Source organism: Winogradskyella marincola (genome assembly GCF_029624125.1).
Lineage (GTDB): Bacteria > Bacteroidota > Bacteroidia > Flavobacteriales > Flavobacteriaceae > Winogradskyella > Winogradskyella marincola.
This window is the reverse complement of the sequence record NZ_JARSBN010000004.1, coordinates 173015-403700: the sequence shown is the minus strand read 5'-3', so window position 1 is coordinate 403700 and position 230686 is coordinate 173015. Positions and strand designations below refer to the sequence as shown.

Annotated in this window: 210 protein-coding genes and 3 tRNA genes (2 of these 213 cut by a window edge); 115 read left to right on the top strand and 98 right to left on the bottom strand. The window is 33.9% G+C overall.

From position 1 onward, the window contains the following. From P7122_RS09665 to rplU, 3 genes are all read right to left on the bottom strand, one after another. Positions 1-283: the start of a tetratricopeptide repeat protein gene (locus tag P7122_RS09665; protein WP_278005584.1), read on the bottom strand. 1283 nt of this gene lie to the left of the window's left edge; the window shows 283 of its 1566 coding nt (coding positions 1-283); it begins with the start codon at positions 281-283; its stop codon lies beyond the left edge, outside the window. A gap of 146 nt (positions 284-429) precedes the next feature. Continuing rightward, positions 430-690 carry a 50S ribosomal protein L27 gene (rpmA, locus tag P7122_RS09660; RefSeq protein ID WP_278005583.1) on the bottom strand — a complete coding sequence of 87 codons (261 nt, stop codon included), beginning with the start codon at positions 688-690 and terminating at the stop codon, positions 430-432. 42 nt (positions 691-732) lie between these two features. Then, positions 733-1368: a 50S ribosomal protein L21 gene (gene rplU, locus P7122_RS09655; protein WP_278005582.1), complete on the bottom strand. Its 636-nt coding sequence runs from the start codon at positions 1366-1368 to the stop codon at positions 733-735. A gap of 291 nt (positions 1369-1659) precedes the next feature. Between rplU and P7122_RS09650 the strand changes: the two genes are divergently transcribed. Together P7122_RS09650 and P7122_RS09645 are read left to right on the top strand one after the other, a co-directional pair. Continuing rightward, positions 1660-2979, top strand: coding sequence for a M16 family metallopeptidase (locus tag P7122_RS09650; protein ID WP_278005581.1), 1320 nt, complete (start codon positions 1660-1662; stop codon positions 2977-2979). Positions 2980-2998: 19 nt separating this feature from the next. Then, complete coding sequence (locus P7122_RS09645; protein ID WP_278005580.1) at positions 2999-5080, top strand: M16 family metallopeptidase; 2082 nt, start codon at positions 2999-3001, stop codon at positions 5078-5080. Between the two features lie 65 nt (positions 5081-5145). Here the strand turns inward: P7122_RS09645 and P7122_RS09640 are convergent, their stop codons facing one another. Next, positions 5146-6021, bottom strand: a complete 876-nt coding sequence (locus tag P7122_RS09640) for a DMT family transporter (RefSeq protein WP_278005579.1) — start codon at positions 6019-6021, stop codon at positions 5146-5148. A 96-nt stretch (positions 6022-6117) separates the two neighbouring features. Between P7122_RS09640 and P7122_RS09635 the strand changes: the two genes are divergently transcribed. Continuing rightward, the gene (locus tag P7122_RS09635) at positions 6118-6528 is read left to right on the top strand and encodes a cation transporter (protein ID WP_278005578.1); all 411 of its coding nucleotides are present in this window, start codon (positions 6118-6120) and stop codon (positions 6526-6528) included. Between the two features lie 57 nt (positions 6529-6585). Here P7122_RS09635 and P7122_RS09630 read toward each other — a convergent pair whose 3' ends face one another. The 3 genes from P7122_RS09630 to P7122_RS09620 form a co-directional block, all read right to left on the bottom strand. Beyond that, the gene (locus P7122_RS09630; protein WP_278005577.1) at positions 6586-6951 is read right to left on the bottom strand and encodes a hypothetical protein; all 366 of its coding nucleotides are present in this window, start codon (positions 6949-6951) and stop codon (positions 6586-6588) included. Between the two features lie 67 nt (positions 6952-7018). Next, a complete protein-coding gene (locus tag P7122_RS09625) occupies positions 7019-8422 on the bottom strand; it encodes a DUF5689 domain-containing protein (RefSeq protein ID WP_278005576.1) in 1404 nt (467 codons plus the stop codon). Between the two features lie 28 nt (positions 8423-8450). After that, positions 8451-11171, bottom strand: a complete 2721-nt coding sequence (locus P7122_RS09620) for a carboxypeptidase regulatory-like domain-containing protein (protein WP_437130088.1) — start codon at positions 11169-11171, stop codon at positions 8451-8453. Positions 11172-11378: 207 nt separating this feature from the next. Here P7122_RS09620 and P7122_RS09615 point away from each other — a divergent pair, with 207 nt between their 5' ends. Continuing rightward, entirely contained in the window at positions 11379-12461 is a 1083-nt protein-coding gene (locus P7122_RS09615) for an endonuclease/exonuclease/phosphatase family protein (RefSeq protein WP_278005574.1), read from the top strand. A 57-nt stretch (positions 12462-12518) separates the two neighbouring features. On the opposite strand, the gene P7122_RS09610 is transcribed toward P7122_RS09615, so the two are convergent. The 6 genes from P7122_RS09610 to P7122_RS09585 form a co-directional block, all read right to left on the bottom strand. After that, positions 12519-12944 carry a hypothetical protein gene (locus P7122_RS09610; protein ID WP_278005573.1) on the bottom strand — a complete coding sequence of 142 codons (426 nt, stop codon included), beginning with the start codon at positions 12942-12944 and terminating at the stop codon, positions 12519-12521. A 51-nt stretch (positions 12945-12995) separates the two neighbouring features. Further along, a complete protein-coding gene (pbpC, locus tag P7122_RS09605; RefSeq protein ID WP_278005572.1) occupies positions 12996-15344 on the bottom strand; it encodes a penicillin-binding protein 1C in 2349 nt (782 codons plus the stop codon). 90 nt (positions 15345-15434) lie between these two features. Then, positions 15435-15770, bottom strand: coding sequence for an antibiotic biosynthesis monooxygenase family protein (locus P7122_RS09600; protein ID WP_278005571.1), 336 nt, complete (start codon positions 15768-15770; stop codon positions 15435-15437). A gap of 91 nt (positions 15771-15861) precedes the next feature. Continuing rightward, positions 15862-16713 carry an SH3 domain-containing protein gene (locus tag P7122_RS09595; protein ID WP_278005570.1) on the bottom strand — a complete coding sequence of 284 codons (852 nt, stop codon included), beginning with the start codon at positions 16711-16713 and terminating at the stop codon, positions 15862-15864. Between the two features lie 207 nt (positions 16714-16920). Continuing rightward, on the bottom strand, positions 16921-22509 hold the full coding sequence (locus P7122_RS09590; RefSeq protein WP_278005569.1) for an alpha-2-macroglobulin family protein: 5589 nt from the start codon (positions 22507-22509) through the stop codon (positions 16921-16923). Between the two features lie 261 nt (positions 22510-22770). Continuing rightward, on the bottom strand, positions 22771-23871 hold the full coding sequence (locus tag P7122_RS09585) for an isoaspartyl peptidase/L-asparaginase family protein (RefSeq protein ID WP_278005568.1): 1101 nt from the start codon (positions 23869-23871) through the stop codon (positions 22771-22773). Positions 23872-23993: 122 nt separating this feature from the next. Here P7122_RS09585 and amaB point away from each other — a divergent pair, with 122 nt between their 5' ends. Further along, positions 23994-25547 carry an L-piperidine-6-carboxylate dehydrogenase gene (gene amaB / locus P7122_RS09580; RefSeq protein WP_278005567.1) on the top strand — a complete coding sequence of 518 codons (1554 nt, stop codon included), beginning with the start codon at positions 23994-23996 and terminating at the stop codon, positions 25545-25547. 276 nt (positions 25548-25823) lie between these two features. Here amaB and P7122_RS09575 read toward each other — a convergent pair whose 3' ends face one another. From P7122_RS09575 to P7122_RS09560, 4 genes are all read right to left on the bottom strand, one after another. Further along, entirely contained in the window at positions 25824-26957 is a 1134-nt protein-coding gene (locus P7122_RS09575) for an ATP-binding protein (RefSeq protein WP_278005566.1), read from the bottom strand. Positions 26958-26969: 12 nt separating this feature from the next. After that, positions 26970-27590, bottom strand: coding sequence for an HD domain-containing protein (locus P7122_RS09570; RefSeq protein WP_278005565.1), 621 nt, complete (start codon positions 27588-27590; stop codon positions 26970-26972). Beyond that, a complete protein-coding gene (locus P7122_RS09565) occupies positions 27590-28375 on the bottom strand; it encodes an SDR family NAD(P)-dependent oxidoreductase (RefSeq protein ID WP_278005564.1) in 786 nt (261 codons plus the stop codon). The genes P7122_RS09570 and P7122_RS09565 overlap by 1 nt, the downstream gene beginning before the upstream one ends. A gap of 117 nt (positions 28376-28492) precedes the next feature. Continuing rightward, complete coding sequence (locus tag P7122_RS09560) at positions 28493-29356, bottom strand: aldo/keto reductase (protein ID WP_278005563.1); 864 nt, start codon at positions 29354-29356, stop codon at positions 28493-28495. A gap of 105 nt (positions 29357-29461) precedes the next feature. Here P7122_RS09560 and P7122_RS09555 point away from each other — a divergent pair, with 105 nt between their 5' ends. From P7122_RS09555 to P7122_RS09490, 14 genes are all read left to right on the top strand, one after another. Beyond that, positions 29462-30019 (top strand): DUF4382 domain-containing protein, encoded by a 558-nt coding sequence (locus P7122_RS09555; RefSeq protein WP_278005562.1) that lies wholly within the window; start codon positions 29462-29464, stop codon positions 30017-30019. Between the two features lie 111 nt (positions 30020-30130). Then, positions 30131-30946: a DUF4382 domain-containing protein gene (locus P7122_RS09550; RefSeq protein WP_278005561.1), complete on the top strand. Its 816-nt coding sequence runs from the start codon at positions 30131-30133 to the stop codon at positions 30944-30946. Between the two features lie 149 nt (positions 30947-31095). Then, positions 31096-32097, top strand: a complete 1002-nt coding sequence (locus tag P7122_RS09545; RefSeq protein ID WP_278005560.1) for an AAA family ATPase — start codon at positions 31096-31098, stop codon at positions 32095-32097. A 131-nt stretch (positions 32098-32228) separates the two neighbouring features. Next, the gene (locus P7122_RS09540) at positions 32229-33089 is read left to right on the top strand and encodes a hypothetical protein (protein WP_278005559.1); all 861 of its coding nucleotides are present in this window, start codon (positions 32229-32231) and stop codon (positions 33087-33089) included. Between the two features lie 6 nt (positions 33090-33095). Further along, positions 33096-33962 carry a DUF58 domain-containing protein gene (locus P7122_RS09535; RefSeq protein ID WP_278005558.1) on the top strand — a complete coding sequence of 289 codons (867 nt, stop codon included), beginning with the start codon at positions 33096-33098 and terminating at the stop codon, positions 33960-33962. Positions 33963-34042: 80 nt separating this feature from the next. After that, positions 34043-35731, top strand: a complete 1689-nt coding sequence (locus P7122_RS09530) for a cytochrome c-type biogenesis protein (RefSeq protein WP_278005557.1) — start codon at positions 34043-34045, stop codon at positions 35729-35731. Further along, positions 35731-36735 (top strand): vWA domain-containing protein, encoded by a 1005-nt coding sequence (locus P7122_RS09525; RefSeq protein WP_278005556.1) that lies wholly within the window; start codon positions 35731-35733, stop codon positions 36733-36735. Before P7122_RS09530 ends, P7122_RS09525 begins: the two co-directional genes overlap by 1 nt. Then, a complete protein-coding gene (locus P7122_RS09520; protein WP_278005555.1) occupies positions 36728-37765 on the top strand; it encodes a vWA domain-containing protein in 1038 nt (345 codons plus the stop codon). Before P7122_RS09525 ends, P7122_RS09520 begins: the two co-directional genes overlap by 8 nt. 58 nt (positions 37766-37823) lie before the next feature. Further along, entirely contained in the window at positions 37824-38657 is an 834-nt protein-coding gene (locus P7122_RS09515; RefSeq protein ID WP_278005554.1) for a tetratricopeptide repeat protein, read from the top strand. A gap of 36 nt (positions 38658-38693) precedes the next feature. Next, on the top strand, positions 38694-40469 hold the full coding sequence (locus tag P7122_RS09510) for a BatD family protein (protein WP_278005553.1): 1776 nt from the start codon (positions 38694-38696) through the stop codon (positions 40467-40469). Next, a complete protein-coding gene (locus P7122_RS09505) occupies positions 40470-41231 on the top strand; it encodes a tetratricopeptide repeat protein (RefSeq protein ID WP_278005552.1) in 762 nt (253 codons plus the stop codon). It begins immediately after the preceding gene. 55 nt (positions 41232-41286) lie between these two features. Next, positions 41287-41580: a hypothetical protein gene (locus tag P7122_RS09500; RefSeq protein ID WP_278005551.1), complete on the top strand. Its 294-nt coding sequence runs from the start codon at positions 41287-41289 to the stop codon at positions 41578-41580. Positions 41581-41672: 92 nt separating this feature from the next. Further along, a complete protein-coding gene (locus P7122_RS09495) occupies positions 41673-43259 on the top strand; it encodes a SulP family inorganic anion transporter (protein ID WP_278005550.1) in 1587 nt (528 codons plus the stop codon). Positions 43260-43321: 62 nt separating this feature from the next. Continuing rightward, positions 43322-43951, top strand: coding sequence for a carbonic anhydrase family protein (locus tag P7122_RS09490; RefSeq protein WP_278005549.1), 630 nt, complete (start codon positions 43322-43324; stop codon positions 43949-43951). A gap of 48 nt (positions 43952-43999) precedes the next feature. Here P7122_RS09490 and P7122_RS09485 read toward each other — a convergent pair whose 3' ends face one another. Continuing rightward, on the bottom strand, positions 44000-44524 hold the full coding sequence (locus tag P7122_RS09485) for a CvpA family protein (protein ID WP_278005548.1): 525 nt from the start codon (positions 44522-44524) through the stop codon (positions 44000-44002). A gap of 70 nt (positions 44525-44594) precedes the next feature. Between P7122_RS09485 and P7122_RS09480 the strand changes: the two genes are divergently transcribed. The 10 genes from P7122_RS09480 (at position 44595) to P7122_RS09435 (ending at position 53976) form a co-directional block, all read left to right on the top strand. Further along, complete coding sequence (locus P7122_RS09480) at positions 44595-44951, top strand: hypothetical protein (protein ID WP_278005547.1); 357 nt, start codon at positions 44595-44597, stop codon at positions 44949-44951. A gap of 55 nt (positions 44952-45006) precedes the next feature. Next, positions 45007-46026, top strand: a complete 1020-nt coding sequence (pheS, locus tag P7122_RS09475; protein WP_278005546.1) for a phenylalanine--tRNA ligase subunit alpha — start codon at positions 45007-45009, stop codon at positions 46024-46026. 127 nt (positions 46027-46153) lie between these two features. Then, positions 46154-46657 carry a GbsR/MarR family transcriptional regulator gene (locus P7122_RS09470; protein ID WP_278005545.1) on the top strand — a complete coding sequence of 168 codons (504 nt, stop codon included), beginning with the start codon at positions 46154-46156 and terminating at the stop codon, positions 46655-46657. 9 nt (positions 46658-46666) lie between these two features. After that, the gene (locus tag P7122_RS09465) at positions 46667-47788 is read left to right on the top strand and encodes an efflux RND transporter periplasmic adaptor subunit (RefSeq protein WP_278005544.1); all 1122 of its coding nucleotides are present in this window, start codon (positions 46667-46669) and stop codon (positions 47786-47788) included. Positions 47789-47808: 20 nt separating this feature from the next. Continuing rightward, the gene (locus P7122_RS09460) at positions 47809-50940 is read left to right on the top strand and encodes an efflux RND transporter permease subunit (RefSeq protein WP_278005543.1); all 3132 of its coding nucleotides are present in this window, start codon (positions 47809-47811) and stop codon (positions 50938-50940) included. Positions 50941-50943: 3 nt separating this feature from the next. Next, entirely contained in the window at positions 50944-52353 is a 1410-nt protein-coding gene (locus tag P7122_RS09455) for a TolC family protein (RefSeq protein ID WP_278005542.1), read from the top strand. Positions 52354-52366: 13 nt separating this feature from the next. Then, complete coding sequence (locus P7122_RS09450) at positions 52367-52657, top strand: DUF3861 domain-containing protein (protein ID WP_278005541.1); 291 nt, start codon at positions 52367-52369, stop codon at positions 52655-52657. Between the two features lie 14 nt (positions 52658-52671). After that, a complete protein-coding gene (locus P7122_RS09445; protein WP_278005540.1) occupies positions 52672-53265 on the top strand; it encodes a TetR/AcrR family transcriptional regulator in 594 nt (197 codons plus the stop codon). A gap of 17 nt (positions 53266-53282) precedes the next feature. Beyond that, on the top strand, positions 53283-53678 hold the full coding sequence (locus tag P7122_RS09440; RefSeq protein ID WP_278005539.1) for a hypothetical protein: 396 nt from the start codon (positions 53283-53285) through the stop codon (positions 53676-53678). Between the two features lie 7 nt (positions 53679-53685). Further along, positions 53686-53976: a hypothetical protein gene (locus tag P7122_RS09435; RefSeq protein WP_278005538.1), complete on the top strand. Its 291-nt coding sequence runs from the start codon at positions 53686-53688 to the stop codon at positions 53974-53976. A gap of 3 nt (positions 53977-53979) precedes the next feature. Here the strand turns inward: P7122_RS09435 and P7122_RS09430 are convergent, their stop codons facing one another. Next, complete coding sequence (locus tag P7122_RS09430) at positions 53980-54981, bottom strand: NAD(P)H-dependent glycerol-3-phosphate dehydrogenase (protein ID WP_278005537.1); 1002 nt, start codon at positions 54979-54981, stop codon at positions 53980-53982. A 133-nt stretch (positions 54982-55114) separates the two neighbouring features. Here P7122_RS09430 and P7122_RS09425 point away from each other — a divergent pair, with 133 nt between their 5' ends. Next, positions 55115-56059: a nicotinic acid mononucleotide adenyltransferase gene (locus tag P7122_RS09425; RefSeq protein ID WP_278005536.1), complete on the top strand. Its 945-nt coding sequence runs from the start codon at positions 55115-55117 to the stop codon at positions 56057-56059. Positions 56060-56107: 48 nt separating this feature from the next. Here P7122_RS09425 and P7122_RS09420 read toward each other — a convergent pair whose 3' ends face one another. Genes P7122_RS09420 through mfd form a run of 3 tightly spaced genes read right to left on the bottom strand, consistent with a single transcriptional unit; the run spans position 56108 to position 61395 of the window. Beyond that, the gene (locus P7122_RS09420) at positions 56108-56701 is read right to left on the bottom strand and encodes a hypothetical protein (protein ID WP_278005535.1); all 594 of its coding nucleotides are present in this window, start codon (positions 56699-56701) and stop codon (positions 56108-56110) included. Next, on the bottom strand, positions 56701-58002 hold the full coding sequence (locus P7122_RS09415) for a TlpA family protein disulfide reductase (RefSeq protein WP_278005534.1): 1302 nt from the start codon (positions 58000-58002) through the stop codon (positions 56701-56703). Before P7122_RS09415 ends, P7122_RS09420 begins: the two co-directional genes overlap by 1 nt. Positions 58003-58044: 42 nt before the next feature. Next, on the bottom strand, positions 58045-61395 hold the full coding sequence (gene mfd / locus P7122_RS09410; RefSeq protein WP_278005533.1) for a transcription-repair coupling factor: 3351 nt from the start codon (positions 61393-61395) through the stop codon (positions 58045-58047). Positions 61396-61796: 401 nt separating this feature from the next. Here mfd and P7122_RS09405 point away from each other — a divergent pair, with 401 nt between their 5' ends. Next, positions 61797-62228: a tellurite resistance TerB family protein gene (locus P7122_RS09405; protein ID WP_278005532.1), complete on the top strand. Its 432-nt coding sequence runs from the start codon at positions 61797-61799 to the stop codon at positions 62226-62228. 60 nt (positions 62229-62288) lie between these two features. On the opposite strand, the gene fbp is transcribed toward P7122_RS09405, so the two are convergent. Beyond that, positions 62289-63296 carry a class 1 fructose-bisphosphatase gene (gene fbp, locus P7122_RS09400; protein ID WP_278005531.1) on the bottom strand — a complete coding sequence of 336 codons (1008 nt, stop codon included), beginning with the start codon at positions 63294-63296 and terminating at the stop codon, positions 62289-62291. 166 nt (positions 63297-63462) lie between these two features. On the opposite strand from fbp, the gene P7122_RS09395 reads away from it, so the two are divergent. From P7122_RS09395 to P7122_RS09380, 4 genes are read left to right on the top strand one after another with little or no spacing between them, the layout of a single operon-like run. Further along, complete coding sequence (locus P7122_RS09395; protein ID WP_278005530.1) at positions 63463-63951, top strand: GNAT family N-acetyltransferase; 489 nt, start codon at positions 63463-63465, stop codon at positions 63949-63951. Further along, complete coding sequence (locus P7122_RS09390) at positions 63938-65188, top strand: aspartate kinase (protein ID WP_278005529.1); 1251 nt, start codon at positions 63938-63940, stop codon at positions 65186-65188. The genes P7122_RS09395 and P7122_RS09390 overlap by 14 nt, the downstream gene beginning before the upstream one ends. A 19-nt stretch (positions 65189-65207) precedes the next feature. Next, positions 65208-67037 carry a GNAT family N-acyltransferase gene (locus tag P7122_RS09385; RefSeq protein WP_278005528.1) on the top strand — a complete coding sequence of 610 codons (1830 nt, stop codon included), beginning with the start codon at positions 65208-65210 and terminating at the stop codon, positions 67035-67037. Then, positions 67027-68052 carry a carboxypeptidase-like regulatory domain-containing protein gene (locus P7122_RS09380; RefSeq protein WP_278005527.1) on the top strand — a complete coding sequence of 342 codons (1026 nt, stop codon included), beginning with the start codon at positions 67027-67029 and terminating at the stop codon, positions 68050-68052. Before P7122_RS09385 ends, P7122_RS09380 begins: the two co-directional genes overlap by 11 nt. A 34-nt stretch (positions 68053-68086) precedes the next feature. Here P7122_RS09380 and P7122_RS09375 read toward each other — a convergent pair whose 3' ends face one another. The 16 genes from P7122_RS09375 to P7122_RS09300 form a co-directional block, all read right to left on the bottom strand. Beyond that, positions 68087-68608 (bottom strand): YtxH domain-containing protein, encoded by a 522-nt coding sequence (locus P7122_RS09375; protein ID WP_278005526.1) that lies wholly within the window; start codon positions 68606-68608, stop codon positions 68087-68089. Between the two features lie 57 nt (positions 68609-68665). Then, complete coding sequence (locus P7122_RS09370; RefSeq protein WP_278005525.1) at positions 68666-69052, bottom strand: VOC family protein; 387 nt, start codon at positions 69050-69052, stop codon at positions 68666-68668. A 42-nt stretch (positions 69053-69094) separates the two neighbouring features. Next, entirely contained in the window at positions 69095-69553 is a 459-nt protein-coding gene (locus tag P7122_RS09365; protein WP_278005524.1) for a DUF1801 domain-containing protein, read from the bottom strand. Positions 69554-69574: 21 nt separating this feature from the next. Further along, positions 69575-70081 (bottom strand): DUF4199 domain-containing protein, encoded by a 507-nt coding sequence (locus P7122_RS09360; protein WP_278005523.1) that lies wholly within the window; start codon positions 70079-70081, stop codon positions 69575-69577. Positions 70082-70183: 102 nt separating this feature from the next. Beyond that, positions 70184-70594, bottom strand: coding sequence for a response regulator transcription factor (locus P7122_RS09355; protein WP_278005522.1), 411 nt, complete (start codon positions 70592-70594; stop codon positions 70184-70186). 9 nt (positions 70595-70603) lie between these two features. Beyond that, positions 70604-71542, bottom strand: coding sequence for a 2-hydroxyacid dehydrogenase (locus tag P7122_RS09350; protein WP_278005521.1), 939 nt, complete (start codon positions 71540-71542; stop codon positions 70604-70606). Between the two features lie 3 nt (positions 71543-71545). Further along, positions 71546-72895, bottom strand: a complete 1350-nt coding sequence (gene mgtE / locus P7122_RS09345) for a magnesium transporter (protein WP_278005630.1) — start codon at positions 72893-72895, stop codon at positions 71546-71548. A gap of 119 nt (positions 72896-73014) precedes the next feature. Further along, positions 73015-73803, bottom strand: a complete 789-nt coding sequence (gene rsmA / locus P7122_RS09340) for a 16S rRNA (adenine(1518)-N(6)/adenine(1519)-N(6))-dimethyltransferase RsmA (protein ID WP_278005520.1) — start codon at positions 73801-73803, stop codon at positions 73015-73017. Between the two features lie 212 nt (positions 73804-74015). Further along, the gene (locus tag P7122_RS09335) at positions 74016-74339 is read right to left on the bottom strand and encodes a DUF4286 family protein (protein ID WP_278005519.1); all 324 of its coding nucleotides are present in this window, start codon (positions 74337-74339) and stop codon (positions 74016-74018) included. Positions 74340-74413: 74 nt separating this feature from the next. Further along, a complete protein-coding gene (locus P7122_RS09330; protein ID WP_278005518.1) occupies positions 74414-76201 on the bottom strand; it encodes a tetratricopeptide repeat protein in 1788 nt (595 codons plus the stop codon). A gap of 377 nt (positions 76202-76578) precedes the next feature. Then, complete coding sequence (serS, locus tag P7122_RS09325; protein ID WP_278005517.1) at positions 76579-77850, bottom strand: serine--tRNA ligase; 1272 nt, start codon at positions 77848-77850, stop codon at positions 76579-76581. A gap of 77 nt (positions 77851-77927) precedes the next feature. After that, positions 77928-79256, bottom strand: a complete 1329-nt coding sequence (locus tag P7122_RS09320; RefSeq protein ID WP_278005516.1) for an HTTM domain-containing protein — start codon at positions 79254-79256, stop codon at positions 77928-77930. Continuing rightward, positions 79249-80151: a bifunctional riboflavin kinase/FAD synthetase gene (locus P7122_RS09315; protein WP_347402814.1), complete on the bottom strand. Its 903-nt coding sequence runs from the start codon at positions 80149-80151 to the stop codon at positions 79249-79251. Before P7122_RS09315 ends, P7122_RS09320 begins: the two co-directional genes overlap by 8 nt. A 61-nt stretch (positions 80152-80212) precedes the next feature. Beyond that, complete coding sequence (gene pth, locus P7122_RS09310; RefSeq protein WP_278005515.1) at positions 80213-80845, bottom strand: aminoacyl-tRNA hydrolase; 633 nt, start codon at positions 80843-80845, stop codon at positions 80213-80215. An 81-nt stretch (positions 80846-80926) separates the two neighbouring features. After that, positions 80927-81532 carry a 50S ribosomal protein L25/general stress protein Ctc gene (locus tag P7122_RS09305; RefSeq protein WP_278005514.1) on the bottom strand — a complete coding sequence of 202 codons (606 nt, stop codon included), beginning with the start codon at positions 81530-81532 and terminating at the stop codon, positions 80927-80929. Positions 81533-81697: 165 nt separating this feature from the next. Next, positions 81698-82639: a ribose-phosphate pyrophosphokinase gene (locus tag P7122_RS09300; RefSeq protein WP_278005513.1), complete on the bottom strand. Its 942-nt coding sequence runs from the start codon at positions 82637-82639 to the stop codon at positions 81698-81700. A 143-nt stretch (positions 82640-82782) separates the two neighbouring features. Here P7122_RS09300 and P7122_RS09295 point away from each other — a divergent pair. The 5 genes from P7122_RS09295 to P7122_RS09275 all read left to right on the top strand — a co-directional run bounded on the left by P7122_RS09295 (position 82783) and on the right by P7122_RS09275 (position 87222). Beyond that, positions 82783-82864: transfer RNA gene (locus P7122_RS09295), tRNA-Leu, on the top strand. A 114-nt stretch (positions 82865-82978) separates the two neighbouring features. Beyond that, a complete protein-coding gene (locus tag P7122_RS09290) occupies positions 82979-84373 on the top strand; it encodes a tetratricopeptide repeat protein (protein WP_278005512.1) in 1395 nt (464 codons plus the stop codon). 107 nt (positions 84374-84480) lie between these two features. Continuing rightward, positions 84481-85071: a HupE/UreJ family protein gene (locus tag P7122_RS09285; protein WP_278005511.1), complete on the top strand. Its 591-nt coding sequence runs from the start codon at positions 84481-84483 to the stop codon at positions 85069-85071. A 91-nt stretch (positions 85072-85162) separates the two neighbouring features. Beyond that, complete coding sequence (locus tag P7122_RS09280; protein ID WP_278005510.1) at positions 85163-85591, top strand: deoxycytidylate deaminase; 429 nt, start codon at positions 85163-85165, stop codon at positions 85589-85591. A gap of 23 nt (positions 85592-85614) precedes the next feature. Beyond that, complete coding sequence (locus P7122_RS09275; protein WP_278005509.1) at positions 85615-87222, top strand: S41 family peptidase; 1608 nt, start codon at positions 85615-85617, stop codon at positions 87220-87222. Here the strand turns inward: P7122_RS09275 and P7122_RS09270 are convergent. From P7122_RS09270 to P7122_RS09260, 3 genes are read right to left on the bottom strand one after another with little or no spacing between them, the layout of a single operon-like run. After that, positions 87212-87823, bottom strand: a complete 612-nt coding sequence (locus tag P7122_RS09270; protein WP_278005508.1) for an FAD-dependent oxidoreductase — start codon at positions 87821-87823, stop codon at positions 87212-87214. The two genes, P7122_RS09275 and P7122_RS09270, sit on opposite strands and share 11 nt — an antisense overlap. Further along, positions 87820-88023: a hypothetical protein gene (locus P7122_RS09265; protein ID WP_278005507.1), complete on the bottom strand. Its 204-nt coding sequence runs from the start codon at positions 88021-88023 to the stop codon at positions 87820-87822. Before P7122_RS09265 ends, P7122_RS09270 begins: the two co-directional genes overlap by 4 nt. Positions 88024-88035: 12 nt before the next feature. Next, a complete protein-coding gene (locus P7122_RS09260; RefSeq protein ID WP_278005506.1) occupies positions 88036-88617 on the bottom strand; it encodes a MarC family protein in 582 nt (193 codons plus the stop codon). A 90-nt stretch (positions 88618-88707) separates the two neighbouring features. Here P7122_RS09260 and P7122_RS09255 point away from each other — a divergent pair, with 90 nt between their 5' ends. The 3 genes from P7122_RS09255 to P7122_RS09245 all read left to right on the top strand — a co-directional run bounded on the left by P7122_RS09255 (position 88708) and on the right by P7122_RS09245 (position 90693). After that, on the top strand, positions 88708-89277 hold the full coding sequence (locus tag P7122_RS09255) for a DUF3109 family protein (RefSeq protein WP_278005505.1): 570 nt from the start codon (positions 88708-88710) through the stop codon (positions 89275-89277). Between the two features lie 145 nt (positions 89278-89422). Further along, complete coding sequence (locus P7122_RS09250; protein WP_278005504.1) at positions 89423-89926, top strand: hypothetical protein; 504 nt, start codon at positions 89423-89425, stop codon at positions 89924-89926. Between the two features lie 17 nt (positions 89927-89943). After that, entirely contained in the window at positions 89944-90693 is a 750-nt protein-coding gene (locus P7122_RS09245; protein WP_278005503.1) for a CPBP family intramembrane glutamic endopeptidase, read from the top strand. A gap of 96 nt (positions 90694-90789) precedes the next feature. Here P7122_RS09245 and P7122_RS09240 read toward each other — a convergent pair whose 3' ends face one another. Both P7122_RS09240 and P7122_RS09235 read right to left on the bottom strand, forming a co-directional pair. After that, complete coding sequence (locus P7122_RS09240; protein ID WP_278005502.1) at positions 90790-91641, bottom strand: OmpA/MotB family protein; 852 nt, start codon at positions 91639-91641, stop codon at positions 90790-90792. A gap of 144 nt (positions 91642-91785) precedes the next feature. Next, on the bottom strand, positions 91786-94083 hold the full coding sequence (locus tag P7122_RS09235; RefSeq protein WP_278005501.1) for an inorganic phosphate transporter: 2298 nt from the start codon (positions 94081-94083) through the stop codon (positions 91786-91788). Positions 94084-94369: 286 nt separating this feature from the next. On the opposite strand from P7122_RS09235, the gene P7122_RS09230 reads away from it, so the two are divergent. Then, positions 94370-94726 carry a toxin-antitoxin system YwqK family antitoxin gene (locus P7122_RS09230; RefSeq protein WP_278005500.1) on the top strand — a complete coding sequence of 119 codons (357 nt, stop codon included), beginning with the start codon at positions 94370-94372 and terminating at the stop codon, positions 94724-94726. 77 nt (positions 94727-94803) lie between these two features. Here P7122_RS09230 and P7122_RS09225 read toward each other — a convergent pair whose 3' ends face one another. Together P7122_RS09225 and P7122_RS09220 are read right to left on the bottom strand one after the other, a co-directional pair. Then, a complete protein-coding gene (locus tag P7122_RS09225) occupies positions 94804-97638 on the bottom strand; it encodes a TonB-dependent receptor (RefSeq protein ID WP_278005499.1) in 2835 nt (944 codons plus the stop codon). 74 nt (positions 97639-97712) lie between these two features. After that, positions 97713-98984, bottom strand: a complete 1272-nt coding sequence (locus P7122_RS09220; RefSeq protein WP_278005498.1) for a beta-helix domain-containing protein — start codon at positions 98982-98984, stop codon at positions 97713-97715. A gap of 331 nt (positions 98985-99315) precedes the next feature. On the opposite strand from P7122_RS09220, the gene P7122_RS09215 reads away from it, so the two are divergent. Beyond that, positions 99316-100656 (top strand): deoxyguanosinetriphosphate triphosphohydrolase, encoded by a 1341-nt coding sequence (locus P7122_RS09215; protein WP_278005497.1) that lies wholly within the window; start codon positions 99316-99318, stop codon positions 100654-100656. An 84-nt stretch (positions 100657-100740) separates the two neighbouring features. After that, positions 100741-100911, top strand: a complete 171-nt coding sequence (locus P7122_RS09210) for a hypothetical protein (protein ID WP_278005496.1) — start codon at positions 100741-100743, stop codon at positions 100909-100911. Here P7122_RS09210 and P7122_RS09205 read toward each other — a convergent pair. Together P7122_RS09205 and P7122_RS09200 are read right to left on the bottom strand one after the other, a co-directional pair. Then, a complete protein-coding gene (locus P7122_RS09205; RefSeq protein WP_278005495.1) occupies positions 100885-102657 on the bottom strand; it encodes a 1-deoxy-D-xylulose-5-phosphate synthase in 1773 nt (590 codons plus the stop codon). The genes P7122_RS09210 and P7122_RS09205 overlap by 27 nt on opposite strands. Before the next feature lie 20 nt (positions 102658-102677). Continuing rightward, on the bottom strand, positions 102678-103685 hold the full coding sequence (locus P7122_RS09200) for an energy transducer TonB (protein WP_278005494.1): 1008 nt from the start codon (positions 103683-103685) through the stop codon (positions 102678-102680). A 171-nt stretch (positions 103686-103856) separates the two neighbouring features. Here P7122_RS09200 and P7122_RS09195 point away from each other — a divergent pair, with 171 nt between their 5' ends. The 3 genes from P7122_RS09195 (at position 103857) to P7122_RS09185 (ending at position 105438) form a co-directional block, all read left to right on the top strand. Beyond that, entirely contained in the window at positions 103857-104306 is a 450-nt protein-coding gene (locus P7122_RS09195) for a nucleoside deaminase (protein WP_278005493.1), read from the top strand. Next, positions 104303-104977, top strand: coding sequence for a hypothetical protein (locus P7122_RS09190; protein ID WP_278005492.1), 675 nt, complete (start codon positions 104303-104305; stop codon positions 104975-104977). The genes P7122_RS09195 and P7122_RS09190 overlap by 4 nt, the downstream gene beginning before the upstream one ends. An 80-nt stretch (positions 104978-105057) precedes the next feature. Next, positions 105058-105438 carry a protease complex subunit PrcB family protein gene (locus P7122_RS09185; RefSeq protein ID WP_278005491.1) on the top strand — a complete coding sequence of 127 codons (381 nt, stop codon included), beginning with the start codon at positions 105058-105060 and terminating at the stop codon, positions 105436-105438. Between the two features lie 51 nt (positions 105439-105489). On the opposite strand, the gene P7122_RS09180 is transcribed toward P7122_RS09185, so the two are convergent. The 8 genes from P7122_RS09180 to P7122_RS09145 form a co-directional block, all read right to left on the bottom strand. Beyond that, complete coding sequence (locus tag P7122_RS09180) at positions 105490-105681, bottom strand: cold-shock protein (RefSeq protein ID WP_275949857.1); 192 nt, start codon at positions 105679-105681, stop codon at positions 105490-105492. A gap of 99 nt (positions 105682-105780) precedes the next feature. Then, complete coding sequence (locus P7122_RS09175; RefSeq protein WP_347402813.1) at positions 105781-106029, bottom strand: hypothetical protein; 249 nt, start codon at positions 106027-106029, stop codon at positions 105781-105783. 10 nt (positions 106030-106039) lie between these two features. Beyond that, on the bottom strand, positions 106040-107821 hold the full coding sequence (locus P7122_RS09170; protein WP_278005490.1) for a chloride channel protein: 1782 nt from the start codon (positions 107819-107821) through the stop codon (positions 106040-106042). Positions 107822-107866: 45 nt separating this feature from the next. Continuing rightward, positions 107867-109621: an aspartate--tRNA ligase gene (gene aspS, locus P7122_RS09165; protein ID WP_278005489.1), complete on the bottom strand. Its 1755-nt coding sequence runs from the start codon at positions 109619-109621 to the stop codon at positions 107867-107869. A gap of 175 nt (positions 109622-109796) precedes the next feature. After that, positions 109797-113333, bottom strand: coding sequence for an efflux RND transporter permease subunit (locus P7122_RS09160; RefSeq protein WP_278005488.1), 3537 nt, complete (start codon positions 113331-113333; stop codon positions 109797-109799). Next, positions 113323-114513 carry an efflux RND transporter periplasmic adaptor subunit gene (locus P7122_RS09155; protein ID WP_278005487.1) on the bottom strand — a complete coding sequence of 397 codons (1191 nt, stop codon included), beginning with the start codon at positions 114511-114513 and terminating at the stop codon, positions 113323-113325. The genes P7122_RS09160 and P7122_RS09155 overlap by 11 nt, the downstream gene beginning before the upstream one ends. Positions 114514-114537: 24 nt before the next feature. Beyond that, on the bottom strand, positions 114538-115884 hold the full coding sequence (locus P7122_RS09150) for a TolC family protein (RefSeq protein WP_278005486.1): 1347 nt from the start codon (positions 115882-115884) through the stop codon (positions 114538-114540). 3 nt (positions 115885-115887) lie between these two features. After that, positions 115888-116499 (bottom strand): TetR/AcrR family transcriptional regulator, encoded by a 612-nt coding sequence (locus P7122_RS09145; protein WP_278005485.1) that lies wholly within the window; start codon positions 116497-116499, stop codon positions 115888-115890. Positions 116500-116620: 121 nt separating this feature from the next. Here P7122_RS09145 and P7122_RS09140 point away from each other — a divergent pair, with 121 nt between their 5' ends. Both P7122_RS09140 and P7122_RS09135 read left to right on the top strand, forming a co-directional pair. Next, complete coding sequence (locus P7122_RS09140) at positions 116621-117595, top strand: polyprenyl synthetase family protein (RefSeq protein ID WP_278005484.1); 975 nt, start codon at positions 116621-116623, stop codon at positions 117593-117595. Next, the gene (locus P7122_RS09135) at positions 117595-117942 is read left to right on the top strand and encodes a hypothetical protein (protein WP_278005483.1); all 348 of its coding nucleotides are present in this window, start codon (positions 117595-117597) and stop codon (positions 117940-117942) included. Before P7122_RS09140 ends, P7122_RS09135 begins: the two co-directional genes overlap by 1 nt. A gap of 29 nt (positions 117943-117971) precedes the next feature. On the opposite strand, the gene P7122_RS09130 is transcribed toward P7122_RS09135, so the two are convergent. Further along, on the bottom strand, positions 117972-118514 hold the full coding sequence (locus P7122_RS09130) for an alpha-ketoglutarate decarboxylase (protein WP_278005482.1): 543 nt from the start codon (positions 118512-118514) through the stop codon (positions 117972-117974). A 114-nt stretch (positions 118515-118628) separates the two neighbouring features. On the opposite strand from P7122_RS09130, the gene P7122_RS09125 reads away from it, so the two are divergent. Beyond that, positions 118629-121397 (top strand): 2-oxoglutarate dehydrogenase E1 component, encoded by a 2769-nt coding sequence (locus P7122_RS09125; RefSeq protein ID WP_278005481.1) that lies wholly within the window; start codon positions 118629-118631, stop codon positions 121395-121397. Between the two features lie 32 nt (positions 121398-121429). After that, positions 121430-122650, top strand: coding sequence for a 2-oxoglutarate dehydrogenase complex dihydrolipoyllysine-residue succinyltransferase (gene odhB, locus P7122_RS09120; RefSeq protein WP_278005480.1), 1221 nt, complete (start codon positions 121430-121432; stop codon positions 122648-122650). Between the two features lie 501 nt (positions 122651-123151). Here odhB and P7122_RS09115 read toward each other — a convergent pair. Beyond that, the gene (locus P7122_RS09115; RefSeq protein WP_278005479.1) at positions 123152-123778 is read right to left on the bottom strand and encodes a response regulator transcription factor; all 627 of its coding nucleotides are present in this window, start codon (positions 123776-123778) and stop codon (positions 123152-123154) included. A gap of 43 nt (positions 123779-123821) precedes the next feature. Further along, positions 123822-124274 carry a retropepsin-like aspartic protease family protein gene (locus P7122_RS09110; protein WP_278005478.1) on the bottom strand — a complete coding sequence of 151 codons (453 nt, stop codon included), beginning with the start codon at positions 124272-124274 and terminating at the stop codon, positions 123822-123824. 48 nt (positions 124275-124322) lie between these two features. On the opposite strand from P7122_RS09110, the gene P7122_RS09105 reads away from it, so the two are divergent. The 8 genes from P7122_RS09105 to P7122_RS09070 all read left to right on the top strand — a co-directional run bounded on the left by P7122_RS09105 (position 124323) and on the right by P7122_RS09070 (position 129497). Then, positions 124323-125090, top strand: a complete 768-nt coding sequence (locus P7122_RS09105) for a TatD family hydrolase (RefSeq protein ID WP_278005477.1) — start codon at positions 124323-124325, stop codon at positions 125088-125090. Positions 125091-125093: 3 nt separating this feature from the next. Then, positions 125094-126119, top strand: a complete 1026-nt coding sequence (locus P7122_RS09100; RefSeq protein WP_278005476.1) for an asparaginase — start codon at positions 125094-125096, stop codon at positions 126117-126119. Positions 126120-126193: 74 nt separating this feature from the next. Continuing rightward, positions 126194-126281 (top strand) — tRNA-Ser (locus P7122_RS09095). Between the two features lie 75 nt (positions 126282-126356). Next, entirely contained in the window at positions 126357-127127 is a 771-nt protein-coding gene (locus P7122_RS09090; RefSeq protein ID WP_278005475.1) for a MotA/TolQ/ExbB proton channel family protein, read from the top strand. Positions 127128-127146: 19 nt separating this feature from the next. Then, positions 127147-127587: a hypothetical protein gene (locus tag P7122_RS09085; protein WP_278005474.1), complete on the top strand. Its 441-nt coding sequence runs from the start codon at positions 127147-127149 to the stop codon at positions 127585-127587. A gap of 6 nt (positions 127588-127593) precedes the next feature. Beyond that, positions 127594-128235, top strand: a complete 642-nt coding sequence (locus P7122_RS09080; protein WP_278005473.1) for an ExbD/TolR family protein — start codon at positions 127594-127596, stop codon at positions 128233-128235. 12 nt (positions 128236-128247) lie between these two features. Next, entirely contained in the window at positions 128248-128709 is a 462-nt protein-coding gene (locus tag P7122_RS09075) for an ExbD/TolR family protein (protein ID WP_278005472.1), read from the top strand. An 89-nt stretch (positions 128710-128798) separates the two neighbouring features. Beyond that, positions 128799-129497, top strand: coding sequence for a porin family protein (locus P7122_RS09070; RefSeq protein ID WP_278005471.1), 699 nt, complete (start codon positions 128799-128801; stop codon positions 129495-129497). Here P7122_RS09070 and P7122_RS09065 read toward each other — a convergent pair. The 8 genes from P7122_RS09065 to P7122_RS09030 form a co-directional block, all read right to left on the bottom strand. Continuing rightward, positions 129492-130100: a hypothetical protein gene (locus tag P7122_RS09065; protein WP_278005470.1), complete on the bottom strand. Its 609-nt coding sequence runs from the start codon at positions 130098-130100 to the stop codon at positions 129492-129494. The two genes, P7122_RS09070 and P7122_RS09065, sit on opposite strands and share 6 nt — an antisense overlap. 7 nt (positions 130101-130107) lie before the next feature. Next, positions 130108-131571, bottom strand: a complete 1464-nt coding sequence (rpoN, locus tag P7122_RS09060; RefSeq protein WP_278005469.1) for an RNA polymerase factor sigma-54 — start codon at positions 131569-131571, stop codon at positions 130108-130110. A gap of 75 nt (positions 131572-131646) precedes the next feature. Next, complete coding sequence (asnS, locus tag P7122_RS09055; RefSeq protein ID WP_278005468.1) at positions 131647-133080, bottom strand: asparagine--tRNA ligase; 1434 nt, start codon at positions 133078-133080, stop codon at positions 131647-131649. 31 nt (positions 133081-133111) lie between these two features. Next, on the bottom strand, positions 133112-135523 hold the full coding sequence (locus P7122_RS09050) for an efflux RND transporter permease subunit (protein ID WP_278005467.1): 2412 nt from the start codon (positions 135521-135523) through the stop codon (positions 133112-133114). Positions 135524-135662: 139 nt separating this feature from the next. Next, positions 135663-136193: a hypothetical protein gene (locus tag P7122_RS09045; RefSeq protein ID WP_278005466.1), complete on the bottom strand. Its 531-nt coding sequence runs from the start codon at positions 136191-136193 to the stop codon at positions 135663-135665. 9 nt (positions 136194-136202) lie between these two features. Next, on the bottom strand, positions 136203-137240 hold the full coding sequence (locus P7122_RS09040) for an aldo/keto reductase (protein ID WP_278005465.1): 1038 nt from the start codon (positions 137238-137240) through the stop codon (positions 136203-136205). 166 nt (positions 137241-137406) lie between these two features. Continuing rightward, on the bottom strand, positions 137407-138366 hold the full coding sequence (locus P7122_RS09035; protein ID WP_278005464.1) for an OmpA family protein: 960 nt from the start codon (positions 138364-138366) through the stop codon (positions 137407-137409). 27 nt (positions 138367-138393) lie between these two features. Beyond that, the gene (locus P7122_RS09030; RefSeq protein ID WP_278005463.1) at positions 138394-139155 is read right to left on the bottom strand and encodes an exodeoxyribonuclease III; all 762 of its coding nucleotides are present in this window, start codon (positions 139153-139155) and stop codon (positions 138394-138396) included. Between the two features lie 134 nt (positions 139156-139289). Here P7122_RS09030 and P7122_RS09025 point away from each other — a divergent pair, with 134 nt between their 5' ends. Continuing rightward, complete coding sequence (locus tag P7122_RS09025) at positions 139290-142718, top strand: DUF8818 domain-containing protein (protein WP_278005462.1); 3429 nt, start codon at positions 139290-139292, stop codon at positions 142716-142718. Positions 142719-142778: 60 nt separating this feature from the next. Continuing rightward, positions 142779-143813 carry a flavin-containing monooxygenase gene (locus tag P7122_RS09020; RefSeq protein WP_278005461.1) on the top strand — a complete coding sequence of 345 codons (1035 nt, stop codon included), beginning with the start codon at positions 142779-142781 and terminating at the stop codon, positions 143811-143813. A 58-nt stretch (positions 143814-143871) separates the two neighbouring features. Here the strand turns inward: P7122_RS09020 and P7122_RS09015 are convergent, their stop codons facing one another. Both P7122_RS09015 and P7122_RS09010 read right to left on the bottom strand, forming a co-directional pair. Further along, entirely contained in the window at positions 143872-145416 is a 1545-nt protein-coding gene (locus P7122_RS09015; protein ID WP_278005460.1) for a glycine--tRNA ligase, read from the bottom strand. A gap of 62 nt (positions 145417-145478) precedes the next feature. Then, positions 145479-146366, bottom strand: a complete 888-nt coding sequence (locus P7122_RS09010; protein ID WP_278005459.1) for a DUF8428 domain-containing protein — start codon at positions 146364-146366, stop codon at positions 145479-145481. Between the two features lie 77 nt (positions 146367-146443). Between P7122_RS09010 and P7122_RS09005 the strand changes: the two genes are divergently transcribed. Both P7122_RS09005 and P7122_RS09000 read left to right on the top strand, forming a co-directional pair. Continuing rightward, positions 146444-147109 (top strand): ComF family protein, encoded by a 666-nt coding sequence (locus tag P7122_RS09005; RefSeq protein WP_347402812.1) that lies wholly within the window; start codon positions 146444-146446, stop codon positions 147107-147109. 56 nt (positions 147110-147165) lie between these two features. Then, the gene (locus P7122_RS09000; protein ID WP_278005458.1) at positions 147166-148782 is read left to right on the top strand and encodes an Ig-like domain-containing domain; all 1617 of its coding nucleotides are present in this window, start codon (positions 147166-147168) and stop codon (positions 148780-148782) included. Here P7122_RS09000 and P7122_RS08995 read toward each other — a convergent pair. From P7122_RS08995 to P7122_RS08985, 3 genes are read right to left on the bottom strand one after another with little or no spacing between them, the layout of a single operon-like run. Continuing rightward, positions 148766-149545 carry an amidohydrolase gene (locus tag P7122_RS08995; protein WP_278005457.1) on the bottom strand — a complete coding sequence of 260 codons (780 nt, stop codon included), beginning with the start codon at positions 149543-149545 and terminating at the stop codon, positions 148766-148768. The genes P7122_RS09000 and P7122_RS08995 overlap by 17 nt on opposite strands. Continuing rightward, positions 149546-150034 (bottom strand): hypothetical protein, encoded by a 489-nt coding sequence (locus tag P7122_RS08990; RefSeq protein ID WP_278005456.1) that lies wholly within the window; start codon positions 150032-150034, stop codon positions 149546-149548. A gap of 52 nt (positions 150035-150086) precedes the next feature. Next, entirely contained in the window at positions 150087-151229 is a 1143-nt protein-coding gene (locus P7122_RS08985) for a methionine aminotransferase (protein ID WP_278005626.1), read from the bottom strand. 82 nt (positions 151230-151311) lie between these two features. Between P7122_RS08985 and P7122_RS08980 the strand changes: the two genes are divergently transcribed. Both P7122_RS08980 and P7122_RS08975 read left to right on the top strand, forming a co-directional pair. Next, positions 151312-153441 (top strand): S46 family peptidase, encoded by a 2130-nt coding sequence (locus P7122_RS08980; protein ID WP_278005455.1) that lies wholly within the window; start codon positions 151312-151314, stop codon positions 153439-153441. A 221-nt stretch (positions 153442-153662) separates the two neighbouring features. Then, a complete protein-coding gene (locus P7122_RS08975) occupies positions 153663-154433 on the top strand; it encodes a hypothetical protein (protein ID WP_278005454.1) in 771 nt (256 codons plus the stop codon). A gap of 122 nt (positions 154434-154555) precedes the next feature. Here P7122_RS08975 and ahcY read toward each other — a convergent pair whose 3' ends face one another. After that, positions 154556-155872 carry an adenosylhomocysteinase gene (gene ahcY, locus P7122_RS08970; RefSeq protein ID WP_278005453.1) on the bottom strand — a complete coding sequence of 439 codons (1317 nt, stop codon included), beginning with the start codon at positions 155870-155872 and terminating at the stop codon, positions 154556-154558. Between the two features lie 133 nt (positions 155873-156005). Between ahcY and P7122_RS08965 the strand changes: the two genes are divergently transcribed. The 8 genes from P7122_RS08965 to P7122_RS08930 all read left to right on the top strand — a co-directional run bounded on the left by P7122_RS08965 (position 156006) and on the right by P7122_RS08930 (position 163649). After that, positions 156006-156632 (top strand): 4'-phosphopantetheinyl transferase family protein, encoded by a 627-nt coding sequence (locus tag P7122_RS08965; RefSeq protein WP_278005452.1) that lies wholly within the window; start codon positions 156006-156008, stop codon positions 156630-156632. Positions 156633-156635: 3 nt separating this feature from the next. Next, on the top strand, positions 156636-157358 hold the full coding sequence (locus P7122_RS08960) for a phosphoglycerol geranylgeranyltransferase (RefSeq protein ID WP_278005451.1): 723 nt from the start codon (positions 156636-156638) through the stop codon (positions 157356-157358). 2 nt (positions 157359-157360) lie between these two features. Continuing rightward, positions 157361-157621 (top strand): hypothetical protein, encoded by a 261-nt coding sequence (locus tag P7122_RS08955; protein ID WP_278005450.1) that lies wholly within the window; start codon positions 157361-157363, stop codon positions 157619-157621. Positions 157622-157633: 12 nt separating this feature from the next. Continuing rightward, complete coding sequence (gene pnuC / locus P7122_RS08950; protein ID WP_278005449.1) at positions 157634-158266, top strand: nicotinamide riboside transporter PnuC; 633 nt, start codon at positions 157634-157636, stop codon at positions 158264-158266. Then, positions 158227-158796 (top strand): AAA family ATPase, encoded by a 570-nt coding sequence (locus tag P7122_RS08945; RefSeq protein WP_278005448.1) that lies wholly within the window; start codon positions 158227-158229, stop codon positions 158794-158796. Before pnuC ends, P7122_RS08945 begins: the two co-directional genes overlap by 40 nt. After that, positions 158793-160349 (top strand): DUF4301 family protein, encoded by a 1557-nt coding sequence (locus tag P7122_RS08940; protein ID WP_278005447.1) that lies wholly within the window; start codon positions 158793-158795, stop codon positions 160347-160349. Before P7122_RS08945 ends, P7122_RS08940 begins: the two co-directional genes overlap by 4 nt. Positions 160350-160351: 2 nt before the next feature. Further along, positions 160352-160756: an alternative ribosome rescue aminoacyl-tRNA hydrolase ArfB gene (gene arfB, locus P7122_RS08935; protein ID WP_278005446.1), complete on the top strand. Its 405-nt coding sequence runs from the start codon at positions 160352-160354 to the stop codon at positions 160754-160756. Between the two features lie 448 nt (positions 160757-161204). Beyond that, a complete protein-coding gene (locus P7122_RS08930; RefSeq protein ID WP_278005445.1) occupies positions 161205-163649 on the top strand; it encodes a TonB-dependent receptor in 2445 nt (814 codons plus the stop codon). A gap of 71 nt (positions 163650-163720) precedes the next feature. Here the strand turns inward: P7122_RS08930 and P7122_RS08925 are convergent, their stop codons facing one another. Then, the gene (locus tag P7122_RS08925; protein WP_278005444.1) at positions 163721-164155 is read right to left on the bottom strand and encodes a hypothetical protein; all 435 of its coding nucleotides are present in this window, start codon (positions 164153-164155) and stop codon (positions 163721-163723) included. 188 nt (positions 164156-164343) lie between these two features. Between P7122_RS08925 and greA the strand changes: the two genes are divergently transcribed. Both greA and P7122_RS08915 read left to right on the top strand, forming a co-directional pair. Further along, positions 164344-164817 (top strand): transcription elongation factor GreA, encoded by a 474-nt coding sequence (greA, locus tag P7122_RS08920; protein ID WP_278005443.1) that lies wholly within the window; start codon positions 164344-164346, stop codon positions 164815-164817. Between the two features lie 104 nt (positions 164818-164921). Beyond that, positions 164922-165314 carry an HIT family protein gene (locus P7122_RS08915; protein WP_278005442.1) on the top strand — a complete coding sequence of 131 codons (393 nt, stop codon included), beginning with the start codon at positions 164922-164924 and terminating at the stop codon, positions 165312-165314. 41 nt (positions 165315-165355) lie between these two features. Here P7122_RS08915 and P7122_RS08910 read toward each other — a convergent pair whose 3' ends face one another. Continuing rightward, complete coding sequence (locus P7122_RS08910) at positions 165356-165712, bottom strand: hypothetical protein (protein ID WP_278005441.1); 357 nt, start codon at positions 165710-165712, stop codon at positions 165356-165358. 126 nt (positions 165713-165838) lie between these two features. Further along, complete coding sequence (locus tag P7122_RS08905; RefSeq protein WP_278005440.1) at positions 165839-166999, bottom strand: sensor histidine kinase; 1161 nt, start codon at positions 166997-166999, stop codon at positions 165839-165841. A gap of 124 nt (positions 167000-167123) precedes the next feature. Here P7122_RS08905 and P7122_RS08900 point away from each other — a divergent pair, with 124 nt between their 5' ends. From P7122_RS08900 to aat, 3 genes are all read left to right on the top strand, one after another. Further along, positions 167124-167993, top strand: coding sequence for a flavin reductase family protein (locus P7122_RS08900; RefSeq protein ID WP_278005439.1), 870 nt, complete (start codon positions 167124-167126; stop codon positions 167991-167993). A 132-nt stretch (positions 167994-168125) separates the two neighbouring features. Continuing rightward, positions 168126-168503, top strand: coding sequence for a DUF3127 domain-containing protein (locus P7122_RS08895; protein WP_278005438.1), 378 nt, complete (start codon positions 168126-168128; stop codon positions 168501-168503). A 311-nt stretch (positions 168504-168814) separates the two neighbouring features. Next, positions 168815-169438 carry a leucyl/phenylalanyl-tRNA--protein transferase gene (aat, locus tag P7122_RS08890; protein WP_278005437.1) on the top strand — a complete coding sequence of 208 codons (624 nt, stop codon included), beginning with the start codon at positions 168815-168817 and terminating at the stop codon, positions 169436-169438. Here aat and P7122_RS08885 read toward each other — a convergent pair. The 3 genes from P7122_RS08885 to P7122_RS08875 are packed head-to-tail and all read right to left on the bottom strand — an operon-like array spanning position 169435 to position 171254. Further along, positions 169435-170118, bottom strand: a complete 684-nt coding sequence (locus P7122_RS08885; protein WP_278005436.1) for a DUF2490 domain-containing protein — start codon at positions 170116-170118, stop codon at positions 169435-169437. The two genes, aat and P7122_RS08885, sit on opposite strands and share 4 nt — an antisense overlap. Continuing rightward, entirely contained in the window at positions 170105-170683 is a 579-nt protein-coding gene (locus P7122_RS08880; protein ID WP_278005435.1) for a hypothetical protein, read from the bottom strand. The genes P7122_RS08885 and P7122_RS08880 overlap by 14 nt, the downstream gene beginning before the upstream one ends. Before the next feature lie 7 nt (positions 170684-170690). Beyond that, on the bottom strand, positions 170691-171254 hold the full coding sequence (locus P7122_RS08875; protein WP_278005434.1) for a DNA-3-methyladenine glycosylase I: 564 nt from the start codon (positions 171252-171254) through the stop codon (positions 170691-170693). A 108-nt stretch (positions 171255-171362) separates the two neighbouring features. Between P7122_RS08875 and P7122_RS08870 the strand changes: the two genes are divergently transcribed. After that, a complete protein-coding gene (locus tag P7122_RS08870; RefSeq protein ID WP_278005433.1) occupies positions 171363-171980 on the top strand; it encodes a thioredoxin family protein in 618 nt (205 codons plus the stop codon). Between the two features lie 49 nt (positions 171981-172029). On the opposite strand, the gene P7122_RS08865 is transcribed toward P7122_RS08870, so the two are convergent. The 4 genes from P7122_RS08865 to P7122_RS08850 form a co-directional block, all read right to left on the bottom strand. Beyond that, complete coding sequence (locus P7122_RS08865; protein WP_278005432.1) at positions 172030-172764, bottom strand: hypothetical protein; 735 nt, start codon at positions 172762-172764, stop codon at positions 172030-172032. Positions 172765-172846: 82 nt separating this feature from the next. Continuing rightward, a complete protein-coding gene (gene truB / locus P7122_RS08860) occupies positions 172847-173557 on the bottom strand; it encodes a tRNA pseudouridine(55) synthase TruB (RefSeq protein WP_278005431.1) in 711 nt (236 codons plus the stop codon). Further along, a complete protein-coding gene (locus P7122_RS08855; protein WP_278005430.1) occupies positions 173554-174348 on the bottom strand; it encodes an undecaprenyl-diphosphate phosphatase in 795 nt (264 codons plus the stop codon). Before P7122_RS08855 ends, truB begins: the two co-directional genes overlap by 4 nt. A 47-nt stretch (positions 174349-174395) precedes the next feature. Beyond that, the gene (locus P7122_RS08850; RefSeq protein WP_278005429.1) at positions 174396-175421 is read right to left on the bottom strand and encodes a LacI family DNA-binding transcriptional regulator; all 1026 of its coding nucleotides are present in this window, start codon (positions 175419-175421) and stop codon (positions 174396-174398) included. Between the two features lie 120 nt (positions 175422-175541). Here P7122_RS08850 and P7122_RS08845 point away from each other — a divergent pair, with 120 nt between their 5' ends. The 4 genes from P7122_RS08845 to P7122_RS08830 all read left to right on the top strand — a co-directional run bounded on the left by P7122_RS08845 (position 175542) and on the right by P7122_RS08830 (position 182448). Further along, entirely contained in the window at positions 175542-178208 is a 2667-nt protein-coding gene (locus P7122_RS08845) for a TonB-dependent receptor (protein ID WP_278005428.1), read from the top strand. Between the two features lie 83 nt (positions 178209-178291). Beyond that, a complete protein-coding gene (locus tag P7122_RS08840; protein WP_278005427.1) occupies positions 178292-179602 on the top strand; it encodes an MGH1-like glycoside hydrolase domain-containing protein in 1311 nt (436 codons plus the stop codon). A gap of 11 nt (positions 179603-179613) precedes the next feature. Continuing rightward, complete coding sequence (locus tag P7122_RS08835; RefSeq protein ID WP_278005426.1) at positions 179614-181320, top strand: sodium:solute symporter family transporter; 1707 nt, start codon at positions 179614-179616, stop codon at positions 181318-181320. 3 nt (positions 181321-181323) lie between these two features. Then, positions 181324-182448 carry a glycerate kinase gene (locus P7122_RS08830; RefSeq protein WP_278005425.1) on the top strand — a complete coding sequence of 375 codons (1125 nt, stop codon included), beginning with the start codon at positions 181324-181326 and terminating at the stop codon, positions 182446-182448. Between the two features lies 1 nt (position 182449). On the opposite strand, the gene P7122_RS08825 is transcribed toward P7122_RS08830, so the two are convergent. Together P7122_RS08825 and P7122_RS08820 are read right to left on the bottom strand one after the other, a co-directional pair. Beyond that, positions 182450-182707, bottom strand: a complete 258-nt coding sequence (locus P7122_RS08825; RefSeq protein ID WP_278005424.1) for a DUF3098 domain-containing protein — start codon at positions 182705-182707, stop codon at positions 182450-182452. A 66-nt stretch (positions 182708-182773) separates the two neighbouring features. Beyond that, on the bottom strand, positions 182774-183652 hold the full coding sequence (locus P7122_RS08820) for a cell division protein FtsX (protein ID WP_278005423.1): 879 nt from the start codon (positions 183650-183652) through the stop codon (positions 182774-182776). A 195-nt stretch (positions 183653-183847) separates the two neighbouring features. Between P7122_RS08820 and P7122_RS08815 the strand changes: the two genes are divergently transcribed. The 5 genes from P7122_RS08815 to P7122_RS08795 all read left to right on the top strand — a co-directional run bounded on the left by P7122_RS08815 (position 183848) and on the right by P7122_RS08795 (position 190434). Continuing rightward, a complete protein-coding gene (locus P7122_RS08815) occupies positions 183848-186955 on the top strand; it encodes a leucine--tRNA ligase (protein WP_278005422.1) in 3108 nt (1035 codons plus the stop codon). A gap of 120 nt (positions 186956-187075) precedes the next feature. Then, positions 187076-187435, top strand: coding sequence for a hypothetical protein (locus tag P7122_RS08810; protein ID WP_278005421.1), 360 nt, complete (start codon positions 187076-187078; stop codon positions 187433-187435). 277 nt (positions 187436-187712) lie between these two features. Further along, a complete protein-coding gene (gene ald / locus P7122_RS08805; RefSeq protein WP_278005420.1) occupies positions 187713-188813 on the top strand; it encodes an alanine dehydrogenase in 1101 nt (366 codons plus the stop codon). A 99-nt stretch (positions 188814-188912) separates the two neighbouring features. Next, entirely contained in the window at positions 188913-189608 is a 696-nt protein-coding gene (locus P7122_RS08800; protein ID WP_278005419.1) for a zinc metallopeptidase, read from the top strand. Between the two features lie 109 nt (positions 189609-189717). Then, positions 189718-190434, top strand: coding sequence for a Bax inhibitor-1/YccA family protein (locus P7122_RS08795; RefSeq protein ID WP_278005418.1), 717 nt, complete (start codon positions 189718-189720; stop codon positions 190432-190434). Positions 190435-190484: 50 nt separating this feature from the next. On the opposite strand, the gene P7122_RS08790 is transcribed toward P7122_RS08795, so the two are convergent. Beyond that, entirely contained in the window at positions 190485-190955 is a 471-nt protein-coding gene (locus P7122_RS08790; protein ID WP_278005417.1) for an Lrp/AsnC ligand binding domain-containing protein, read from the bottom strand. A 50-nt stretch (positions 190956-191005) separates the two neighbouring features. After that, positions 191006-192370, bottom strand: a complete 1365-nt coding sequence (locus P7122_RS08785; protein ID WP_278005416.1) for a saccharopine dehydrogenase family protein — start codon at positions 192368-192370, stop codon at positions 191006-191008. An 81-nt stretch (positions 192371-192451) separates the two neighbouring features. Here P7122_RS08785 and P7122_RS08780 point away from each other — a divergent pair, with 81 nt between their 5' ends. Both P7122_RS08780 and pckA read left to right on the top strand, forming a co-directional pair. Then, entirely contained in the window at positions 192452-192841 is a 390-nt protein-coding gene (locus P7122_RS08780; protein ID WP_278005415.1) for a DUF423 domain-containing protein, read from the top strand. A 64-nt stretch (positions 192842-192905) separates the two neighbouring features. Further along, positions 192906-194522, top strand: a complete 1617-nt coding sequence (gene pckA, locus P7122_RS08775) for a phosphoenolpyruvate carboxykinase (ATP) (RefSeq protein ID WP_278005414.1) — start codon at positions 192906-192908, stop codon at positions 194520-194522. 74 nt (positions 194523-194596) lie between these two features. On the opposite strand, the gene P7122_RS08770 is transcribed toward pckA, so the two are convergent. Both P7122_RS08770 and P7122_RS08765 read right to left on the bottom strand, forming a co-directional pair. Then, positions 194597-195346 carry a uroporphyrinogen-III synthase gene (locus P7122_RS08770; protein WP_278005413.1) on the bottom strand — a complete coding sequence of 250 codons (750 nt, stop codon included), beginning with the start codon at positions 195344-195346 and terminating at the stop codon, positions 194597-194599. A gap of 15 nt (positions 195347-195361) precedes the next feature. Further along, positions 195362-196012: a DUF4271 domain-containing protein gene (locus P7122_RS08765; protein ID WP_278005412.1), complete on the bottom strand. Its 651-nt coding sequence runs from the start codon at positions 196010-196012 to the stop codon at positions 195362-195364. A gap of 138 nt (positions 196013-196150) precedes the next feature. Here P7122_RS08765 and P7122_RS08760 point away from each other — a divergent pair, with 138 nt between their 5' ends. Genes P7122_RS08760 through P7122_RS08750 form a run of 3 tightly spaced genes read left to right on the top strand, consistent with a single transcriptional unit; the run spans position 196151 to position 198671 of the window. After that, complete coding sequence (locus P7122_RS08760) at positions 196151-196876, top strand: polyprenol monophosphomannose synthase (RefSeq protein WP_278005411.1); 726 nt, start codon at positions 196151-196153, stop codon at positions 196874-196876. Between the two features lie 5 nt (positions 196877-196881). Then, positions 196882-198225 carry a dihydroorotase gene (locus P7122_RS08755; RefSeq protein ID WP_278005410.1) on the top strand — a complete coding sequence of 448 codons (1344 nt, stop codon included), beginning with the start codon at positions 196882-196884 and terminating at the stop codon, positions 198223-198225. Then, positions 198222-198671 (top strand): DUF4296 domain-containing protein, encoded by a 450-nt coding sequence (locus P7122_RS08750; RefSeq protein WP_278005409.1) that lies wholly within the window; start codon positions 198222-198224, stop codon positions 198669-198671. The genes P7122_RS08755 and P7122_RS08750 overlap by 4 nt, the downstream gene beginning before the upstream one ends. A 1-nt stretch (position 198672) precedes the next feature. Here the strand turns inward: P7122_RS08750 and P7122_RS08745 are convergent, their stop codons facing one another. Further along, entirely contained in the window at positions 198673-199695 is a 1023-nt protein-coding gene (locus P7122_RS08745; protein WP_278005408.1) for an NAD-dependent epimerase/dehydratase family protein, read from the bottom strand. A 79-nt stretch (positions 199696-199774) separates the two neighbouring features. Between P7122_RS08745 and tyrS the strand changes: the two genes are divergently transcribed. Next, entirely contained in the window at positions 199775-201070 is a 1296-nt protein-coding gene (tyrS, locus tag P7122_RS08740) for a tyrosine--tRNA ligase (protein WP_278005625.1), read from the top strand. A 106-nt stretch (positions 201071-201176) separates the two neighbouring features. Here the strand turns inward: tyrS and P7122_RS08735 are convergent, their stop codons facing one another. Together P7122_RS08735 and P7122_RS08730 are read right to left on the bottom strand one after the other, a co-directional pair. Then, the gene (locus P7122_RS08735; RefSeq protein ID WP_278005407.1) at positions 201177-202157 is read right to left on the bottom strand and encodes a LuxE/PaaK family acyltransferase; all 981 of its coding nucleotides are present in this window, start codon (positions 202155-202157) and stop codon (positions 201177-201179) included. Between the two features lie 72 nt (positions 202158-202229). Continuing rightward, positions 202230-203879, bottom strand: coding sequence for a T9SS type A sorting domain-containing protein (locus P7122_RS08730; RefSeq protein ID WP_278005406.1), 1650 nt, complete (start codon positions 203877-203879; stop codon positions 202230-202232). Between the two features lie 231 nt (positions 203880-204110). Here P7122_RS08730 and P7122_RS08725 point away from each other — a divergent pair, with 231 nt between their 5' ends. Beyond that, positions 204111-204794, top strand: coding sequence for a response regulator transcription factor (locus P7122_RS08725; protein WP_278005624.1), 684 nt, complete (start codon positions 204111-204113; stop codon positions 204792-204794). Continuing rightward, positions 204794-205837: a sensor histidine kinase gene (locus P7122_RS08720; RefSeq protein ID WP_278005405.1), complete on the top strand. Its 1044-nt coding sequence runs from the start codon at positions 204794-204796 to the stop codon at positions 205835-205837. The genes P7122_RS08725 and P7122_RS08720 overlap by 1 nt, the downstream gene beginning before the upstream one ends. Here P7122_RS08720 and P7122_RS08715 read toward each other — a convergent pair. Then, entirely contained in the window at positions 205820-206863 is a 1044-nt protein-coding gene (locus P7122_RS08715; protein ID WP_278005404.1) for a glycosyltransferase, read from the bottom strand. The two genes, P7122_RS08720 and P7122_RS08715, sit on opposite strands and share 18 nt — an antisense overlap. Before the next feature lie 65 nt (positions 206864-206928). Here P7122_RS08715 and trmB point away from each other — a divergent pair, with 65 nt between their 5' ends. The 8 genes from trmB (at position 206929) to P7122_RS08675 (ending at position 212602) form a co-directional block, all read left to right on the top strand. Continuing rightward, positions 206929-207603 (top strand): tRNA (guanosine(46)-N7)-methyltransferase TrmB, encoded by a 675-nt coding sequence (gene trmB / locus P7122_RS08710; protein WP_278005403.1) that lies wholly within the window; start codon positions 206929-206931, stop codon positions 207601-207603. Positions 207604-207606: 3 nt separating this feature from the next. Beyond that, entirely contained in the window at positions 207607-208239 is a 633-nt protein-coding gene (locus P7122_RS08705) for a LysE family transporter (protein WP_278005402.1), read from the top strand. Continuing rightward, positions 208239-208568 carry an MGMT family protein gene (locus P7122_RS08700; protein ID WP_278005401.1) on the top strand — a complete coding sequence of 110 codons (330 nt, stop codon included), beginning with the start codon at positions 208239-208241 and terminating at the stop codon, positions 208566-208568. The genes P7122_RS08705 and P7122_RS08700 overlap by 1 nt, the downstream gene beginning before the upstream one ends. A gap of 26 nt (positions 208569-208594) precedes the next feature. Then, positions 208595-209473, top strand: a complete 879-nt coding sequence (locus P7122_RS08695) for a hypothetical protein (protein ID WP_278005400.1) — start codon at positions 208595-208597, stop codon at positions 209471-209473. 232 nt (positions 209474-209705) lie between these two features. After that, positions 209706-210842 carry an Mrp/NBP35 family ATP-binding protein gene (locus tag P7122_RS08690; RefSeq protein ID WP_278005399.1) on the top strand — a complete coding sequence of 379 codons (1137 nt, stop codon included), beginning with the start codon at positions 209706-209708 and terminating at the stop codon, positions 210840-210842. A 3-nt stretch (positions 210843-210845) separates the two neighbouring features. Beyond that, on the top strand, positions 210846-211085 hold the full coding sequence (locus tag P7122_RS08685) for a NifU family protein (protein WP_278005398.1): 240 nt from the start codon (positions 210846-210848) through the stop codon (positions 211083-211085). Positions 211086-211154: 69 nt separating this feature from the next. Then, positions 211155-212216, top strand: a complete 1062-nt coding sequence (locus tag P7122_RS08680) for an NAD(P)/FAD-dependent oxidoreductase (RefSeq protein ID WP_278005397.1) — start codon at positions 211155-211157, stop codon at positions 212214-212216. Positions 212217-212266: 50 nt separating this feature from the next. Next, the gene (locus P7122_RS08675; RefSeq protein WP_278005396.1) at positions 212267-212602 is read left to right on the top strand and encodes a 2Fe-2S iron-sulfur cluster-binding family protein; all 336 of its coding nucleotides are present in this window, start codon (positions 212267-212269) and stop codon (positions 212600-212602) included. A 136-nt stretch (positions 212603-212738) separates the two neighbouring features. Here the strand turns inward: P7122_RS08675 and P7122_RS08670 are convergent, their stop codons facing one another. The 5 genes from P7122_RS08670 to P7122_RS08650 all read right to left on the bottom strand — a co-directional run bounded on the left by P7122_RS08670 (position 212739) and on the right by P7122_RS08650 (position 216996). Next, complete coding sequence (locus tag P7122_RS08670) at positions 212739-213635, bottom strand: metallophosphoesterase family protein (protein WP_278005395.1); 897 nt, start codon at positions 213633-213635, stop codon at positions 212739-212741. A gap of 116 nt (positions 213636-213751) precedes the next feature. Beyond that, complete coding sequence (locus tag P7122_RS08665) at positions 213752-214930, bottom strand: acyl-CoA dehydrogenase family protein (protein WP_278005394.1); 1179 nt, start codon at positions 214928-214930, stop codon at positions 213752-213754. Positions 214931-215041: 111 nt separating this feature from the next. Then, positions 215042-215755 carry a tRNA1(Val) (adenine(37)-N6)-methyltransferase gene (locus P7122_RS08660; RefSeq protein WP_278005393.1) on the bottom strand — a complete coding sequence of 238 codons (714 nt, stop codon included), beginning with the start codon at positions 215753-215755 and terminating at the stop codon, positions 215042-215044. A gap of 82 nt (positions 215756-215837) precedes the next feature. Beyond that, on the bottom strand, positions 215838-216368 hold the full coding sequence (rimM, locus tag P7122_RS08655) for a ribosome maturation factor RimM (protein WP_278005392.1): 531 nt from the start codon (positions 216366-216368) through the stop codon (positions 215838-215840). Between the two features lie 127 nt (positions 216369-216495). Then, the gene (locus tag P7122_RS08650) at positions 216496-216996 is read right to left on the bottom strand and encodes a 30S ribosomal protein S16 (protein ID WP_278005391.1); all 501 of its coding nucleotides are present in this window, start codon (positions 216994-216996) and stop codon (positions 216496-216498) included. Between the two features lie 216 nt (positions 216997-217212). On the opposite strand from P7122_RS08650, the gene P7122_RS08645 reads away from it, so the two are divergent. From P7122_RS08645 to P7122_RS08605, 9 genes are all read left to right on the top strand, one after another. Then, a complete protein-coding gene (locus tag P7122_RS08645) occupies positions 217213-218469 on the top strand; it encodes a DUF6252 domain-containing protein (RefSeq protein ID WP_278005390.1) in 1257 nt (418 codons plus the stop codon). Positions 218470-218664: 195 nt separating this feature from the next. Next, complete coding sequence (locus P7122_RS08640; protein WP_278005389.1) at positions 218665-219114, top strand: ferritin-like domain-containing protein; 450 nt, start codon at positions 218665-218667, stop codon at positions 219112-219114. 165 nt (positions 219115-219279) lie between these two features. Further along, positions 219280-223665 carry a DNA polymerase III subunit alpha gene (gene dnaE, locus P7122_RS08635; protein WP_278005388.1) on the top strand — a complete coding sequence of 1462 codons (4386 nt, stop codon included), beginning with the start codon at positions 219280-219282 and terminating at the stop codon, positions 223663-223665. 114 nt (positions 223666-223779) lie between these two features. Continuing rightward, on the top strand, positions 223780-224097 hold the full coding sequence (trxA, locus tag P7122_RS08630) for a thioredoxin (RefSeq protein ID WP_185787894.1): 318 nt from the start codon (positions 223780-223782) through the stop codon (positions 224095-224097). 253 nt (positions 224098-224350) lie between these two features. Then, the gene (locus P7122_RS08625; RefSeq protein ID WP_278005387.1) at positions 224351-225280 is read left to right on the top strand and encodes a DUF58 domain-containing protein; all 930 of its coding nucleotides are present in this window, start codon (positions 224351-224353) and stop codon (positions 225278-225280) included. A 76-nt stretch (positions 225281-225356) separates the two neighbouring features. After that, positions 225357-225430 (top strand) — tRNA-Asp (locus P7122_RS08620). Between the two features lie 328 nt (positions 225431-225758). Beyond that, complete coding sequence (locus P7122_RS08615; RefSeq protein WP_278005386.1) at positions 225759-229409, top strand: sigma 54-interacting transcriptional regulator; 3651 nt, start codon at positions 225759-225761, stop codon at positions 229407-229409. Positions 229410-229595: 186 nt separating this feature from the next. Next, positions 229596-230018 (top strand): DUF7793 family protein, encoded by a 423-nt coding sequence (locus tag P7122_RS08610; protein WP_278005385.1) that lies wholly within the window; start codon positions 229596-229598, stop codon positions 230016-230018. Further along, positions 230002-230686 carry the beginning of a PAS domain-containing sensor histidine kinase gene (locus P7122_RS08605; RefSeq protein WP_278005384.1) on the top strand. Its footprint extends 1142 nt past the window's final position, so 685 of the gene's 1827 nt are visible here — the first part of the coding sequence; its start codon is at positions 230002-230004; the stop codon falls past the right edge of the window. Before P7122_RS08610 ends, P7122_RS08605 begins: the two co-directional genes overlap by 17 nt.

The following is a 230686-nucleotide window of genomic DNA, read 5'->3' as shown; positions in this document are numbered from 1 at the left end:
GGTTTTGAACTTTAATAAAACTAGAATCCTTAGGAAGATGTAATTCTAAGTAGTTTTGGTAATAGGTAGTGGCTTCTTTATAAAGTGAAATACGATAAAAAAAGTCTGCAAGTTTAATGTTTGTTATACCAATGGAGGTGCGGTTATCTTCTTTAATTGCATTTTCTAATTCAGCTTTTAAAGAAAAGAGTTCTGTTTCTTTTGTTGCGATTGTTTCTTGGGCATTAATTGAGAATGCAACAACAAGAAGAAAAAGGGTTTTAAAGTAGCTATTGGTAAACAATGTGAAACTATGATTTAAACTTGTAAAGTAATGCAGTGCATGTTATTTAAATCTATAGTTTGTATGATGAAAATGTTATGAATAAAAAAGCGACTAGATAATTCTAGTCGCTTTTTTAAAAGTCTCTTTATTAAGAAAATAGTTTCTTAAGCTTCAAATGGTGCTATAGAAACGTAAGACTTGTTGTCTTTTTTCTTAGTAAATGTTACGATACCATCAACTTTAGCGTGTAAAGTGTGGTCTTTTCCTTGGTATACATTTTCACCTGGATGGTGTGTATTACCTCTTTGTCTTACGATTATGTTCCCAGCGATAGCAGCTTGACCACCAAAAATCTTAACACCTAATCGTTTCGATTCTGATTCTCTACCGTTTTTAGAACTACCAACTCCTTTTTTATGAGCCATTGTCTTAAGGTTTTATATTGTTAAACTTAAGTGGTTTTGCAATTAAGCTTTACCACCATCTAATTCGTCTTGCCATTTTTTAAGCTCGTCCCACTTACCTTCAGCAGCTAATTTAGCTTGTGCAGGCCAAGTGTCAGTAACGTGGTTACCACGAACATCAGCAATGATTTCAGAAATTGCTTCAGGTGTAGACTTAGCTAAATCAGCATAAGTAGCAAGACCAGCTTCAGCTAAAGTAGAAGCGATTTTTGGTCCAATACCTTCAATTTTCTTTAAATCATCAGCTTTACCTGTAGTTGCTTTTTTAGCAGCAGCTTTTGGTTCAGCTTTTTTAGTTTCTTTCTTAGGAGCAGCTTTCTTAGCTCCAGAAGCAGTAATGCTTTCGATTACGATTTCAGTTAAGGCTTGTCTATGACCATTTTTTACACGGTAACCTTTACGTCTTTTCTTTTTGAAAACTATTACTTTATCACCTTTAAGGTGCTTTAAGACTTTTGCACTTACTTGTGCTCCGTCTATAGCTGGGGCGCCTAAAGTAACATTGTTACCATCACCTATAAGAAGTACGTTGTCAAAATCAACGTTTTTACCTTCTTCAGTAGATAAACGGTTAACAAAAACTTTTTGGTCTTTTTCAACTTTAAATTGATGCCCTGCTATCTCTACAATTGCGTACATAGCGTAACGTTTTTATTAATTTGTTTATTAAATAAAATATGCTTTTCTCAGAAAGCGGATGCAAATATACTCCTAAATTCCTAATCTACAAACGTTTTAAGGCATTTAGCGCACTTTTCAATTTAAAAGTATATCTGATTTTAAATCAGGATGCTACGATGAGTGTAGTTTTCACATTTAATTATGTTAATAAAGCATAATGATTCCTTATTTTTGTGTGCCTTTGTGTAACAATGCACATCATGTTAAGACAAACACTTAAACAATTTAAAATTTAAACACTTATTAATAATGAGAAAAAGCTTATTTACTCTAGCACTCTTGTTGTTTGTTGGTTCTCTTGCCAATGCGCAACAAGTGGAATTTGAGGAGTACGATTTAGACAATGGAATGCACGTTATATTGCATCAAGATAATTCTGCTCCAGTAGTCACTGTATCTGTAATGTACCATGTAGGTGCAAAAGATGAAAACCCAGAACGTACTGGTTTTGCTCACTTTTTTGAGCATTTATTGTTTGAAGGTACCGAGAATATTCCGCGTGGAGAGTGGTTTAATATTGTAACATCAAATGGTGGAAGCAATAATGCAAATACTACAGACGACAGAACATATTACTACGAAGTATTTCCTTCTAATAGTGTAGAGTTAGGTCTTTGGATGGAGTCTGAAAGATTATTACACCCAGTTATCAATCAGGTAGGTGTTGATACACAAAATGAAGTTGTAAAAGAAGAAAAGAGACTTCGTGTAGATAACCAACCTTATGGTAATTTATTAGCTGAAGTTAAAAAACGTATGTTTAAAGTACATCCTTACAGATGGGCAACTATTGGATCTATGGATCATTTAGATGCAGCAACGTTAGAAGAGTTTCAGGCTTTTAATAAAAAATTCTACGTGCCAAACAATGCTGTACTGGTAGTAGCAGGAGATATAGATAAGCCTCAGCTTAAGAAAATGATTCAAGATTATTTTGGGCCAATTCCTAGAGGAGAAGAGGTTGTTAGAGACCTTCCAAAAGAAGCTCCGATACAAGAAGCTATAAGAGACAAAACTTACGATCCTAATATTCAGATACCTGCTGTAATTGCTGCATACAGAACACCTTCTTTTAAAGATAAAGATGCTTATGTTTTAGACATGATTTCTAGCTATTTAAGTGGAGGTAAAAGCTCTGTGTTATACAAGAAAATGGTAGATGAGCAAAAGCAAGCTTTAGCAGTACAAGCTGTTAATATTAGTCAAGAAGATTATGGTATTTATGCCTTGTTTGGATTGCCTTTAGGTGATGTATCGCTAGATACTTTAATTACAGAAATGGATGAAGAAATTGCTAAAATTCAAACAGAATTAATCTCTGAGCGCGATTACCAAAAACTTCAAAACCAATTTGAGAATCAATTTGTAAACTCTAATTCTAGTATAGAGGGTATTGCAAACTCTTTAGCAAGATACTACATGCTATACGACAATGTTAACTTAATTAATAACGAGATAGAGATCTATCGCTCTATTACAAGAGAAGAAATAAGAGATGTTGCCAAGAAGTATTTAAACCCTAATCAACGTCTAATATTAGAGTATTTACCTAAAAAAGATGATCAATAAAATAAAAATGAATAGTAATATGAAAACTAAAATATCAGCATTTATTGTATTGTTTTTAATGGCAGTAGGCACAATAAATGCACAAATAGATAGATCTAAGCAACCAAAACCAGGACCTGCACCAAAAATTACTTTAGAGAAACCAGGTGAATTTAAGTTAAAGAATGGTATCGAAGTTTTAGTTGTAGAGAACCATAAATTACCAAGAGTTTCTATCACATTAAGAATCGATAATAAGCCAATTGCAGAAGGTAAAAAAGCAGGTGTTTCTAGCATTTTAGGAGCTATGCTTGGTAACGGAACTGTTAACATTCCTAAGGACGAATTTAATGACGAGATTGACTTTTTAGGCGCTAATTTAGGATTCGGATCTCAAAGTGCTTTTGCAAGTTCGCTTTCAAAATACTCTGATAGAATAATTGAATTAATGGCTGATGCAGCAATAAATCCACTATTAACTAAGGAAGAATTTGAAAAAGAAAAAGAAAAGCTTATTGAGAGTCTTAAATCAGACAAAAAGAGTGTAGATGCAGTTGCTCGTAGAGTTGGTTCTGCATTATCTTATGGTGTTAAACACCCTTATGGAGAGTTTGTTACTGAAGAAACTGTAAACAACATTGAGTTTGGAGACGTTTTAGCATTTTATGAAAAATATTTTAATCCTAACAACGCATACCTTGTAATTGTTGGAGATGTAGAAATGGGTGATGTTAAGCGCAAAATAAAAGAGCATTTTGGTAAATGGGAAAAGTCTGCTGGTGTAGATACTACTTTACCAAAGCCAATGGCAAATGCACAGTACACTCAAGTTAACTTTGTAGACATGCCAAACGCAGTGCAGTCTAATATCTCATTGACCAACAATGTAGATTTTAAAATGAATGATGAAGATTATCACGCAGTATTAATTGCAAACAAAATTTTAGGTGGTGGTTTTGGTAGTTATTTAAATATGAACCTTCGTGAAGAGCATGGTTATACTTATGGCGCACGTACTAGTATTAGCCCAAGCAGATATGGAGCATCTCGTTTTACAGCTGGTGCAGCAGTAAGAAATATGGTGACGGATAGTGCTGTTGTTGAGACTTTAAAAGAGATCAACAGAATTAAAACAGAGCCAGTTGATTCTAAAGATTTAGAAAATGCTAAAGCAAAATACGTAGGTGATTTTATTTTAGATCTAGAAAGCCCAAGAACCATTGCTAACTATGCATTAAGCATTAAGTTAAATAATTTACCAGAGGATTTTTATTCTACATACTTAGCTAAGATCAATGCAGTAACTAAAGAAGATGTTATGCGAGTAGCAAACAAACACTTTAGACCAGAAAATGCACGTATAGTTGTTGTTGGTAAAGGAAGCGAAGTTTTAGAAAATTTAGAAAAAACAGGAATTCCTGTAAAGTATTTTGATGCATACGCTAACCCAACAGAGAAGCCTGTTTTCTCTAAGCCATTACCAGAAGGATTAACTGCAGAAAAAGTAATCAAAAATTACGTAGCAGCTATAGGTGGTGAGGCAGCTTTAAGAGATGTAAATACTACATTAGAGGTGGCAGAAATGACCATTGTTGGAGCACCGTTTAAGCCAATAGCTACTACTAAGCAAATGGCACCAAACAAATACAAAATGGAAGTAGTTGCTGAAGGTATGGGAACATTAATGAAGCAAAACTTCGATGGATCTAATGGATATATGGAGCAACAAGGAAGAAAAATTCCTATGGAAGAAAAAGAGTTGTCTTCTAGAAAATCTAGTAAAGGTATTTTTGAAGAATTATATATGGAGTCTTCAGATATTGAATTAGAAACATTAACAACTATTGAAGGTAAAGATGCTTATAAAATAAAAGTAACTAAAGATGCTGAAACGTCATACAGATACTATGATGCTGAAACAGGTTACTTATTAAGAACAGAGGAAACAACAGAAGCTCAGGGACAATCTATAACAACAACTGTAGATTACTCTAACTATAAAGAAGTAGGTGGCATAAAAATGCCTTACACAATGAAAGTTACTGCTGGTCCTCAGTCATTCACTTTTGATACTAAAGAAGTAAAAATAAACGAAGGTGTAACTGCCGAAGACTTTAACTAAAAAGTAATAATACTTTTAATAAGTTATAAAAACCGAAGTGAAAGCTTCGGTTTTTTTTATGCAATTTACTTACGTCTGTTGGCCAAATACACACCAAACAGAATTAGTACGGCAGCCAAAGCTTGTATTACGCTAAAAGATTCACCATCTAAAACGCCCCAAATTAATGCTGTTATAGGAATAACATAGGTTACCGAAGAGGCAAAAACAGGAGTAGATATTTGTACTAATTTATTAAAAAGCACTTTAGCCATTGCAGTGCCAAATATTGATAGGATAGTTACAAAGATTAAAGCTTTGGGTAATTTTTCATTATTTAGAGTCTCAGAAGAGAAAAAATTGGTAAATAAAAGTACAATAACAGCAGGTATAATTATAAATGCGTAATTACCAGCAGCTATAGCTAAAGGTTTAACATCTTGTAAATGCCGTTTTATAATGTTGACGTTTACGGCATACATTAAAGTAGATATGATAACAAAGATGGCAAAAAAGTAATTTTGATTAGGGTTGAGTTCAGAGCCTTTGTAAATAAGAATAGAAGTGCCTATAAAACCAATAATAACACCTATAATTTGACGTCTTGTAGAGATTATTTTAAATACGGTAAACCCTAATATTATTGTGTTTAATGGCACCAGAGAATTTAATATTGAAACTACAGCACTATCAATTTCTGTTTCTGCAATGGCAAAAAGAAATCCAGGAAAAAATGAGCCTAAAAATCCGGATAAGGCAATCCATTTTAATTTAGTTTTTTCAATAGATTTTAATTTTTTAAAACCTACGCTTAGTAATATCAAGCCAGTGATAATTGTTCTTAAAGCTCCTAATTGGTAAGGAGTAAGACCTAAAAGGGATTTTTTTATTAATATAAAAGAACTTCCCCATATCACAGATAGTATAACAAGGTAGATCCATTTTAAATTAAGATTTTTCATACAAAAACAACGCAAATGAATCACAAAAATCGTTAATTATTTCGCAGAAAACACTAATATTTATTAGATTTATCCAAAATTTTAGAGCTAATACAAATGAAAAAAATTAAGAATATAATAGTTGCTTCTGCTTTACTTTTAGCTTTTACATCTTGTAAACAACAAGCAGAGCCAGAAGTAAAAACTGTTGATGTGGAGGTGAGTAGCAAGGATGTTGCAAAAACTTTAGATCCTAACGCTACTTATGCTAAAGTAGAGTTTGGTATAGAAGGTATGACATGCGCAATGGGCTGTGCCAAGACTATTGAGAAAAAAATGGCAAAGATGGAAGGTGTTAAGTCTGCAAAAGTAGATTTTGATAAGCGTATGGCAATGGTAGAGTATGATGAAGCAAAAGTATCTCCTGAAGCTTTAGAAGAGACAGTAACTAAGGTAGGCGAGGTATATAAAGTAAAGGATATGAAAGTTGTTGATGACTTTACTAAAGAAACTCAAAAAGAAAAATAATAGATCTTATAGGCCTGAAAAATAAAACGCCATCCTAATCGGATGGCGTTTTTTATTTTAGGTTAACACTTGCAGAAATACAATAGAAAGTATAATGCCACCAAGCGGCAACAACCATAGTAAAATTACTGAGGGAGTTTTGGTTCTTGATTTTGCCTTAAGTACATTTCTTTTTTTTCCATTATATCGCATCCAGTTTTTAAACACAATAAACAAAGCGACCACAACAAACAATATCCAAAATTTAGTTAGTGACATGGTGGTTATATTCATTTGTTTAGCAAAAGCCAAAAAGAAAATGCCTATAGCTAAAAATATAGACAGTTCTAAAAGGTTAATGTAAAGCAAGGCTATGCCAAGACTGCGTTTGCCTAAACGCTTCTTGTAATGGTTTAAAATGGTTATGTAATAGTTGTCTAACATAATATAGAAAAAAACAAAACCTGCTTAACAGCAGGTTTTGTAAATATAAGGATTGTTGTAATATGTATTATAAACCTAATACAGTAACATTATCTAATTCAAAAGTAGCAGCAGCAGATGATGTAGAAGTGTACTTAAATGCTATGTATAACATTTGTCCATCAGCACTAGAAACATCAATACTTCCAGAGTTTGTCCAAGTGTTCCAGCTATTAGCGTTAGGATCCATAGTAGCATCTAATAAAGTCCAAGTACCATTAGAGTTAGGATCTCCACCAGAATAATCTGTAGACATATATACTTCTAGGTCGTTACCGTCGTAACGCTTATCTGTTTCAAAAAAGAAGAAAGTATTTGTAACATCAGATAAATCGATAGCTTCAGAAATTAACCAATCTTCGTTTTCTTGAGCACCACCAGAATAACCATTCATATAAGCACTAGGTGCTGGGTTACCAAAATTAGCAGTTCCCCAAACTTGAGCACCAGTAACGTTAAAAGTAGACCATTGGTTTAATCCACCATCAAAACCATCTTCAAAAACAACTGTAAAGTCATTAATATCTAAAGGCATACAACGAGCGTTGTCAAATTCTACATCGTTAAGATCGTTAAGTAATAATACTAAATCATCTCCACCAAAAGATTTTAAAACAACAGCAGAAATTGTACCTCCTTGAGTTGGTAATGGTGTGTTGTAGAAGTTAGCAAAAGAACTAGTTTCTACTAAGAAGTTAGAGTATCCAAATCCTTCACAAGCTTGAAGCGTTCTTCTTGTATCAAAATCTTCAGTTGGATCACCATAAGTACTACCTGCTAAGTTTTCTGGGAATTGAACATCTGTAGCAGTTACAAAAAATCCAACATGGCTTTCGTTTATTTCAGATAAACTAACTTGTAATGGTACTATAGTTTCTGTTACTGCAGATCTAAAAATCTTAGTTGGAATTTGATTTGCTGTAAATTGACCTACTTCATCTTCGTCTGGTTTACCACCTACAGAGATAATTTCGTTAGCATTGTAACCAACATACATGTCTTTTAGTTTAATGTAAACCTCACGACCAAGGTTAAACTGGTTGTAAGAGTCAACTTGATTTAAAAGAACACCTAAAGCAGCTGTTGGGTTTTCAGGTGCGTCTTGCATGTAAAATTCTTTGTAAAAGTTACCAGTAGCATCAGAAGAAGTTACATAACCTTTAACAACTAAGTTGTCTGGAATTTGAATAAAGTGATCGTAATCAAAACCGCTTTGACCATCTTCGTATGCTTGGTAAAGTGCTTTTAGATCTGCAATTGATATTTCAGTTAAATCACCAGAGTTAATATCTGCTAAGATTTGCTCTAAACCTGCGTTTTCTTCACTTCCTAAGCTGTTAGGAACGCTGTAATCGTCATCTTCAACACAAGATGTAATTGCAATACTTGCAAAAAGAGCAAGTAAAAGTGTTAATAATTTTGTTGTTTTCATAGTTTGAAATTTATTTTTCATAGTTTTTTTAGAATCTAAAATATACATTTAAAAAGTAATTTGCGCCACGACCATACCAGTACTTAGGTCCAAAACGACGCTTAGGATTAGAATTGTCTTCTAGTAACTCTCTGTAGTTAGCGTTACGACCTTGCTCAAATCCACCAGTTCTATATTGCTTGTCTAGTACGTTTCCTACACTTGCAAAGAAACCTACAAAATAATCATTTATTTTCCATGACTTACCACCTATAAGGTTAACGACCATATAACTGCCAAACTCTTCTTGTTTTAAAAGATCTCTTGCAATCTCTGGGTTGTAATCGTTCATTGGTAATCCGTCTGTTGGCTCTGTGTAGAAACTAGAAGTTCTTAAAAGAGGGCTTACATCTACATAAGTTTCATCAAAGAAGTTTGCAGTTGCACCAAACCACCAGTAGTCCGGATCTCTATATTCAAAACCTACAGAGTAAGCTTTCTGTGGACCACCAGCTACTTTGTAATCTTTTAGGTTAGACTCACCATAAAATGCTGCCTGATCGTTTGCAGAGATGTATAAGTTAGGATTGTTGTCGTAGGTGTATTGGCCATAAGAAGCAGCACCTTTTAATTTTATTGTTGGTGTTACTTGTGCTTCAATACCAAACTCTGCGCCTAGGTGTCTTTTGTCTACACCTTGTAATACTTCTGAAACTAAATTGTTTGTTTGTACATTACCTTGATCGTCAAAGAAACCTCCAATACCATCTGCGTAGTAGAAAGAAATTTCGTTAGCATCTTCTGTCTTAGTGTAGAAACCTGTTAAACGAGCATTAACAATTGGTGATCTAAAGATGTAACTAGCATCAAAAGATGTTATTTTTTCTTCTGTAATCTCTTGTCCTGTTACGTTTACTCCATTAACAACACCAACAACATCATGATTTACTCTAGCGTTAGAGTAGGTGTTTCTTAAAGATGGTGCTCTTGTTATATAGCCTCCATTAACGTCAATTAAGTGTTTACCAGATATTTTATAAGTAAAACCAGCTTTAGCACCAAATCCTGTAAAGTCTACTTCGCCACCTTTACCGTAAGAATTGTTAGCGTTTGCTTCGTTTCTGTATAGACCGTCTCTGTAGTAATCTGTTTTTGTAATGCTACCAGCTAAGTAGAAATCTACTTTATTGTACTTAAATACACCTTGTGCATAACCAGAAATAACATCTGCATATAGGTTGTAGTTGTATCTGTACTTATCTCCTTCAAAAGCAACTTGATCAGGATTGTTAAGATCAAACTGGAAACCATCAAATGAGTCTACATTAAGAACACCTGTATTGCTTCCTAATAAATCTATAACTTCAGCAAAGTTTTCAGATTTTAAAGTCTTATAGTTTACAGAAGCGTTTAAAATGATGTTTTCACTTAGTTCAGTATTTAAGATAGTATTTACTGTTACTTGTGAGTCATCAGAACGATCTTCGTATAATGCATACGCTGCATAATTACCTCCTATGTTGTTGGTAAGGTTAGCGTCAATGATTCTATTCCAGTCTATTTGACCGTTGTTTATAAATTCTTGCTCAGCGATGTATGCGTTTTCGTAATCTGGACCATCATCATCAGCTAAGAAATAACTCGGTAATTTTTGATAGTAAGCAGGACTTGGGTTTGCACCTCCTGGAAAGTCTAAACGACTGTTGCCAAGTTTTCCCCATTGATAGGCCACGTTTGTATTAAGAGATGTTTTGCTGTTAATATCCCAATAATGATTAAGCATTAATATTGGCTCTTCAGTTTCCTTAATACGAGAGTTTTTCTTTTCACCATCTAAGTAGCCCCAATATTCGTTATACTTAATGCCTTTTAAGTCATATACTTCTTGAGTGTTAGGAGAAGATTTACCTCTTCTGTTAGGAGCATATATACTTGTAAAGTTAAGGCTGTGCTTATCATTAATTTTTTTCTCTACTGTAGCAAAGAAAGAGTTTGCATCATATAAAGTAGCGTCTTGGTAACCTTCATTTCCCCATCTTCTACTTGCCATAAAAGCGTAAGACCAACCACCGTCTAATAGTCCAGATGCGTAACTTGCCATTACTCTATTGGTGTAACTTCTGTTAGACGAAGAATATGTTACTCTACCACCTTTTCTGTAGCTAGAAGCTCTAGCGATAATGTTTGTTGTTCCTAAAATACCACCAAAATTATATTCAGATGGTGTTAAACCAGCAGTTAAAACCTGATTTCTTACAACGTCATTTAAACCTCCCCAGTTACTCCATTGAGGTCTACCGTTGTATACTTTATTCATTTCAATTCCGTTGATTAAAACAGAACCATTGTCAGAGTCTAAACCTCTCATTCTAAAGAAAGAAGAGCTAAATTCAAAAGCTGCAGTTCTTTGAAAAACATCCATAGAAGAAGATAGTAATCCAGAGATGTTATCTGCACCACTTGTGTCGTCATTTAATTCATCATCAGATAAAGTAATGGTAAATAAGTCGTTACCACTTGCTAATTCTGCTTCTAAAGTCATGTCTGTAATGTTAACTGTTTGCCCTTCGTTTACTATAATAGGGTAACGTTTTGTAACATATCCAGGTTTAGATATTTGTAATACTTGTTCGCCTAATGGAACATTGCTAGAAAAAGCAAATTCACCCAAACCATTTGTCATTGTAGACTGCTGGGTTTCTTCAATTGTTATTGTTACATCTGGAATTGGTTCTAAAGAAGTTGCATCTTTTACACTACCTTTAATCATTGTGCTTTGTGCCACCAATGCAAAAGAAGAAAACAATCCAAACAATAAAATAATTAGACTTTTTTTCATAATTGATTTTAGAGTTAATAATATTTCTTACATTAAATAAAAGTTATTTAAGGCGTGCAAATGTACATCTTTTATAATAAATATATACTTTTGGCCCAAGAATTGCAAAGTAATTAATGATAACATAACATACATTAAATGAAAACATTAAAACTCAGTATTTTATTTTTATTAACAATAGTGTTTGCCAATGTAAATGCACAAGAAAAGAAGAAATATAAGATTCATACAGTGGCATTTTACAACCTCGAAAACTTATTCGATACTATTAATGATCCTCTTAAATATGATGAGGCTAGTCCTATCATGGAAATGCATGAAGCTAACAGAGCCGAAGTTTACGTAGAGAAGGTGAAAAATATGGCAAGAGTAGTTGCTGATATAGGTAAAGAGGACACAAACAATACACCAGCGATTATTGGTGTTTCAGAAATTGAAAACAGGCAAGTCCTTGTAGATTTGGTAAATGATCCTCAATTATTAGATAAGGATTACGGAATTGTACATTACGATTCGCCTGATGCCAGAGGAATTGATGTTGCGCTTTTGTACCAAAAATCACTTTTTAAGCCAATTGATACAAGTAGCTTTGAATTGAAGATTTATGATGACGATACAAGAAAACGTGTTTACACAAGAGATCAACTGTTAGTGAGCGGAAAATTAGATGGAGAACTTATTCATATCATCGTTAATCACTGGCCGTCAAGAAGAGGTGGCGAAGCTAGAAGTAGACCAAAGCGTGTTGCTGCAGCAAAATTAAACAAACGTATTATAGATTCACTTCAATCTATAGATCCTTATGCAAAAATCATTACTATGGGAGATTTAAATGATAACCCAAACAATGCAAGTTTAAAAGAAGGATTAAAAGCTGAAGCAAAAAAGAAGAAGGTAGGTTTAAAAGGGATTTATAACCCTTTTGAAAATCAATTTAAAAAGCAAGGCCTAGGAACAACAGGATACAGAGATGCTTGGAGTTTGTTCGATCAAATATTATTGACTCAACCTTTCCTTGAGCAAGATTACGATTCGTTTAGGTTGTATAAAGCAGGTATTTTTAACAAGAACTATTTAACTAATAAACGCGGAAGGTATAAAGGCTATCCATTTAGAAGTTTCTCTGATGGTAGTTTTACAGACGGTTTTAGTGATCACTTTCCAGTGTACGTCTACTTGGTTAAAGAAGTAAAAGACGAAGATGAAAAATCGGAAGATTAATTCTGAAACTTATATATATAGAAAAGGCGCAAATTTTAATTTGCGCCTTTTTATTTTTTAGAACCACTGATTCCAAGGAATCATATATAAAACTAAAGCTAATGCTATTGTATAGAAAATAGCAAGCACTTTAAATTTAGGCTTAGAAACCAATTTCTTTTTATGTTTAGAATAACCAATCGTAACTAAAGCAACAGCAATTAGCATAGTTGCAGGATGCTCAACAGCTAACTTTCTTACGGCATCATTTTTCATTACTTCTCCAACAGACATTTCATCAAAATATCCTTTTGTAAACCACAAAATAATTCCAAATAACAATTGAATGTGCATAGTAATTAGAGTAAATAGTGAAATTCTAAAATCTTTAGCATCAAATTCTTTATTGCCAAAAAACTTAATTAAAGCATTAAATGTTGCAATGACTAAGACTATCAAAACAATGTATGCCCAACCAGAATGTATAAATTGAATAGTTTCCATCTCAAAAAATTTAGGATACAAAAATACATATTTGCCAATTAAGAATACATCTTAATTAGCTACAGTTATTTTATGCTTTATTTCGTTGCCAAGTTCATCAACTACAGTGATGGTATATTCACCTTGCTGAGGTAAAACAGCCATATCGTGTATGTCTTTGGTTTGGCCAATAAAAGCATCGTCTATGTACCAATATAGCGTTAACTCTGGTTTAGAATGAGCTACTTTCAAGATTAAATCGTTGGTATTACCATCAAAATCTTTGGGTAAGAAAATAGTGTTTTGCTGATTAGGATAAATAAATTCCATATGAATTGCTGAAGTTTTTACACAATCATTTCTAAAAGGCGGTAAGGGTTTGTAAAACGGATTTTTAGTTTTGAAATAATATTCCTGAAGAGGTGGCAAAACAAACCAAGACGTTGTTTTTAAGTTTGAAACATCCTCACAAGAAGAATTCACTTGAAACTGCTCAGAAGCATCCAAATGTACCAATTTATGAAATGGACAAGGTGCTGTTTTTTGTCCAGAATTTTGAATAAATCTAGGCTCAATATCATCACAAGCTGTTGAAGCTCTGTAACCACTTTTCTTGCAAATACTCACTTCGATCATTTCGTCATAAGGCTTTGCAAACCAATCGCTTTTTGGCAGAATATCAAAGACATCAAACAAAATTGGTGCAGCCGTTTGTACACCAACCAAACCAGGTCGTCCTTCGCCATCAGCATTACCAACCCAAACACCAACCACATAATCTTTGGTGGTGCCAATGGCCCAAGCATCTCTAAATCCAAAACTAGTACCAGTTTTCCAGGCAATGTCTTGAGACGAATCGTAAAATTCCCAACTTTCATCGCTTTCAGGTCTGTTCACTTGTTTCATACTTTCAAACGTGAGATAGATAGAGGCAGCATCAAAAACAGACTTTTCAGAAACCAGTTTTCCGAAGTCGACTTTAGATTCAAAATTATAAACAGGTTCAATAAATTCGTTGGTAAAATATGCGCTGGAATGGTCATTAAAATGATTTAAGGTCGAAGCCATTGCAGCATAGCTTTTACATAAATCCCAAAGGTTACTTTCGGCACCACCAAGTGCTAAAGACAAGCCATAATGATTAGCATTGTACCTTAAATCTTTCAACTTTAATTGCTTCAAATAATGATAAAAACGGTCTAACCCAAAATCCTGAAGCATTCGCACAGCAGGTACATTCAATGAGCGCGATAAGGCTTCGTTAGCGTGTACTGCACCATCGTAAGACTTGTCGTAATTTTCGGGTTGGTAACTACCAAATTGTGTTGGTACATCAGCGACCAAAGTATGTGGTAACAAATCGCCAGCATCGAGCATAGCAGCATACAAAAACGGTTTTAAAATACTACCTGTGCTTCTTGGCTTATCAATAATATCCACACTTTTTTGATGTGCATTATCTGTTGGCGAATTGCCAATATAGGTCAAGACTTTTCTGGTTTTTACGTCTAAAACCAATACCGAAATGTTATAAATCTCATTTTGTTTTAAGCTATTGTAATGTTGTTTTACAATATGATTAGTTTGTGTTTGTAAGGTAATATCAACCGTTGTTTTTAGTCGCTTACCTTTATTATGTTTGGCTGTTTTTTGTAATAAATGCGGTGCGATTTGAGGTAAGGGATACGGTTTTTGCGGTAAAGTTTCAGCGACGGAAAGCTCGTAAGTGAGCTCATCTATAGTGCCATTATCTAACAGTTTTTTTAATAGGCGATTGCGTTTATCGAGCAGTCGTTGTTGATTTTTTCCCGGATAAATAAGACTTGGTGCATTGGGCAAAACTGCAAGGGTTGCACTTTCTGCCCAAGATAAATTAGAAGCTTCTCTATTGAAATAGCGCCAAGCTGCAGCATCGATGCCAACGACGTTGCCACCAAATGGTGCGTGACTTGCATATAGTTTTAAAATGTCGTCTTTAGAATGTCTGAATTCTAATCGTGTTGCTAAAATGATTTCTTTCAGCTTTTCGAGATAGGTTCTAGATTGTCCTTTTCGAGATAAGCGAATCACTTGTTGCGTGAGTGTACTTCCACCTCGTTTTACCGAACCAGAACTTATGTTTTCTTTTAACGCTTTAAATATTGAAATAGGATTGAAACCAGGATGTTTATAGAAATATTCATCTTCAAAAAGTAGAAGACAGGTTTTAAATTTTTCAGGGACTCTATCGGTTTCAGGAAATCGCCATTGACCGTCATCTGCAATTTTAGCACCTAACAATTCATTATTATTGCTGGTAATTACAGTAGCTGTTGGATCTTTAAAGAGGTCTTTTGGTAAAGAGAAATAATAAACTACAAGAAGTACAGCTAGGATTGCTGACTTTATTTTGTGGCGTTTTATATAGTTTATTAGTTTCATCTTGTTTTTGTCATTCTGAACTTGATTCAGAATCTAACTGTGAAATTTATAATGGATTCCGTGTCAAGCACGGAATGACAGTATAGACTACTATAGTTTTTGTTTATGAGATTCCTGATTTTTTACGAATTCGTATTCACGCTCAACTTTACAAATTTTTACATTGTACCAATTGTACCACTGCTCGCGACCTTTTTGTTGGGCGAATAAATGTTCAGTGTTGGCTTTCCAGTTTTTTATGGCGTCTAAACTTTCCCAATAACTTACAGTGATACCAATTGTGTTACGAGCACTTTCAATTCTAATAAAACCGTCTTGTTGTCTAGCTAAAGTTTCCATTTTCTCAGCCATTTTAGAGTAGCCTTTAGTGTCATCAGTTTGGGTTGATGTGAATATGACTGCGTAGTAGGGAATTTTGTCCTTCATTAGTATTTAATTTTTTGTCAGGTTGAGCGCAGTCGAAACCTCATATAATTTTAAGATTTTCAGACTGCACTCAAATTGACAAATTTACATTTCAAGAGCCTTTTGGCATCTCAAACTCAATGATTTTTTCTGTTACGTTATCTTCAAAATCCGTTAAAATCATTTTGATAAATACACGATTTGTCGACACACTCACAGGAAAATCCTTGACGTTATCAATGGTTTTTATATAATTCAACCAATCTTCGCCACATTTATCTACCACATCATCTTTTAAATCTTTCGTTGCTGTTTCAATAAATGTAATCCAATCCTTTTCAGTGTATGTCAAAGTCTCATAAGTATTAGAATTCAATTGCTTTAATGGCTTCCATTCGGTGTCAAATTGTGTCCACTCGTTAGTGTTGCATTTTGAATCTGCACTCATAAATGAGAAACTATTTTCATAACGTTGAAACAAGCTTACGTGCTTATAATCGCTATCTACTAATACAATGTTTTTGCCTTCTGGTGTTGCGTCTGTGTCAACATTGATGGTTGCCGTTTCGCTATTATTTAAATCGTGTGAACGCTTGTAGTCACTTGTTGCCAAGTTTTTAATTTCAACGTTTAAATCTTTTAATTTCAAACGAATGGTTTTGGCAATTTTTTCTGATGATAAATACCCATCAAACACATAACCAATATGATTTCTGGTTTCCACCTTAACCCATTCTCCACTTACTTTTTCGCCAGCATCGAGTACAACCAATTGTTTGTTGGTTTTTTCTAACACACCAATGGCTTCGCCATAAGCTAATTTCGTTAGCATTTTGCCGCTAACATCAGGCTGGTCTCTCAATGACAATCCACTTTCTGCCGATACATAAGCGCTTTGTTGCGCTGTTACTACTAGGATGTTGAATACAAATCCAATCGCTAAAATCATTTTTAAATTTTTCATTTTTTCTAAGTTTTAAATTGAACATTTTAGCGGTTTGTTCTCTTTGGATTCTTGTCTTCCGGACGACAAGTAGTTTAGCTTTTTTTATGTCATTCTGAACTTGATTCAGAATCTATTTTTCTATAAGTTCTCGATACAATTCTGACTTTTGGTCAGAATCACTCGAACAGACGTTGCTTTTATGAGATTCCTGCTTTTGCAGGAATTTTACTTCTCAACAGTAACCCATTGCCCTTTGTTACGCACTAAATAATCGTCATTATCGTACATAGCTTCGGCTTGCGCACCTGGTAAATAATAGGTGCCTAAATACGAAGCATTGAGCATTACTGTAAAGGTCTTAGTGCCACGTGTACCGCTTCTGTTCATATCAAAGAAGAAGTTTACACGGTCGTCTCTAATGTCAGTATATCTGGCTTGGCTTACCGTTGTGTCGCCAAAATCTGTAAAGCGTGTGTTGACGATATCCCAACCTGATGGGAAAATCTGAGTAAGCGCCACATCATTTACATAATCACTCGTAAGGTTAGAAATGCTTACCGTTGCAACAAAATCCTGACCTTGCTGTAATTTGGTAACATCAATGCTGTTGCCTTGTAAATCTTTATAGACTGTTGAAATTGAAAAACCACGTTGCACAGGCAGTTCTTCGCCTAATTTCAGTTTACCAGAGTTTAAAATTCTAACATAAACCACATTGTCTCTGTTGTTATTGACTGTTATTTGATTTACGCCATCATTCACAGGAATGTTACGTTGAGCAATGCCATTTTTAGTATCGATAGTTTCCGATTTTCCGTTTATGGAATAGCTTAGTTTTAAATCTTTTCCACCATTTTCAACAATAAGTTTTCCCATTGCCAATAAACTGTAGGCTGTGGTTTGCGTGCTCATCCATCGGTCACTAGACAACGATTTTGCAATGCTTTTAGCCAATTCAACTTTTTTAGAATCGTTGGTAAGCAGCATAGCTTCTAAAGCCATTGCTCTGTTTCGGTGTAACGACCCATAAGTGTAATTATCAGAATTGATAGGTTGAAAATCGATATTTGCAGTTTTTGCTATTGCTTGGCTTGCTTCCTTTTGTCCTGCCAAAGCATAAGCCGCAGCCAATCGCCATTTGGCATCATTCGAAATTTCATCAAACTCACGTAATCGGTTCATACTTGCTAAATCAGGACTTCCTGCCAATGCCAACGTGTACAGTCTGTAGGCTTGTGTTAAGTCACTATGATAATGTCTGTAACTTGGTCGCCAGTTGCGAGCCGCTTGACGTTGATACGCAATCCAGTTGCTCTTAAAGCTCAACGGTAAAACAAACCCTTTCTTTTCAGCTTCAATCATAAAATGTCCTGCGTAACTCGTTCCCCAATCACTTGCTGTGCGCTCGCCTTGCCAATAGCCTAGTCCACCATCAGGATTTTGGAATGTGCCCAAACGACGAATACCATTTTCAATATTTTGCTGCACTTCTTTTTTCTTTTTATCCGTTAAGTCGAAAATATCTGTTAAATACAACTGCGGAAATACACTAGATGCAGTTTGCTCGACACAACCATAAGGATAACGAATGAGATAAGCCATACGCTTAGAGAAATCCATTGGTGGCAAGGTTGAAAATTCTACCGTTGCATAGTTGGTGCCTGGCTCGCCAAAGGTTGAAAATTCTATCGTCTGATTGCCATTGGCAGCCAATTCCTTATCAATAACACGAGAGGTCATTGGGTTAGGATTCTCAACATCAATCTCTACTTTGTAGTTCGATTTTTCGCCATTTCCTGAAGCGATAACTTCAATCGTATTGATGCCTTTTGCTTTAGAAACATCCAATTCAAAATACACCATTTTTTCATCTGGTCTATCAAATTGAAGTGATTGTGTTTGCTGACCTTTTACAGTAATACCTTCACTTAATTTTAAGGATAGGTTGACGTTTTTCACTTTGTTTTCCATCGCAAAAACAGTTACCGGAAGCGTTACTTTTTCGCCAGGACTCAATTTGCGAGGCAAGGTTGCCAAAACCATTAAAGGCTTTTTAACCTGAACTGATTTTTCAGCACTTCCGTAAGCTTCTTTATTATTGTTTCCTGCTACAACCATTGTGCGCACAGCACCAATATAATTTGGCATTTTTAGTTGGTGCGTTTGCGTTTTTCCTGCATCTAAAAGGAAAGGACCTAAATATGTCACTACAGGTTTAAAGCGATTCGCTTTTTTGTTCTTTCCTTTGGCTACAGAACCATCACCACCAATGGCAAAGACTTGGTCTATACTGCCAGAATACGCGCCAATAACATCGTCAAAAACATCCCAAGTTTTTACACCCAATGCTTCACGAGCGTAGAAACTATTCCAAGCATTTGGTGTTTTAAATCGGGTTAAATCGAGTAAACCTTCCTCAACAACAGCAATAGTGTAAGTCATTGGTTTGTTATTCTTTTCAGATACTTTTATCTCGTAAGATTGCTCAGGTCTTATAACATATGGCATCTTAATTTGCGGCTCTAATTTGGTGGCTGGATTTTCTACCATCATAGGAATAACACCATACAAACGAATCGGTAAATCGTTAGATGTTATAGCGTGAGGTTGCAACAACGAAATATTGATAAACACGTTTGGTGCCATTTCTGGCGTTACAGGAATATCTACTGTGGTTTCGCCAGGTTGCGTTTTTACCCATTGGTGTTTTAAAACTTCCGTGCCATTTTCTATGCTGATTAAAGCTCTACCTTCACTATCAGATGGAAAGGTTAATTTTGCCGTTTCGCCAACATTATAGCTGTCCTTGTCGGTTGAAAAGACTAACATTTTAGCAGCATCCTTGTCGCCAGACGGCGAGTTAGACCACCAGTTTTTATAGAAATAGGCAGTACGTCCAGTTGCGTGACCACTTACTGGGTCCACAATTCTGATGAGGTAGCGTCCACGATCTTTTTCAGGAATATTGATTTTGAAGCTCGCTTTACCTGAGGCATCAGTATCAATTTCATATTGTTGCATTGGTCTGTGGTAATTGCTAGACACGTAGCTTGATAGGTTGTCGTAAGAGGAATTCCACCACCAACGCCATTCAATTTTATAGATTTTCACTTCTAATTTTTTGCGCTGAACAGGTTTTCCGTTGGCATCAACTGTAGCAATATCAAAGGTGTGATTTTCGTCTGTAAAGAAAGAACCGTAACGATTGCCTTCAGGCGAACGCAAACCAACAAAACTCTCATAAGGTGCGTACGGAACCGTGAATGCATCGAGTGAAAAATCGCCACCATTTTCAAAAGCACGAACTAGGAATTGTGCGTTTAACATTCCAGGTGCTTTTTTCCCAATGTTTAATGTTGAATTGACTTTTGCATTGCCTTCAGCATCAAGATTGCCTTCAAAAACATTAGTTTCTTCGGTGCTGAAATTACGTGTTGGGTCGTTGAATTCATAATTCTTATAACCATCAAAACTGGTGTATTTTGTTGTGAATTTTGCTTTAATTTCAGCTTTTAAATTCTTTGCTGGTGCACCGTGAAGCCAAGCCACATTCAAATCGCCTTGAAGTGGTTTGTTGTTGGTCAATACCTTGTCTTCAAAATCTATTTTAATTTTTAAACGGTTCGGTTTTACTGTTTCAATCTTCAAGCTTTTGGTAAAATTGGCACCACCAACCGAAACTTTAGCATTGTAATTTCCGGTTTTGTAATCTGCCGAAGTAGGCACTTTAAAATCGTAGAAATTATTGATGTTATCTACCGAAACTTTGCGATATACCAACTTGCCAACTGGGTCTGTGATTTCTAATTTTACAGGATGGCGTTTTGGTAATTTGTTCGCTTTGTCATTAAGCATAAAAGTTAAAAACAGACTGTCGCCAGGTCGCCAAACACCGCGTTCGCCATAAATGTAGCCTTTAAGTCCACGTTGTAGTCTGCTTCCAGATACATCGAATTTACTTAGCGACAGCGAATTACCATCAAACAATTTTACGTAACTCACGTTGTTACCTTTTTCAGCAACGGCAAAGGCTGCACGTTTTTTGGAATCAATTTCTACAATACCATCGTTGCTGGTAGTACCATTGGCAATAGCTTGTTGTTGGTAATTGTATAAGGTGATTTTTGTGCCACGTTCTGGATTGGTGTCCAAAATATTGGTCACTGCAAAAAAGTAATTGTTATCGTTGCCTTGCTTAGCAATAACACCAAGGTTAGAGCCAATTAGATTAGCAGCAATGCCTTTATTGCCATAGTTGAAATACGATTCTGTACACGGATTATTTCTTTCGCGATAGTTATAATTTCTGTTCTTATAGCTATAAGTAAGATTGTCCCAATAACGCTCTTCTCTTAAGTCCTGCTCTTCTTCAGAAATGTCTTCGGAAGCATAAACATCATCCTCATAATAGTCGTCGTAATAATCGTCATAGTAATCGTCTTCATCAACGTCTGAAGTTTCAACATTTGATGAACAATCGTATAAGGAATAGTCTTTTTTGAAGTCGATTTCTACACGATAAATAGCACCAGCATCTGCTTGTAAATATTTAGATAAATCGATGCTGTAGGCTTTCCATTTCCCTGTGTTTTGAGATGGATTTTGAATAAGTGTTATGGTCTCTTTAGCAATACGACGGCCAACATTTCTAATGGCATAACTGTTATCGCTATTGAGGTTATTGTCTTGTAAAAATTGAAGCACATTATCTTCAAAAAGCTTGATGATTCTCACATCCACTTTGCTCAAATTAACCGCTTCAAAATTGAATTTTAAGTCTTTTGAATTCGGAAGAATAGAACCACTGCTTATCAAACGTACCTGAGGTTTTAATTCTTCAAATGTTAAGGTTTGGGTATGTTGATTTTTGAGTTTGAAGCCATCTGTGTTTTTAATTCCTGTGAACACATCAACTCTGATGTTACCAACCAATTTAGTGTCTGGATATACTTTTAGCACATTACCATCGACGATATATTTTGGATTCTTTACATTTTGAAGTGTTACCAAACCAGCAAAATTCTGTTGCTTTTGTAATGGGTCTGAAAAGTTGATGGTAAGATGTTGCTCAGGATTTTGAATTACATTAGTTTCTATAATGGTAAAGTTGTTTTTACCAGGAATGTTGAGGTAGTTTTCCCCTTTGTTATCTGCGTTAATGGCCTTACCATCCCAAGACACAAGGACTTTGCTGTCTTCTATTTCGCGCTTAATGCTATCGATTTTAAATTCGAAATAACGAGACGTATCATTGCTTTCTAACCATACAATATTGAGGTCTTTTTTGTTTTGAGAAGCTTCTATCAATTTTTTAGCATCTTCTAGAGAAATTACATCTGCCGATTGTAACGTTCCTAAAACATATTGCCATTCTTTGCTATACGATTGTAAATTGTTGGTGTTAAGGTTGAAACTTGGTCTTATAGTTTTAAACTGAAAGGTGTAATATTCAAAGTCTTTAGGAATGTTTTTATAGATGTCGGCTAAGTTTACCGTTACCGTATATTCGGTGTCTGGCTCTAGATTTTCGTCTGGTGTAAATAAAAGCGTGTGCTTGTTTAATGCTTTTAAAGAACCTTGAACATAAGGATGTGTTTTTACGATTTTGGCATCAATACTTTGCTCAGCTTCCCAGCCACTAACTTCTTCAGCTAAATTAATTTTTATTGGGTCAGCTATAGATACACGACCAGAAGTAGTGTAGCTGATGTAATCACGAAATTTGAAAATGTTATCGGTTTCAACAGGCTTTTTTTTACAAGAAAGAATAAAAGTTAGCGAGAGTAGGATTAGAAGGTGCTTTTTTAACTGCATAGCTGATGATGGATTTAATAGTAAAACGTTGACTTAAAAAGAAGGGTAGGTGCTTTCTTGTTAAATACTTACGCCAGTTTTTTGTGATTTAGATTTTGGGTATTTGTTAAAATGTTCTTAAAGTTAAGAAACGTTGTTTTGAGTACTTTTAATTTAATGAAAAATTAATGAGAAGTTTTGAGCCCATCCCTTAATCGCTTCGTCGCTGAAGCTATGAAGCGTAAGTGACCCTTCCCGAGAAGGGAAACTTTTACGAAAAGACTATTTTTCATATATCCCAATCGTCAATTCTCCTTTGTCATTCATTGTGGCTCTGTACATACCAGCTGTGTTGAAGTCTGCCACCATATTTCCGTTTTTATCCACAGCTACAATACCACCATCACCACCAAGTGCTTTAACTTTATCGAGAACAATTTTAGCAGCGTCTTTAAGGCTTAAGCCTTTGTATTCCATCAACGCTGAAATATCGTGAGCAACTTGTGCTCTAATAAAATATTCTCCCCAACCAGTGCTCGATACAGCACAGGTTGCGTTATTAGCATAAGTACCCGAACCAATAATTGGTGCATCGCCAATTCTACCATAACGTTTATTGGTCATTCCTCCTGTTGAAGTGCCAGCAGCAAGGTTCCCGTTTTTATCAAGTGCAGCACAGCCTACTGTCCCAAATTTTGAATTTTTAATATCGGCATCGTAAAAATCTAAGTAAGCAGATTCAGAGTTGATTTCACCTGATTTTTCGGCTTCACGTTCCTTAACACGTTTTAGGGATTCTAATCGGTTTTCGGTGTGAAAATAAGATGGATCAACGAGCGTTAGGCCTTGTTCTTTTGCGAAGATTTCTGCACCTTTACCTGAGAGCATTACGTGTTTTGACTTTTCCATTACAGCTCTTGCTAAATTAATTGGATTCCTAACTGTAGTAGTGCCTGCAGATGCACCTGCGTTTAAGGTTTTTCCATCCATTATAGAAGCATCGAGTTCGTTGGTTTCGGCATTGGTAAACACAGCACCTTTTCCTGCATTAAACAATGGTGAATCTTCTAACACGTTAATAGTTTTTTCAACGGCATCAAGACTGCTTCCACCATCTTTTAGAATATTATAACCAACTCTTATGTTATAACCAACTCTTATGGCTTCTTCGAGTTTTGCTTTGTAAGCAGCTTCTTTTTCAGGAGTCATATTCTTTTTAAGAATTGTGCCTGCACCACCATGAATAATAATGGCAAATTCTGCAGTTTCAACTTTTGAAGTGGATGTCGCCGTTTCAGATTCATTTTTAATATCAGAGCTACTCTCGTTTTTACAGGATAAATAAAGTGAAAACACGAGAAGGCAAACGAGAAGTTTTTTCATAATAATAGCTGATTTTGTAAGTGCTTTAAAGTTACGTTTTAAAGTCGCAGACTTCAAGCTAAACTGATAAATTATTAGTAACTTCGTGGCAAATTTTAATAATTCATAAAAAAAAGACGTATATGGAAGCAATTGCTACCGATTTCGGAATAAAAGAAGCTTTAAAACAATTAGGTGTTAAAGATGTTAACGAAGGAACTTCTACAGGCTCAAATAGCTTTGGAAGTGGTGAGTTAATTTCATCTTATTCTCCAACAGATGGACAATTAATTGGTAAAGTTTCTACAACAACCAGAGAAGACTACGATAAAGTTATAAAGACAGCTCAAGACGCCTTTTTACAGTTTAGAGCAATGCCTGCACCGCAAAGAGGCGAAATAGTAAGACAATTTGGTAACCGTTTAAGAGAGCTAAAAGAGCCATTAGGTAAGTTAGTATCTTACGAAATGGGTAAATCTTTACAAGAAGGTTACGGAGAAGTACAAGAAATGATAGATATTTGTGATTTTGCAGTAGGTTTATCTAGACAGTTAAACGGACAAACTATTCCTTCTGAAAGACCAGGACATGTTATGAGAGAGCAATGGCACTCTTTAGGTATTGTTGGGATTATTTCAGCATTTAACTTCCCAGTTGCTGTTTGGTCTTGGAATACTGCTTTAGCATGGGTTTGTGGTGATGTTTGTGTTTGGAAAGCTTCAGAAAAAGCACCACTTTGTGCTGTAGCTTGTCAAAATATTATTGCTGAGGTATTAAAAGAAAATAACTTACCAGAAGGTATTTCTTGTATTATAAACGGCGATTACAAAGTAGGAGAGTTTATGACAACAGATCATAGAATTCCGCTAATTTCTGCAACAGGATCTACACGTATGGGACGCATTGTTGGCTCTACAGTTGCCGAGCGTTTTGGTAAATCTTTATTAGAATTAGGAGGAAACAACGCTATAATTATTACACCAACCGCAGATTTAAAAGTAGTTGTACCAGGCGCAGTATTTGGTGCTGTTGGTACTTGTGGGCAACGTTGTACAAGTACGCGTCGTTTAATTATTCACGAATCTGTTTACGATAAAGTAAGAGACGCTATTGTAGGTGCATACAAGCAATTAACTATTGGTAACCCATTAGACGAGAAAAACCACATTGGACCATTAATTGATAAAGACTCAGTAAACACATACTTGTCTGCAATAGAAAAAGCAAAAGCTGAAGGTGGAAATGTACTTGTTGAAGGTGGTGTTTTAGAAGGTGAAGGTTACGAGTCTGGTTGCTACGTAAAACCAGCAATTATAGAAGCAGAAAATGACTTCGATATTGTACAAACCGAAACTTTTGCACCAATTTTATATTTAATGAAATACTCTGGCGAAGTAGAAAATGCAATAGATATGCAAAATGGAGTTGCGCAAGGATTATCGTCTGCAATCATGACTAACGAAATGAAAGAAGCAGAAAAATTCTTATCCTTTGCAGGAAGTGATTGTGGTATTGCTAACGTCAATATTGGTACTTCTGGCGCTGAAATTGGAGGTGCTTTTGGAGGTGAAAAAGAAACTGGTGGCGGACGCGAGTCTGGATCTGATGCTTGGAAAGTGTACATGCGTAGACAAACCAATACTGTAAACTACTCAGATCAGTTGCCTTTGGCACAAGGTATTAAGTTTGATTTGTAGAGGTTAAATAACTAACAACTAGTAAAGCCATGTCGAGAGATGTGGCTTTTATTTTTTAAACATAAAAAACCTTGCCTTAGATAGACCTTTTTTTGGTCAGTTAAGGCAAGGTTATATAATTGATTAATAGCATATCAAAGATGCAGATTATATCTTTTTGTTTCCTAATTTTTTGATGAATGGTAGAAAAAAATGTATAATCTGCATTTGTTTTGTTTTTGCTATCGATAATGTGTAGGAAAATCAAGTTGAAAGCGCGTAAAAATCCGATAAAAATTAATTGTATTTTACCTTTCTTAAGATTCTAATGGTTTCTTTATAAGACTTATATAGGTCTAAATTGTAATTTTTTATGTAAGGTTTTGCGTATTCTAGTTTGGGTAGTGCATCTTCAAAACCGTTGAGGTAACAAATTAGATAGCTTGCGGCTAAATTGTTTAAATCTGGAATTTGATGGATTGGAATAGTAATTCCTTTTTCAAGCTTTTCGAGCAAAGCATTATTAGTGTTGTATATGTGGTATAATACTTTTTTGTCGAACTGTGGTGGTTCGAAGATTAAATTGGCTTCAATAGAATAATTAGCATTATTATCAAAATGAATAATCTTTTCTTCGAGTTTGTAATATTTATAAGATTTTTGAAGACCTAGCCTTACGTATTCTACAATCTTAAATGAATCTTCGTTATAAAATATAGCAACTTCATCTAATGCCGAATAGAATAAACGCACTTGCTCGTTAATCATTTCTATGTCTACTCTAGAATAAAAAACTTCGTCTTTAACATGCTTTTTTTGCCCAGACCAGCAGAGTACAAAATACTCTTTGAAGACTTTGTATTGAGGATTAAAATCCTGGCGCTTGTTCATAAAATCGAATACACCATTTAATGTCAGCTCAATGTTGTTTTGTGCGTGGTTTTCTATAGCAGCAACAATCTTAGAGTTAACATCTTTAATTTCAATATCAAAGACTTTTGGCATACTCATGCTACCATCTCTAAAGAAAACGGAGCCTCCGTAATACTTCCAGATATTTTTGCGTAGCGAAGTGATTTTGTCAATAGGTCTTATAGTTACCAAGCCAACAACTTTGTCGTCTGGCAAATGCGGAAAGGGAATGTTTTCGTATTGAACAATTGGTGGATTGGTGAGATAGGCGTTGATGAGGTTTTGTATTTTGCTATCATCAAAAAAGTCGGTACCAACAACTTTGTTGTCTTCGTCTTCGACACCAATAACGATGTAAGAGTTGTTTTTAGGATTGCTGTTAGATAGCGCACAAATGTGTTTTAAAAACTTAGCTTTTCCTTCTTTGTGGCTGATGTCAACTTTTCGCTTTTTGTCATAAAAACTGTTCTCATCGTTGTGAGCCAGTAGATTTTTTATGAGGAGGCGTTTATTGATCATAACATGTCTTGTTTACAGCATTTCTAATTCTTTTTCTAGGTTTTGTCTGGCGCGATTTTCATGAGTAATCTGATAAGTTTCTGTAAAATATAACGTTTCTCGTTCTAAAAAATGTCGAAGCACTTTTTTTCGACCAGATCTGTACATAAAATTAGGGTATATTTTATATTCTTTTCTGATTTGATGAGTGTAATTTTTGTAGATCTCCCAATCAGATCCGAGAATAGATAAATCAAAATCTAAAAGGTAGGCATTATCCAGATTGTTGTCTAAAATAGCCGTATGATTTTTTGTTGAGATAATTAGGTTTTGAATTTTCTCTATATCTACGTTGAAGTTTTCTAAGCTAGTCTTGGCGAAGTGTGCGCTTTGTGCTTCGTTATCCTTTTTAGTGGATTTATATATTATGTCATGATACCAAATTGCAAAAAGTAAAGCGTCAAAATCTATAATTTTATTTTCAAAGTTTTTTGCTTGGTGAAGCATATTTTGAATATGTGAAAGCGTGTGATAATATCTATTCTTTTCAGAGTAATGTTTCGAAATCTCTAGCCAAAGAGAATTTATTAAAAAATCATCTTTAGTATATTTAGAAGCTAAACTAAACCATTGAGATTTGATGTCTACTTTCATTAGTCCTTCTTCACAATAGTAGAACTCGCTTGCGCAGTACAAAACATCAAGATGTCTGCTATATTAACATGAGCAGGTCTGGATACAGCAAAGTAGATAACTTCCGCTACATCTTCGGGTTGTAGGGCTTTGTAGCCTTTATAAACATTGTCAGCTTGGCTTCCGCCTTTAAATCGTACTTGTGAAAATTCAGTTTCTACTAAACCGGGATTTACTGCAGAAACTTTTATGCCAAAAGGATTAAGGTCTATACGCATGCCTTCAGTAATAGCTAAAACTGCGTGCTTGCTTCCGCAATACACATTACCTTTTGGGTAAACTTCTTTACCTGCTGATGAGCCAATGTTAATGATGTGCCCAGATTGACGCTCTGTCATTCCGGGAATTATAGCTTTGCTAACATATAGCAAGCCTTTTACGTTAATATCCATCATGGCATCCCAATCGTCAAGATTTCCATCTTGTATTGGATCTAATCCATGCGCATTACCTGCGTTGTTAATTAAGATATCGATATTTTGAAATTTTGCTGGTAATGAAGCAATGGCTTCAAGCGTTTTTTCTTTATCGCGTACATCAAAATTTAAAGTATAAACATCTGTTTGTTTAGATAAGGCTTTTTTAATGCTGTCTAGTCGTTCTTGCCTGCGTCCGCAGAGTACTATGTTGATGCCGTGTTTGGCAAATTCGTGTGCAGTGGCTCTTCCTATGCCACTTGTGGCACCTGTTATTAATGCTGTAGGCCTCTTTTTCTTTCCCTTAAGGGGAAAAACACTGTTGCTCATAATATTCTTTGTTTAAAAATTTCTTAAGGTTTTGACGATTCTACCACTATTAACATATTTACTTCAAGGGGTTTTATTTATAGCCTTTCCATTTGGATGGGTTGGGATGGAGCTTTTTTAAGGAACTTTATGACCTTGACTTGCTACCAATATTAAAAACCAGTCTTCGAGCTCTAATTCAATTTTTGAGGCATCAACAGCTTGTTTTAGTCTGCCTTTATTTGTGGTGCCAACAACTGGGTGAATGCCTGCAGGATGTTTCATAATCCAGGCTAATAATAGTTGATCTTCGGTGGCATTGTATTTGTCTATCAACTCACCAAGTTGCTTGTGTATACGTCTGGTTTGCTCGTTATCTTCTCTAAACACAGAGCCTAATGGAGACCAAGCCATTGGTTTGATTCCGTTTGTTTTGATGTAGTCTAGTGTGCCATCATGCATTGCTGAATGTTGCGTGAGTGAAAACTCAATTTGGTTGACGTCAATATCCATTCGTAAGCCAATCATTTCCATTTGAGAAGGTGTAAAATTAGAAACACCAAAATCTCTAATTTTCCCGTCTTTTTTTAAGATCGTAATCGCCTCTGCTATTTCTTCGGCAACCATTAAAGGGCTTGGTCTATGTAGTAAAAGAAGATCTAGATAATCTGTTTTGAGGTTTTTTAGAGATTCTTCAACAGACCAAATTATGTAATCTTTAGAATAATTGTAGTGTTTTACTTTATTGTTGCGCTTGTCAGCTAAATATTGAATGCCACATTTAGATATTAACTGAATGTCTTTGCGGTTAATACCAGAATCTGTATAGGCTTTTCCAAAATCAGCTTCGGTTGTATAGGCTCCATAAATATCGGCATGGTCAAATGTAGTTATATTGTTAGCAAGGCAATGGTGCATTAGATCAGCCATTTCTTTTTTTGAGAGTTGCTTGCCCCAACTTCCCCAGGTCATTGTACCTGCAATTAATCGAGAATATTTCACTTTTTTTTCAAGTTATGTGGATTTTTTTGCAATTGGTGTATAAAAGTACAGAAAACCTATAGATAAAAGGTACCTTGATGTGTAATTATTCTATTTCTCCAAATCATGAAACAGCTACTTATTTTTAAACCATTATTATACCTTCTAACCTTGGTTGTTTTTGCTAGTTGTACTAAAGAAAACATAGAGGAAGCGATTGCTACATCGCAAATTACAGTAAGTCTTAAGAGTTCTAATCATTCTGATGGTAAGGTGTATGTAGATATTCAGGATGTTCAAATTAGAATCAATGAAAATGCTCATGATTCTGATGCATGGATGAGTCTTAATACAATTAATCAAGGGGCTTTTAATATTTCAGATTTAAACGAAAATACACCTTTGCTTCTGGTAGATAATTTTAATGTTGAAGGGCATTATGTTTATGAAATTAGATTGGTACTTGGTTATAACAATTTTGTGGACATCAATTCTGTGTTGCACAGTTTGGATATAGAAAACACAACACCTTCTAATTTAGTAGAAATGCAACTAAATTCTAAGAGACGATATGACATGGTCATTGATATAGACTTAGAAAAGTCTGTTTCATATAGTGCTGATGAAGATATGATGGTTTTAGCCCCAAAATTATACACAGCAATACGTCAAATAGAATACTAATTGCTCCTGAAAGATTCTGCATTATCTCTTCATTTTTCAAAAAATCCTTTCAGTTTTAACATCCAAATATGTGTTTTGGACGTATATACTTTAGTAACCAAAACATAAATTATGAAATTATTAAAGCAGTTAATTGCTACATTTCTTATTCTATTTGCTTTTTCTTGCAACAACTCAGATGATTCTAACAATAATTCCTCACCTACCCTTTCTGTTAAATTGGTAGATGATCCAGGTGATTATGAACATGTGTATGTTGAGGTGATCGATGTTAAGGTAAAGTACGATAGTGAAGATTTTGATGAAGATGATGATGTAAATGGCTGGCAATCGGTAGGTGTTATTTCACCAGGTGTTTATGATTTGCTTGAGCTTACTGGAGGTGTAAGTTTGCAATTAGTGGATAATGAAGAAATTGAAGAAGGTACAATTAAGCAGGTTCGTTTAATTCTTGGTGATGATAACACAGTGGTTTTAGAAGGTGAAACAGAGGCCAGACCTTTAAATACACCTAGCGCTCAACAATCAGGTCTAAAAATTATGGTAAATCAAGAAATAATTAATGGATTTAATTATGATTTTATTCTAGATTTTGATGTCGATGAATCGATTGTAATGGCTGGAAACTCTGGAAATATTAACTTGAAACCAGTATTAAGAGCAAGCCTAGAGGTAAACTCAGGTAGTTTATTCGGAAGTGTTTCGCCTGATGACGTGCCGGTAGAGGTAGAGGCAACAAATGGTATTATTACGGCTTCAACTTTTACAGATGCATCGGGTAATTTTGAAATTCTTGGTTTACCAAGTGGTATTTATACAGTTACAATTACTCCAGATGATGACGCTATGATTAGCCCAGTTGTTATAGATAATGTTGAAATAATGGTTGGTCAGGCGACTAATTTAGATACGATAGTTTTAGAGTAGATAGCAACTCATTAAAATATAAAAGCGCGATATTGTTACGATATCGCGCTTTTTTTTAACCAATTGTTAACAGCAACTACCGAATAATTTTAACATTTTGCATCACCTAATAAATCACTAGAAAAGAAAAGCTCTTATACTTAACAAATATGGAAGAAACGAGTACAGTTGACATTAAGTCAATTAATGAAAAGATTGAAAAAGAAAGTGCATTTGTAGATTTACTAACCTTAGAAATGAATAAGGTAATAGTGGGTCAAAAACATATGGTAGAACGTTTGCTAATAGGTCTACTTGGTCAAGGACATATTCTCTTAGAAGGTGTGCCAGGTTTAGCAAAAACATTAGCTATTAATACATTGTCTAAAGCCATTGATGCTAGTTTTAGTAGAATTCAGTTTACACCAGATTTATTACCAGCAGATGTTGTAGGTACGTTAATTTACAACATTAAAGAGAATGATTTCTCAATTAAAAAAGGTCCAATATTTGCAAATTTTGTCTTAGCAGATGAGATTAACCGTGCGCCAGCAAAAGTTCAGTCTGCGCTTTTAGAAGCCATGCAAGAGAAGCAAGTGACTATTGGAGACGAAACCTTTATATTAGAAAAGCCATTTTTGGTAATGGCTACACAAAACCCAGTTGAGCAAGAAGGAACATATCCTTTACCAGAAGCTCAGGTAGACCGTTTTATGCTAAAAACGGTTATTGATTACCCAAAGTTAGACGAAGAACAACTTATCGTTAGAGCTAACTTAAGAGGAACATATGATAAGGTAAATCCTGTAGTTTCTATTAGCCAAATTCTAAGTGCGCAAAATGCCGTTAGAGAAGTTTATATGGATGAGAAGATTGAAAAATATATTTTAGATATCATCTTCGCAACACGTTATCCTGAAAAATACAGACTTGAGGATTTAAAACCTTTAATTTCTTTTGGTGCCTCTCCTCGTGGTAGTATCAATTTGGCAACTGCAGCTAAATGTTACGCGTTTATTAAGCGAAGAGGGTACGTGATTCCAGAAGATGTTAGAGCTGTAGTGCACGATGTATTACGTCACAGAATAGGAATTACTTACGAAGCCGAAGCAGAAAATGTAACTTCAGAAGACATCATTAACAAGATTGTTAATGAGATAGAAGTGCCTTAGACGTCTCATTTCTATAAGGACTCTCATCAAAATGCATGAGTCGAGACCAAAAGAACATTAATCTAAATCATTTTTAAATTTTTTGATTAGTAAATCGTATTGATCTACAAATAAAAAGTTAAGAACACACTTTGAATTTAAATCAGAACATAAAAGTAAAAGACGCTTTAAGGCGAGGGCAAAACCGGATTAATTATGTCTGTGTTTCTGTAGCAATTGTGTTTTTAGCAGTTGTGCCTCTTTTTTTGGTTTTTGTTTTTAGAGATGATCAAAACAATATTGCTCTAATCACTGGAGGAATCTCAAGTGTGTTAATAGGGTTTTTTTTTCCTTTTTATTGGTGGCTTAAAGAAACTGTGCGTTACAAGATTTGGGCAGGGAAAAATGTGAAAGATATACACAGGTTTTACGAAGAAGCGCTTTCTAAAAAATACATTACAGAACATAAATTCTTAAAAAAACTTGAAATAATATCAAATGAACAAAAGAGGGAATTAAAAAGATTCTTTAATGACAGGTTAGATAAGAAGAGAGAGATTATAAGAGATGTCAATGCAGATATTGCAAGAGAGACTGTTTTTAAATCAAACAATATGGTATCAATTATTATTTGGATAGTTCTTATGATTGGAGCTGTTTATTTAAAATATACAGAATCAGTAAATGATAGAATGGTATATTTCACAATTGTAGCCGGAGGTGTTCTTATAGCGTATGAGTTATATAAAATGTTTAAGTACAAGTACATTTTAAAAATTAACAAAGAATACATTTCTTATAAAGATAACAAGGAAAAGATATTTTGGAAAGACATACTGTCTTTCAATATTGTAAGAGCAGGACAATATAAGCCAGGAGAACTAAATATTATTACATCTAATGAAAGCTATTCGCTCACGCTAGAAGGCATTGTGAATAATAGACTCAATAAAGTTTTGGACGTGTTAAATGAAAATAAACATCGTTTTGAGATTAATAATTTTGAAGCGTAAGAAAATATGGATACCAAAGAGCTTCTAAAAAAAGTACGAAAAATAGAGATTAAGACACGTCGTTTGTCTGATCATATTTTTGGAGGCGAATATCATTCTACCTTCAAAGGTCGTGGTATGACCTTTTCTGAAGTTCGTCAGTATCAATTTGGTGATGACGTAAGAAACATTGACTGGAATGTTACAGCACGTTACAACGAACCGTATGTAAAGGTTTTTGAAGAAGAACGCGAACTGACTATGATGCTTGTGGCAGACGTATCTGGCAGTAAGTTTTTTGGAACAAAAAATCAATTTAAAGATGAGATTGTTACCGAAATTGCAGCAACATTAGCATTTTCTGCAACACAAAACAATGATAAAATAGGTTTGATTTTATTTTCAGATGAAATCGAACTTTACATTCCGCCAAAAAAAGGACGCTCTCACGTATTAAGAATTATCAGAGAGTTACTAGAATTTCAACCAAAAAGTAAAAAAACAAACGTAGCCGAAGCGTTGAAGTTTTTGTCTAATGTTATGAAGAAAAAAGCCATTGTTTTTGTGCTTTCAGATTTTATAGCAGACGACTATAAGCAAAATCTTAAAATCGCAGCTGGCAGACACGATATTACAGGTATAAGAGTTTATGATAAGCACGAAGAAACGATTCCAAATATTGGAATGGTACAAATGGAAGACGAAGAAACAGGAGAGTTACTTTTGGTAAACACAGCATCTAAAAATGTAAGACTGAATTACGGCAAGTTTTACAAAGAAAAAGTGGATTATTTTAAAGATAGCTTTACCAAATCTGGTGCTGGTAGTATAGATTGTCGTGTAGATGAAAGCTACGTAAAAAAACTATTAGGGTATTTTAAACGAAGAGGATAGAGCGCGATAAGTGCTATGATTATCAATGTAAAGTAAAAGTAAAGGTGATAAAGAATAACATAAATAGATTTAGTTTTGGCATGAAATTATCTGAAAAAGGTACATCGTGCAAAGCGTTTGTAATTCTGATACTTTCTACTTTCTACTTTTTACTTTTTACTAGCAAGTCTTTCAGTCAAGTTACAACAGAGGTTGATACCACAAAAATTAGAATAGGAGAGCAAATCAACTATAAAATAAAAGTTGAAGCAGATTCTACAGCATTAGTTGTTTTCCCTGAAGGACAAACATTTTCACCGCTTGAGGCTGTTGAGGCTTTAGAAATTGATACCACTAAGAAAGATTCAAAATTCAAACTATCAAGAATTTACAAGCTTACACATTTCGATTCTGGATCGTATACCATACCAAGACAAAAAATAATTATTGGCGACAAGCCATTCTACACAGATTCGCTTCGGGTAGATGTTGGTACTGTTGAGGTAGATACAACAAAACAGAAGTTATACGATATTAAGCCTATTATAGAAGTAGAAAAAAGCAGTAGTAATTGGTGGATATGGCTATTAGTCGGTATTGTAGCCTTAGTAGTAATTGGCTTTTTGTTATGGTGGTTTGTTTGGAGAGAAAAACCGCTAACAGAAGAAGAGGAAATTGCCTTGTTACCACCTTATGACAGAGCAAAATTAGCTTTAAAAAAATTAGATAATAGCCAATATTTAATACGCTCAGAAGTCAAAGAATATTATTCTGAACTGACCATGATTATCAGAAAATATTTAGACGAAAAAGTATACGAGCGCTCTTTAGAAAGTACAACAGATGAGCTGATAAATAGGCTTCAGCTTTTAAAAGAAGGTAACCAGTTTTCATTTACAAAAGACACACTTCATAATCTCGAAACCATTTTAAAACGTGCCGATTTAGTAAAGTTTGCGAAGTCAGCTCCAGATACAGCGCTTATCGAAATGGATAGAGCAACTATAGAAAAAGAGATAGAAAGTGTTAAAGCCGTTTTGCCAGAGCCTACGGAAGAAGAGAAGTTGTTAGATGAACAATACAAAGAAGCTCAAGAGCGCAAAAAGAAGCGCACTAAGATAATGATTACAGCTGCAAGTATCGTTTTATTGCTTATTGCTACGTATGTTGGTTTTGGTTTAAAATTTGGTTTTAAATACGTAAACGATACTATTTTGGGTGATGAAAGCAAAGAGCTTTTAGAAGGAGAGTGGGTAAAAAGTGTTTATGGATATCCACCAGTATACATAGAAACACCAGAGGTTTTAAAACGTGTTCAAGATACGCTTTCAGACAAATCAAAAGATAAGATTGTACAACGTGTGTTTGTGTATGATGAGGCAGAGCATCTGGATATTAAAATTATTACAATTGAAACAGAAAACGCTCAGCAAGAGCAAGCAGATGTTGAGAGAAAAGTAAAGCAATCTATAGAGAAAATTATAAAAGATTGGGAGTCTGTAAATGTTCAGAATATAATAACCAAAGACGATCAGTTTATAACTCCAAATAACGCAGAAGGAAGTAAAACATATGGTACAGCAGATTTTCCGCTTCAGGATTCTGAAGAAACTTTTGAAGGTGAATACGCAATATTCAGTTTTGCAACCAAAGAAGGAATGATTGCACATATAACTTTAGTTTGGTCTAAAGAGGATAGTTATGCTGTAGAAATTTCAGAAAGGATTATAAAATCTATAGAGATGAAGTCAGACGAACAAGCTAATGCAGAACAAGAATCACAGAATTAATGTTTGAGAATATAGAGTTTTTAAATAAAGAATTATTTTGGTTTCTATTGCTTCTACCAATAGCAATAGCTTGGTATGTGCTGAAGCATAATAAGCAATCTGCGGAGCTAAAAATATCGAGCTTAGAAGGCTTTAAAACCACATCGTCATTTTGGTCAAAATTCAAGCATGTATTATTTGCATTAAGAATATTAGCGTTAGCGCTGTTAATTACTGCACTAGCAAGACCAAGAACTGTAGACGTATCTACAAAAACCAAAACAACGAAGGGTATAGATATTGTTATGGCCATAGATGTGTCTGCTAGTATGCTGGCAAAAGATTTGCGTCCTAACCGTTTAGAAGCCTTAAAAGAAGTTGCAGCTGATTTTATAGATGGTCGTCCTAACGACAGAATAGGTTTAGTAGAGTATGCTGGTGAGGCTTATACCAAAACACCAATTACCACAGATAAGTCTATTGTACAACGCTCACTGAGAGATATAAAATACAATACCATTATAGAAGGAGGTACGGCTATTGGTATGGGATTAGCAACTTCTGTAAACAGATTAAAAGATAGTAGAGCAAAAAGTAAAGTAATTATTTTACTAACTGATGGTGTTAATAATTCGGGCTTTATAGACCCAAAAATAGCTAGTGAACTGGCTGTAGAATATGGTATTAAAGTATATACCATAGGTCTAGGAACTAATGGTATGGCATTGTCTCCACGTTCTATTAATCCTAACGGAACATTTAGATACAGTCGTCAGCAGGTTGAAATAGACGAAAAACTATTAGAAGAGATTGCAGATGCTACAGGAGGGCAATATTTTAGAGCAACTAATAACCAAAAGCTAGCAGAAATTTATAAAGAAATAAATAAGTTAGAGAAAACCGAAATAGAGGAAAAGAAGTACTATAACTATGACGAAAAGTACAGGCCACTTGTGCTTTTGGCAGGCTTACTTTTGTTGATAGAAATAATTTTAAGAAACACAATATTTAAAAGCTTTGTTTAGACTAGACGAAAAAATATGGTTTTGGACCTTACTGGCTATTCCAGTAATCATTCTGTTATTTGTTTTATTACAGATATGGAGACGTTCTGCTCAAAAGAAGTTTGCAGATAGTCATTTGCTCAATCGCTTAAGTCCTAACCAATCACTTTTTAAGAGAATACTAAAAGTTACAGTATTATGTTTAGCTTTTGCGTGCTTGTCTATAGCATTAGTAAATCCAAAAATAGGAACTAAGTTAGAAACAGTACGTAGCCAAGGAGTAGATGTTGTGTTTGCTGTAGATGTTTCAAAAAGTATGCTAGCCGAAGATATAGCGCCTAATCGACTAGAAAAATCAAAGCAATTGGTTACTCAGATCATCAACAGTTTGGCAAGTGATAGAGTAGGTATTATTGCTTATGCAGGAAAAGCATTTCCGCAGTTGCCGATAACTACAGATTATGCATCAGCAAAAATGTTTTTACAAAACATGAATACAGATATGCTGTCTTCTCAAGGAACAGCAATTCACGAAGCGATTCAACTGGCAAAAACATATTACGATGACGATGAGCAAACCAATCGAGTTTTAATAATTATTTCGGATGGAGAAGATCATGGTAGCGAAGCCATTGATATTGCAGAAGAAGCCAGTGAAGAAGGTATAAGAATTTTAACCGTTGGAGTTGGTGATCCCAAAGGTGGTCCAATACCAATTAAGCGAAATGGAGTTGTACTTAATTATAAAAAGGATAGCAACGGAGAAACGGTTATAACCAAGTTAGACGAAACCACTCTAAAAGAAATTGCAGAAGAAACAAACGGAGTTTACATAAACGGAAGCAACACAACCGAAGTTGTAGATACCATAAAGGATGTTTTGAATAAAATGGATAAAAAAGAATTTGAATCCAAGCAAATAGCAGACTTTAAAGATCAGTTTCAGTGGTTTTTGGGTATAGGTATCTTTTTACTATTTATTGAAATTTTCTTTTTAGAAAGAAAAACAGCCTGGTTAAAAAAATTGAATTTATTCAATGAGAATTTTTAAAATTTCTTTAACGGCATATCATGAGAGGGTTTGTTACTTTTAAAGTAGAATTATGAAGATGAAGAATTACATATTAACAATCTTAGTATTAATGAGTTTTTTTGGGTTTTCTCAAGACCAAAATAAAGACAAGTTAGAAAAAGAAAAGAAAGCTAATAATTTAGTTTATAAAGCTAATGAGTTGGCGCAAGAAGATGATTATATTCAGGCAGAAATGGAATATAGAAGAGCCATTTCTAACGCACCAAGCCAAGCCGTAGGTGCTTATAATCTTGCCACTACATACTACAAAAAAGGAAACTTTAACGAAGCATTATTCAGAACGCAAGAAGCTGCAAAAAAAGCTGAAACAAAAGACGAAAAACATAGAGCATACCATAACATAGGTAACCTCTTAATGAAAGAAGAGAAGTGTAAAGAAGCTATGGAAGCTTTTAAAAATGCTTTAAGAAATAATCCTTCAGATGAAGAAACCAGATATAATTTTGCTTTAGCAAAGGAATGTGCAGAACAGCAAAAAGACGGAGGAGGAGAAGACAACAAAAAGGACGAGAATAAAGAAGAAGAAAAGGATAAAGAAAAAGAAGAAAAGAAGCAAGACGAAAACAAAGACAATAAGGATAAAGAAGACGAAGGAGATAAAAACAAAAAAGACGGAGATAAAGAAGAGGACGATAAAGGAAAACCTCAAGACGATAAAAAAGATGATGGTAAAGGGGATAAAGAAAAAAAAGACCCTAACCAGAAATCAAAGCCAAAACCTGGCCAGATGTCTCCTCTGCAAATGAAGAATATTCTCGAAGCCATGCAAAATCAAGAACAAAAGGTTCAGCAAAAGATGAATGCAGAAAAGCAAAAAGGAGCTAAAGTTAGAACCGAAAAAGATTGGTAGTTTAGCTAATAGTTACTTATTATTGTTGCCCGTAAAATGAAAATCATCAAGAACATATCAATAATTTTATTCCTGCTTGTTGCAAACAATATGTTTGCTCAGGTAAAGTTTGAAGCCAAAGTCAGCAAACAAAAACTAGGTGTAAATGAGCGATTGCGTATTGATTTTGAGATGAATCAAGATGGAGACAATTTTGTACCACCTAATTTTGAGGATTTTACTGTTGTTGGTGGTCCAAATACATCCTTGATGAATTCTTACGCTAATGGTGTAAAGACGTATCAAAAAACCTACAGTTATTTTTTAGCACCTAAAAAGAAAGGTAAGTTTACCATAAAACAAGCCACTATAGAGATAGATGGTGAAGTTTATAAAACCTTTCCTGTAACAATTACAGTAACAGCTGCTGTAGACAAACCTAATGGGCAACCAGATGCTTCAGATATTGCATCAGACAAAATTCATTTAGTTGCAGAGGTATCAAATAGTAGTCCTTATTTAAACGAGCCAACAACTGTAGTTTATAAGCTTTATGTCTCTAGAGATGTTGGTATTAGTAGTAACTGGAGAGAAAAGCAGACACCTAGATATAACGATTTTTGGAGTCAGAATATAGAGATAAAAGGCCTTAATATTCAGAGAGGAGAGTATAAAGGTGAAGATTATCGCTATGTTGTTTTAAGAAAGACTGTTTTATATCCACAAAAAACAGGAAAATTAAAGTTAGAGCCTTTAGTTCTTGATGTTACAGTAGAAGTGCCAACAGGCAGAGCCAATATTTTTGGACAGCCGATAATGACACAAGTACCAAAAACAGTAACGGCAGGTAGTAGAACTATAGATGTAAAACCTTTGCCAGAGCAAGGAAAACCTTCAGACTTTAAAGGTGCTGTAGGAGATTTTAGTTTTAACGTTACAACTTCAAAAAATCAATTAAATGCTACAGAATCATTACAAGCAAAGATTGAAATTTCAGGAAGTGGAAATCTTAAGTTATTTGAGCTTCCTAAGTTAACCACGCCAAGCTCACTAGAAGTATATGAGCCAGAGCATAAAGAAAATGTGCGTACAGGCTTAGGTGGTATGCAAGGAAGCATTTCAGACACCTATACAATTGTACCACAATTTCGTGGCAAATATCCTGTGCCATCAATATCGTTTTCATACTTTGATTTAAAAACAGAGAGTTACAAACGTATAACCTCAGAGGAGATAATAATAGATGTAGTAGAAGGCCCAACGGCTGTTGTTAACAGCTCAGAAAATACTGATGAAAATAACACTAAGCAAACTGTAAAGCCAAGTTCTAACGCGTTTGCATTTATAAAAACGTCATCTAACTGGGAGTCTGTTTCTAGTGAAGGTTTTTTTAAATCAACCAGCTTTTGGTGTTTGTTATTATTACCATTTTTAGCAATTCCGTTAGCAATAGTAATACGAAGAGCAAAAGACAAGCGCGATGCAGATGTTGTAGGATCTCGAATAAGAAAAGCAGATCGTTTAGCTAAAAAATACCTAAGCGAAGCCAAGAAAAACTTAGGACAGAAAGAAGCTTTTTATGAGTCTTTAGAGAGAGCACTTCATAATTATTTAAAAGCGAAATTGAACATAGAAACCAGCGATTTTAACAAGGAAAAGATTGAAACTTTACTCACAAAGAAGCAAGTAGAGAGTACTGTTGTTTCAGATTTCATTTCAATTTTAGAGAGTTGCGAATTGGCAAGGTATACTCCAATAACCAACGTAACTATGCAGAATGATTATGATAAGGCAGCAAAAACAATTTCATTAATAGATAAACAAATTAGATAGATGAGAAAGCTTATCACAATATTACTTTGTTTTTTTAGCGTAATTGTTTCTTCGCAAAACGATAAACTTTTTAACGAAGCCAATGCGCTGTACAATGATGGTAAATATGCAGAAGCTATTGATAAATACGAGGCAATTTTAGATTCTGGTCAGCATTCGGCTGAGCTATATTTTAACTTAGGAAATGCTAACTACAAGCTAAATAATATAGCGCCAAGCGTATATTACTACGAAAAAGCATTATTGCTAAACCCAAACGACAAAGACATTAAAAACAACTTAGTAGGTTATGCTCAGAACATGACAATTGATGCTATAGATACAGTGCCTCAGGTTGGATTTGCTCGAATTATCAATAACATCGTTAATACATTTAGCAAAGATGTTTGGGCTATAATTGCAGTGGTGGGTGTTATTATTTTTGTGGTCTTATTTTTACTATATCATTTCTCTTACACAACCTCAAAGAAGAGAATTGCATTTGTAATAAGCTTAATAAGTCTGTTTTTAACGTGTTTTTCTACAGCTATGGCTTTTAAAAAGGAAAACTTGGATAGAAAGGATAATCCTGCCATAGTGTTTGTTAAAGAGTCTAAAGTAAAGTCAGAGGCAAACAAAACCTCAGAAGAAGTATTTAGGCTTCATGAAGGGACTAAGGTACAGGTTATAGAGACTTATGAAGATTGGAAAAAAATTCAACTTTCAGACAATTCTACAGGTTGGGTGCCTTCAAAAGACATAAAAATCCTTAAGACTTTTTAGAATTTCTTAACAAAATCATATATTGTGGGTGTTATATTTACTTATAGCACAAATTATGATTATAAAAAGAAGCATAGCACTTTGTTTTGTAATGTTGTTCGCATTAATGATATGTGCGCCAACCATTATAATATCCTGTGATGATTCTGCAGACATTTCAGCTTTTTTTGGAATGAATGAAGAAGAAGAGCAAGAGGATATTAAACTTCTTTTTGACCCATCTTATGAAGAATTAGAAAGCCTGTCTGTAGACAGCAATACAAAAGAATACATAGTTTATACAAGTAATGAGTACTACAAACCTCATTTAAATTTAATTTCTCCTCCTCCCGAGCGATGCCTTGCTTAATTGTTATCTAGCAATAGAGTTTTTAGAAAAAGGTTATAAAAATTAAATAAAAAAAGACTTAGACATCCCTCTAAGTATAAATAGTATATAATATGTTTAAATCATTAAAAAGTGACATACCTGCAAGTATTGTCGTTTTCTTCGTAGCACTCCCATTATGTTTAGGAATATCTGTAGCCTCTGGTGCAGAACCAATTACTGGTCTTATAGCTGGTATTGTTGGTGGTATTATTGTAGGTGCTGCATCAGGTTCAAAAATTGGTGTAAGTGGTCCTGCTGCTGGTCTGGCAGTAATAGTCGCAGCAGCAATAGCAAATCTTGGTTACGAAAACTTTTTGGTAGCTGTGGTTTTGGCTGGTGTTTTTCAAATAATTTTAGGTGTTTTTAAAGCCGGAATTATTGGTTATTACTTTCCATCTTCAGTAATAAAAGGAATGCTAACAGGTATAGGTATAGTTATTATTCTCAAAGAGATTCCGTATTTCTTCGGAATTGATAAAAACCCAGAAGGTGATTGGGCTTTTTTGCAAGTTGATGGAGAAAACACATTGTCTGAACTGTTAAAGGTAATCAACGCATTAATCAGTGGTAATTTTGATCATGGTGCAACAATAATTGCTGTTGTTTCTATGGGAATTTTGTTGTTATGGGGAAATGTTTTAAGCAAAAAAGGAAAGTTTTTTAATTTAGTACAAGGTCCTTTGGTAGCTGTATTAATAGGTATTGTGTATTATTTTTTAACAAAGGATACAGGCTTAGAGTTAAGTAAAGATCATCTTGTTTCTGTGCCAGTACCAGATAGTCTTGCAGGATTAAAAGACCTACTAACTTTTCCTAATTTTTCGGCATTAAGTAATCCAAAAATTTATATAACTGCTTTTACCATAGGGTTAGTAGCATCGTTAGAAACTTTATTGTGTGTTGAGGCAACAGATAAATTAGATCCAGAGAAGAATGTAACACCAACTAACAGAGAGCTTTTTGCTCAAGGTTCTGGAAATATTGTATCAGGATTAATTGGTGGATTGCCTGTAACTCAAGTTATCGTTAGAAGTTCTGCAAATATTCAATCTGGCGGTAAGAGTAAAGCGTCTGCGGTAATTCATGGTTTTTTATTGTTAATATCTATCATAACAATTCCAACAGTATTAAACCTTATTCCGTTGTCGGTACTTGCGGCTATTTTATTTATTGTAGGATACAAACTCGCAAAACCATCAACATTTAAGGCAATGTATAATTCTGGATGGATGCAATTTGTACCATTTATAGTTACAGTAATAGGTATAGTATTTATAGATTTGCTTTGGGGAATAGGATTAGGATTAGCAGTTGGTATTTTTGTAGTATTATACAAGAGCTATAAAAACTCTCACTTTCTACATAAGGAAGGAGAAGATGTAGACGATGGTAAAGTAAAAATGACCTTAGCAGAAGAGGTAACGTTCTTTAATAAAGGAGCAATTTTGAAAGAGTTAGATCGTCTTCCAGAAAATTCTACATTAGAATTAGACGTTACCAAAACTAAATTTTTAGATAATGATATTGTTGAAATTTTAGAAGATTTTTCAGTAAAAGCCAAAGAACGAAATATTAATATTAAATTGTTCTCAGAAAGAGGTATAGTTGAAAATCCTGAAAGTTTTATTGCCTTTTTTAAATTAGAAAAAAAGAAGTAAAGTTTTATTACATAAACAATTAAAATAATGCTTCACAATACAGAAGCCATAAAATAGAAAAAATGAAAGCACATACACGAGAAACTCAAGCTACAATGACGCCAGAGAAATCCCTTCAGTACCTTAAAGAAGGTAATGTAAGATTTCAGAAAAATCTCAAAGCTAACAGAAACTTATTAGAACAAGTAAATGATACTGCAGAAGGTCAGTTTCCTTTTGCAACAATTTTGAGTTGTATAGATTCTAGAGTATCTGCAGAATTAGTTTTTGATCAAGGTTTAGGGGATATTTTTAGCATAAGAATTGCTGGTAATTTTGTAAATCAAGACATCTTAGGAAGTATGGAATTTGCTTGTAAGCTGGCAGGTACAAAGCTTATCGTTGTACTAGGGCATACAAGTTGCGGAGCGGTAAAGGGCGCTTGCGATCATGCAAGGATGGGTAACTTAACCTCTCTTATAAATAAAATTGAACCTGCAGTATATGCAGTTGAAGAACCAACCGATAAATCTGAGCGTAACTCTTCTAATCTAGAATTTGTTGATGCCGTTTCTAAAAAGAATGTAGAAATGACCTTAGAGAACATTAGAAGTCAAAGTGTTATTTTAAGCGAAATGGAAAAGAGTGGAGAAATAAAAATTGTTGGTGGTATGTACGATATTAGTACAGGCGGAGTAGAATTTTATTCTTAATTTTCTATAACTAGTTATAAAATAAGAGCCACTTTTTAGTGGCTTTTTTTATACCTCTTCATCAGTTTCAGCAGAAGTTTCTTGTTCTGTTTCACTCTTTATAAGATTAGGAAAAATCATTGGAGCCAGAGATTTTACAGGCTCAAAAAGGGTACTTTCTTCTAAGTCTTCCTTTTCCATAAAAGGTAAAGTATTATTCAATTTGCTAAAAACGATAAGGAGAACACTTAGTATTAATCCTATTTTAAGAGCACCAAAAACACCACCCAAAAGTTTGTTTAAAAGGCCTAAAGCAGCAAAATCAGCAAGTTTTGTTAGTGCTTTTCCTGCCAAGCTAATTGTCAAAACAATAATTACAAAAGTTACAGCAAAGGCAACAATGTTAATGGTTTTTTCATTCCAGTCTACTTTAGATTCTAATATATCTGAAGCAAAATAACTAAAGTGAATAGCGCCATAAATCCCTAAAACAAGGGCGACTAACGAAGCAACTTCAACAAAAATACCTTTAAAAAGACCTCTTACAAATCCAAATAGCAGAAGAGCTGCCAAAACAATATCAATGATACTCATAATACTAGCGGTTTTAGCAAATATAAATTAACTTTGCCAATTCTATAACGCATAACAGGCGAGATAAATTATGGCAAGAGACGAACAGTTAAAAGAGCGTTGGGATTTAGTGGTAGAAAAGCTGTCTAAACAATTTGCAGATGGAGATACACTAGACTTAGATTCTATAATTTACCTTATAGGAGTACAAGAGCTAGGCCAAATACATAGAGATTATAAAAAGGATCATAAGTTAGATTTAATGCATATTGCAATTTGCAAACTTCTAGAGCCTTATGGTTTTTATGAATTTGATTATGTAGATGATGATGGTTGGCCACATTATAAAGTAAAAGAGCAGTTGCCTTTTCTTAAAGCAGGTGAACAAAGTGTATTGATGAAAGAAGCCATTGTCAACTATTTTGTTGAAATGGAGTATATCGATTGATATTTTTTAAATTTGCAGTCCTAAAATTGAATTACTGAGTTAAATTCAGCAAATTATGATAGATAAGTTAAAAGAATTGATAGCAGAAGCTGAGGCGTTTTCTGCACAATCTAAGGATGAAATAGAAGCATTCCGAATTAAATATTTAGGTTCTAAAGGACTGACTAGAAAATATTTTTCTGAAATAAGTAAGATTGCTGCTGAAAACAGAAAAGAATTCGGTCAAATAGTTAATAAACTTAAAGTAACTGCTGAAGACAAAGTCAATTCTTTAAAAGAGGCTATTGAAAGCCAAGAAGAGGATAAAGGAATTTATGGTGATTTGTCGCGTCCAGGAGAGCCTATTGCTTTAGGTGCTCGTCATCCTATTTCTATTGTAAAAAATCAAATCATCGATATATTCTCTCGTATAGGTTTTAATGTTAGTGAAGGTCCAGAGATTGAAGATGATTGGCACAACTTCACAGCATTAAACTTACCAGAATATCATCCAGCACGCGATATGCAGGATACGTTTTTTATTCAAACAGATCCTGATATCTTATTAAGAACACACACCAGTTCTGTGCAAGTGCGTTATATGGAAAATAATAAACCACCTATCAGAACTATTTCGCCAGGTAGAGTTTACCGTAACGAAGCTATTTCTGCACGTTCGCATTGTTTTTTCCACCAAGTAGAAGGTTTGTATATAGATAAAGATGTAAGCTTTGCTGACTTAAAGCAAACACTGCAATACTTCACAACAGAAATGTTCGGGAAATCAAAAATTCGTTTACGTCCATCGTATTTCCCGTTTACAGAGCCAAGTGCTGAGGTCGATGTGTATTGGGGACTTGAGACCGAAACCGATTATAAAATTACAAAAGGAACAGGTTGGTTAGAGATAATGGGTTGTGGTATGGTAGATCCTAATGTCTTAGAAAATTGTGGTATAGATTCTAAGGAATATTCTGGTTTTGCCTTTGGTATGGGAATAGATAGAATAGCAATGCTGCTCAATCAAATTAGTGATATTAGATTGCTAAGTGAAAACGATGTTCGTTTCTTAGAGCAGTTTAAAAGTGTGTTGTAATACTTAAAAACATAATAAACTAAAGCCGACAATTTTGTCGGTTTTTTTTATTTAACAACAGTTTAACTTCTGTTAGTTCGGTTTTTTCCGAACCAATCGTAAATTTGCAAAATAATTTTTTGAATTGATGGAAGATAAATTACAAAGCCAAAAAGGAAGATTGGTAGAAAAACTGGGTGTTCATTTTGAGAATAAAGATGGTTTAGCTCCTGTTGCAGCAAGGATACTGTCTTATGTTATCCTTACCGGAAAAAAAGGAGTGACCTTTGAAGATTTGGTTTTAAACCTATGTGCAAGTAAGAGCACTATTTCAACCCATCTTAATCACTTACAAGATTTAAAGAAGATTCAATACTTCACTAAAACAGGTGATCGAAAAAAATATTTCATAATTAATCATGACACCATGGTGCAAGGTATCAATGAGATGTTAAACGAATGGCAAGAACAAAAAGAACTGCATATAGAAATTAAAGACTACAAAATTAGAGTTAACGAACTATTAGAAGAAGAAGAAAAATTCAATTTAAACTTTCATACCATTTATACCGATTATTTGGATGAAGCCATACAATCCATAACAGTTTTAAGAGACAAAATAGAAGAAACCTACAAAGAAAAACCATTTTAAAAAAGACCAATGAAAATTAAGAATTTATACATAACCGCTTTAAGTTTTATCGTCTTTGCTAGTTGTAAAGATGCAGAACAAACACCACAAAATGCTAATGCTCCGGCACCGAGCTTTCCTGTGGCTCAGTTAGAACAAAAAACAGTTACTGGCTTTACAGAGTATCCTGCAAGTATAGAAGGAATTGTAAATAGTGACGTAAGAGCAAAAACATCTGGCTATATTCAAAGTGTTTTGGTCGATGAAGGCGAAAAAGTACGAAAAGGACAGCCGTTATTTAGACTAGAAACACAATCATTATCTCAAGATGCTAATGCAGCAAAAGCTAGTGTTAATGCAGCACAAGTAGAGGTAGATAAGCTTATTCCTTTAGTTAAAAAAAATATTATAAGCGAAGTACAATTAGAAACTGCTAAAGCTAATTTAGAACAAGCTAAAGCAGCATATAATAGTGTTAATGCCAATATAGGTTACGCTACCGTAAAAAGTCCGGTGGATGGATACGTTGGTGCTATTAACTTAAGAGAGGGTTCGTTAGTTAGTCCTAGTGATACAACACCTTTAACAACAGTTAGCGAAATAAGCAAGGTGTATGCTTTTTTTACACTTAATGAAGCGCAGTACATCAACCACGTTCAAAAATCTGAAGGAAAGACTAAAGAAGAGCGTATTAAGAATTCTCCAGATGTAAGTTTGGTATTGGCCAATGGTGAAGTTTACTCAGAGAAAGGAAGAATACAAACCAGTACAGGACAAATAAATCAAAATACAGGAACCATAAAAATTAGAGCAATGTTCAATAACCCAAATGAACTTCTAACAAATGGTAATAGTGGAAATATTAGAATTCCTAATGTATACGAAAATGCTATAGTAGTACCACAGTCTGCAACTTTTGAACAGCAAAAAGACATTATGATTTACAAACTAGACGAAAATAATAATGCCGTTGCTACTTTAATAAAAGTATCAGATGCATTAGACAATCTATATGTGGTAGAGTCTGGTCTTAAAGTAGGAGATAAAATTATTGTGTCTGGTGTTAGTAAGCTTAGGAACAATACACCAATTACTCCAAATGAGGTTTCGTTCGATAGTATTACGCAACCTATCAAAGCATTATTTAAGTAAAACATCCCAAGCCAAAAAGCATGTTAAAGACATTTATAGAAAGACCTGTTTTATCAACAGTTATTTCAATCATTATAGTAATACTAGGTGCTCTAGGACTTACCTCCTTACCTATAGAACAATATCCAGATATTGCACCTCCAACAATTAATGTAACGGCAAATTACACAGGTGCCAGTGCAGAAACCATTATGGAGAGTGTTATTATTCCTATTGAAGAGCAAATTAACGGAGTAGAAGGAATGACCTACATTACTTCTACAGCGTCAAATAGTGGTACAGCACAAATTACAGTGTATTTTGATCAGGAAACAGACCCAGACATTGCTGCGGTTAACGTTCAAAACCGTGTGGCAAGAGCAAATCCATTATTGCCGCAAGAGGTAACACAATCTGGTGTAATTACGCAAAAGCAGCAAACTTCGGCATTAATGTTTATGTCATTTTATACCGAAAACCCAGAATACGATGCAACGTTTCTTCAGAACTATTTAAAGATTAACGTTATTCCATCCATTCAGCGTGTTAATGGTGTTGGTAACGTTAATGTATTTTCTTCGCAAGATTATGCAATGCGTATTTGGTTAAAGCCAGAAAAATTAGCAGCTTACGGATTAAACCCTACAGATGTTACAGCAGCTTTACAAGAGCAAAGTTTAGAGGCTGCAGCAGGTTCTTTGGGAGAAAATAATGGAGAATCATTTTCTTATACCATAACCTATGGAGGTCGTTTTAAAACAGAACAACAGTATAGTGATGTTATTATTAAAGCGTTAGACAATGGTGAATATTTAAGACTAAAAGATGTTGCAGATATAGAATTAGATGCACAGTCGTATGCTTCTAGCGGAACAACCAATGGATATCCAAGTGTTAATATGGGTATTTTTCAAACTGCAGGTTCTAATGCACAGGAAATTATTGAAACTATTAAGTCTGAATTAAGTAGGCTTGAAAAGGATTTCCCAGAAGGTATTAAAGTTATCATTCCGTTTGATACTAACGAATTCTTAACGGCTTCAATAGATAAGGTAATTCACACGCTTATTGAAGCTTTTATACTAGTATTTATTGTAGTATTTATCTTTTTACAAGATTTTAGGTCTACCTTAATTCCTGCAATTGCGGTTCCAGTAGCCATTATTGGTACATTCTTCTTTTTGAATGTCTTTGGATATTCCATCAACCTCTTAACGCTTTTTGCACTGGTATTGGCCATTGGTATTGTGGTAGATGATGCTATTGTAGTTGTAGAGGCAGTCCATGCCAAAATAGATGAAGGAGAAAAGGATCCTAAAAAGGCAACTTTTGATGCAATGCACGAAATCTCTGGTGCTATTATTTCTATAACACTTGTAATGGCTGCGGTATTTGTTCCTGTAACTTTTGTTCAAGGACCAACAGGTGTATTCTATGAGCAGTTTGGTGTTACACTTATTGTTGCTATATTAATTTCAGCATTAAACGCATTAACCTTGAGTCCTGCATTGTGTGCCTTGTTCTTAAAATCACATGATGATGAACACAAAAACAAGAGTTTTTTACAACGTTTTTACGATGCCTTCAACAGAGGATTTAATGCCACGACAGAGCGCTACGGTAAATCTTTAAAGTTCCTTTATAAAAACAAAGCGATAACATTCATTATTTTGGTTTTATCTGGTGTTGGAATTTGGTGGTCAGCAACTACAACACCTACAGGTTTTGTACCAGATGAAGATAGAGGAGTTTTATTTATAGATGTGCAGTTAGCACCTGGAGCTTCAATGGACAGAACCAAAGAAATTACGGATTATGTTTATAAAAATGCGTCTCAAATACCAGGTATAGAAGGTATAACTGTAGTAAATGGTAGAAGTTTAATTAATGGTTCGGGTAGTAATTATGGTTTTGGATTTATAAAACTAAAAGATTGGAGTGAGCGTACTGCAGACGATCAAAGTTTACAAGCTATTACAGGAAAATTATTTGGTATGGCTGCCGGAATCTCAGATGCAAGAGTACTCTTCTTTGCACCACCAAGTATTCCTGGTTTTGGTTTATCATCAGGATTTGAAGTTAATCTTTTAGATAAATCTGGTGGTGATGCAGAAGAACTTAGTGCAGCAACCAATGAGTTTATAGGTAGCTTAATGCAGCATCCAGAAATTCAATACGGACAAACAGGTTTTAATACCAATTATCCGCAATATGAGTTGGACATCAATGTTGCTGTTGCCAAAAAACTTGGAGTTTCGGTAAGTAGTATTTTCTCAACATTACAAGGCTATATAGGTGGAATATACGCTGCTGACTTTGCCAGATTTGGTAAACAATATCGTGTATATGTACAATCGTTACCAGAAGACAGAACCGATGAAAATTCGTTAAACAGTCTTTATATAAGAACTGGTAGCGGAGAGATGGCACCAATTACAGAGTTTGTGTCGCTAAATCGTGTATATGGTCCACAAACGGTTACAAGATTTAACCTTTATAATTCTGCTAAAATTTCGGGTGCTTCAAATCCAGGATTTAGTTCTGGTGATGCTATTGCTATTGTAAATGCTGAAGCGGCAAAATTACCATCTAAGTATGAAGTGGCTTATTCAGGTTTATCTCGTGAAGAGGTAAATGCAGGTAATCAAACAACAACCATTTTCATTCTTTGTGTGGTGTTTGTATTCTTTCTGTTAGCAGCACAATACGAAAGTTACTTACTGCCCTTGGCTGTATTACTGTCGCTTCCTGTTGGTATTTTTGGAGCCTTTATTTCAACCAAATTAATGGGTCTTCAGAATAATATCTATTTCCAGATTGCATTGGTAATGTTGGTAGGGTTATTAGCTAAAAACGCCATTCTTATTGTAGAATTTGCACTACAAAGAAGACGAAATGGAGAGAATTTAGTTGAAGCTGCCATTCACGGAGCAAAAGCGCGTCTAAGACCTATTTTAATGACATCCTTTGCCTTTATTCTTGGATTAATGCCATTGGTATTAGCAACAGGAGTTGGTTCTGAAGGAAACAGGTCTATTGGTACAGGTGCAGCTGGTGGAATGCTTATAGGTACCATTTTGGGAGTATTCATTATTCCTATTCTTTTCATCTTGTTCCAGTGGTTACAAGAAAAAGTATCAAAAAAACCAATTGTTGAAACTAAAGAAAGTTAACAAATGACATTTATTAAAAATTCATACCTACATAAAAATCTAGTTGTTGTTCTTTTGGCAGTAACTGTACAAAGCTGTTTTGTAGCCAAGGATTATACAAGACCACAGCTAGAGGAAACAGAAAATTTATACAGAACCGATAATCTGCCTACAGACAGTTTATCAATGGCTGAGGTTTCTTGGTCAGAGATGTTCTCAGATACGTATTTGCAACAATACATTAATGAAGGACTTCAAAATAACTTAGATATCAGAACAGCCATTCAGCAGATTGCCATTGCAAATGCTTACCTAAAACAAGGTAAAGCAGGTTATTTGCCTACCTTAAGTGCTACTGCGCAAGTAACACACCAAGAGCTGTCGCAAAACAGTCAGTTTGGATCTTTGTTTTCATCTTTAGACCAATACGAACTTTCAGAAAGTCTTTCTTGGGAAGCCGATATTTGGGGAAAAATTAGAAGCAATAAAAGAGCAGGCGAAGCTACGTATTTACAGAGCGTAGCAGCGCATCAGGCTGTAAAAACCCAATTGGTATCTAGTATTGCTACTACCTATTACCAGTTATTGGCTTTAGACTCACAATTAGAAGTTACTCAAAAAACAGTAGATGCTTGGGAAAGTAGCGTTACTACCATAAAAGCATTAAAAGATGCTGGCCAGGTAACACAAGTGGCTGTTGACCAAAATATAGCTCAGTTTAATAATGCAAAAGCGTTATTAGTAGATATCGAAGTTGCAATTTTTAAAGCAGAAAACACTTTAAATTTTCTATTAGGAAGACCATCCCAAGTAGTTGAGCGTGGTAGTTTAGAAAATCAAGATTTAAATTCTGATATTAAAATTGGTGTACCTGCAACGTTGTTGAGCAACAGACCAGATGTTATAGCTTCAGAATATGGATTAATCAATGCTTTTGAATTAACCAATGTAGCTCGAAGCAATTTCTATCCGTCGTTAACACTTACTGCAAATGGAGGTTTTCAAAGTTTGCAATTAGATGAGTTGTTAAGTAGCAAATCGTTATTTGCAACTTTAGTTGGTGGATTAACACAGCCTATTTTTAACAAAAGACAAATAAAAACACAAAACGAGGTTGCTATAGCACAGCAAGAACAAGCGTTATTAGATTTTAAAAAGACCTTACTCACAGCAGGAAACGAAGTGTCTAACGCATTGTATGATTACAACGCGGTTACTAAAAAGTTTGAATACAGACAAAACGAAGTCGAAGCACTAAGAAATGCCGAAACCAATTCTGACGAGCTTCTAAAAAACGGTTATGCAACATACTTAGACCTTTTAACAGCCAGACAAAGCGCTTTGAGTGCTGAGCTTAATTTAATAGATAATAAACTACAGCAAATGCTAAGTGTTGTTAATCTTTACGAGGCATTAGGAGGTGGTTGGAGATAACTTTTTTTAAATTATGAAAAGAAATAACACCTATAACCTAAAAGTAGAAGAGGTTACACTAAAAGATGAGACCTTAAAACCAAGTAAAAGTCTAGAATTTCAGTTTGAAAATCACGATAATGTATTTGATATTTTAGACGCTATTGAAAACAAAAATTTGTTTAACGATAGCAACCAGGACAAAGAGTTTGCCATTGGTCTTAAGCTTTTTAGTGAGGTGTTAATTAAAAACAGAAAGCACGAAATTTTTAAAGAGTTTTCACCTCATTTTAAAATGTTTATGCAAAAGCTAAAAGCGTATTAACCCTTAATTTTTTTATGACCAATAAATGCGACTTAATAAAATGCTCAATTGCTAACTTTACAAAGTTTGGTAGCAAACGCTATACTTTAGATGAGTTGGCAAATACAATGGGAATTTCTAAAAAAACCATTTATAAGTATTTTAGAAGTAAGGAGCATTTGGTCATAGAAAGCGTGGCTTTTTTAATTGATGAGTTTCGAAAAGACTTAAACAATATCGTTCAGACGCACACCGAAGACCCAATTACGTGTATTATTCTAATCTATAAAAAGGGATTCGAAAACTTAAAACATTTTAAGCCATCTTTTATTTTTGGGTTGAAAAAATACTATCCCAAAGCCAATGAAATCTTTGATGATTTTAGGGACGAAATAGTAAATAAGGTAATTTATGGTCTGCTCGAAGATGGCAAAACCAAAGGCATTGTAAAACCAGAAGTTAATACAGAATTATTTTGTAGCCTTTACTTTAAACGATTTGAAGAAGTAGCCTTTAGAGACAATAACCTTATAGAAAAATTCAACAACCAAGAGTTGCTAAATCATTTTGTGGTGTATAATCTAAAAGGGATTACGGTTAATGATTATACCAATGCTTATTTCGGATAGTTTAGTATTTTTACCGCATGAAAAAAGACATTGAAATTCCAGAGGTAAAAGACGTTTATGTTGCTGTTGTGCAAGAAGAACATTTAGAATACAAAACCCAAGATTGGAATGCCTATATCATCAATAACAGTGATATAGATTTAGATACTGTACTCATCGTTTCTCAAGGTTATAACGATAAAAAAATGACGCCTCCAATGCGTCATACCTTAGCAAAACTACCAGCACGTAGCTATGCAAAGATTGAGTACTTACAAGAAAAAGTTTTAGAGCTCAATAATTCTTTTAAAGTTTCGTATTTTGAGGGCAATCAAATGTTTGATAAAACGTATCTGTTTAGAAAAAATACCATAAACGCAAAGGCATTACAGACAGTACCTTTAATGCAGTTGAAGGGTGTGTTGGTTAAATAAGCCAATTATGGATGATTTAAAAGAGGAAATTAAAGAGTTATCAAAAGACTCAATTCTTTCAAAAGAATATAGAAACAAAAAATTGATTACGTACCTTATCAGGACAATCATTTCTGCTGTAATTATTTATTTTCTTTGGGATTATGATTGGATTAAATGGGTACTCTATATTTACATACCACTCAACCTAATTTCGCTACTCTCAATTTTTGGTTGGAATTTTCTTCTGAACAAACGCTTGGCAAAAACAAATCAAAAACTAGATATGCTAATTGAGTCTGGTGATGAAGAAGAATAAGATTTAATCTAACTTCTCAGTCAATTTCTGAAATACCTTTTTAGGGTTTTTATTCTCATAAAGCACTTCGTAAACAGCATTTATAATAGGTAAACGTGTTTTCTTTTTATTCTTTTTGTTGAGTTCAAAAGCACTTTTAGTAGCATAATAACCTTCAGCAACCATATTCATTTCCATCTGTGCAGATTTTACGGTATAACCTTTGCCAATCATATTACCAAACATTCTGTTTCTTGAGAAAACAGAATAACCAGTTACTAGCAAATCACCCAAATATGCAGAGTTATTAATGTTACGTTTCATCTTATGCATTTTCTTAATAAAACGTTTCATTTCACGTATAGAATTACTCATCAAAACACTTTGGAAGTTATCTCCATAGCCTAGTCCGTGAGCAATGCCAGCAGCAATGGCGTAAATATTTTTCAGCATTACAGCATATTCTACACCAATAATATCGTCGCTGATTTTGGTTTTTATATAATCGCTAGATAGATTTTTGGCAATAGCTTTTGCTTTATCGGCATCAGCACAAGAAATTGTAAGATAAGATAAACGCTCTAGGGCAACTTCTTCAGCGTGGCAAGGACCAGCAATTACAGCAATATTCTCGAAAGGAATATTATAAATATCATGAAAATGCTCACCAACCAACAATCCAGATTCTGGAATAATACCTTTTACAGCAGAGACTATAATTTTATCATTGATATCTGAAGTGAGTTTTTCTAACTCAGAGTGCATAAAAGCTGATGGAATTGCAAAAATGAGCACATCTGCCCATTCAGCAATTTCATTTATATCATTACTTAGTTTTAATTGCTCTGTGTGAAATTCTACAGAACTTAAATAACTAGGATTGTGCTGTTCTTTTAATATGTGTTCTTTGGTGTAAACGCTACGCATGTACCAGCCAACTTCATCTAAGTTTTCGCAAAGCATTTTTACAATGGCTGTTGCCCAACTTCCTGCACCAAATACAGCATATTTTTTAGATTCACTCATAGAATTTATGTCGATTTTGAGTTTCAAAAATACATAAAATATAACTGTTTTAAGACTTCAATCTGAGGTGTCATTTTGAATTTGGCACAGGTTTTGAAATTATAACAACAGTAACCCTAAAAACCGTTGAATTATGAAGACATTAAAATTACTTTTTGGATTTGCACTCAGTGCTACGCTCCTTACATCGTGTTATACGGAAGAGTTACATATTAATGATAACGGACCTGCAATTTCCTTAAATCAATTATTGCAGTCTTATGATTTGTGGTATGTGGATATTAATGCAACTCAAGGCTATGGCGAAACACCTTTTATGCAAATAGCATTTACCTTAACTTTTGATAATGGTCGTTTGTTTGCTAATAACAATTTGGTAGGTCTGGGCAGTCAAGGCAACGGTTTTGGAGTACAAATAGGAAACTATGATGCTTATAGCATGATATTAGATGTTAACCATATTATTGATGGATACGATAGTTTTGATGTGTACCAAATAGACCACAATACTATAGAATTGTATAACCCTTATAATGATACATCTTACTTTTTAGATGGTTATCAGAGATCTACGTTTGATTACGATTTTGTGTTCTACGATAACATTCATTATTTCTTACAAGAGTATGAAGCTTGGGAAAAAGTTTATACTAGTAACTACGGAGCAATAAATGAGTTTGATAATGAAAATTATTTGCAGTTTTTATCTGGTGGAAATGACTCTACATTTAGAAGTTCTCAAGATGTAAATGTCTATAATCCAGATAATATTTACTGGGATTACACAGGTGTGTATGGAGTGGGTAATGTATCAGGAAATATGTACCTAAAAACATTAACATTAGATTATGATTTCTTCGACAATGAATTCTTTGAACTTAGCGTTATTAATGATGGAACGATAGAGCTATATCATCCAAATTCTGGAACGGTATATGAGTTTGAAGGCAGAGGATACATAGCATATTACAGAAGTTCTGATACGCAAGGCAACATTGCAAAGAAAGAAGAAATGCCTAAAAAGCGTAAACAAAAAACACCTAAGGTTAATAACCCTAGAGAAAATTCTCGAAACTAAATTTTGGTTGGTTATTTAGTTTCAAAACGCTCAGATAAAGCGCTAGCTTTACTGAGCGTTTTTGTTTTTTAAATCGATTAGTCGTGTTATTGTTGTGCTATTTGCACCATATCTTCTAAAAGACCCATTGTACCTATCAATAAATTTGTCAAGTATTCTTTTGCTAATTTTATCAATATATAGAAAATTAAAAATGTCTGTTAGAATGTAATAAGGTGTTCTTAAAAAACCACTCCCAGACCACCAACCAGCAAAAAATGTAATTATAATGGCATTTAACTTTTCTTTCTTGCCACAATCCATACAAAGAATAAACTCTTTTCTTTTAATGCTTGCTGCAATTAGAAAAGATTTCACTGTATTGGTTTCAAAACCATAAAGCTTAGTTTCAGAATTACATCTTGGGCAACTTTGACTTTGGATATTCTTTAATAAAGTCTTTCGTTCTAAACCTTCATATGATTTAGCTTCAGTATTAACCCAATTAATTAAGTTAGGATTAAGATTACGTCTTGTAATTTCATCTTTAAGAATATGAAGTACTTCTTTCCTTAACCCTTTAGACTCATTTCTAGCAATATTCTCAATCTTTGAGTCTGAAAAACGTCTATAGTTTTCTTTTATTTCATTGAGACTGTACATTATAAATCTTTCAAAACCACTTCTAAAGCCTCATAATCATAAGGTTTTGCTATAATAGTTTTATCGCTACTTAGTAAAAAATAGGTTGGTGTAGCTGCAACACCATAAGTTTTTACAACAGGATTATCCCATTTGCCCAGGCCTACAGTATGCACAAAATTGGGATATTTTTTTATTTCTTCTGTCCACTTCGATGGCTCTTCTTCAAGACCAAAGGCAACGACCTTTATATTGTTTTTACTAGCTACTAATTCTTTAACCATAGGAAGTTCGTTAAGGCAATGACCACATGTACTACTCCAAAATACAAGTAAGTAGTATGTAGCACCTTTCAAATCATGTAGTCTGGTAGTGTTTTTTGATGAAGCAATTTCAAAATTTGGAGCTTTGGTGCCAATAGATGTGTTTTTATAAGACGTTATAGTCTCTGCCAATACTTTGTTGCCAGATGTGTTGGCTAAGTTTAGTAAGTATTTATCAGTAATGTAGTTGGCCAAATCATTATTTTCTGCGGTAACAAAACGTTGCCAAAGCATTTCTAAAAGATAGGTTTTTATCGCTAAATCCTTATTGTCTATTGCATTGTACACGTCGTCTATTAAGACTTTGTATGTGTTATTGTTAGGCTTTTCAACCAAGTTAAAAACATAAGACACCACACGATCTATTAAAAAAGTAGAACTCTGTAAGATGTAATTGCTAAAATCTATTTGAGAGAAATAGTGCTTTTTTACATTTTTAGAATAAGTATTATAATCTTCGTAGTTTGAAGGAATATATGGCCTATTAGCTGTTATAAATGCAGAAGCTAATCGTCCTGAAGCTAGTGATTCGTATGACGTTTGAGTATCTTTTAAAACTTTAAAAACAGCATTAAAACCTTTTTTATCTTTTCCGTCTTTTTGGTAGTAATTACTTATGGTTTGGTTAACCATATCCATACTTTTTAAGTAAGATGTCCAAAGTTTATTTTCTTCAGATTCGGTAAATTCCACACCATTTTCTTGACTAAACTTAAACACTACGGTTTCTTTTCCGTCATATATAAAATCGAAGTTATTTTCTTCAGGAGGTGTTGCGTATACTATTTTATAAATGCCAGGAGCAGCACTAGAATCTATTTTAATTTCAAATTGCCCTTCGGTATTTAGCTCACCATGGCTAACGTAGTTAGCGCCTTCTGGTGTTGCTTCGTATAAAAAAGCATATGTAAAATCTTCGGCAGGATAAAATGTGCCTTTAACGCTTTGCCCAAAAGCTATAAGCGGAAAAATAAATAGAAACGTAACTAGTTTTTTCATGTTTAAATTTTAAAATTTAATGGCACAAAACAACCTCAATAATTAAGCCATAATAGGTTGCAATGCTCTTAATGCAGAGGATACATTGTTTATCTTATCAAAAGTAATTAATAATCTCAAACCATTTCTGGTTTGCTTTTCTTTCATTTTACATTTTGAAGCATTAACCTGAACAAATTGTAGTACGCGGCTAAAGTCGCTACTTTGATAAAATTTACTTTGTTGATCTTGAATAAAATAACCGATAAGTTTGCCTTTTTTCATTATTACTTTTTCAAGTCCCATTTTAGTAGCAATCCATTTCAGTCGTACACTATCAAACAAATCCTGAACCTGTGTTGGTAATTCACCAAAACGGTCTGTAATTTCAGATTCAAATTTTTGCAATTCTTCTTCTGTTTTTAACTCGTTTAATTTGGTGTATAGATTTAAACGTTCTGATATGTTATTGATATAATCGTCTGGGAAAAGCAATTCAAAATCAGTGTCTATGGTAATATCTTTTACGTATTGTTTTGGTTTGCTATCGTCTTGGTAAAGGTCTGCAAATTCAGACTCTTTAAGTTCTTCTATAGCTTCGTTTAAGATTTTCTGATAAGTGTCAAACCCAATATCGCTTATAAACCCACTTTGCTCACCACCAAGTAAATCTCCAGCACCTCTAATTTCTAAATCCTTCATGGCAATATTAAACCCACTACCAAGTTCTGTAAATTGCTCTAAGGCTTGTATACGCTTGCGAGCATCTGTAGTCATAGACGAGTAATCTGGTGTTATAAAATAACAGAAAGCTTTTTTGTTGCTTCGACCTACACGACCACGCATTTGATGCAAGTCACTTAATCCAAAATTATTAGCGTTATTTATAAAAATAGTATTGGCATTTGGTACATCTAGACCACTTTCTATAATGGTTGTACTTACTAAAACATCATACTCTCCATTCATAAAAGCAAGCATTAATTGCTCTAGTTTTTTGCCATCTAATTGTCCATGACCTATGGCAATCTTAGCATCTGGTACCAAGCGTTGTATCATACCAGCAACTTCTTTGATGTTCTCTATTCTGTTATGAATAAAAAACACTTGTCCACCACGTTGAATCTCGTAACTAACGGCATCTCTTATGGTTTCTTCACTAAAGCGAATAACGTGACTTTCTATAGGATAGCGGTTTGGTGGTGGAGTTGTAATAACCGATAAATCTCTTGCAGCCATTAAACTAAATTGTAATGTACGCGGAATAGGTGTTGCTGTTAGTGTAAGTACATCAACATTTTCTTTAATGGTCTTTAGCTTTTCCTTTACAGCGACACCAAACTTTTGCTCTTCGTCAACGATGAGCAGTCCTAAATCTTTAAATTTTACGGTTTTATTAGCCAATTGGTGTGTGCCTATAATAATATCTACACCACCTTTTTCCAGGCTTTCTAACGTTTCTCGTTTTTCTTTAGCAGTTCTAAAACGGTTAACATAATCTACGGTAACCGGAAAATCCTTTAAACGTTCTTTAAACGTTCGGTAATGCTGATAAGCTAATATTGTTGTTGGTACTAAAACAGCAACTTGTTTACCATTATCTACAGCTTTAAAAGCTGCTCTTATGGCAACTTCTGTTTTACCAAAACCAACATCACCACAAACCAAACGATCCATTGGTCGTTCGCTCTCCATATCGGCTTTTATGTCTGCAGTAGAAGTGATTTGGTCTGGTGTGTCTTCGTATATAAAAGACGCTTCAAGCTCGTGCTGCATGTGGCTGTCTGGAGCATACTGAAACCCTTTCTTTAATTTACGTTTGGCGTAAAGTTTAATAAGATTAAAAGCAATTTCCTTAACACGAGATTTGGTTTTTTGTTTGAGTGTTTTCCAGGCTTTACTTCCTAGTTTGTAAACCTTGGGTGGTTTGCCGTCCTTACCATTAAACTTGGTGATTTTATGCAGAGAATGAATGCTTAAGTATAATACATCGCGCTCGCCATAAACCAGTTTTATAGCTTCTTGTTTTTTACCTTCAACATCTATTTTTTGAAGTCCACCAAATTTACCAATACCATGATCTATGTGCGTTACGTAGTCTCCAACTTCTAAGTTGGTAAGTTCTTTAAGCGTTATGGCTTGCTTTTTGGCATAACCATTTTTTAAATGGAACTTATGATAACGATCAAAAATTTGATGGTCTGTGTAAACCGCAATTTTATTGTCGCTATCTATAAAGCCTTGATATAGTGATAAAACTATGGTCTTGTAATGGATTTCTTCTTGTTCGGCATCATCAAAGATATCATGAAAACGTTTGGCTTGCTGTTCGCTTACACAGGCAATGTAATTGGTAATACCATTAGCATGGTTTTCATTTAAGTCTTCAATTAATATGTTGAATTGTTTGTTAAATGACGGTTGAGGTTTGGTGTTGAAAGCAATAACATTATTACTAAGTAGTGGTGCTGCCCCAAACTCAACTAAATTGTAATCTAAAAATTGTCGTTTGAGTAATTCTGAATTGCAAAATAATTCTTCAGGAGAGGCATGTTTTATCTCTGTAGATAAATTTTTGAAGGCTTCTTCAGCCTTTCCGAAAAACTCATCAATTCTTGAAAATATAAATGAAGGATTTTTTGCAAAAAGTACTGTTTTACTAGAAATATACTTTAGAAAGCTCTCGCGTTGTTCTGCAATTTGCTTGTTAGCCACATTTGGAATGATGCTAACTTTTTTAATTTTTTCTGTAGAAAGCTGCGTTTCTACATCAAAAGTTCTAATACTATCTACTTCGTCGCCAAAAAATTCGATACGATAAGGTTCATCATGAGAAAACGAAAACACATCAATAATACCTCCTCTTACAGAAAACTCACCTGGTTCTGTAACAAAATCTACACGTTTAAATTTGTATTCAAAAAGAACTTCGTTTACAAAATCGATACTCAGTTCGTTGCCTACGGCAATTTTTAAAGTATTTTTTTCTAGTTCTTTTTTGGTAACTACTTTTTCAAAAAGTGCATCAGGATAGGTAACAATAATACACGGCTTTTTGCGAGAATTGATACGGTTAAGCACTTCTGCTCTTAAAAGTACGTTGGCATTATTGGTTTCCTCAATTTGATATGGTCTGCGATAACTACCAGGATAGAACAAAACATCTTTATCATTGATGAGTTGTTCTAAATCGTTGAGGTAATAGGCAGCTTCTTCTTTGTCATCAAAAATGAGTAAAAATGGCTTTTCGGCAGATTTAAAAATTTCAGAAACAACAATAGAAAAGGAAGATCCTACGAGACCTTTTAGATGTGTTTTAGATGTGTTGTTTGCTTCGGTTTGGGCAATAGAATTCTGCAGATTTTGCAGTTGCAAAGTCTGTGAAAAGGTTTGCGAGATTAGAGTTTTGCTCACTGTGTTTTCCCTTTGTTTAGTAAAAAGGCAAATATAAGTATGTTTTAACTATATGTTTTAAAATTGAACATTCTTTAGGTTTTATACAATTCAGGATAATCATCTTTAAAATACCTATAGTCCTTTTGTTGGGTCATAAATTTGTCATTGTCCTTTTATTCTAGCATTACAGAATTATTTGTGTCATCAATATCTAATACATAGTAAACATTGCGCAAAGTTTTTTGTTAAAAGGTATAGCTAGTTAGATGGTATCTAAAACACAGAAAAAAGAATGCAGTTGAATTTTAATATAAACCAGAAGACATTATTCGTTATCTAACAAATGAAAAATCTTTAAATTTTCATTTCAAAACCTTAAGGTTTAGACTATATTTGTGGCCATTAAAAAAACATAAATTATGTCATTTTTAGATTTATTCGATAGTGGTTTTAAAAAGCGTAATGAAGATCATTTTGCAGCCATAGTAAGAGTTGCCATGAGTGATGGTGTAATTAGCGATGCTGAAAAAGCGTTTTTAGACCGATTAGCGACACGACTAGATATTACAGAGATTGAGTATAAAGAAATACTTAAAGATTATAAATCTCATCCAATTAATCCTCCAACATCTTATGATATGCGTTTAGAGCGTTTATTTGATTTGGCTCGTATGGTTTGGGTAGATGATATTGAAGGTCCTAACCAACATTGGTTATTAGAAAAAATATGTGTAGGCTTAGGTTTTCATGCTCAAAACGTAAAGTATATTGCAGATAAGGCTTTGGCTTTAGCATACGATAAAGTAGACTTAGATACATTTATTGATGAAATGAAAAACATGAATAAATAGTAGAAAGAAAAAATATTCAAACAAAAAAAGCGAACAGTGATGTTCGCTTTTTTTGTTTATTTATTCTGCATTTCGCATAAATTCTTCAGCCTTTTCTACCATGTTTTTGCTACCACAAATAAATGGTACACGTTGGTGCAATTCTGTTGGTTGTATGTCCATTATTCTTTCAAAACCATCGCTAGCTTTTCCGTTAGCTTGCTCTGCTAAAAAAGCCATCGGATTACATTCATATAACAAACGAAGTTTACCATTGCTTGCGGTAGAACTTTTAGGATACATGTATATACCACCTTTTATCATATTTCTATGAAAGTCTGAAACCAATGAACCAATATAGCGACTGGTGTATGGTCTGTCTCCTTCTTCCATTTGGCAGTATTTTATGTAATCTTTTATCCCTTTAGGAAAGTGAATGTAATTCCCTTCGTTTACTGAATAAATTCTTCCGTTTTCGGGAAATTGCATATTAGGATGTGATAGATAGAATGTACCAATTGCTGGGTTTAGTGTAAAACCGTTAACACCATCTCCAGTAGTATATACAATCATGGTAGAAGTACCATAAACTACATAACCGGCAGCAACTTGCTGATTTCCTTTTTGTAAAAAATCTTCGATAGTTACAGGAGTACCAACTGGAGTAACACGTCTGTAAATAGAAAAGATTGTACCAACAGATACATTAACATCTATATTACTAGAACCGTCTAAAGGATCTATTAAAACAACATATTTATTTTGATGATTTTCGTCCTGGCTATTAATGGCAATAAAATCATCTTCTTCTTCGCTGGCAATACCACAAACAATGTTTCTTTTGGTCATGGTCTGTATAAACTTTTCATTAGCGTATACGTCCAATTTTTGTTGGTCTTCACCTTGAATATTTGTATCGCCAACAGCACCAAGAATATCAACCAGACCAGCTTTGTTTACTTCATGATTAACCACTTTGGCAGCAAGTCTTATAGAATTAATAAGTCTAGAAAGTTCGCCAGAGGTGTATTTGAAAGAGGCTTGATTTTCAATTATAAATTCACCCAGAGTTTGTTTGCGTTGCGACATGAAGTTTTAGATTGATTAACGGTAACAAATATCGCATTTTTTAATAAACTATAACGTTTTCGTAGATTAAACTCGTTAAGAATTTTATAAAGTATCTGTTTTAAGAAATAAGCATCAAATTAAACAATGAATTTTAAACTATATTTGAGTTCTCTAAAAAAGAAAAATGAATCAACCAAGACTTGCCACAAAAGCCGATATGCCTAGAGTACTAGAACTCATTGAAGAATTGGCTGTTTTTGAGAAAGAGCCAGATGCTGTAGAGGTAACTCAGCAAATGTTAGAATCTGATGGGTTTGGTGCTAACCCAAAGTTTACCTGCTTTGTTATTGAGGTTAATAACAAGGTAGAAGGCATGGCGTTGGTTTATAAAAGATATTCTACCTGGAAAGGTGAAGTCTTACATTTAGAAGACTTAATAGTAAGTCAGGCACAAAGAGGTAAAAATCTTGGAACACAACTCTTAGACAAAGTTGTGGCATACGGAAATTCTCTGGGAGTAAAACGAATTAGTTGGGAAGTGCTAGACTGGAATGAGCCAGCAATAACATTTTACCAAAATAAAGGAGCAAATGTAATGAGAGACTGGGATGTGGTTCATTTAGATGAAAAAGCAATCGAAAACTATTTAAAAAATTGTGATGCGCGTTTATAAATTTGGTGGTGCTTCGGTAAAAGACGCTGAAGGTGTAAAAAATTTAGCTTCAGTTTTAAAAGAAACAGGTTACGAAAACACATTAGTTGTTGTTTCTGCAATGGGAAAAACAACAAATGCAATGGAAGTTGTAATTAAAAACTACTTTGAAAACAAAGGAGAATTACAAAGTTCTATACATGATGTTATAAAATATCATAATGAGATTTTATTAGATTTATTTGATAATGAGCACCATAAAGTTTTCTCTGTGGTAAAGGCGCTTTTTGATGAATTAAATTTGTTTTTTAAAAGCAATAAATCTCCAGATTACAATTATGTATATGACCAAACTATTGGTTTTGGAGAGCTAATATCTACTACAATAATCAGTCATTATCTTAACGAAATAGGCTTAAAAAACAATTGGTTAGACGTAAGAGAATATATAAAAACAGATAATTATTACAGAAGAGCAAATGTAAATTGGGATGAAACACAAGACAACATTTCATCAAAGTTTAATAAGTCGGTTCTAAACATTACTCAAGGGTTTTTAGGTAGTGATTCTAATAATTTTACTACCACACTAGGAAGAGAAGGTAGTGATTATACAGCTGCTATTTTTGCTTACTGTCTTAATGCAAACAGTGTTACTATCTGGAAAGATGTACCAGGTGTATTAAACGCAGATCCACGTCATTTTGAAAATGCACAATTACTGCATCATATTTCTTACAGAGAAGCTATTGAGCTGGCTTTCTATGGAGCATCTGTTATTCATCCAAAAACGTTGCAACCATTACAGCAAAAAGAAATTCCTTTGCACGTAAAATCGTTTATAAACCCAAAAGCAGAAGGCACTTGTGTGAGTAAGGGTAAAACTATAGAGCCCGAAGTGCCATGTTTTATAGTTAAGAAAAATCAGATATTAATTTCGTTATCGTCGTTAGATTTTTCGTATATCGTTGAAGAAAATATTAGTGAAATATTTAGTTTATTGCATCTTTATAAGATGAAAGTAGACGTAATTCAGAATTCAGCGATAAGTTTTTCGGTTTGTATAGATAATATTTACAATAATCGTGATAAATTGTTGCAACATTTAAAGGCTAAATTTAACGTAACCTGCCACGATGATGTTAGTCTTTACACCATTAGGCACTATAATGAAGACGCAATAAAAACGTTAGAAAAAGATAAAAACGTGTTACTTAAACAATTAACACGCGAAACAGTTCAAATTGTAACTAAATAACATTTACTACATTTGTTTTATGAGGAAATCATCTGATATGGGATTAGTAACAGCAAAAGAAGTAGCAAAAGCTATAAACGCAGATAAGTATGGCTTTATGGGAACGTTCTTTGGTTGGGTGCTTATGAAAGTCTTAAAGATTTCTACGATTAACAAAATATACAAACGCAATAAGCATCATTCTGAGCTGGATTTTTTAAATGCTTTGTTAGACGATTTTCAAATAAAGTTTGAAATTCCTGAAGAAGATCTAAAACGTTTACCCAAAGACGGAGCGTACATTACCATCTCTAACCACCCATTAGGAGGCATAGACGGTATTTTGTTACTAAAGTTAATGATAGAGCAACGTAGTGATTTTAAGATTATAGCCAACTTTTTATTACATCGTATAGAGCCATTAAAACCTTATATAATGCCAGTAAACCCTTTTGAAGATCGAAAGGATGCAAAGAGTAGTATATCGGGTTTCAAAAACGCTATTTTACATTTAAAAGAAGGTCATCCATTAGGCGTTTTTCCGGCAGGAGAAGTTTCTACATACAGAGATGGAAAGCTTGTGGTAGACAAACCTTGGGAAGAAGCTGCAATGAAGCTTATTAAGAAAGCAGAAGTGCCAGTTGTGCCAATTTATTTTCATGCTAAAAATAGCAGATTATTTTACAGGTTGTCTAAAATTAGTGACACACTAAGAACAGCTAAACTACCTTCGGAGTTATTAACTCAAAAACGAAGAACCATAAAAGTAAGGATTGGTAGACCAATCTCTGTAAATGATCAAAAGGAGCACGAAACACTAGAAGATTTTACAGATTTCTTAAGAAGAAAAACCTATATGCTTTCTAAAACTTTTGAGGATAAGCCAAAGATTTTAGATAATATTAAGTCTACCGTAAAAGTGCCTAAACCACCAAAGCGTATTGTAACACCAATAGATACAGGGCTTATGGTAGCTGAGGTAGACAATTTAAGAGAAAAAGATTGTAGGCTTTTGGTGAGCAAGAATTATGAAGTGTTTTTAGCTTCTGCAGATGAAATGCCCAATATCTTAAGTGAGCTTGGTAGGTTAAGAGAAATTACCTTTAGAGAAGTTGGTGAAGGAACAAATGAGGCTACAGATTTAGATTCTTTTGATGCCTATTATCATCATATGTTTTTATGGGATAGTGACAAAAATGTTGTTGCAGGTGCCTACAGAATGGGACTAGGTTCCGATATTTTTCAGCGTTATGGTATAGATGGGTTTTATCTTCAAGATTTATTCCGTTTTGAGCCTGAGTTGTACAAAATGATGAGCCAATCTATAGAAATGGGTCGTGCTTTTATCATCAAAGAATACCAACAAAAACCAATGCCATTATTCTTACTTTGGAAAGGAATTGTACATACTACATTACGTTATCCAGAGCATAAGTATTTAATAGGTGGTGTGAGTATAAGTAACCAATTTTCAAACTTCTCTAAGAGTTTAATGATTGAGTTTATGAAATCTCACTATTACGATCCATATGTAGCGCAATATGTACATCCTAAAAAAGAGTTTAAAGTAAAATTAGAAGACGCTGATAAAGAGTTTGTATTTGATGAAGCTGAAGCAGACTTAAACAAACTCGATAAGCTGATAGATGAGGTAGAGCCAGGAGCATTACGTTTGCCTGTATTGCTAAAAAAATACATTAAGCAGAATGCCAAAATTGTAGCATTTAATGTAGATCCATTGTTTAATAATGCAGTAGATGGCTTAATGTACATTAAGATTGCTGATTTACCAGAAAGTACGGTAAGACCTGTTATGGAAGAGTTTCAGGCAGAACTAGAACGTAAATTCATGGATAGTAATGATAAGTAGATTATTATTTTTTCTACTATTTCCAACACTTTGTTTTTCTCAAACATTAACAGGCATTATTTTAGATGCCTCAACCAATAAACCATTAGAAACTGTTGCTGTTTATTTTGATAACACAACTATTGGGTCAACTACAGATGAAGAAGGAAGGTTTTCAATAAGTTATTCTGATGCCATACAATCTCCTTTAGTCATTTCTTATTTAGGTTACGAAAAAGTAATCATCGAAGATTATAGAACCAAGAGCGATATAACAATAAAGCTAAAGCCTACAGATGTAAGTCTGGATGAGGTGCTGATTGATTTTGATGATGGATTAACCAGAAGACAAAAGTTAAAACTATTTAGAAAAGAGTTTTTAGGAAGTTCTAAGTATGGTAAATCTTGTAAAATTTTAAACGAAAAAGATATCTTTTTGCGCTACGATAAAAGAAGAAAAACATTGTTTGCCAGTGCAGATGTACCTATTATTATAAAGAATAAAGCTTTGCAATACGAGGTTTCTTTTGATATGATAGACTTTGAGGCTATATACCGTTATGTAAATTTAAAAGAACTAGATTTTGCTTTAGATAGAGTAGCTTACTCTGGTACATCATATTACAAGAACCTAGATAAATCAGATAAGAGAAAGACCAAACGATCTCGAGAAAAAGTATATAAAGGATCTGTGCAGCATTTTATGAGAGCCTTATTTCATAAAAACCTAAAAGAGGAAGGTTATGAGATTTATCACAAAGGTTTTAAGGTAGATGAGTATAAATACTTTAATATAAAAGAAAAGGATAAAACCGGTCTTAAAGAAGTTTCGTTAAAGGAGAAGGTGTCCATCCTATACGATAAGAAAGATCAAAGTGATATAAATGTATTTGTAGATCGTTTTTTATTAGATGCTTACGGAAATTATTCAGCAATAAGAGGTGTTTATTTTAATGGTGCCATGGGAAGCCAGCGTATGGGAGACACTTTGCCTTTAGACTATGGCCTAAACACAAAAAAAGAAACCCAGAACTAAAATAGATCTGGGTTTGAGTTTTTAATGATTTTACTTATTTCTTTCCGAATAACTTACTAAAAAATCCTTTGGTTTTTTCTTTAGTTTCATTGTAAGTTTCTTTCACATCTTCAGCTAAATCTTCAAGTTTTTCCTCAGCTTCAACAGCAAATTCATTTAATTTTTCGCTTGCTTCATTGGCAAATTCTTTAGCTTTTACTTTGGTTTCTTCGTAGGTTTCTTTAGCATCTTCTGCTAAGTCTTTTGCTTTTTCTTTAGCTGTAACGGCAAACTCACCTAACCGCTCCTCTGCTTCCTCAGTAAATTCAGAAACCTTTTCTTTGGCATTGCTATACATCTCTTTAGCATCTTCGTTTATAAACTCAGTTACCTTTTCTTTAGCCTTACCAAACATTTCTTTAGCATCGTCGGCTATTTCACTAGCTTTAGCTTTTGCAGAATCAAAAGCTTCAGAAGTACTTTCTTTAAAGTCTTTTGCTTTTTCAGATGCAGATTCTTTAGCTTGGCCTTGAGCGTCTTTTGCCTGGTCTTCTAAATTTTTGTTTTCTTCATTCATTTTCAGTGGTTTTAAGTCGTAACTATAAGTATAGAAATGTATTAAATCGTTACATTTTTACTTAAAAGCTTGGTCTACAGGTTCCCAAAGTTCTATTTTGTTACCATCATTGTCTAGTATCCACCCAAACTTTCCGTAGTCATATTCTTCCATGTCTCCTACAATTGTAACACCTTCAGCCTTTAAAGCTTCTAACAATTCCTTTAAGTTTTCAACTCTATAGTTAAACATAAAGTCTTTTTTAGAAGGTTCGTAATATTTAGTGTCTTCAGCAAACGGACTCCATTGTGTAGAGCAGTCGTTACCGTCTTTATCTTTCCACCAAAATGTACAACCATAAGCATCGGTATCAAAACCTAAATGCTTTTTGTACCAGTCTTTTGAAGCCTGCGGGTCTTTGGTTTTAAAAAATAATCCGCCAATTCCTGTTACTCGTTTTTTCATATTCATTTCCTGCGCAGACAGGAATCTTTTTAAGTTATACTTTTATTTTTTCTTTAAAGCAGATTCATATACGTCTATCCATTCTTCACTGCTCATCTTTTTAGTAAGTTCGCCAATGAGCTCAAATGGTATCTCATCCATTTTTTTGAATCTAATGCAACTCTTGCCCATATCTAGTTTGCGTTTACAATGCTTAGGGTACTCACTAACAAACCAGTCTAACAACTCTTTTTTTGCATAAATGCCCATATGGTAAAGGTTTACAGAGTTTTTTTGTGATGCAAAACTCATAAACGGTAGCGGTGTTTTTGGGTCGCAATGGTAACCGTTAGGATAAATTGAGTGTGGTACATAGTAGCCAATCATTTTGTATTGCATACCTTCTTCAAACCCTTTTGGTAAATTATCGTTTATAACCTTTCTAAGTTTTTTGAGTGTCTCTTGTCTTTCGTCTGGTACCTGACTAATGTAGTCTTCTGGAGATGTAGCGTTGTATTGCATTTTGTAGATGTATTGTATTAGTTATTTTTTTTGAAGAATTAATCCTGAAATTAAAGATATAATAAATCCTATAATCAGTACTGTAAAAAACATTAGTGCAGCCATAAAACCAGAGCCACCAAAATCTTTCATTTGTTTAGTTAACTCAGCTTTTTTAGCTGTTAATTCTTCACCAGAATAAAGTGTTTCGTAGCCTTCTAAGGTTTTTGCTAAGTAATCTTCAGCAAAATTTGGGTTAATAACGGTAGTGTATAAATAATCTACGATACCAACTCCAAGTCCTACAAAAGCAGAGATTAAAACACCTATTAATAGTGCTTTGCCAAAAGTTACTTTTCCGTCATTAACTTGGTCTCTAAAATGTTTAATGCCAAAATAAACAAAAGATAATGAGGCTACCATTGAGCCGTAGCCAATAATTTCTTGCGTTGTGTAGCTTAAGCCTCCACCAAAAGTTAAGGCTAATCCAAAAATAACGGCTCCAAGTATTAATCCATAGCCACCAAATTTAAGTACTGTGTTTTTCATGTTTTTTAGTTTTTAGTTAGTGCCAAAAGTAGTTTTTGCACGCAATTATTGGGTCATACTAAAGTACCAAAGCGGTAGTACTAAAGTCTAAAAGTATATATTTTATATGATATTGAGCGATTTTGCTATTTGTACCGCTTGCGTTCTGCGTTTTGCATTGAGCTTTACTAATAAATTTGAAACGTGAGTTTTTATAGTGCTTTCAGATAGAAATAATGTATCACCAATTTCTTTATTAGACAGTCCGGCAGATATGTGTTGAAGCACTTCGTATTCTCTGGCAGTAATTTCGAGTTCTTTTATTTTGTTTTTGTCAATCTCTACTGAATCTGGTGTTTTTTTATGAAGTGATTTTTTATTGATATAAATGCCAATGATGAAAAAGGTTAAAGCAATAACCGAAACCACAATTTCTGTACTAACATCTCCTGTGGTTAATGTGTATTTGCTAAGCTGAAATAGCAAAAGAATAGCCAAAATTAGCAATCCAAAAACAAGAATGGTTTTCTTCATGTTTTAAAATTAGCAAAATTTAGCTTTAATTTTATCTACTATGGTTTGCGAAAGTTTAATGTTGCTCTCTATTGTCCAACCAGCCACATGAGGTGTTAGAAGTACATTTTCTGCATTAATAAGATATTCAAAGGCTATTGGCATTTTGCTAGATGTAAAGAGGTTTTCAAAAGATGATTTTTCGTACTCTAAAACATCGAGTCCAGCTCCTAGGATTTTACCTGTTTTTAGAGCTTGGACTAAATCCTCTGTCACTACACTTTTGCCACGTGCTGTATTGATAAGCCAAAAAGGGTTTTTAAATTTATTGATGAATTCTGAATTTACCATGTTTATCGTTAATTCAGTTTGTGGTGTATGTAGACTTAAGACATCTGCTTTTTCCTGAAGATCGCTAAGCGATATTTGGACAGCATTCTCATCACCAACATTGGCTTTAATATCATAACAAAGCACTTCCACATCAAAACCTCTAAGCTTTTTTGCAAAGGCTTTACCCATGTTACCATAACCTATTAAACCAACGGTTTTACCATCGAGTTCTATGCCTCTATTGGCTTCTCTTAGCCATTTGCCTTGTCTTACTTCTCTGTCTGCTTTATTCAATTTATTAAAAAGAGATAGGAGCATTCCTAAAGCGTGTTCTCCAACAGCATTTCTATTGCCTTCTGGAGCAGAAATTAAATACACACCTTTTTTTTCAGCGTAATCGCAGTCTATATTTTCTAAGCCAGCACCAACACGACCTATAAATTTTAGATTTGTTGCTGCATCTAAAAATTGTTGATCAATGGTAAATCTACTTCTTATAACGATACCATCATAAGTTTCAATTTTTGCTTCGATTTCAGATTTTGAAGACGTATAATCTTCATCATTTGTAAAACCTAGTTTATTTAGCTGATCTATAAGAAGTGAATGATTACTGTCTATATGAAGGATTTTCATAAACTAAAAACCAATAATTAAACCTGAAATAACAAAAAATAAATATATACCCAATATATCATTACTTGTTGTAATAAACGGACCAGTAGCTATAGCAGGATCTATGCCTCTTTTATCTAAAATAATAGGCACAAAAGTTCCTATTAAAGCAGCCACAATAATAACGCTCATCATTGATGTGGCAATAGCAATACTTTCTGTAGTGTTTTGGCTAATTAGAAAACCAAACAACACAACTAAAAGCGCTAAAGCAAAGCCGTTAATTAAAGCTAAACCAACTTCTTTTAGTAATCTGCCTATTAGGCTTCCTCTTACATTATCATTGGCTAAACCTTGTACAATAATTGCGCTAGACTGTACGCCAACATTACCTGCCATTGCAGCAATTAGTGGTGTGTAAAAGAAGAGCGAAGGAACAGTTTCCATAACTTCTTCAAACCCTTTCATAATAAAAACACTACCTAATCCTCCAAAAAGGCCTAATACCAGCCATGGTAATCGTGCTTTTGTGAGTTGCAAAATGCTGTCATCAGCTTCTACCTCTTGAGTAATACCTGCTGCCAGCTGGTAATCTTTGTCTGCTTCTTCTTTTAAGACATCTACAATGTCATCTATGGTAATTCTACCTAGTAATGTTTGGTTGTCATCTACAACTGGGATGGCTTCTAAATCGTATTTTGCCATTACTTTAGCAACATCTTCTACATCATCATTAACATGTACCCAATCTACACTGTCCTTGGCGATATCTGCAATTTTTTGGTCGCTTTTGGCAACAATTAAATCCTTTAAAGATAATCTTCCAATGAGTTGCTCTTGTTTATTAACAACGTAAATAGAATGTACACGTGTTACTTCTTTAGCTTGTCCTCTAATGCGACGCAGACATCCTGCAACGGTCCATGTTTCATAAACTTTTACAAGCTCTTTTGCCATTAAACCACCAGCAGTGTCATCGTCATAGGCCAGTAATTCTTGTATTTCTGCTCTATGCTCTTCATCTACAATTTGAGAAATTACAGCGTCTTGTCTGTCTTCAGGAAGTTCTGCAATAATGTCTGCAGCATCATCTGTGTCTAGTTCTTCAACTTCTTCAGCAATTTCTTTAGCAGAAAGATTTCTTAGAATTTTCTCACGTGTATCCTCGTCGAGTTCCATAAGAACGTCAGAGGTGGTTTCTGAGTCTAAAAGTTTAATGACGTAAAGAGCATCATCAAGATCTAGCTCATCAAGAATTTCTGCAATATCAGCATAGTGAAACTCATTTAAAAGCGATTTTAGTTCCTTGTCGTTCTTTTCTTCGACAAGTACTTCTACTTTTTCAATAAGTTCATCTGTGAGTTGAAATTGTATGTTTTCTTGAGTTTCTTCCACGTGATGTGTATAGGTTTTTTATTAATATAAACTCTTGTAATTGAGGTCTAGAAATACATAGACATTTCTATGGTTCTCAATAAGACATTAAAACTTAATTAATGACTGTCGTTTTCAATTAGCGACGTTAGCTCAATAAATTGCGAAACACTTAATTGTTCTGGTCGCTGCCCAAAGATAGTATTTGCTTTTAAATTATCGGAAAGATTGAATGTTTTTAAACTGTTACGTAATGTTTTTCTTCGTTGTTGAAAACCAGTTTTTACTACTTTAAAGAATAAAGCTTCATCACAGGGCAATGAAAAATTTTCTTTTCGTTTTAGTAATAATACACCCGAATCTACCTTTGGTGGTGGATTAAAAACAGATGGTGGTACTGTAAATAAATATTCTGCATCATAAAATGCTTGTGTTAAAACAGAAAGAATACCATAGATTTTAGAGCCTTCTTTAGAACATATACGCTGTGCAACTTCCTTTTGAAACATCCCAGAAAATTCTGGTATCTGATGACGCATCTCTAAGGTTTTAAAAACTATTTGAGAGGATATGTTGTATGGAAAATTACCAATGATAGCAAAAGGTTGATCTCTAAAAATTTCAGTTAAATCATACTTTAAAAAATCCTTTTCATAGATTCTGTCTGAAAGGTTAAGGTAATTGCTTTTAAGGTACTCAACAGATTCTGTGTCAATCTCTATAACGTGAGTTTTAATATCTTTTTTGAGAAGATATTTAGTCAACACACCCATTCCTGGACCAATTTCTAACACATCTTTATAGCCATGCAATGTTAAGGTATCTGCAATTTTTTTGGCAATATTTTCATCTCTTAGAAAATGTTGTCCTAGATGTTTTTTGGCTCTAACTTGATCTTGATTTGACACTGATTAAGATTGGTTTTTGGGTTCTTTAAGGGAAACAAAAATTATAAAAAAAGCGAATCCTGCGCCACAGATAAAACCACCAATGGTTTCGCAAGGTTCAGAATTATAACAAAAATAAGCAATAATTACACCCAAAATCATCATTAAGATACTTATGATTCTTAAGGTTTTCCTGTGGTTATATATCTTCTGATTGAGCGCCATTTTTTGACTTAATTGAAATTTACAGAGTATTCATCTATAACTTCTAATTCGGTTCTAAAGGCTAGCATTTTGTCTGCAAAGCGTTTTAGTCCATCACCTCTTAGCCGCTCAGCATCTTCAGCATAATACGCATCTAAAGCTTCTCTGGAGTGTGCTTTGTATTGAATGGAGTAGGTTGTGCCACCCATTTCTTCTTCTACCAAAACTTTGGTGAGTTTGGCTTCTACAAATTTGCCTGTAGCCAAAACTTGCGGAATATGTTCTCTCATCCAGGTTAACCATTCATCGTGAACGGAATCGTCTATGTTTACTGTGACGTTGTATATGATCATGATTAGAAAAAATAGGAATTAGTTGGCAAAGTTAGGGATTTGAAACTAATAACCGTAAATGCACAATGAGTTATCTAATTAATACTATCTCCTCTCAGCATTCTAAACTTTTTCCGAGATTCTATAAAATAGATGCTGTCTTCAAAATCGAAAATGATTTTCTCGTAAAGCTGTTTGGCTTCTTCTGGTTTGGCTAAATGTGTGTTGTACAATTCTGCCAAATAGTAGTGTGCATCATCTGCTAAGATATCTTCGCTGTAGTCTGCAATAATTTTTAGATAGTTGGCTTCTGCCTTGTTGTATTGCTTTTTCTTTTCAAACAATTTGGCTTGCTGAAATAAAGCTTGGTCGATGATACTTTCGCCTTTATGTTCTTCTAAAATTTTGTCTAAAAGTGAAATAGCTTCATCTGTTTTGTTCTGAAATGAATACAAATCTGCTTTGGCATAATACTTTAATGCAGTTTGCGTACTGTCTTCCCATTTGTTATCTGAGATCAAGAGTTTTAAATCCAGAGCATCGTTGGCAATCAGTTGTGAGGTTGAAGATTTTAAAATTTTGAGTTGCGATTCTGCCCAATCAAAATCGCCTTTATAGTAGCTGGTTTTTGCGACTTTAAATCGTGCCTCTTGAGAAATCGTACTGTTCTTAAGACTTAACTGAATTTGAGAGTAAAAGATTAAAGCTTCATTAAACCGTTCTTGTAATACCAAAATATCAGCCAATAGTAGTTTTACTTTAGCTTCTTGAAATTCTGAAATATTCAGTTTCATGCTTTTTCGTAAAAAAGAAGTTGCACTTTCAGTATCTTTTTGGTGGAAAGCTAGAAACTCACCATAAGCTAATTGTAGAGGTAAGGTTAGTTCAGACTTTCCGAATTGGTCAAACAATTCATTATAGGCTTTATCGATAACATCCAGTTCTTTTTTTGATGTTGCATTTTGAGTATCAATTTCAAGAATGTATTGATGCGCTGTTAGTGCTGTGGTAGCATCTTGAGTGGTTTCTAAAACGTAAGAGAAGATATCTTTAGAAGTTTCGCTATCATTGTCATTTAGCGCTGTTACAGCGAGTTCAATAATTCGTTCTAAACTCTCAGGATTACGTCTGTATAATGCCTTTTCTTGTATAAAAGATTTGTTGTAGGCTTTCTCTTGTACATATAACCAGCTTAAAAGCTCGTACCAATACGGACTTGGTTCTTGCTGAATTTTTTTCAAAAGCAAACGCCTTAGATAAATGTTGTTTTCGTTGTCTTTGTTTTCGGATATAAAGTCGCTTATGGCACGTTTTATATTGTTGGTATAGTTTGGTCTATAGGCAATATATTCTATGTAGTTTTCAAACATTTTTTCGATATTACCTTGATCTCCATAAATACGAGCCAACTGTATGCTGTAATTTTGATTAGGCAATAATATTTTGCCTTTATCATATACTTTTATCGCTTCTTCTAGTAGAGAATGATCTTCAAACTTTTTGGCAACGCTATACACATAGTTTGGTTTTTCGTCTATGTAGTCAATAGCTTCTTTGTATAGTCTTTTTGCTTGTTCTAAGCTGTCTTTGAGTTGGTAGTTGTAGCCTAACTCAACAATAAGCGTTGGATTTCTGCGTTTTTCCATACGCTGAATTAGGATGTTCTCAGCAGCATCGAATTGCTCTAACTGCTGATGTGTATCAATAAGTTTGAAGAGGTAATTGTAGTTATAAGGTTTCTCTTCGTTGAGATTTTTGTAGATAACAAGAGCTTTTTTGAACTCTCCTTTTTTATAATAACTATCAGCAAGTACTTCGCTATTTTGCGCGCTGGTAAAATAGAAGTTGAAAAGAAGTAATATTATTGGTAGAAAGTTCTTCACAAAAAGTGTTTTTGTAAATATAACAAATGCTGTATCTAGTTATTGTAAATGTTATGATAAAAAAAATGCCTAAACTCAGAGCTTAGGCATTTTGACCAGCAAAATAAATGTGCTATTAACCATTATTCGTATAAATATGATTCAATTACTTTGTCGTGGTATTTTCAATACTTTATAGTTAGAAAAAAACCTTGCTTACCATAACAGCTAGTGCAATGAGTAGTACAATGCGTTTTACATTTTTCATAATTAGGCTAATCCTTGATTTGGAATGCTAACTTCATAAATTTAAATAAAAAAAACGAAGAAATACAGAAAAAATCGATTAAACACGTATTTTTTTAACAAACAAGTCCGAATTTTTCGACAAGAAGAATTTACGAAATTGTGTCAAATCCTGTATAAGGAACTAATACATCAGGGATTTTAATTCCGTCTTCAGTTTGATAGTTTTCTAAAATTCCTGCTAAAACTCTTGGTAATGCTAATGAGCTTCCGTTAAGCGTATGGCATAATTCGTTTCTACCTTCGTTGTTTTTAAAGCGTAATTTTAAACGATTGGCTTGGAAGGTTTCAAAATTTGAAACTGAAGAAATTTCTAACCAACGATCTTGTGCTGTAGAGAATACTTCAAAATCATAAGTAAGAGCAGAAGTAAAGCCCAAATCTCCACCACATAAGCGTAATATTCTGTAAGGTAATTTTAATTCTTTCAAAATACCTTTTACGTGTTCTACCATGCCATCTAAAGCCTCATAAGATTTATCTGGATGCTCCACTCTAAGAATTTCTACTTTATCAAATTGGTGCAAACGATTTAAACCTCTTACATGCGCACCATAACTACCTGCTTCGCGTCTAAAACAAGGTGTGTAGCCAGTGATTGCTTTAGGTAATTCGTCTTCATTTTGAATGGTATCTCTAAAGATATTTGTTGCAGGTACTTCTGCGGTTGGTATTAAGTACAAATTGTCTGCTGTAACATGGTACATCTGGCCTTCTTTGTCTGGTAACTGACCTGTGCCAAAACCAGAAGCCTCATTTACCAAGTGTGGTACTTGTATTTCGGTATATCCTGCTTCAGTATTTTTATCAAGAAAATAGGTGATTAATGCACGTTGTAATTTTGCACCTTTTCCTTTGTATACAGGAAAACCAGCACCAGTGATTTTGTTACCAAGTTCAAAATCTATGATGTCGTACTTTTTTGCAAGCTCCCAGTGTGGTAAAGCACCATCAAACAACGTTGGTATATCTCCTTCGCGATATACTTCTTCGTTGTCTTCGTCTGTGTTTCCGGCAGGAACAATTTCGTTAGGAACGTTAGGAATTTTGTACAACAATTCATTAAGCGCATCTGCTTTTTCATTAAGTTCTTGTTCTAATGTTTTAACAGTGTCTTTTAGCTGTGTTGTCTTTTCTTTGAGAACGTTAGCTTTTTGAACTTCTCCGGATTTAAATAAGTTACCAATCTCTTTTGATAGTGCGTTAGATTCTGCTTTTGTGTTATCTAATTGTGTTTGAAGATTTCTTCGGTCTTCATCTAATGTAATAACATCGTTAATCATCTCGGTAGCATCAATATTTCGTTTTGCTAAACCGTTAATAACAGCGTTTTTATTTTCTCTAATAAAAGCAACTTGTAACATATCTAAAAATTTTGAATTTACGCTTAAAGCGTATAAAATAGGCCAACAAAAGTAATAAGAATTTAAGCAGATAAAAACTATTTTGAAGGTTTATCTACCGAAGTATAAGGCAATATCCAATTGTGGTGTTTAAAATGATACCATTCTTGATTTGCCAAGTCTATTTCAGGGTCTATAAATAACTTTGGTTGTCTGCCATTAATCCTAACGTAAGTCTTAACATACACTTTTACAGATTGCCCTTTTTTTTCAAAATCCTTTTTTAGGTGCTGCGCAAATTGCCAAATAATATCTGGTTTAGTACTTGCACCACGTTGTTGCTTTTTGGTAAGGTAATCATTAAGATTAATGTGCGTTACAGCATTGGTGGCTTTATCTACAACTCTGTAGTTTGCATTGCCACTTTTTGCACGTAGCATCATGCGCCAAGATAGGCGATGGCCTTCTTCTGTCCATAATACATCATCTTTAAAATAATGATGTCTAAGTGGAAGTGCTATGTGTACAAGGAAGTAAGTAATAAAAATTACTATGAAGATATTACTGTGTTTTGGTGTTGTAACTTCGTTTGCGCTATAGAATTCTTTCTTTTTAAGAAAGATGTTTCTAATGCGTTTTGGCTCAAAAAAGAAAAGACTAAATGCTAATGCCAGATAAGGAAAAATGCCTATTTGTAATATGATTGAGTTGAATAAATGAAAGAATATTGAAACAAAAAAAGCAAACTTTCGGGTTGGCTTAAACAGAAGCGCAGGAATAATTAAGCCATCAAATAAAAGACCTCCGTATGCTAAAAAATAATGTAACCATTCTTGTTGCAATAAATCTCCTACAATTGGATAATTTGCTTTTCCTCTCATTAATATTTTAATAAAAGTAGTGTCTAACCAATCTGGATATAGCTTAGCAATGGTTGCATAAGTGTATAGAATAAATAGTTGTATAACAAAAACCCATTTGCACCAAGAAGGCATGGAAAATCGTTTTATTGAAGGTTTTAATTTTGCATCTACAGAAGCGTACATATTTGCAGGCATCAAAACCATTAAAAAACTCAAAATAGAGAGTAAATAGTAATGGTTATTATAAGATGACTTTTGCATTAAGTAGGTGGCTGTCCACATTGTGGCAAACATTAACATGCTAAATCGATATTTGTAACCAACCATAATGAGGAGGCCAAAAATGCCCATTAAGATGTAGTAGGCGTACATCCAGTTGCCAGGTAAGGGTTGTAGCCACTCAAAACCAATAAAAGTGAAAGTAAATTTTGGGTCTATTAAAGTATGTTTTACCCAACCAGTAAATACAGCACCAACAGATTCTAAGAAACAGAGTAAACCAAAGATAATCCTAAAGACAATTAGACCAGAATTATCTATATGTTTAAACAGAAACTTATGCATTTATTGTTTTTATATGTTCTAAGGCATTAGTCATATCGTTACTTAGTTGCTTTTTTAGAGCGTCAAGATTTTCAAATTTTTGTTCACTTCTTAGCCAATGTAGAAATTCGATTTTTAAAACGTTTCCATAAATATCCTTATCAAAATCAAAAAAGTGGACTTCTATAGATCTGGCTTTTCCACTAACTGTTGGATTGGTGCCAATGTTCATCATACCAAAAACTGTTGCGTTATCAATAACTGATTTAACAACGTAAACACCATCTCTTGGAATTAATTTATAAGATTCTTTAATGCGAATGTTTGCAGTAGGATAATCTAAAGTTCGTCCAATACCTTTGCCTTTAACAACTTCTCCCGAAATGAAATAGTTGTAATCTAAGTATGCGTTGGCAACTTCTATATTACCGTTGTCTAGAGCTTTTCTAATTTTTGTAGAACTTACGGTAACATCTTCGATTTCTTGCGCAGAAATTTCTTCAACTTTAAAATTGAATTCTTTTGCAAATATTTTTAGATCATCAATATTGGCACTTCGGTTTTTACCAAAATGATGATCGTAACCTATGACAATTTGTTTGGTGTTGAGTTCTTTTACGAGAATTTGTTCTACATAGTCTTTAGCAGAAAGGTTGGCAAATTCTTTTGTAAACTCTTTTACAATAACACTTTGTATTCCTATATTTTTGAGAAGTTGAATGCGTTCATCAATGGTGTTAAGAAGCTTTATGTTGTCGTCTTTTTGAAGCACCATACGAGGATGAGGAAATAAGGTTAGTACTGTAGGGACAAGACCTTCTTTTTGCGCAAGAGCAACAATATGTTTAAGTATTTTTTGGTGTCCTATGTGGACTCCATCAAATGTACCTATGGTTAATATTTTTTTAGACTTCAAAGCAATTCCTAATGTATTATCAAAGTTAGGTGTTTAATTAGAAAATAAATAATGAGTAAGTCTATTTTCCGTTAAATTGATTCATGGTATTACTTACACCAGCCAAAGCAAAGGATTTAACTAGTTCTGCTGAGGTTTTAAGGCGTTCGTTAAGCTTAGAGTTTTCATCTTCAGTCCATTCGCCAAGAACATAATCTACTTGTCTTCCTTTGCTAAATGCATCACTAATACCAAACCTAAAACGGTTGTATTTTGTAGTCTGTAACTTATCCTGTATGTCTTTGAGACCATTGTGTCCTCCGTCGCTTCCTTTGGTTTTAAGTCTAAGCGTGCCAAAAGGCAAGTTAAGGTCGTCGGTTATAATTAGTAAGTTGTTTAGAGGTACTTTTTCTTTTTCTAACCAGTATTTTACAGCTTTACCACTAAGATTCATATAGGTGCTTGGCTTCAGTAAAATTAAAGTTCTGCCTTTGACTTTTAAGGAGGTTACATCTCCAAGTTTTACGGTTTCGAAAGTGGCATCTTCTTTTTCGGCTAAATAATCTAAAATTTTAAAACCGATATTGTGCCTTGTGTTGTGATATTTTTCTCCAATATTCCCTAATCCAACAATTAAGAATTTTTTCATAGCATCTTCTTCATTTTCTATAACGGTAGAGCTAAAGCCCAACCATTTTTTTATGCGTTTCCACATTTTATTTAATTTGTGTAAAAATAAAAAAGCATTCTGTAAAAGAATGCTTTTTTAATATTTGAAAAAGTTATTAGACTAGTCTTAAGCTTCAGCTCCTTCAGTTTCCTCTTCTTCGTCTTCATCATCAGCGCCAGCAACAGATAATCTACTTCTCTTAACTTGACATACAACAGTGTTGTTTGGGTGTAAGAATTTGTAGTCTTCGTTTTCTAAAGCTGTAATGTATAATTTGTTTCCAATTTTTAATGGAGTAATATCTACTTCTATAAAATCTGGTAATTTAGAAGGGATAGCTTTTACTCTTAATTTACGGTAAGGTCTCTTTAATACACCACCATTAAGTACACCTCTAGAAGTACCAACGATTTGAACAGGAATTTCCATAGTAATTTCTCTGTCTTCAAAGATTTGGTAAAAATCTATGTGAAGTATTTTGTCGGTTACTGGGTGAAATTGAATATCCTGCATAATAGCATTATATTTCTCACCGTTATCTAAGGCAATCACAACTGTATGCGCATTTGGTGTGTATACAAGTTTTGAAAAAGCCAATTCTGGTGCAGAGAAATGTAATGGCTTATCTCCTCCGTATATAACGCAAGGAACCTGACCAGCATTACGTAAGGCTTTTGTTGATGTTTTGCCTACGCTTTCTCTTTGAGATCCATCGATTGTAATTGATTTCATTTTAAAAGTTTAATTATTAATATATAAATTCCTCATTTTGAGGGCTGCAAATTTAAACATATAATAGAGAAATACTAGCCTTTTTGTGCAATTTTTTGATTGGCTAGTAAAATTCTACTGTTATTAGAAAATAGTTTTGTAAAAAAGCAACAGGAATTACGCCTGTTACATTACAAATTTATTGCTAATAGACTTGTTGTGGTGTACATTTTGCATTACTCCTGCAAATAAATCTGCACAACTTAATACTCTAAGTTTTTCGCTTTTTTGTTTTAACGGAATAGAGTTGGTTACAATTAACTCTTCAAGTTTAGAATTTTCTAATTTTTCATAAGCACTACCAGATAAAATAGGATGTGTACAGATAGCTCTTACACTTTTAGCGCCACGTTCCATCATTAAGTCGGCAGCTTTGGTAAGTGTGCCAGCTGTGTCTACCATGTCGTCTACCAAAACTACGTTTTTGCCTGTAACATCACCAATGAGTTCCATGTGAGATATTACATTGGCTTTAGCACGTTGTTTGTAGCAAATTACAACATCGCTTTTTAGAGCTTTAGAATATGCATAAGCTCTTTTAGATCCACCCATGTCAGGAGATGCAATTGTAAGGTTGTCTAAATTAAGACTTCTTAAGTAAGGTAAAAAGATAGTAGATGCAAAAAGGTGATCTACTGGTTTTTCAAAAAATCCTTGTATTTGGTCTGCATGCAGATCCATAGTAATGATACGAGTTGCTCCTGCAGCTTCAAGCATCTTGGCAACTAGCTTTGCAGCAATAGGTACTCTTGGTTTGTCTTTTCTGTCTTGTCTGGCCCAACCAAAATAAGGCATAACAGCAGTAATGTGTCTGGCAGAGGCACGCTTAGCGGCATCTATCATTAATAACATTTCCATCAAGTTTTCTGGTCCAGGATGAGTAGAACCAATAATAAAAATACGAGTACCTCTAATAGATTCTTCGTAAGAAGGTTGAAACTCACCATCGCTATAAGTTGAGGTAATCACGTTACCTAAATCAACTCCATATGCGGCTGCAATTTCTTGAGCTAAATCTTGACTTTGTGAACAGGTAAAAATCTTAGCTTCTGTAATGTTGTTAGGCATCTGAAAGAGTAATTAAAAAGGGTTGTTTGTTGTGTTGTTTTAAGGGTTCAAAGTTAGAAAAATAATTTACTCACAAAAAGCATAAAACCTACTATTTTTAGTTGCTTGCAGAAAAATATTTTATACTTTTGCTGTTCTGTTTAGCTCAAGTGGCGGAATTGGTAGACGCGCTGGATTCAAAATCCAGTTTCTTCGGAAGTGTGGGTTCGATTCCCACCTTGAGTACTAAAGAATTTTAAAAGCAAGCATAATTATTGTGCTTGCTTTTTTATTTTGAATGGATTTGGTACATTTTTTGTGGCTTTTTTGTTGAATAACTAACTATAAACCAACAACATTATGAAGCTAAAATCCATTGTTTTCTCCATGGTTTTGCTGTTGGGTTTTGGTATTACTGCCCAAACCGAATTAGAATGCAAAACAAACCTGTCTAACGCTCATGTAGCTACTCAAGCAAAAAATTATGATGCTGCTTATGAGCCTTGGCTATATTTGAAAAAGAATTGCCCAGATTTAAATCTCGCCATATATGTAGATGGTGAAAAAATCCTTAAACACAAAATCGAAAACTCGAAAGGCGAAGTTCAATTGAGTTTTGTAAATGCACTTTTAGATTTATGGATACAGCGTTATGAACATTTTAAGAACGATACACCAAAAGGTGAATTTGACGCAAAAGCATGTCAATTACAATACGATTACAGAGAAGAATTAAGTAAAACGTCTTTAGAACTATTTGGTTGTTTTGATACAGCTTTTGGCGCAGATAAAGAAACCTTTACACACCCTAAAAGTCTATACACCTACTTTTCTTTGATGGTTGAGTTATTTGATGAAGGTAAGAAATCGCCAACCGAATTATTTGAAACCTACGATGATGTTAGTGAAAAAATAGAAGTTGAAATTCAGAATTATTCAGAAAAGTTAAACGCTTTGGTAGAAAAAGTTGATAGCGGAGGCGCACTTACAGGTAGTGAAGAAAACAAGAAAAGAGCTTATGAGAGTTATCTTAAAAACTATACACTTATTCAGAATAATATGAATGTTATAATAGATAAAAGAGCCACTTGCAAGAATCTGATTCCGTTATATACCAAAGATTTTGAATTGCATCAAAATGATTCTATTTGGCTAAAACGTTCCGTTAGCAGAATGTATCACAAAGATTGTACAGATGACGATCTTTATGAAAAGTTGGTTAAGCAATACGATAAGGTAGCTCCATCTGCAGATACCAAAGTGTATATAGCAACACTCTTGTTTAAAAAAGGAAAAGATAAAGAAGCTCTAGAATACTTAGGAAAAGCAGGTGAGCTAGAGACTAGACCTTATAAAAAAGCCAATATTATGTTTAGAATAGGTACTATTCTAAAAGAAAAGAGACAGTATTCAAAAGCACGAAATTATTTGTCTGAAGCATTGAAGTTAAATCCTTCAAACGGAAAACCACATCTGTTAATAGCGTTAATGTATCATGACAGTGCTAAGGATAAAAACTGTGGTAAGGATAATTTTGAGCAAAGAGCAATTTTTTGGTTAGCTGCCGAAGAAGCTCAAAAAGCATCTAGAGTAGATCCAACCCTAAATGATTTGGTGCAAAAATATGTGGATAGCTATTTAGCAAAAGCTCCTACTAAAGAAGAAATATTTCTTAGTGGTTTAGCTGGTAAAACTTTAAAAATAGGATGCTGGATTAACAGAACAATAAAAGTGCCTGATGTAGACTGGCATTAGAGAAATTTGTATAATTACCTTTCAAAAAAAACCTAAGGATATCTTTAGGTTTTTTTTTCAATATTAATCGTAACTTTGAACTATCCCAAATTAAATAAATTTAAATTATGTTCGAAAATTTTTGGTTCAATGTGCAGTATGGCATTAACCACGTTTTAGATATCAATGGTTACGACCATGTTCTTTTTTTAATGGTACTGGCTGTACCTTACGTTTTTAAGGATTGGAAACGTGTTTTGCTTCTGGTTTCTATGTTTACTTTAGGGCATACCTTGTCACTAGTCTTGGCAGCTTATGGTGTTGTTTCTGTAGATGGAGGACTGGTTGAATTCTTAATACCTATTACCATTTTAATTGCTGCAGTTTACAATGTATTTACTGCAGGTAAAAAAGATCGAGGCAAAAAAATAGGGTTATTGTTCTTTACAACATTGTTTTTTGGTTTAATTCACGGTTTAGGATTTGCCAGAGAGTTTAAGATGTTTGCAGGTCAATCTGAAAACAAAATAGAACTACTTTTAGAGTTTGCATTAGGTATTGAAATTGCACAAATTATTATTGTGTTTGTAGTTTTATTCCTTGGGTTTTTATTTCAGACTCTATTTAGATTTTCGCGTCGCGATTGGGTTATGGTACTTTCTGCAATTGTGATAGGATTGGTTTTTGAAATGCTGATTCGTAATGATTACTTATGGTAGTGCTAAAGTTTTGTAAAACTTTAACGACAGCGTAATTGCTTATACAATTCTATCCTATTATATTCGTTATTTACATTGTATAAAACACTTAATGTCAAACAAAAAACAATTACGATACGATAAAGCCTATTTGCGTATTGCTCAAGAATGGGGAAAACTATCTCACTGTAAGCGTAAACAAGTTGGAGCACTCATTGTAAAAGACCGAATGATTATCTCAGACGGTTACAATGGTACACCAACAGGTTTTGAGAATTATTGTGAAGATGATGAAGGATACACTAAATGGTATGTGCTTCATGCAGAGGCTAATGCTATCTTAAAAGTGGCTTCTTCCACTCAATCTTGCAAAGGAGCAACGTTGTACATTACACTATCGCCTTGTAAGGAGTGTAGTAAGTTAATACATCAGGCAGGTATTGTAAGAGTTGTGTATTCTCAACCTTATAAAGACGATTCTGGTATAGAGTTTTTAAAAAAGGCAGGAATAGATATAGAGTTGATTGAGGAGCTTAATTAAGCCTTAATTATACAACAAACATCATGGCAACAAAAAACAAGTACATACCACTTATTATTGGTGTAGCTATAGCTGCAGGTGTTGTCATTGGTGGAAAACTAAATTTTACAGATACTTCAGATAATCTTTTTACAACAAACAGTAAAAAAGATAAGCTCAATCGGTTAATAGATTATATAGACTACGAATATGTTGATGATGTTAATACAGATAGTATTGTAGATGTTACAGTCAATGGAATTTTAGACAACTTAGATCCTCATTCTACGTATATTCCTAAAGAAGATTTAGAGCGCATTACTGAGAGTATGAAGGGTGATTTTGTGGGTATAGGTATTAATTACTACCCTTATAAAGATACTATTACTGTTATAAAGCCTACAGAAGATGGGCCTAGTGAAGGTGCAGGAATAATGAGTGGTGATCGTATTTTGCTTGCAGATGGAGATACAATTTATGGTAGAGGAGTTACTAATGAGTTTATTTCAAAAAAATTAAAAGGCAAAAAAAATTCTACAGTAAAGCTTACAGTCTATAGAAAAAGCGAAGATGAAATCTTAGAATTTGAAATTAAACGTAAGACCATACCAATAAAAAGTGTAGATGCAGCCTATATGCTAACAGACGATTTAGGATATATAAAAATGAATCGTTTTGCAGAGACTAGTTACAGAGAGTTTAAGGTAGCATTAGAAGATTTGCAAGATCAAGGTGCAACAAAATTGGCGTTAGACTTAAGAGATAATCCTGGAGGTTTTCTGGGTATAGCAGAGCAAATTGCAGATGAATTTTTAGAAGACGATAAACTCATTTTGTTTACAAGAGACAAAAAAGGACGAGAAGAGCGTACGTATGCTACACGGAGAGGTGATTTTGAAGAAGGAGAAATATACATTCTTATTAATGAGAATTCAGCTTCAGCAAGTGAAGTAATTGCCGGAGCATTACAAGACAATGATAAAGGTATTATAGTTGGTAGACGTTCTTATGGTAAGGGTTTAGTGCAACGCGAAATGGCTCTTGGAGATGGTAGTGCTGTGCGCTTAACCGTTTCTAGGTACTACACACCAACAGGTCGTTCTATACAAAGACCTTACACTAATGGCGACAATAGTTCTTATTATAATGATTATTACAAGCGCTTAAGAACCGGTGAGTTAGCAGATGAGGATAATATTGAGGTTGATGATTCACTAAAGTTTACAACACCAAAAGGAAAGGTTGTGTATGGTGGAGGAGGCATTATACCAGATGTTTTTGTGCCTGTAGATAGATCCTTTGATAACGAAACAATAAATTACCTAAGGCGTCGAGGGCATTTTGGTTATTTTGTTTTTGAAGAGTTAGATAAGGATAGAAGCGTTTATCAAGATGTTACAAAGTATGATTTTATAAATAATTTTGAAGTCAGTGACGATATTGTTGTGCGCTTTCAGGATTATGTAAATCAAAAAGAGGGCACAAACATTACGTTTGTTGCTTATAATGATGAAATAAGACGCCTGATAAAAGCAACCTTAGCCAGACAATTGTTTGATGATAATTCCTTTGAAGAAATACTAAATAAGGAAGATATTATGGTACAAGAAGTGATTCTTATTAGTGGCGAGCATCCTAGTTTTAAGCAATAACTTTATCGTGTACTTTGGTTTGTTTACCATCATTCCAAAGCGTAAGAATATCCGTCGCTACATGAGCACCACTTCCAGAGGCAATAGCAAATTGACTTCTCCAACCAGCTAAAGTACCTGCAACGTATAAGTTATCTTCTACTAAATGATCTGTGTTTTTTAGCCAGATTCTATCTTTTTCTACAGCAGCTCTGGGATGAGGTTCTACATAACGTTCTAAGCCTTTGATGGTTAGAAGATTAGTGTAGCCAACAGCAACAACCACAATTTTAGAAAAATACTCACTTTTGTTAGTTGTAATTTTAAACCCTTCAGAATTCTGTTCTATTTGCGTAACTTTTTCTTTGTCTATTTGAGTAACATGAGGGTAAAGCGCTTTGAGCTGTTCTATACCATCGCTTAAAATGTCTTCGCCCAGAGTGCCTGGTTTAAGTCCAAGGACGTTATTAAACAAAGCGGTTTGTAAATGCGAACTTTTTTGATGAGCAATAATGCCTATGTTTTTATTGTTAGCAAAGGGTTTTTCTTTGGCAGAACCTAATACTAAAGCGCAAGACAAACCTGCTGCGCCAGCACCAATAATTAATGCATCAAAACTCATTTTCTTGTTTTGCTTAAGGTTTCAATTTTCTTAGATATTCTAAGGATTTGTAACAGTATAATAGCACAAAGCGCAGCAACTATTGTAATAATTGCCACTTTGCTTTCGCCTGTAAGTAAGGCATCAAAATTCAGTTTAGTTGCATTGTATGCTATAAGACCTATGGCAATAATGGTAAATATCCAGGTAAAAATCTTCATGTTAAAAAATGTTTAGGCTAATAGCATTTTAATATTATGAGCAAATAATTTTACTGCTATTGCTAACAAAATTACACCAAAAACTTTTCTAATTATGTTAATACCATTTTTACCTATAAGTTTTTCGATTTTAGCAGAAGTTTTAAGAACAGCATATATTACTATAACATTGAATATTACAGCAACAATGATGTTTTCTATTTCAAACTCAGCACGTAGGGATAATAAAGTTGTTAAACTACCAGGACCAGCAATAAGAGGAAAAGCTAATGGAAAAACAGAAGCTGTCATAGCACTGCTCTCGTCATCCTTATAAAGGGTTATACCAAGTATCATTTCTAAGGCAATAAAGAAAATAATAAATGCACCAGCAACAGCAAATGAGTTGACGTCAATACCGATGAGGTTTAATAAGCTTTTACCCACAAAAAGGAAAACGATCATAATCACACCAGCAATTAAGGCAGCCTTTTCGCTCTGTATATGACCAACTTTTTTACGTAAATCTATAATAATAGGAATATTGCCAATAATATCAATTACAGCAAACAAAACCATAAAAGCAGTAAATATTTGTTTAAATTCTAACTGCATAACTTTCGTTTTTAAAATTCGGCGCAAAGGTCTTATTTTATTGTGGATTAACAATATTAAATAACGGTAAAGTTTATTTATTTTTGTGGCATGTTTCAGTTAGGAAAAACAATAGTTTCAGAAGATATTATAGAAAAGGATTTTGTGTGTAACCTTTCGGCATGCAAAGGCGAATGTTGTATAGATGGTGATGCAGGCGCTCCTTTGGATGAAGAAGAAATCAAAATCTTAGATGATATCTACCCAAAAGTAAAGCCTTTTTTGCGCAAAGAAGGCATAGAGGTTATAGAAGCTCAAGGTGCTTGGGTAAAAACAACTTATGGCGAATTAGAAACTCCGCTTATTAACGGAGCAGAGTGTGCTTATGTTATTTTTGATGAAAAGAACACAGCTCTTTGTGGTATAGAGGAAGCTTATAATCAAGGTGAAATAAGCTGGAAAAAACCTGTTTCTTGCCATCTTTATCCGATTAGAGTAAAGGACTATTCTGAGTTTTCTGCAGTTAACTACGAAAAATGGGAGATCTGCGATGATGCCTGTTCTCTTGGTAAAGAATTGCAAGTGCCTATTTATAAGTTTGTAAAAGAAGCTTTAATTAGAAAATTTGGTGAAGATTGGTATGCCGAATTAGAAAAAATTGCGGATAAAAACTTTAAATAACTGTTAGATTACTTTTTTTACTTGAATATCTCATTTAAAATGTAATCGATATTTCTCAACCCATAACGAGTATTTTGTTGATACTGATGTAAGTATTTACTTTTTTTCTATATTGGATGCTTCAACCAAAAATCTAACTCCATATATGGAAGAAGTACCTAGCATTAATACTCAAGAAACGTCGTGTACAATTTGTAAAACTTCCATGGATTTAGAGGATATCTATTGCTCTGAATGTGGTTATCCAGAAAAAGGAAATGAACGTGAAATTGCGCTTTTTCATGCCAGGAGAGCTATGCAAAAAAATCAGAATATGGATGCTGGTAAGAAAATTAGATCAGCAAGAAATATACTGTACGTCATGGCTGGTATTGTGCTTGTAATTGGGTTCTTCGATTTTTTTCAAAGTCAAGATGTGGGAGTTTTAATTACTAATGCTATTCTTGGGATTATCTATCTGTTATTAGGTGCTTGGACATCTAAAAAACCATTGGCAGCACTATTACTTGGCTTGTTTCTGTATTTAACAACAATAATTATCTCAGCTATTTTTGACCCTTCAACAATTTTGAGAGGTATTATACTTAAAATAATCATTACCGTGTACCTTGGAGTAGGTGTGTATTCTGCTTCTTCAATAAAAAAGTAAAATAGGATTTAAGAAATATGAATATTATCTGTAGCAATTGTAATGCTGAGTTATATAAAGAGGTAAAGTTTTGTTCTAAGTGTGGAAAACAGCTTCATAAAAATGAAATTGATAAAAGAACATCTTCACTAAACTTAATTATCGTTTTTTACACCACTTTCTTGTTGTTTGCGGTTGTATCTTATTTGTTCTACAACGAATATCCTTACAATCTTTTGGTTGAAATTGTAATAGAAAGTGTATTTGCACTAATGGTAGTTATTTTTTCTTTGTTTGACTATAAAGAGATATTGAAGCTCTATAAAATTCCTAAGTTAAATAAGAAGATTCTGGCTTTTTCTCTGGTGTTTCCATTATTGTCCGCTGTTATAGTCTACTTTTCTATTGCTTTTTTAAATGAATCTTTATTTGGCCTTAACGAAAATTATTACAGCGAATATGTGTACTTAGATTACCCTCTGTTTTGGGCAATTTTGTTTACAGCCATTTTACCTCCAATATTCGAAGAATTAGGGTTTAGAGGTTTCTTGTTTAATAGCTTGCAAAAGGTAGTTAGTGAGCGAATAACCATTATAGCAACAGCTTTTATTTTTGCGCTTATCCATTTTTCGTTTATATCATTTATATGGATCTTTCCTTTTGGTCTAATTTTGGGATATATTAGAAGTAAGTACAATACGCTCTGGTATGGTATAATTATTCACTTTATACACAATTTTGTTGTGTTAATGATAGATTATTACAACTTTAATAATTCGCTTTTTTAGTATCAAAAAAAATCAATGATATAGCATAAAAAAAGCACCCAGATCCTTGTTGAAAGGGTGAGTGCTTTTTTACCTCTATAAAAAATAATGGATTAATTAATTTGCCTCCATCAAAGCAAAAAACTTGTCAATATTAGGCATTAATATAATGCGTGTTCTTCTGTTTTTTGATCTGTTTTCTCTAGTGTCATTGTTTACCAGAGGTTGGTAGCTACTACGACCAGATGCTATTAATTTTGCAGGATCTACTTTGTACTTGTGTTGCAGTTTTCTTACAACAGATGTTGCTCTTAGTACACTTAAGTCCCAGTTGTCTTGTATTTTTTCTGTGTTAATACCTCTAGAGTCTGTATGGCCTTCTACCATAACATCAATGCTTTCTTCAGAGTTAATAACATCTGCTAGCTTTTGTAAAATATTGTCTGCTTTACTGCTTATTCTGTAGCTTCCAGAATTAAACAACATTTTATCAGAGATAGAAATCATTACCACAGTTTCGTTAATATTTACAGCGATATCTTCATCCTCATTTAAGTCAGTACTGTTCATGGTTTTTTCAAGATTGTACTGTATGGCTAAATTCATCGAATCTTTTAAAGTCTTAGCTTCTGCTAACTTAGAAGGATCTACATTTTGTAGCGTAGCTAGCATTTTGCGCTTACTCTCGTTAGACATTACTGTGCCATCTTTGTTAACATCTAGCTTAATGTCATTTTCCATTGTTAAGCCTTCTACATCTTCATTTAGTGAGCTAATTTTTTCGTTATATCTATCAACTCGCTCTTGAATTTTTGCAAACTTAGTTTCTAAATCTTCTTTTTCTACTTGAGTTTTGGTTAGTTGACTTTTAATCTCTCCGTTTTCTTGTTCTAAAGCCATGTATTTCTTTTTTGAAACACATGAGTTTAAAAGAATTGTTGCTACTAAAAGCATTGAAATTTTTTTCATGTTTTTGTTTTAATTAGTTTATCCGGTACAAGTAGATATACGACCAAATACATATTTTGGATGTTTAAGTGTAATAAATTTTAAAAACAGACATAAAAAAAAGCCTTAGAATCTCTAAGGCTTTTGGTGTAATAAAGTTTGAATTTATTCCTCTTGGTCAGAACCTACACTAGAGTTAAGTCTTGCAGGTTTAACAGAGCTATCATGCGATTGGTAGTACTCTTCTAGAAGATTCATCAAGGCTGTTAAAAGGTCTTTAGTTTCGAGTAATAAACTGAAATAAAGTGTCGTGTTTTTTGGGCTCGATTCTTCGCTTCTTGTGCGCTCTACTTGCTTTTGTATTTTGTCTTTTACTAAATCAAACATTTCTGTTTTGCCTTCTAAAATAGCACCAATCTGTTCAAAAGATCTAGATTCAAAAGCGGTTTGCGTGTTAGCAAATAATTTTTCTAGTTTTTTGTCTAAGTCCTTAAGCTCTTTAACCTGACTAAATTTTAGTTTTTTGTGGTTATTGTTAATGTGCTTATGGCTTGCCTTAGAAATGTAGTCTAAAGACTGTGTCATATCTTGTAAATGACCAAGTATGTTAATGTAGAAGTTACTTGCAGCAACACTTGGCTCATCTAGATTTCTAATAAAGTAGAAAATATTATCCTTAAGATCGTCAATTTCTGTAGATAGTTTATCTATTTGTCTTCTGTTCTTTTTTAGAAGTTTTAAATCTTGTACGGCCAAACCGTTTATGGCAGAGGTATAGATTCTATTGCCACGTTTTATAACATTGGCAATGTTAGATGCACTTTCATGAATAACACCTTGTGTAGAGCTGCTTTCTGCTTTTTCTAACTGATCTTCTTCTCGCATTATTTTAGAGCTCTTGCGATGTGCCATGTAGCTTCTTAATAATAGCATAACTGCTAAAACTAATAAACCAGACAGTGCGTAACCTTCGCCATGGTATAAAATAAAAGCCATTATAGCAGCAGCAACAAAAGCACTAAATGCGGTAAAAAACCAACCGCCAATTACGTTAAGCACACCAGCAACTCTATATACAGCACTTTCGCTTCCCCAAGCTCTATCTGCTAGAGAGGTTCCCATGGCTACCATAAAAGTAACATAGGTAGTAGAAAGTGGTAATTTCATAGAGGTAGCAATAGAGATAAGAACAGATGCTACCATTAAATTTACGGCAGCTCTTACCAAATCAAAAGCAGGTCTGTCTTGTTCTTTTACAACAACATTAGGTTTTATAAATTTCTTCTCTGACCAGTTTTTGTATGCAGTAGGAAGAATTCTATTTACACTTTCGTTAAGACCAATTGTAAGTCTTACAATATTTCTAGATAAATAGTTTGGTTCAAAACGTTCTTTCACTTCGTCTTGTCTTGATAGATCTACAGAGGTTTTTACCACAGCTTTAGCCTTACTAGAAAACCATAAAGTAAGTACCATTATAAGACCTGCAATTAGAAGCAGGTAAGAGTTTGTAGGTACTTTTCCTGCAAGTCCATGCATTCTGTATTCTGATGGTAAAACACCAGTAGCCTGAAAGGCTTCATACCATTTTTGAAAAGAATCATAACCAGCAATAGGTACACCTATAAAGTTAACCAAGTCATTTCCAGCAAAAGCCACAGCTAAAGCAAAAGTTCCTACAATAATGATTATAGTATAAATCTTAGCATTAAACAATTGAATTGCCAGCATAGAGAGAATTGTAAACACTAAAAAGCTTATACCTATGAAGGTAAAAGGATTTGTGCCTAAAAACTCTTGAGCAGAAGGTGGTATAAAGGCTGCGTTTTTTAGACCCTTAACGATAATAAAATACATTATTGACGTTACGGCAAATCCACTAAAAACAGCGCTGTACCAATTTGGTTTTTCTTCAAACTTAAATGACAATAGTAGACGCGATACATACTGAATGACAGCACCTATTGTAAAAGCAACAACGACCGAGAGCAGTATGCCAAGTATAATTTCAATAGCTTTCTCATTATTAATATAGTTGCTTAAATCTATTATAGACTTAGAACTATCTGAATAAATCTTGATAAGTGCTACTGCAACCGATGCTCCAAGTAATTCAAATACAATTGAAACCGTAGTAGAAGTCGGTAATCCCATTGTGTTGAAGAAGTCTAGAAGAAGAATGTCTGTTAGCATCACAGCCATAAAAATGACCATGATTTCGTTGAACATAAATTCGCCAGGATTAAATATACCTTTTCTAGCAACCTCCATCATTCCACTAGAGGTCATTGCTCCAACAGCAACACCAATACTGGCAACAATCATTATGGTTTTGAAAGAAACGGCTTTAGAGCCTATGGCAGAATTTAAGAAGTTTACAGCATCATTACTTACACCAACAACTAAGTCTGCAACAGCCAAAAATGCTAATGCAGCTAGCATATAGATATATAGGTTTTCCATTTAAAAGAGTAACTATAATTGTACGCAAATTTCTTCTTTTAATTTCAACGTAATGTTACCTAAATGTTATGATATGCAATGAGATTTAAAAAAATAAAGAATTGTTTTTCTTGTAAACGCAGTAAATTTATTAAAGTAGGCTAATGTTATCAAATTTTAATTTTTCAATGAATTGATATTCAGTCAAATGCATCTTCAATGTTAACTTAATGTTATGTAATAGTTGTTTAAATGTAAATAAAATGTTATGTTTGTAATGTAATTATTAATTAAAGCCCAAATGAATATGAGAAATTTAGTAATTGTTCTTATGATGTTGAGCGTAGCATTCTCTTATGCTCAAAACGATAACGAACCAAAGTTAGAAAAGAAAGGCGACTTAACTTACGCTACATATTATCATGATAATGGTGAAATAAGTCAAACAGGTACATTTAATGCTGATGGTAAAGTTCATGGCGAATGGAAAAGTTACGATGCAGAAGGAAATAAATTAGCATTAGGAAATTATGAAGATGGTAAAAAAGTTGGAAAATGGTTTTTCTGGCAAGATGAATCTTTAAAAGAAGTAGATTTTATTGATTCTAAAATTGTAAGTGTTAACCAATGGGATAGCAAAACAAAGGTTGCTATTAACAACTAGTCTTTATCAATACTTAAAATAAAAAAAGCGCTCTAAATGTTAGAGCGCTTTTTTTATTACAATAAATTTTAATTGTCTTAGAACTTAAAAGTATAACCCAGCGAAAATTCTGTGCCTGGATTTCTTAAAGAGAAAACTTGATTGTCAGTTCCGTAAGATACATAGTCGCTCTGACGCTCATCTCCTAATATGTTGCTAACTTTTACATCTATAGAAGAACGTTTGTTCTCGCCAAAAGATTTATTAAAAGTTAAGTTTAAACTATTAAAAGGTTGTGCATATACATCTGGTACTAGGCCTATACCTACAACGTCTAGTGTTTCTCCTTGTACGTTGTAAAATAAACCTGCCTGTAGACCAATGTCTGAGTTGTTATAATCAAAACCAACATTAACTACGTAAGGCGCTTGCCCTTGCATATCTCTTTCTCTGTCTATAGTTTCGCCATTTCTAGCTGCTAATTGTCTACTGTTATATTCATCTTCACCCATAGTTAATCTAGACTCGGTAACAGTAACATTAGTAACAAGACGTAAGTTGTTAAGGCCTTCAGAAATAAAACCTAAACGTTGTCTAACTTCAAACTCAGCACCAAATACTTGTGCATCACCAAGGTTACCAACAGTAATTTGGCTTGGAGCTTGTTGAAAGAATGCTTGTTCTATAGGATCTTTAAAGTCTTTATAAAAACCACTCACAGCAAACATTTGACCGCTTTCACCAAAAAACTCGTAACGCATATCAAAGTTGTTTACGTAAGTAGGAACTAAGTTAATGTTACCAATAAATAATCGGTTTGTAATAGGATCAAAAATCTGAGCAACAGAAGCTTCTTTAAATGAAGGACGAGCTGTTGTTCTACCATAAGAAGCTCTTAAGTTAGATTTATCGTTTAATGCATAAATTAAGTTAGCAGAAGGGAAAAAATCAACTTCATCTAAAATGCTAGTTCTGTCAAAAGTAGTAGAGTTATCTTGACCTGTGTAGTAAGAATTAAAAGCTTCAGCTCTAACACCTACAACAGATTTTAAACTTTCAGATAAATTAAACTCAGCAGATACATAAGTAGCAGCAATATGTTGCTCACCTTCGTATGCGTCATTAGGGTTAAAAGTATCTATAGAAATTAAATACGTTCCGTTATCTGTATCTGGTGTCCAGATGTTATTTGGGTTTAATAACTGGTTAACATCACCTCCGGCAATAAAAGAATCATCCCCTTGAATGTTAAACGTGTAATCATCTGTACTAAAATCTCTAAACTTGTAAGTGTAAGCACCACCAAATTTAATTTTAGCAGGACGACTAAACATCTCTACCGTTTTATCAAAATCTACTTTACCAGCCCAGTTTTCTTCAATTAAGTTTCTCCATAATTGAATAGGGAATGTAGCAGCAGAAGGACTTACAAAAAATTCTCCGTTGTCAGCTCTCTGTAGAGGTGTAATTCTGTGTGCCTTATCCATAACCTTAGAAAAGGTAGGAGATAACTTCCATTCCATATTAAAAGCATTGTCTTCTGTCATGCTGTTTAATCTGTGCTTACCAGTTAAAAGCAAATTAGTAATAGAACGCTCTGTGTATGTAATAGAACTTTTGGTTAATGGCTCTAAACCACCACCAACACCATCTTGAGATATGGTTTGGTTAAAGAAACCTGCAGCAGATTCACCATTTTGAATATGTAGTAAGTTTGCTTTAATTTTAGATTTGTCAGTCTTATAGGTTAAGCCTAACATTCCGTTAAGGATAACATTGTTAATACCTTCAGAACCTCTAGATGCTAATGTAAAGTTTAAGTCATTATCAGATGGGTCAGAATTGTTCTTAATATAACCACCATCTTGTCTGTCTTCATAAAACGTTGTTTCGTTTTTGTAAGAAAATGAAGCCTGATAACCTAATTTGTCATCACCAACGTTGTACTGATTACCTAGAGTAAATCCTAAGTCATAGTTCATTCCGCTGGTAGTTTGTTGACCTGCAAGTTCGCTTAAGAATCTGCTGGTTAATGTTGTTAACAACAATTTATTGTCAAAAGTACCAGGAATTTGTTGGTATCTGTTTATTGGTAAATTTCTTGTACCATCATCGTAACCAAAGAAATCTGTATCGCTTCCTTCAGACTTAATATATTGATCGTTAAAGTGCATGTCAGGATTGTAGCCACCACCTAATGAGATAGAATATTCTTCTTTACTAGGAAAATCTTTGGTAACAATATCAACTAAACCACCAGTAAAGTCTGCAGGATATTCTGCTGAAGCTGATTTTACAACAATAACATTATCAATGATGTTGGTAGGAAATAAATCCATTTGAATGGTATTACGATCTGGATCTAAACCAGGAATGTCAATACCATTTAATGTGGTTTTTGTATAACGGTCACCTAAACCACGAACAAAAACGTATTTGTCTCCTTGAATAGAAACACCAGGAACACTCTTTACAGCTGCAGCAACATTGCTGGCACCTGTGCTTTTTATAGCTTGAGACGATAAACCGTCTAAAACAACTGCTGATTTCTTTTGCAGGTTTAATACTGCACTTTCAGTATTTCTTTTTGTGGTAGTAGTAATGACAACCGTGTCTAAAGAATTGGTTTCCATTAAAACATCTAAAGCAAACACTTCATTGTTTTTTACAACTACGTCTGAGATTTCTTTAGTAGCATACCCAACAAAAGAAAAGACTAATGTGTAGGTACCTTCTTCTAACTCTAGCTCATATTTTCCATCAAAATCGGTAGTAACACCTTTTGATGTACCTTTTACTAAAATATTAGCAAAGGCCATTGGCTCATTAAATTCACCATCAATTACAGTTCCGCTTACTTTTCCTTGCGAAAAAGCTGCAGTTGTAGCTGAGAAAAATAAAACAAGAGCTAAGACTTTTAAAATATGTTTCATTATATTTTGTTATTAATCCAATGCCTAACTAGTAGGCATTGGATTTATTTTTTATGAATGGAAAAAAGTGTTTATTAGAATCCTAAACCACCAACTACATTAGAGTAGGTCCAGCTTAAGTTAGAGGTATTAGCTCCAACAGTTTGAGATCCTTCTGTTACTGCAGTTGCAGTAGATCCAAATCCAGATACAGTAACTGTTTCTGCATTGTTTACAAAGATATCTGTAACGTTAGTTACTCCTGTAGGTAAAACAATTTCCCAAGGACCAAAAGTTAAGTCACCATTGTTGTAGTTTGTAGCAACACCGTCGTTGTCTAACTCAACATCTTTACCTGCAGGGAAACCATAAGCATAAACATTTTCAGTAAGACCTTGTGCGTTACTTCTGTAATCTGCATACTCACCATTTGAAGTTACATTGTTACCAACGATTGTAACGTTTCTTAAAGTAAATGCACCGTTTGCAGTTCCTTCAGGACCGTCAATTTCAAAAGCATGGTCAGAAATGTCACCTAATACAACAACTGCATTATCAATAGTACCAGCATAAGCTTGGTCAATATCAAGAGCGTCATCACCTTGAGCCCAAACTAATAAGTTAGAAGCGTTACAAGTACCTCCAAAGAATTCTACACCATCATCAACGTTTCCAACAACTTCGATGTTATCAATTACAGTACCACTACCAACACCTCCTAAAGTAAGACCGTTGATTTCGTTACCTTCACCAATTAAAGCACCACCATGACGGATAGAGATGTATCTTAAGCTTCCAGAGCTGTCATCAGCAACTGTACCACCATAAAGACCAAAAGTATCATCTGCAGGAATACCTTCAATTTGAGCTTCAGGAATATCTCCTGAGAAAGAACAAGGTGCATTACCTAATACGATTAAACCTCCCCAAAGACCTCTATCATTTTCGTCTAAGTTAGTACCAGCAGTTTCACCACAAGTAATGTTGTCTGCAGAAGAAGTGAAGATAATTGGTTCGTTTGCAGTACCATTAGCATTAATAGTAGCGCCTCTAGCTATAATTAAAGCAGAAGCTAAAGAACCAGTACCAGAAGAACCTTTGATGATTGTTCCTGGATTAATTGTTAAAGTTGCACCTGCAGGTACAACAACCTTTTGGTTTAATTGGTAAATGTTGTCGTTTGTCCAAACAGTACCATCAGCAATTTCACCAGTTACAGCAATTACAGGACATTCGTCATCTGAACCACCACCTGGGTTTTGAATTATTGTAGTCTCCTCTATTATTATAGGAGTATCATCATCTTTAAAACAGCTAGTAAATACTACTGTTGAAGCTACTAACGCGGTTAAAAGTAATTTTTTCATTGAGTTAAATTTTAATAAACAATTTTGGTTTTTATTGTGATGCAAAGAAAATGGGATAATCTCTCGAAGAGGTTACTCAATGATTAAAGTTTTGTGACCAAAAAGTTAGTTAAAGGTTAGTTTAATATTAAGCGAATTAGTAATAAGGATACAATTTCTTAACATTAAAAAAGATGATAATAGAAAGTCGTTTTCTAAATAATTATATATCAATTTATTTATCTTGCATTTTTTATTAGAATATATGAAATGAGCCATTGCAGTAAAGTTTACACTACAATTCTATAATGGCAAAATTCTACCTTACAGCTTTAACAATAAATATTTACAGATGAACTGGGAGCAACTATTATCCTTAAGACGCTTTGGAGATGAAAATAAAAGATTAAGAAAAGAACAAGACGAAACACGTGTTGGCTTTGAAGTAGATTATGACCGTATTATATTTTCTTCAGAATTTAGAAGTCTGCAAGATAAAACTCAAGTAGTACCTCTTTCTAAAACAGATTTTGTTCATACTAGGTTAACACATAGCTTAGAAGTAAGTGTGGTTGGGCGCTCTTTAGGGAGGCAAGTAGGCAGATTGTTATTAGAAAAACATCCGCATTTAGAAAATGTACATGGTTATAAGATTAACGATTTTGGAGCTATAGTGGCCGCAGCTGCTTTAGCACATGATATAGGTAACCCACCATTTGGTCATTCTGGCGAAAAAGCAATAGGCTCATATTTTAAAAACGGAAATGGTGCAGATTTCAAATCTAATCTAACAGATAAAGAATATCAGGACCTGTGTGATTTTGAGGGTAATGCTAACGGATTCAAAATATTAACAGAAAGTAGAGCTGGAAGAATAGGTGGTCTGCGATTAAGTTATGCTACTCTTGGCGCTTTTATGAAATACCCAAAAGAATCGTTACCTAAAAAACCAACAAGGCATACAGTTGATAAAAAATATGGCTTTTTTCAAAGTGAAAAAGATATGTTTAAAGAGGTTGCCTCAGATCTGGGATTAATATCACGAAGTGAAACAGACCTAAGTTATAACAGGCATCCATTAGCATACTTGGTAGAGGCTGCTGATGATATTTGTTATACTATTATAGATTTTGAGGATGGAATCAATCTAGGATTAATAGAAGAGGATTATGCATTAGAATACTTAATAAAACTTGTAAAAGGCAGAATAATAACCAAAAATTATAATGCATTAAAAACCACAGAAGACAGAGTTAGCTATCTGAGAGCATTGGCAATTAGTACTTTAATTGATGAAGCAGCATCAATTTTTATGAAGCATGAAGCAGATATTTTAGATGGAAAATTTGAAACTGCACTTTTGGATGTGAGTCAATATAAAGCTCAGATAAAAGATATTATAGATTTAAGTATAAAGAAAGTTTACAGATCTAAAGAGGTTTTAAACAAAGAGATTGCTGGTTACGAAATCTTAAATCAGTTATTAAATGCTTACGGAAGCTTAGCGTATAATGTGTATGACGATAGTTTATCTAACTATGATAAATTACTGAAAAACCTTTTGCCAGAAACGGTTTACTTATCTAACGAATCATTGTATAATAATCTACTTTCTGTGTGTTTATTTATTTCAAAATTATCTGATACTAATGCAATGTTATTGCATAAAAAGCTGAAAGGGAATATCTTATAAAGTGCGTTTCATCGAATAATTTTGTTTTTTAACGATATGTTATTTTAATTTATTTCATAATTAGCATCCAAAAAAAACCTACTTATGAGAAATAATATACTCGGAGGCTTAGTCATTTTTGTAGTAGTACTGACTTGCCTATTAATGCTAGACGATATTTCTAATGTTCAACAACAAGAAGTAAAAAAAGATACAGTACAGATTGAACAGATAGAAGGAAAAACAGATTTAGCTGTTGTTGAGGATAGAGAGTAGTTGTTCTATTTTCTTTGTAATTGAAGCAGAATCCAGCTGTTGTAATTGTTGCAATTGTAACACTGAGCCATGCTCAATAAATTTATCTTCAATGCCTAAAACCTCAATATGATGTTTGTAGCTGTGTGTATTTGCAAACGCTAAAATAGCACTTCCAAAACCACCTACAATGGTGCCATCTTCTATGGTAACAATGGTTTTGTGTGTTTTAAAAATTCCGTGCAATAATGTTTCGTCAAGAGGTTTTACAAATTGCATGTCATAATGCGAAATATCTAAATCTACAATAGCATTTTCAACATGTTTTGCCATAGTTCCAATTGATAATATGGCTATTTTTTTACCCTTTTTAAGACATTCTCCTTTACCAATTTCAATGGTTTTGTAAGGTTGTTTCCAATCTAAAAGATGACCTCTGCCACGTGGATATCGTATGGCAATTGGAAAATCAATTCCTAACTGAACAGTATACATAATATTGCGTAATGCTACAGCATCTCTTGGTGCAAAAATTACCAAATTAGGTACACAATTAAGGTAAGCCAAATCAAAAACACCATGGTGTGTTGCTCCATCTTCGCCTACTAAGCCAGCTCTGTCTAAGCAAAATACTACAGGTAAATTTTGCAAAGCTACATCATGTATAATTTGGTCATAAGCACGTTGCAAAAAGGTAGAGTAGATGTTACAAAATGGAATTAACCCTTGTGTTGCCATACCTGCTGCTAGAGTAACGGCATGTTGCTCTGCAATACCTACATCAAAAGCACGATCAGGAAATATTTCCATCATGTATTTTAAAGAGCTTCCAGTTGGCATGGCTGGTGTAATACCAATAATATTTTCGTTCTTTTTGGCCAATTCAACAATGGTTTCGCCAAAAACATCTTGATATTTCGGTGGCTCAAGAGTATTTGATTTTGTAATAAGTTCACCTGTTTTTGCATTAAACTTACCAGGTGCATGGTATTTTACTTGGTCTTCTTCGGCTTGCTTTAAGCCTTTACCTTTTGTGGTAATTACGTGCAAAAACTTTGGTCCTTTTACTGTTTTTAATCGTTCTAGTTCAGAAATTAGCAACGGTAAATCATGACCATCTATTGGACCAGAGTAATTAAAATTTAAGGCTTCAAAAATGTTATCTTGTTTTTGTGTGCCTTTTTTTACATTGGTTAAATATTGTTTTAGCGCACCAACACTTGGGTCTATACCAATAGCATTATCATTAAGAATAACCAATAGGTTAGCATCTGTAACTCCAGCATGGTTAAGACCTTCAAAAGCCATTCCGCTTGCAATAGAAGCATCACCAATAACCGCAATATGATGCTTATTTTCATCTTTAAGTTGTGATGCAATAGCCATACCTAAAGCTGCAGAAATTGAAGTTGAAGAGTGTCCAACGCCAAAGGTGTCATAATCACTTTCACTTCGTTTTGGAAAACCGCTAATACCATTAAGTTGTCTGTTGGTTTCAAAACGATCTTTTCTTCCGGTTAAAATTTTATGACCATAAGCTTGGTGCCCAACATCCCAAATAAGTAAATCTTCAGGTGTGTTAAAGGTGTAATGCAGTGCAATAGTCAATTCTATAACACCTAAACTAGCGCCAAGATGGCCTTCTTTTGTAGCCACAACGTTGATGATAAACTCACGTAATTCTTTAGCCACTTGAGGTAAATCCTCAGCTTTGAGTTGACGTAAGTCTTCGGGCAGGTTTATATGTCTTAAAAGTGAATTTTGCACCAAGCAAAAATACAAGTTTTCTAGTCTTCAATTACAAAAGTTATAGGCAGATTATGGACCATAGAAATTGCCTTACCTCTTTGGTTTCCTGGTTTAAATTTTGGTAATAAATTTATAACGCGTTTTGCTTCTGCTTCAAAAAGAGGATGTGGAGCTCTTACTTTTATGTTTTCTACTTCTCCGGTTTCGTTAATGGTGAACTGAGTGAATATTCTTTGTTTGCCTTTTAAGCCAGTACTGTCTCCAATATTTTGATTGAAGTTTTCCTTTACGATTTCTTGTATGCGATCTGAAAAGTAAGTTTTCTTTTCTTCGGCAGTTAATTGTTTTGGTGTGTCCAAGAATTCTGGTGGTTGCTCAATGATAAATAGTCCAACGATTATATCATTGTCTTTTTTAGAATTATTGCATTGTGTTGAAATTTCACCTTCTAAAGTATTTATCTCATTTGGGTCAATAACTTCTATATCATTTAAGGCAATATCAGTTGTGTCACTTGGTTGTACCACAATATCTCCTAAAGTTTCAGTAATCATCATACCTTCAATTTGAGGAACCTTTATTTCAGTTTTTGAAGATTTATCTTTCTTAATAAGTGAGTCTTGTTGTATCTCTTTTTTCTCATTGTTGTTGAGTAACGTATCAATAACTTTTGTCTTAGTCTCTACAACTTCTATACTTTCAATTTTCTTTTTTTGTCCATTTTCATCTTCACAACTAAACAATGTCATTCCCATAGAAATTAAAAGCGCCAACAGAAACAAACGATGAAAACTCTGATTTTGGTGAATGACAGCTTCAGGAATTCTTAAGTTAATACTATCCAATTGACTTTGTTTTATATGGCCACAAATGCGTTGGTCTTTGTTGTTGTGCAAGTAATCCTGAATAGCATCAGGACTCATTTTTGTAAAATCTACAACGGTTTTAGTGCACGATTTACAAAATCGACCTTTTTCGTTTGGTGTCATTTTAGACCAGTCTTCATGGCATGGTTTTGGGATAGAGATAGAGTAGTGTGACTTCATATATTTAAGTTTTAAGAAAGCTTAGGTTTTATCAATTAATTAAATTATTGGAACAATCACTACATATTAAATGCCCATTATGGGTTATCGTAATTAATAGCATACAATTATTCCATCAAAATTCTTGCCGTAATAGAATTTAATGATTTTTGAAATCGTATTTTTACAATAATGATAAAGCCATTTGACGATACATATTACATGAAAAAAGCGCTTCAGGAGGCTGAGGTTGCTTATGAAAAAGGCGAAATTCCTGTCGGAGCTGTTGTTGTGGTAGAAGATAGAATTATAGCCAGAACGCATAATCTTACAGAGTTGCTAAATGATGTTACAGCACATGCAGAAATGCAGGCGATAACTTCTGCAGCTAACTTTTTAGGTGGAAAATATTTAACCAAATGTACATTGTACGTAACGTTAGAGCCTTGCCAAATGTGTGCTGGTGCATTGTACTGGAGCCAGATTGCAAAAATAGTTTACGGAGCCTCAGACGAACAACGTGGTTTTACAGCTATGGGAACCAAATTGCATCCTAAAACCAAAGTTGTAAGTGGTGTTTTAGCAGAAGAAGCTTCAGAATTGATGAAGCGATTTTTTATTGAAAAACGAAATTTGAATTGAAAAAGCATCTTTACTTATTATTTTTACTAGTTATATTTTTTTGTTGTGAAAAAAAGCAAGTTGATTCTGGATTTATTATAGATGAAAACATAAAAGAAGAGGTTAATTCTAAAATCTCTAAATCCGAGTTAGGAAATCCTTTTGAGTCTCTGTTTTTAGTTTATGATAATTTATTTTTAGCAGATTATTTTGAGAAAGATTCAATAACATTTTCTAGTAGAAGCAAACAAAAACAAATGCTTTTTAGGTCATTCTACTATAAAAAGAATGATACCATTACTATTGATGGAGCATTTGGTTTATTCGGTGGCTTTGGATTTTCATTAAAAGTTTTAGAAGATAAAGTGATTTTATATCATTTACTGGCAGGTGACGATTTTCCAACATATTCTAAAACAAAAGATGGTCAATTAGAGTTTAGAATAGAAGTGCCTTGTACAGAGACAAAAGTTATTTTATCTAAAATCCCAGAAGTTAAAGAAGACGAGGTTATTTATGGTGTGGTAGAATTTAAGAGTGATGTGTATTATAAAGCAAAGTACATTGACAGTGAAGGAGAATCTAATGATAGAGAGGAGAATCAGGTAGCAATGAAAATTTATTTTAAATCAAAATATTTTGATTTTGATAAACCTATAGATTATAAAAATGAAAATATTATAGAAGAATAAGCATTATGTTAAACAAGATTTTTGTCACACTAGTATTACTATTTGTTTTTAACTGCAAATCCACAGAGAATCAAGCGAAAATGGCTAAAGAAGATATAGTTCTTATAGGAAAGGGTAATCTGCATGGCTCAGGATCAGAAGGTATTGAAAAACAAAATTTAGTCATTACCTCTTCAGAAGAATGGCAGGATTTGCTTAATAAAATAAACTCAGTTAATAAGGTTTCCGATAGTTTTTCAGAAACAGATATAGACTTCTCTAAATATACAGTTGTTGCTGTTTTTGATGATATTAGGGAATCTGGAGGCTATAGTCTAAGTCTCGCTTTTCAGGAGACAACAGATAAAGTTTTGGTTGAAGTTTTAAGAAAAACACCAGATGGTATAGCCACTTCGGTTATCACTCAACCATATTATATTGTAAAATTGCCTAAGCGTAATCTGCCAATTATTTTTAAATAAAAAAACGCCCAACCATAGGTTGAGCGTTGAACTAAAAATAAAGTATATCTCTTAAAGAACGCTTACGTTTGCAGCAACCATTCCTTTTCTGCCTTCTTCTTCTGTGTACTCTACATTGTCACCTTCGCGTAATTCTACGCCATTAAGGTTTGATACGTGAACGAAAATGTCTTTTCCCGTTTCGTCGTTGGTAATGAATCCAAATCCTTTTGAATCATTGAAAAATTTAACTGTTCCAGTCATTGTAAATAAATAAAAATTAAAACACAAATGTAATGTATTAACTAACACATAAGGTTAATAAATCGTTTTATTTTAAAATATTGAAAATTAATAAGTTACTTAGTGCTTGTTTTCTCTTTGGTTTTTGCGCATTTTCTCAAGGTTTTCCTTGGTTAGCATGTAGTCTTTGGCGTCTTTTCCTTTCCATCTGTAATAAGAAAATAATGGAAAAACAACCAAAAATAAACCCAATACTCCAAAGCCTATGAGTTTTTCGGTGTAGTCAACCTCTAAAATTAATCCGCAAACAATGCTACCTAAAGAGGCTAAAAAAGCTATAAGTGTGATAATGTGAATAGGTTTCATCATTTTAAAAATTCTATGAGGTAAAATTAATCAATTCGCGACGGTAAGCTGTTAAAAGCTTAGATTTTGAAACAAAACCATAATATTTATGGTCTCTAATTACAGGTAAATTCCAGGCTTTTGAGCGTTGAAATTTCTTCATTACTTTTTCCATGGAATCCTCTTCATAGTAGATGATTTCTGGTGGTTTTTGCATAAAGGTTTCAACTGTAGTTGAGTTATAAAGAGTTTGGTCAAACATTACAGACCTTATATTGTCTAGTAAAATGATGCCTATAAAGTTCTTTTCATCATCAGTAACAGGAAACAAATTTCGGTTAGATTTAGAAACTCCATTTTTCAACATTTCACCCAGTGTCATGTCTGGATGTAATTCAACAAAATTTTGCTCAATAACCGAATCGAGTTTCATTAAGGTAAGAACGCTTTTATCTTTATTCTGAGTAAGAAGCGCACCTTTTTCTAATAATTCTTTAGTGTAAATAGTATGGTCTAAACCATTTTTATTGATGATAAAAGACATAGAAGCTGTTATCATTAAAGGTACAAACAATTGATAACCACCTGTAATTTCTGCAATTAAGAAAATGGCAGTTAACGGAGCATGCAGCACACCTGCAATAAGACCAGCCATACCAATTAATGTAAAATTAGCTTCAGACACATTAAAACCTAAACCACAGTTATTAATAACTTTGGCAACTACATTTCCTAAGGCACTTCCCATCACTAGGGTCGGAATTATAATTCCACCAGTCCCACCAGCTGCAAATGTTGTGGTCATGGCAATGGCTTTAAAAATGGTAATGCCAAATAAAAGTCCGATAACAATCCAGATATTGTCTAAGTGCGAATCAAAAGGTGTATTGCCTAAGGCTTCAATATCGTTACCAATTAAAAGGTTGTTGATGAATCCAAAACCTTCACCATAAAGTGGTGGAATAAAAAAGAGCATAACACCAATTGCTAAACCACCAACAATTAATTTTTGTCTGGCGGATTTAAACCGATTAAATATTGACGTAACTCCGAAGTAAATTTTTGAAAAATAGATAGAAGCAACTCCAGTTCCTATTCCTAAAAGGATGTAAAAAAGTGTATCCTTAATTACAAACTTGTCTGAAACGCTAAACTCAAATAAGACACTATCTCCAAGAAAAAAGTAGGATGTAATTACGGAGGATACTGAAGCCATCAATAAAGGTAGGAGTGAAGCGAACGTTAGGTCTAGACTAAAGACTTCAATAGCAAAAATAATTGCAGCAATTGGCGATTTAAAAATAGAAGCAATTGCACCTGCTGCTGCACAGGCAATTAATAAACTTCTGGTTTTTCTATCGATATGCAATAGTCTGCTAAAGTTAGAACTTAATGCCGAAGCCGAAGCAATAGCTGGTCCTAACAAACCAACCGAACCACCAAAACCTACAGTTAATGGTGCTGTGATTAAAGGGTAGTATATCTTTTTCTTATTTATAATGCCATCTCTTTTAGATAAGGCAAAAAGAATGGAAGGAATGGCATGTTCGCTTGGTTGCTTTGAAATGTATTTTACAAACAAGTAAACCAAAAACAAACCAACAATTGGTAAAATAAAATAGATGCTGTTTTCTGAAAGTATAATACCTTTTTCAAAAATTGCTTCAATAGCAAAGGTGATGTTTTTAATGAAAACTGAAATCAATCCAGCTAATAAACCAATGATAAGACTTAATACAAAAACAAAGTTCTTTTCAGAGACATGTTTGTATCTCCAAATGAGTAATTGCTTTAAAAAGTTGGACTTAGTTGGCATACTTTAAATCTAACAAAAAATCCTGCAAGAAGCAGGATTTAATATTTATGATTTTAAATTCAATTTTAAATTGAGTTCCTGCAATTGTTCATCATCAATTGGTGCAGGTGCATCTATCATTACATCTCTACCAGAATTGTTTTTTGGGAAAGCAATGAAATCTCTAATCGTTTCTTGTCCACCTAAAATAGCAACAAGTCTATCGAGACCAAAAGCAATACCACCATGTGGAGGTGCACCATATTCAAAAGCATCCATTAAGAAACCAAACTGCGCTCTAGCTTCTTCTTCAGAGAATCCTAAGTGTTTTAGCATAATCGCTTGTGTTGCTTTATCGTGAATACGAATAGAACCACCACCAATTTCGTTACCATTTAAAACTAAATCGTAAGCGTTAGCCTTAACCTCGCCTGGTTTAGAATCTAATAATTCTAACTGTCCTGGTTTTGGAGACGTAAATGGATGGTGCATCGCGTGGTAGCGCTCAGTATCTTCATCCCATTCTAAAAGTGGGAAATCCATAACCCAAAGTGGTGCAAATTCATCTGACTTACGTAAGCCAAGACGTTCTGCTAATTCCATACGTAAAGCACTTAATTGCGCTCTCACTTTATTAGTGTTTCCTGAAAGCACACAGATTAAATCACCAGCTTTTGCTCCAGTAACTTCTGCCCATTTTGCTAAATCATCTTGATCATAAAACTTATCTACAGAAGATTTAAAAGTGCCATCTTCATTGCAACGACAATACACCATACCTAAAGCACCAACTTGCGGACGCTTTACCCAATCAATAAGTTTGTCTATCTCTTTTCTGGTATATGAATTTCCGCCAGGTACTGCGATACCAACAACCAATTCTGCTGAATTGAATACATTGAAATCTTTATGTTTTGCAACGTCATTTAACTCGCCAAACTCCATTCCAAATCTAATGTCTGGTTTGTCGTTACCATACAGACGCATTGCGTCATCGTATAGCATTCTTGGGAATTTATCAACGTCAACACCATTAATTTCTTTAAGTAAATGACGTGTTAATCCTTCAAACGTATTTAAAATATCTTCTTGTTCTACAAACGCCATTTCACAGTCTATTTGTGTAAACTCTGGCTGACGGTCTGCACGAAGATCCTCATCTCTAAAACATTTTACAATCTGAAAATATTTGTCCATGCCACCAACCATAAGCAACTGCTTAAAGGTTTGTGGAGATTGTGGTAAAGCGTAAAACTGACCTTCGTTCATACGAGAAGGTACTACAAAATCACGAGCACCTTCTGGTGTAGATTTTATTAAATATGGAGTTTCAACTTCAATAAAGCCATCGTTAGAAAGATAATTTCTAACAGCTTGAGCTACTTTGTGTCTAAAAACTAAACTGTTTTTTACAGGATTACGACGAATATCTAAGTAACGATATTTCATGCGCAAATCATCTCCACCATCAGTTTCATCTTCAATAGTAAATGGTGGCGTTTTTGAACCATTAAGCACATTTAATTCTGAAACTAAAATCTCAACGTCACCTGTAGGAATATTAGGGTTTTTAGAGGTACGCTCTTGTACTTTTCCTTTGACCTGAATTACAAATTCGCGTCCTAATTTTTGAGCCGTTTCCATAAGTGCTTTGGCGCTTTGATCTTCATCAAAGTAAAGCTGTGTTATACCATAACGGTCTCTAAGATCTACATAGATCATAAAACCTTTATCTCTAACTCCTTGTACCCAACCAGCAAGTGTAACTTCTATGTTGCTATGAGTGGCTCTTAATTCTCCACAATTGTGACTTCTATACATATTCAAAAATTAAATGAGATTCATCTTTGCAATTGCTTGCGATGAATGCGGTTGCAAATTTAATCAACTTAAAGGATAAAAAAATAAAAAGCCTCAACAATTGTTGAGGCTTTTCTGCTATTAATCAAACCTTATAATTAATATTTTAAGGTTGTTTTTTTTGAATAGAAAACTTTTAATGTTGAGGCTCTATTCTTTTATCTAAATTGAATGGCTCTTGCAAATCCGTTTCAGTTTCAGTATTGACAACACGGTCTTTGTGCATCCACATTTTTAATCTTACACTTAGGTAAAATAAAATAGGTACTACAATAAGAGTTAAGAATGTTGCAATTAAAAGCCCATAAATTACGGTCCAAGCTAATGGTCCCCAAAATACCACGTTATCACCTCCCATATAAATATTAGCATCAAATTCTGAAGCCAGCGTAAAGAAGTTAATATTTAGTCCTATTGCAAGCGGAATTAAACCTAAAATTGTAGTAATAGCTGTAAGTAATACAGGTCTAAGACGAGCTTTTCCGGCTTTAACGATACTCTCGAACAAGTGTTCTTTAGATAAGTATTGATCTTCATCTAGATCGAGCTCATTTTTCTTTCTATCGATAAGAAGTTGTGCATAATCTAGTAGTACCACACCATTGTTTACTACAATTCCGGCAAGCGAAATAATACCTACCATGGTCATCATAATAACGAAAGCACTTCCGGAAACTACAATACCTCCAAATACACCAATAAAACTCAAGAAAATCGCAAGCATAATAATTGCTGGTTTTGAAATAGAGTTAAACTGGAAAATTAAAATGAAGAATATCAAAGCAAGACCAGTAAAAAATGCACCCATTAAAAATGCCATTTGCTTGTTTTGCTCTTCTATCTGTCCTGTATAATCAATTTTGATACCTTCAGGAAGCCCTTTGTAGCTTTTCATTTCATTTTGAATCTGGTTTACAATAGCACCAGCATCTGTATAACCAGGAGCTAAGGCAGAGTAAACGGTTACCACACGCTTAGTGTCTTTGTGCTTTATGGCACTAAAACCAGAATTGTTTTTCTGTTTTGCAACGGCAGATAATGGTATTTCTTTTATCTTACCAGTATTGTCTCTAAATGTAATATTCTGATTGAAAAGTGCACTAGTGTTATATCTATTGTCTTTGTTGAATCTTACGTAGATGTCAAAATCATCACCATCTTCTTTATAAATACCAGCTTTGGCACCAAAAATAGAGTTACGTAATTGATCTCCAATTTGCTTAGCACTAACACCTAGTTCACCAGCCTTTTCTCTGTCAACTTCAACAATCATTGAAGGCTTGTCTTTGTTAACATCAATTTTAAGCTCATCGATACCAGCAATGTTTTTAGAGTTGATAAACTCTCTCATTTTTTCTGCAGTAACAATAAGTTCATCATAATCATTACCTTCAATTTCAATATTGATAGGAGAACCAGCAGGTGGTCCATTAGCATCTTTTTCAACAGAAATTAAAACACCAGGATAAATACCAACCAGAGCTTCCTGAACTTTTTGGCGTAAGAGCTCACTATCTTCTCCACGACGATATTTGTACTCGCGCATAGAAGCTGTAATTTTAGCTTTGTGCGGCATTTCTGCAGCAGAACCACCATCGGTTTGTGGATTACCTGCTCCTTCACCAACCTGAGATACTGCGCTTTCTACAAGAAAGTTTCTGTCTCCATCCATATATTTACTGTCGTTAATAACAGCATATACACGTTTTTCAATCTGTTTAGTGATTGCATTTGTTTTTTCGATGGCTGTACCTTCAGGATATTCTATGTAGACAATAATTTGATTTGGTTTATTGTCTGGAAAAAATTCTACTTTAGTTCGCTGTGTTCCGAGAGAGATTCCAAAAGCAATAAAAGCTGCAATAAGTAATAAAAATGTACCAATACTTAAAACGTAAGGCTTCTTTTTAGAAAGTGCCCAACGTAATTGACGCTCGTACCAACCTTCTAGTTTTACTAAAGCTTTATTTTGAAAACTATTGGCCCAGTTTCTTATAAATAACCTGTAAGCCCAAAGCATTATTGCTGTAAAAATCATTATTGTACCAAGACCTCTGTAAGCACCACCAATAAGAAGAATAATTAAGCCAATAACAGCTACAATAATGGTGGTTTTAATAATCTGTTTTAGAGGCATGTCTTTATCTTCGGTCGTCATATAGCGCGATACTAATACCGAGTTAAAGAAAATTGCTACGAATAACGAAGATCCTAAAACAATGGATAAGGTTATAGGCAGAATTTTCATGAATTCTCCCATAATTCCTGGCCATAGACCAAGTGGTACAAAGGCAGCAACCGTTGTTAATGTTGAAATTATAATAGGAAAAGCAATCTCGCCAATTCCTTTTTTAGCGGCTTCTATGCGACTCATACCTTCCTCGTCCATAAGTCGGTATACGTTTTCAACAACTACAATTCCGTTATCCACCAGCATACCAAGACCCATAATAAGCCCAAATAGCACCATAGTATTTAAACTATAGCCAATAAGGTTAAGAATCATAAGCGACATAAACATAGACATTGGTATTGCAAAACCAACGAATAGAGCATTCTTAAATCCTAAGAAGAACATTAATACCGTTACAACAAGGATAACACCAAAGATGATGTTGTTTACTAAGTCGTCAACCTGACCAATAGTTACAGAGGATTGGTCGTTGGTAATGGTTACTTCTAAATCTTGAGGAAACTCATTGTCAATAGCATCTTGTACTATTACTTGAATTTGCTCAGCAGCTGCAACCATGTTTTTTCCTGCACGTTTCTTAACATCTAGCATTACTACAGGCTCACCAGACTTACGAGCAAAAGTAGTTTTGTCTTCTTCTTTAAAAGCTACAGTTGCAACATCTTTGAGGTAAATAGCATTACCATTTTCAGATTTAACAACAAAATTTTCAAGCTCTGATGGTTTTTCTATTTCACCAATAACTCTAATAGTTCTACGTTGTCCACTGGCTTTAAGGTTACCAGCAGATTGCGTAAGATTACCATTAGCAATTGCTCCAATAATATCGCTAAAAGTTACTTTAGCAGCCATCATTTTGTAGATATCTACAGCAACTTCAACCTCTTTTTCTTGAGCACCTCTGATGTCTGCTTTTTTGATTTCTTGTATATCTTCAATTTCATCTTGAAGGTATTCTGCAAAATCCTTAAGTTTTTCAATAGGATAATCACCAGAGATATTAATGTTTAGAATAGGCATTTCTTCAGAAAGACTTAATTCAAACACGTCTGGTTCTACTTTAGCTCCATTAAAAGTTGGCCAATCTTCACTGGCTGTTTCTGTGTCTACTTCGTCTTTTACTTTTTGTTTTGCTTGGTCTACAGTAATGCCTTCGTCAAACTCAATCATAAGCATACCATAATCTTCTGTAGCTGTTGAGGTGATTTCTACTTTATTGCTGACAGTATTTAAGCGGTCTTCTAAAGGGTTAAGGATTAGCTTTTCAATATCTTCTGCAGTGTTTCCAGGGAAAACTGTGCTAATGTAGATTTTGGTTTCGTTAACCTCAGGGAAATTTTCTCTTGGCATACTGAAAAATGCAGATATACCTACATAGAAAAACACTAAGATTAGAACATACATCGTGGTTTTATTATTAATAGCCCACGATGATAAGCCAAACTCTTTGTCTGTATTTTTCTTCTTTTTATTTGCCATTACCTTCTTCTTTATAGTTGATTACTTCTACAGATTGTCCGTCTCTAACACTACGTGCACCTTCTTTTATAATCTCTGATCCTGTTTCTAAGCCGCCAACAACTTCTATAACATCTCCTTGGGTTTTGCCAGTTTCTATAATTACACGTTTTGCGCTACCGATACCTTTTCCGTTTTTATCTGTAACCACGTAAACGTATTGCTCGCCTTCTGCATTTTCTGAAATTACACTTTGAGGAATAAGAATGGCTTTTTCATTTGTGTAATCGTTGATTTTTAATTTTGCAGTAAGATTTGGTTTTATAGCCTTGTCTTTGTTAGGAATTTCAATTTCTACTTTAAACGTTCTGTTAGCAGGATTGATAACATCGCCTGCCTGACGAATTTTTGTGTCTATCTTTTTGCCCAAAACAGGAAGCTCTACAACGACATCTTTACCAATTACCACATCGCTAACATAGCGCTCTGGTACTTCGGTTTCTATGTACATGTTGTTAAGGTTAACAATTTGCATTAATTCTGTCTGTCCTGCAGCAACTACATTACCTTGTTCTGATATAACGTCATCAATAGTCCCAGAAAATGGTGCTTTTACAACAGTTTTTGCAATTTGTTGTTGCATGTGGTTAACTGCTTTTTCTTGAGACTCGTAAGAAGATTTAGCTTGTAAAAACTGAATTTCGCTACCTATATTTTGATCCCAAAGACGTTTTTGGCGTTCGTAAGTTGTCTTTGCTAAATCTGCTTGGATTTTTAATTGAGATAATTGTTGACCTAAACCTCCGTCATCAATTTTTGCAAGAATTTGTCCTTTGCTAACACGTTGTCCTTCTTTTACATAGACGTGAGTTAAGATGCCATTAGTTTCTGGAGTAATAACTAATAGGTCTTTAGTTGTAACATTTCCTTGAAGCTCTAATACGTGTTTAAACTCTTCAGTCTTAGCAGTAATAGTTGTTATTAACGGTACATGCTGTACAGTGTCTAACGTGGCGATTTTTTCATCTAGTAATTTTATCTTTTCATTAATGGCATCTTGCTCATTAACTAATTCTCCACGTTTTTTTCGTATCGTTTCTAGATTATTGCTTTCTAAAACTTTTTCTACGGAATTCTTTTTTTGCTCTCCACATGAAGCTAAAAGAACTGTTAAGAATAGGATTGAATATATTTTCTTCATAATTCTTTTCTTTTTTTGACTGATTTATTTTGGTGATATAGTGTTTAATGCTGTTTCTAGCTCTGCTTTATTGTTTATAACATCTAGCATGGCTTGTAATAATTCTTGCTGAGCTGTATATAATTGTGTTTGTGCTTGGCGTAACTCAAAACTTGAGCCAATACCTTCAAAAAACTTTGTTTGGTTTTTGCTTTCTATACGTTCTGCCAGTTTAAGGTTTTCTTGCTTGTTTTGATAGTCCTCTACGGCAAATTGGTAATTGCTTTTTGCAGTTTCAATTTGTAGCTTAATGCGTTGCTCTGTTTCGGTAAGTTCGTCTTTAGATTTTTCAAGATTTATTTTTGCACGCTGTGTTGCGGCACTTCTTTTACCAGAGCTAAAAATTGGAATATCCAGATTAAAACCAAAAGCAGAGAAGCCTGCCCAACTTTGCTCTTTGTCTAAAAATGTAAACTCGTCACTAAAGCCTAAATAACCACCATTAAGATATGCGCTTAGGGTAGGTAATGCTTTGCTTTTTTCTAATTTTAGTAAGAGTTCTTTAGATTTGGTGTCGTTTTCAGCAATTTTATAATCTACAGTTGCGGTAACATCATTGTCTAATTCTAAGTCCTCCAGAGAAATATTCTTTTGGGTTAGTTGTTCTAAATCTTCAGATAGTGTGATTTTAGCTGCGTAGTCTATGCCCAGAGTTATGTTAAACATTTGGTATGCAATACCTCTTAGTCTTATAGAGTTGTTAAGATTACTCTTTAAGTTAGATAAGGTTATTTGCAATTGTTCAACACTTTCTTCTTCTTCTAGTCCGTTTTCATAGATTTTAGTAGTTTCATCAAGGTTTTTTTCTAAAACTTCTATGTTTTTCTCTAAAATAAGTACGCTTTCTTCAGAAAGTAATACATTTCCGTAAGCATTGATTACGCTTTTTCTTACCTCTAAATCTGTTTTTTCTTTAGCGTTTTTTGAAATTTCTAAAAACACTTTAGCAGACTGAAGGCCTACCAAATAAGAACCATCAAACACCAATTGATTTAGTGTTGCAGTAGCATTAACATTTTGCTTGGTACCAAAAACAACTTCAGCAAAATCACCTTCTTGCCCACCAAAAAATTCGGCAGGTACTAAGGATACTTGTTGTTTTAGATTGTTTTGATAACTCGCATTAGCACTTAGTTGAGGTAAACCTGTTGCAGTGGTTTCCCATTTTTGTTTTTTAGCAGCATCAATGTCTCTTGCTGCATTTTTAGCTTGCCTGTTATTTTCAAGAGCGTAATCTATAGCTTCTTGTAATGTGAAACTGGTAGGTTGCTCTTGAGAAATACCAACAGCGCTTGCTAATAAGCATGTAATTAGTATGAGTGTCTTTCTCATGGGTTATTGTTGATTTTGACTGATTGTTAAATAATTATTTAAGTGTTCTATTCCTTTAGGTGTACATATGCCACGCAAATGGTATTCTAAGTAATGGTTCATTAACATATGCATAGAAAAGTGCTCTAACGGAAACAATGTTTTGTCCTTTAAAGCCATCATACAGGTGAAATAAATCTTTGATACAAAAGTTATATTAATGTCCTCTCTAAAAAGTCCCATTTTTTTACCACGCTCTAGATTGCACCCAACGCAATCTTCCATAACACATAGTTGCTTTTCTTTGATTTCGTGATAAATTTTAGGATAGTATTTCTCTAACTGAAATTGAGGAGAAGACTTTTCGTCTTTTAAGTTTTTCATTAAAAAACGCTTTATCTCATAGATCTCTTCAATAGGGTTTTTTTCTTGGTCTCTAATGTCTTCAATTCCACTAGAAATGGTGTGGAACAAAAACATTACAGCTTCTTCAACCAAAACCGTTTTATTTTTAAAGTATTGGTATATCGTCTTCTTAGATATGCCTTTTGCATTGGCAATATCATCCATGGTTACGCTCTTAAAACCATAGTTTAAGAACATATCAACAGCAGTTTTTAAAATTTCTTGTTTCATAATTAAAGTGCAAATCTACACTGGGAAACTTTAAAAACAAAAAAAGTTTCCATGGTTTTAATAATTTTTTAACACAGGTAACATTGTTTTAAAATGTGTTGAAAGCATTATTTTTGCTTTTATGCAGAATATTGAAGCTTACCAAAAATCTTTTCTATCCTATCTAGAAGGTTTTACAGTTAATAAAGAGCCAAAGAATCTTTATGAACCTATAAATTATATTCTTAAGCTTGGTGGCAAACGCTTACGACCAGTCTTAACCTTAATGACATCAGAGGTTTTTGATGGTTCTGCAACAGAGGCCATGAATGCAGCTCTATCTGTTGAGGTATTCCATAACTTCTCGTTAATACACGATGATATTATGGACGATGCTCCGTTGCGTAGAGGAAAAGAAACGGTTCATGAAAAATGGGATTTAAATACAGGAATCCTCTCTGGTGATGCCATGCTAATTTTAGCTTACCAGTTGTTTGAAAATTATGAGCCGCAGATATTTAGAGCACTGGCAAAATTGTTTAGCAAGACAGCTTTAGAAGTTTGTGAAGGCCAGCAATACGATATTGATTTTGAAACCAGAGATGATGTTTCAATAGCAGAGTATCTAAAAATGATTGAGTACAAAACTGCCGTTTTGGTAGGTGCAGCTATGAAAATGGGTGCTATTGTTGCTAAGGCTTCAGAAGAAGATCAAAACTTAATTTACGATTTTGGACGTTTTCTTGGTGTTGCTTTTCAGCTTCAGGATGATTATTTAGATGCTTTTGGTAATCCAGAAACATTTGGTAAGCAAGTAGGAGGTGATATTTTAGAGAATAAAAAAACCTATTTATACCTTAAAACATTAGAGTTGGGTGACGATGCTGAGAAATCTAATTTATTAGAGGCAATGTCTAGCGCATCTATTGCAAACGAAGCTAAAGTAGAAAAAGTAAAAGCGCTTTTCAACACTTCAGGTGCTGCTGAAGCTACACAATTAGCTGTTAAGGATTATACCCAAAAGGCGTTTAGTGTACTAGAAAAGCTGAATATTTCTGACGATAAAAAGCAAATACTTCAATTGTTTGGTGAGCAATTAATGAATAGACGAGTGTAATGACTTTGCCTGTAAATTTTGAAGATTTAATTGTTGAGGCGAACAAATTAAAATTATACAAAAAGCTAATAGTTCAGCTTAACAAAGACTTGCTTTTTGCAAATGTAGATTTAGAGCTTAACGAAGACACGTTGCCTACAAGCCTTAAGTTGGTGCTGCAAGACACTGTTTTTCATCTTATACAACACAAATTTTCAGACTATCTCAATTTACTTTATCAAGTAGACGTTTCAGAAAATAAGGTTCGTTCACTAGAAACAGAAGATGTTGTAAAACTTTCAGAAGATATTACTTTTTTAATCTTACAAAGAGAATGGCAAAAGGTTTGGTATAAATCTAAATACTGAAATAATATGTTGGCTGAGCGTAGTCGAAGTCAAAACCAAAACCTCACAAAAGGCATCCAAGCTTGGTGTTGTATACTCTTATCTTCATCATAGAGCACGTCGTATCTTATTCCAAAAGTTACATTGCCACTTCTATAACCAGCTCCTAAAAACAGAGCAGGATACCAATAGCTGTCATCTACATTGCTTACAAACTGCTCATCGAAATCACGGTTTACATATAATTGTTCAAACTCTGTTGAGAGTTGTAGTTCTCTATAAGGATTAAACAAACCAATAACACTACCACCAACAACGGTAGATTTAAATACGTCGCGTTGAGAGCTGTACTGAAAATTTAACCCAACACCAGTAGCTACATAAGGGTTAAAGTTATATATGGCATTAGGAGCAATAGCACCACTGAAAAAACCGTTTCCAAAATTTAATCCAACTCCACCACCAAACTGAACGTTGCTCCAAAAAGTATTGTCATCAGTGTTACTTTGTGCATTTGAGGAAATCACAAAAAAACATAAAATAACGCTATTTAAAATTATTTTTTTGGCTGTCTTTATTCTATTTTTTATCATCTTAATAATTCTTAAATCCTTATTTGTTATAAATATAATAAAACGCTTAGTTTATCTACTAAAAGTTGTATTTTTGAAGAAATTTTGTTGAAACGACAACGTCTCGTAAAAATAATGGATAAATATTCCTTTCTCAACGCAGCACATACAGCATATTTTGCTGACTTATACGATCAATATCTTAAAAATCCAGATGCCATAGAGCCGAGTTGGCGTGCCTTTTTTCAAGGTTACGATTTCGGATCAGAAAATTATGGAATGGATGGTGAAATAGTAGAAGGTGTTTCTGCCCAAATTCCTGAACAACTTCAAAAAGAGTTTCAGGTTGTAAAACTTATCGATGGCTATAGAAACAGAGGTCACCTATTTACTAAAACAAATCCGGTTAGAGCCAGAAGAAAATACGCTCCAACATTAGAGATTGAAAATTTTGGTCTTTCCAAAAATGATTTGAACACTGTTTTTTCTGCCGGTGAAATCATAGGTATTGGTACATCAACTTTGCAAAGTATTATAGATCATTTAGAGCGTATTTATTGCGATTCTATTGGTGTAGAATATATGTATATAAGAAAACCAGAGGAAATTCAATGGATTCAGGAAAAACTGAATGTTAATGATAATCATCCTCAGTTTTCCCCAGATCAAAAGAAAAATATTCTAAGAAAATTGAATGAAGCGGTTTCTTTTGAAAACTTCTTGCATACCAAGTATGTAGGTCAAAAACGATTTTCTTTAGAAGGAAACGAATCTTTGATTCCTGCTTTAGACGCTATGATAGAAACAGCGGCAGAGTATGGTGTTAAAGAGTTTGTAATGGGTATGGCACATCGTGGCCGCTTAAGTACGCTTACAAATATTTTTGGAAAATCTGCTAAAGATATCTTTAGTGAGTTTGATGGTAAAGATTACGAAGAACAGATTTTTGATGGTGATGTAAAATATCACTTAGGTTGGACAAGCGATCGCGAAACCGATTCAGGTAAAAAGATAAACCTAAGTATTGCTCCAAACCCTTCGCATTTAGAAACTGTTGGTGCAGTTGTAGAAGGTATATCTAGAGCAAAACAAGATAAACCAGAAATTGAAGATGCTTCGCAAGTACTACCAATAGTAGTGCATGGTGATGCTGCTATAGCAGGACAAGGTCTTGTGTACGAAGTTGTACAAATGGCGCAATTAGATGGTTACAAAACAAACGGAACAGTACATATTGTAGTAAACAACCAGATTGGATTTACAACTAATTACTTAGACGCACGTTCTAGTACCTATTGTACAGATGTAGGTAAGGTAACCTTGTCACCAGTACTTCATGTTAATGCAGACGACGCAGAATCTGTAGTGCACGCAACTTTATTTGCACTTCATTTTAGAATGAAATTTAAGCGCGATGTATTTATAGACTTATTAGGTTATAGAAAATATGGTCATAACGAAGGTGATGAGCCTAAGTTTACACAACCTTTATTATACAAAGCAATTGCGAAGCATCAAAATCCTAGAGATATTTATGCAGAACGATTAATTGCTGAAGGTGTAATAGATAAGGATCATGTTTCAAAAATTGAAAAAGATTACAAGGATAAATTAGAAGAAAAACTTGAAGACTCTCGTAAAGTAGAAAAGACAGTTATTTCTCCATTTATGCACGAGCAATGGAAAGATTTTGATCGTGTAGATGAAGGCGAAATGATGAAGCCTGTAGATACAACAGTATCAAAAGAGCTACTTACAGACATTACAAAGGTTATTTCTAATTTACCAGAAGATAAAAAGTTTATCAGAAAAATTCAGCGTTTGGTAGAATCGCGTCAAACTATGTTTGATGAAGATAGACTAGACTGGGCAATGGCAGAGCATTTGGCTTATGGTTCATTGTTAGCTGAAGGTTTTAATGTTAGAATTTCTGGTCAGGATGTAGAGCGTGGTACTTTTTCGCACAGACATGCTGTTGTAAAAGTAGAGGATAGCGAAGAAGAAATTATCTTACTTAAAAATGTATCAGAAAACCAAGGACAATTCAATATCTATAACTCATTATTGTCAGAATATGGTGTTGTAGGTTTTGATTATGGTTATGCTATGGCAAGTCCTAATACATTAACCATTTGGGAAGCACAATTTGGTGACTTTAGTAATGGAGCTCAAATCATGTTAGACCAATATATATCTTCTGGTGAAGATAAATGGAAAACATCTAACGGATTGGTAATGCTGTTACCTCATGGTTACGAAGGTCAAGGTGCAGAGCATTCATCTGCTCGTATGGAGCGTTACTTACAGTTGTGTGCAAAAGACAATATGTTTGTTGCAGACTGTACAACACCAGCCAATATGTTTCATTTGTTGCGTAAGCAAATGAAAGCCAACTATAGAAAACCTTTAATAGTTTTTACTCCTAAGAGTTTATTACGTCATCCTAAAGTAGTATCTGCTGTAGATGAGTTTGCAACGGGTAGTTTTCAAACAGTAATAGATGATGCAAGTGCTAATGTAGATAAGGTAAAAACATTAGTGTTTGTAACAGGTAAATTTTATTACGACCTTTTAGAAGAACAAGAAAAATTAGGTAGAGAAGATGTTGCTTTGGTTAGAATAGAGCAATTATTCCCATTACCAGCAGAAGAAATAAAAAGCATATTAGGTAAATATAAGAATGCAGATGATGTTGTTTGGGCGCAAGAGGAACCAAGAAATATGGGAGCTTACAGCCATATGATGATGCATTTTGATGACGCAAGAACATGGAGAGCTGCTAGTAGAAGACCTTATGGAGCACCTGCAGCAGGTAGTTCTGTACGTTCTAAAACAAGACATCAAGAAGTTATCGATTATGTTTTTGATAAAAGCAAGAATAACCAAATAAGAAGTAAAAAATAATTAAACCAAAAAAGGGTTAAATACAATAACGCATGATTTTAGAAATGAAAGTGCCTTCACCAGGCGAATCAATTACTGAGGTAGAAATTGCAGAATGGTTAGTAGAAGATGGTGATTATGTAGAAAAAGACCAAGCTATAGCTGAGGTTGATAGTGACAAGGCAACATTAGAATTACCAGCAGAAGCCAGTGGTACAATTACTTTAAAGGCTGAAGAAGGCGATGCTGTTGCTGTTGGGCAAGTTGTATGTTTAATAGATACAAGTGCTGCAAAGCCAGAAGGTAGTGAGAGTGTAACTTCTTCTAAAGAAGAAAAGAAAGAAGAAGCACCTAAAAAGGAAGAAGCAAAACCTGCTGCTACTGAATCTAAAACTTATGCTACAGGTACACCAAGTCCTGCTGCTAAAAAGATTATTGATGAAAGAGGACTAGATGCCAATGCAATAAAAGGTACTGGCAAAGATGGTCGTATAACTAAAGATGATGCAGTAAATGCTGTACCATCAATGGGAACTCCAACAGGTGGAAACAGAGGAACTTCTCGTAGCAAAATGTCTATGTTACGTCGTAAAGTAGCAGAGCGTTTAGTTGAAGCTAAGAATACAACAGCAATGTTAACGACTTTTAATGAAGTTAACATGACTCCAATTTTTGAATTACGTAAGCAATACAAAGAAGAGTTTAAGGCAAAACATGGAGTAGGTCTTGGTTTTATGAGTTTCTTTACTTTGGCAGTAGTAAGAGCATTAAAATTATATCCTGCAGTTAATTCTATGATAGATGGTAAAGAAATGATTTCTTACGATTTTGTAGATGTAAGTATTGCAGTATCTGGACCAAAAGGACTTATGGTTCCGGTGATAAGAAATGCTGAAAACTTAACCTTTAGAGGTGTTGAAGCAGAAGTAAAACGCTTAGCCTTAAGAGCCAGAGATGGTCAGATTACGGTAGATGAAATGACAGGTGGTACATTTACCATTTCTAATGGTGGTGTATTTGGTAGTATGTTATCTACACCAATTATAAACCCTCCACAGAGTGGTATTCTTGGTATGCATAATATTATAGAAAGACCAATAGCTGTAGATGGTAAGGTTGAAATTCATCCAATGATGTACGTTGCTTTATCTTATGATCATAGAATTATTGATGGTAGAGAATCTGTAGGTTTCTTAGTTGCTGTTAAAGAAGCGTTAGAAAATCCTGAAGAATTATTAATGGATAACAATCCTAAAAAAGCTTTGGAAATGTAATTACCTCGAGTTTTTTATAAAGCAAAAAAGCGCAATTATATATTAATTGCGCTTTTTTTTTGCTCCTAACTACATAGGTAACTAACTAAAATTAACTAAAAAAATTAACAGCTATATTCGCTGAGATGACTATTACAGAGCTAACAATTAATAGAATCATAAATATTTTATCTCTTTTGGAGGTATTATCTTTCATTGTGTCCATGATATTTCAATTTTAAAAAAGCCCTGAGTGTTTGCGTACTACTCAGAGCTTTTGAGAATATAGCCTCAGGCTTTTGATTAATAGCACTGTAAAATTGCAAATAATTGTAATACAATACTATACGTAACCTTACGTATTTTTTGATTTTTTTTTGAAAAAAAAAGAGCCTTGGAAAACTCCAAGGCTCAAATAATCCCCTAAGAACTAATTAATAGCTCGTTATTAACCCTTAATTAATAACAGTGTAAATTTCCGAAATAATATAATACCATAATATACGTAACCTTACGTATTTTTCAAGAAATGTAGTTTTGGTTCTCTTTTGCCCAAATTAATAGACTATTAGGTGTTTTTTCTATATCTAACTTTCTGATAATGTTGCTTTTATGTTTCTCAACAGTTCTCGGAGAAACGTGTAATTCTTCTGCAATTTCTTTTGCAGTCTTGTTTTCAACAATCAATTTTAAGATTTTTAGCTCCGTTTTTGTCAAATCGTTTAACGCTTCCGGACCATTATCTACTTCTATATACGCTAAAAGTTCTGGACTAAAATAAGGCTGATCTTTTGTAACAGCGTTAATACAGTTTTCAATTTCGTCTAAAGCAAACTCTTTTAATACATAGCCATAAACACCTATAGATTTTGCTTCGGTGTAGATTTTCTCATCCTTTTCAAAAGTAATGAGTACTATCTTTGTTTTAAGATTGGCTTTTTTGCATTTTTCAGCAATTTGCAAACCTGTAAAAAAAGGCATTTTAATATCTAGAATAGCAATATCTGGAGTATGAGCTTTTATTAATGCCAAAGCTTCTTTGCCATTTTTTGCACTGGCAAGGACATTGTATTCTTTTTCGTGTAAAAAATCTTGAAGCCCTTTTAGTACTAAAGGGTGATCATCTGCTATTATAATGGTAGGGTCCATAAGGGTATTACTAAGGACTATAAAAATAATAATAATCTTTTGGTTAAGAAATATCTTTCAACTTTAAGTAAAGGTATTTCTTGTCGTAGTCAATAATAGCTTTTCCTTTCTTTAAAATATCTGCACCAATAATACCATCTATAGGATCTGCATTATGATTAACGAGTCCAGTGTTAACGTGAGAAAGATTAAAAAGTATTAAAGCCACTCTGTTTTTCTTCCATTTTCCAATTTTTAAATTGTTGGATTTAGAAATCTGCGTAGTCATATTAGAAGCGCCAGCACCAACGGCTTTTATTTCAGAGTCTTTTACTTTAAGATTAAAGCGTTCTATGGCCTCAAAACCAACGCAGCTGCTAGAAGCTCCAGTGTCTAAAATAAAGCGACCTTTAACTCCATTAATAGTAGCTTTAATTTCAAAATGATTTGTTTTGGTCAATTTCAGCTTTATCTTGGAGTAGCCTTTATTTAGAAGAAAGTCTTTTAACGTTTCCATTTTCAAAATTTGTGTAAATATAATACACTAAACGATTATTTTTGCCAAATGATTATAACGGACACTCACACACATTTATATAGTGAAGCTTTTGATGAAGATAGATCAGCTATGATTCAGCGTGCTTTAGATGCTAATGTTTCCAGATTTTTTATTCCTGCAATAGATTCTACATATACAGCATCGATGCTGCAACTCGAAAAAGATTTTCCAGAGCATATATTTTTAATGATGGGATTACATCCTACACATGTAAAAGAAAATTATAAGGAAGAGTTAGCACATGTTGAAGACATGTTATCTCAACGAAAATTCTATGCCGTTGGCGAAATAGGTATTGATTTGTATTGGGATAAAACTACACTAGATATTCAAATTGAAGCATTCAGGCATCAGATACATCTTGCAAAAAAGTATAAGTTGCCAATCGTTATACATTGCAGAGAGGCATTTGATGAGATTTTTGAAGTTTTAGAACAAGAAAAATCAGATGATCTTTTTGGAATCTTTCACTGCTTTACTGGTACATTAGAGCAAGCGCACCAAGCCATATCCTATAATATGAAGTTAGGCATAGGTGGAGTAGTAACCTTTAAGAATGGAAAAATAGACCAGTTTTTAAATAAAATCGATTTGCAACACATTGTGTTAGAAACCGATTCTCCTTATTTAGCACCAAAACCATATCGTGGTAAACGAAACGAAAGTTTATATATTAATAAGGTATTAGAAAAATTAGCAGAACTTTACACTATCAGTGTCGAAGACATTGCTGACATCACAACCAAAAACTCAAAACACGTATTCGGTATATAAACTATGCAAAACCCAAACATCTTATTAGTATATACAGGCGGAACAATAGGTATGATAAAAGATGCCGATACAGGAGCATTACGAGCTTTTGATTTTGATAGCATCTTAACACGTATTCCAGAAATTAGACTGCTGGATTGTAATATAGAAACCATTTCTTTTGAAGAACCAATAGATTCCTCTAACATGAATCCTAAGTTTTGGGCAGATATTGCACAAATTGTAGAGGTCAATTATCAGTCCTTTGATGGTTTTGTGATACTGCATGGAAGTGATACTATGAGTTATTCTGCTTCAGCTTTAAGTTTTTTGTTAGAAAATTTAGAAAAGCCAGTCATCTTTACAGGATCTCAATTACCAATAGGAGACCTAAGAACAGATGCAAAAGAAAATCTAATAACCTCCATACAAATGGCGTCTTTGCAACAAGATGGTTTACCTGTAATACGAGAAGTAGGACTTTATTTTGAATACAAATTATACAGAGGTAATAGAACAACTAAGATAAATGCAGAGCATTTTGAAGCTTTTGAGTCTTTTAACTACCCTAATTTAGCAGAGTCTGGAGTACACCTTAATATTAATAAGGAGTATTTATGGAGATCAAAATCTACAAACCAGTTGGTGGTTCGTACAAATATGAATACCAATGTAGGTATTCTAAAATTATTTCCAGGTATATCTAAAGCTTTTGTTGAAACAATACTAAACAGTGAAACCTTAGAAGGATTAATCCTAGAAACCTATGGTGCAGGTAATGCAACAACCGAAAAATGGTTTGTAGAATTGTTAAAAAAAGCAATATCAAAAGGACTTCATATTGTTAATGTATCGCAATGTGCAGGCGGAAGTGTTAATATGGGTCAGTATGAAACCAGTTCTGAGCTAAAATCTATAGGAGTAATTTCAGGAAAAGATATAACCACAGAAGCAGCAATTACTAAATTAATGTACCTTTTAGGAGAGAAAATACCTACTTCAGAATTCAAAAAAACATTCGAAACATCACTACGTGGCGAATTGACCTAAAATTAACGATACAAATTTTAGTGTTTGAAGTTTTTTTTGTTATTTGGCACACCGTAATTTTTGTCAAAATTTACAGAGAGGTGGCCGAGTGGTCGAAGGCGCACGCCTGGAAAGTGTGTATACTCCAAAAGGGTATCGAGGGTTCGAATCCCTTCCTCTCTGCATAGATTTTAGGCGATTTTTACATTATTTTTTTTATCTTTAACACTTTAACTAATAAAATTAAGATTAAGAACAATGAAAAGATTATTTTCTATTCTTGCCATAACATGTTTAATGGCTATCGGAACTGTTAATGCCAATGCAACAACATTAGCAACTACAACAGCAACTATTACAACTCTAACTCAAGATGCTGACGAGCCAGCAGGCGAAGAATTGAGTTTCCATCAAGAATTAAAAAAGCGTTTTATTGAAGGTGGCCCAGGCTTTATGGGTATTGTATTATTATGTTTAATTCTTGGTTTAGCAATCGCTATAGAAAGAATTATCTTTTTAAACCTTTCAACTACAAACACTAAAAAATTAACTCAAAATGTGGAAGATGCATTAGCATCAGGTGGTATAGAAGCTGCTAAAGAAGTTTGTAGAAACACAAAAGGACCAGTTGCCTCAATATTCTATCAAGGTTTAGATAGAGCTGACGAAGACATCGATGCTGCTGAAAAAGCTGTTGTAGCTTATGGTGGTGTACAAATGGGTCAGTTAGAAAAGAACGTTTCTTGGATATCATTATTCATCGCATTAGCACCAATGCTTGGTTTCATGGGTACGGTAATCGGTATGATTCAGGCCTTTGATAAGATTGAAGCAGCAGGTGATATGCAGCCATCATTAGTAGCAGGTGGTATTAAAGTAGCACTTTTAACAACAGTATTTGGTCTTATTGTGGCTATTATTCTTCAAATATTTTACAACTACATCATCGCTAAGATCGATAGTATTGTAAATGATATGGAAGATGCATCAATTACATTGATGGACTTATTAGTAAAGCACAAAAAATAAAAAAGACCAAATTTAAATTATGTTACACAAAATATTAAAAATAGTAGCTGCTGTACTAAGTCTGGTAGGGATTGTATCCTTAGTTAGAATTATTGCAGCTGGTGATGAGGCTATTGAGACAGGCGAAAAAGCCGGTCTCGTAGAGCCAATGGCCTGGGCAGCTTACATTACATTAGGTATTGTAATCTTATTTGTTGTAGTTTTTGTTATCAAAAACCTATTTACAAATACTTCAGGACTAAAAAATACGTTAATCGGAGTAGGAGCTTTTGCTGCTGTCTTAATTATTTCTTATGTGGTATCTGGTGGAGACACTAAAGCATATAAGTTACAAGATGGATTGGCAACAGACGGACAATCTCACATGGTAGGTGCTGGTTTAACAGCGTTCTATGTGTTAATCGTAGTTGCTGCATTAGCAATGATTTACGCTTCTGTAAAAAAAGTAATAAGTAAATAATAAGGTATGGCAAAAAGAGCAGCACCAGAAGTTAATGCAGGTTCAATGGCTGACATTGCCTTCTTACTACTAATCTTCTTCCTGGTAACAACTACCATAGAAAAAGATAAAGGTTTATTAAGAAGTTTGCCACCTATTGACGACTCTGAAGTTGAACCACCTATTATTAAACAAAAGAACTTATTTACTGTTCTTATAAACCGTAATAACCAATTGCTTGTAGAAGATGAGCAAATGGAATTAAAGGATTTAAGAAAAGCAGCTATAGAGTTTTTAGATAATGGTGGTGGTACAAACCCAGCAGGTGAAAGATGTGATTATTGTAAGGGTAGTAGAGACGAAACTTCGTCTGATCACCCAGAAAAAGCAATCATATCTATGAAACACGATAGAGAAACGTCTTACGAGAAGTATATAGATGTACAAAACGAACTTGTTGCAGCCTATAACTTCTTAAGAGAGAGAGAAGCTAAACGTTTGTTTGGTAACTTAAAAGAATACCAAGGGGTAGAGAAAGTTTATCAGACTATGTTAGAAGAAAAAGAGAAGAATCAATTTAGTAAGGATACTATTCTCAATGCACGTATAGAGGACATTAAGAAACTATTCCCTATGAAATTGTCTGAAGCAGAACCAGATAAAAGTTAAAAAGTAACAATTATGTCAAAGTTTAAAAAAGGAAAACAAGGAGACTTGCCAGCGATTTCAACGGCGTCTTTACCTGATATTGTATTTATGTTACTTTTCTTTTTCATGGTAGCAACCGTAATGAGAGATAGCTCTCTAATGATTAAGAACAGTTTGCCTAGTGCAGACCAGGTTGAGAAGCTTAAGAAAGACAGAACAGCTTTTATATATGCTGGTGAACCTAGTGAACAATTTAAGCAATTGGGTACTGAGCCAGTTATACAATTTAATGACAAAATCATTAAAGTAGAAGAAGTACAAGCTAGTGTTCGTGCAGCTCAAGATGAGTTAGTAGAAGAGTTAAAACCAAAATTTGTAGTAGGTCTTAAAGTAGACAAAAACACTCATGCTGGTTTAGTTTCTGATATTAAGCAAGAGCTTAGACAAGCAAATACATTAAAAGTAATGTATATAGCTAACGCTAAAGCTGAATAAAAATAGTCTTAATTTTTATATATAAAACGTCCTGAGTAATCAGGGCGTTTTTGTTTTATATACTATAAAGATTTTGTAGTTTTATCTTTATGAAAAATACCATTTTAGTTGTTTTATTCATTACTAGCTTTATCAGTTTTTCACAAAACAAAACAGATAAAGAGAAATCTGAACTTTATAAAAACTATCGTGAAGATCAGTTTTATATATCAGTCACCTATAATCTACTTAATGAAAAGCCTGCTAATGTGAGTCAAAGTGGTTTTTCATCAGGCTTCCATTTAGGATTTATTAGAGACATGCCTATCAATAAAAAGCGAACTATAGCATTAGGTCTAGGTTTGGGCTTATCTACTAACTCTTTTAATCAGAATATCGCTATTACAGACGCTAATAATAAAGTTTCGTTTAATGTAATAGATGAAAGCGAAATAAATGTGTCTAAAAATAAGTTTACAACTTATCTTATAGAAGTGCCTTTTGAGTTGAGATGGAGGAAGTCTAGACCTACCAATTATAGCTTTTTAAGAATTTATCCTGGTTTTAAATTAGGTTACCTTTTTTATAATTCTACAAAACTAAAAAGTGATCAGGGCAGTACAAAACTATCTAATATTGATGAGTTTAACAGACTTCAATACGGTTTAACTCTAAGTGCAGGTTATGGTACGTGGAATATACATGCGTATTATGGCTTAAACCCTATTTTTAATAATTCTTCAAAATTAGATGGTGCTGCGTTAAATCTAACGGCTTTTAAAATCGGCTTAATGTTTTATATTCTATAGCCAATATTTCATAAATAATAATTGAGGAAATAGTCCTGTTATTAAGCCAATTATAAGCTCTTGATTAGTATGAGCTTTAAGGTGTAAACGAGATGTTGCTATGGCACCAATGATTATCATCATTAAAGCAATAGTACCATTAATATTAATTTGGTAGTGTAAACCAACCGCAATTGCAAACATAAAAAAGCCAGAAGCCGCAATCATGTGTATGCTGGCTTTAACTTTAAAAATGGCCATGATAAAACAGGCCAGAGTAGAACAAAGAATGCCTAAAAAGAAATAATACAGCTCTACAATTTCATTTGGTGTTAAGACACGTATTAAAATTAAAGTAATTATTACGCAATTAATAAATAATGGAATTAAGCGCTCTTTAGTGCTCTTTAGATATATAGAATCTACTTTATTAACGGTTTTAAGCAAAAAGAACAATAAAATAGGAAGTATTATTGTAAGAATAACTATTGAGAAAATTTTAGCATTCTGAATAGGTTTTGGTATATATCTAGGTGTTTTATGAAAATAAAACATAACACCAAGCAGAGGCATTATCAAAGGATGAAAAACAAAGGATATACTTTTTAAAAGAAAATTTTTCATCCAAATATTATAGTTCTTTTCTCAATCTAGCAACCGGAATATCTAATTGCTCTCTGTATTTTGCAACGGTACGTCTGGCAATAGGATAACCTTTTTCTTTTAAAATTTTAGAAAGCGCTTCGTCAGTTAAAGGTTTCTTTTTGTTTTCTTCTTCAATTACAGTTTCTAAAATCTTTTTTATTTCTCTTGTAGAGACTTCTTCACCTTGATCGTTTGTCATGGATTCAGAGAAGAATTCCTTGATTAATTTTGTTCCGTAAGGTGTATCAACATATTTACTGTTTGCCACTCTAGAAATGGTTGAAACATCCATTTCAATCTCATCTGCAATATCCTTTAAAATCATAGGTCTTAGCTTACGCTCGTCGCCAGTAAGAAAGTATTCTTTTTGATAGTGCATTATGGAGCTCATAGTCACAAAAAGTGTCTGCTGACGTTGCCTTACAGCTTCTATAAACCACTTTGCAGCATCTAGCTTTTGCTTTATAAAGAGCACAGCATCTTTCTGCGCTTTAGATTTCTCTTTGGTGTCCTTGTAACCTTTAAGCATGTTGCTATATTCTCTAGAAACATGTAGCTCTGGTGCATTTCTGCCATTAAGGGTAAGTTCTAGTTCGCCATCAACAATTTTAATAGCAAAATCGGGTACAATATGCTCTACAATTTTGTTATTACCAGCATAAGAACCGCCTGGTTTTGGGTTAAGGCGTTCAACTTCTTCAATAGCATCTTTAAGTTGTTCTTCATCAATGCTAAACTTTTGCATCAACTTCTTGTAATGCTTTTTTGTAAACTGTTCAAAAGCCTTGTCGATGATCTTACTGGCTAATTCTACATCTGGATTTTGCTCTTTTCTATTTAGCTGAATACTTAAGCACTCTTGCAAATTACGAGCACCAACACCTGCAGGATCTAGTTGTTGAACCACCTTTAGGACTTTTTCTACCTCTTCTTCAGATGTGTAAACATTTTGAGTAAATGCTAAATCATCTGTAATATCAGATAAAGAACGTCGTATATAACCACTTTCATCTACACTGCCGACTAAGAAATAAGCAATTTCCTCTTCTTGTTCAGATAGTCTAAATGTATTAAGTTGATTGATTAAATGTTGCGTAAACGATGTTCCGGCTGCATAAGGCACACTTTTTTCTTCATCGTCTGAGCTATAATTGTTGGCTTGAGTTCTGTAGTCTGGTATTTCATCATCACTAAGATACTCGTCGATATTAATATCATCAGCCTCAATAGAGTCATTATCGTTGTAATCGTCAATAGAGTTATCAAACTCATCAAAATTATCATCAGAAGGCTCATCTTTTCCAGTATCTAACGCAGGATTTTCTTCAAGTTCTTGTTTTAAGCGTTGCTCAAAAGCTTGTGTAGGAAGCTGAATCAACTTCATAAGTTGAATTTGCTGAGGAGACAGCTTCTGGGATAACTTAAATTGTAAATACTGTTTTAGGGACATTGAAATTTCTGTTGAATATAAAAGTAAGAAAAAAACCTGTGAGGTAACTTATACCTTACAGGTTTAATATTATTTTTAGAACTCTGCGTTTTGCGGTGTTCTTGGATAAGGAATTACGTCTCTAATATTACCCATTCCTGTTGCAAACATTACGAGCCTTTCAAAACCAAGACCAAAACCAGAGTGTACAGCTGTACCATATTTTCTAAGATCTAGGTACCACCATAATTCTTCTTCTGGTATATCTAGTGCTTTCATCTTTTCTTTAAGAACATCTAAACGTTCTTCACGCTGAGAGCCACCTACCATTTCACCAATGCCTGGGAAAAGGATATCCATTGCTCTTACGGTTTTTCCATCTTCATTTAAGCGCATATAGAAGGCTTTAATGTTAGCAGGATAATCGAATAAGATTACAGGACATTTAAAGTGTTTTTCAACTAAATAACGTTCGTGCTCAGATTGAAGATCTGCTCCCCATTCTTCAATAATATATTTAAATTTCTTCTTCTTGTTTGGTTTACAGTTTCTAAGGATATCTATAGCTTCGGTATAGCTTACACGTTTAAAGTTGTTTTCTACAACAAACTTAATTTTATCTATTAAGTTCATTGGGCTACGCTCTGCTTGAGGTAGCGACTTTTCAGCATCTTGCAAACGCTTGTCTAAAAACTCTAAGTCTTCTTTGTTGTTTTCAAGAACGTAGCTTAAAACAGACTTCATAAAATCTTCTGCTAAATCCATGTTGCCAGCCAAGTCCATAAAAGCCACTTCTGGTTCAATCATCCAGAATTCAGCTAAGTGACGAGACGTGTTTGAATTTTCTGCTCTAAAGGTTGGTCCAAAGGTGTATACTTTGCCTAAAGACATTGCAAAAGTTTCAGCTTCTAATTGTCCGGAAACGGTTAGGTTGGTTTCTTTTCCAAAGAAATCTTCTTTATAGTTTACATCACCATCTTCTGTTAATGGTGGATTTTTAGGATCTAGAGTGCTTACTCTAAACATTTCACCAGCACCTTCTGCATCACTACCAGTTATAATTGGTGTGTGCATGTAATAGAATCCATTTTCGTTAAAATACTTGTGAATAGCAAAAGATAACGAAGAACGTAAACGCATTACAGCACTAAATGTGCTTGTTCTTGTACGCAAGTGAGCGTTTTCTCTTAAAAACTCAAACGTGTGTTTTTTGGGTTGAATAGGATAAGTTTCAGCATCAGAGTCACCTAAAACTTCAAGTGCCTTTACTTGTATTTCTACCGATTGTCCTTTTCCTTGGCTTTCTACCAATTCTCCAGTAATATGAACAGCAGCACCAGTAGTGATGCGCTTTAGCAATGCTTCATCAAAATTTTCAAAATCTACAACACATTGAATATTATTTATGGTAGAACCATCATTTAAAGCAATAAATCGGTTAGCTCTAAACGTTCGTACCCATCCTTTTACGGTAACATCTTGTAAGGTCACATCTTGTGAAAGCAGTTCTGCTACAGTTTTTGTTGTCATTTTTTAAATATTTTGAATGCTAAGATAATTTTTATTCTTTGTTTTTTGAGTTCTCGTCGGAATCATCTTCCGAAGGAATGATATCTATCGTTGGTTTACGCAATACTTCCTTGTTGGCAATATTACGTTCTAATGATAATAATAGCGATGGTAATAACAATAAATTAGATAACATGGCGAACAATAATGTTATTGAAACCAAAGCTCCTAAAGCTACAGTACCACCAAAACTAGAAATGGTAAATACAGAGAATCCGAAGAACAGAACAATTGAAGTGTAAAACATACTTACTCCTGTTTCTCTTAACGCAGCGTAAACCGATTTTTTAATCTTCCAATGGTTGGCTTGCAATTCTTGTCTGTATTTTGCCAAAAAATGAATGGTATCATCTACCGAAATACCAAAAGCGATACTAAAGACTAATATTGTTGAAGGCTTTATAGGTACACCTAAATAACCCATTAAACCAGCTGTAACTAACAATGGTAATAGGTTAGGGATAAGTGATACAATAATCATCCTAAACGAACGGAACAAATATGCCATAAATAGCGATATAAGTATAATGGCAAGCGTTAATGAAATAACTAGGTTTCTTACAAGGTATTTTGTGCCTTTTTGAAACACTAAAGCTTTACCTGTCATAGTAACTTCGTAACGCTCTTTAGGGAAAACTTTATCTATTTTATTCTGAAGATTTTCCTGAATACGTTCCATTTTATCCGTACCAATATCTTTCATAAAGGTAGTAATACGTGCATATTGCCCTGTGCTGTCTACAAAATTCTTAAGTAAATCTACATCAGAAGATGAGTTTTTAGCATAAGACAAAATGAAACTGTTTTCTTGGCTGGTTGGTAATTGGTAATATTTAGGGTTGCCGTTAAAGTAGGCTTGCTTACTATATTTTACCAAGCTTACCACTGAGATTGGCTTAGACAATTCTGGTGTTTCTTCAATAAGTTCTTCAAGCTCATTAATGCGTTTTAAAGTCGCCAATTTCATAACGCCTTTTTTACGCTTAGTATCTACCATTATTTCTAAAGGCATTATGCCGTTAAACTCTTCTTCAAAAAAACGAATGTCTTTAAAAAATTGTTTGTCCTTTGGCATGTCTTCAATCAAACTACCAGATATTTTCATTTGATTAATACCAATCATACTTGCCATGATGAGTATAAATGCAGTAACGTAAATGGTAATACGTTTGTGTTTTACCATGCGTTCCATCCAATCTACAAAACCACCAATCCAACGCTTATTTAGGTGTTCTAAATGACGCTCTTTCGGATATGGCAAAAACGTGTACATTATCGGAATGATAAGTAAACAAAGAATGAAAATTGCCAGAATACTCAGTGATGCTACGATACCAAATTCCTTTAGCAGTTTGCTTTCGGTTAAGATAAACGTTGCAAAACCAGAAGCGGTAGTGACATTAGTCATTAAGGTAGCATTACCAACTTTGGTAATAACACGTTGTAGCGACTTTACTTTGTTACCATGCGATTTTACTTCGTGCTGATATTTATTAATTAAAAAGATACAGTTAGGTATACCAATAACAATAATTAATGGTGGAATAAGAGCCGTAAGCACTGTAATTTCATAACCAAGTAAACCAAGGATTCCAAAGGTCCACATTACACCAATACAAACAACAATCAGTGATATAAACGTAGCTCTAAAAGACCTAAAGAATAAAAAGAAAATTAACGAAGTCACAAACAAAGCTGCTCCAATAAAAATCGGAATTTCGTCAACAATGTTTTGAGAATTTAATGTTCTAATGTAAGGCATACCAGACACCTTAATATCTAGCTTAGGATGTTTTGCTTCAAATTCTTGTATTCTTTTTTCAAGAATATTTATAATAAAGTCTTTTCTGGTAGACGTATTAACGATGTCTTTCTTTAGGTATATTGCAGTTCGAAGTGTCTTGTTTTCTGCATTAAACAAAAAGTTATCGTAAAATGGATATTTCTTAAAAAGGTCTTCTTGTAGTTTGTTTATTTCATCAAGACTAGATATAGAATCTTTTATGAACGGAACTAAATCAAACTGTTTCTTTTCGTTGTTCTTTACCAGTTTTTGAAGATCTTTTATTGAAAGCACTGTTTCAACTTCGTCATAAGGTTTAAAGGACTCTGCAAGGTTGTTCCAGGCATTAAACTGATTAACCGTAAATACGCTAGAATCTTTAACTCCTAAAACAATGAGATTGCCTTCTTCACCAAAGACTTCGAGGAAATTATTGTAGGTTAGGTTAACTTCATGGTCGTCAGGTAACATGTTAGCTTCTGTGTAAGTAAAGCGCATATGTTTCCATTGCATGCCTAAGAACACAGTCGTCGCAATTATGACTAAAAGAATGAAGATTTTATTACGAAGAATAATCCTTGCAACACCTTCCCAAAATCCTGTGGTCAATAGTTTAAACATGTATAATTTTCTACCTCTTTAAATAGCAAATAATGCCTTAATTTGAAACGAGCCGCAAAGGTAGAAAAAACCTAAGGATTAGCTAAGGAATTAACACTAATATAATAGTTGAAATAAATAGGATGAATACAGAAATAGCCTAATAGAAATTACGGTTAGACTTTTTGCTTTTCATCCGTCTTTTGTATTGCCATTTCCACGTTAATTTATGCCAATAGCGTTTAATTTTATTGTGACGCCAATTAATATTAAATTTTACGTCTTTCTTAGCCCAAGGCGGCAAAGGTATTTTAATACTAAATGGAGGGTACTCACTAACTTTATAATTTAGGTCTGAGTCATTTCTAAATCGTCTAGAACAAAGTAACCTAACAATGGTTTTCTTTTTGGATGATTTGTAAACTTCCATATCAATCCAAAGAGGAACTAATCCAGAATCATATAATAAATCTACAGTTCTTGTTAATGGTTGGTGTTTTCCTTCAAGCGTATTAATTTCTCTTAATCTCTTTAATTCATCATTATTTAAATGATTACTTATTAATCTTGAGCTTGGTTCAATTAGATATTCAACATTATTAGAAATAGAATTTTTGACTGAGTTACTTGTAAAATCAATCAGTCTTTTAGTAGATTCTATTAATCTATATTGAAATTCCTCTTTGTTCACGACTATAGATTAAGTCGCAGGATTAGGAATAGCAGCATGAACATTATTGATAGCTTTTAGCACATCATCTGATAGTGTAATATTGATGCTATCAATATTTTCTTCAAGCTGTTCTATGTTTGTTGCTCCAATAATACTACTTGTTACAAAAGGTCTTTGGTTAACAAATGCTAAAGACATTTGTGCTAAGGACATGCCGTTATCTTCAGCTATTTGTAAGTAACGTTTTGTGGCTTCTGTAGCCTGATCACTGCTATATCTAGAAAATCTTGGAAATAATTTTAGTCTTGCATTATCTGCAGCCGAACCTTTAATGTATTTACCAGATAAAACGCCAAATGCCATTGGAGAATAGGCTAGTAAACCAATGCTTTCTCTGTGAGCAATTTCTGCTAAATCACCTTCAAAAGGTCTACATAACAGAGAATATGCATTTTGGATGGTAATCATTTTTGGTAGGTTGTTATGCTTAGACTCTTCTAAGTAACGCATGGTTCCCCAAGCTTTTTCGTTAGATAAACCTACGTGTTTTATTTTTCCAGATTTAATAATTTCATCGAGATTGTGTAAAATTTCGTTGAAATTATCTTCCCAACCATCATTAGTATTATGAACATAATCTCTTACGCCAAATGTGTTTGTGTTACGTTCTGGCCAATGCAATTGGTATAAATCTATGTAGTCTGTTTGTAAGCGTTTTAGACTATTGTCTACTGCTTCGTTTAATGCTTGTTTGCTAAAACCAGTAGTTCTTATGTGAGCAGTATAATCGCCAGGACCAGCAATTTTAGTAGCTAAAACAACCTTGTCTCTGTTTCCTGTTTTGGCAAACCAGTTACCAATAATACGTTCTGTTTCTGCGTAAGTTTTTGCTCCTGCTGGTACAGGATATAATTCTGCAACATCAAAAAAGTTAACGCCTTTGTCTAAAGCCAAGTCCATTTGGGCAAAACCTTCGTCTTGAGTGTTTTGATTGCCCCAAGTCATGGTGCCTAAACATATTTTACTAACTTTTATATCTGTATTTGGTAAGGTTGTATATTTCATAAAAAATTAAATTTTGTCATTCTGAACTAGTTTCAGAATCTTATAGAGCATTTGCACTATCACTACTACAAAAATAAGAAGACCTTTCATGTTGTAAAAACACGAAAGGTCTAAATCTATGTTAAGGTTTTGTTTGAAATGATTTCTATCTCAACAAGAGAGATGATTAAATATCATTCAATAATTTTGAAATCTCATCAAGTTTTGGTGTTAAAATCACTTCAATTCTACGGTTTTTTGCTCTGCCTTCAGCACTATCATTAGAGGCAACCGGAACAAACTCTCCTCGTCCTGCAGCTGTTAAGTTTTCAGGATTAATAGCATTGTTTTCTCTTAGAATATTTACAATTGCTGTCGCACGTTTAGTTGATAAATCCCAGTTACCGCTTAATTGCGCATTGCCTTTGTATGGTACATTATCAGTATGACCTTCTATTAAAATTGCAATTTCAGGATTTTCAGCCAAAACGTTTCCTAGTTGTTTTACGGCTTGCTTTCCTTGTGCACCAACATACCAGCTGCCAGATTCAAAAAGCAATTTGTTTTCCATAGATACGTATACTTTACCATCACGTTGTTCTACCGTAAGACCTTTACCTTCAAAGTTAGTTAAGGCTTTAGAAATAGCGTCTTTTAAAGCACGCATGTTAGCATCTTTAGCAGCAATAACGCTTTCTAATTCTGCAACACGTTGCGATCTACTTTCAAGTTCTTTTTTTAATTTTTCTAAACGCTCATTTTCGGCAGCAAGGGCTTGTTCTTTGGCTTCTAATTGTGCTAAAAGTTCTCTGTTTTTTTGAGAGTTTTTGGCAATTTCAGCAGAGCTGTTTTTTTCTAATGCATCGTAAGATGCTTTTAAATTGTCGAGATTAGTTTTTGTTGCAGCATAGTCTGAGCGTAACTGATCTCTTTCTTTCACAGCCTCGTCATAGGCAGCTTGCAGGCTGTTTAGGTCATTAGTTAATTTGTTTCTGTCTGCAGAAAGCGCTTCTACTTCATCAGATAAGGCTCTGTTGTCCTTTTTTAGATTGGCATATTTGTCCTCTAACTCAGTGTATATTTTTTTAGACACACAAGAGGTCATCGTAATAAGTAAAATGGCTATTAATGAAAGTTTTTTCATCATGTTTAAAAATTGAATAAAAAGTAATGTTTATAAATCTAATTCTAATAAAATTGGGCAATGATCGCTATGTACAGCTTCAGTGAGTATAACGCTTCGTTTTATTTTTTCTTGTAAAGGCTCACTCACCATGGCATAGTCTAACCTCCAACCTTTGTTATTGGCTCTGGCATTGGCTCTGTAACTCCACCATGAGAATTCTTGTTTTTCTGGGTGTAGATGTCTAAAACTATCAATAAATCCGCTGTCTATAAAATTACCTAACCATTCACGTTCTTCAGGTAAATAACCAGAAACACCTTTCATTTTCGGGTTATGAATATCTATAGGCTCATGGCAAATATTATAATCTCCACAAACCACAAGATTTGGTTTTTCGTTTTGTAATTCGTTTAAATAGTTATGAATTAAATCCATGTATTCAAACTTGTGCGATAGCCTAGCATCGTTAGTCCCAGAAGGTAAATACATGCTCATAACAGACACCTTATCGTAGTCTACTCTAAGGTTTCTGCCTTCAAAATCCATGGATTCTATTCCAGTACCAAATTCTATGTGGTTTGGTTCTTTTTTGCAAAGAATAGCAACACCACTATAGCCTTTTTTTTGTGCACTAAACCAGTAATTGTACTCATAACCTGCATTTGTAAAGAGCTCTAAATCGAGTTGGTCTTCCATAGCTTTAATTTCCTGTAAACAAATTACATCTGGATTTGTGGCTTGCAACCAATCTATAAAACCTTTATTTATGGCAGCTCTTATGCCATTAACATTGTACGAAGCTATTTTCATTTTGTTTTAAATTCCTGATTATTTATAAATTTCTAGCTATTCTGCTAAAATAAATAATAGAGTACTTTTACACTATAAATTTATACTGCTTTTAACGATAAAATATTTTAAAGGTATGGCAGTTATTATTTTAGATGAAAAAAGCGCTATTTCTTATTACAATATTGATGTTTTTTTTGGGTTTTGCCCAAGAAAAATCAGGTAATTATAAGAAAATACGCGTTGCTGTTGCAGATTCTGTTCGTATTGATTCTGTGAGTATAAATCCTTCAAAATTTATTGTAAAAACTAAGCAAGGAGTGGTTCTGGATGCTGCACTTTATAACGTTGATTTTTCAAAGTCTATTTTGAAATTTAACCAACAGGTTGAAATAGATTCTGTTGATATTGAATATTTACGCTATCCAGATTTTATAACCAAGGTTTACAAACAGCTCGACGATGATATTATTGTAGATCGATCTATTCCTGGGATTGAAACCCTGTACAAGCTTGAAAATTCTTCAAACCAAAATGTTTTTACACCTTTTGATGGTTTAACCACTTCGGGTAGTATTTCCAGAGGTGTAACGATTGGGAATAATCAAAATTCTGTTTTAAATAGTGAACTCGATTTGCAAATTTCAGGTAAGTTGAGTGACAAGGTATCTCTTAGAGCCTCGATACAAGATGCTAATATTCCGTTGCAAGAAAGTGGATATTCTCAGCGATTAGATGAGTTTGATCAAGTTTTTATAGAACTTTTTAGTGACAATTGGAATATAAGAGCAGGTGATATCGATTTGGTAAACACCAAAAGTTATTATGCTAACTTTTCTAAACGTGTGCAAGGTTTGTTGGTAAATGCTAATTTGAGTGACAAGACGTCGGTTTTTGCTTCAGGTGCACTCGTACGAGGTCAGTTTACAACAACCCAATTTACGGCTCAAGAAGGCAATCAAGGACCTTACAAATTACGAGGACCAAATAATGAGTTGTTTGTACTTATTGTTTCTGGTAGCGAAACTGTTTATGTTAATGGTGTGCCTTTAGAGCGTGGAGAAAACAATGATTACATCATCGATTATAATGCTGGTGAAATCATTTTCAACTCAACCTATCCAATCACTTCCGAAATGCGTATTACGGTAGATTACCAGTTTAGCGAGCGAAATTATTCGCGATTTACTGTGTTTGGCGGTAGTACTTTTGAAACCGAAAAATTACAGTTAAACGTTTCTGTGTATTCTGAAAGTGATGCCAAAAATCAGCCGTTGCAGCAAAATTTATCGACAGAGCAAACGGAAATTTTAGCTAATGCTGGTGATGATACTAGCTTAATGGTTGCGCCTTCAGCGACGGAAGAATCGTTTTCTGAAAACAGAATTCTCTACCGAAAAGAAATTGTAGATGGTGAAGAGATTTTTGTCTTCTCTCAAAATCCCGAAGACCAGTTGTTTAGAGTGTCTTTTACCTTAGTTGGTGCAAATCAAGGAAATTATATATTGAGTAACGATAATGCAGTGAGCAATATTTTTGAATACGTTGCGCCAATTGCAGGTGTTCCGCAAGGAAATTACGAACCGGTTACTCAGCTTGTAGCTCCAGAACGCTTGCAAATTGCAGTGCTCAATGGTCGTTACCAACCTACCGAAAAAACAGATGTGTTTTTTGAATTGGCAGGAAGTAAAAACGATATCAACTTGTTTTCGAGTTTAGATGATGATGATAATGATGGTTTTGCAGGGAAGTTTAAAGTGAATCAAAAGCTAATAAAACACGATAGCCTTTGGAATCTATCCGCGCTTATTGATGCCGATTTTATTCAAGAGAATTTTAGAACCATTCAGCGTTTGTATAGAGCCGAATTTAATCGCGATTGGAACCTTGAAGATAACAGAGACGATCAAGGAAATTTTATATTAGGGAACCAACTTTTGCTTACTTCGGGATTGCAATTATCGCATGCTAAAAAGGGATTGGCTTCTTATAATTTTGAATATTTAGATTACGCTAATAATTTTAATGGAAGTCGTCATAATCTTATGGCAGATCTGCGTTTGGGTAATTTCAGGATTTTTACAAATTCAAGTTTTCTTAATAGCGAAAGCACTATTAATCGTTCAACGTTTTTGAGATCTTATAATCGTGTGGTATATGCCAAAAACAATAAATGGGTTGGTGCAAAATTTGCCACAGAAGACAATGAACAAATCGTTATAGCTACCGATTCATTAACACCATTGAGTCAGCGATTTTCAGCATACGAAACCTTTGTTGGAATTGGTGATAGTACTAAAGTCTATGCAGAAGTTGGTTATATAAAACGCTTTAATGATAGTTTACGGAATAACAATCTAGAGCGTGTAAATGCTTCAAACACCTATTATCTCAAGTCGCGATTAATTCAAAATAAAAATACCAATCTTCAGCTTTTTGTGAACTATAGAAGTTTGAAGGCTGAAGACGATGCCTCTGAAGACGAACAGAGTTTAAACAGTAGATTAAACTACAATCAAAAATTGTTTAACAACCTTGTGCTCTGGAACACAAGTTTTGAAACTAATTCAGGGACGTTGCCACAGCAAGATTTTACTTATGTAGAGGTCGAAGCAGGACAAGGAGCTTACACATGGATTGACTATAATGAAAATGGCATACAAGAACTCAATGAGTTTGAAATAGCCCAATTTACTGACCAAGGCAATTACATACGCGTATTATTGCCAAACCAGGTTTTTGTGCGAACGCATCAAAATAGATTGAGCCAGACGTTGACCATAAATCCGATGCAATGGAGCGGTTCTGAAGATAGAACCAAAAAGTTTCTTTCACATTTTTATAATCAAACATCTTATCTTATTGACAGAAAGATTAGAAGAGAAGGGAATAATTTTAATTTAAATCCTTTTGAAGCTGATGAGGACAACCAATTAGCGTTAAATAATAGTGTGAGAAATGTATTGTTTTACAACAGAGGGAAACAGCGCTATACCACATCTTATACGTTTTTAACCAATACAAGCAGAAGTCTGCTGTCTATAGGTTTTCAGGAAAATAAACTCACCAATCATCAGTTTAATTTTAATCACAAATTCGCCACCAATTGGTTGGCAAATGCACAGGCAAGTTTTGGAACAGATGAAAGTCTTAGTGAAAACTTTGCCAACAGAAATTACCTGATTGAAGAAGAGCGTTTTCAACCTAAATTATCCTATTTGTTTAGTGAAAATGCGCAGTTTGATGTCTTCTATCAATACACTTCAAAAGAAAATACTATTGGAAGTTTAGAAGCATTATCGCAGAACAATTATGGATTTTCTTTTACCTATAATAAAGCTGCAAAAATTGCATTAACTGGTGAATTCAATTTGTTTCAAAATGAATATGATGGCAATCCTAATACACCTGTAGCATACCAAATGTTAGAGGGTTTACAGCCAGGAAAAAACTTCACCTGGAGTTTATTGGCACAAAAGAAGCTGACTAAGTTTTTAGATTTAAACCTCAATTATTTTGGTCGTAAAACTGAAACAGCAAAAACCATCCATACAGGAACTATTCAGTTGAAGGCTTATTTCTAATTCTATTTGTGTAAAAGTATTAAAAGCAGTATACTCCTCACATAACATCAAGAACAACTAATGAAGGATTTTGTAATAATAGGTGCTGCACAAGCAGGATTATCTATGGCATATCATTTAAAGAAAAACGATAAGGATTTTTTAATCATTGATAAGGAAAATGAAATTGGAGCATCTTGGCTTAATCGCTGGAATTCTTTAAAATTGTTTACGCCAACTGAGTTCAATCATTTAGAAGGTATGCCTTTTCCTGCGCCAAAAGGACATTATCCAGATAAGTATGACGTGGCCAACTATTTTAAGGCTTATGCATCAAAATTTGATTTTCCTGTTCAGTTAAATACATTGGCAGAAAGTATTGAAAAATCAGACGATGGCTTTGTTGTAAAAACAAGTAAAGGGGATGTAAAATGTAAAGAAGTTATTATAGCCACAGGACCTTTTCATATACCATACACGCCAAAATTTCATAATAACATATCTGATGATATTTTTCAAATACATAGTAATTATTACAAGAATCCAGATCAACTTCAGGATGGTGAAACCTTAGTTGTTGGTGGAGGAGATAGTGGATTTCAAATTTTAGATGAAATTTCAAAACACACAGAAAACACCACTTATTTTTCTGGTAATACAGATATAAGAACGTTGCCTCAAGAAATTTTAGGGAAGACACTTTGGTGGTGGTTTACCATAACGGGTTTTTTAAGTTTTAGTAAAAACTCTTGGATTGGTAAAAGAATAAGCAGTTCTAAACAGCCAATTATAGGTACAGATGTGCAAGATATTTTAGATAGAAATAACGTGAAAACCGTTGGTTATACGATAGATGCTGGCCAGAATACTGTAAAAACAACAAAGAAGACATTAAGTAACATTAAAAACATTGTTTGGGCAACAGGTTACAAACCTAACTTTAAATGGATAAATAATATTGAACTGACTAAAGATGGCTATCCAAAGCATCATAGAGGCATTAGTACCACAAAAGGACTCTATTTTATTGGCTTGCCATGGTTGCACACGCGTGGATCTGCTACGTTAGGAGGCATTAAAAAAGATGCAAAATATTTGGCACAGAAAATAGTGTAATAAAAAAGCCCGAAACTTTAATATTTCGGGCTTTTTGTATTTTAAGAATGTGTTGGATTTATTTCATCTTCATCAACCATTCTTTAACATCAACTTCTTTTTTGATGATATCTCTTAATTCTTCAACCTTAACACGCTTTTGTTCCATAGTATCTCTATGACGAATAGTTACCGTATTGTCTTCTAAACTTTCGCCATCTACCGTAATACAAAATGGTGTACCAGCTGCATCTTGTCTTCTGTAACGTCTACCTACAGCGTCTTTTTCATCATATACCACATTGAAATCCCATTTAAGATCGTCAACAATGTCTTTTGCCATTTTGGTTAACGCTTCATCCTTTCTTACCAAAGGCAGAATAGCAGCTTTAGTAGGAGCTAATACAGCAGGCAGTTTTAATACTGTTCTTTCGCTTCCGTCTTCTAAAGTTTCGTCTTGTAAACTGTTAGAAAAAACAGCTAAGAACATACGATCTAGACCTATTGAAGTTTCTAATACATAAGGAGTGTAGCTTTCATTATCTTCGTGATCGAAGTACTGTAGCTTTTTGCCAGAGTGCTCTTCGTGTTGTTTTAAATCGAAATCTGTACGAGAGTGAATCCCTTCTAATTCTTTAAAACCAAATGGGAAATTAAATTCTATATCTGTAGCAGCATCTGCGTAGTGCGCTAACTTTTCGTGATCGTGGAAACGGTAATTGTCGTCTCCCAAGCCTAAGGACTTATGCCATTTTAAACGGGTTTCTTTCCAGTAGTCAAACCATTCTTTTTGCGTACCTGGTTTAATGAAAAATTGCATTTCCATTTGTTCAAACTCACGCATTCTAAAGATAAATTGTCTTGCAACAATTTCATTTCTAAAGGCTTTACCTGTTTGTGCAATTCCGAAAGGAATTTTCATGCGTCCAGTTTTCTGAACGTTTAAGAAGTTTACAAAAATACCTTGAGCAGTTTCTGGTCTCAAATATAAGTCCATTGCAGTATCTGCAGAAGCACCAAGCTTAGTGCCAAACATAAGGTTAAATTGCTTAACGTCTGTCCAGTTACGACTTCCTGTTAACGGATCGGCAATTTCTAATTCTTCAATTAAAGCTTTTACATCTGCTAAATCTTCTTTTTCTAAAGATTGACCTAAACGCTTAAGAATAGAATCGATTTTTTCCTGGTAACCAAGAACTCTACCGTTTGTAGATACAAATTCTTCTTTGTTAAAGGCATCACCAAAACGTTTTTCAGCTTTTTTAACTTCCTTGTTAATTTTAGCTTCAATTTTAGCACAGTAATCTTCTACTAAAACATCTGCTCTGTAACGTTTTTTAGAATCTTTGTTGTCAATTAAAGGATCATTAAACGCATCTACGTGCCCAGAAGCTTTCCAAGTGGTTGGGTGCATAAATATTGCTGCGTCTATACCAACAATATTGTCGTGCATTTGTACCATGGCTTTCCACCAATAGTCTCTAATGTTTTTCTTTAATTCTGCACCGTTTTGCGCATAATCGTATACAGCGCTTAAACCATCATAGATTTCGCTGCTCTGAAATACGTAACCATACTCCTTAGCGTGAGAGATTACCTTTTTGAATTTGTCGTCGTTTGCCATGCCACAAAAATAAAAAACCGCTCAAATTAATTGAGCGGTTTTTTAAAAATAATGAGATTGATTTATTTTAATTCTATACTTGTACTTCCTAGTTTTCTGTTTTCGTGAAAAACATTAACAAAGTACGTGCCTTTTACAAGAGGTCTGTCTTCTTTATAAGTGGCTACTGTAGTACAGATGTTTAGATTTTTGTTGTCAAAGTTTACAATTTCTTTTTTGCTATAAATTAAAGAGTTGTCTGCAAAAAAAACTTCGCCTTTACCAGCTATTATATTGTTGTTAGGACTTACAATCTGAATGTATATCTCTTTGTCTCCTTTTTCGGTTAAAGGGTTTTCAGTCAATGAGATGCAAACATCCATAGCATTAACGCGTTTAGCTCTAAGCGAGGATTTCTTTTTAGAGTTGTTAATTTTAAAAGCTTCTACACTAACGTTGTTGGCTCTTAAAATAGCAGCATTGTCAATGGTCTCGTTAAGAGAGTCGTTGGTTTCCTCTAGAGCATTGATGGTGAGGTTGTTGTTTTTAATTGTATTCATTGCATAGCGCTTCTCTTTCTGCAATTTTAGATTGGCAGAGTTTAGAGAGTCTAAGGTAGCAAGTAATACTTTGCTTTTAGTTTTTAAAACTGAAAGCTGGTCTTTAAACTTTGTGATTATAGATAAGTCACTTTTTAATAATCTTAAAGAATCTAAAGCAATTTTAGTTTCTAGTTTTGCTTCTTGGAGCTGCGAAGACATAAGATCATAATTTTGGCTTAGTTCGTCATAACTTACAATGATTTCTGATAATTCCTTTTCTATCAAAACCTTTTCTTGTTTTAGGAATTCTTCGTAGGATTTCATGGATTTATAGTTAGTAAAACTATAGACTCCTAAAACAGTTAAAACAACTAATAAAGAACTTATAATTAATCTGTAGTTAAATAATTGAGGGTTAACTATCATCATTAATTTCTTAGATGAAACGAAATTAGAGTATATTGAAGTTCATTTTTATTTTATTCGATTAAGTGGTGAAAAATTTGTTGAATTTGTTCTTTCCTATGGTTTGCGAGGCATGCAATAATGTTTTAGCAGATAATGAGTTAGTTATTTGTACTAAATGCAGACATGATTTGCCTGTTACAAATTTTCATTTAGAAAATTCTGAAACGGTTAAAAAGGTGGTGTATGGACGTGTAAAATTAGAACAAGCCACAGCACTTCTGTATTTCTCAAAGAAAGGTGTAGTTCAGCAATTGCTTCATAATTTAAAATATAGAGGACATAAAGATATAAGTGGGTTTTTAGGTAAATGGCTAGGTGCAGAACTAAAAACGATTGAAGCTTATAAACAGGTTGATGTTGTAGTGCCTGTTCCTCTTTATAAAGTTAAGTTACGGCAACGTGGTTATAATCAGGTAGAGCAATTTGGAAAAGCAATAGCAGAAGCTCTTAGTGTAGATTATAACGACTCAGTACTTATTAAGACAAAATCAACAAAAACCAAAGTGTTTGAAGGTAGGCTAACAAGATGGAGCGACGAAGGTGCTGTTTTTGCAATAAGTGATTATTCAACGCTGAAGGGAAAACACATCTTGTTGGTAGATGATATTATTACCACAGGAGCAACGGTTGAGGCATGTGCTACAGAATTGTTAAAAATTGATAATATTAAGTTAAGTCTTGCTACTATGGCAATTGCCAATTAATTTTTTCGTTTCTATAGTTTAAAAATTGTTTCTTTGTGCAAAATTATTCTCAAAAAATGAGTTCAAATCTCACACGAATTTTAGGCATTTTATTCATTGGTTTAATTATTGTTAGTTGTGCCAATCGTGGTTCACCTTCTGGTGGAGAAAAGGATGTGGATCCGCCCGAAATTCTTAGAGAAAATCCACCTAATTTTTCAACAAATTTTAAAGGGGATGAAATACGAATCACTTTTAATGAATACGTTAAGATTAAGGATTTAAGAAAGCAACTTATTATTTCGCCACCTATGGATTCAGATCCTATTATATATCCTGCAGGTGGAGCAAGCGAATACATTACTATAAAAATAAAAGACACATTACAGCCTAATACAACCTATGCTTTTAATTTTGGTGAAAGCATTGTAGATAATAATGAAGAGAATCCATACCCTTATTATCGTTACGTATTTTCTACAGGAGATACAATAGATTCACTTTCTGTAAAAGGTTATGTAGAAGATGCCTTATTAAAAGAGCCAGAAACTTTTATATCGGTAATGCTGTATGAAGTAGATTCCACCTATTCAGATTCTATAGTTTACAAAGAAAAGCCTAGATATATTACCAATACACTTGATAGTGTTACCACTTTTAGCATAGATAATATAAAAGCAGGAACTTATAAACTGATTGCCTTAAAGGATAAAAACAGTAATTACACATTTGATCAAAAGAATGATAAAATCGCGTTTTACGAAGAATTTATTACTGTGCCAACAGAAGACGATCATAAGCTTACACTTTTTAAAGAAAATGTGAATTTTAAAGCTGTAAAGCCAAAACAAGCAGGCGAAACCAAAATTATCTTTCCATACGAAGGAAGTTATGAAAACATGCGTATAAAAGTTTTGGGAGACACACCAGAAGGGTATTCAACCAGAATTACAAAAGATAAAGTAACGGATACACTTTACTATTGGTACAAGCCAAAGTTTGAAATAGACACAACATTCTTTGTAGTAACTAATGAGAAATACATAGATACTTTTAAGCACCGTTTTAGAAGTCTTGATGCAGATACATTAAGTACCAAGATAGTTTCTCCAAGAAGTTTAAATTATGGTAAACATTTTACTCTAGAGGCAACCACACCTATAGAAAAAATAGATGTTTCTAAAATAAGCTTAATAGATAAAGATTCTATTGCAGTAAGTTTTGAAACAGAATACGATTCTATTTTAAATCAATTTAGAGTGCCTTTCAAAAAAGAGGAAGGACAGAAGTATTCTATTAAAATGTTACCAGGTACATTTACAGATTTCTACGGTAATATTAATAAGGATACAATAGTTGATGCTATTAATTCTAAAATGAAATCTGAATATGGGAAGATTAGAGTAAATCTTAGAAATGCAAAATTCCCTTTGATTGTTCAGTTAGTAAATAATAAAGGAGAAGTAGAGTATGAGCGTTACACGACAGATGCTCCGGTTGTTGACTTTACTGATTTAGTGCCAAAGCGATATGATTTAAGGGTTATTTACGATGCAAATGAGAATGGTAAATATGATACAGGTAACTATTTGTTAGGTATACAACCAGAACGCGTTAGCTACATGCCTTCTTCTGAGATTGACGAAGTCAGGGCAAACTTCGATTTTATAATTGAATTTACACTTCTAGACTAAAAGTATCTCTGTCTTTTAGGAAGCCAAGTCTTTCTCGGTATTTGGTAATATGAGATTTTTCTAGTGTTATAACTTCCGTAGTTTCTATGCTTTCTGGTATGCTGTCCATACGGTTTCCTAAAACATCATAAGCTGCCGAGTGCCCAGAATATTCGTAATTATTATCATCTAAGCCAACACGATTTACACCAATACAGTAACTCATGTTCTCTATAGCGCGCGCTTTAAGAAGGGCATCCCAAGCTGCAATGCGCACTTTTGGCCAGTTAGCCACATAGATGAGTACATCATAATCTTCAGAGTTTCTTGCCCAAACAGGGAAGCGTAAATCGTAGCAGACTAAAGGGCAAATCTTAAACCCTTTATAATCGATGATGATTTTTTTTGTACCAGCAGTGTACACCTTATGTTCGTTAGCCAAAGTAAAGGTATGACGTTTATCGTAGGTTGTTAATGTTCCGTTTGGTTCTACAAAGATTAAGCGATTATAGTAATTCTCATTTTCTTTAATAACCAAGCTACCAACAATCGCTGCATTTTTAGTTTTAGATAATGCTTTTAGCCAGGTAATAGTCTCACCATTCATGGTTTCTGCTACCTCAGATGCATTCATGGTAAAACCAGAGCTAAACATTTCTGGTAAAACAATAAGGTCAGCTGTAATGGAGCTGACCTTATCTTCTATATGTGTTCTGTTAGCTTTTGGGTTTTCCCAAGCTAAAGTGGTTTGTAATAATGCAACGTTTAGTGTGTCGTTTGTCATTTATAATTTTCCTTTGGCTTTGTCTACTTTTTTAGTAAGCTTTTCTATTTTTTCTAACCACTTACCTTCATCTTCAGGAGACAATTTACCTTTCTTTTTTAATTTTTCGTACTTCTTTTGGGCTTTTTTAAGATTGTCTTGCGCCTTTTTATAATTCTTCTGAAGTTTTTCTTTTTTCTTTAATGCCTTCTCAGCTTTCTTTTGTGCTTTCTCAGCCTTTTTTTGAGCTTTTTCAGCTTTTTTCTTCTCTTTTTCTAGTTTTTCTGCTGCTTTTTTTGCGTTTTCAGCTTTTTTTAGTTTTTCTGAAATAACTGCAGCTTCTTTAAAAATGACTTCTTTTTCTTCTACACTCAAGGTTGTGGTAACGTCTTCACCATTCAAAAATATTTTTTCCTTTTTTACTTCATATGTTTTTTCACCTTTCTTTACTTCTTGTGCAAAACCGGTTAAAGAAAACGCTAATAATAAAAGTATAATGTAATTTTTCATTTGTAATAATTTTTAGTTCACTATTGTGACACAAAACATAACAAAAAGTAACTTAAATTCTGCATAAAATTTCTGAAGCTTTTATTAAAGTCTCGTCAGTCTTGGCAAAACAAAATCGAAGCACCTTGTCATCTTTATTATTTTCATTAAATACTGAAAGCGGAATTGAAGCTATTTTGAATTCTTTAGTTAATCGTTTTGCAAAATCCACATCGTGTTCGTCGGTAATTTTAGAATAATCCAACACCTGGAAATACGTGCCTTTTGAAGGCATAAATTTAAAACGAGATTCTGCAATTAAATTCAAGAATAAATCACGTTTTTGTTGAAAAAAATTATTCAAACCAAGATAAGTTTCAGCATCAGCCATATAATCCGCAATGCCTTTTTGAGCAGGATGATTCACAGAAAACACATTGAATTGGTGTACTTTCCTAAACTCGTTCATTAAATCTTCAGGTGCGCAGCAGTAGCCAATTTTCCAACCTGTATTATGAAATGTTTTTCCGAAGGAAGCTGTAATAAAACTTCGTGCTTTTAAATCTGGAAACTTGCAAGCACTATGATGCTGTTCGCCGTCAAAAACAATATGCTCATATACTTCATCACTTAAAACGATGATGTTGGTGTCTTTGGTTAATTTTTCAAGCTGAAGCATATCCTCTTCAGACCAAATGGTACCACTAGGATTATGAGGTGTATTGATGATTATCATCTTGGTTTTAGACGAAATTTTTGAAGCCACTTCGTCCCAATTCACACTATAATCTGGCGCAGATAATTGAATAGGAATTGTCTTTCCGCCATTAACTTCAATGGCAGGTTGGTAGCAATCGTAGGCAGGTTTAAAAATGATGACTTCGTCATTCGGCTTTACAAATGCCGAAATGATAGTGAAAATAGCCTGAGTTGCACCAGCAGTCACTGTGATTTCTGTATCTGGATGATAACTTGTATTGTAAAGTTGTTGAAATTTATTTGCAATGGCCAAGCGCAAATCTAAATTGCCAGCCATTGGTGCATATTGGTTGTAGCCGTTGTTCATTGCATTGGCAACCAAGTCGTTTAATCTTTGTGGACTAGGATAATTTGGGAAACCTTGCGATAGGTTTAAGGCTTTATATTCGTTGGCCAAAGCACTCATTACCGTAAAAATAGTAGTGCCTACATTGGGTAGTTTAGATTGGTGTGCGATCATAATATCTCGTTAAATAGAAAGGTTTTAAAGATATAAAATGTGGTTTTTCTATCTTTACAAAATCAATAAAATATATACTATGCGATTAATAAAATTACTCTGTTTTTTCGTTGTTTTTCAGGTGTCTGCTCAACAAGGCGGTATGTGGATTCCCTCTCTTTTAGAAGGAATGAATGAAGACGAAATGCAAAACCTTGGTAGTAAATTAACTGCCAAAGACATTTACGATGTTAACAATTCTAGTCTTAAGGACGCTATTGGTCATTTTAATGGTGGTTGTACCAGTGAAGTGATCTCAGACAAAGGTTTGGTACTTACCAATCATCACTGTGGATTTAGCCAGATTCAGTCGCATTCGTCCTTAGAAAACGATTATATAAAAAACGGATTTTGGGCAATGTCGCTCGAAGAAGAACTACCAAATGAAGGCTTGTTTATTGAGTTTATAGTAAGCATTCACGATGTTACAGATACTGTTTTAAATGGTGTAAACGATACAATGACCGAAAAGGAAAAGCAATCCTTGATCACTAGAAACAGTAATGCAGCAATGGCATCTTGGTCAAAAGAAAATTGGCAAGACGTTAAAACAAAGTCATTTTACGAAGGCAATCAGTATTTCTTATTCGTAACTGAGCGTTTTGAAGACATCAGATTAGTTGGTGCGCCACCAAGCAGCATTGGTAAGTTTGGTAGCGATACAGATAACTGGGTGTTTCCGAGACATACAGGCGATTTTTCTATGTTCAGAATTTATGCTGATAAGAATAATAGACCAGCAAAATATAGCAAAGACAATGTGCCTTACAAGCCAAAGCATTATTTGCCTGTGTCATTAGATGGTGTTGAAGAAGGCGATTTTACAATGGTTTTCGGCTTTCCTGGTCGTACTAATGAGTATTTGCCAGCTGTAGCGATTGAGCATATTACAAAGGAATACAATCCAACAAATATCGAAATTAGAGAAGCGGCTTTAAAAGTGATTGATGCCAATATGAAAGCGAGTGATGAGGTGCGTATTAAGTATGCGTCAAAACAAGCTAGAATTGCAAATGCTTGGAAAAAGTGGATTGGCGAAAACTTAGGTATCGAAAAAAGTGATGCTGTAGCTAAGCGTCGTGAATTTGAAACAACTTTCAAGAAAGCATTAAAGGAAAATGGACTAGAAGCAAAGTATGGTCATATTTTACCTGAGTTTGATAAGCTTTATAAAGAATTTGGTCCAATAAATATTAAACGAAGAAACTTTGTTGAAGTCTTTTTGGTTACGAGTGAATTGATGCAAATGACCTTTAGAGCCTATCAGGTTGAACAAGCGCTATTGGCAAATCCTGAAAGTTTAGAACGTGCCAAAGCAAGTTTAAAAGGCAGTTTTGAAGGTATTCTGAAAAACTTTGATGCCAATGTAGATAAAGGTGTGTATTTAAATGTAATGCCATTGTATGGAAAACCAGTTGATGCTTCAATCTATGATAAAACGGCATTTACGGATTTAGATTCGGCTTTAAAATTATTAGAAGGCGATGCTGAAACTGTGATTAAAAACTTAAATGATGATGCGGCTTATGCTTATGCGAAACCTATTATTGATGAATTTTTTAATACGATTGATGCAGAATTTCAACAAAAAAATGAAGTTATCTCTGCATTGCAAACTGAGTATATGACGGCTTTAATGAAAGCCTTACCAAACGAGCGTTATTTCCCAGATGCAAATAGTACGTTGCGTGTTACTTATGGTCAGGTTAGAGGCTACTCGCCAAGAGATGCAGTGTACTATAATCCTGTAACTTATTTAGAAGGTGTAGTGGAAAAGTATGTGCCAGGCGATTATGAGTTTGATGTGCCACAGAAACTTTTAGACTTATACAACACAAAGGATTATGGTCCTTATGCTGATAAAAACGGAAAAGTGCCAGTGTGCTTTTTAGGAACAAACCACACAACTGGTGGAAACTCTGGTAGTCCTGCTATTGATGCTGAAGGGAATTTAGTAGGTTTAAACTTTGACCGTGTTTGGGAAGGGACAATGAGTGATATGAACTATGACCCAGAAATCTGCCGAAACATAATGGTAGATTTGCGCTATGTACTTTTCATAGTTGATAAATATGCTGGTGCAAAACACTTAATTGATGAAATGACTTTGGTGCATCCGAAGAAAGCATCAGGAAAAAAGAACAAGAAAAAGAAGAAAGCAAAAAAGTAGCGATACACTTTCTTTAATTTCACGCTTATAGATGAAACTCACGAGAGTTATACTGAACTTATTTCAGTATTTCTATTGTGAGGTTTTTTTTGTGAAATATTTTTAGATATAAAGACGTTATTCAAATATGAAAGCCCATAATGGGCATTTGGCAAACAAAGACCATTCACCATCAAAATAATTAAATAATTAGACCATAGGTTCTTGAAAAAATTAAATAGATGAAAAAATTTCTACTTCTTTTATCTGTAATTGTATGTCTTGCTTTTTCAAAATCTGATGAAGATGCTGTAAAGACAATTCACGTGTTTGTTGCCCTATGTGATAACGACAACCAAGGGATTGTGCCAGTTCCAAGCAAATTAGGAAATGGTCAAGATCCAAAAAATAATTTGTATTGGGGCGCTTTATATGGTGTTAAAACGCATTTTAAAAATAGTAAGGATTGGACTTTGGTTAAAACAATTAAATCTGATAATCCTAAAATTTTAGAACGTTTACTTTTCAAACATAAAAAATCGAATACTTATTTATTGGCAGATGCTTATGATGGAATGTACATTAAACAAACTACAATTGATTTTTTAGAAGCTACTTCAGGACGAAATGAATTCTCTATATCGTATAGTGATAAAACACTCAGTTTTGGTGGGAAATCAGGATTGTTGGCTTATGTTGGTCACGATGGTTTAATGGAATTTAATGTTGATGGAAATTTCACTCAACAAAATACAACAAAGCGAGATGCAATTATTTTAGCTTGTATTAGTAAACAATATTTTAAACCTTATTTAGAAAAAACAAAAGCAAATCCATTAGTTTGGACAACAGGTTTAATGGCACCTGAAGCTTACACGTTAAAGTCAGCATTAGATGGCTGGATTATGGATGAATCGGATTCTCAAATAGCAGAGCGTGCTGCACAAGCTTATCATAAATATCAAAAATGCGGTATTAAAGGCGCAAGAAGATTATTAGTTTCTGGATATTAACTTCTCGATAAAATTTTCTCGTACCTCAAAAATCACTCGAAGTGATGAATAAAAAAAATCCCAAACATTTCTGTTTGGGATTTAGTTTTTGGAAATTGAGATTCCTGCTTTCGCAGGAAGTCTTAATATCTGTAATGCTCAGGTTTGAAAGGACCTTCAACCGTTACACCAATATATTCAGCTTGATCTTGCTTAAGTTCTGTAAGCTCAACACCAATTTTTTCTAGGTGTAATGCCGCTACTTTTTCGTCTAAATGCTTCGGTAACATGTACACGTCGTTGTTGTACTTATCAGAATGATTCCAAAGCTCTATTTGCGCTAACGTTTGGTTAGTAAAAGAGTTACTCATTACAAAACTTGGATGACCAGTTGCACAACCTAAGTTTACTAAACGTCCTTCTGCTAAAACGATAATATCATTACCATCAATAGTATATTTATCTACTTGAGGTTTAATCGTGTTTTTAGTGTTACCGTAGTTTTCGTTTAACCAAGCCATTTGTATTTCATTATCAAAATGACCAATGTTACATACTATGGTTTTATCTTTCATTGCTTTAAAGTGCTCTGCACGTACAATGTCTTTGTTACCAGTTGTAGTAATTACGATATCAGCATTACCAACTACAGTTTCTAATTTTTTAACTTCAAAACCGTCCATTGCAGCTTGTAACGCACAAATTGGGTCAATCTCAGTAACTGTTACGATACTTCCAGCACCTTTAAAAGACGCTGCAGTACCTTTACCAACATCTCCGTAACCACAAACTACAACGCGCTTACCAGCTAACATTACGTCTGTTGCACGACGTATAGCATCTACAGCACTTTCGCGACAACCGTATTTGTTATCAAATTTAGATTTTGTTACAGAGTCGTTTACGTTAATAGCAGGCATTGGTAATGTTCCGTTTTTAACACGCTCGTATAAACGGTGTACACCAGTTGTAGTTTCTTCAGATAAACCTTTAATACCAGAAGCTAATTCTGGGTATTTATCTAAAACCATATTAGTTAAATCACCACCATCATCCAAAATCATGTTTAATGGTTTACGATCTTCGCCAAAAAATAAAGTTTGCTCGATACACCAGTCAAACTCTTCTTCCGTCATGTCTTTCCAAGCATACACAGCAGTTCCTGCAGCAGCAATAGCAGCAGCAGCTTGATCTTGAGTGGAGAAAATGTTACAAGAACTCCAAGTTACTTCTGCACCTAATGCTTGTAAAGTTTCAATTAAAACAGCAGTTTGTATGGTCATGTGCAAACAACCTGCAATACGTGCACCTTTTAACGGTTGCTCGTTTTTATACTCTTCACGTAAGCTCATTAAACCTGGCATTTCTGCTTCGGCTAATTCAATCTCTTTTCTTCCCCAAGCCGCTAACGACATGTCCTTTACCTTGTTTGGTACGAAAGGAATTGTTTTTGTACTCATATTCTTTTTTCTCAAATTTTTAAAATGGTTCTTGCCTTTGGGTTTAACATTGAAATGGTTAAATTCGCTTACCAAAAAATGCCAAATCTGCCTTAGGCAGTGCAAAGATAATCAATAGGTTTTACAATATTAAATGCCACTGTACAAATCCATTAGTGTAAACTCACAAACTACTGTTAAAATCTGGAAGATTGAAGAGTCTTATTCCGATTTACTTCAACCTCTAGATTTAAAACCACAAAGTCTTGAACGCGTGTTGGGTATGAAAAGCGAACTGCATCAGCGCGGTTTTTTAAGTGTAAGGCATTTGCTTCATGAGTTTGGTTATACAGATCAAGATTTGTTTTATGACGATAATGGAAAACCACATCTTAAAGACGGCAAGCATATTTCTATAACACACAGTTTTACGTTTTCAGGAGTTATTGTTAGCGATAAAGAAGTCGGTATAGATATTGAAATGCAGCGCGATAAAATTGCAGTTATTGCACACAAGTTTGTGGACTACGAGTTTAATTATCTGGATAAATCTGCTGACGATTACATTAATAAACTTACTGTAATTTGGGGAATTAAGGAATCGTTGTATAAGCTTTTTGCAACTCCAGGTATGCTGTTTAAAGAGCATTTTTTAGTAATTCCATTCACGTTCGATGATGGAGAAACCATTGCTTGGATAGATTATAAGGGTAGAAAATACAGATACAATACTGCGTTTTTAGAGTTTGAAGGCTTTACTTGTGCATACGTCGTTCCTTAATCTATGACCATCTATTCTCACATAAAAAAGTCTATAGTTGAAAGCGAAAGGTTGCTTGCAGTTTTAATCGATCCAGATAAAACAGAACTTGACACGATTGAAGGCATTGTGACAAAAATCAATCAATCTATAGCAACTCACATTTTTGTTGGTGGAAGTGAAGTAGATGAAGGAGTTACTGAAGTTATAGTACAAGCCATTAAGCGATATACAACACTACCAGTAATACTGTTTCCTGGTGATGTAACACAAATTACAGATGAGGCTGACGGTATTCTGTTTTTGTCTTTAATTTCAGGTCGAAATCCAGATTATCTCATTGGTAAACATGTAGAATCGGTTTCTAAATTAGCCAAAACACAACTGGAAGTGCTTCCAACAGGTTATATTCTTATTGAAAATGGAAAACAAACTGCTGTAGAGCGCGTAAGCAATACCAGCCCTTTAAGCAGATCGAATAAGCAACATATTGTAGATACAGCCAAAGCAGGAGCACTTTTAGGGATGCAACTAATCTATCTTGAAGCTGGAAGTGGAGCAACACATCCTATAGAGCCAGAAATTATTTCAGCAGTAAAAAATATCTTAAATATTCCGCTTATTGTTGGCGGAGGTATTAGATCTAAAACCGAATTAGAAGCAGCCTATAAAGCAGGAGCAGATCTTGTGGTTATAGGTACAGCCTTTGAAACGAATCAACTTTTTTTTGAACAACTAAAATTATAATCATGCAAATATCAATAGACTTAACCTTATCTCCTTTACAAAACGATTACGAAGTTCATATTATAGATTTTATCAAGGCTTTGAGAGCTTCAAAATTTACGGTTTTAGAAAATCCATTAAGCACACAGATTTTTGGGGAATTTGATGAGTTAATGCCATTTTTAAATGATGCCATTAAAACGTCTTTTGAAAATACAGATATTAGTGTACTCACCATGAAAGTGGTAAAAACAAACAGAAGTGAGTACGAGCCGCATTTCTAAAGCCCTTTATTTATGAGCCAAATTTTTGATTTTTTCTTTTCGCAATATGCTGAATATGCTAGAATGGATATCATTTTAGAAATCGTTGCAGTCGTATTTGGGTTTTTGTCGGTTTGGTTTTCTAAGCAAAATAACATTTTGGTCTTTCCAACCGGAATGATAAGTACTATCATATTTGTATACCTATTGCTAAAGTGGGAGCTACTAGGTGATATGATGATTAATGCATACTATTTTGCTATGAGTGTTTACGGATGGTTTGTTTGGACGCGAAAGGTTGACGAAACACACGTAACACCAATTTCGAGAACTACATCAAAAGAAAAATCACTAAGCTTTGGTATCTTTTTAGCAACCTTGGTTTTTGTTTTTATAGTCTATAAAACTTTTGATAAATGGAACGGTTGGGTAGCGTATGTAGATACCATTACAACGGCCATTTTCTTTGTTGGTATGTGGCTAATGGCACGACGAAAAATTGAAAACTGGATCTTTTGGATTATCGGAGATATTATTTCTGTGCCTTTATATTTTTATAAAGGGTTCACTTTCACTAGTTTTCAATATCTTGGCTTTACAATTATTGCAATATTCGGATACTTAGCATGGAAGAAGCACTTAAACAACAACCAAGCAACTGCATAAAAGTTGTGTTATTTGGTCCAGAATCTACTGGAAAAACAACACTGTCTAGGCAATTGGCCAGACATTACAATTCGGTTTGGGTGCCAGAATATGCGCGAGAGTATCTTCAAAATAAATGGAACAACGAAAGAAAAACCTGTGAGCCTCACGATTTATTGCCAATTGCCATTGGCCAAATGAATTTAGAAAATGACTTGGCTCAAAAAACAGATTCAGTACTTGTTTGCGATACAGATATACTTGAAACTAAGGTGTATAGCGAAGCGTATTATTCTGGTACATGTGACCCGATTTTAGAAGCACATGCTCTAAAAAATTCTTACGAGCTCTATTTTTTAACCTATATTGACACGCCTTGGGAAGCAGATGATTTGCGAGATAAACCCAATGAGAGAGAACGCATGTTCAAAGCTTTTGAAAACGCTTTAATCAAATACAACAGACCGTACGTTTTGTTAAAAGGGAATAAAAAGGAGCGCCTAAAAACAGCTGTTGAGCATATTGATAACCTACTTAAAAACAGAATATGAGTTTTACAGAAAGCGATATTAAACAAATAGATTCTAAAGGGCTTACAGTTGATAAAATTGAATCTCAAATAGAATTGTTTAAAACAGGTATACCTTTTACAAATATTGCAGATGCAGCTACGATTGGTAATGGTATTTTAGCATTTTCAGAAGAAGAAAAAGATGAGGCCATATTGCATTTTGAAAGTCATAAAAAAGGGCTGTCACTTTTAAAGTTTGTGCCTGCTTCTGGTGCTGCTACCAGAATGTTTAAGTTTCTGTTTAAGTTTTTGCAAGAGTATAATCCAAAACAAGAGTCTTTAAATGCCTTTATCAATAAAAATGATTCAAAGGATTTAGCTTTCTTTTTGGTTGGATTAGAGAAGTTTCCGTTTTATGAGCAAATAATAGAGCGACTACAAGTAAAGGGAATTGATTTTAAAACCTTATCTACACAAGATAAAGCTGTCCATTTTGTACAAATAATGCTTAACGAAGATGAACTTAATTTTGGAAATTCTCCAAAAGGATTGCTTCCATTTCACAAGTATAAGAATGGCTATATTTCTACTGCGTTTGAAGAGCATTTGTACGAAGCAGCACTCTATGCTTCAGACGATAAAAAAGCAGAGCTTCACTTTACAATTTCGGAGCGCTACAAGGATAAATTTACAGAAGAGTTTAGACGAATAGAAGAATATGTTGAGGAAAACACAGGTGTATCGTTTAATATTTCGTTTTCATACCAACAACAGTCTACAGATACTATTGCAGTAACGCCAAAAGACAAACCATTTAGAAACGACGATGGCACATTGCTTTTTAGACCATCTGGTCATGGTGCTTTAATCAAAAATTTAAATGATCTTAATGCAGATGTTATTTTCATTAAGAATATAGATAACGTAGTTGTAAAACAATACAAAGATGAGGTTGGTAAATACAAAAAAGTGCTTGCTGGCATTTTGCTGAAATTGCAAAGTAAATCTTTTGAGTGTCTTAGGGTTTTAGATCAGGAAAACATTTCTGAAAGTGAGTTTGAAATGATTGAAACATTTTTAACGAACGAAATGTGTATTAAAATTTCTGGTGAATACAGAAAATATTTAGACAAGTATAAGATTGAATATTTAAAAGAGAAACTCAACAGACCAATCCGTATTTGCGGAATGGTAAAAAATGAAGGAGAACCAGGTGGAGGACCATTTTGGGTAAGAGATATTTATGGCAATTTATCGTTGCAAATTGTAGAGTCTGCTCAAATTAATTTAAAAAACAACAGTCAAAAAGACATCCTAACGAATGCAACACACTTTAATCCGGTAGATTTGGTGTGTGGAGTTAAAAATTACAAAGGAGAGAAATTTAATCTCGAAAATTTTGTAGATCATAATGCTGCATTTATCACAGCAAAAACTAAAATGGGAAAAGACCTTAAAGCATTAGAATTACCTGGACTTTGGAATGGTAGTATGGCACATTGGAACACTATTTTTGTTGAGGTGCCAATCATTACATTCAATCCAGTAAAAACAGTAAACGATTTACTAAAAGCACCACATCAAATCGATTAATTGTGGATGTTGAAGCCTTAAAATCTGAATTAATGTATAAAGCCGTCCGAAGCTCAGGCAGTGGAGGACAGCATGTCAATAAAGTCGCTTCAAAAGTAGTGCTCTACTTTAATGTTGAAGCTTCAGCACAATTTACAGATGACGAAAAAGCGCGCTTAACTGAGTTTTTTCAAAATAGATTAAACAAGCAAGGTGTTTTGGTTATGGATTGTAGCGAAAGCCGAAGCCAGTTTAGAAACAAAGCCTTGGTTACTCAAAAGTTTTTAGATCTTATTATTGAAGGATTAAAAGAAGAAAAAGAGCGCAAACCAACCAAAGTGCCAAAAGCGGTAAAACGAAAGCGACTCGATACCAAACGCAAAAACGCTGAAAAAAAGGCAAATAGAAAACCGCCAAAAATCGATTAGGATTCAAAATTCAAAAAAATCGTAAATCGTAAATCAAAAATCATAAATAGGTTTTATCTTTGCGCCGTTCTCAAAAAAGGGGTGCTTTTTTTTGATTGACGAATGACGATTTGAGATTGACGATTGATGAATCATAAGATTCAAAAATCTGAAATCAAAAATCTGAGATCTAAAATCATTAGGCTGAGATCATACCCATTGAACCTAGAACAGGTAATGCTGTTTAGGAAGCGAGCGTTAAGAAAATGTCTGGTAGATATTTTTAGCGAGTGCGATTAGGTCATCAGTGTTGGTTTTACTTCTAAGCATTTAATGACTTTAAAATATGCATTTAATGTTTTAGAATTTTACCAACCTAGCATCAAATCTCATTCTAAAACTGCTCAAAAATCAATTATTAACAAAAGAATAATTACCTCTTTTTATTCGATTATAAGACTATAGTCGTATGAAAAATTTATTCAACAATCTCTCAAAAACAAAACAACAGAGATTAACAATTTTCATTTTTATTTTAAGCCTTTGTTCAGCTTATGGACAAGAAAAGTTTACAGTTTCAGGTGTCGTAACAATTGATAAGGAGCCTTTACCTGGAGTAAGTGTGTACGCAAAAGATACAGAGAAAAGTGTACAAACTGATTTTGAAGGCAAATACGTATTAAGCCTTCCTAAAGGTGAATACGAATTGGTGTTTAATTATATGACGCCAAACCCTATTCAGAAGTCAATTATTTTGGATAGAAACTTAATTCTGAATGTAGAAATCAATGAACAGATTAGAAAGCTAGATGAAGTTTTAGTAAAAGCTGTACGTGTACAGGAGAAAGCGCCAATTACACACTCTAACGTTACTAAAGAAGAGATTTCAAAACGTAATTTAGGGCAAGACATTCCTGTGTTGTTAAACTTTTTGCCATCTGTAGTTACTACAACAGATGCAGGTGCTGGTGTAGGTTATACTGGTATTAGAGTAAGAGGTGTAAGTCCGCAATCTACCAATGTAACTATTAATGGTATACCTTATAATGATGCAGAATCTTTAGGGACATTTTGGGTTAATTTAGGAGATATAGCATCTTCTGTAGAAAGTTTACAGTTACAACGTGGTGTTGGTACATCTACCAATGGTTCTGGTGCATTTGGTGCTAGTATCAATGTGCTTACAGATGCTGTTGCAAAGGATGCTTATGGCGAAATTTCAAATTCTTTTGGTAGTTATAATACCAGAAAGCATACAGTAAAGTTTAGCACAGGATTGTTAAACGATCATATTGAAATTGCTGGTCGCTTATCTAATATTGTATCAGATGGTTACATCGATCGAGCTTCGGCAGACTTAAAATCGTATTTTTTACAAGGTGCTTACGTAGATGACAATACTTTAATAAAAGCGGTTGTATTTGGTGGTAAAGAAGTAACGTACCAATCTTGGAATGGTTTAGAAGATCTAGACTTGCTAGAGAATGACAGAACCTACAATACAGCAGGTATGTACGAGGATGCTGAAGGAAATATTCAGTTTTATGATAACGAGGTAGATAATTACAGCCAAGATCATTATCAATTGCACTGGAATCAACGTTACAACAATAACTGGTCTACAACTATTGGCTTAAACTATACCAATGGTCGTGGGTATTTTGAGCAGTATAAAGAAGATGAAGATTTTTCAGATTATGGTTTAGAAGAATTAGACTTTAATGGCGAAGTAGTTAACACTACAGACCTTATTCGTCGTCGTTGGTTAGATAATGATTTTTATGTTGTAAATGCCACTGCAAACTATAAAGATGCTAATATCGATTTAATTTTTGGTGGTTCTTTTAGCCATTATGATGGTGATCATTTTGGTGAAATTATTTGGGCAGAATATGCCAGTCAAAGTCAAATTAGAGACCGTTACTACGATGGTAATAGTTTAAAAAATGATTTATCAGTATTCTCTAAAGCTAACTATAAGCTAAATGATAAAGTAAGCCTTTACGGAGATTTACAAGTTAGAAGTGTAACCTATAAAACCTTCGGAAACACATCTGACTTAGTAGATTTTGAAGTTAATAAGGATTTTACATTCTTCAATCCAAAAGCAGGTATAACCTATGATTTAAATGCAGGTAACAGTCTTTATTTCTCTTATGCAAGAGCCAACAGAGAACCAAATCGTACCGATTTTGAAAGTAATAACGATATAGAGCCAGAGCAGCTTAACGATTTTGAGTTAGGTTGGAGACACAAAAACGGAAACTTTACGTTTAATGCCAATGCTTACTACATGTTGTATAATGAGCAATTGGTGTTGTCTGGTCAGTTAGATGATGTTGGTAACCCAATACGAACTAATAGTGGTGAGAGCTACCGTTTAGGTTTAGAGTTAGAGGCTATTATTCCGGTAACACCAAAATTAACCTTACAACCTAATGTAACGCTAAGTTCTAACAAGAACAAAGAAACTATCATCGATTTTGATGGCGAATTACAAAACTTAGGCAAAACAGATATCTCGTTTTCGCCAGAACTTGTAGCAGCAAATGCAATTGTATTTCAGTCAGTACAAGATTTACAAATGGCTTTACTAAGTAAATATGTCGGTGACCAATACATGAGTAATACCGAAGCTGATGCTTCAAAGCTAGATAGCTACTTTATTAACGATTTTAATATTAGTTACAAATTATCATTCCGAGGTACAGAGGACTCTCAACCTATTTTTGATTCTATCGTGTTCACAGGATTGGTAAATAACATATTTAATGTAAAGTATATATCTAACGGTTACTATTACACTTATGATGATACGTGGTCAGATCCTAATGCAGTAACAACTATTGAAGGAGCTGGTTTTTATCCACAAGCTACAACTAACTTCTTGGTTGGTATGACTTTGAATTTTTAGGAAGAGAAAAACTATAAGAGAAAACCCTGTAAGCTAATGTTTACAGGGTTTTTTATATAAAATGAATTTCTTTAATTAGAAACTAAATATTGACCATTACCTAAATCATCTACTCTGTAAGGTTTTAGTGTACATGGTAAAGTGTTTCCTTCAAAACCAAAACCAGTAGATAGACTATATTGGTTAACATTATCACAATTAGATTCTACAATATCACCGCTTACAAAAGTTAATGTTGAACAAGCTGAAGGAGGTAAGCTTGGATCTGCTGCATCCCAAGCGTATAATGTAGTAGAAGTTAGACGATATAACCAAATACCATTGTTGCCTTGATTAGCAACATATACAGCATTACTATTAAACTGAAGTTGGCTAAACTGTGGTAAATTAGTATTTACAGTGAGGTTAACACCTGCATCAAATAAGAGGTTGCAATTAGGGCTGTTGTCACTTTTACTACAACCTAAAAGAGCAGTAAAACAAAGAATTAGGGTAATCTTTTTCATTAAAAAATTTTTATCGCAAATTACAATTATTTCAACGATAGATTAAATATTTGTATATTTGTGTTACAATCTCGTTAGCGCGAGATTTTTTCTTTAGTCCCGAATTCTCGTACTGAGCGCAGTCGAAGTATGTTTCGGGATCTTTTTTGAAATTGCGCTAGAGATTTCAATATTTAAACGAATGAATTATGAGTAAAGTATCTTATTATACAGCAGAAGGATTAAAAAAGTTAAGAGAAGAATTAAATCATCTTAAAGATATTGAGCGTCCAAAGGCATCTCAAGCCATTGCAGAAGCAAGAGATAAAGGCGATTTAAGTGAAAATGCTGAATACGATGCAGCTAAAGAAGCGCAAGGTATGCTTGAAATGAAGATTTCTAAAATGGAAGAAACTTTAGCAAATGCTCGTGTTATTGATGAGTCTCAGTTAGACACTTCTAAAGTGTTGGCCTTATCTAAAGTGAAGATAAAAAACCAAACCAACGGTATGGAAATGACCTATACCTTGGTAGCAGAGAGTGAAGCTGATTTGGCTTCTGGTAAGATTTCTGTAAACTCACCAATAGGTAAAGGTTTATTAGGTAAGTCTGTGGGTGATATAGCAGAAATAAAAGTGCCAAATGGTATCTTAAAATTTGATATTTTAGAGATATCTAGGTAACAAATTTCTGTGCAAAACAGAAATCCTAGAATTATAAGATTTATAAAAAGATTCCTTAATTAAGGAATCTTTTTATATTTATAGAATAGATTAAATGCTTAACAATGGCCACACTCTTTACAAAAATTATTAATGGTGAAATTCCATCTTACAAAGTAGCTGAAACAGAAGATTTTTATGCGTTTTTAGATATTAATCCTAACTCAAAAGGCCACACGCTTTGTATTCCTAAAAAAGAGGTTGATAAAATTTTTGATTTAGACGAGGCAACTTACATGGGTTTAATGCAGTTTTCAAGACGTGTAGCTTTAGCGATAGAAAAGGTAATTCCGTGCCAACGTGTAGGGATGTCAGTTATCGGTCTAGAAGTACCACATGTACATGTACATTTAATACCGCTTCATACTATGGAAAATGCACGTTTTACCCATAAAGAAAAATTGACTTCAGAAGCGTTTGAAACTATCGCCAAAAAAATTGCTGACAATTTTAGTTAATCATGAGTGTTGTGGCTAATTGTATTGAGAGTTTCTTTTAATTAAAAAGAAATTACACCTGTAGCAAATAGAATCACCAGAGTTACAATCAGCAAATCAAAACCAATAAAAGCCCAAGCTAAAGGTTTTAATTTTATAGATTTTGGTCTAGGCTTTACAGCACGTTGCTGATATTCTACAACACGTTCTATATCATCGGTCCAACGCACGGGAAATATTGTAGTATTACAACTATAACAGTGCATCTGAAAAGAGGTTTCTGGTGTTATAGCTTTATAAAAGATGTTTTCGGTTAGTTTTTGTTTAAAGGTAATTTCTAGACCATCATTAGAGTAACATTCCGGACAGTTATTACTCAGTCTTGCTTCTTTTAGTGTAAAGTATTTTGATGAACCCATACCCAAATTTAAAATATTTTTTTTAAAACGCTCAATATCAGTGTTTTTTGTGCTTGAGGTTGAGCGATTGTTTTTTTCGCAAACTTAATATGTTTTCTAAATAAATTTTAAACTAAATGCTGTTTTCTAAATAGCTTTTAAGGCAATTTGTATGGTTGTGCCTTTACCAATTTCAGACTGAATGACTTTAATCTTTCCTTTATGATAATCTTCAATAATACGTTTAGCCAACGATAATCCAAGTCCCCAACCACGTTTTTTTGTGGTGTATCCTGGTTCAAATATTTTACTAAAAAGTTGTTTAGGAATCCCTTTGCCTGTATCTGTAATGTTTACAAAAACTTGCTTTTCTATTTGAGAGATATTGAGCTTTAAGTCGCCTTTACCTTTCATGGCATCAATGGCATTTTTTACTAAGTTCTCAATCGTCCAACTAAACAATTGCGCATTAAGCTTTACAGGAATCTCATTAGTAGGAAGTTCAATTTCAAAATTAATAAGTTTTGAGGATCTGGATTTTAAGTACTCATACGAGGATGTTGTAACTTCAACTAAATCTAAAGTTTCTAGAGTTGGTGCGGATCCAATTTTGCTAAAACGATCAGTAATGGTTTGTAGTCGATCGATATCTTTTTCAATCTCAGTAATATACTCAGGATTTACATTTTCGGTTTTCAAAATTTCTGTCCAGCCAACCAGAGAAGATAATGGAGTGCCAATTTGGTGGGCTGTTTCTTTGGCCATACCTGTCCATAGCTTGTTTTGTTCTGCAGATTTAGTGCTCCTGTAAAAGAAATAAACCACTGCTGCAAATAGTATAATAATTAATAATAATGCGAGTGGATAAAAGCCTATTTTTTTGAGAAGAGGAGAGTTGCCATAGTATATGGTTTGGTATACTTCACCTTTAACAATGACTTCTATTGGTTCATTTTCGTTTGAAAATTTAGTAATGAGATAATTAACATATACAGGATCTTTTAATTTTTCTTCATCTAAATTTATAGAATTATAGTCTCCGTTTTTATCAATAACTAGCATTGGTGTGCTAGTTGTGGTTTCGGTAAGTACATGAGTGGTTACCGGATCAACATCTTCATCTAAATTTTCATAAACACTTCTTAGAAAATTATTTTGAGCAACAGACCAGGTTTTAATTTTTACACGTTCTTCAGCTTTAAATTTTTGAAAAAAGGAATACGTATTCCAAAGAATAAGTGAGATAATAATAAATGAAGAGGCTATAATAACCCAACGGATAACATTACGATTAGAGCTAAAGGACATTCGTTATTGCAATTTCTTTTTTAAATATAATGTAAAACTGTTAATAATATTGTTTAGATACAACGGTAAAACTTTTTCATTCGCTCAGCAATATAATTATCTTTGTTGAAAATCAACAGGCTACATGGTTTCATTCAGTCCAAAAGACCTTACAACAGGCAGATTACACGGTTATTTATTAAGTGCAGTAGCACCAAGACCTATTGCTTTTGCTAGTACAATAGATAAAGATGGTAACCCAAACTTATCTCCATTTAGTTTCTTTAATGTATTTAGTGCCAATCCACCAGTGTTAATTTTTTCTCCAGCCAGACGTGTTAGAGATAACACAACGAAGCATACATTAGAAAATGTAGAAGACGTTAGTGAAGTGGTAATTAATGTGGTGAATTATGATATTGTTCACCAAATGTCTTTAAGTAGCACAGAGTATCCGGAAGGTGTAAACGAGTTTGAAAAAGCAGGTTTAACCATGTTACCCTCTGAAGAAGTGAAGCCATTTAGAGTGGCAGAATCTCCTATACAGATGGAGTGTAAAGTTAATGAGGTTGTAAAGTTAGGGACCGAAGGAGGTGCAGGTAATTTGGTAATTTGTGAGGTTGTAAAACTTCATATATCAGAAGAGGTTTTAAATGAAGATGATACCATTAATCAAGAAGCTTTAGATTTAGTTGCCAGAGCAGGAGGTAGTTACTACAGCAGAGCTAAAAGTGGATTTTTTGAAATTCCGAAGCCGCTAAAAACGATGGGAATTGGTGTAGATAATTTACCAGACCATGTTAAAAATAGCATGATATTAACAGGTAACGACTTAGGCATGCTTGCCAATGTAGATGTATTGCCTTCAAATGATGATGTAGAGCAGTTTGTAAATGATATTAGCGAGCGTTATCCAGAAATAAAAAGTTCTACTCATAGAGAAAAACATAAGCTGGCAAGAAATTATTTAAGCTATGGAGATGTAGAAAGTGCATGGAAGTTATTACTTTCGTAGCTTGAAAATTTTGGAATAGAAAACCAACCATAAATTCATTACAGAATTATGGTTTCTGTGAGACCAAGAACATATAAATCTCTAATTGTAGAGAGCAAAAAGAAAGAAAATTAAATTATAGATTAAGCAAAAATGGAAGTACAAGGACGTATTAAGGTGATTGGAGAGACTCAAACTTTTGGAAGCAATGGGTTTAGAAAAAGAGAAGTTGTAGTAACAACAGAAGAGCAATATCCGCAACATATTATGATTGAGTTTGTTCAGGACAAAACAGATTTATTAAATAACTATCAAGCAGGACAGCAGGTTAAAGTTAATATTAACCTTAGAGGACGTGAGTGGGTAAATCCACAAGGGGAAACTAAATATTTTAACTCTATCCAAGGATGGAGAATAGAGGCTTTACAAGCTGGTGCCGCTAACGGAGATATGCCACCTGTACCACCAACAGAAGCTTTTGAGCCTGTTAATAATTTAAACGAAGACGATCATGATGATCTACCTTTCTAATTCGAAAGGATTTTAATAAAATTAAAAAAGACTTGTTTTGTTTAAAGCAAGTCTTTTTTTATATCATAAAATAAATAGTCTCAGTAAGTTTTAAGATTGTATTTCAACAATTAGAAATAAAAAAGTCCCAATGGTTAGTTGGGACTTAGTATTGTGGTTTTAGGTTTGATCTTCACAAACAAACTTAAAAAAAAGCAATGATGAACAAAAAATTTATTTAATAAAGATCAGGTCAAATATCAATAAAATTCTTATACTATCAAAACCAAAAGCCTTTATTAACAGTAAAAACTACATAAAAACTCTAAAAAATGCAATTGCTATCACAAAAAATAGCCTTTCCAGATGTTTCTGAAGCCACTTTTGAAGGCTTGTTGGCAGTTGGTGGCGATTTATCTTCAGAACGCTTAATACATGCTTATTCTAAAGGAATTTTTCCTTGGTTTGAAGATGACGAGCCATTACTGTGGTGGTCTCCAGATCCAAGATTTGTGTTATTTCCAGAAAATTTAAAAATTTCAAAGAGTATGAAGCAGATTTTAAGGAAGAATATGTTTGAAGTTACTGTAAATAAGGATTTCAAATCTGTAATAGAGCATTGTTCAATAGCAAAGCGCGAAGGGCAAGATGGTACTTGGATTACAGATCAAATGACCAAAGCTTATACAAAATTACACCAGTTAGGCTATGCAAAATCTGTAGAAGTATGGCAAAATAACGAGTTAGTTGGTGGACTTTATGGAGTAGATTTGGGCAACAAAGTGTTTTGCGGAGAAAGTATGTTTACCAAAGTTAGTAATGCCAGTAAGGTAGGTTTTATAACCTTTATGCAAAATTCAAATTATAAACTCATAGATTGTCAGGTGCATACAAAGCATCTTGAAAGTTTAGGCGCAGGTTCAATACCACGAACAGAATTTTTGAGGTTTCTTTAGATTTTTAATACAGCTGAAGTTAAAAAAAATAGTTTTTGTTCTGTATTAAGGTTAAAGGCTTCAAACCGATATTCTGTGCCAAACTGAAGCTTAAGTGTTTTTGAAACCAACCAACCTATATGAGCTGTTGTTCTATGGTCTAGTTCTGGTTTTTCATTTTTACTATTACTTAAAAGCGCTTCCATAGCACCTACAAAATAGGCTTCACCAATGTCTAACTTTTCACCATTAAGTGGAAAATCTAACGCAAAACGATAGCGCGACCTAAGTATGGTGAGATCTTCTAAAATTCGCTGTTCAAATCGTACACGATGCCCAAAACGTGTGTCTTCTTGCTTTTTTGTATAGTTAAATTGTTGGGTTAGTCGCAACTCATTACTGTCACCATCTATAGACTCTCGTATTCGGTATTGTACTCCTAAACTAATAGAATGGTTGTAGTCTAAATTTAAGGTTGAAAAATGTACAAAATCGAGTTGTCTGTTTTCAAAGTTAAAATCATCATCTTGATATAAGTAGTATCGAGAACGAACAGCAAAATTTACCTTATAATTACTACTAATGTCAGTATTTATAGCAAAGCTTGTTTCGCCTAACCCTTCAAATTCAGATTGTGAAAATAATGTGTTAATACCAGCAAAACATGCCAGGACGACTAAAAGAAATTTAGTATAAGACATGCTCGTATGACGTAGGATTTAAAATTCTAAAGTTTACAAATTCGCCAAATGTATTAAAAATAAACTCTCTAATGTCTCTTTTTTTATCAGTTTTAACTTCAGCAATAATCTCAAAATTAGGCGCTTTTAATGAGTTGTTGTTTAGTACGTTATCTACAAAAGTTTTAGCGTCTAATTTTACATTATAAATGTACTGTTCTTGCACTTTTATAAACTTGTGCTTAGTAAAAGAGGATGCAAAATAGTTTTCGATTTTGGTTTTTACGGTCTCGTCTATGTTTTTTAATTTGGTAAGAACTTCTATGTCTTCAATATTACCATCTATAGAAAATTCCAGACTGTAGCGTTTTCTTTTGTATTTAAACTTTACCTCAAAACTTTGTTTTTCGCCATCTGTTTCTTTGTAAAATTTTAAACGTTTGCAATCATCAGGTAGGTTTTTAATAACCGCTTTAGCAGCTTCAGGAAATTCAGCTAAAGGTATACGCTCTTCTTTTTCGTTTTTTGTTTGGCAAAAAACAAATTGACAAAAGCATAGTAAAAAGATGAAAGCTTTAAGTTTCATTGTTTTTTTAAACCTCGTTATATCTAAAACAAGATACTTCATGGTCGTTTACCATGCCAGTAGCTTGCATGTGTGCATAGATTACTGTGGTGCCTACAAATTTAAATCCTCGTTTTTTTAGATCCTTACTTATAGCATCGCTAAGAGGTGTGTTTGCAGGAGCTTCTTTATAGTTTTCTATGCTGTTTTTTATAGGTTTTCCATCTACAAAACCCCAAATATATTTTGAAAAACTACCAAACTCATCCTGAATTTTCATAAAAGCTTGCGCATTGGTAACCGTAGCGTTTACTTTTAGTTTGTTTCTAATGATGCCTTCATTCTGAAGTAATGTATCAATCTTATCTTGTTTGTAGTTTGCAATTTTCTTATAGTCAAAACCATCAAAAGCCTTTCTAAAGTTTTCACGCTTACGAAGAACTGTAATCCAACTTAGTCCAGCCTGAAAAGTTTCAAGAATTAAAAATTCAAATAAAGTGTCGTCATCATATACAGGAACTCCCCATTCTTGGTCATGATAAGCTTCATAAAGCGGATCTCCAACACACCAGCCACATCTGTGTTTTGTCATTTTGTAAGTTTTAGAATTTTACACTACTAAGGTAACAAGTGTCACATAATAAATAAACAATCATAGTTATTTTTGTTACAAATTATAACCTATAAAAAGGTATTTAGCATGGAAATTATAGAAAACACAATGGTTACAGATATTATAAAAAAGAGTTTAAATACATCAATGAGTTATGATGAATATAGAACTCTGGTTACAAACCTTGTTGAAGCACAATCTACAACCGGAAAAGAAAAAACAGAAGCGTTGGTAGAGTACACAAAAATGAATGATAGACGCATGAAGCGTTGGGATAAAACAGTTAAGTTGTCTGATGCCGCACAAGAAAAGATAACGGCTTATTCAAAAAATATAACTTGGATAGTTTTAACCGAAAGCTGGTGTGGAGATGCTGCTCATATTATGCCTGTTATTAATAAGGTGGCTGAGCAGAATGAAGCCATAGATCTAAAAGTGGTGCTTAGAGATGATAATGAGGACTTAATGAATCAGTTTTTAACCAATGGTGGTAAGTCTATTCCAAAACTTATTATGGTTGATAACGATACCAATACAGTTGTAGATACTTTTGGTCCCAGACCTGCAATTGCTACCGAAATGGTAAATACTTACAAAGCACAACATGGTAGGCTAACACCAGAATTTAAAGAAGACTTACAGCGATGGTATAATAAGGATAAAGGACAATCTACAATTGAAGACTTAGTTAATCTTTTAAGTTAAAATGACAGTACGTTTAGTTAGATTAATTAGTAGCTGAGCGTAGCCGAAGTCAACTTTTTCCTTTAAACATAAATGTAATAGTTCCAATTTGTTTGGTTTTGCTAGAAGTATCAAACAGAGCTTCTTTAGCATATTCTAATGCACGATTTATTAAACATTGGTTGCTAGAATTAGAAGATCCATTAATAGAGGCATCGGTAACGATGCCTTTTTCGTTTACCGTAATATTTACTACAATTTTACCTCCGGTTTCGCACAAGTATCTAGGTATGTCGTAGTCTTGCATAATTCTGCCTGTTAAAGAATATGTTAGTGTACTTTTAGATTTGGCGTGCTCGTCTGCTAGTTTTTTATTCTCTAAGCGCTTGTTTAATTCTTCCTGAAGTTTTTTGTAAGATTCGGTTTCTTCAGAGTTTATGGCATAAGCATTACTGCTGGCATAGGATTTGGAAATGCTGGTTTCTTCTGTAATATCACTGCTTCTAGCCTCTTCTAAAGCTTTGGTTGTACGTTCAAAATCATTAGCGCTCATAGTTTTGAAATTGCGCATCATTTCTTTGTATTCCTGGTCTTCGTTAAAAGCTTTGTTGGTAGATTTACCGTCCAGAGCGTCAAATAATTCTTGGTCTTCTTTTGTGATTTCAGGTTCAGGTTCAATCTCATAAAAGTTTTCAGTTATGAGTTTACTATTTTGTTTTAGTTGAAAACTAAACATACCCAACACCACAATTCCAGAAATAAGAAATGTGATAATACCTGCTTTGTATTGTTCTATAAATTTCAACTGTTTATGATTAAATCTTACCTATAGATATACGAAAATAAACTTAAAAAAGTTTAAAATACACTCATAAACCCTTGTTAAATCATTGGTCTAGAGGGAGAGAGGCTATAAAATCTTCAGGACTTAGTGCGTTTTCAACCTTAAAATCACCAATACGTGTGCGTCTTAAAACCGATAGATGTGCACCAGAGTTTAAGGCTTTTCCAAAGTCGTGAGCTAAAGAACGAATGTATGTGCCTTTGCTACAAACCACCCTAAAATTAAGCTCAATAGAATTGTTGAGTGTATTTATGTCTGTGATTTCAAACTCAGAGATTTCAATTTCTCTCGACTTAATTTCAACAGCTTCACCAGCTCTGGCAAATTCGTACAAGCGTTTACCATCTTTCTTTATCGCTGAAAATACAGGTGGAAATTGCTCAATTTTACCAATAAACTGTTTGGTAGTTTGGTGAATTAAGTCTTCAGAAATATGATCTATAGCAAATTTAGCATCAATTTCAGTTTCTAAATCGTAGGATGGAGTGGTACTGCCAACAACAAAAGTGCCTGTATATTCTTTTTCCTGACCTTGAAAGGTATTAATCTGCTTGGTCATTTTACCAGTGCAAATCACTAGTAAGCCAGTGGCGAGTGGATCTAAAGTGCCAGCATGCCCAACTTTTATTTTCTTAATGGCATAGGCTTTTCTAATAGCCCAGCGTAGTTTGTTTACGGCTTGGAATGAAGTCCAGGTTAGCGGTTTGTCAATTAACAGAACCTGTCCGTTTTTGTAATCTTCTAAAGTTTTCATGATGCTAATGACCAGATTATTGCAGCAATACCAACGATGATGCAGTAGATTGAGAAGTAGGTGAGTTTACTTTGTTTTACTAGTGCAATCATCCATTTACAGGCAAATAGTCCTGCTACAAAAGCAGCAATAAAACCAATGCCTAGTGTTGTAAAGTTGGCACTGTCGTAAGTGATTTCTCCACCTAAAATATCTTTAGCAATTTTTCCAAAAATTAAAGGCACTACCATCAAAAAAGAAAAACGAGCAGCCTTGGTTTTGTCATTACCCAATAATACCGAAGTAGAAATCGTAGCTCCAGAACGAGAGATACCAGGCAACATGGCAATGGCTTGAGATATACCAATAACAAACGCATCACTAAACGTTACATTTTTGTTGGTGTCCTTAGCTCTGTCTGCCATAAATAATAGAATTGCCGTAACAATTAGCATAACACCAACCAATAAGATGTTGCCGTTAAAAAGGGCTTCGAGCTGTTCTTCAAAAAACAAACCAACGATTACAGCAGGTATCATAGAGATTACAATTTTGCTTAGAAATTGTAAATCTTCGTTCCATTCAAATTTTAAGATACCTTTTATAATATCTAGAATATCTTTTCTAAAAATAACAATAGTACTCAGTGCAGTTGCAAAGTGTAGTACTACTGTAAATAATAAACTTTCTTTTGGTAACGAATTATCGCCAAGAATAGCTTTTCCTAATTCTAAATGACCACTGGAGGATACAGGTAAAAACTCTGTGAGTCCTTGTACAATTCCTAAGATAATAGCATCAATAATTTCCATACAACAAATGTATCAAAATTGATAAAGTGTATAACGGTATAAAATTTTTATTTTATGCTAAGTGTAGAATCTCTGATAATAAGATTACTCCTCACTTCAATGGTTTTATTTATTAATTCTACATTAGGGTTGTCAATTTCCTGAATAAGGTATTTGACTGCTGTTGCACCTATTTTTTGTCCAGGTTGGTCAACTGTTGTAAGCTGTGGTTCAATTATAGTAGAGTTGAGAGAGTTACTAAATCCTACCACTGCGATGTCTTCAGGAATTTTAACTTTATGTTTTTTTAAAGTTTTAATAGCACCTATTGCAGCACCATCTGTTATTGCAAAAATGGCATCGGGTTTCTCTTTTAAACTCATTAAAATATTGGTCATTTGCTCACCTTGGGTAAGTGAAATATCTTCTACTGTTAATATTATTTTTTCATCAATTGGTAAATTATAGTCTTTAAGAGCTCTAAGGTAACCAGCAAAACGTTTTTCAGAATTATAAGAAAATTGCGTCTCTTTAATAATGGCAATACGCTTTTTACCTATGTTAATTAAATGTTCTACGGCATTGTAAGCAGCTTCTTCTTCATTTATAACCACTTGGGTACAAGGTATTTTGTTAGAAGCTTTGTCTAATAAAACAAGTGGTAGAGTGTGCATCACTTTTAAAATAGAATCAATATCGCGTGTCATTTTTGAGATTGACATAAGTACACCATCAACTCCAAATTGAATCATGGTGTTAAGCATTTCTGTTTGTTTTACAACATCGTTGTTAGATTCTGAAACAATTACTCTATAGCCACGCAAGGATGCTTCTTCTAATATGCCTCTTATTAGTGTGGTAGTAAAGTAATGAGTAATGTTAGGTACCACAACTCCAAGGATATTTGTTTTGTGAGCTCTAAAACCTTTAGCAAAGATATTAGGAATATAATTCACTTCAGACGCCAAGGCCTGAACCCGTTTTCTGGTCTCTGAGCTGATGTCTGGATGATTGTTAAGAGCACGGGATACAGTTGAAATGGATAATCCAAGTTGCTCTGCCATAGCTTTTAGGGTCGGAATCGATTTTTTCATTTGTTTAATAATTTATGCAATCGTTTTCGCAAACGTTTGCGTGCAAATTTCATAAATTTTATCCAATAATGTTATGAATATGTTAATAGATTTATGAAAAAATAACAAATACATAAACCAATGAAAAAATTACTACTCTCAATTTTACTCGCTTTCAGTGTTTTTAGTTTGTTTTCGCAAACAGAAGTCAAGGGTAAAGTATTAGACGAATCAGGTGTTGCTATTGCAGGTGCTAACGTATTGATAAAAGGCAGCGCTTCTGGTTCAATTTCAGATTTTGATGGTAACTTTAATTTTACTACTAATCTATCTGGTGAGCAAACCATTCAGGTTTCTTATGTAGGTTTTACAACCTTCGAAAAAGTCATTAATTGTGATGGCTCTACTATTAATTTAGATATTGTTTTAGAAGAAGGAGGCAATGCTTTAGATGCAGTAGTTCTTACAGCCTCTTCTACGTTTAGATCTCAAAAAGATACACCAATGTCTATTACCGCTATTAAGCAAGCCGAAATTGTGAAGCTTTCTGCTAACAGTCAAGCAGACATTTTAAGAAGTGTACCAGGTATTACCGCTGAAGGTGGTGGTGGTGAAACTGCAACAAATTTATTTATAAGAGGTTTACCTTCTGGAGGACAATATGTTTTTAATCCTTTAATGTATGACGGAGTACCTCTAATGAGTACGTTTGGCTTAAATTCTTCTGCGCATGATGTATATGCAAGACCAGATATTGGTTTTAAAGGCGTAGAATTTGTTAGAGGTGGTGCTTCTATACTTTATGGTCCAGGTTCTGTTTCTGGTATGATTAATTATACAAGCAAAACAGGTGATACTAATGCAGAGAATATTATTAATATGGAATACGGCAATAGAGGAAGGCTTAAAACAGATTTTTATTCTGGAGGACGTTTGGGAGGTGAAGACTCTAATACCTTTTATGCCGTAACTGGTTTCATAAGAAAAGATAGTGGTCCTATAGAAACAGGTTTAGACACACGAGGATTTCAATTAAGAACAAATATTAAACAAAAGTTTGAAAATGGTTCTTTAACTGTTCATGGGCAGTTTATAAATGATCGTGCACAATTCTTTTTACCATTGCCTCTAGAGGGTGGATCTAGAGAGCGTATAGCAGGTAATGATGGCGATGATGTAGAGCAATTATTGTCTGGTGAATTAGCTAATACGTCTTTTTTAACACCTGGAGGTGTTTACGAAAGCCCAATAGATGACGGTGTTTATACAAAAGGTGGTTATTTATTAGCAGATTTTGATTATAACTTAAGCGATAATCTAAAGTTTAAATCAAAAATTAGATACGCAAATTACCAACACAATTTTGCGTTATATGTTGGCGGTAATGGTGATTACGGAAACCCAATTTCGTTATCGGATTACGTGTCTGAAGTTGCACCTGGTAATACAGGATATAGTGCAACTTACCAAGGTGGCTCTACAGACCAAATAAATGGCAGTGATTTAGTTGTAGAAAACTTACATATAGATAGATTACGTCCTATGACAGATTATTCAGGGGAGGCTAATTTTATTTACAATGCACCAGGTGGTAACCATACTTTTACAGGAGGTGTGTATTTAGCAAGAACAGAGGCTGAAGATGTTAACTATCAGTACCGAGTTTTATCAGAATTTAATAATAATCCACAGTTAGTAAATTTAAGTTATACAGATGCAGGTGGTGCTAATGTTGTTTATTCAGAAGGTGGGTTGTACAATAGAATTGGTATGACATCAAATAGATTTTTAACTCAGAGTAGAACAGCATTTTACATTACGGATGAAATGAAATTTGATAGATGGAGATTTGATGTTGGCTTTAGAATTGAAAATACTAAAGGTACTTTTAGAAATGGAGGTTTAACAGATACACAAGTTTACGATAACCCAGATTTAACAACAGAATTAAGCACTGTAAGATATGCTGACGGTAGTTTTACAACAGGTGAAGTTGATGCTACAGATTGGGCAGTGTCGTTAGCTGGATTGTATGAGTTAACAGAATCTACAAATCTTTATGCAAACTTTTCTAAAGGATATTTTATTCCACAATTAAGAGGATTTGCACCAGTGCCAGGTATTAGAGATACTGAGTATGATATGGAGAAGATATTACAAGGAGAAATAGGTGCAAAGTTTGGAACGTCTAAATTCTCTGGGACAGCTGCATTGTTTTATGTTGGTTTAAGTGACAGAATTAAAATTACTCAGGCTATAGTTGGTGGTGAGCTTGTAGATCAGGCACGTTCTACCCAAGCAACAAGAACTTTTGGTTTAGAGGCGACAGCTAAATATAGATTTAATGATGACCTTTCTGCTTTTGCTACGTTTACATACCAAGACCACGAGATAACTGAAAATTTACAAGAAAACTTAGTAGATAACACCTCTTCAGAGGTTAATGTTGGTAACGAGTTGGCAAGACAACCAAACATACTTGGAACATTAGGGTTAAACTATGATAATCAAAAGTTTGATGCAGTATTCTCAGTAAATCATACAGGCTCTAAGTTTACAGATGATACTAATAATGTTGAGCTAGATGCTATTTCAATATTTAGATTAGGAGCTGGTTATACATTCGAAACCCAAGGGGATAGTTCACTTAGAGTCGGTTTTTCAGTATTTAATTTATTTGATAGTCAAGGTCTTACTGAAGGTAATCCAAGAGCTGGAATTGCAGGACAATCTGATGACGGTGAATTTTTCCTGGGAAGACCAATTCTACCACGACGATTTTTTATAACAACAACGTTTAATTTTTAAGATTGATTGATTGAGTAGCAAAGCATTGGCCTCTCGTTAGTGTCAATGCTTTCTTTTTACAATCATTTTCAACAACACAAACTATGAGTAAAGACAACCTACAAGAAAAAGCAAAACATATTCTTGATGCTAACTTTAATGAAGATAAAGGATTTACAATACCTTGTGAAGGCTTATATCCTTTTCAATGGAATTGGGATTCAGGCTTCATAGCTATCGGATTTGCCCATTACGATAGTAACAAAGCAAAACGAGAAGTAGAAGCGTTATTAAGAGCGCAATGGGAAAACGGATTTATTCCTCACATCGTATTTCATAACGATAGTGATACTTATTTTCCGGGTCCAGATTTTCACTTATCAAAACTTCATCCATTAGCATCAAAAAGTCACAGAACAACTGGTATGACGCAACCGCCAGTATTAGGATTTGTACTTAAAGAAATTTATGATATTGTAGATGATAAAGAGGATATGCTAAATTTTATTAAGCAAAACATAGACAAAGTTTTCTTTAACCATCAACATTTTTACAACCACAGAGACCCAAATCAAGAAGGATTGGTCTTCATATATCATAATTGGGAATCTGGTACAGACAATTCACCAATTTGGGACGATATTTGGGAGACTATGGATCCACCAAACTATAAGTTTGAAAGAAGAGATACCACACACGTCGATGCAGCGCAAAGACCAACAAATAGAGAGTATGACTACTATCTTCATTTAATTGAAATTGCAAAAGCGCATAATTACGATGACGCAAAAATTGCAGAATTATCACCATTCTTAGTACAAGACCCATTATTTAATGCCATGCTTATTAAATCTAACGAAGCATTAATTGAATTGTATGAAATGATTGGTGATTCCGAAGATAAAATAAGTACATTAAAAGCTTGGCAAGAAAAGGCAATAACAAGATTTAACGAAAAGCTTTATAACGAAAAATTAGGGGCTTACGTACATTACGATTTAAGAAACGAAAAGCAGATAGAACATCTTTCGTCTTCATCTTTTGCACCTTTATTTTCCAATATACCAACAAAAGAACACGCTGACGTAATGGTAAAAACGCTAATCAAAAAGTTTGGAGGAGAAGACCGTTATCTTTGTGCATCTTTCGACCCAGAAAGTGATAGGTTTAATCCAAAAAAATATTGGCGAGGACCAATTTGGATAAATCTTAATTGGATGCTTTATAATGGACTAAATAATTATGAATTTACTGATATTGCTAACCGTGTAAAAGAAGATTCTATAACACTAGTAGAAAAATATGGTTTCTTCGAATATTTCGATTCTAGAAAATCTGTAACAGAACATGCTGGGTACGGAGGAAATAACTTTTCTTGGAGTGCAGCATTATTACTAGATTTATTAAAAGACTAAAAGCAACTTAAATGAATTGGCTAGATTACACCATTATAATTGTATATCTCATAGGTTTTGTGGCTATGGGCTATTTCTTCAAAGAAAATAAAGATTCTAAAGATTATTTTTTAGGAGGAAAAAGTTTAGGTTGGTTTCCGTTAAGTTTATCAACTATGGCAACCCAATTATCAGCCATTAGTTTTATTTCAGCACCAGCTTTTGTCGGTCTAAAAGCTAACGGAGGATTAAAATGGCTAACCTTTGAGTTTGGTGTACCTCTAGCTATGATTGGGATAATGTTTTTCATAATTCCACCTTTATACAAATCAGGTATTGTTAGTATTTATGAATATCTAGAGCGTAGGTTTTCTAAGTCTACTCGAAAATTAATTAGTGTTGTTTTTCAAATTAGTAGAGCTTTAGGAACAGGCGTAATGGTATTTACTATGGCATTAATTATACAAGCTGTAGTTGGTATAAGTTTTCATTGGACGCTAATTATAATAAGTATTGTTACACTTATCTATTCGTATCAAGGTGGTATGAAAGCAGTTGTTTGGGGCGATGCAATACAAATGATAATTCTGTTTTCAGGATTAATAATTTGCCTTATCGTTGGTTATTCTTTAATGGAACAAACCGGAACATTTACAGGTTTTAATGCCGAAAGATTACAGGTTATAGACCTGTCTAATTTAGGCGTTTTTCAAGATGAAGAATATGGCTTTTGGCCAATGCTTTTAGGTGGCTTGTTTTTGTATTTATCATATTACGGGACAGACCAAACCCAAGCACAACGTTTATTATCTGCAAAAGACGAAGGTACAATAAGAAAACTTTTAATGGCTAACGGTTTGCTAAGATTTCCGGTAGTGCTAGTGTATTGTATCATGGGATTAATTATTGGCTATTTAGTAAGTAATATTCCAGAGTTTTATCAAAGCATACAAGAAACAACGCGTGTGCATTATCCTGCAGAATATGCAACTTCTGGTATAAAACCAGATTTAATGATGCCAGTATTTATTACCAAATATTTACCAAATGGATTAATAGGTATTTTAATGGTTGGTATCTTATCTGCTGCTATGTCTTCATTAAGTTCTACCATTAATTCTTTAAGTGCTGTAACTATCGAAGATTTTTTTAATAGTGGAAAAAACAAGCTGTCCGAAAAACGCTATATGGTATTATCTAAAGGACTTGTTGTTTTTTGGGGTGTAGTTTGTATACTTGCAGCATATCTTTTTGGTAATAGCCAAAGCACAGTTATAGAGCTTATTAACGCTATTACGTCCTTGTTTTATGGGCCAATATTAGCTGCTTTTGTTATTGCAATATTCTTAAAAAAAGTTAATCATATTGGTATGAATGCCGCTATTATAACATCGGTAGCAGTAAACCTTATTTTTAAATACTTACCAGAGTTAGTCTACTTTTTCACACAAGGTCAGTTTTATTCGGGTCAAGATTCTATTCACCTAGCATTAGCAGATTTAGGATATAATAATGTGCCAGATATTTTTTGGATTTGGTACAATCTTACAGGATTTATAATAGCAATTTTAGTTGCCATTTTAGTGAGTAAATTAACCCATAAAGTGCCAGCAAAACAAATAGAGATGGATTATAAAGTTAGCTTTAAGGATTTATTTAAAAAGGAAAGTATTATACTAATTTCATTCTTTGTTTTTATACTTATAGTAAGTTCATTTTTACCTAATATTTTAAGCTAAAAAATGAAAATTGTATTAGCACCAGACAAGTATAAAGGCTCATTATCAGGCTTAGAGTTTTGTAACATTGTAGCACCAATTTTAAAGCAAACCGTAAATGCAGAGGTCATTAACGTGCCTTTAGCAGATGGAGGAGATGGTACTATTGAAGTTGTTAATTATTACCTTAACGGAAACAACATAGAAGTTGAAGTTAATAATCCGGTATTTAATAAGGTAAAAGCAAACTATCTATATGCCGAAGAGTCTAAAACAGCTTTTATAGAAATGGCTGAAGCATCAGGTTTAAAGCTATTAAAACCAGAAGAGAAAAATTGTATGAATACCACAACCTTTGGTACAGGACAATTAATTCTCGATGCGATTAATAAAGGAGCAAAACACATCATTTTAGGAATTGGTGGAAGTGCTACAAACGATTGCGGAATTGGTATGGCAACCGCTTTAGGATATCGTTTTTTAGATGAAACTAATAACCAAGTGAAGCCAATTAGTAGCGAGCTAATAAATATTAAATCTATTGATGATACGCATGTAAATCCACAATTAAAATCAGTTAGCATACAAATAGCATGCGATGTCACAAATCCACTTTTCGGTACAAATGGTGCAGCACATGTCTACGCAAAACAAAAAGGTGCTTCAAAAAGTGATATTGAATATTTAGATCAAGGTCTTCAAAGTTTTTCAAAAGTTTTAGATGCTCATTTCAATACAAATGTTCAAGACATTGCTGGAGCAGGAGCAGCTGGCGGAATGGGCGCAGGTTGTGTTACTTTTTTAAACGGAACATTATCACCAGGAATAGAACTAGTAAAACAAATAGCTAATTTTGATAATAAAATTAAAAACGCAGATTGGATTATTACAGGAGAAGGCAAGCTAGACAGCCAAACACTTTCAGGTAAAGCAATAGATGGTATCTTAAAATCTGCAAAATCAAAAGGGATTAAAGTAGCAACATTTTGTGGTAGTGTGGATTTAAGTCAAGTGGCACTTCAAAATATAGGCATACAATACAGTGCATCCATCATAGATAAAGCAAAAAATTATGAAGATGCTCTAATAAATACAGAAGATTATCTTAAGACGATAATCCAACAATTTGTTGCAGAAATTAATAAGTGACCTATTTCTTTTTATCAGGATTCAATAGAATGGCATACACCTGAAACCCAAAACCTATAAGCACTAAAGTTGGTGCTAAGCGAATACGTCTCCAGCTAAATACATCTGGATTCCAAACATTAGGATCGTCACTTCCTCCGCCAGACATTAATACAAAACCAACAACAACAAGTGCTAAGCCAATAAGCATAAACTTATAGTTCTTTTTTCCGAAGATAAACTCTGCTTTAGATTGTTCTTTACGTTTTTGTTCGCCCATGTGAATTGGATTATTGTTGCAAAGTAATAGTTTTATTTAAAACTTTTGCGTTAAGAGAATCTAAATTTAATAATACAGCTGATCTGTTTTTAAATTCAAAAAACGTTGTGTGGCTATAAAGGTGCTAATCCAGGTGATGATTACACCCAACACAAAAACACCAACAAAAAGACCTGCAATCATTACTGTGTTTCTAAGCAATTCTAACTCTGGGAAATATTGGTCTAAATAATACAGTACAACTGCCATACCAGCTAAAGCAACAATAGCTCCTACAATACCAAGTTGAACGCTTTTCCATATAAAAGGTCTGCGGATAAAGCTTTTTGTAGCGCCAACCATTTGCATGGTTTTAATAATAAATCGTTTTGAATATACTGCCAAACGAATAGAACTGTTAATCAATAATACAGCAATAAGCGTAAATAATCCACTAATAATAAGTACCCAAAAACTAATTTTCTTCACGTTATCATTCATTAGTTCTACAAGGTCGTTGTCATATTTTATTTCTTCAATAAACGATTTGGTTGAAAGACTTTCAGAAATTTCACTGAGCTTTTCAGTCGTTACAAAATCAGCTTTTAAGTATACGTCAATCGAATTTTTTAACGGATTATAACCCACAAAATCCATAAAATCTTCACCTGTTTCTGCTTTCATCATTTCAGCAGCTTCCTCCTTAGAGACATAAGTAGCTTCTTTAGAATAGTCTGCCATTGCCAAACTTTTCTTCAACTGATTAACTTCAACCTCTTTTGCAGTATCATTCAAATAAATCGTCATCACCACTTGCTCCTTAAAATGATCAGCTACTTTTTTAGAATTAATAACCAAAAGACCAAGACAGCCTAACAGGAATAAAACCAATGCAATACTGATAACTACAGAGATGTATGAAGAAATTAATTTTCGTTTTTGATACTTGTCAAAAGATGATGCCATATAGTGTGGATTAATGATGTAAAAATAAAAAAGAAAAGTTATGTAGAGTAATACAACGTTTAGTTTTTAATTGTGTTGTAATACCACTAAATTTGCAGACTTAAATGCGCGCAAAGCCACTAAGCTGCAAAGATTATTTTCTGAATTTAACTTTGCGTCTTTGCGACTTTGCGAGAAAACACGGTAAGCAGTATTATGAAATACAACTTCAACGACATAGAGAAAAAGTGGCAAGACTACTGGGCAAAAAACGAAACCTTTAAAGCGTCTAATAACAGCGATAAACCAAAATACTACGTACTAGATATGTTCCCTTACCCAAGTGGAGCTGGTTTGCACGTAGGGCATCCGCTAGGTTATATAGCAAGTGATATTTATGCACGTTACAAGCGTCATAAGGGGTTTAATGTTTTGCATCCACAAGGCTACGATTCGTTTGGTTTACCTGCGGAACAGTATGCGATACAAACAGGTCAGCATCCTGCGGTAACGACTGAGGCTAACATTGCAACCTATCGTCGTCAGTTAGATCAAATCGGGTTTTCATTCGATTGGAGTAGAGAAGTACGTACAAGTAATCCGGAATATTACAAATGGACACAATGGATTTTCATTCAGTTGTTTGAATCGTGGTACAATTACGATAGCAACAAAGCAGAACATATTGATACCTTAATCAAAATGTTTGAAGCTGAAGGAAATGCCAACGTAAATGCAGCTTGCGATGATGATATTAATCCGTTTACTGCTGAAGAATGGAACGCTTTTTCAGAAACTGAAAAACAAGATATTCTTTTAAAATACAGATTGACCTATTTAGCAGAAACCGAAGTAAATTGGTGTCCTGTTTTAGGAACCGTTTTAGCCAATGACGAAATAGTGAATGGCGTTTCAGAACGTGGTGGTTATCCTGTAATCCGTAAAAAAATGACCCAATGGAGTATGCGTATTTCGGCTTATGCAGAACGCTTACTTCAAGGTTTAGATACTATTGATTGGACAGATGCCCTTAAAGACATTCAAAAAAACTGGATTGGAAAATCGGTTGGTGCTTCAGTAACGTTCAATGTAAAAGATTATGATGCAACTATCGAAGTCTTCACAACAAGACCTGATACCATTTTCGGTGTGTCTTTTATGACGCTTGCACCAGAGCATGAGCTTGTGTCGCAAATTACAACAGACGAACAAAAAGCTGAGGTGGAAGCCTACATAGAAGCCACTGCAAAACGTAGTGAGCGCGACCGTATGGCAGATGTAAAAACCATTTCTGGTGTGTTTACAGGTGCGTATGCCGAGCATCCATTTACCAAAGAGCCTATTCCGATTTGGATAGGAGATTACGTATTGGCAAGCTACGGCACAGGAGCTGTTATGGCAGTACCTTGTGGAGACCAACGTGATTTTGATTTTGCAAAACATTTCAATATTCCGATACCAAATATTTTTGAAGGAGTAGATATTTCTGAAGAAGCTTTTGCATCTAAGGACAATGTTAAGATTGCCAATAGCGATTTCCTTGATGGAATGAACTATAAGAAAGCGACTAAACGTGCTATTTTCGAATTAGAGCAAATCGGTCAAGGCGAGGGAAAAACCAATTACCGTTTGCGTGATGCTGTGTTTTCTCGTCAGCGTTATTGGGGCGAACCATTCCCAGTGTATTACAAGGATGGTATGCCGCAAATGATAGATGAAAAACATTTACCACTAACTTTACCAGAAGTTGAAAAATACTTGCCAACTGAAGAAGGTGAACCACCATTAGGACGTGCAGACGTATGGGCTTGGGACACTAATACAAATACAGTTTGTCATTCTGAACTTGTTTCAGAATCTAAAGGTATTTACCCATTAGAATTAAACACCATGCCAGGTTGGGCAGGAAGCTCGTGGTACTTCTTCCGTTATATGGAAGAACAAGCCAACAGAGAGGAAGCCTTTGCTACTGAAGACGCACTTAAGTATTGGGAAAATGTAGATTTGTACATTGGAGGTAGCGAGCACGCGACAGGACACTTATTGTACTCACGCTTTTGGGTAAAGTTTTTATACGATAGAGGTTTTGTTGGAGTTGATGAACCCTTTAAAAAGCTGATTAACCAAGGGATGATTTTGGGAGAAAGTGCTTATCTCAAAAGAGTAGGTGTCAATTTAACATTTTCAGGAACTGAAGAAATTTTTGCTAATAAGATTGAGGCTACTGTTGGTTACGGTGCTTTAAAATCTTTAACAAAAGATGAAAAGGAGAAACTAAGAAAATTACAAGAAAAGTACTCATTTATTAAAGAATACTTTTTAGATGAAGATTTATTGAAACATTTCAAAAGAGATAAAAACGAAGATGAAAAGAGTAAAGAAATAAGAGATAAATTTGTTGATATCGCCTTAAAGAATTTAAATGATGAATTAAAAGAAATAGGTGTTTATGACAAGGTAAGAGTTTCGTTTACACCTTTAATTAATAATTTCAATTTTTATAAAACCCACGTCCCAATTGAATTTGTGAATTTAAAGAATGAATTAGATGAAGAAGCTTTAAAAAAATCGAATTTAGGTTATGAAAATGCTACTTTCTTAACAGAGAAGAATGAAAAATTTGTTGTTAGTAGAGAAGTCGAAAAAATGTCCAAGTCCAAATACAATGTTGTTAATCCAGATGACATTGTAGCAGATTATGGCGCTGACAGCTTACGTTTGTATGAAATGTTCCTTGGGCCATTAGAACAATACAAACCTTGGAATACTGCAGGTATTACAGGAGTACACGGTTTCCTTAAAAAACTGTGGAAGTTGTATAATGACGACAATGGGTCTAAAGTTACTGATGCTGAGCCTACGAAGGACAATTTAAAGACGCTTCATAAAACCATTAAAAAGGTTGAGGAAGATATCGAGAATTTCTCGTTTAATACGTCTGTTTCTACCTTTATGATTGCTGTAAACGAGTTAACAGCGCAAAAGTGTACAAGTAAAGAAATATTAGAACCATTATTAGTGTTAGTGTCGCCTTACGCGCCACATATTGCAGAAGAGTTATGGGAACAATTAGGGCATAATGAGTCTATTTCTACAGCACCTTTCCCAAAATTTGAAGAAAAGCATTTGGTAGAGAGTTCTAAAAATTATCCGATTTCATTTAATGGAAAAATGCGTTTCACGTTAGAATTACCATTAGATATGAGCAAGGATGAGATTGAAAAAACTGTACTAGCACACGAAAAAACACAAGAACAGTTACAAGGTCGCACACCAAAAAAGGTGATTGTTGTACCAGGTAAGATTGTGAACATTGTTGGCTAACCGATTCCTACAAAAGCAGGAATCTAATAATTAATTGTCAGTTCATGTGTTCTGACAGATTGCTTTGGGATTTATCCGGAACATTGTGGAAAACACAGTTCTCATTTTAATAATATTACTATGAAATTAAGGCTAAATAGAAAAAATACCATTGGGTTAATTTTCTTTTTAGCCTTTGTTATTAGTACGTCTCTTATTTTTCAATTTGAAGAACGTTTTACAACAGAGAACTGGAAATCTAACCATACAACTCGCTATAAAATGGTAGATGACCTTATTGAATCTCAATTGTTGATTGGTAAAACCTCAGAAGAGGTCATCGAAATTTTAGGTCATCCGAGTACCACACGATATAAAAAATCAGAATTGTTTGTGTATAACATTGGTAAAGAACCAAGTTTTTTTGAAGTTCAACCAGATCGTTTGGTGGTAATTTTTGTAGATAATAAAGTAGATTTAGTGTCTTTGGCTGTTGAGTAAATTTTTTCAGTTCGAGTATGATTTTAACATCTCGATACTTTTCTTCTTGCCTCACAAGTACTTGATGTGACGCTTTTGATTTTTCGCTTTAACGAAAAAATAATTATTTCATCTATTGCTGTATTGAATTGGAAAACAGTGTTTTATTGTGAAATATTTAAAATATAATCTTCAAAATAATAATTCCTAAAAAATAGCTTTCAAATCACTCTAATATTTGGATAGGTAGATTTTTTAAGTGTATTTCATAGTGCTATTAACCACAATACAACAGCAAATGAAAATCGGAGTCCCAAAAGAAATCAAGAACAACGAAAACCGTGTTGGTATGACACCAGCTGGAGTTTTTGAACTTATTAAAAACAATCATACGGTCTATATTCAAAAAAATGCTGGATTAGGCAGTGGCTTTTTTGATGAAGATTACAAAGAGGTTGGCGCTACTATTCTAGATACAATTGATGAAGTTTACGCTTCTGCCGAAATGATTGTAAAGGTGAAAGAGCCAATTGCGGTTGAATATGATTTGATAAAACCACATCATGTGGTATTCACGTATTTTCATTTTGCTTCTAGCGAACCTTTAACCAAGGCGATGCTAAAAAGCAAAGCAGTTTGTATTGCCTATGAAACTGTAGAGGATGAAGATGGTACATTACCTCTATTAACACCAATGTCTGAAGTTGCTGGTCGTATGGCCATTCAACAAGGTGCAAAATATCTTGAAAAACCAATTAAAGGACGTGGAGTCTTATTAGGTGGAGTGCCAGGTGTGCCACCAGGAAAAGTTTTAGTGTTAGGTGCTGGAGTTGTTGGAATCCAAGCGGCAAAAATGGCTGCAGGTCTTGGTGCTCATGTAACAATTATGGATATTAATATGAAGCAATTACGTTATGTTAATGATGTAATGCCAAACCACGTGGTTACAGAGTTTTCGAGCGAATTTAATATAAGAAAACGAATTAAAGATCACGACCTTATTGTTGGTGGTGTGTTAATTAAAGGAGCAAAAGCGCCAAAGTTAATCACACGAGATATGCTAAAGGACATGCGACCAGGAACAGTAATAGTGGACGTGGCTGTAGACCAAGGAGGTTGTATTGAAACCACAAAGGCAACTACTCACGAGAATCCGACTTACATTATTGATGACGTTGTACACTACTGTGTTGCAAATATGCCAGGTGCTGTACCTTACACGTCTACTTTAGCATTGACAAACGTAACCTTACCTTATGTACTTAGATTAGCCAATCAAGGTTGGGAAGTAGCATGTGCTAAAGACCAATCGTTAAGAAAAGGAATCAATATAGCCAACGGCAAAATTATTTATGAAGAAATTGCAGAAGCCTTCAATTGGTCTGTTGATGCAATGTAAGGCTTGCGACTGACAAAATTTCTTAACTCAAATTTGGCTTATTTTTTGCAATCCATTTAGTACATTTACATAAACTTAAATTTTAAAATTATGAATGGAATGATGGGATATTACGTGCTAATTGGTGCCATTGCTTTGGTGAGCTGGTTAGTGAGTAATCAACTTAAACGTAAATTTGCTAAGTATTCCAAAGTGCAATTGCGCAATGGAATGAGTGGTCGTGAGATAGCTGAGAAAATGTTGGCAGATAATGGAATTTATGATGTTGAGGTAATTTCTACACCAGGACAATTAACAGATCATTACAATCCAAAAAATAAAACAGTTAACCTAAGTGAGGCAGTATATAATCAGCGTAATGCAGCAGCTGCAGCAGTAGCAGCGCACGAGGTAGGCCATGCTGTGCAACACGCCCAAGCTTATAGTGCCTTAGGTATGCGTTCAGCATTGGTGCCAATAGTTAGTGTAACTTCTGGTATGTCTCAATGGTTGGTTATAGGTGGTTTAATCCTTGGTGCAGCAGCAGGTGTTGGATTTGGATATTGGATTGCAGTTGCTGGTCTGGTATTTATGGGTTTTGCAACACTATTCAGTTTTATTACACTACCAGTAGAGTACGATGCCAGTAATAGAGCGTTAGCTTGGTTAAAGGCTAAGAATGTGGTGACACCTGAAGAATATAAAGGATCTGAAGATGCGCTTAAATGGGCAGCAAGAACTTATTTGGTAGCTGCGATTGGTGCATTAGCTTCATTATTATATTGGGCTCTGCAAGTGTTTGGCGGAAGAGATTAAAAAGAAAGCATTTTTAAATAAAAATTAAAAGCTCTGAGAAATCAGGGCTTTTTTTGTATTGTCTTAGTAAATAAATACTTACATTGCAGTAAATAAATACCAATCAATTATGGAAAACCGAATACCAAATGAATTACCAGAACGTGTAATGGTAAGTAGTCTGTCTGAAGTAGAACGTGCAGCTTTTTATAGAAAAACTTATGCTCATGTAGCAGGTGGAGTCTTAGCTTTTGTGCTTTTTGAATACTTATTGTTACAGAGTGACACAGTTATAAATTTTATGCTGTCTATGACACAAGGTTATAAGTGGTTGTTACTATTAGGCGGTTTTATGCTAGCTACTAATTATGCTGAAGGATTGGCGCTTAAAACTACAGATAGAAATATGCAATATCTTGCTTATGGTATCTACATATTTTTTGAAGCTGTAATCTTTATACCAATGATTTACATAGCAGTTAAATACATGGATTCTGGGTCAGAGATTCTTAATCAGGCAGCTATAGTAACCTTAGCGTTGTTTACAGGTCTTTCTGCTGCAGTATTGCTAACAAAAACGGATTTTTCATTCTTAAAAACAGGTTTAACTATTGGCTTTTTTGTGGCTATAGGGTTAATCATAGCAGGAACAATCTTTGGTTTTGACTTAGGATTATGGTTTTCTGTAGCTATGTGTTTATTAGCAGGAGGTTCTATTTTGTATCAAACGTCTAACCTGGTTAATAAGTATTCAGTAGATCAATACGTGCCAGCAGCATTAGGGTTATTTGCATCATTAATGTTATTATTCTGGTATATCTTAAGAATTTTTATGTCTAGAGATTAAAGACAATTAATCATAAAAAAAAGCTCTGAGAAATCAGAGCTTTTTTTGTTTTAAACCTTTATTTGTCGGTTGATTTGTTCTTGTAAAGAAATGAAAGTTTCTGTTCTGGAAACACCACTTATACTTTGTACTTGTGTGTTAAGTAGGTGCATTAAATGTTCGTTATCCTTAGATAGCACTTTTATAAAAATACTCCAGTGACCAGTAGTGTAATGGCATTCTATAACTTCCGGAATCTTTTTTAGTTGTTTTACAGCTTCAGGATTACTAACGGCTTTATCTAAATATACACCAACAAAAGCCATAGTTGTATAACCAAGAACTTTTGGGTTAATAATAAACTTAGAGCCAGCCAATAGTCCAGATTTTTCAAGCTTTTTTAGTCTTTGATGTATGGCAGCACCAGAAATACCAACATTCCTGGCTATTTCTAAAATAGGTGTTCTGGCATCTTCCATTAAAGCTCTTAGAATCTTTTTGTCAATACCGTCTATATAAATGCCTTTGTCATTAACTTTCATAGTTTCATCTATTAGATTGAAAGTTAAAAATAATAAAATGATTATATATTTTAAATATTTAAAGGATTATACCCTAAATATGGTACTTTACTTTCTTTAAATTGTACACCATAGGTTTTTAGCGCTTCTAAAATAGGTGTGTATACTTCTTTAGAAATAGGAATTTGTACTCCAGGCGTTTTTATTTTTCCGTTTAAAATATCTAATGTAGCTATTGCAACAGGTAAGCCAACTGTTTTAGACATGGCAGTATACGTTTGGTCTTCACCAACCACAACCATAGTAGAGTCTATTTGGCGTTTTTCTCCATCAATCTCATACCCAAATTTGTGGTACATTACAATCATGTCTTTATCTTCAGGATCTAATGTCCAGCTATCCATTAAAATCTTTTGAAGGATTTCTGCAGGAGTTGCTTTATCGAGTTCTACCATTTTTTTAGCACTAAAAATATCAAGTTCTAAAAACTTATCCCAAACAATATCGTCTTGGTCAATTTTAAGAGCGTGTCTAAATTTTAATTCTACAGAATCTGTTGGGCTGTATGGTAAAAACGCATTAACAAAGTCTCTGTAGCTCATGTTTTTGCTGTCATCTATGGTGTAGCTATCGTCTGTCATGCCTAATTGCACAAACACATTCCAAGCTCTACTAAAACCAACACGTCTCATTGTACCTCTATACAATGTTTTGATGTTTTCTAAACCGTAAACATTTTGATATTTTAAGGAGTCTCTGTTAGCATAAGCCTCAAAACGACCATAACCATCAACATTTAAAAACTCGGTACGTCTAAATAATCTGCCATAAGGAATGTATTTAAACTGATTTTCCTGTAAAAACTTAGCAGCTCCGCCTTGTCCTGCAACAACAACATTTCTAGGATTCCATGTAAATTTATAGTTCCATAAGTTGTTATCACTTTCAGGAGCTACCAAACCGCCAGTAAAGGATTCAAATAAAATCATTTTACCTCCATTATCTCTAATACGGTCTATCACTTGCATAGCACTCATGTGGTCAATACCAGGATCTACACCTATTTCGTTCATAAATATAAGGTTGTTGGCTTTAGCAGCTTCGTCTAAAGCTTCCATTTCTTTGCTAACATAAGATGCAGTAACCATATGTTTTTTGTAAGTAATACAGTCTTTGGCTACTTCAATATGAAAACGAGCAGGTAACATTGATACAACAATATCTGCATCTTTTACAGCATTGCTTCTAGATTCTGAATTAAAAACATCTAGGTGAATGATATTTACATTCGCATGATTACTAACAAGTTTTTTAGCATTTTCAACATTGAGATCTCCTATAGTAATCTGAAGATTTTCGGATTGAGATTTGTCTAATAAATATTTTATAAGGTATGATGAAGATTTTCCTGCACCAATGATTAAAATCTTTCGCATAGTGGCTTTATATAAGTAATTTTGTAATGCACGAATGTAATAAATACACTAAGCAAAAGAAACCAAAAACACACTTTACTTATGAACAAAAACATTTTAATAGGAGGTTCAATTTTAGGAATTTTAGGAATAATTTTAGGAGCCTTTGCAGCACATGGTCTAGAAAAATTAGTAGATGCAGAAGCTATAAATACCTTTGAAACAGGTGTTAGGTATCAAATTTATCATGCCTTTTTTTTACTAATTTTAGGCGGAACATCTTTTGTGAATGTAAAGGTTAAAAAAGTAGTTTTTTATCTGGTTTTAGTAGGTGTTTTATTCTTCTCTGGTTCTATATATGGCTTGGCAACTAACGAGCTCTCAAGTTTTGATTTTAAGACAATTGCAATGATAACACCAATTGGAGGCTTATTGCTAATAACTGCTTGGGTCTTAATGTTAATAGGTGTTATAAGAAATAAGAACGATTAATGTCTTTTAGCAATGTCTTTTTAAAATAAAGTTATAATTTTGCAGCCTAAACAACACAAAAATTATGGTAAACCATACTCCTTCAGCGAAAACGATTTCGTTAGAAAACTATGGCATTAAAGGTGCCACAATCCACTATCAAATGACTCCAGATCAACTCCATAACGAGACCATAGAAAAGGGTCAGGGAGTTGAAGCATCGTCTGGTGCACTTGCTATTAATACAGGTGAGTTTACAGGACGTTCTCCTATGGATAGATTTATCGTTAAGGACGATATAACTAAAGATAAAATTTGGTGGGGAAATATCAATATAGCTTTTGATAGCGATAAGTTTGATAAGCTTTATGACAAAATCACAGCATATTTGTCTAATAAAGAGATTTATGTTAGAGATAGTTATGCTTGTGCAGATCCTAATTACAAAACCAACATTCGTGTTATCAACGAGTACCCTTGGAGTAATTTATTTGCTTACAATATGTTTTTACGTCCTACAGAAGACGAGTTGAAAGACTTTTCTCCTGAATGGACTGTGATAAATGCGCCAGGTTTTATGGCAGAAGCAGAAATAGATGGTACACGTCAGCATAACTTTGCAATTTTAAATTTTACCAAAAAGACAGCTATTGTTGGTGGTACTGGTTATACAGGAGAAATTAAAAAAGGTATTTTTTCTGCTTTAAATTTCGAATTACCTGTTTTCAAAAATACTTTACCTATGCACTGTAGTGCTAATGTTGGTAAGGATGGAGATACTGCTATCTTTTTTGGACTTTCTGGTACAGGAAAAACAACATTATCTACAGATGCTAACCGTAGTTTAATAGGTGATGATGAGCATGGTTGGACTAGCGAAAACACTGTTTTTAATTTTGAAGGCGGTTGCTACGCTAAGGTTATTAACCTTTCAGAAGAGCAAGAACCAGAAATTTTTGGCGCTATTAAGAAAGGAGCTATTTTAGAAAATGTTATTATGGATGATAAAGGCAATGTAGATTTTGCTGACACATCTATAACTCAAAATACAAGAGTAAGCTACCCTATTTATCATATAGAAAATATTAAAACACCTTCTATTGGTAAAAATCCTAAGAATATTTTCTTCTTAACAGCAGATGCTTTTGGTGTGCTACCTCCAATTTCAAAATTAACTCCAGCGCAAGCTGCATACCATTTTATTTCTGGTTACACAGCAAAAGTAGCAGGTACAGAAGCAGGAGTAGTAGAGCCGCAACCGTCGTTTTCTGCTTGTTTTGGTGCGCCATTTATGCCGTTGCACCCAACAGAATATGCAGATATGCTTAGCAAGAAAATGAAAGAAGCAGGTGTTAATGTTTGGTTGGTAAACACAGGCTGGACAGGTGGTCCTTATGGTGTAGGTACTCGTATGAAATTAAAGTACACACGTGCTATGATTAATGCAGCTTTAAATGGAGATTTAGGTCTTTATGACTACGATAATTACCATATTCACTCTGTATTTGGTGTGGCTCAGCCTAGACAATGTCCTGGTGTGCCAACAGAGGTGTTGAGTCCTAGAACAACTTGGAATGATGATGATGCTTATTATAAAATGGCATTTAAATTAGCGAATGCTTTTAGAGATAACTTCAAAAAGTTTGAGTCTTATGCTTCTGAAGAAATTAGAAGAGGAGGACCACAGCGTTATGCGTTTTAAGTCAAACAATAGATAAATAAAAAAGCGATTCTAACATTTAGAATCGCTTTTTTTATATTGAGTTTTTTATAAACTTACTTTCCTTTATTAACACTATCAATGTACTTCTGTAAAGCCATAGTCATTGAAGGTGTTTCTGGAGTTGGTGCAGCAATATCTACACGCAATCCTTTTTCTTTTACAGCTTTTATTGTTGTGTTTCCAAATACAGCAATACGAGTATCGTTTTGCTTAAAATCTGGGAAATTGTGAAATAAAGATTCTATACCAGAAGGGCTAAAGAATACTAAGATATCATAGTATACATTAGCTAAATCAGATAAGTCGCTTATTACTGTTTTGTAAAATGTAGCTTGTTTCCAGTTTACTCCTAAGCTGTCTAAAGTATCAGGAATAATAGGTTTTACCTTGTCTGTAGTTGGTAATAAGAATGATTCGTCTTTGTACTTTTTAATTAAAGGCATTAAGTCTTCAAAAGTACGCTTACCAACATAGATTTTACGTTTTCTGTAAACCACATATTTCTGTAAGTAGTAAGCAACAGCTTCAGACTGGCAAAAGTACTTCATAGTATCTGGTACTTTAAAGCGCATTTCGTCTGCTACTCTAAAAAAATGATCAACAGAATTTCTACTTGTAAGAATAATAGCAGAAAACTTGGCAAGATCTATTTTTTGTTGTCTAATTTCTTTTGCTGAGACACCTTCTACATGAATAAAAGGTCTAAAGTCTACTTTTACTTTTTGCTTTTCCTGCAAATCAAAGTACGGAGAATTCTCTATTTTAGGCTCTGGTTGCGATACTAAAATCGTCTTCACTTTCATATATAAACCCCTTTTTTAAACGTTATACTCGCTAACGACCTTATATAAAAGCACATAAGGTGCGATTTCGAGAGCGCAAAGATACAATAAAAAATAGAAAAAATTTGGATTTATTATTTTTTGATAGTTTCTGAATGAAGTGATAAACCCAATGAGATTTATTAAAAATATAATGGCAAAAGATGCTATTATTATAATTTTTGGATTTGTACTGGTGTAGAGTAACAGTAAGTTAGTGATAATTAAAACTAAACCAGAGTAGTTTAGAAACGTAATTTTTTGAAACAAATAGGCATCAATAATACTATCAATTTCAAATAAACTAGCTATTAAACGCTCTAAAAGTGTTTTAATAATGACTACAGTTGCGATAGCAAGTAGTAGTTTTAAAAAAGAAATTAGCTCAAATGTTAACGGAGAAACAAAAGTAGAGTAGCAAAAATATAAAAACACACTTCCAGAAAATGCCAGATTAAGAAATAGCAAACCATCAAAAGGGTCTATAAATTTCTGATCCTTACTATAAATCTTAAGGTATTTAGAGTTTCCGATTATAGATACAAAATCGCTAAAACGCAAAGCGTTGAGATACTTAGCCAAGGCTATGGCAAAAATCCCAAAAACAGTAAGTATCGTAAACCACTCGTGAGTAATATAGTTCCTCATATTGCTAAATTATAAAGAAAATAAGGCTTTACATAATTAAAATCTTAATAAAGCTATAACAGTTTTTAATCCGTTAAAAACTTTACATTTGTCAAAATTTTATCAGTAACAAAAAATCCAGTTTTTAAAAGTATTTATATGTCTGACGCACTTGTTATAATCCCAACATATAATGAGATTGAAAATATAGAAACGATATTAAGAGCTGTGTTTTCGCAAGAGAAGTTGTTTCATGTTTTGGTTGTAGATGATAACTCGCCAGATGGTACTGCAGATAAAGTTAAAGCTTTACAAAATGAATTTTCGGGTCAGTTACATTTATTGCAACGCGACAAAAAGAATGGTTTGGGAGCTGCTTATATTGCTGGTTTTAATTGGGCTTTAGAGCAGTCTTATGACTTTGTTTTTGAGATGGATGCCGATTTTTCTCACAATCCAGACGATTTAATAAAGTTGTACAACGCTTGCGCCTTTGATGATGCAGATATTGCAGTAGGATCTAGATATGTTAAAGGTATTACAGTGGTTAATTGGCCATTGTCTAGAATACTTTTATCTTATGGAGCCTCCAGATATGTAAGATTAATTACAGGTCTTAAAGTAAAAGACTCTACAGCTGGTTTTATTTGTTACAAAAGAAAAGTATTAAACACTATTAATCTAAATAAAGTAAAATTCGTAGGCTATGCATTTCAGATTGAAATGAAATTTAAAGCTTATAAAAAAGGCTTTAAAATTGTAGAAATTCCTGTTATTTTTAAAGATAGAATAAAAGGAAAATCAAAAATGAGCGGAAGTATTATATCTGAAGCTATTTTTGGAGTTATTAGTTTGAAATTGAAAAGTTTATTCACGAAGTCTTAAAGAAAATGAAAAGACAAACCCTCATAAAAAACGCTAAAATTGTCAACGAAGGAAAAATTGTTGAAGGCGATATACTCATAGAAGACGATATTATAAAAGAAATAGATAGTTCTATTAGCGTAAAGTCTGCTGATATAACTGTAATAGATGCTGAAGGAAATTATGTTTTACCTGGTATGATAGACGATCAGGTGCATTTTAGAGAGCCTGGCTTAACGCACAAGGCTAATATAGAAACAGAATCTAAAGCCGCTTTAGCAGGTGGTATTACATCCTTTATAGAGATGCCAAATACCAATCCGCAAACCACAACAGTAGAAAAACTAGAAGAAAAATTTGCCATAGCCGCAGAGACAGCTTATGCTAATTATTCTTTTATGTTTGGAGGTACTAATGATAATTTAGATGAAATTTTAAAAGTAGATCCAAAAACAGTAGCTGGATTAAAGCTGTTTTTAGGCTCATCTACTGGAAATATGTTAGTAGACGACCCAAAAGTTATCGAAAAGATATTTTCTAGCACAGATATGGTTATCTCAGTACATTGTGAAGACGAAGCTACAATAAAAGAAAATCTTGCAAAATATAAAGCAGAATACGGAGATGACATACCAATGGAGAAGCATCCAATAATAAGAAGCGAAGAAGCTTGTTATTTATCATCTTCAAAAGCTATAGAATTAGCAAAAAAGACAGGAGCAAGACTACATGTGTTTCATCTTTCAACAGGAAAAGAAACGAGTCTGTTCTCTAACAAAGTTCCTTTAAAAGATAAGAAAATAACTGCAGAGGTTTGTATACATCATTTATGGTTCTCTGATGAGGATTATGCCAAAAAAGGAAGTCATATAAAATGGAATCCTGCTGTAAAAACGTCTAAAGATAGAGATCAGTTGCTTAAAGCTCTGTTAGATGATAGAATAGACGTTATAGCTACAGACCACGCTCCACATACTCTCGAAGAAAAAAATAACCCTTATACCAGCGCTCCTTCAGGTGGACCATTGGTGCAGCATGCTCTGGTTGCATTATTAGAAATGCATCATCAAGGCAAAATTTCTATCGAAAAAATTGTTGAAAAAGCAAGTCATAATCCTGCTATTCTTTTCGATGTAGAAAAACGAGGTTACCTCAAAGAAGGGTATTTCGCAGATTTAGTTATAGTTGATATTAATAGTCCTTGGACTGTAAATAAAAGTAATATTTTGTATAAATGTGGTTGGTCTCCTTTTGAAGGTAGTACTTTTAAAAGTAGAATAACGCATACTTTCTTAAATGGGCAGCTGGTTTATAACAATTTTAAAGTATTAAACGTTAAAGCAGCTAAACGATTAACTTTTAATAGATGAAAAGATATGTGCTCTTACTAGTTTTATCTGTATTTGTATTTTCTTGCGAAAAGCGAAACAGACCACCAAAGCCGAGTAATCTTATTACCAAAGATAAGATGGAGAGTATTCTATACGATCTTTACGTTATTAATGCAGCAAAAGGGGTTAATAGAAAGCTATTGGAAGATAAAGGTATTGTGCCAGAATCTTATGTTTTGAATAAGCACCAAATAGATAGCGCCCAGTTTGCTCAAAGTAATGCCTATTATGCTTTTGATCCAGATTTGTATAAAATAATGGTAGAGAAAGTAAGAACAAGGTTAGAAAATGAAAAAAAAGCGATTGAGGACTCAGAAAAAAAAGCTGGTAAAGAAGCAAAACGAAGAAGAGACTCTATTAGTCGTATAAACGAAAAACGAAGAGACTCTATAAAAAAAGCTTTAAAACAAGAAGTAAGCGGTTAATTTAGCTTTCTTTCAAATCTTTTTGATACAATTTGCAAATTTCTTCAATAGATTGATTTATAGGTTTAAACTCAAAATCTAATGCTTTTTTAATTTTTGAGTTATCATATTGGGTAATGCTAACAGCAGATTTTGCTGTATGTTTTACAAAACTTCTTCTTGATCCTGTGATTTTATGTTTTAGCCAATCTAAACGCCAGGCGACGTTGAGAAGCCATGGCTTAGCTTCTTTTTTAGGTGGTTTTACATTTAAATTTGTGGCTACTTTATATTGAAAATCTTTGAAACTAAGGTTCTCAGAAACTAAAATGTAATTTTCGTTTTTAATGTCGCTATTCATAAGTAAAACCATAGCGTCAACCACATCAAAAACATCAACATACCCAACAACACCGTTTACATAGTGCGTCATGCCTTCGTGTATTTTTCTGAATAAATTGCCGCTACTACCACCTTTCCAATAGCCAGCACCAAGTATAATCCCAGGATTAACAATAACAGCATCTAAGCCTTCTTGTGTACCTCGCCAAACTTCGAGTTCTGCACCATATTTGGTAATGGCATAAACACTATTGTCGTCTTCAGGATTCCAGGCAGTCTGTTCGGTAATGAGTTTAGAAGAATCTGCATAATGCCCAATAGCAGCGATAGAGCTTATGTAACAGAGTTTTTTTATGGAGTGACTAATGCATAGATTAACAATGTTAGCAGTGCCTTGAATGTTGACTCTACGTAATTGATGGTATTTGTTAGGTTCAAAAGAAACAAAAGCAGCACAATGGTATACATGCGTTACGTCTTTAAAAGCAGTTTGTAGTTTTGGGATGTCATTGAGATCGGCTTCTGCCCAATCAATTTTTTCAAATAACTCTTCAGCATTATCAGAAAAATAGTTAAACACATGCTTAACGCGCTTTAAAGTTTTTTCACGTCTGTAAATTGCACGTACATTTTGCCCATTTGAGACCAACTTGTAAAGCAAATGTGAACCAACTAATCCTGTTCCTCCTGTAACTAAAATCATAAGGCTAAATTACGTTAAAATTGTCTTTTGTCTTTTAATGTGGAAACATATCTTTGCTCTTATCTAATACACACTATATATAATGAAGAATTTTGTAGAAGAATTAACATGGAGAGGTATGTTGCACCAAAGCATGCCAGGAGTAGAAGAACATTTATTAGAAGGTATGCAAAGTGCTTATGTAGGTATCGATCCTACAGCAGATTCTTTACATATTGGTCACTTAGTTGGTGTTATGATGTTGCGTCATTTTCAGTTAGCAGGTCACAAACCTTATGCTTTGGTTGGTGGTGCTACAGGAATGATAGGAGATCCATCAGGAAAATCTGCAGAACGAAACTTATTAGACGAAAAAACACTACGTCATAATCAAGAAGCTATAAAAAATCAATTGTCAAGATTTTTAGATTTTGATAGTGATGAAGCTAACTCAGCGGTTTTGGTAAACAACTATGACTGGATGAAAGAGTTTTCGTTTTTAGAGTTTATACGAGATGTAGGTAAGCACATTACAGTAAACTATATGATGGCTAAAGATTCTGTGAAAAAGCGTTTAAGCTCTGAAGCTAAAGAAGGAATGTCGTTTACAGAATTTACATATCAATTAGTACAAGGGTATGACTTTTTGCATTTGTACAGAGAGAACAATTGTTCTATACAAATGGGCGGAAGTGATCAATGGGGAAATATTACCACAGGTACAGAATTAATTCGTCGTATAGGTGGAGGTAAAGGTTATGCCTTAACCTGTCCGTTAATTACCAAAGCAGATGGTACTAAATTTGGCAAAACCGAAGGAGGTAATATTTGGTTAGATGCCAAAAGAACATCGCCATACAAATTTTACCAATATTGGTTAAACTCTAGCGATGATGATGCGGAAAAGTACATTAAAATCTTTACGTTTTTAACCGAAGAAGAAATCTCTGATTTAGTAAAAACACATGCAGAAGCACCTCACTTAAGAGCGTTGCAAAAGAAATTAGCAGAAGAAATTACCATTATGGTACACTCTAAAGAGGATTTTGAAAATGCCGAAAAAGCATCAAGTATTTTGTTTAGTAAATCTTTTAAAGAGGATATTAAAACTTTAGATGAAGTTACATTTTTAGATGTTTTTGAAGGCGTGCCACAAGCTTTTATTTCAAGAGCAGAGTTTAATGAAGGTTTAGATATGATTGGTGCTTTGGCAGCAAAAACTAATTTCTTGAATTCTAATGGTGAAGCAAGACGTGCTTTAAAAGAAAATTCGATTTCAGTTAATAAAGAAAAAGTAAAAGAAGATTACCAACTGTCTTCTGAAGACTTAATAAACGATACCTATATTATACTCAATAAAGGAAAGAAAAATACCTATATCATAAAGGTTGAATAAAAAAAGTGCCCAAAATTTCTTTTGGGCACTTCTAACCAATCAATCAACTATTGAAAAATCTTTCTTTTTCTATAGCAATTGAATAGTCGTAATAGTTTTTATAACCTTACAAAGCCATTAGGTTACAACCTCTAATATCTGAGTTGTCAAACCTGCCAATAATTTCAAATTGATTGTTTTCTGAAGTTTTGCCTAAATCTTGTGTGGCAATAAACGCACAAGAGTTGATGTTGGCTAAGTCTATAATATTTATGCCACCTGTTTTGTTTGGTGGTAACACTGTTAAAGCGTCCTCAGTATCTCTTGTTAAAATTTTCATCCAAGGCGCGCATTCAAAAACACCGTTACCTTTAGAATAAGCCTGACTAAGAAGTTCAGTCATGCCATATTCACTATGTATTTGCTTGACACCAAAACCTTTTTTAAGCACATCATGCAGTTCTTGTCGTATAATTTCTTTTCGTCTGCCTTTCATGCCACCAGTTTCCATTACTATGGTGTGTTTTAGGCTAAATTGAAATTGCTCAACTAAATCTAACAAAGCAAAAGAAACACCAATTAAAAGTGTTTTTTGTCCTTTAGCTTCAAGCCTGTTAAGCGTTTTAGCAAGGTCTTGAAGATTGTTGAGGTAAAAGCCACTTTCAGGATGTTTAGATTTTTGTATTAAATCATCTACCATATAAATAAGTGATGATCCATCGCGTTCTAAATAAGAAGGTAATAGTGCTAATACTACATAGTCTTCAATATTGCCATAAAAATGTGCAAAGCCTTTTAAATAGCTTTCCTCGTATATGCTTAGGTTGGTAACTTGGTGCTTACTTGTTGTGCTTCCTGTTGTGCCAGAACTGGTAAAGATTTTTTCAACTTTAGCCCTAGAACTTAAAACGTCATGTGTTTTAAAAAACTGAATAGGTAAAAAAGGAATTTCGGTAAGACTTTTTATGTCTGAAGGATGCTTGTAAAGCAAATCGCAAAATGAACGATAAACACCATTGTTTTCAAACTGAAATCTAAAGATATCAAGAGCTAATGCTTCAAATTCGGCATTGTTTTTAATATTAAAAATGGTGTCTGTAGAAATCATTGTGCAAAAGTATTGAAAATAAAAAAGCGCAGCTAAATCTTAGCTGCGCTTTCTTTATTAAAAAAACAATGATTATTTAATAACTAATTTTTTAGTCGTAGTAGCATTGTTTTGTGTAATCTTTAAAATATAAACACCAGACTTTAAGTCAGACACATTTAGAGAAGTGTTGTTTGTTAAAGTTTGATATTTTACTCTTTTACCTAAGATGTCGTAAGCTTCTACAGACATATCACCATCGTTATTAGAAGCGATGTTTACAAAACCTGTATTTGTTGGGTTAGGGAAAAGGCTAAATTTAGAAGCATTAAAACCGTTAACACTTAATGGTGCAGCTATATCACTAGCGTATCTTGGGAAAATTTGGTAAGTACCGTTAAATTCTCCTCCAAGACCAGTAATGCTAGAAGCCGTAGTTGGTATAGCAGTACCTATAATATCTTCGTCGCCAAAAGCTACTCTACATACTGTAACGTCACTTCCGTCAGCAACATTATAGTTTGTATTATCAGCAAATACTCCAGTATCTTCAAAAGTTACATTGTTTAATGTAATTAATCTACTCTCGTAAGTTTCGCCATTAGTAATAAGATCAGCAGCACTTACAACAATTGGAGTTAAAACGTTACCAGTAGAAGATGCACTTGCTACATTCTCGCTAGGAACAAACTGAAGTGTTCCAGCATATTCTGTTAATTGACCTTTTAATCCTGTAATACCGTCTCCAATGTTAAAAGAAGTACTTAATGTACCAGCAGTATCATCAATTAAGATACCTGCATCTCCATCTTGGATGTATTTTTGGTTTCTAGTACCTTCAGTTACGATATAAGAGATTACTGCTTCGCCAGTTAATTCGTAAAATTCACCAGTAGTACCAGCACGTAAAGCAGTGATGTTAGAAACCTGAGCAATTGTAGTAACGTCAAAAGTTACAGACGCTGTAGCTGGGTTTGGTAATGATGCACCACTATTGTCAACTAATTCTAAAGCAACAGTATGAGAGCCATCAGCAAGGCTAGACAAGCTTATTGGAGTACTATCAAATTTATCAATAGCAGCACCACCATCTACAGTGTATACGATGTATCCATCTCCAGCACCACCAGAAGCAACATTAAAATTTTGTACACTAATTTCAACATCTACATCGCTAGATGGTACTGTAGCACCATCAGTAGGAGAAGTGATAGCTACACTAGGATCTACAGCAGCTACAATTTGTAAATTATCGATGTAAAATAGAGATCCACCAGTCCAGTTAGAATTGATATCATAAAAACGAATTCCGAATTCAAAATCTTCATTGCTCGCTGGCGTATACTCAAAAGAGATAGTTTGCCATTGATTAAGTACTGTTTCGTCAGAGTATTCAGATGGTGAAAAACCATTGCCATTAAAAATTCTAGCTCTTGCTTCATTATTTGTAGCATAAACATCTAAACTCATAGTATAAGTTACACCTCCAATAAGAGATACAGTTTGTCTCATGTCTGTATCACCTTGAGTTTGTGTTAGAACATTTACACTTGCAGAACTAGTACCATCAGATACGTAAGTTGCGTTTGTGTTCTCAGTTAAGTCAGTCGTGTTAAAGTCTAGTGTTGTCCAAGAGTCAGGAGCACCAGCTGTCCATGATTCAAAGCTACCATTCGCAGCAAGGTTTTGACCGAATGAAATCAGACTTATTAAACTAAAAAATAAAAAGTAAATTTTTTTCATAATTGTTTTTTAATAAAAATTAGACTGTAAATATACTAACAATAACTGAGTTTATAAGGTGTTTTTTGTGAACAACATGCTTTTTTACAATAAGTTAACATCTGTGTTGAGGTAATTGTTTTGTAATCATGGTATTGGTTTTTAATGTTAGAGAATTGTTATCAATTTTGATAAAAGACTTACTTTATGAGATATATTTTATCTTTACCCAAGCTTAAAATTATCTTAACAGTGAAAAAAAAGGACATTAAGATACTATTGGTAGACGATGAGCCAGATATCTTAGAAATTGTAGGTTATAACTTAACATCAGAAGGTTACCAGGTTATAACAGGTGAAAATGGTGTAGAAGCTATTGAAAAAGCGAAGAAGCACAAACCACATTTAATCATACTAGATGTTATGATGCCAGAAATGGATGGTATAGAAGCTTGTGAGCGTATTAGACAAGATTCTAAGTTAAATAATACTATCATTACGTTTTTAACCGCAAGAGGTGAAGACTATTCTCAAGTAGCAGGTTTTGATGCTGGTGCAGATGATTATATAACAAAGCCTATAAAGCCAAAAGTGCTTGTTAGTAAAGTGAAAGCGCTACTTAGAAGACTTAAGGATACCGATAATCCTAACGAGTCTATTAAAATAGGAGACTTAATAATTAATAGAGAAGAATATAAAATCACTAAAAATGGTGAAGAAATTATTCTGCCTAGAAAAGAGTTTGAATTATTATCTTTGTTAGCAACCAAGCCTGGTAAAGTTTTTAAGCGCGAAGAAATTTTAGACAAAGTATGGGGAAATGAAGTCGTTGTTGGCGGAAGAACCATAGATGTTCATATTAGAAAACTTCGTGAAAAGATAGGAGACAAATCTTTTAAAACTGTTAAAGGTGTTGGGTACAAGTTTGTAGACTAATGCAGAAAAAAAACATAAAAAAAACATATAAGTTCGCTTTTAGAACCTCATTGTATGTTACAATTTTTGCAACACTCCTTGTGAGTGTTTTTTTATACTACTACCATACTTTTAATTGGCAGATTGTATTTTTTCCAATAATCTGCTTTCCGCTTTGTTTTGCAATTATTCAGTATAGAGTAGAGCATTTTATTTATAGAAGGGTAAAGAAAATATATGATGATCTAACACTCTTAGAATCTACAAGTCTTAGGAGGCAACCTATAACAACAGATATGGGAACCCTAACCAAAGAGATAGATAAATATGCCAGAGATAAGAAAATAGAGATAGAAACTTTAAAAGTTAGAGAAGAATACCGTAAAGAATTTATCGGTAATGTTTCTCACGAGCTTAAAACTCCATTGTTTACTGTTCAAGGTTATATAGATACATTGTTGGATGGTGCTATCGAAGATGAAAAAATTAGAAAAAAGTATTTGCAAAGAGCAAGTAAAGGGGTTGAGCGATTAACATATATAATCAAGGATTTAGATATGATTACCAAGTTAGAAGTTGGTGATCTTAGTCTCAATAAAGAAACCTTTGATATTGTAAAACTTGTTCAGAATGTTTTTGAGCTTTTTGAAATGAAAGCTGCTAAAAAGAGAATTACCCTAACTTTTGATATGGAATATGCGCAACCAATTATGGTTTACGCAGATATTGAAAGGATACAGCAAGTACTTACAAACTTGGTTGTAAATTCTATAAAGTACGGAAGAGAGAAAGGGACAACCGAAGTAAGTATAGAAAACCTTATAAAAAACAAAGCGATAATAAGAGTAACCGATAATGGTGAAGGTATAAAAAAAGAAAATGTACCTCGTTTGTTTGAGAGGTTTTACAGAGTAGACAAAAGCGGGTCTAGAAAAGAAGGTGGTTCTGGTTTGGGCTTATCTATTGTAAAGCACATTATTGAAGCTCATGATGAAAAAATGTATGTAGAGAGTGAGTTGGGTGTGGGTAGTGAGTTTTCGTTCACTCTAGAAAAGGTTGAATAGTTTTTTATAATTAAGATCGTACTGCAAATATTTAAATCCTGAATATTTTTCAATTTCATTCAGCATTTCAATTTCAAAATCATTTTGTTTACAACAAGGAGCTATGAGTTCCTCTTTAAATTTCTTAGCTAAATATTCTTGTTCAAACTGTCCAGGAGTAGGTATTAAAAATGCTTTTTTTTCAAGTTTAGCATAGTCCATAATAGAAGTATAGCCAGATCTGCTTAAAACCAATTCGCTTTCATTTAGAGCTTTTTCTAGCTCTTGACTGGCCATAAAGTTATAGGTTGTAATATGGTTTATCTGTGTTTTGCGTTGTTCGTTTTCAATAAGACCTTTAACAAAGCAAACGTTACCATCAAAAGATTGTAATTGGTCAAGCAACTTTATTTCTAAAAAAGAGCGTTGAGGTTCTGGTCCAGATAAAACCACAAGGAGATCATACTTTTTTTCTAAATTTTGTTTTTCAAATCTACTTAGTGGTCCTAAGTATTTTATAGGAGATTCAAAGCCTCCTATATGGCCTAGATTACCGCTAAGATTTTTTGATCCGTTATGGTCTGGTACCCAGCATTCGTCAAATTTAGAAATGATTTTTTGATGAAGTTTAGAGCTAAGCCATGTTGTACTTCCGCTAAGGACGCGCAACTGATGTGTTATAAAAACAGAGGGAATATTTTTGTCTCTTACTCCAAATCTATTGTCAGAAATAATTCCTGAAATATTTTCAGACTTTACAAGGCTTTCAGTAACCTTTTTTTCTCTTTTTATTGTTTTTAATAAACTGGGCGAATCCTTAATAAGCTTTAGTTTAAAACTATTTGCTTTTTTTGAATACGTAATGTTATAAGAAGGAAGCTCAAGCGATTGAAGTTGAGGAAACTCTTTTTTTAATAACCTAAGTGCTTCACCATCACTGGCAATAACAGGTTCAAATTTATTTGCTATTAAAGCATTTATAACAGGAATACTGCGTGTAGCGTGTCCTAAACCCCAATTTAATGGAGCAATTAAAATCCTTTTCATCAAAAGCAAAGATAAACCTTAAAATGTTTCCTTAATTTTACCAAATTATTAATAAGCAGTAAAACGTGGGAAGTAAAAATAAACTCAAAAGATTTAAAGAAAACGAAACCTTTGATAATGTGTTTCAGCCAACCAGAGAAGAGCTAACAGAAGGTAATTATAATCTAAAAGGAAAATGGCGCGAAAAAGTATTTAAAAACGATAACCCAATAGTGTTAGAGCTAGGTTGTGGTAAAGGTGAGTATACAGTTGGTTTAGCACAACGTTACCCAAATAAAAATTTTATAGGTGTAGATATAAAAGGAGCTCGCTTTTGGCGAGGTGCTAAAACAGCAGTTGAAGAAGATATAAATAACGCAGCTTTCATTAGAACACAGATAGAACTAATCGAGTATGTTTTTGAAGCCAACGAAGTTGATGAAATATGGATTACTTTCCCAGATCCACAAATAAAATACAAAAGAACAAAGCATAGATTAACCAATATTCAGTTTTTAGATCGATACAAAAAAATTCTAAAACCCAATGGTCTAATGCATCTTAAAACAGATAGTGAGTTTATGCATGGCTATACTTTAGGACTATTGCATGGTTTAGGGTATGAGGTCTTGTATGCTAATCATAATGTGTACAAATTAGAAGGTAGTCCAGAAGAGGTTACTCAAATACAAACCTTTTATGAGAACCAGTATTTAGAAAAAGACAAAGCAATTACGTATATTAGATTCAAAATCAACTAAAATTTGAGCATTACAGTTGTTTTCTTCCTAGGACTTTTTGTGGCATTGGTAGGTGTAATTCCGCCAGGATTGCTAAATATGACAGCAGCAAAAATTAGTCTAAAGGAAGGTCCAGGTCGCGGCATAACATTTTCTTCAGGTGTGTGTGTGGTTGTTTTTATACAAACATATTTAGCTGCTATTTTTGCACGCTATTTATCAAACAGACCAGATATTGTAGAAATACTTCAGCGTGTTGCTTTTGTAATTTTTGTACTTATTACCATATATTTTTTGGTGGTAGCAAGAAACCAAAAAGAAGCTAATGTAGAAGATGAAGACGTTATGAGTAAGCAAAGCCGTTTTTTTCATGGTATGCTTTTGTCTGCTTTAAATGTGTTTCCAATACCTTATCAGGCGTATATGACCATTACGTTGTCGTCTTTTGGTTGGATGAATTTTGAAAAAACCAATATTGTAACCTATGTAACAGGTGCTGCTATGGGAACATTTGTAATGTTATACTTCTATATCTTCTTTTTTGATAGAATTAAAGACAAAAAAATCACTTCTCAAAAAAGTATGAATTACAGCATAGGGATTATTACAGGGCTGGTTGCTTTGGTTACACTAATTAATATCTTAAAAGAGTTATAATGAAACCAGAAACTCTTGGTTTTTTTGAAAAAGTTTATGAAGTGGCAAGGCAAATCCCTTCAGGAAGAGTTACGAGCTATGGTGCAATCGCTAAGTATCTCGGCTCAACCAAAAGTGCTCGTATTGTTGGTTATGCTATGAATAGTTCTGGAGAAAAAGATGTGCCAGCACATCGTGTCGTTAATAGAAAAGGATTATTAACAGGTAAGCATCATTTTGAAGGAACAAACCTTATGCAACAATTGCTAGAAAACGAAGGTGTTGAGGTTGTAGATAATCAAATACAAAATTTTGAAGCCTTGTTTTGGGATCCTTCAAAAGAAATCTAGGTATGGTTTTTGCTTTTTCCTTTCCTATGAAAAACAGTATCGTTGTATTTTTTCTTGTTTGTCTGTTTTCATGCACAGGCAGAGGTAGTATTGAGACCTATCCTATAATTACAACTCAAGAATTTGATAGTATTATCTCGGAGGATTCAAAATTAATGTTAGCAGCAAATCCTGTTGTTTATGCAATAAACTTCAAGGATTCTGTTAATTTGAATGACAAGAAAGAAGACGAACAAAATTATTTTGGTGAATACGATGAAAACTTCTACATTCACGACAGTCTAAAAATTTTTGTAGATGATAAGAATCTAGATTTTCATACTAGTGAATTTAATTTTTTTAGTATTCCGCCACCTCCACCACCAAAGATTAAGGATTCTATTTATGATAAAGAAAATGGAGTTTATGAGTATGAATACGAATATAATACTGATAAAGAGTTTGAGGAACTATTATTAAAAATGGAACAAAGAAAAAGAGTCCATTATAAAACTTATCCAGTATACATATATAATTATGGCGAGAGTCAAACCGTGATTCAAGCACCTATAATAACAGAGTTATTTATTTTACTTGAAGCTAAGAATAAAAATAATGAGTGGAAACCGGTTGAATATTTTGAGCAATACGGATTTTTATGTGGAACAGGTCACAGAGATTATGTTTTAAGGCCTAAGCATTATTTACTTACTACCGTTAAAAGATATAAAGGAGATTATAAAACAAAGCTACGTGTAAAGTTTAGATCGTTTGACAAGGTTTTTTATTCAAATGAGTTTGAAGGCTTTATTAACTATTCTCAATTTCAACCAGACTCAATTATTGAGAAGACAAAACAAAGGCTAGCTAATAGAGATTCAATAACGATATCCCAAAAGCTGAAATGGATGTTTTTAAATAATTAGTTTTCTCTTTTTTGCTAGCAGAAATTTACATTCAGCAATGTATTTGTTCTATCAATCTATATATAAATAACTTCAAGTATTCATCTTCTCAAATCTAGGTTTATTACGTATCTTTGCATTTAGAAAAAATCTAGATAAACAAGTGAAATGAGCTATGAATGAGTGATTTTAGTTGCTTTTTAACTCTAAAATCAATTCTATCTCATAAACTGTTGAATGAAGTATTGTACAGATGAAACTTAATAAAAAAGATATACTAGAAGCGCTTAAGACTATAACAGCACCAGGTGAAGGTCAAAACATGGTAGATAGTGGTGCGGTGACAAACGTGGTGACTTTTGGTGATGAGGTTATAGTAGATATAACTATAAAAAATCCAAGCCTTCAGGCCAAGAAAAAAACTGAAGTAGAAATTCTTCAAACTATTCATAAAGAGGTTTATGAAAAGGCAAAAATCAAAGTAAATATAAAGGTAGAAGCACCAGCAAAACCTGTGGTTAACGAAATAAAAGGTGAGCCAATTCCTGGTATTCAAAATATTGTAGCAGTAGCATCAGGAAAAGGTGGTGTTGGTAAATCAACAGTTACAGCCAATTTAGCTGTTACATTATCAAAAATGGGCTTTAAAGTAGGTGTTTTAGATGCTGACGTTTACGGACCGTCTATTCCTATTATGTTCGATGTAGCAAATGAAAGACCATTATCTGTAAATATTGACGGAAAATCGAAAATGAAACCTGTAGAAAATTATGGAGTAAAAGTACTTTCTATAGGATTTTTTACAAGACCAGACCAAGCTGTAATTTGGAGAGGACCAATGGCATCAAAAGCATTAAATCAAATGATATTTGATGCAGATTGGGGAGAATTAGATTTCTTATTATTAGACTTACCTCCAGGAACAGGGGATATCCACCTAAGTATTATGCAGGCAATGCCTATAACAGGAGCAGTAGTGGTGAGTACTCCTCAAAATGTAGCTTTGGCAGATGCTAAAAAAGGAGTTGCAATGTTTCAGCAAGACAGTATCAATGTTCCTGTGCTAGGTATTATTGAGAATATGGCTTATTTTACACCTGCCGAATTGCCGGAAAATAAATATTATATTTTTGGACAAGAAGGTGCTAAGAACTTAGCAGAAGATTTAGAGGTTCCGTTTTTAGGAGAAGTACCACTTGTGCAAAGTATAAGAGAAGCAGGTGATGTTGGTAGACCAGCAGCCTTGCAAACTGCAACGCCAACAGAAGAAGCATTTGAAGATATTACAAGGAATGTAGTACAAGAAGTTGTTAATAGAAATAAAAGTCTACCAGCAACCGAAGCAATAAAAATTACAACAATGGCAGGATGTTCTGCTGTAAAGAAATAGTAGATGAGCTCAGAAGAATTAAAATTAAATGTTGAAAAAGCATTAGAGGAAATCCGTCCGTTCTTACAAAGTGATGGAGGAGATATTAATTTATTGTCTATAGATGACGATAAGTTGGTTAAAGTACAATTAACAGGTGCTTGTACCTCTTGTAGTGTTAATCAAATGACATTAAAATCTGGGGTAGAAATGACCATAAAAAAATACGCTCCTCAAATTGAAAAAGTTATTAATGTAGAATAATCAGTTAGGTGATATTTGTCACATAATCTCTGTATTAACATTAGTAATTTTACATCCAATTCTAAATCCATGATTACAACAGATATAATTATAATTGGTGCTGGACCTACTGGTCTTTTTGCTGTATTTGAAGCAGGACTTTTGAAGTTAAAATGCCATTTAATAGATGCATTACCACAACCAGGAGGGCAGTGCTCAGAACTTTATCCTAAAAAACCAATATACGACATACCAGGTTTTCCTGAGATATTAGCAGATGATCTTACAAAAAATCTGTTAGAACAATGCAAGCAGTTTGAGCCAGGTTTTACATTAGGTGAACGTGCAGACACTATAGAAAAACAAGAAGACGGTACATTCATTGTTACTACAAATAAAGGTACAAAACACCAAGCACCAGTTGTTGCTATAGCAAGTGGTTTAGGTAGTTTTGAACCTAGAAAACCTTTAATTCATAATATCACAGATTTTGAAGATAAAGGAGTAGAGTATATGATAAAAGAACCAGAACTTTACCGAGACAAAAAAGTTGTTATTGCAGGTGGTGGAGATTCTGCATTAGATTGGAGTATATTTTTAAGCGATGTCGCTTCAGAAGTTACCTTAATTCACCGTAGAAACGAGTTTAGAGGTCACTTAGATTCTGTTGAGAAAGTTCAGGAGTTAAAAAATAAAGGCAAGATTAATCTTATAACTCCTGCTGAAGTTGTTGGTATTGTCGGTGACGATAAAGTAAAAGCCGTTGTAGTAAAACAAGCGCAGCATATAGAAAAAGAATTTGAGATAGAATGTGATCATTTTGTGCCACTTTTTGGACTATCTCCTAAGTTAGGACCAATTGCAAATTGGGGACTAGAGATAGAGAAAAATGCTATTAAAGTAAATAATGCGCTAGATTACCAAACTAATATTCCTGGTATTTTTGCCATTGGTGATGGAAATACTTATCCAGGAAAATTAAAACTTATTCTTTGTGGGTTTCATGAAGCTACTTTAATGTGTCAGGCAGCTTATCAGATTATAAACCCAGGAAAACGTTATGTGCTAAAATACACTACAGTTGCAGGTGTTGATGGTTTTGATGGTACGCGTAAGGAAGCACCAAAAGCTGTGGTAAAAGCAATTGAGTAAACTGTATATTATAATTGATATCGTGCTGAGCATGGCTAAGCATTTTAAGTATGACTGATTCGGATATAAACATAACAATTATTGATCGAGATGGTGTAAAACATCAAATTGAAGCACCAACAGACATGGCGATGAATCTTATGGAAGTGGTTCGTTCTTATGAACTTGCTCCAGAAGGCACCATTGGTGTTTGTGGTGGTATGGCTATGTGTGCATCGTGTCAATGTTATGTGATGAGTGATACTGAATTACCAGAAATGCAAGATGATGAAGAAGCAATGCTTTCTGAAGCTTTTTATGTAAAAGATAATTCTCGTTTAGGTTGCCAAATTCATATTACGCCAGAGTTGGAAGGACTGGAGGTAGAGTTGGCTCCTGAGAGCTAAAATTCCTGCGGAAGCAGGAATCTCTTAATTAAACAAGCTAAGATATATAGAGACTAACGTTTCACAGGTGTTTTAAAACTAGTGCGGATTTTTTTATTATTAAGAGTTGTTATTGAGCATCTGATTTAGTGATAATTTATTCCGTCTTATAATCCATCAAAGGTGTAGGTCCTTCAAGCAAAAAACGGTCAATTTTCAATGTGCCATCTTCTGTGGTTACAATTTGCCATTTAATGAGTGAAATTTTTCCGTTTTCAATCTCAAGTCCTGTAATACTTCTTGGATGTACACAACTACCATCATTAAAAAAGGCAATGTCACCAGGTTCTGGAAATCGAGGTCTGTGTGTATGACCCGTTACTGTGATTAGGTTATTATTTTCGGTAATCCACTTTTTAGTACGTCGTTCTACTTTTATAAGTTCTTTGTAGTTTTTGGCAGGACTTGTTGGGTCTGCAATACCCATAACATTCAGAGGTTTCCATAATATACGAACCATAAAGCGGCTCCACCTCCAAAATAAGTAATTCCACCAATCGGCTTGATGACCATGACAGAGAAATAATTCTTGTCCTGTTTCTGTGTGTTTTAAGACGATACCTTCATGATATTTGATATCGCAAAAGAGTTCGACATCTTCACCTACTTTTGGATCAAAATAGGTCGATAAAGTTTTTTCAACATATTTAGGATCACGATAAACCATATCGTGATTTCCCCAAATCATATGTAGTCTGTTTTCTTCATGAAATTGCTTCATGAGCAAATAGACATTTTTATGTGCGTTGAGTATGGATTCAAAAGAAAGGTTTTCCCATAATTCATCTCCATCTCCAAGTTCGCAATAACTAAAACCTTCTAAATAATAATGCTTTAAAGCATGAAAATAGATATTTCTATTATTGGCAAAATCATCAGCAAAACTGTTGTCACCACGATGACAATCACTAAACAAAATAAATTTTGAAGTGTTGTCAAAGGCAATATGATGCGCATTTTTATAAGCTCTATCTAATCGTTTTTTTGATGACATAAAATAAAAGTAAATAAAAAATGTCATTCTGAAAGAAAAAGAGAATTTCTCTGAATTGAGGTTCTTTAAATTTCTTTCAGAATGACATTAATTAATGTCTAAATGTAGTCTGTCTACTATTTAAAAGCGTTTAAACCAGTAATGTCTAAACCTGTAATTAGTAAATGTATATCGTGTGTGCCTTCGTAAGTGATTACACTTTCTAGGTTCATAGAATGGCGCATTATGCTGTATTCTCCAGTTATACCCATACCTCCAAGCATTTGTCTTGCTTCTCGAGCAATGTTTATAGCCATATCAACATTGTTACGTTTTGCCATAGAAATTTGCGCTGAGGTTGCTTTATCTTCATTACGCAACACACCTAATCTCCATGTTAATAATTGTGCTTTAGTAATTTCGGTAATCATTTCGGCTAACTTCTTTTGTTGTAATTGAAATTGCCCTATTGGCTTACCAAACTGAATACGCTCTTTACTGTACCTTAAAGCAGTATCATAGCAGTCCATAGCAGCACCAATTGCTCCCCAAGCAATACCATAACGTGCAGAGTCTAAGCAGCCAAGTGGTGCGCCTAAACCAGATTTGTTAGGTAATAAATTTTCTTTAGGAACTTTAACGTTATCAAAAATAAGCTCACCTGTAGCAGAAGCTCTAAGCGACCATTTGTTATGCGTTTCAGGTGTAGAGAATCCTTCCATACCACGCTCAACAATTAGACCATGAATACGTCCTTCTTCGTTTTTTGCCCAAACAACAGCTACTTGGCAGAAAGGAGCGTTAGAAATCCACATTTTAGCACCATTTAAAAGGTAATGGTCACCCATATCTTTATAATTGGTAGTCATGCCACCAGGATTACTTCCGTGATCTGGTTCAGTTAAACCAAAAGAACCCATCCACTCGCCAGAAGCTAATTTTGGTAAGTATTTTTGACGTTGTTCTTCTGTACCGTATTTCCAGATAGGATACATTACTAGAGAGGACTGTACAGATGCTGTACTACGTACTCCAGAATCTCCACGTTCTATTTCTTGCATGATTAAGCCGTATGAAATCTGGTCTAAACCTGCTCCACCATATTCCTCAGGAATATAAGGTCCGAAGGCACCAATTTCTGCTAATCCGCCAATAATAGATTTTGGAAATTCTGCTTTTTGAGCAGCTTCTTCAATTATTGGAGAAACATCGCGTTTTACCCATTCTCTGGCTGCATCGCGTACAAGTTTATGTTCTTCAGAAAGTAATTCGTCTAAGTTATAATAGTCAGGAGCTTCAAATAAATCTGGTTTCATTCTTATTATGATATTTATAACTTCTAATTTTGAAGATTTACCAAAATAGAAGCTGTTATTTTATAAGTTTCACAAAAGTAACGAAATCGATTTCATTGCCCAATAGAAGCGTTACATTTTCAAATAAAAATCTTTGGTAAGATTAATGTAGTCTTCGGTGTAGTTATGACGGTCCGTTTCAATAATTAATTCTGAAATTTCAACCTCTTTTTCAGTATAGCTAAATTCAATTAAGCTACGTTTTACATCAGCATCAGGATTACCTCTTACATGAAGGATGCGCTGCGGAAAAAGTCCTATAGTGCTGGCTAAAGCAACAAAATCATCTTCCTCTTTTTTTGGAATAACAATTGAAAACAAACCATCTTCAGCTAGCAAATGTGCTACAGCATAAATAATATGTTTAAAAGGCATGGCATCGTTAAAACGTGCTAAATCCCTGGATTTATTTTCAGTTTTATAATCTTCGGAATAAAAAGGAGGGTTACAAATAATTAAATCGAAAGCATCTTCTACTTCCTCAACAAACTCTAAAAGGGAGGCGTGATAACAAAACAAGCGATCGTTCCATGGTGAATTTTCAAAATTTTCGGAGCATTGTTCGTAAGCATTATCGTCTATTTCTATTGCTTCAATTTGCTCAGCAAAACTTCTTTGAGCTATCATAAGGCTTAGGATTCCTGTGCCAGAGCCAATGTCTAAGACGCTAAAAGGATTGCGTTTTACTGAGGTCCAAGCACCAAGTAAAACACCATCAGTACCAATTTTCATAGCACAACGATCTTGTTTTACTGTAAACTGTTTGAATTTGAATGGTTTATTCATGTTTTGTCATTCCTGCGAAGGCAGGAGTCCATTTTAAAATTTATTTATACGAAGTAGATTCCTGTCTTCGTAGGAATGACAGCTAGTTTTCTAAGTATAATTCAATCAATCCCTCAGGAGTTTCAACCTCAATAGTCTTATTTGGTTTGTCAACTTTAACGATAAATTCGTCATTCATTGGAATTAGAATTTCTGTGCCATTTCTATCTATTTCAAAAAGGGCTTGCGCTGTAGTATCATTGATGGCTTTTATAATTCCAACAGTGCCAAAGTTGCTGTCTGTAATAGTAAAACCTATTACTTCATGGTAATAGAATTTGTCCCCTTCTAATTTTGGGAGTAGGTCTAAGGGCAAGTAAAGCTCAGATTTAATTAACGCTTCAGCATCGGCTTCATTGTCTACATCTTCAAACTTTAATCGTAGTAAATCTGATTTGTGCAACTGTGATGCTTCTACAAAAAAAGGTACAAGGTTACCTCTGAGATCCATAAAAACCGCATCAATATTTTCATAAAGATCGGGTTCGTCAGTGTCTAGTTTAGCTAAAAGTTCTCCTTTATAGCTATACTTTTTTACGATTTTTCCTAAGTAAAAACAATCTTCTTTTTTCATGCTTACATCCTGCGAAGGCAGAAATATTTTTTAAATATGTTCTCTAATTTAATGAGATTCCCATTTTTATGGGAATAAAAAAACCCTGACGATAAAGCCAGGGTTTAAAAGTATAAAAATAAATTTTTTATTCTTCTTCGTTAGAAGCAGTTTCTTCTTCAGCAACTTCTTCTTCTACTACAGGAGCATTTGCTGCGATACGAGCTTCGTTTACAGCTTTTTCTGCTTCTAGAGCTTTTGCTTTAGCATCGGCATCTGCTTTAGATAAACCTTCTGCTTTAGCTTGTACTTTTGCTGCTTTTTCTTCTAACCAAGCGTTGAATTTAGCTTCTGCTTGTTCTTCAGTTAAAGCACCTTTTTTTACACCACCAGCTAAATGCTTCTTTAATAAAGCACCTTTGTAAGATAAAATAGCTTTAGCAGTGTCAGTTGGTTGTGCACCATTTTCTAACCACTTTACAGCTCCATCTACATCAAGGTCAATAGTTGCAGGATTTGTGTTTGGATTGTAAGCACCTAATTTTTCTAAGTATTTACCATCTCTTTTAGCGCGAGAATCCGCTGCTACGATCCAGTAAAAAGGTTTTCCTTTTTTACCGTGTCTTTGTAATCTAATTTTTACAGGCATAATAATTAATTAATGAGGTTCTCGACCTCTGTTATTAATGAGGGCGCAAAGATAATATATTTTTTTTAATCTATAGTCTTTTAGTCTTTTAAACTGAAAGTTTAGTAATTTAAACAAAACGAGTGATGAAGAGTGAGTCTATTAAAAAAAATATTATACTTTTGGGTTTCTTGTTTCGTTATATTTTTGAAGCAACCATTAATCTCTTTACAAATAATGAAAAAATTAATTGTCTTATCTCTATTCTTATTAACAGTATTTAGTTGTGGTGATGAAGTTGAGTTTAATACTCCTGCATTTCAAGGTTCTTTAGATGGAACGTCATGGAGAGCAAAAGCTTTCTCAGCAAGTATTGATGAAAATGGATTTTTAACACTTTTTGGAACTAATAATATTGAAACCCTCGAATTAACAATACCTACGGTTGCAGTTGGTGTTTATGTGTTTGGAGATGTTAATACCATTGAAGCGCGTTTTACAACAGCAGATGGTACAGTGTACTCAACTAATTACAGACCTCATCCAGATGTGTCTGTGTATCCAGAATATGGAGAAATAAGATTAAATGAAATAGACAATAATAGATTTACAGGTACATTTAGATTTACTGCTTTTAATGAGTCTGGGCTTCGATCTGTTAATTTTACAGGTTTAACTGGTGAAACAGGTGTAGATCCTGTGACTGGTCAAAGTGGCCCTATTTATGGTGGTGTATTTTATAGAGTACCATTAATTTCTGGTTCAATTCCTGCAGATCCAATTACTTGTGTAGATGCTCAAATGGCAACAGATATTGCAGAAGCAGCTTATGATCTAGCGCAGCAACCTGGCGAAAATGGGTTTATAGACGCAACAGAGTTTGAGGCAGCGTGTGATGCTTACAGACAAGCTTTAGTTACTCAACAAGGTTATTGTGGTGATTTAGATGATTCAATTCAGCAGATGATAGATGATTTAGGTGCTTGCCAAATAAGTTGCGAAATGGCTACAACAAATAGAAATGAAGCTGAAGTACAATATAATACGGCAACAATGGGTGAGTTTGATGAGAAATGCGCTCAGTACCAATTATACCTTCAGGAGCAGATATACTATTGTGGTGATGAAGATGGTACAATACAAGCTGAAATTGATAGTTTAGACTGTGGTGACGATGATGGTGATGGTGTGCCAAATGTTTTTGAAGATTTTAATGGAGATGGAGATTTAACAAACGACGATACTGATGGTGATGGTGTTGCAAATTATTTAGATAACGACGACGATGGTGATGGTGTTCCAACTTCTGTAGAGTTGCAGTTAGATGAAGATGGTAATCCTACAGATACAGATGGAGATGGTGATGCAGATTATTTAGATACAGATGATGATGGTGATGGTATATTAACCATAAACGAAGATGCTAATATGGACGGAGATCCAACTAACGATGATACAGATGGAGACGGTGTGCCAGATTATCTTCAGGCCTAAGGAAAGCATAAAACTAAACAAAAGCGCTATTTGAAATTTTCAAATAGCGCTTTTTTGTTAAAGGCTGTTAAAGACTATTAAATGGTGTTAAATTACTTGACTTCGTGGTGTATGAATGTTATACTATAAATGCAGATGTGAAACAATACGCATCTATAAAGAACTTATTGGAATTAAAAAATGAACTAAGATATTATGAAGTACGAGAAAAAAATTTCAGACAAGTTAAATGAACTGCTAGTGAAAAATTATGATGCAGAGAAAGGTTACATTAACGCAATCTCAGAAGTGGATAATGTAAGTGTAAAAAACTTCTTTAAAAACATGGCAGAGCAACGATCTAAATTTGCGCGCCAATTGAGAACAGAAATCATCACTTATGGCGAAATTCCGGAAGACTCAGGAAGTTTTAAAGGAACAATGCATAGGAATTGGATGAGTTTAAGAGCAACCTTTTCTTCAAATAATGAAGAAACAATTTTAGAGGAAGCCTTAAGAGGAGAAAAAACTAGTTTAGATGAGTATAATGAATTGTTAAGTAATAATAATTTTCCATCTAGATTAACTGATTTGCTACGCGAGCAAAGAAACTCGATTGAAGCAGCAATTAATTCAGTAAAATTATATGAAGAAGTGTTGTCATAATCACTTCTGGTTTAGGTTAAGATAAAGCCACGCTTTTGCGTGGCTTTTTTTATGTTTAAAACTCTTGACAACTTACCTTCAGATAAGTCGAAATTCTATGTAATTTTAAGGGCTATTTTTACGACAAATTCATACTCTTTTTTCAAGGTCTAAAACAGGTAATTTATGTACTTAATCTTCGATACCGAAACCACAGGTTTACCAAAGCGTTGGGATGCACCAATAACAGATACAGATAACTGGCCAAGGTGTATTCAGATAGCATGGCAGTTGCATGATGCTATGGGTAATTGTATAGATCATCAAGATTATTTGGTTAAGCCAGATGGCTTTAATATACCTTACGATGCTGAAAAAATTCACGGCATTTCTACAGAGTTGGCAGCAGAACAAGGTATTTCTCTTGCCGAAGTTTTAGAAAAATTTAATGCTGTTTTAGAGAAAACTAAATTTGTGGTTGGTCAGAATGTTGGGTTCGATCTTAACATTATGGGTGCCGAATTTGTAAGAGAGGATGTTGCAAACCAATTACAAGAATTACCAGTATTAGATACCTGTACAGAGCATACAGCTTCACTTTGTCAGATTCCAGGAGGTAGAGGAGGAAAGTTTAAACTTCCAACCTTAACAGAATTACATCAATTTCTTTTTAATCAACCATTTGCTGAAGCACATAACGCAACTGCCGATGTTGAAGCTACAACTCGTTGTTTTTTAGAATTAGTTAGACGAAAAGAATATACTAAAGAGCAGTTAGATGTTCAGCCAGATTATTTTGAGAAATTTTCTGAAGAAAATCCGCAACCAATTCAGTTAATTGGACTAAAGCATCTTAATCTTAAACGCGAAAGCGCTAAGATAAATGCAAGGCTTCAAAAGGAGCAATCTCAAGAAATACCAACACAAACAAATAAAGAGGCTATTGCAAAATTGGCTGATGCAGAGTTTGTGCATTTGCATAACCACTCTCAGTTTTCAATTTTACAATCCACCATCAGTATTGGAGATTTAGTAGCTGCAGCGGCAAAAGAAAATATGCCTGCAGTTGCGTTGACAGATCACGGAAATATGATGGGAGCGTTTCACTTTGTGAGTGCTGTCTCAGCTCACAACAAGGGTGTAAAAGCAAAGCATAAAGAAGCCGAAGAGAATGGTGAAGAAAAGAAAGGAAAACTAATAAAACCTATTATTGGTTGTGAGTTTTTTGTTTGTGAAGACCATACAGATAAAACCCGAAAAGATAACGGTTACCAAATCGTTCTCTTGGCAAAGAATAAAAAAGGTTATCACAATTTGGCTAAGTTGTCATCTGCAGCTTTTACGGACGGCTTTTACTATGTGCCAAGAATTGATAAAAAACTCATAGAGCACTACAAAGAAGATCTTATTTGTTTAACAGGAAACCTTTATGGAGAAGTACCAAGTAAGGTGTTGAATATTGGTGAAAATCAAGCCGAGGAAGCCTTAATCTGGTGGAAAGACACCTTTGGTGAGGACTTGTATATCGAATTGATGCGTCATAATCAGGAAGATGAAAATCGTGTCAATCAAGTACTTATTCAATTTGCTCAAAAGCACGACGTTAAGCTAATTGCTACAAATAATACTTACTACGTAGAACAGGAAAACGCCAATGCGCACGATATTTTGTTGTGTGTAAAAGATGGTGAAAAACAAGCAACACCAATAGGTCGTGGTCGTGGTTATCGTTACGGATTACCAAATCAGGAATACTATTTCAAGTCAACTGAAGAGATGAAAGCGCTTTTTAGAGATGTTCCTGAAGCTATTGTGAACATTCAGGAGGTAGTTGATAAAATTGAGCCTTTTGAACTGGCTCGTGATGTATTACTTCCTGCTTTTGATATTCCTGATGAATTCAAACATGAAGAGGATGAAGTAGATAATGGTAAACGAGGTGAGAATGCATATTTAAGGCACTTAACATACGAAGGTGCTAAAAAGCGCTACGGAGAGATTACGCCAGAAATAGCAGAACGTCTCGATTTTGAGTTGAGTGTTATTGAAAATACAGGTTATCCTGGTTACTTCCTTATTGTAGAAGATTTTATTCGCGAAGCCCGAAAAATGGATGTGTCCGTTGGTCCTGGTCGTGGTTCGGCAGCAGGTTCGGTAGTAGCGTACTGTTTGTGGATTACCAATATAGACCCAATAAAGTACGATTTACTTTTTGAGCGTTTCTTAAATCCAGATCGTGTGAGTATGCCAGATATCGATATCGATTTTGATGATGAAGGTCGTGGTCGTGTTATGCAATACGTTATCGATAAATATGGAGCCAATCAGGTAGCGCAAATTATTACCTATGGTACAATGGCTGCTAAATCTTCAATTAGAGATACAGCACGTGTGTTGGATTTACCATTAAATGAAGCGGATCATATTGCCAAGTTAATTCCGAATATGTCTAAGCTCGGAAAAATATTTGGTAAGAGCGAAAAAGAGTTAGCAAGCAAGTTTAGAGCAGAAGAATTAGAGAAAGTTAATCTGCTACTTAATATTTCAGACGGTTCAGGTTTACAGGCAGAAACAGTTAACCAGGCAAGAGTATTAGAAGGTTCTGTTAGAAATACAGGTATTCACGCTTGTGGTGTTATTATTACGCCTGGTGACATTACCAATTATGTGCCTGTTTCGGTAGCAAAAGATTCAGATTTATACGTTACACAGTTCGATAACTCTGTTGTAGAAAGTGCTGGATTGCTGAAGATGGATTTCTTAGGATTAAAGACCTTAACTTTAATTAAAGATACGGTTAAGATTGTAAAAGCAAAGCATGGTATAGAGCTCGATCCAGAGAATTTTCCGCTAGATGATGAAGAAACCTATGCGTTGTTCCAAAGAGGTGAAACAGTTGGGATTTTTCAATATGAATCACCAGGAATGCAGAAGCACATGAAGCATTTAAAGCCTACGGTTTTTGATGACCTTATTGCTATGAACGCTCTGTATCGTCCAGGTCCTATGGAATATATTCCGAGTTTTATTCGTCGTAAGCATGGAGATGAAGAAATTGTTTACGATTTACCTGAAACAGAAGAGTATTTAGCAGAAACTTACGGAATTACGGTTTACCAAGAGCAGGTAATGTTATTGTCGCAAAAACTGGCGGATTTTACCAAAGGTGAAGCCGATGTCTTGCGTAAGGCTATGGGTAAAAAGCAAAAGGCAGTACTAGATAAAATGAAGCCTAAATTCATTGAACAGGCTGCTGCTAAAGGCATGGATAAATCCAAGCTTGAGAAAATCTGGAAGGATTGGGAGGCTTTTGCGAGTTATGCATTTAACAAATCGCACTCTACTTGTTATGCTTGGATTGCATACCAAACAGCTTATCTAAAAGCGCATTATCCAGCAGAATATATGGCAGCTGTTCTTTCTAATAATATGAATGATATCAAGTCGGTAACATTCTTTATGGAAGAGTGTAAGCGTATGCGTTTGCCAGTGCTTGGGCCAAGTGTTAACGAGAGTTATTATAAATTCTCGGTAAACCAGGATAATGCAGTTCGTTTTGGAATGGGAGCAATTAAAGGTGTAGGACATGGAGCTGTAAAAACCATTGTAGAAAACAGAAAAGAAGGTGGTAATTATAAATCTATTTTCGATTTAGCCAAACGTGTAGACTTGAGAGCAGCCAACAAAAAATCATTTGAAGGTTTAGCTTATGCTGGTGGTTTTGATTGTTTTGAAGATACACATAGAGCACAGTATTTTGCGCACGAAGGTGATGGTGTTACCTTTTTAGAAAAAGCAATGAAATATGGAGCTAAACATCAGGAAAACGAAAATTCAGCGCAAGTAAGTTTGTTTGGGGAAGCTAGTGGAGTAGAAATAGCAGAACCACAAGTGCCTCCTTGTGAGGATTGGGGAACGATGGAAAAATTATCTAGAGAAAGAGAAGTGGTCGGAATTTATATTTCCGGTCATCCGCTAGATGATTTCAAAATTGAAATGAAGAATTTCTGTAATGGGACAATTTCTGTTTTTAACGACTTAGAAGCTGTAGTTAATAGAGAAATTACTTTTGGTGGTGTTGTTACAGATGTGCAGCATCGTGTAAGCAAGCAAGGCAAAGGTTGGGCATTGTTCACAATTGAGGATTATACAGATAGTTATGAATTTAGAATTTTTGGAGAAGATTATTTAAAGTTTAGGCATTTCTTTGTGGTAAATTCGTTTGTCTATGTGCGCGCTTTTGTGCGTGAGGGTTGGACTAATAGAGATACAGGTAAGAAAGGAGATCCAAGAATTCAGTTTAATAATTTTCAGTTATTGCACGATGTAATGGAAACCTATGCTAGAAAATTATCTATTCAACTTAATATTCATGATTTGCAAAAAGATACGATATTAAAGCTTCAAGATCTTATAAGAATGCATGAAGGTACTAAGAGTTTAAACTTTTTGGTTTATGATAATTCCGAAAAGTTAAAGCTAACGATGCCGAGCAGGATTCAAAAAATAAAAATATCCCAAGAATTACTCAAAGAGTTAAAAGGCTTGGATGTGAAATATAAGCTAAATTAGTATTAGTCAAAACAATATGAGCATAATCAAAACAAATACAACCATTGTAAGGTTTGGCAGAATTTTTGACTAATTTTGCGTAATAGAAGTAGAACTTAATTAATAATAGATATTATGGCATTAGAGATAACAGATGCAACGTTTGAAGAAACAGTATTAAAAAGTGATAAACCAGTAATGGTAGATTTTTGGGCAGCTTGGTGCGGACCATGTCGTATGGTTGGACCAATCATTGACGAAATCTCTTCGGAATATGAAGGTAAAGCTGTAGTAGGTAAAGTAGATGTAGATGCTAACCAAGAATTTGCAGCAAAATATGGTGTAAGAAATATACCTACAGTATTAGTATTTCAAAATGGTGAAGTTGTAGGTCGCCAAGTAGGAGTTGCTCCAAAAAATGCATACGCAGAAGCTATTGATGCACTTTTATAAAAAGAATTTACTCTAAAAGAAATGATAAAAGGTTTGTCTTTAAGGCAAACCTTTTTTAGTTTCATAGCTGTTTTAAACCAAGTGTCTGTCATTCTTATAGAGAAAGTATGAGCGACGAGAAACCTTTAGGTTCAGCGCTAGCTAAATCTCTAATGAGGTTTATAGTATTCGTTTAAAATAGCATGCAGTTTATATTAAACACTGAGATAGAAGAAAGCAAATTCCTTCCCACTGGGAAGGTGAGGATGAGCTTATGGATTTACAGTTAGAACTTAACAAAACAGGAGGGTTTAAAAACCTTGAACTATTAGCAAAGCAAGTTGTCGAAGGTTTTATTGCAGGCATGCATAAAAGTCCTTTTCATGGCTTTTCTGCTGAGTTTGCAGAGCATAAAATATACAATCAGGGAGAAAGCACTAAGCATATTGATTGGAAGCTTTTTGCTAAAACAGATAGACTGTACACAAAACGCTACGATGAAGAAACCAATTTGCGATGCCATCTTATATTAGATAACAGTACGTCTATGCATTATCCAGAATCTGCTGGTACAAGCATAGGTAATCTTAATAAGTCGGCATTTTCGGCTTTAGCTTGTGCATCTTTAATGCACATATTAAAAAAGCAACGCGATGCAGTAGGATTGAGTGTTTATAGTGATGCTTATGATTTTTATTCTCCAGAAAAAGGGAGTGAACGCCATCATCAAATGTTATTGAGCAAATTAAGCGAAGCTGTTATATCTAAGCCAGAATCTAAGAGTACTGAGACGTATACTTATTTGCATCAAATTGCAGAAAAAATCCACAGACGATCTCTAATTTTTGTGTTTACGGACATGTTTCAAACATCTGAAGATGATGAGAAATTATTTGAAGCACTAAGACATTTAAAGCATAATAAACATGAAGTTGTACTCTTTCATGTGTTTGATAAGGAAAAGGAATTAACCTTTGAATTTGATAATAGGCCAAAACGATTTATCGATGTCGAAACAGGAGAATACATCAATTTATATCCCGATAATATAAAAGATAATTACGAAAAAGCAGTAAGTTCATATTTCAAAACTTTGAAATTAAAATGCGGTCAATACAGGATAAAGTATGTAGAAGCAGATATAAGAAAAGGATTTAATCAAATATTGACGACCTATATGGTTGAGCGTCAAAAATTTGTTTAAATTAATTAAATTTTTTTTTAATTTTTGTTTGTGTAATTAAAAAGACAGTGTATATTTGCACTCGCAATTATGCAACGGTCTGGTAGTTCAGTTGGTTAGAATATCTGCCTGTCACGCAGGGGGTCGCGGGTTCGAGTCCCGTCCAGACCGCAAAAAGCTTCTGGAAACAGGAGCTTTTTTAGTATAAAGACGTTGTGTTGTGCTCAGATGAATATCTGAGACGTAGTAGAAATCCAATAGAATTGGATATTTACCAATGAAAGGCTTTCCTTTTTTCTTTTTAGAAAATCGGGATGCTTTTTTGTTTTTATATGGTTTTGTCTTTTTTAAGATGTTGATTTTTAGTTTAAAAGCCTTCTTTTTTTTGCAATTTTTATTTTTGTGTTTATTTTATTTGTATGAAATCACTGTGTTGAATTCTAGGTGGTTTTTAAATTTTATTTTTTTTTATTAATTTCTAGTGCAAAAACTTCTTTTGATGAGTTTTACTGTGGGTGAAATACTTAGAGGCTTAAATAATAGTCAATTAGAAATGATTTTGACTAATAGCTCGCATATGCTATTATTTAGTATAGAAGGAAAACTCTTGTTTGCAAGTGAATCATTTTCTGAATTAATAGGTGTCTCTCAAGCAAAATTAACAAAGCAAAATGATGCTGTTTTTAGCGCTGTTGATTTAGAAAAAATTAAAAAAAATAAACCTAATCTTTTAAAAGGTAAGACATGCTTAGATAGTTTTAGTGTTGTTTCTAAAAATGGCACTAAACAAAGGTTTAATGCCATAATAGAGCCGATAAAAAAGGATGGAAAAGCAATAAAAGAGTACTTGGTGTTGCTTACTTCTAGGGATAGCTATCAGGATATTAATGAATTTCTTGAGTGTGATACGGCTTTTATAGAATTATTCAATAATAGTCCAATTCCCAAGTCTCTGACCAGTGTTTCGGATAAGAAATATATATATGTAAATAAAGCTTGGGAAAAATTCATAGGCTACTCTAGAGAAGAGGTTATAGGGAAGACGGCATTAGATCTGAATCTTTTGAGCTTGGAGGATGCAATCTTAATAGGAGAGAAGCTTTCTGATAAACAAAGTTTAGACTCTTTTGAGTATCATATGATAAGTAAGACAGGAGAAAAAAAGAAAGTGTTACTATCTCTTGTGAAGTTGCAAATAGCAGGAGAATTTTATATCAATAGTTCTGTAATAGATATTAATGAATTAGATAAATCAGAAAAAAAACTTCTGAAAGAAAAGAAATTTACAGAAGAGTTGATGGCATCACTGCAAGAAGGATTGATTATTGTTAATCTAGAAGGTAAGATACTTATGGTTAACGATTCTACTTGCAAAATACTTGGATATTCTAAAGAAGAATTAATAGGTTTAGATTTGCCCTATCCATTTGCCAGACTCGAAGACTTTGCTGAAATAGAGAAGAAAAACAAAAGCATTTCCAAAGGTGATATACCTCCGTTTCAATTTGAGTTTATAAGAAAAAACGGAGAGCATTTTACAGCATCATTTGCAACCGGAAATATAAAGAATGATAAAGGGGAGGCTATTGCGCTATTTGGCACAATGAAAGATATCTCTCAGGACATTAAGCTTAAAAAAACATTAGAGGATAAAGCAAAAAAATCTACAGAACGTAAAGAAGCTATTTTAAAACTGGCATCATTAGTTGGTGATGATTTAGATAAGGTATTTAAGGAGATAACTTCGATGTCTGCAAAAATACTAAATGTGGCCAGAGTCAGTGTTTGGAGTCTAAACGAAGATCATACCGAGATTCATTGTCAAAATGTATATAGTCTTAAGGATAATACACACGGTAATCATCTAAGATTAAAAGCTAAAGATTATCCAAATTATTTTAAAGCCTTAAAAAAGTATAAAACCATAAGGGCTAATGATGCAAGAAAAGATAAGGTTACCAAAGAGTTTACAGAGAGTTACTTAGATCCTTTAGGAATAACATCTATGATGGATGTTTTTGTGCAAGGCGCTAAAGGCACTTATGGTATAATTTGTTTTGAGCATATTGGATCTAAAAAGATTTGGAGTGCAGAAGATGAGGAGTTTGCTTCTTCTATTGCTAATATAGTTTCGCTTTGTGTAGAGTCTCAAGAAAGAAAAGAGGCCGAAAATAAGTTGAAATTAGAAAACGAATTTTCATCTATGCTAATAAATACCATGCATGATGGTATGGCTGTAATTGATTTAGATGCTAAAATAATACAAGTTAATCCAGCATTTTGTAATATGTTGGGTTATACAGAAAAGGAATTGGTAGGAATGCAGAGGCCATTTCCTTTCTCGCCACCCGAAATAAGGGATTTGGTAGATTTAAGGTACGATAAACTAAAAGCAGGAACCCTAAATGGAAAGTTTGAGAGTGTTTACGTTCATAAAAAAGGCCACCGTTTTCCTATATCTGTTGAGATATCTAGTATAAAAGATAATCAAGGAAAAAAAATAGGGTATTTCTCTACTGTCATGGATATCACAGACCGTGTAAAAGCAGATAAAATGCTTAAGGATAATGCAGCTATCGCTTTACAGAGAAAACGAACAATAATGAAGCTGGTAGGCTTGGTGGGCGAAGATTTTGAAGCTGCTTTAAAAGAAATCGTAACGGTTTCTGCAAAAGCCTTAAATGTAGGTAGAGTTACTGTTTGGCAATATCAGAATGATAATTCAGAGCTGTTAAGTAAGCTCTACTACAATGCTAAAGAGAATCATTATGACGAAAATGGTCTTGTAATAACTAAAGACGATTATCCAGAATATTTTAAAGCATTTGAAAATAAGAGTTTAATAAACATAAAAGACGTTGTTAAGGACTCGGTAACTAAGGCATTTGCAGAAGAATATTTTGTACCATACAATATAACATCCAGGTTAGATTTGGTGATTTATGGAAGAGAGTCTAATTATGGTATAATTAGTTTTGAAAACTCGGGTGAAAAAAGGGTTTTTACACCAGAAGAAGAGAATTTTGCGGCATCCATAGTAAATGTCGTCTCATTAATGATAGAAAGTACTGAGCGCAAGTTGGCAGAAAACAAATTAATTGAAGCAAATGATAAACTCTTAAAAGTAAATACTGAATTAAATAAACTAAAAAAAGAGTTAGAGCAAGAGAACGTGTATTTAAGAGAGGAGATCGGTCTTGTTTTTAATTATGAAGAAATGGTTTATGGTAGTGTGGCTTTTAGTAAGGTTTTAACTGAGGTAGAAAGGGTTGCTGTAACAGATGCAACTGTTTTGTTGTTAGGTGAATCGGGAACAGGAAAAGAGTTGTTAGCAAGAGCAATTCATAACATAAGCCCAAGAAAAAACAAGCCTTTAATTAAGGTTAACTGTGCGGCTATACCCAAGGAATTAATAGAGAGTGAGTTGTTTGGGCATAAAAAAGGTGCATTTACAGGAGCAATAAATGATAAACTAGGTAAGTTTCAGTTAGCTGATGGAGGAACACTGTTTTTAGATGAAATTGGTGAAATGCCAATAGAGATGCAGCCCAAATTATTAAGAGCAATTCAAGAGTCTGAAGTTGAGCAGGTTGGTGGTGTTGAAACACAAAAGGTTGATATAAGAATTATTACAGCTACAAACAAAGATCTTAAAGCAGAGATAAGTAATAAAAATTTTAGAGAAGATCTTTATTTTAGAATTAATGTTTTTCCAATTCATGTGCCACCATTACGAGAGCGAGTGGAGGATATTCCTATTTTAATAGAGCATTTCGTCAATAAATTCAGTAAAGAATATAGTAAGAGCATAAAATACATACCAGAAACCACAAAGCGAAACATGCAAACCTATGCATGGCCAGGAAATATAAGAGAACTCGAAAATTTAATAGAAAGAGCTGTTATTCTTTCTAATAATGAGATGTTGTCTATACCTACGTTTGAGTCTTCTCCAGAATCCTCAGAGGAGAAGTTAATATCATCAACAGTATTTACTCTAGATGAAGCTCAAAGAGCACATATTATAAAAATTCTCAAAAAAACCAATTGGAAGATTGATGGTGAAGATGGAGCAAGTAAGCTCTTAGATATAAAACCTAGTACGTTGAGAGATCGAATGAAAAAGCTGGGAATCAAAAGACCAGAGTAGTCACGGCTATCCGCTGATTAACTGTTTTTTCTTAAATAATCAACGGTATTCCGTGAGTGTGTTTTTTTCTATTTTTCTTAATGTGAAATTTAAGAGCCACTATTTCAGCATTTTACAAAATAATTTCAAACGCATTATAGCTTTTGGCATAAGTATTGGCATGAAAAAAATGTCAAAACAATGTCAATGGAAAGTTTTATAGTATTTGAATATGAAAAGGCCAAATTTTGGACAAAAGAAGGTGTGCTTTTTTGTGAGTTTAACAACAGAGATATTCACCATAAATTAACTAGTGGTCAGGTAGAGAGGTATATAGAAATTATAAAAGAGCTTACCAATGGGCAAATAATGCCATTTCTTATAGATATTAGAAACTCATTCGGAAACTTCACAATAAAAGCAGCAGAACTGTTTGCAAACAGTCCTTATCTAAAAAGTATAAGACTTTCAGAAGCTTATGTAATTAATTCAATTAATTCAAAATTATCAATTAGTTCTTACAAAAGACTGTTTGAGCCAAAAACGCCATTTCAATTTTTCGATAATCTTGATAGCGCTTTAGAGTATTGCTTACAATCAAAAGATAATTATTATGGGACAAGATTTTAAGCAAGAGCTTTTAAAGAGGTACAAGAACAACCATCTTTTGGTTGTGGGAGAAAATTCTATGGTTTCCATAACCGATAGGTATGGGAGAATTACACATGCAAGTGATTGTTTTTGTGAATTTATGGAATTGACAAAAGAAAAAATTATTGGAGAATCTTTAAAGATTATAGAGTCGCATCTTCATTCTGGTGAGCAATATAAAGAGTTGTGGAAAACCATTAAAAAAGGAATGGTTTGGAAAGGCATATTGCCATATGAGAAAAATAAAATCACATATTATCTAGATACTGTAATATTACCAGTAAAGGATGAAAGAGGTGTAATAATTGAACATATAGTCTTATATCAAGATGTTTTGTCGCAATGGAAAACAAACAGATTAAGTAAGCACGACCAGGAGCAGGTTTTAAAGTCTTTTTCTCATGATGCTAACCAAACAATATACTCGGTTAATCGAGAAGGAGATATTATAAATGTAAACAATGGTATTGATGGTTTAGGGATTTCAATTTATGAGATTTTGAATCCTAGATACAACAATGAGATTAAAAAGCATATTGATTCTGTTTTTACAAACAAAAGGGTAAGTAAAGTTAAAATTACTGAGTTGTCTCCATCAGGAACCAATACCTTTTTTACACTTACTATTAGTCCTGTATTTAATAACA

What these genes read in the sequence shown, in the direction of transcription:
- P7122_RS08730 (WP_278005406.1), bottom strand. Translation starts at nt 203,879, where the DNA reads ATGAAAAAAATTTACTTTTTATTTTTTAGTTTAATAAGTCTGATTTCA.
- P7122_RS09575 (WP_278005566.1), bottom strand. Translation starts at nt 26,957, where the DNA reads ATGATCAATAAACGCCTCCTCATAAAAAATCTACTGGCTCACAACGAT.
- dnaE (WP_278005388.1), top strand. Translation starts at nt 219,280, where the DNA reads ATGTACTTAATCTTCGATACCGAAACCACAGGTTTACCAAAGCGTTGG.
- P7122_RS09360 (WP_278005523.1), bottom strand. Translation starts at nt 70,081, where the DNA reads ATGAAAAACACAGTACTTAAATTTGGTGGCTATGGATTAATACTTGGA.
- P7122_RS09390 (WP_278005529.1), top strand. Translation starts at nt 63,938, where the DNA reads ATGCGCGTTTATAAATTTGGTGGTGCTTCGGTAAAAGACGCTGAAGGT.
- P7122_RS08735 (WP_278005407.1), bottom strand. Translation starts at nt 202,157, where the DNA reads ATGATTTCTACAGACACCATTTTTAATATTAAAAACAATGCCGAATTT.
- P7122_RS09355 (WP_278005522.1), bottom strand. Translation starts at nt 70,594, where the DNA reads ATGAAGAAAACCATTCTTGTTTTTGGATTGCTAATTTTGGCTATTCTT.
- rimM (WP_278005392.1), bottom strand. Translation starts at nt 216,368, where the DNA reads ATGAAAAAAGAAGATTGTTTTTACTTAGGAAAAATCGTAAAAAAGTAT.
- P7122_RS09070 (WP_278005471.1), top strand. Translation starts at nt 128,799, where the DNA reads ATGAAAAATACCATTTTAGTTGTTTTATTCATTACTAGCTTTATCAGT.
- P7122_RS09195 (WP_278005493.1), top strand. Translation starts at nt 103,857, where the DNA reads ATGATAAAGCCATTTGACGATACATATTACATGAAAAAAGCGCTTCAG.
- P7122_RS09565 (WP_278005564.1), bottom strand. Translation starts at nt 28,375, where the DNA reads ATGAGCAACAGTGTTTTTCCCCTTAAGGGAAAGAAAAAGAGGCCTACA.
- P7122_RS09425 (WP_278005536.1), top strand. Translation starts at nt 55,115, where the DNA reads ATGAAGACATTAAAATTACTTTTTGGATTTGCACTCAGTGCTACGCTC.
- P7122_RS09230 (WP_278005500.1), top strand. Translation starts at nt 94,370, where the DNA reads ATGAGAAATTTAGTAATTGTTCTTATGATGTTGAGCGTAGCATTCTCT.
- P7122_RS09305 (WP_278005514.1), bottom strand. Translation starts at nt 81,532, where the DNA reads ATGAAATCAATTACAATCGATGGATCTCAAAGAGAAAGCGTAGGCAAA.
- P7122_RS09415 (WP_278005534.1), bottom strand. Translation starts at nt 58,002, where the DNA reads ATGAAAAAACTAGTTACGTTTCTATTTATTTTTCCGCTTATAGCTTTT.
- P7122_RS08870 (WP_278005433.1), top strand. Translation starts at nt 171,363, where the DNA reads ATGGAAATTATAGAAAACACAATGGTTACAGATATTATAAAAAAGAGT.
- P7122_RS08665 (WP_278005394.1), bottom strand. Translation starts at nt 214,930, where the DNA reads ATGAAACCAGATTTATTTGAAGCTCCTGACTATTATAACTTAGACGAA.
- P7122_RS09000 (WP_278005458.1), top strand. Translation starts at nt 147,166, where the DNA reads ATGAGTTCAAATCTCACACGAATTTTAGGCATTTTATTCATTGGTTTA.
- P7122_RS09085 (WP_278005474.1), top strand. Translation starts at nt 127,147, where the DNA reads ATGTTACACAAAATATTAAAAATAGTAGCTGCTGTACTAAGTCTGGTA.
- P7122_RS09130 (WP_278005482.1), bottom strand. Translation starts at nt 118,514, where the DNA reads ATGATAAAAAATAGAATAAAGACAGCCAAAAAAATAATTTTAAATAGC.
- aat (WP_278005437.1), top strand. Translation starts at nt 168,815, where the DNA reads ATGCAATTGCTATCACAAAAAATAGCCTTTCCAGATGTTTCTGAAGCC.
- P7122_RS08915 (WP_278005442.1), top strand. Translation starts at nt 164,922, where the DNA reads ATGGCCACACTCTTTACAAAAATTATTAATGGTGAAATTCCATCTTAC.
- P7122_RS09080 (WP_278005473.1), top strand. Translation starts at nt 127,594, where the DNA reads ATGGCAAAAAGAGCAGCACCAGAAGTTAATGCAGGTTCAATGGCTGAC.
- P7122_RS09480 (WP_278005547.1), top strand. Translation starts at nt 44,595, where the DNA reads ATGGCAAGAGACGAACAGTTAAAAGAGCGTTGGGATTTAGTGGTAGAA.
- P7122_RS09125 (WP_278005481.1), top strand. Translation starts at nt 118,629, where the DNA reads ATGGATAAATATTCCTTTCTCAACGCAGCACATACAGCATATTTTGCT.
- amaB (WP_278005567.1), top strand. Translation starts at nt 23,994, where the DNA reads ATGGAAGCAATTGCTACCGATTTCGGAATAAAAGAAGCTTTAAAACAA.
- P7122_RS09290 (WP_278005512.1), top strand. Translation starts at nt 82,979, where the DNA reads ATGAAGCTAAAATCCATTGTTTTCTCCATGGTTTTGCTGTTGGGTTTT.
- P7122_RS09020 (WP_278005461.1), top strand. Translation starts at nt 142,779, where the DNA reads ATGAAGGATTTTGTAATAATAGGTGCTGCACAAGCAGGATTATCTATG.
- P7122_RS08960 (WP_278005451.1), top strand. Translation starts at nt 156,636, where the DNA reads ATGACCATCTATTCTCACATAAAAAAGTCTATAGTTGAAAGCGAAAGG.
- P7122_RS08640 (WP_278005389.1), top strand. Translation starts at nt 218,665, where the DNA reads ATGAAGTACGAGAAAAAAATTTCAGACAAGTTAAATGAACTGCTAGTG.
- P7122_RS09170 (WP_278005490.1), bottom strand. Translation starts at nt 107,821, where the DNA reads ATGCCAACTAAGTCCAACTTTTTAAAGCAATTACTCATTTGGAGATAC.
- P7122_RS08855 (WP_278005430.1), bottom strand. Translation starts at nt 174,348, where the DNA reads ATGGAAATTATTGATGCTATTATCTTAGGAATTGTACAAGGACTCACA.
- P7122_RS08900 (WP_278005439.1), top strand. Translation starts at nt 167,124, where the DNA reads ATGGTTTCATTCAGTCCAAAAGACCTTACAACAGGCAGATTACACGGT.
- P7122_RS09495 (WP_278005550.1), top strand. Translation starts at nt 41,673, where the DNA reads ATGTTTAAATCATTAAAAAGTGACATACCTGCAAGTATTGTCGTTTTC.
- P7122_RS09530 (WP_278005557.1), top strand. Translation starts at nt 34,043, where the DNA reads ATGAAATTATCTGAAAAAGGTACATCGTGCAAAGCGTTTGTAATTCTG.
- P7122_RS09065 (WP_278005470.1), bottom strand. Translation starts at nt 130,100, where the DNA reads ATGAAAAATTTTCTTTTAAAAAGTATATCCTTTGTTTTTCATCCTTTG.
- P7122_RS08925 (WP_278005444.1), bottom strand. Translation starts at nt 164,155, where the DNA reads ATGAAAAAGATTACCCTAATTCTTTGTTTTACTGCTCTTTTAGGTTGT.
- P7122_RS09625 (WP_278005576.1), bottom strand. Translation starts at nt 8,422, where the DNA reads ATGAAAACAACAAAATTATTAACACTTTTACTTGCTCTTTTTGCAAGT.
- P7122_RS09590 (WP_278005569.1), bottom strand. Translation starts at nt 22,509, where the DNA reads ATGCAGTTAAAAAAGCACCTTCTAATCCTACTCTCGCTAACTTTTATT.
- P7122_RS09445 (WP_278005540.1), top strand. Translation starts at nt 52,672, where the DNA reads ATGACCAATAAATGCGACTTAATAAAATGCTCAATTGCTAACTTTACA.
- P7122_RS09490 (WP_278005549.1), top strand. Translation starts at nt 43,322, where the DNA reads ATGAAAGCACATACACGAGAAACTCAAGCTACAATGACGCCAGAGAAA.
- P7122_RS09395 (WP_278005530.1), top strand. Translation starts at nt 63,463, where the DNA reads ATGAATCAACCAAGACTTGCCACAAAAGCCGATATGCCTAGAGTACTA.
- P7122_RS08885 (WP_278005436.1), bottom strand. Translation starts at nt 170,118, where the DNA reads ATGTCTTATACTAAATTTCTTTTAGTCGTCCTGGCATGTTTTGCTGGT.
- P7122_RS09365 (WP_278005524.1), bottom strand. Translation starts at nt 69,553, where the DNA reads ATGCAATACAACGCTACATCTCCAGAAGACTACATTAGTCAGGTACCA.
- P7122_RS08845 (WP_278005428.1), top strand. Translation starts at nt 175,542, where the DNA reads ATGAAAAAATTACTACTCTCAATTTTACTCGCTTTCAGTGTTTTTAGT.
- P7122_RS09420 (WP_278005535.1), bottom strand. Translation starts at nt 56,701, where the DNA reads ATGTACAGTCTCAATGAAATAAAAGAAAACTATAGACGTTTTTCAGAC.
- P7122_RS09525 (WP_278005556.1), top strand. Translation starts at nt 35,731, where the DNA reads ATGTTTGAGAATATAGAGTTTTTAAATAAAGAATTATTTTGGTTTCTA.
- rpmA (WP_278005583.1), bottom strand. Translation starts at nt 690, where the DNA reads ATGGCTCATAAAAAAGGAGTTGGTAGTTCTAAAAACGGTAGAGAATCA.
- P7122_RS08780 (WP_278005415.1), top strand. Translation starts at nt 192,452, where the DNA reads ATGAACAAAAACATTTTAATAGGAGGTTCAATTTTAGGAATTTTAGGA.
- P7122_RS08820 (WP_278005423.1), bottom strand. Translation starts at nt 183,652, where the DNA reads ATGGCATCATCTTTTGACAAGTATCAAAAACGAAAATTAATTTCTTCA.
- P7122_RS08685 (WP_278005398.1), top strand. Translation starts at nt 210,846, where the DNA reads ATGAGCTCAGAAGAATTAAAATTAAATGTTGAAAAAGCATTAGAGGAA.
- P7122_RS09350 (WP_278005521.1), bottom strand. Translation starts at nt 71,542, where the DNA reads ATGAAAATCCTTCATATAGACAGTAATCATTCACTTCTTATAGATCAG.
- P7122_RS09280 (WP_278005510.1), top strand. Translation starts at nt 85,163, where the DNA reads ATGTCAAACAAAAAACAATTACGATACGATAAAGCCTATTTGCGTATT.
- P7122_RS09025 (WP_278005462.1), top strand. Translation starts at nt 139,290, where the DNA reads ATGAAAAAAGCGCTATTTCTTATTACAATATTGATGTTTTTTTTGGGT.
- P7122_RS09485 (WP_278005548.1), bottom strand. Translation starts at nt 44,524, where the DNA reads ATGAGTATCATTGATATTGTTTTGGCAGCTCTTCTGCTATTTGGATTT.
- P7122_RS08975 (WP_278005454.1), top strand. Translation starts at nt 153,663, where the DNA reads ATGAAAAAATTTCTACTTCTTTTATCTGTAATTGTATGTCTTGCTTTT.
- P7122_RS09550 (WP_278005561.1), top strand. Translation starts at nt 30,131, where the DNA reads ATGAAATTATTAAAGCAGTTAATTGCTACATTTCTTATTCTATTTGCT.
- P7122_RS08770 (WP_278005413.1), bottom strand. Translation starts at nt 195,346, where the DNA reads ATGAAAGTGAAGACGATTTTAGTATCGCAACCAGAGCCTAAAATAGAG.
- pbpC (WP_278005572.1), bottom strand. Translation starts at nt 15,344, where the DNA reads ATGAAACTAATAAACTATATAAAACGCCACAAAATAAAGTCAGCAATC.
- rplU (WP_278005582.1), bottom strand. Translation starts at nt 1,368, where the DNA reads ATGTACGCAATTGTAGAGATAGCAGGGCATCAATTTAAAGTTGAAAAA.
- asnS (WP_278005468.1), bottom strand. Translation starts at nt 133,080, where the DNA reads ATGACAACAAAAACTGTAGCAGAACTGCTTTCACAAGATGTGACCTTA.
- P7122_RS09075 (WP_278005472.1), top strand. Translation starts at nt 128,248, where the DNA reads ATGTCAAAGTTTAAAAAAGGAAAACAAGGAGACTTGCCAGCGATTTCA.
- P7122_RS08955 (WP_278005450.1), top strand. Translation starts at nt 157,361, where the DNA reads ATGCAAATATCAATAGACTTAACCTTATCTCCTTTACAAAACGATTAC.
- P7122_RS09300 (WP_278005513.1), bottom strand. Translation starts at nt 82,639, where the DNA reads ATGCCTAACAACATTACAGAAGCTAAGATTTTTACCTGTTCACAAAGT.
- P7122_RS09265 (WP_278005507.1), bottom strand. Translation starts at nt 88,023, where the DNA reads ATGAAGATTTTTACCTGGATATTTACCATTATTGCCATAGGTCTTATA.
- P7122_RS09640 (WP_278005579.1), bottom strand. Translation starts at nt 6,021, where the DNA reads ATGAAAAATCTTAATTTAAAATGGATCTACCTTGTTATACTATCTGTG.
- P7122_RS09015 (WP_278005460.1), bottom strand. Translation starts at nt 145,416, where the DNA reads ATGGCAAACGACGACAAATTCAAAAAGGTAATCTCTCACGCTAAGGAG.
- P7122_RS09090 (WP_278005475.1), top strand. Translation starts at nt 126,357, where the DNA reads ATGAAAAGATTATTTTCTATTCTTGCCATAACATGTTTAATGGCTATC.
- P7122_RS08745 (WP_278005408.1), bottom strand. Translation starts at nt 199,695, where the DNA reads ATGATTTTAGTTACAGGAGGAACAGGATTAGTTGGTTCACATTTGCTT.
- P7122_RS08700 (WP_278005401.1), top strand. Translation starts at nt 208,239, where the DNA reads ATGAAACCAGAAACTCTTGGTTTTTTTGAAAAAGTTTATGAAGTGGCA.
- P7122_RS09500 (WP_278005551.1), top strand. Translation starts at nt 41,287, where the DNA reads ATGATTATAAAAAGAAGCATAGCACTTTGTTTTGTAATGTTGTTCGCA.
- P7122_RS09285 (WP_278005511.1), top strand. Translation starts at nt 84,481, where the DNA reads ATGTTCGAAAATTTTTGGTTCAATGTGCAGTATGGCATTAACCACGTT.
- P7122_RS09645 (WP_278005580.1), top strand. Translation starts at nt 2,999, where the DNA reads ATGAAAACTAAAATATCAGCATTTATTGTATTGTTTTTAATGGCAGTA.
- P7122_RS09595 (WP_278005570.1), bottom strand. Translation starts at nt 16,713, where the DNA reads ATGAAAAATTTAAAAATGATTTTAGCGATTGGATTTGTATTCAACATC.
- P7122_RS09160 (WP_278005488.1), bottom strand. Translation starts at nt 113,333, where the DNA reads ATGGCAAATAAAAAGAAGAAAAATACAGACAAAGAGTTTGGCTTATCA.
- P7122_RS09460 (WP_278005543.1), top strand. Translation starts at nt 47,809, where the DNA reads ATGTTAAAGACATTTATAGAAAGACCTGTTTTATCAACAGTTATTTCA.
- P7122_RS09030 (WP_278005463.1), bottom strand. Translation starts at nt 139,155, where the DNA reads ATGAAAATAGCTTCGTACAATGTTAATGGCATAAGAGCTGCCATAAAT.
- P7122_RS08880 (WP_278005435.1), bottom strand. Translation starts at nt 170,683, where the DNA reads ATGAAACTTAAAGCTTTCATCTTTTTACTATGCTTTTGTCAATTTGTT.
- P7122_RS09155 (WP_278005487.1), bottom strand. Translation starts at nt 114,513, where the DNA reads ATGAAGAAAATATATTCAATCCTATTCTTAACAGTTCTTTTAGCTTCA.
- P7122_RS08910 (WP_278005441.1), bottom strand. Translation starts at nt 165,712, where the DNA reads ATGGGTTCATCAAAATACTTTACACTAAAAGAAGCAAGACTGAGTAAT.
- P7122_RS08990 (WP_278005456.1), bottom strand. Translation starts at nt 150,034, where the DNA reads ATGAAAAATTACATTATACTTTTATTATTAGCGTTTTCTTTAACCGGT.
- P7122_RS09040 (WP_278005465.1), bottom strand. Translation starts at nt 137,240, where the DNA reads ATGAAATATACAACCTTACCAAATACAGATATAAAAGTTAGTAAAATA.
- pckA (WP_278005414.1), top strand. Translation starts at nt 192,906, where the DNA reads ATGGTAAACCATACTCCTTCAGCGAAAACGATTTCGTTAGAAAACTAT.
- P7122_RS09600 (WP_278005571.1), bottom strand. Translation starts at nt 15,770, where the DNA reads ATGAAGGACAAAATTCCCTACTACGCAGTCATATTCACATCAACCCAA.
- P7122_RS09535 (WP_278005558.1), top strand. Translation starts at nt 33,096, where the DNA reads ATGGATACCAAAGAGCTTCTAAAAAAAGTACGAAAAATAGAGATTAAG.
- P7122_RS09145 (WP_278005485.1), bottom strand. Translation starts at nt 116,499, where the DNA reads ATGAAACAAGAAATTTTAAAAACTGCTGTTGATATGTTCTTAAACTAT.
- P7122_RS09320 (WP_278005516.1), bottom strand. Translation starts at nt 79,256, where the DNA reads ATGCATAAGTTTCTGTTTAAACATATAGATAATTCTGGTCTAATTGTC.
- P7122_RS09470 (WP_278005545.1), top strand. Translation starts at nt 46,154, where the DNA reads ATGGAAGATAAATTACAAAGCCAAAAAGGAAGATTGGTAGAAAAACTG.
- P7122_RS08670 (WP_278005395.1), bottom strand. Translation starts at nt 213,635, where the DNA reads ATGTCATCAAAAAAACGATTAGATAGAGCTTATAAAAATGCGCATCAT.
- pth (WP_278005515.1), bottom strand. Translation starts at nt 80,845, where the DNA reads ATGTGGAAACGCATAAAAAAATGGTTGGGCTTTAGCTCTACCGTTATA.
- P7122_RS09240 (WP_278005502.1), bottom strand. Translation starts at nt 91,641, where the DNA reads ATGAAAAAAATTTCAATGCTTTTAGTAGCAACAATTCTTTTAAACTCA.
- P7122_RS08940 (WP_278005447.1), top strand. Translation starts at nt 158,793, where the DNA reads ATGAGTTTTACAGAAAGCGATATTAAACAAATAGATTCTAAAGGGCTT.
- P7122_RS09650 (WP_278005581.1), top strand. Translation starts at nt 1,660, where the DNA reads ATGAGAAAAAGCTTATTTACTCTAGCACTCTTGTTGTTTGTTGGTTCT.
- pheS (WP_278005546.1), top strand. Translation starts at nt 45,007, where the DNA reads ATGATAGATAAGTTAAAAGAATTGATAGCAGAAGCTGAGGCGTTTTCT.
- rpoN (WP_278005469.1), bottom strand. Translation starts at nt 131,571, where the DNA reads ATGTCCCTAAAACAGTATTTACAATTTAAGTTATCCCAGAAGCTGTCT.
- P7122_RS09270 (WP_278005508.1), bottom strand. Translation starts at nt 87,823, where the DNA reads ATGAGTTTTGATGCATTAATTATTGGTGCTGGCGCAGCAGGTTTGTCT.
- P7122_RS09555 (WP_278005562.1), top strand. Translation starts at nt 29,462, where the DNA reads ATGAAACAGCTACTTATTTTTAAACCATTATTATACCTTCTAACCTTG.
- P7122_RS09260 (WP_278005506.1), bottom strand. Translation starts at nt 88,617, where the DNA reads ATGCAGTTAGAATTTAAACAAATATTTACTGCTTTTATGGTTTTGTTT.
- P7122_RS08680 (WP_278005397.1), top strand. Translation starts at nt 211,155, where the DNA reads ATGATTACAACAGATATAATTATAATTGGTGCTGGACCTACTGGTCTT.
- P7122_RS09245 (WP_278005503.1), top strand. Translation starts at nt 89,944, where the DNA reads ATGAATATTATCTGTAGCAATTGTAATGCTGAGTTATATAAAGAGGTA.
- P7122_RS09215 (WP_278005497.1), top strand. Translation starts at nt 99,316, where the DNA reads ATGAACTGGGAGCAACTATTATCCTTAAGACGCTTTGGAGATGAAAAT.
- P7122_RS09610 (WP_278005573.1), bottom strand. Translation starts at nt 12,944, where the DNA reads ATGGAAACTATTCAATTTATACATTCTGGTTGGGCATACATTGTTTTG.
- P7122_RS09185 (WP_278005491.1), top strand. Translation starts at nt 105,058, where the DNA reads ATGGCTAAAGAAGATATAGTTCTTATAGGAAAGGGTAATCTGCATGGC.
- P7122_RS08835 (WP_278005426.1), top strand. Translation starts at nt 179,614, where the DNA reads ATGAATTGGCTAGATTACACCATTATAATTGTATATCTCATAGGTTTT.
- trxA (WP_185787894.1), top strand. Translation starts at nt 223,780, where the DNA reads ATGGCATTAGAGATAACAGATGCAACGTTTGAAGAAACAGTATTAAAA.
- P7122_RS09380 (WP_278005527.1), top strand. Translation starts at nt 67,027, where the DNA reads ATGATAAGTAGATTATTATTTTTTCTACTATTTCCAACACTTTGTTTT.
- P7122_RS08755 (WP_278005410.1), top strand. Translation starts at nt 196,882, where the DNA reads ATGAAAAGACAAACCCTCATAAAAAACGCTAAAATTGTCAACGAAGGA.
- P7122_RS08930 (WP_278005445.1), top strand. Translation starts at nt 161,205, where the DNA reads ATGAAAAATTTATTCAACAATCTCTCAAAAACAAAACAACAGAGATTA.
- P7122_RS08850 (WP_278005429.1), bottom strand. Translation starts at nt 175,421, where the DNA reads ATGAAAAAATCGATTCCGACCCTAAAAGCTATGGCAGAGCAACTTGGA.
- P7122_RS09630 (WP_278005577.1), bottom strand. Translation starts at nt 6,951, where the DNA reads ATGTTAGACAACTATTACATAACCATTTTAAACCATTACAAGAAGCGT.
- P7122_RS08760 (WP_278005411.1), top strand. Translation starts at nt 196,151, where the DNA reads ATGTCTGACGCACTTGTTATAATCCCAACATATAATGAGATTGAAAAT.
- P7122_RS08615 (WP_278005386.1), top strand. Translation starts at nt 225,759, where the DNA reads ATGAGTTTTACTGTGGGTGAAATACTTAGAGGCTTAAATAATAGTCAA.
- ald (WP_278005420.1), top strand. Translation starts at nt 187,713, where the DNA reads ATGAAAATCGGAGTCCCAAAAGAAATCAAGAACAACGAAAACCGTGTT.
- P7122_RS09175 (WP_347402813.1), bottom strand. Translation starts at nt 106,029, where the DNA reads ATGATGAAACCTATTCACATTATCACACTTATAGCTTTTTTAGCCTCT.
- P7122_RS08945 (WP_278005448.1), top strand. Translation starts at nt 158,227, where the DNA reads ATGGAAGAAGCACTTAAACAACAACCAAGCAACTGCATAAAAGTTGTG.
- P7122_RS08720 (WP_278005405.1), top strand. Translation starts at nt 204,794, where the DNA reads ATGCAGAAAAAAAACATAAAAAAAACATATAAGTTCGCTTTTAGAACC.
- P7122_RS09335 (WP_278005519.1), bottom strand. Translation starts at nt 74,339, where the DNA reads ATGATCATATACAACGTCACAGTAAACATAGACGATTCCGTTCACGAT.
- P7122_RS08815 (WP_278005422.1), top strand. Translation starts at nt 183,848, where the DNA reads ATGAAATACAACTTCAACGACATAGAGAAAAAGTGGCAAGACTACTGG.
- P7122_RS09180 (WP_275949857.1), bottom strand. Translation starts at nt 105,681, where the DNA reads ATGACTGGAACAGTTAAATTTTTCAATGATTCAAAAGGATTTGGATTC.
- P7122_RS08715 (WP_278005404.1), bottom strand. Translation starts at nt 206,863, where the DNA reads ATGAAAAGGATTTTAATTGCTCCATTAAATTGGGGTTTAGGACACGCT.
- P7122_RS09435 (WP_278005538.1), top strand. Translation starts at nt 53,686, where the DNA reads ATGGATGATTTAAAAGAGGAAATTAAAGAGTTATCAAAAGACTCAATT.
- P7122_RS09010 (WP_278005459.1), bottom strand. Translation starts at nt 146,366, where the DNA reads ATGATGATAGTTAACCCTCAATTATTTAACTACAGATTAATTATAAGT.
- P7122_RS09050 (WP_278005467.1), bottom strand. Translation starts at nt 135,523, where the DNA reads ATGTTTAAACTATTGACCACAGGATTTTGGGAAGGTGTTGCAAGGATT.
- P7122_RS09135 (WP_278005483.1), top strand. Translation starts at nt 117,595, where the DNA reads ATGACTTTGCCTGTAAATTTTGAAGATTTAATTGTTGAGGCGAACAAA.
- P7122_RS09115 (WP_278005479.1), bottom strand. Translation starts at nt 123,778, where the DNA reads ATGGACCCTACCATTATAATAGCAGATGATCACCCTTTAGTACTAAAA.
- P7122_RS09615 (WP_278005574.1), top strand. Translation starts at nt 11,379, where the DNA reads ATGAAAACATTAAAACTCAGTATTTTATTTTTATTAACAATAGTGTTT.
- greA (WP_278005443.1), top strand. Translation starts at nt 164,344, where the DNA reads ATGAGTAAAGTATCTTATTATACAGCAGAAGGATTAAAAAAGTTAAGA.
- odhB (WP_278005480.1), top strand. Translation starts at nt 121,430, where the DNA reads ATGATTTTAGAAATGAAAGTGCCTTCACCAGGCGAATCAATTACTGAG.
- P7122_RS08660 (WP_278005393.1), bottom strand. Translation starts at nt 215,755, where the DNA reads ATGAATAAACCATTCAAATTCAAACAGTTTACAGTAAAACAAGATCGT.
- P7122_RS09440 (WP_278005539.1), top strand. Translation starts at nt 53,283, where the DNA reads ATGAAAAAAGACATTGAAATTCCAGAGGTAAAAGACGTTTATGTTGCT.
- fbp (WP_278005531.1), bottom strand. Translation starts at nt 63,296, where the DNA reads ATGTCGCAACGCAAACAAACTCTGGGTGAATTTATAATTGAAAATCAA.
- P7122_RS09515 (WP_278005554.1), top strand. Translation starts at nt 37,824, where the DNA reads ATGAAGAATTACATATTAACAATCTTAGTATTAATGAGTTTTTTTGGG.
- P7122_RS08645 (WP_278005390.1), top strand. Translation starts at nt 217,213, where the DNA reads ATGAAAAAATTAATTGTCTTATCTCTATTCTTATTAACAGTATTTAGT.
- P7122_RS09465 (WP_278005544.1), top strand. Translation starts at nt 46,667, where the DNA reads ATGAAAATTAAGAATTTATACATAACCGCTTTAAGTTTTATCGTCTTT.
- P7122_RS08695 (WP_278005400.1), top strand. Translation starts at nt 208,595, where the DNA reads ATGAAAAACAGTATCGTTGTATTTTTTCTTGTTTGTCTGTTTTCATGC.
- P7122_RS09405 (WP_278005532.1), top strand. Translation starts at nt 61,797, where the DNA reads ATGTCATTTTTAGATTTATTCGATAGTGGTTTTAAAAAGCGTAATGAA.
- P7122_RS09110 (WP_278005478.1), bottom strand. Translation starts at nt 124,274, where the DNA reads ATGGAAACGTTAAAAGACTTTCTTCTAAATAAAGGCTACTCCAAGATA.
- P7122_RS08895 (WP_278005438.1), top strand. Translation starts at nt 168,126, where the DNA reads ATGGAAGTACAAGGACGTATTAAGGTGATTGGAGAGACTCAAACTTTT.
- P7122_RS08750 (WP_278005409.1), top strand. Translation starts at nt 198,222, where the DNA reads ATGAAAAGATATGTGCTCTTACTAGTTTTATCTGTATTTGTATTTTCT.
- P7122_RS09150 (WP_278005486.1), bottom strand. Translation starts at nt 115,884, where the DNA reads ATGAGAAAGACACTCATACTAATTACATGCTTATTAGCAAGCGCTGTT.
- P7122_RS08675 (WP_278005396.1), top strand. Translation starts at nt 212,267, where the DNA reads ATGACTGATTCGGATATAAACATAACAATTATTGATCGAGATGGTGTA.
- P7122_RS08795 (WP_278005418.1), top strand. Translation starts at nt 189,718, where the DNA reads ATGGAAAACCGAATACCAAATGAATTACCAGAACGTGTAATGGTAAGT.
- P7122_RS08980 (WP_278005455.1), top strand. Translation starts at nt 151,312, where the DNA reads ATGCGATTAATAAAATTACTCTGTTTTTTCGTTGTTTTTCAGGTGTCT.
- aspS (WP_278005489.1), bottom strand. Translation starts at nt 109,621, where the DNA reads ATGTATAGAAGTCACAATTGTGGAGAATTAAGAGCCACTCATAGCAAC.
- P7122_RS09235 (WP_278005501.1), bottom strand. Translation starts at nt 94,083, where the DNA reads ATGGAAAACCTATATATCTATATGCTAGCTGCATTAGCATTTTTGGCT.
- P7122_RS09220 (WP_278005498.1), bottom strand. Translation starts at nt 98,984, where the DNA reads ATGAAAAAATTACTTTTAACCGCGTTAGTAGCTTCAACAGTAGTATTT.
- P7122_RS09375 (WP_278005526.1), bottom strand. Translation starts at nt 68,608, where the DNA reads ATGAATGAAGAAAACAAAAATTTAGAAGACCAGGCAAAAGACGCTCAA.
- P7122_RS09035 (WP_278005464.1), bottom strand. Translation starts at nt 138,366, where the DNA reads ATGATGAAAAAACTTTCATTAATAGCCATTTTACTTATTACGATGACC.
- P7122_RS08905 (WP_278005440.1), bottom strand. Translation starts at nt 166,999, where the DNA reads ATGTCCTTTAGCTCTAATCGTAATGTTATCCGTTGGGTTATTATAGCC.
- P7122_RS09225 (WP_278005499.1), bottom strand. Translation starts at nt 97,638, where the DNA reads ATGAAACATATTTTAAAAGTCTTAGCTCTTGTTTTATTTTTCTCAGCT.
- P7122_RS09505 (WP_278005552.1), top strand. Translation starts at nt 40,470, where the DNA reads ATGAGAAAGCTTATCACAATATTACTTTGTTTTTTTAGCGTAATTGTT.
- ahcY (WP_278005453.1), bottom strand. Translation starts at nt 155,872, where the DNA reads ATGAGTACAAAAACAATTCCTTTCGTACCAAACAAGGTAAAGGACATG.
- P7122_RS08785 (WP_278005416.1), bottom strand. Translation starts at nt 192,370, where the DNA reads ATGCGAAAGATTTTAATCATTGGTGCAGGAAAATCTTCATCATACCTT.
- P7122_RS09545 (WP_278005560.1), top strand. Translation starts at nt 31,096, where the DNA reads ATGGAAGAAACGAGTACAGTTGACATTAAGTCAATTAATGAAAAGATT.
- P7122_RS09570 (WP_278005565.1), bottom strand. Translation starts at nt 27,590, where the DNA reads ATGAAAGTAGACATCAAATCTCAATGGTTTAGTTTAGCTTCTAAATAT.
- P7122_RS09105 (WP_278005477.1), top strand. Translation starts at nt 124,323, where the DNA reads ATGATTATAACGGACACTCACACACATTTATATAGTGAAGCTTTTGAT.
- P7122_RS09250 (WP_278005504.1), top strand. Translation starts at nt 89,423, where the DNA reads ATGGAAGAAGTACCTAGCATTAATACTCAAGAAACGTCGTGTACAATT.
- P7122_RS09100 (WP_278005476.1), top strand. Translation starts at nt 125,094, where the DNA reads ATGCAAAACCCAAACATCTTATTAGTATATACAGGCGGAACAATAGGT.
- P7122_RS08840 (WP_278005427.1), top strand. Translation starts at nt 178,292, where the DNA reads ATGAGTAAAGACAACCTACAAGAAAAAGCAAAACATATTCTTGATGCT.
- P7122_RS08810 (WP_278005421.1), top strand. Translation starts at nt 187,076, where the DNA reads ATGAAATTAAGGCTAAATAGAAAAAATACCATTGGGTTAATTTTCTTT.
- P7122_RS09385 (WP_278005528.1), top strand. Translation starts at nt 65,208, where the DNA reads ATGAGGAAATCATCTGATATGGGATTAGTAACAGCAAAAGAAGTAGCA.
- serS (WP_278005517.1), bottom strand. Translation starts at nt 77,850, where the DNA reads ATGTTACAAGTTGCTTTTATTAGAGAAAATAAAAACGCTGTTATTAAC.
- P7122_RS09210 (WP_278005496.1), top strand. Translation starts at nt 100,741, where the DNA reads ATGAGAAATAATATACTCGGAGGCTTAGTCATTTTTGTAGTAGTACTG.
- P7122_RS08830 (WP_278005425.1), top strand. Translation starts at nt 181,324, where the DNA reads ATGAAAATTGTATTAGCACCAGACAAGTATAAAGGCTCATTATCAGGC.
- P7122_RS09430 (WP_278005537.1), bottom strand. Translation starts at nt 54,981, where the DNA reads ATGAGTGAATCTAAAAAATATGCTGTATTTGGTGCAGGAAGTTGGGCA.
- P7122_RS08610 (WP_278005385.1), top strand. Translation starts at nt 229,596, where the DNA reads ATGGAAAGTTTTATAGTATTTGAATATGAAAAGGCCAAATTTTGGACA.
- P7122_RS08625 (WP_278005387.1), top strand. Translation starts at nt 224,351, where the DNA reads ATGGATTTACAGTTAGAACTTAACAAAACAGGAGGGTTTAAAAACCTT.
- P7122_RS09510 (WP_278005553.1), top strand. Translation starts at nt 38,694, where the DNA reads ATGAAAATCATCAAGAACATATCAATAATTTTATTCCTGCTTGTTGCA.
- P7122_RS09450 (WP_278005541.1), top strand. Translation starts at nt 52,367, where the DNA reads ATGAAAAGAAATAACACCTATAACCTAAAAGTAGAAGAGGTTACACTA.
- P7122_RS09635 (WP_278005578.1), top strand. Translation starts at nt 6,118, where the DNA reads ATGAAAAAAATTAAGAATATAATAGTTGCTTCTGCTTTACTTTTAGCT.
- P7122_RS08965 (WP_278005452.1), top strand. Translation starts at nt 156,006, where the DNA reads ATGCCACTGTACAAATCCATTAGTGTAAACTCACAAACTACTGTTAAA.
- P7122_RS09200 (WP_278005494.1), bottom strand. Translation starts at nt 103,685, where the DNA reads ATGAAGTCACACTACTCTATCTCTATCCCAAAACCATGCCATGAAGAC.
- P7122_RS09455 (WP_278005542.1), top strand. Translation starts at nt 50,944, where the DNA reads ATGACATTTATTAAAAATTCATACCTACATAAAAATCTAGTTGTTGTT.
- P7122_RS08790 (WP_278005417.1), bottom strand. Translation starts at nt 190,955, where the DNA reads ATGAAAGTTAATGACAAAGGCATTTATATAGACGGTATTGACAAAAAG.
- P7122_RS09275 (WP_278005509.1), top strand. Translation starts at nt 85,615, where the DNA reads ATGGCAACAAAAAACAAGTACATACCACTTATTATTGGTGTAGCTATA.
- P7122_RS09140 (WP_278005484.1), top strand. Translation starts at nt 116,621, where the DNA reads ATGCAGAATATTGAAGCTTACCAAAAATCTTTTCTATCCTATCTAGAA.
- P7122_RS09620 (WP_437130088.1), bottom strand. Translation starts at nt 11,171, where the DNA reads ATGATTAAAGGTAGTGTAAAAGATGCAACTTCTTTAGAACCAATTCCA.
- P7122_RS08825 (WP_278005424.1), bottom strand. Translation starts at nt 182,707, where the DNA reads ATGGGCGAACAAAAACGTAAAGAACAATCTAAAGCAGAGTTTATCTTC.
- P7122_RS08995 (WP_278005457.1), bottom strand. Translation starts at nt 149,545, where the DNA reads ATGACAAACGACACACTAAACGTTGCATTATTACAAACCACTTTAGCT.
- P7122_RS08800 (WP_278005419.1), top strand. Translation starts at nt 188,913, where the DNA reads ATGATGGGATATTACGTGCTAATTGGTGCCATTGCTTTGGTGAGCTGG.
- P7122_RS08765 (WP_278005412.1), bottom strand. Translation starts at nt 196,012, where the DNA reads ATGAGGAACTATATTACTCACGAGTGGTTTACGATACTTACTGTTTTT.
- pnuC (WP_278005449.1), top strand. Translation starts at nt 157,634, where the DNA reads ATGAGCCAAATTTTTGATTTTTTCTTTTCGCAATATGCTGAATATGCT.
- P7122_RS08690 (WP_278005399.1), top strand. Translation starts at nt 209,706, where the DNA reads ATGAAACTTAATAAAAAAGATATACTAGAAGCGCTTAAGACTATAACA.
- P7122_RS09370 (WP_278005525.1), bottom strand. Translation starts at nt 69,052, where the DNA reads ATGAAAAAACGAGTAACAGGAATTGGCGGATTATTTTTTAAAACCAAA.
- P7122_RS08650 (WP_278005391.1), bottom strand. Translation starts at nt 216,996, where the DNA reads ATGCCTGTAAAAATTAGATTACAAAGACACGGTAAAAAAGGAAAACCT.
- P7122_RS09255 (WP_278005505.1), top strand. Translation starts at nt 88,708, where the DNA reads ATGTTTCAGTTAGGAAAAACAATAGTTTCAGAAGATATTATAGAAAAG.
- P7122_RS09585 (WP_278005568.1), bottom strand. Translation starts at nt 23,871, where the DNA reads ATGAAAAAACTTCTCGTTTGCCTTCTCGTGTTTTCACTTTATTTATCC.
- truB (WP_278005431.1), bottom strand. Translation starts at nt 173,557, where the DNA reads ATGAAAACTTTAGAAGATTACAAAAACGGACAGGTTCTGTTAATTGAC.
- P7122_RS08875 (WP_278005434.1), bottom strand. Translation starts at nt 171,254, where the DNA reads ATGACAAAACACAGATGTGGCTGGTGTGTTGGAGATCCGCTTTATGAA.